Annotated in this window: 196 protein-coding genes, 2 tRNA genes and 2 pseudogenes (2 of these 200 only partly in view); 120 read left to right on the top strand and 80 right to left on the bottom strand. The window is 69.5% G+C overall.

Translation table 11 applies throughout. The annotated features are described in order from the left end of the window. Positions 1-1,944: the 3' portion of an ATP-dependent chaperone ClpB gene (gene clpB / locus LUX31_RS20440; protein ID WP_235476234.1), read on the top strand. Its footprint begins 678 nt before the window's first position; only the last 1,944 of its 2,622 coding nucleotides appear in the window; its start codon lies off the left edge, out of view; its stop codon occupies positions 1,942-1,944. 102 nt (positions 1,945-2,046) lie between these two features. Next, entirely contained in the window at positions 2,047-2,577 is a 531-nt protein-coding gene (locus LUX31_RS20435; RefSeq protein ID WP_235476233.1) for a YbjN domain-containing protein, read from the top strand. Between the two features lie 167 nt (positions 2,578-2,744). On the opposite strand, the gene LUX31_RS20430 is transcribed toward LUX31_RS20435, so the two are convergent. Continuing rightward, complete coding sequence (locus LUX31_RS20430) at positions 2,745-3,947, bottom strand: pyridoxal phosphate-dependent aminotransferase (protein WP_235476232.1); 1,203 nt, start codon at positions 3,945-3,947, stop codon at positions 2,745-2,747. An 806-nt stretch (positions 3,948-4,753) separates the two neighbouring features. On the opposite strand from LUX31_RS20430, the gene LUX31_RS20425 reads away from it, so the two are divergent. The 14 genes from LUX31_RS20425 (at position 4,754) to LUX31_RS20360 (ending at position 18,978) form a co-directional block, all read left to right on the top strand. Continuing rightward, on the top strand, positions 4,754-5,272 hold the full coding sequence (locus LUX31_RS20425; protein ID WP_235476231.1) for a DUF2617 family protein: 519 nt from the start codon (positions 4,754-4,756) through the stop codon (positions 5,270-5,272). Between the two features lie 108 nt (positions 5,273-5,380). Next, the gene (locus LUX31_RS20420; protein ID WP_235476230.1) at positions 5,381-7,024 is read left to right on the top strand and encodes a polyamine aminopropyltransferase; all 1,644 of its coding nucleotides are present in this window, start codon (positions 5,381-5,383) and stop codon (positions 7,022-7,024) included. A gap of 250 nt (positions 7,025-7,274) precedes the next feature. Next, on the top strand, positions 7,275-8,099 hold the full coding sequence (locus LUX31_RS20415; protein ID WP_235476229.1) for an SRPBCC family protein: 825 nt from the start codon (positions 7,275-7,277) through the stop codon (positions 8,097-8,099). Between the two features lie 153 nt (positions 8,100-8,252). Next, positions 8,253-9,041, top strand: coding sequence for an aldose epimerase family protein (locus LUX31_RS20410; protein WP_235476228.1), 789 nt, complete (start codon positions 8,253-8,255; stop codon positions 9,039-9,041). Positions 9,042-9,061: 20 nt separating this feature from the next. Then, positions 9,062-9,616, top strand: coding sequence for an orotate phosphoribosyltransferase (gene pyrE / locus LUX31_RS20405; protein WP_235476227.1), 555 nt, complete (start codon positions 9,062-9,064; stop codon positions 9,614-9,616). A 252-nt stretch (positions 9,617-9,868) separates the two neighbouring features. Next, positions 9,869-10,900 carry a class II fructose-bisphosphate aldolase gene (gene fbaA / locus LUX31_RS20400; RefSeq protein WP_235476226.1) on the top strand — a complete coding sequence of 344 codons (1,032 nt, stop codon included), beginning with the start codon at positions 9,869-9,871 and terminating at the stop codon, positions 10,898-10,900. A gap of 85 nt (positions 10,901-10,985) precedes the next feature. Beyond that, positions 10,986-12,461 (top strand): MFS transporter, encoded by a 1,476-nt coding sequence (locus tag LUX31_RS20395; protein WP_235476225.1) that lies wholly within the window; start codon positions 10,986-10,988, stop codon positions 12,459-12,461. Between the two features lie 200 nt (positions 12,462-12,661). Next, positions 12,662-13,075, top strand: coding sequence for a DUF3151 domain-containing protein (locus LUX31_RS20390; RefSeq protein ID WP_235479987.1), 414 nt, complete (start codon positions 12,662-12,664; stop codon positions 13,073-13,075). Positions 13,076-13,227: 152 nt separating this feature from the next. After that, the gene (locus LUX31_RS20385) at positions 13,228-14,073 is read left to right on the top strand and encodes a tryptophan 2,3-dioxygenase family protein (protein WP_235476224.1); all 846 of its coding nucleotides are present in this window, start codon (positions 13,228-13,230) and stop codon (positions 14,071-14,073) included. Continuing rightward, entirely contained in the window at positions 14,066-15,268 is a 1,203-nt protein-coding gene (kynU, locus tag LUX31_RS20380) for a kynureninase (RefSeq protein ID WP_235476223.1), read from the top strand. The genes LUX31_RS20385 and kynU overlap by 8 nt, the downstream gene beginning before the upstream one ends. Positions 15,269-15,461: 193 nt before the next feature. Beyond that, positions 15,462-16,340 carry an alpha/beta hydrolase gene (locus LUX31_RS20375; protein WP_235476222.1) on the top strand — a complete coding sequence of 293 codons (879 nt, stop codon included), beginning with the start codon at positions 15,462-15,464 and terminating at the stop codon, positions 16,338-16,340. 100 nt (positions 16,341-16,440) lie between these two features. Next, positions 16,441-17,829 carry a sensor histidine kinase gene (locus LUX31_RS20370; RefSeq protein ID WP_235476221.1) on the top strand — a complete coding sequence of 463 codons (1,389 nt, stop codon included), beginning with the start codon at positions 16,441-16,443 and terminating at the stop codon, positions 17,827-17,829. Next, positions 17,826-18,506 carry a response regulator gene (locus LUX31_RS20365; protein ID WP_235476220.1) on the top strand — a complete coding sequence of 227 codons (681 nt, stop codon included), beginning with the start codon at positions 17,826-17,828 and terminating at the stop codon, positions 18,504-18,506. The genes LUX31_RS20370 and LUX31_RS20365 overlap by 4 nt, the downstream gene beginning before the upstream one ends. 34 nt (positions 18,507-18,540) lie before the next feature. Then, on the top strand, positions 18,541-18,978 hold the full coding sequence (locus tag LUX31_RS20360) for a VOC family protein (protein ID WP_235479986.1): 438 nt from the start codon (positions 18,541-18,543) through the stop codon (positions 18,976-18,978). Between the two features lie 19 nt (positions 18,979-18,997). Here LUX31_RS20360 and LUX31_RS20355 read toward each other — a convergent pair whose 3' ends face one another. Beyond that, positions 18,998-20,131, bottom strand: a complete 1,134-nt coding sequence (locus tag LUX31_RS20355; RefSeq protein WP_235476219.1) for a lipid II:glycine glycyltransferase FemX — start codon at positions 20,129-20,131, stop codon at positions 18,998-19,000. A 142-nt stretch (positions 20,132-20,273) separates the two neighbouring features. Between LUX31_RS20355 and LUX31_RS20350 the strand changes: the two genes are divergently transcribed. After that, the gene (locus LUX31_RS20350) at positions 20,274-21,491 is read left to right on the top strand and encodes a cytochrome P450 (protein WP_235476218.1); all 1,218 of its coding nucleotides are present in this window, start codon (positions 20,274-20,276) and stop codon (positions 21,489-21,491) included. On the opposite strand, the gene LUX31_RS20345 is transcribed toward LUX31_RS20350, so the two are convergent. The 4 genes from LUX31_RS20345 to LUX31_RS20330 form a co-directional block, all read right to left on the bottom strand. Then, the gene (locus LUX31_RS20345; protein WP_235476217.1) at positions 21,457-21,711 is read right to left on the bottom strand and encodes a hypothetical protein; all 255 of its coding nucleotides are present in this window, start codon (positions 21,709-21,711) and stop codon (positions 21,457-21,459) included. The genes LUX31_RS20350 and LUX31_RS20345 overlap by 35 nt on opposite strands. Position 21,712: 1 nt before the next feature. Continuing rightward, the gene (locus tag LUX31_RS20340; protein ID WP_235476216.1) at positions 21,713-23,233 is read right to left on the bottom strand and encodes a protein kinase domain-containing protein; all 1,521 of its coding nucleotides are present in this window, start codon (positions 23,231-23,233) and stop codon (positions 21,713-21,715) included. A gap of 290 nt (positions 23,234-23,523) precedes the next feature. Next, positions 23,524-25,140 (bottom strand): ABC transporter permease, encoded by a 1,617-nt coding sequence (locus LUX31_RS20335; protein ID WP_235476215.1) that lies wholly within the window; start codon positions 25,138-25,140, stop codon positions 23,524-23,526. Then, positions 25,137-26,045, bottom strand: a complete 909-nt coding sequence (locus LUX31_RS20330) for an ABC transporter ATP-binding protein (RefSeq protein ID WP_235476214.1) — start codon at positions 26,043-26,045, stop codon at positions 25,137-25,139. Before LUX31_RS20330 ends, LUX31_RS20335 begins: the two co-directional genes overlap by 4 nt. A gap of 73 nt (positions 26,046-26,118) precedes the next feature. Between LUX31_RS20330 and LUX31_RS20325 the strand changes: the two genes are divergently transcribed. Further along, positions 26,119-26,628 carry a GbsR/MarR family transcriptional regulator gene (locus LUX31_RS20325; RefSeq protein WP_235476213.1) on the top strand — a complete coding sequence of 170 codons (510 nt, stop codon included), beginning with the start codon at positions 26,119-26,121 and terminating at the stop codon, positions 26,626-26,628. 137 nt (positions 26,629-26,765) lie between these two features. Here LUX31_RS20325 and LUX31_RS20320 read toward each other — a convergent pair whose 3' ends face one another. After that, complete coding sequence (locus tag LUX31_RS20320) at positions 26,766-28,280, bottom strand: APC family permease (RefSeq protein WP_235476212.1); 1,515 nt, start codon at positions 28,278-28,280, stop codon at positions 26,766-26,768. Between the two features lie 154 nt (positions 28,281-28,434). On the opposite strand from LUX31_RS20320, the gene LUX31_RS20315 reads away from it, so the two are divergent. Next, complete coding sequence (locus LUX31_RS20315) at positions 28,435-29,829, top strand: ethanolamine ammonia-lyase subunit EutB (protein ID WP_235476211.1); 1,395 nt, start codon at positions 28,435-28,437, stop codon at positions 29,827-29,829. After that, the gene (gene eutC, locus LUX31_RS20310; protein WP_235476210.1) at positions 29,826-30,635 is read left to right on the top strand and encodes an ethanolamine ammonia-lyase subunit EutC; all 810 of its coding nucleotides are present in this window, start codon (positions 29,826-29,828) and stop codon (positions 30,633-30,635) included. Before LUX31_RS20315 ends, eutC begins: the two co-directional genes overlap by 4 nt. A 208-nt stretch (positions 30,636-30,843) precedes the next feature. Here eutC and LUX31_RS20305 read toward each other — a convergent pair whose 3' ends face one another. Beyond that, a complete protein-coding gene (locus LUX31_RS20305) occupies positions 30,844-31,725 on the bottom strand; it encodes a diacylglycerol kinase (protein WP_235476209.1) in 882 nt (293 codons plus the stop codon). Positions 31,726-31,920: 195 nt separating this feature from the next. Here LUX31_RS20305 and LUX31_RS20300 point away from each other — a divergent pair, with 195 nt between their 5' ends. Next, positions 31,921-33,204: an adenylosuccinate synthase gene (locus tag LUX31_RS20300; protein ID WP_235476208.1), complete on the top strand. Its 1,284-nt coding sequence runs from the start codon at positions 31,921-31,923 to the stop codon at positions 33,202-33,204. 76 nt (positions 33,205-33,280) lie between these two features. On the opposite strand, the gene LUX31_RS20295 is transcribed toward LUX31_RS20300, so the two are convergent. Further along, entirely contained in the window at positions 33,281-33,886 is a 606-nt protein-coding gene (locus tag LUX31_RS20295; protein ID WP_235476207.1) for a Uma2 family endonuclease, read from the bottom strand. 75 nt (positions 33,887-33,961) lie between these two features. Beyond that, positions 33,962-35,971, bottom strand: a complete 2,010-nt coding sequence (locus LUX31_RS20290) for an Ig-like domain repeat protein (RefSeq protein WP_235476206.1) — start codon at positions 35,969-35,971, stop codon at positions 33,962-33,964. Positions 35,972-36,226: 255 nt separating this feature from the next. Between LUX31_RS20290 and LUX31_RS20285 the strand changes: the two genes are divergently transcribed. The 6 genes from LUX31_RS20285 (at position 36,227) to LUX31_RS20260 (ending at position 43,641) form a co-directional block, all read left to right on the top strand. After that, positions 36,227-38,071, top strand: a complete 1,845-nt coding sequence (locus LUX31_RS20285; RefSeq protein ID WP_235476205.1) for a bifunctional metallophosphatase/5'-nucleotidase — start codon at positions 36,227-36,229, stop codon at positions 38,069-38,071. A 141-nt stretch (positions 38,072-38,212) separates the two neighbouring features. Continuing rightward, positions 38,213-39,118 (top strand): hypothetical protein, encoded by a 906-nt coding sequence (locus tag LUX31_RS20280; RefSeq protein ID WP_235476204.1) that lies wholly within the window; start codon positions 38,213-38,215, stop codon positions 39,116-39,118. Positions 39,119-39,134: 16 nt separating this feature from the next. Further along, entirely contained in the window at positions 39,135-39,800 is a 666-nt protein-coding gene (locus LUX31_RS20275) for a hypothetical protein (protein WP_235476203.1), read from the top strand. 263 nt (positions 39,801-40,063) lie between these two features. After that, a complete protein-coding gene (locus LUX31_RS20270; protein WP_235476202.1) occupies positions 40,064-40,450 on the top strand; it encodes a hypothetical protein in 387 nt (128 codons plus the stop codon). A 251-nt stretch (positions 40,451-40,701) separates the two neighbouring features. Beyond that, positions 40,702-42,696 carry a protein kinase domain-containing protein gene (locus LUX31_RS20265; protein WP_235476201.1) on the top strand — a complete coding sequence of 665 codons (1,995 nt, stop codon included), beginning with the start codon at positions 40,702-40,704 and terminating at the stop codon, positions 42,694-42,696. Between the two features lie 48 nt (positions 42,697-42,744). Next, positions 42,745-43,641 (top strand): helix-turn-helix transcriptional regulator, encoded by an 897-nt coding sequence (locus LUX31_RS20260; RefSeq protein ID WP_235476200.1) that lies wholly within the window; start codon positions 42,745-42,747, stop codon positions 43,639-43,641. On the opposite strand, the gene LUX31_RS20255 is transcribed toward LUX31_RS20260, so the two are convergent. The 3 genes from LUX31_RS20255 to LUX31_RS20245 all read right to left on the bottom strand — a co-directional run bounded on the left by LUX31_RS20255 (position 43,624) and on the right by LUX31_RS20245 (position 45,611). Further along, positions 43,624-44,424 carry a hypothetical protein gene (locus tag LUX31_RS20255; RefSeq protein WP_235476199.1) on the bottom strand — a complete coding sequence of 267 codons (801 nt, stop codon included), beginning with the start codon at positions 44,422-44,424 and terminating at the stop codon, positions 43,624-43,626. The genes LUX31_RS20260 and LUX31_RS20255 overlap by 18 nt on opposite strands. A gap of 99 nt (positions 44,425-44,523) precedes the next feature. Then, a complete protein-coding gene (locus LUX31_RS20250) occupies positions 44,524-44,778 on the bottom strand; it encodes a DUF397 domain-containing protein (protein WP_235476198.1) in 255 nt (84 codons plus the stop codon). Continuing rightward, positions 44,775-45,611: a helix-turn-helix domain-containing protein gene (locus tag LUX31_RS20245; protein WP_235476197.1), complete on the bottom strand. Its 837-nt coding sequence runs from the start codon at positions 45,609-45,611 to the stop codon at positions 44,775-44,777. The genes LUX31_RS20250 and LUX31_RS20245 overlap by 4 nt, the downstream gene beginning before the upstream one ends. A gap of 124 nt (positions 45,612-45,735) precedes the next feature. On the opposite strand from LUX31_RS20245, the gene LUX31_RS20240 reads away from it, so the two are divergent. The 5 genes from LUX31_RS20240 to LUX31_RS20220 all read left to right on the top strand — a co-directional run bounded on the left by LUX31_RS20240 (position 45,736) and on the right by LUX31_RS20220 (position 48,479). Beyond that, a complete protein-coding gene (locus LUX31_RS20240) occupies positions 45,736-46,188 on the top strand; it encodes a hypothetical protein (RefSeq protein WP_235476196.1) in 453 nt (150 codons plus the stop codon). Positions 46,189-46,349: 161 nt separating this feature from the next. Continuing rightward, positions 46,350-47,231 (top strand): hypothetical protein, encoded by an 882-nt coding sequence (locus LUX31_RS20235; protein WP_235476195.1) that lies wholly within the window; start codon positions 46,350-46,352, stop codon positions 47,229-47,231. Between the two features lie 123 nt (positions 47,232-47,354). Continuing rightward, positions 47,355-47,618: a hypothetical protein gene (locus LUX31_RS20230; RefSeq protein WP_235476194.1), complete on the top strand. Its 264-nt coding sequence runs from the start codon at positions 47,355-47,357 to the stop codon at positions 47,616-47,618. Then, positions 47,615-48,055: a hypothetical protein gene (locus LUX31_RS20225; protein WP_235476193.1), complete on the top strand. Its 441-nt coding sequence runs from the start codon at positions 47,615-47,617 to the stop codon at positions 48,053-48,055. Before LUX31_RS20230 ends, LUX31_RS20225 begins: the two co-directional genes overlap by 4 nt. Positions 48,056-48,188: 133 nt before the next feature. Then, positions 48,189-48,479 (top strand): DUF3303 family protein, encoded by a 291-nt coding sequence (locus tag LUX31_RS20220; RefSeq protein ID WP_235476192.1) that lies wholly within the window; start codon positions 48,189-48,191, stop codon positions 48,477-48,479. 8 nt (positions 48,480-48,487) lie between these two features. Here the strand turns inward: LUX31_RS20220 and LUX31_RS20215 are convergent, their stop codons facing one another. The 4 genes from LUX31_RS20215 to LUX31_RS20200 all read right to left on the bottom strand — a co-directional run bounded on the left by LUX31_RS20215 (position 48,488) and on the right by LUX31_RS20200 (position 54,097). Further along, a complete protein-coding gene (locus tag LUX31_RS20215) occupies positions 48,488-49,138 on the bottom strand; it encodes a hypothetical protein (RefSeq protein WP_235476191.1) in 651 nt (216 codons plus the stop codon). A 154-nt stretch (positions 49,139-49,292) separates the two neighbouring features. After that, positions 49,293-51,728, bottom strand: a complete 2,436-nt coding sequence (locus LUX31_RS20210; RefSeq protein ID WP_235476190.1) for a glycosyltransferase — start codon at positions 51,726-51,728, stop codon at positions 49,293-49,295. Then, a complete protein-coding gene (locus LUX31_RS20205) occupies positions 51,725-52,618 on the bottom strand; it encodes a GntR family transcriptional regulator (protein WP_235476189.1) in 894 nt (297 codons plus the stop codon). The genes LUX31_RS20210 and LUX31_RS20205 overlap by 4 nt, the downstream gene beginning before the upstream one ends. Before the next feature lie 117 nt (positions 52,619-52,735). Beyond that, positions 52,736-54,097: an aspartate aminotransferase family protein gene (locus LUX31_RS20200; protein ID WP_235476188.1), complete on the bottom strand. Its 1,362-nt coding sequence runs from the start codon at positions 54,095-54,097 to the stop codon at positions 52,736-52,738. Between the two features lie 179 nt (positions 54,098-54,276). Here LUX31_RS20200 and LUX31_RS20195 point away from each other — a divergent pair, with 179 nt between their 5' ends. Continuing rightward, positions 54,277-55,647: a serine/threonine-protein kinase gene (locus tag LUX31_RS20195; protein ID WP_328285676.1), complete on the top strand. Its 1,371-nt coding sequence runs from the start codon at positions 54,277-54,279 to the stop codon at positions 55,645-55,647. Between the two features lie 98 nt (positions 55,648-55,745). Next, on the top strand, positions 55,746-57,299 hold the full coding sequence (locus LUX31_RS20190) for a PstS family phosphate ABC transporter substrate-binding protein (protein ID WP_235476187.1): 1,554 nt from the start codon (positions 55,746-55,748) through the stop codon (positions 57,297-57,299). Between the two features lie 25 nt (positions 57,300-57,324). Here the strand turns inward: LUX31_RS20190 and LUX31_RS20185 are convergent, their stop codons facing one another. Then, positions 57,325-60,147, bottom strand: coding sequence for an ABC transporter substrate-binding protein (locus LUX31_RS20185; RefSeq protein WP_235476186.1), 2,823 nt, complete (start codon positions 60,145-60,147; stop codon positions 57,325-57,327). Between the two features lie 254 nt (positions 60,148-60,401). On the opposite strand from LUX31_RS20185, the gene LUX31_RS20180 reads away from it, so the two are divergent. Further along, entirely contained in the window at positions 60,402-61,790 is a 1,389-nt protein-coding gene (locus LUX31_RS20180) for a M20/M25/M40 family metallo-hydrolase (RefSeq protein ID WP_235476185.1), read from the top strand. 248 nt (positions 61,791-62,038) lie between these two features. On the opposite strand, the gene LUX31_RS20175 is transcribed toward LUX31_RS20180, so the two are convergent. Continuing rightward, entirely contained in the window at positions 62,039-62,812 is a 774-nt protein-coding gene (locus LUX31_RS20175) for an SLATT domain-containing protein (protein ID WP_235476184.1), read from the bottom strand. A gap of 274 nt (positions 62,813-63,086) precedes the next feature. Between LUX31_RS20175 and LUX31_RS20170 the strand changes: the two genes are divergently transcribed. The 3 genes from LUX31_RS20170 to LUX31_RS20160 all read left to right on the top strand — a co-directional run bounded on the left by LUX31_RS20170 (position 63,087) and on the right by LUX31_RS20160 (position 64,794). Further along, entirely contained in the window at positions 63,087-63,434 is a 348-nt protein-coding gene (locus LUX31_RS20170) for a YbaB/EbfC family nucleoid-associated protein (RefSeq protein WP_006373444.1), read from the top strand. A gap of 108 nt (positions 63,435-63,542) precedes the next feature. Further along, positions 63,543-64,142: a recombination mediator RecR gene (gene recR, locus LUX31_RS20165; RefSeq protein WP_235476183.1), complete on the top strand. Its 600-nt coding sequence runs from the start codon at positions 63,543-63,545 to the stop codon at positions 64,140-64,142. After that, positions 64,135-64,794, top strand: coding sequence for a DUF5063 domain-containing protein (locus LUX31_RS20160; RefSeq protein WP_235476182.1), 660 nt, complete (start codon positions 64,135-64,137; stop codon positions 64,792-64,794). The genes recR and LUX31_RS20160 overlap by 8 nt, the downstream gene beginning before the upstream one ends. A 106-nt stretch (positions 64,795-64,900) precedes the next feature. Here LUX31_RS20160 and LUX31_RS20155 read toward each other — a convergent pair whose 3' ends face one another. Then, on the bottom strand, positions 64,901-65,221 hold the full coding sequence (locus tag LUX31_RS20155) for a hypothetical protein (RefSeq protein WP_235476181.1): 321 nt from the start codon (positions 65,219-65,221) through the stop codon (positions 64,901-64,903). 191 nt (positions 65,222-65,412) lie between these two features. Here LUX31_RS20155 and LUX31_RS37480 point away from each other — a divergent pair, with 191 nt between their 5' ends. Continuing rightward, positions 65,413-65,547 carry a hypothetical protein gene (locus LUX31_RS37480; RefSeq protein WP_268828170.1) on the top strand — a complete coding sequence of 45 codons (135 nt, stop codon included), beginning with the start codon at positions 65,413-65,415 and terminating at the stop codon, positions 65,545-65,547. Here the strand turns inward: LUX31_RS37480 and LUX31_RS20150 are convergent. Genes LUX31_RS20150 through LUX31_RS20140 form a run of 3 tightly spaced genes read right to left on the bottom strand, consistent with a single transcriptional unit; the run spans position 65,528 to position 67,865 of the window. After that, positions 65,528-66,139, bottom strand: coding sequence for a hypothetical protein (locus LUX31_RS20150; protein WP_235476180.1), 612 nt, complete (start codon positions 66,137-66,139; stop codon positions 65,528-65,530). The two genes, LUX31_RS37480 and LUX31_RS20150, sit on opposite strands and share 20 nt — an antisense overlap. Further along, on the bottom strand, positions 66,132-66,857 hold the full coding sequence (locus LUX31_RS20145) for a TSUP family transporter (protein ID WP_443046062.1): 726 nt from the start codon (positions 66,855-66,857) through the stop codon (positions 66,132-66,134). Before LUX31_RS20145 ends, LUX31_RS20150 begins: the two co-directional genes overlap by 8 nt. Positions 66,858-66,893: 36 nt before the next feature. Beyond that, positions 66,894-67,865 (bottom strand): hypothetical protein, encoded by a 972-nt coding sequence (locus LUX31_RS20140; protein ID WP_235476178.1) that lies wholly within the window; start codon positions 67,863-67,865, stop codon positions 66,894-66,896. A 233-nt stretch (positions 67,866-68,098) separates the two neighbouring features. On the opposite strand from LUX31_RS20140, the gene LUX31_RS20135 reads away from it, so the two are divergent. Beyond that, positions 68,099-68,596 (top strand): SgcJ/EcaC family oxidoreductase, encoded by a 498-nt coding sequence (locus LUX31_RS20135; RefSeq protein ID WP_235476177.1) that lies wholly within the window; start codon positions 68,099-68,101, stop codon positions 68,594-68,596. A gap of 1 nt (position 68,597) precedes the next feature. Here LUX31_RS20135 and LUX31_RS20130 read toward each other — a convergent pair whose 3' ends face one another. After that, positions 68,598-69,953: a sensor histidine kinase gene (locus LUX31_RS20130; RefSeq protein WP_235476176.1), complete on the bottom strand. Its 1,356-nt coding sequence runs from the start codon at positions 69,951-69,953 to the stop codon at positions 68,598-68,600. Further along, positions 69,950-70,645 carry a response regulator transcription factor gene (locus LUX31_RS20125; protein WP_235476175.1) on the bottom strand — a complete coding sequence of 232 codons (696 nt, stop codon included), beginning with the start codon at positions 70,643-70,645 and terminating at the stop codon, positions 69,950-69,952. Before LUX31_RS20125 ends, LUX31_RS20130 begins: the two co-directional genes overlap by 4 nt. 177 nt (positions 70,646-70,822) lie before the next feature. Between LUX31_RS20125 and LUX31_RS20120 the strand changes: the two genes are divergently transcribed. From LUX31_RS20120 to LUX31_RS20105, 4 genes are all read left to right on the top strand, one after another. Continuing rightward, positions 70,823-72,103 carry an aspartate kinase gene (locus tag LUX31_RS20120; RefSeq protein ID WP_235476174.1) on the top strand — a complete coding sequence of 427 codons (1,281 nt, stop codon included), beginning with the start codon at positions 70,823-70,825 and terminating at the stop codon, positions 72,101-72,103. After that, positions 72,103-73,161 (top strand): aspartate-semialdehyde dehydrogenase, encoded by a 1,059-nt coding sequence (locus tag LUX31_RS20115; protein WP_235476173.1) that lies wholly within the window; start codon positions 72,103-72,105, stop codon positions 73,159-73,161. Before LUX31_RS20120 ends, LUX31_RS20115 begins: the two co-directional genes overlap by 1 nt. Positions 73,162-73,489: 328 nt before the next feature. Next, positions 73,490-74,155, top strand: a complete 666-nt coding sequence (locus LUX31_RS20110; RefSeq protein WP_235476172.1) for a SigE family RNA polymerase sigma factor — start codon at positions 73,490-73,492, stop codon at positions 74,153-74,155. Between the two features lie 443 nt (positions 74,156-74,598). Continuing rightward, positions 74,599-75,654, top strand: a complete 1,056-nt coding sequence (locus tag LUX31_RS20105) for a hypothetical protein (RefSeq protein WP_235476171.1) — start codon at positions 74,599-74,601, stop codon at positions 75,652-75,654. 169 nt (positions 75,655-75,823) lie between these two features. Here the strand turns inward: LUX31_RS20105 and LUX31_RS20100 are convergent, their stop codons facing one another. Beyond that, the gene (locus LUX31_RS20100) at positions 75,824-77,806 is read right to left on the bottom strand and encodes an AfsR/SARP family transcriptional regulator (protein ID WP_235476170.1); all 1,983 of its coding nucleotides are present in this window, start codon (positions 77,804-77,806) and stop codon (positions 75,824-75,826) included. A 128-nt stretch (positions 77,807-77,934) separates the two neighbouring features. Between LUX31_RS20100 and LUX31_RS20095 the strand changes: the two genes are divergently transcribed. After that, positions 77,935-78,813, top strand: a complete 879-nt coding sequence (locus LUX31_RS20095) for an alpha/beta fold hydrolase (RefSeq protein ID WP_235476169.1) — start codon at positions 77,935-77,937, stop codon at positions 78,811-78,813. A gap of 85 nt (positions 78,814-78,898) precedes the next feature. Here LUX31_RS20095 and LUX31_RS20090 read toward each other — a convergent pair whose 3' ends face one another. Further along, positions 78,899-79,690: an SURF1 family protein gene (locus LUX31_RS20090; protein WP_235476168.1), complete on the bottom strand. Its 792-nt coding sequence runs from the start codon at positions 79,688-79,690 to the stop codon at positions 78,899-78,901. A gap of 285 nt (positions 79,691-79,975) precedes the next feature. Here LUX31_RS20090 and LUX31_RS20085 point away from each other — a divergent pair, with 285 nt between their 5' ends. After that, positions 79,976-81,805: a S9 family peptidase gene (locus LUX31_RS20085; RefSeq protein ID WP_235476167.1), complete on the top strand. Its 1,830-nt coding sequence runs from the start codon at positions 79,976-79,978 to the stop codon at positions 81,803-81,805. A 91-nt stretch (positions 81,806-81,896) separates the two neighbouring features. On the opposite strand, the gene LUX31_RS20080 is transcribed toward LUX31_RS20085, so the two are convergent. Further along, positions 81,897-83,813 (bottom strand): NAD-binding protein, encoded by a 1,917-nt coding sequence (locus tag LUX31_RS20080; protein WP_235476166.1) that lies wholly within the window; start codon positions 83,811-83,813, stop codon positions 81,897-81,899. Between the two features lie 154 nt (positions 83,814-83,967). Here LUX31_RS20080 and LUX31_RS20075 point away from each other — a divergent pair, with 154 nt between their 5' ends. The 6 genes from LUX31_RS20075 to urtE all read left to right on the top strand — a co-directional run bounded on the left by LUX31_RS20075 (position 83,968) and on the right by urtE (position 90,248). After that, complete coding sequence (locus tag LUX31_RS20075; RefSeq protein WP_235476165.1) at positions 83,968-85,101, top strand: substrate-binding domain-containing protein; 1,134 nt, start codon at positions 83,968-83,970, stop codon at positions 85,099-85,101. Between the two features lie 137 nt (positions 85,102-85,238). After that, complete coding sequence (gene urtA / locus LUX31_RS20070) at positions 85,239-86,492, top strand: urea ABC transporter substrate-binding protein (RefSeq protein WP_235476164.1); 1,254 nt, start codon at positions 85,239-85,241, stop codon at positions 86,490-86,492. Positions 86,493-86,759: 267 nt separating this feature from the next. Continuing rightward, positions 86,760-87,647 carry an urea ABC transporter permease subunit UrtB gene (gene urtB / locus LUX31_RS20065; protein WP_235476163.1) on the top strand — a complete coding sequence of 296 codons (888 nt, stop codon included), beginning with the start codon at positions 86,760-86,762 and terminating at the stop codon, positions 87,645-87,647. Next, positions 87,644-88,771: an urea ABC transporter permease subunit UrtC gene (gene urtC / locus LUX31_RS20060; RefSeq protein ID WP_235476162.1), complete on the top strand. Its 1,128-nt coding sequence runs from the start codon at positions 87,644-87,646 to the stop codon at positions 88,769-88,771. The genes urtB and urtC overlap by 4 nt, the downstream gene beginning before the upstream one ends. After that, positions 88,768-89,544, top strand: a complete 777-nt coding sequence (gene urtD / locus LUX31_RS20055) for an urea ABC transporter ATP-binding protein UrtD (protein WP_235476161.1) — start codon at positions 88,768-88,770, stop codon at positions 89,542-89,544. The genes urtC and urtD overlap by 4 nt, the downstream gene beginning before the upstream one ends. Continuing rightward, on the top strand, positions 89,544-90,248 hold the full coding sequence (gene urtE / locus LUX31_RS20050; protein WP_235476160.1) for an urea ABC transporter ATP-binding subunit UrtE: 705 nt from the start codon (positions 89,544-89,546) through the stop codon (positions 90,246-90,248). The genes urtD and urtE overlap by 1 nt, the downstream gene beginning before the upstream one ends. Positions 90,249-90,419: 171 nt before the next feature. On the opposite strand, the gene LUX31_RS20045 is transcribed toward urtE, so the two are convergent. The 4 genes from LUX31_RS20045 to LUX31_RS20030 all read right to left on the bottom strand — a co-directional run bounded on the left by LUX31_RS20045 (position 90,420) and on the right by LUX31_RS20030 (position 92,790). Beyond that, positions 90,420-90,677, bottom strand: coding sequence for a hypothetical protein (locus LUX31_RS20045; protein WP_235476159.1), 258 nt, complete (start codon positions 90,675-90,677; stop codon positions 90,420-90,422). Further along, positions 90,674-91,021: a hypothetical protein gene (locus LUX31_RS20040; protein WP_235476158.1), complete on the bottom strand. Its 348-nt coding sequence runs from the start codon at positions 91,019-91,021 to the stop codon at positions 90,674-90,676. The genes LUX31_RS20045 and LUX31_RS20040 overlap by 4 nt, the downstream gene beginning before the upstream one ends. A gap of 173 nt (positions 91,022-91,194) precedes the next feature. Beyond that, complete coding sequence (locus LUX31_RS20035; RefSeq protein WP_235476157.1) at positions 91,195-92,091, bottom strand: helix-turn-helix domain-containing protein; 897 nt, start codon at positions 92,089-92,091, stop codon at positions 91,195-91,197. A gap of 219 nt (positions 92,092-92,310) precedes the next feature. Next, on the bottom strand, positions 92,311-92,790 hold the full coding sequence (locus LUX31_RS20030) for an ATP-binding protein (RefSeq protein WP_235476156.1): 480 nt from the start codon (positions 92,788-92,790) through the stop codon (positions 92,311-92,313). Positions 92,791-92,947: 157 nt separating this feature from the next. Between LUX31_RS20030 and LUX31_RS20025 the strand changes: the two genes are divergently transcribed. Both LUX31_RS20025 and LUX31_RS20020 read left to right on the top strand, forming a co-directional pair. After that, positions 92,948-93,823 (top strand): helix-turn-helix domain-containing protein, encoded by an 876-nt coding sequence (locus LUX31_RS20025; protein WP_235476155.1) that lies wholly within the window; start codon positions 92,948-92,950, stop codon positions 93,821-93,823. After that, complete coding sequence (locus tag LUX31_RS20020) at positions 93,820-94,035, top strand: DUF397 domain-containing protein (RefSeq protein ID WP_235476154.1); 216 nt, start codon at positions 93,820-93,822, stop codon at positions 94,033-94,035. The genes LUX31_RS20025 and LUX31_RS20020 overlap by 4 nt, the downstream gene beginning before the upstream one ends. Before the next feature lie 174 nt (positions 94,036-94,209). Here the strand turns inward: LUX31_RS20020 and LUX31_RS20015 are convergent, their stop codons facing one another. Then, entirely contained in the window at positions 94,210-98,238 is a 4,029-nt protein-coding gene (locus LUX31_RS20015) for a WD40 repeat domain-containing protein (protein WP_235476153.1), read from the bottom strand. A gap of 707 nt (positions 98,239-98,945) precedes the next feature. Between LUX31_RS20015 and LUX31_RS20010 the strand changes: the two genes are divergently transcribed. Continuing rightward, entirely contained in the window at positions 98,946-100,124 is a 1,179-nt protein-coding gene (locus LUX31_RS20010; RefSeq protein WP_235476152.1) for an FAD-dependent monooxygenase, read from the top strand. An 18-nt stretch (positions 100,125-100,142) separates the two neighbouring features. On the opposite strand, the gene LUX31_RS20005 is transcribed toward LUX31_RS20010, so the two are convergent. The 7 genes from LUX31_RS20005 to LUX31_RS19975 all read right to left on the bottom strand — a co-directional run bounded on the left by LUX31_RS20005 (position 100,143) and on the right by LUX31_RS19975 (position 106,855). After that, positions 100,143-101,357 (bottom strand): sugar ABC transporter permease, encoded by a 1,215-nt coding sequence (locus LUX31_RS20005; protein ID WP_235476151.1) that lies wholly within the window; start codon positions 101,355-101,357, stop codon positions 100,143-100,145. After that, a complete protein-coding gene (locus tag LUX31_RS20000) occupies positions 101,354-102,130 on the bottom strand; it encodes an ATP-binding cassette domain-containing protein (RefSeq protein WP_235476150.1) in 777 nt (258 codons plus the stop codon). The genes LUX31_RS20005 and LUX31_RS20000 overlap by 4 nt, the downstream gene beginning before the upstream one ends. 38 nt (positions 102,131-102,168) lie before the next feature. Then, complete coding sequence (locus tag LUX31_RS19995; RefSeq protein WP_235476149.1) at positions 102,169-103,308, bottom strand: sugar ABC transporter substrate-binding protein; 1,140 nt, start codon at positions 103,306-103,308, stop codon at positions 102,169-102,171. Positions 103,309-103,403: 95 nt separating this feature from the next. Beyond that, positions 103,404-103,748 carry a hypothetical protein gene (locus LUX31_RS19990; protein WP_235476148.1) on the bottom strand — a complete coding sequence of 115 codons (345 nt, stop codon included), beginning with the start codon at positions 103,746-103,748 and terminating at the stop codon, positions 103,404-103,406. Positions 103,749-104,028: 280 nt separating this feature from the next. Next, complete coding sequence (locus LUX31_RS19985) at positions 104,029-104,598, bottom strand: DUF4352 domain-containing protein (RefSeq protein WP_235476147.1); 570 nt, start codon at positions 104,596-104,598, stop codon at positions 104,029-104,031. A gap of 146 nt (positions 104,599-104,744) precedes the next feature. Next, entirely contained in the window at positions 104,745-105,974 is a 1,230-nt protein-coding gene (locus tag LUX31_RS19980; protein ID WP_235476146.1) for a PP2C family protein-serine/threonine phosphatase, read from the bottom strand. Between the two features lie 278 nt (positions 105,975-106,252). Beyond that, positions 106,253-106,855 carry a TetR/AcrR family transcriptional regulator gene (locus LUX31_RS19975; protein ID WP_235476145.1) on the bottom strand — a complete coding sequence of 201 codons (603 nt, stop codon included), beginning with the start codon at positions 106,853-106,855 and terminating at the stop codon, positions 106,253-106,255. Positions 106,856-106,944: 89 nt separating this feature from the next. On the opposite strand from LUX31_RS19975, the gene LUX31_RS19970 reads away from it, so the two are divergent. Next, entirely contained in the window at positions 106,945-107,868 is a 924-nt protein-coding gene (locus tag LUX31_RS19970; RefSeq protein ID WP_235476144.1) for an oxidoreductase, read from the top strand. 253 nt (positions 107,869-108,121) lie between these two features. On the opposite strand, the gene LUX31_RS19965 is transcribed toward LUX31_RS19970, so the two are convergent. The 9 genes and pseudogenes from LUX31_RS19965 to LUX31_RS19920 form a co-directional block, all read right to left on the bottom strand. Beyond that, the gene (locus LUX31_RS19965; RefSeq protein ID WP_235476143.1) at positions 108,122-108,508 is read right to left on the bottom strand and encodes a toxin-antitoxin system, toxin component, PIN family protein; all 387 of its coding nucleotides are present in this window, start codon (positions 108,506-108,508) and stop codon (positions 108,122-108,124) included. Next, positions 108,498-109,154, bottom strand: coding sequence for a DUF433 domain-containing protein (locus LUX31_RS19960; protein ID WP_235476142.1), 657 nt, complete (start codon positions 109,152-109,154; stop codon positions 108,498-108,500). The genes LUX31_RS19965 and LUX31_RS19960 overlap by 11 nt, the downstream gene beginning before the upstream one ends. A gap of 85 nt (positions 109,155-109,239) precedes the next feature. After that, on the bottom strand, positions 109,240-110,157 hold the full coding sequence (locus LUX31_RS19955; protein ID WP_235476141.1) for a hypothetical protein: 918 nt from the start codon (positions 110,155-110,157) through the stop codon (positions 109,240-109,242). Positions 110,158-110,454: 297 nt separating this feature from the next. Next, positions 110,455-110,571, bottom strand: coding sequence for a DUF397 domain-containing protein (locus tag LUX31_RS37900; RefSeq protein WP_443046061.1), 117 nt, complete (start codon positions 110,569-110,571; stop codon positions 110,455-110,457). After that, positions 110,534-110,927, bottom strand: a pseudogene (locus LUX31_RS19945) (Scr1 family TA system antitoxin-like transcriptional regulator); the annotation flags it as partial. The gene LUX31_RS37900 and the pseudogene LUX31_RS19945, both read right to left, overlap by 38 nt. A 436-nt stretch (positions 110,928-111,363) precedes the next feature. Then, positions 111,364-111,789: a PIN domain-containing protein gene (locus LUX31_RS19935; protein WP_235476138.1), complete on the bottom strand. Its 426-nt coding sequence runs from the start codon at positions 111,787-111,789 to the stop codon at positions 111,364-111,366. After that, a complete protein-coding gene (locus LUX31_RS19930; protein ID WP_235476137.1) occupies positions 111,786-112,064 on the bottom strand; it encodes a ribbon-helix-helix domain-containing protein in 279 nt (92 codons plus the stop codon). The genes LUX31_RS19935 and LUX31_RS19930 overlap by 4 nt, the downstream gene beginning before the upstream one ends. A gap of 62 nt (positions 112,065-112,126) precedes the next feature. After that, the gene (locus tag LUX31_RS19925) at positions 112,127-113,020 is read right to left on the bottom strand and encodes a phosphorothioated DNA-binding restriction endonuclease (protein ID WP_235479985.1); all 894 of its coding nucleotides are present in this window, start codon (positions 113,018-113,020) and stop codon (positions 112,127-112,129) included. A gap of 56 nt (positions 113,021-113,076) precedes the next feature. Continuing rightward, the gene (locus LUX31_RS19920; protein WP_235476136.1) at positions 113,077-115,755 is read right to left on the bottom strand and encodes an ATP/GTP-binding protein; all 2,679 of its coding nucleotides are present in this window, start codon (positions 115,753-115,755) and stop codon (positions 113,077-113,079) included. A 268-nt stretch (positions 115,756-116,023) separates the two neighbouring features. Between LUX31_RS19920 and LUX31_RS19915 the strand changes: the two genes are divergently transcribed. The 3 genes and pseudogenes from LUX31_RS19915 to LUX31_RS19905 form a co-directional block, all read left to right on the top strand. Next, the gene (locus LUX31_RS19915) at positions 116,024-116,278 is read left to right on the top strand and encodes a type II toxin-antitoxin system Phd/YefM family antitoxin (protein ID WP_235476135.1); all 255 of its coding nucleotides are present in this window, start codon (positions 116,024-116,026) and stop codon (positions 116,276-116,278) included. 12 nt (positions 116,279-116,290) lie between these two features. Beyond that, a complete protein-coding gene (locus tag LUX31_RS19910; RefSeq protein ID WP_235476134.1) occupies positions 116,291-116,551 on the top strand; it encodes a Txe/YoeB family addiction module toxin in 261 nt (86 codons plus the stop codon). Between the two features lie 101 nt (positions 116,552-116,652). Continuing rightward, a pseudogene (locus LUX31_RS19905) lies at positions 116,653-116,859 on the top strand (site-specific integrase); the annotation flags it as partial. A gap of 77 nt (positions 116,860-116,936) precedes the next feature. Here LUX31_RS19905 and LUX31_RS19900 read toward each other — a convergent pair. The 3 genes from LUX31_RS19900 to LUX31_RS19890 form a co-directional block, all read right to left on the bottom strand. Beyond that, positions 116,937-117,010: transfer RNA gene (locus tag LUX31_RS19900), tRNA-Pro, on the bottom strand. Between the two features lie 42 nt (positions 117,011-117,052). Beyond that, positions 117,053-117,832: a Pr6Pr family membrane protein gene (locus tag LUX31_RS19895; RefSeq protein ID WP_235476133.1), complete on the bottom strand. Its 780-nt coding sequence runs from the start codon at positions 117,830-117,832 to the stop codon at positions 117,053-117,055. Positions 117,833-117,886: 54 nt separating this feature from the next. Beyond that, positions 117,887-118,810 carry a metallophosphoesterase gene (locus tag LUX31_RS19890; RefSeq protein WP_235476132.1) on the bottom strand — a complete coding sequence of 308 codons (924 nt, stop codon included), beginning with the start codon at positions 118,808-118,810 and terminating at the stop codon, positions 117,887-117,889. Positions 118,811-118,888: 78 nt separating this feature from the next. On the opposite strand from LUX31_RS19890, the gene LUX31_RS19885 reads away from it, so the two are divergent. Then, complete coding sequence (locus LUX31_RS19885) at positions 118,889-119,353, top strand: GatB/YqeY domain-containing protein (RefSeq protein WP_235476131.1); 465 nt, start codon at positions 118,889-118,891, stop codon at positions 119,351-119,353. 89 nt (positions 119,354-119,442) lie between these two features. Here the strand turns inward: LUX31_RS19885 and LUX31_RS19880 are convergent, their stop codons facing one another. Then, positions 119,443-121,707 carry a transglycosylase domain-containing protein gene (locus LUX31_RS19880; protein ID WP_235476130.1) on the bottom strand — a complete coding sequence of 755 codons (2,265 nt, stop codon included), beginning with the start codon at positions 121,705-121,707 and terminating at the stop codon, positions 119,443-119,445. A 409-nt stretch (positions 121,708-122,116) separates the two neighbouring features. On the opposite strand from LUX31_RS19880, the gene wblA reads away from it, so the two are divergent. Further along, on the top strand, positions 122,117-122,455 hold the full coding sequence (wblA, locus tag LUX31_RS19875; RefSeq protein ID WP_198655578.1) for a transcriptional regulator WblA: 339 nt from the start codon (positions 122,117-122,119) through the stop codon (positions 122,453-122,455). A gap of 11 nt (positions 122,456-122,466) precedes the next feature. Here the strand turns inward: wblA and LUX31_RS19870 are convergent, their stop codons facing one another. Together LUX31_RS19870 and LUX31_RS19865 are read right to left on the bottom strand one after the other, a co-directional pair. Continuing rightward, a complete protein-coding gene (locus LUX31_RS19870) occupies positions 122,467-123,918 on the bottom strand; it encodes an ArsA family ATPase (protein WP_235476129.1) in 1,452 nt (483 codons plus the stop codon). Further along, entirely contained in the window at positions 123,915-124,892 is a 978-nt protein-coding gene (locus LUX31_RS19865) for an ArsA-related P-loop ATPase (protein ID WP_235476128.1), read from the bottom strand. Before LUX31_RS19865 ends, LUX31_RS19870 begins: the two co-directional genes overlap by 4 nt. 95 nt (positions 124,893-124,987) lie before the next feature. Between LUX31_RS19865 and LUX31_RS19860 the strand changes: the two genes are divergently transcribed. The 4 genes from LUX31_RS19860 to LUX31_RS19845 all read left to right on the top strand — a co-directional run bounded on the left by LUX31_RS19860 (position 124,988) and on the right by LUX31_RS19845 (position 127,632). Continuing rightward, the gene (locus LUX31_RS19860; RefSeq protein ID WP_235476127.1) at positions 124,988-125,146 is read left to right on the top strand and encodes a DUF4177 domain-containing protein; all 159 of its coding nucleotides are present in this window, start codon (positions 124,988-124,990) and stop codon (positions 125,144-125,146) included. Next, on the top strand, positions 125,143-125,610 hold the full coding sequence (locus LUX31_RS19855; protein WP_235476126.1) for a RidA family protein: 468 nt from the start codon (positions 125,143-125,145) through the stop codon (positions 125,608-125,610). The genes LUX31_RS19860 and LUX31_RS19855 overlap by 4 nt, the downstream gene beginning before the upstream one ends. 227 nt (positions 125,611-125,837) lie before the next feature. Next, a complete protein-coding gene (locus tag LUX31_RS19850; protein ID WP_235476125.1) occupies positions 125,838-126,722 on the top strand; it encodes an NUDIX hydrolase in 885 nt (294 codons plus the stop codon). Positions 126,723-126,801: 79 nt separating this feature from the next. Continuing rightward, positions 126,802-127,632 carry an MBL fold metallo-hydrolase gene (locus tag LUX31_RS19845; RefSeq protein ID WP_235476124.1) on the top strand — a complete coding sequence of 277 codons (831 nt, stop codon included), beginning with the start codon at positions 126,802-126,804 and terminating at the stop codon, positions 127,630-127,632. A gap of 17 nt (positions 127,633-127,649) precedes the next feature. Here LUX31_RS19845 and LUX31_RS19840 read toward each other — a convergent pair whose 3' ends face one another. The 3 genes from LUX31_RS19840 to LUX31_RS19830 all read right to left on the bottom strand — a co-directional run bounded on the left by LUX31_RS19840 (position 127,650) and on the right by LUX31_RS19830 (position 130,504). Continuing rightward, positions 127,650-128,483, bottom strand: a complete 834-nt coding sequence (locus LUX31_RS19840; protein ID WP_235476123.1) for a nucleotidyltransferase domain-containing protein — start codon at positions 128,481-128,483, stop codon at positions 127,650-127,652. Between the two features lie 8 nt (positions 128,484-128,491). Then, on the bottom strand, positions 128,492-129,574 hold the full coding sequence (locus LUX31_RS19835) for an outer membrane protein assembly factor BamB family protein (RefSeq protein ID WP_235476122.1): 1,083 nt from the start codon (positions 129,572-129,574) through the stop codon (positions 128,492-128,494). Between the two features lie 255 nt (positions 129,575-129,829). After that, positions 129,830-130,504 (bottom strand): Crp/Fnr family transcriptional regulator, encoded by a 675-nt coding sequence (locus LUX31_RS19830; RefSeq protein WP_006382668.1) that lies wholly within the window; start codon positions 130,502-130,504, stop codon positions 129,830-129,832. 327 nt (positions 130,505-130,831) lie between these two features. Between LUX31_RS19830 and nth the strand changes: the two genes are divergently transcribed. The 3 genes from nth (at position 130,832) to LUX31_RS19815 (ending at position 134,061) form a co-directional block, all read left to right on the top strand. Continuing rightward, positions 130,832-132,025, top strand: a complete 1,194-nt coding sequence (gene nth / locus LUX31_RS19825; protein ID WP_328285674.1) for an endonuclease III — start codon at positions 130,832-130,834, stop codon at positions 132,023-132,025. A gap of 100 nt (positions 132,026-132,125) precedes the next feature. Further along, a complete protein-coding gene (locus tag LUX31_RS19820) occupies positions 132,126-132,848 on the top strand; it encodes an NUDIX hydrolase (protein WP_235476121.1) in 723 nt (240 codons plus the stop codon). A gap of 13 nt (positions 132,849-132,861) precedes the next feature. Continuing rightward, the gene (locus LUX31_RS19815; RefSeq protein WP_235476120.1) at positions 132,862-134,061 is read left to right on the top strand and encodes a MarP family serine protease; all 1,200 of its coding nucleotides are present in this window, start codon (positions 132,862-132,864) and stop codon (positions 134,059-134,061) included. Positions 134,062-134,083: 22 nt separating this feature from the next. Here the strand turns inward: LUX31_RS19815 and LUX31_RS19810 are convergent, their stop codons facing one another. The 6 genes from LUX31_RS19810 to LUX31_RS19785 form a co-directional block, all read right to left on the bottom strand. Beyond that, positions 134,084-134,263, bottom strand: a complete 180-nt coding sequence (locus tag LUX31_RS19810; protein WP_235476119.1) for a hypothetical protein — start codon at positions 134,261-134,263, stop codon at positions 134,084-134,086. 116 nt (positions 134,264-134,379) lie between these two features. Continuing rightward, positions 134,380-135,345 (bottom strand): alpha/beta fold hydrolase, encoded by a 966-nt coding sequence (locus LUX31_RS19805; RefSeq protein WP_235476118.1) that lies wholly within the window; start codon positions 135,343-135,345, stop codon positions 134,380-134,382. Continuing rightward, positions 135,342-135,818, bottom strand: coding sequence for a phage holin family protein (locus LUX31_RS19800; protein WP_235476117.1), 477 nt, complete (start codon positions 135,816-135,818; stop codon positions 135,342-135,344). Before LUX31_RS19800 ends, LUX31_RS19805 begins: the two co-directional genes overlap by 4 nt. A gap of 62 nt (positions 135,819-135,880) precedes the next feature. Then, on the bottom strand, positions 135,881-137,332 hold the full coding sequence (gene nhaA, locus LUX31_RS19795; RefSeq protein WP_235476116.1) for a Na+/H+ antiporter NhaA: 1,452 nt from the start codon (positions 137,330-137,332) through the stop codon (positions 135,881-135,883). 162 nt (positions 137,333-137,494) lie between these two features. Further along, positions 137,495-139,492 (bottom strand): acetate--CoA ligase, encoded by a 1,998-nt coding sequence (acs, locus tag LUX31_RS19790; protein ID WP_235476115.1) that lies wholly within the window; start codon positions 139,490-139,492, stop codon positions 137,495-137,497. A 174-nt stretch (positions 139,493-139,666) separates the two neighbouring features. Beyond that, complete coding sequence (locus LUX31_RS19785; RefSeq protein ID WP_235476114.1) at positions 139,667-142,126, bottom strand: bifunctional SulP family inorganic anion transporter/carbonic anhydrase; 2,460 nt, start codon at positions 142,124-142,126, stop codon at positions 139,667-139,669. Positions 142,127-142,432: 306 nt separating this feature from the next. On the opposite strand from LUX31_RS19785, the gene LUX31_RS19780 reads away from it, so the two are divergent. Continuing rightward, positions 142,433-143,719: a hypothetical protein gene (locus tag LUX31_RS19780; RefSeq protein WP_235476113.1), complete on the top strand. Its 1,287-nt coding sequence runs from the start codon at positions 142,433-142,435 to the stop codon at positions 143,717-143,719. A gap of 114 nt (positions 143,720-143,833) precedes the next feature. Here the strand turns inward: LUX31_RS19780 and LUX31_RS19775 are convergent, their stop codons facing one another. Continuing rightward, on the bottom strand, positions 143,834-144,817 hold the full coding sequence (locus LUX31_RS19775) for an ATP-binding protein (RefSeq protein ID WP_235476112.1): 984 nt from the start codon (positions 144,815-144,817) through the stop codon (positions 143,834-143,836). A gap of 101 nt (positions 144,818-144,918) precedes the next feature. Here LUX31_RS19775 and LUX31_RS19770 point away from each other — a divergent pair, with 101 nt between their 5' ends. After that, positions 144,919-145,743, top strand: a complete 825-nt coding sequence (locus LUX31_RS19770) for a Fic family protein (RefSeq protein ID WP_235476111.1) — start codon at positions 144,919-144,921, stop codon at positions 145,741-145,743. 409 nt (positions 145,744-146,152) lie between these two features. Here LUX31_RS19770 and LUX31_RS19765 read toward each other — a convergent pair whose 3' ends face one another. Next, entirely contained in the window at positions 146,153-146,986 is an 834-nt protein-coding gene (locus LUX31_RS19765; protein WP_235476110.1) for an HAD family hydrolase, read from the bottom strand. 553 nt (positions 146,987-147,539) lie between these two features. Here LUX31_RS19765 and ssd point away from each other — a divergent pair. The 7 genes from ssd to LUX31_RS19730 all read left to right on the top strand — a co-directional run bounded on the left by ssd (position 147,540) and on the right by LUX31_RS19730 (position 152,722). Further along, positions 147,540-148,646: a septum site-determining protein Ssd gene (ssd, locus tag LUX31_RS19760; RefSeq protein WP_235476109.1), complete on the top strand. Its 1,107-nt coding sequence runs from the start codon at positions 147,540-147,542 to the stop codon at positions 148,644-148,646. After that, the gene (locus tag LUX31_RS19755) at positions 148,643-149,848 is read left to right on the top strand and encodes a TadA family conjugal transfer-associated ATPase (protein ID WP_235476108.1); all 1,206 of its coding nucleotides are present in this window, start codon (positions 148,643-148,645) and stop codon (positions 149,846-149,848) included. Before ssd ends, LUX31_RS19755 begins: the two co-directional genes overlap by 4 nt. 20 nt (positions 149,849-149,868) lie before the next feature. Then, on the top strand, positions 149,869-150,714 hold the full coding sequence (locus tag LUX31_RS19750) for a type II secretion system F family protein (RefSeq protein ID WP_235479983.1): 846 nt from the start codon (positions 149,869-149,871) through the stop codon (positions 150,712-150,714). Positions 150,715-150,784: 70 nt separating this feature from the next. Beyond that, positions 150,785-151,585: a type II secretion system F family protein gene (locus LUX31_RS19745; RefSeq protein ID WP_235476107.1), complete on the top strand. Its 801-nt coding sequence runs from the start codon at positions 150,785-150,787 to the stop codon at positions 151,583-151,585. A 102-nt stretch (positions 151,586-151,687) separates the two neighbouring features. Then, positions 151,688-151,906 (top strand): DUF4244 domain-containing protein, encoded by a 219-nt coding sequence (locus LUX31_RS19740; RefSeq protein WP_235476106.1) that lies wholly within the window; start codon positions 151,688-151,690, stop codon positions 151,904-151,906. Further along, positions 151,893-152,285, top strand: a complete 393-nt coding sequence (locus tag LUX31_RS19735) for a TadE family type IV pilus minor pilin (RefSeq protein WP_235476105.1) — start codon at positions 151,893-151,895, stop codon at positions 152,283-152,285. Before LUX31_RS19740 ends, LUX31_RS19735 begins: the two co-directional genes overlap by 14 nt. After that, positions 152,282-152,722 (top strand): Rv3654c family TadE-like protein, encoded by a 441-nt coding sequence (locus LUX31_RS19730; RefSeq protein ID WP_235476104.1) that lies wholly within the window; start codon positions 152,282-152,284, stop codon positions 152,720-152,722. Before LUX31_RS19735 ends, LUX31_RS19730 begins: the two co-directional genes overlap by 4 nt. Before the next feature lie 77 nt (positions 152,723-152,799). Here LUX31_RS19730 and LUX31_RS19725 read toward each other — a convergent pair whose 3' ends face one another. Next, positions 152,800-155,274, bottom strand: coding sequence for a DEAD/DEAH box helicase (locus LUX31_RS19725; protein ID WP_235476103.1), 2,475 nt, complete (start codon positions 155,272-155,274; stop codon positions 152,800-152,802). An 80-nt stretch (positions 155,275-155,354) separates the two neighbouring features. On the opposite strand from LUX31_RS19725, the gene bldG reads away from it, so the two are divergent. From bldG to LUX31_RS19670, 11 genes are all read left to right on the top strand, one after another. Then, a complete protein-coding gene (gene bldG / locus LUX31_RS19720; protein WP_005475923.1) occupies positions 155,355-155,696 on the top strand; it encodes an anti-sigma factor antagonist BldG in 342 nt (113 codons plus the stop codon). Positions 155,697-155,822: 126 nt separating this feature from the next. Continuing rightward, positions 155,823-156,257, top strand: a complete 435-nt coding sequence (locus LUX31_RS19715) for an ATP-binding protein (RefSeq protein ID WP_235476102.1) — start codon at positions 155,823-155,825, stop codon at positions 156,255-156,257. Positions 156,258-156,588: 331 nt separating this feature from the next. Next, positions 156,589-158,991, top strand: a complete 2,403-nt coding sequence (locus LUX31_RS19710) for a sodium-translocating pyrophosphatase (protein ID WP_235476101.1) — start codon at positions 156,589-156,591, stop codon at positions 158,989-158,991. 195 nt (positions 158,992-159,186) lie between these two features. Then, entirely contained in the window at positions 159,187-159,783 is a 597-nt protein-coding gene (locus LUX31_RS19705) for a small secreted protein (RefSeq protein ID WP_235476100.1), read from the top strand. Positions 159,784-159,869: 86 nt separating this feature from the next. Beyond that, positions 159,870-161,411 carry a DUF7059 domain-containing protein gene (locus LUX31_RS19700; protein WP_235476099.1) on the top strand — a complete coding sequence of 514 codons (1,542 nt, stop codon included), beginning with the start codon at positions 159,870-159,872 and terminating at the stop codon, positions 161,409-161,411. Positions 161,412-161,924: 513 nt separating this feature from the next. Further along, entirely contained in the window at positions 161,925-162,122 is a 198-nt protein-coding gene (locus tag LUX31_RS19695; RefSeq protein ID WP_235476098.1) for a hypothetical protein, read from the top strand. 270 nt (positions 162,123-162,392) lie between these two features. Continuing rightward, entirely contained in the window at positions 162,393-165,254 is a 2,862-nt protein-coding gene (gene topA / locus LUX31_RS19690) for a type I DNA topoisomerase (RefSeq protein ID WP_235476097.1), read from the top strand. A gap of 125 nt (positions 165,255-165,379) precedes the next feature. Next, positions 165,380-168,739: a dTMP kinase gene (gene tmk, locus LUX31_RS19685; protein ID WP_235476096.1), complete on the top strand. Its 3,360-nt coding sequence runs from the start codon at positions 165,380-165,382 to the stop codon at positions 168,737-168,739. 236 nt (positions 168,740-168,975) lie between these two features. Continuing rightward, on the top strand, positions 168,976-170,181 hold the full coding sequence (locus tag LUX31_RS19680; protein WP_235476095.1) for a DNA polymerase III subunit delta': 1,206 nt from the start codon (positions 168,976-168,978) through the stop codon (positions 170,179-170,181). Between the two features lie 101 nt (positions 170,182-170,282). Further along, on the top strand, positions 170,283-171,818 hold the full coding sequence (locus LUX31_RS19675) for an alpha/beta hydrolase (protein ID WP_235476094.1): 1,536 nt from the start codon (positions 170,283-170,285) through the stop codon (positions 171,816-171,818). Positions 171,819-171,947: 129 nt separating this feature from the next. Continuing rightward, positions 171,948-172,024 (top strand) — tRNA-Thr (locus LUX31_RS19670). A gap of 680 nt (positions 172,025-172,704) precedes the next feature. On the opposite strand, the gene LUX31_RS19665 is transcribed toward LUX31_RS19670, so the two are convergent. Both LUX31_RS19665 and LUX31_RS19660 read right to left on the bottom strand, forming a co-directional pair. After that, positions 172,705-173,085 carry a hypothetical protein gene (locus LUX31_RS19665; protein WP_235476093.1) on the bottom strand — a complete coding sequence of 127 codons (381 nt, stop codon included), beginning with the start codon at positions 173,083-173,085 and terminating at the stop codon, positions 172,705-172,707. 432 nt (positions 173,086-173,517) lie between these two features. Beyond that, positions 173,518-173,835, bottom strand: coding sequence for a hypothetical protein (locus tag LUX31_RS19660; protein ID WP_235476092.1), 318 nt, complete (start codon positions 173,833-173,835; stop codon positions 173,518-173,520). A 576-nt stretch (positions 173,836-174,411) separates the two neighbouring features. Between LUX31_RS19660 and LUX31_RS19655 the strand changes: the two genes are divergently transcribed. The 15 genes from LUX31_RS19655 (at position 174,412) to LUX31_RS19585 (ending at position 193,857) form a co-directional block, all read left to right on the top strand. Continuing rightward, on the top strand, positions 174,412-175,320 hold the full coding sequence (locus LUX31_RS19655; protein ID WP_235476091.1) for a ParB/RepB/Spo0J family partition protein: 909 nt from the start codon (positions 174,412-174,414) through the stop codon (positions 175,318-175,320). Positions 175,321-175,485: 165 nt separating this feature from the next. Then, positions 175,486-176,544, top strand: a complete 1,059-nt coding sequence (locus LUX31_RS19650) for a 2OG-Fe dioxygenase family protein (protein ID WP_235476090.1) — start codon at positions 175,486-175,488, stop codon at positions 176,542-176,544. Between the two features lie 108 nt (positions 176,545-176,652). Then, positions 176,653-177,225 (top strand): DUF1579 family protein, encoded by a 573-nt coding sequence (locus LUX31_RS19645; protein ID WP_235476089.1) that lies wholly within the window; start codon positions 176,653-176,655, stop codon positions 177,223-177,225. A 113-nt stretch (positions 177,226-177,338) separates the two neighbouring features. Further along, entirely contained in the window at positions 177,339-178,595 is a 1,257-nt protein-coding gene (locus LUX31_RS19640) for a hypothetical protein (protein ID WP_235476088.1), read from the top strand. Between the two features lie 53 nt (positions 178,596-178,648). Beyond that, positions 178,649-179,080: a GFA family protein gene (locus LUX31_RS19635; RefSeq protein WP_235476087.1), complete on the top strand. Its 432-nt coding sequence runs from the start codon at positions 178,649-178,651 to the stop codon at positions 179,078-179,080. A 74-nt stretch (positions 179,081-179,154) separates the two neighbouring features. Further along, the gene (locus tag LUX31_RS19630; RefSeq protein WP_235476086.1) at positions 179,155-179,796 is read left to right on the top strand and encodes a class I SAM-dependent methyltransferase; all 642 of its coding nucleotides are present in this window, start codon (positions 179,155-179,157) and stop codon (positions 179,794-179,796) included. Between the two features lie 241 nt (positions 179,797-180,037). Continuing rightward, positions 180,038-181,216 carry a MalY/PatB family protein gene (locus LUX31_RS19625; RefSeq protein ID WP_235476085.1) on the top strand — a complete coding sequence of 393 codons (1,179 nt, stop codon included), beginning with the start codon at positions 180,038-180,040 and terminating at the stop codon, positions 181,214-181,216. 58 nt (positions 181,217-181,274) lie between these two features. Continuing rightward, a complete protein-coding gene (locus LUX31_RS19620) occupies positions 181,275-182,576 on the top strand; it encodes a trans-sulfuration enzyme family protein (protein WP_235476084.1) in 1,302 nt (433 codons plus the stop codon). Then, a complete protein-coding gene (locus tag LUX31_RS19615; RefSeq protein WP_235476083.1) occupies positions 182,573-183,646 on the top strand; it encodes an OsmC family protein in 1,074 nt (357 codons plus the stop codon). Before LUX31_RS19620 ends, LUX31_RS19615 begins: the two co-directional genes overlap by 4 nt. Continuing rightward, positions 183,643-184,953, top strand: a complete 1,311-nt coding sequence (locus LUX31_RS19610) for a lysine N(6)-hydroxylase/L-ornithine N(5)-oxygenase family protein (protein ID WP_235476082.1) — start codon at positions 183,643-183,645, stop codon at positions 184,951-184,953. Before LUX31_RS19615 ends, LUX31_RS19610 begins: the two co-directional genes overlap by 4 nt. 51 nt (positions 184,954-185,004) lie before the next feature. Further along, on the top strand, positions 185,005-186,231 hold the full coding sequence (locus LUX31_RS19605) for an aminotransferase class I/II-fold pyridoxal phosphate-dependent enzyme (protein ID WP_235476081.1): 1,227 nt from the start codon (positions 185,005-185,007) through the stop codon (positions 186,229-186,231). 108 nt (positions 186,232-186,339) lie between these two features. Further along, positions 186,340-187,812, top strand: a complete 1,473-nt coding sequence (locus tag LUX31_RS19600) for an MFS transporter (RefSeq protein WP_328285673.1) — start codon at positions 186,340-186,342, stop codon at positions 187,810-187,812. Between the two features lie 54 nt (positions 187,813-187,866). Then, positions 187,867-189,126 carry a cytochrome P450 gene (locus LUX31_RS19595; protein ID WP_235476079.1) on the top strand — a complete coding sequence of 420 codons (1,260 nt, stop codon included), beginning with the start codon at positions 187,867-187,869 and terminating at the stop codon, positions 189,124-189,126. A gap of 34 nt (positions 189,127-189,160) precedes the next feature. Next, a complete protein-coding gene (locus tag LUX31_RS19590) occupies positions 189,161-192,685 on the top strand; it encodes an indolepyruvate ferredoxin oxidoreductase family protein (protein ID WP_235476078.1) in 3,525 nt (1,174 codons plus the stop codon). A gap of 8 nt (positions 192,686-192,693) precedes the next feature. Continuing rightward, on the top strand, positions 192,694-193,857 hold the full coding sequence (locus tag LUX31_RS19585) for an acyl-CoA dehydrogenase family protein (protein WP_235479982.1): 1,164 nt from the start codon (positions 192,694-192,696) through the stop codon (positions 193,855-193,857). Positions 193,858-195,055: 1,198 nt separating this feature from the next. Here the strand turns inward: LUX31_RS19585 and LUX31_RS19580 are convergent. After that, complete coding sequence (locus LUX31_RS19580) at positions 195,056-196,768, bottom strand: hypothetical protein (protein WP_235476077.1); 1,713 nt, start codon at positions 196,766-196,768, stop codon at positions 195,056-195,058. 114 nt (positions 196,769-196,882) lie between these two features. Further along, on the bottom strand, positions 196,883-198,352 hold the full coding sequence (locus tag LUX31_RS19575) for a serine/threonine protein kinase (RefSeq protein ID WP_235476076.1): 1,470 nt from the start codon (positions 198,350-198,352) through the stop codon (positions 196,883-196,885). A 347-nt stretch (positions 198,353-198,699) separates the two neighbouring features. Here LUX31_RS19575 and LUX31_RS19570 point away from each other — a divergent pair, with 347 nt between their 5' ends. Next, positions 198,700-200,292: a protein kinase domain-containing protein gene (locus tag LUX31_RS19570; protein WP_235476075.1), complete on the top strand. Its 1,593-nt coding sequence runs from the start codon at positions 198,700-198,702 to the stop codon at positions 200,290-200,292. An 83-nt stretch (positions 200,293-200,375) separates the two neighbouring features. Here LUX31_RS19570 and LUX31_RS19565 read toward each other — a convergent pair whose 3' ends face one another. From LUX31_RS19565 to LUX31_RS19555, 3 genes are all read right to left on the bottom strand, one after another. Then, positions 200,376-200,783 carry a hypothetical protein gene (locus tag LUX31_RS19565; RefSeq protein ID WP_235476074.1) on the bottom strand — a complete coding sequence of 136 codons (408 nt, stop codon included), beginning with the start codon at positions 200,781-200,783 and terminating at the stop codon, positions 200,376-200,378. 214 nt (positions 200,784-200,997) lie between these two features. Then, positions 200,998-201,540 (bottom strand): hypothetical protein, encoded by a 543-nt coding sequence (locus LUX31_RS19560; protein ID WP_235476073.1) that lies wholly within the window; start codon positions 201,538-201,540, stop codon positions 200,998-201,000. Positions 201,541-201,595: 55 nt separating this feature from the next. Then, positions 201,596-202,357 carry a sulfite exporter TauE/SafE family protein gene (locus tag LUX31_RS19555; protein WP_235476072.1) on the bottom strand — a complete coding sequence of 254 codons (762 nt, stop codon included), beginning with the start codon at positions 202,355-202,357 and terminating at the stop codon, positions 201,596-201,598. An 83-nt stretch (positions 202,358-202,440) separates the two neighbouring features. Between LUX31_RS19555 and LUX31_RS19550 the strand changes: the two genes are divergently transcribed. From LUX31_RS19550 to LUX31_RS19530, 5 genes are all read left to right on the top strand, one after another. Further along, entirely contained in the window at positions 202,441-203,391 is a 951-nt protein-coding gene (locus tag LUX31_RS19550; RefSeq protein WP_235476071.1) for a LysR family transcriptional regulator, read from the top strand. Positions 203,392-203,482: 91 nt separating this feature from the next. Further along, positions 203,483-203,944 (top strand): hypothetical protein, encoded by a 462-nt coding sequence (locus LUX31_RS19545; RefSeq protein WP_235476070.1) that lies wholly within the window; start codon positions 203,483-203,485, stop codon positions 203,942-203,944. A gap of 55 nt (positions 203,945-203,999) precedes the next feature. Further along, entirely contained in the window at positions 204,000-204,569 is a 570-nt protein-coding gene (locus LUX31_RS19540; RefSeq protein WP_235476069.1) for a hypothetical protein, read from the top strand. Between the two features lie 727 nt (positions 204,570-205,296). Beyond that, positions 205,297-205,935, top strand: a complete 639-nt coding sequence (locus LUX31_RS19535) for a hypothetical protein (RefSeq protein WP_235476068.1) — start codon at positions 205,297-205,299, stop codon at positions 205,933-205,935. A 132-nt stretch (positions 205,936-206,067) separates the two neighbouring features. Next, positions 206,068-207,594: a hypothetical protein gene (locus LUX31_RS19530; protein WP_235476067.1), complete on the top strand. Its 1,527-nt coding sequence runs from the start codon at positions 206,068-206,070 to the stop codon at positions 207,592-207,594. Between the two features lie 175 nt (positions 207,595-207,769). Here the strand turns inward: LUX31_RS19530 and LUX31_RS19525 are convergent, their stop codons facing one another. Next, positions 207,770-209,479 carry an IS1634 family transposase gene (locus LUX31_RS19525; RefSeq protein ID WP_443045979.1) on the bottom strand — a complete coding sequence of 570 codons (1,710 nt, stop codon included), beginning with the start codon at positions 209,477-209,479 and terminating at the stop codon, positions 207,770-207,772. Positions 209,480-209,753: 274 nt separating this feature from the next. On the opposite strand from LUX31_RS19525, the gene LUX31_RS19520 reads away from it, so the two are divergent. Further along, positions 209,754-210,500 carry a DNA-methyltransferase gene (locus tag LUX31_RS19520; protein ID WP_235476065.1) on the top strand — a complete coding sequence of 249 codons (747 nt, stop codon included), beginning with the start codon at positions 209,754-209,756 and terminating at the stop codon, positions 210,498-210,500. Positions 210,501-210,596: 96 nt separating this feature from the next. Here LUX31_RS19520 and LUX31_RS19515 read toward each other — a convergent pair whose 3' ends face one another. Further along, positions 210,597-211,523 (bottom strand): DUF5655 domain-containing protein, encoded by a 927-nt coding sequence (locus LUX31_RS19515; RefSeq protein ID WP_235476064.1) that lies wholly within the window; start codon positions 211,521-211,523, stop codon positions 210,597-210,599. A gap of 242 nt (positions 211,524-211,765) precedes the next feature. On the opposite strand from LUX31_RS19515, the gene LUX31_RS19510 reads away from it, so the two are divergent. From LUX31_RS19510 to LUX31_RS19480, 7 genes are all read left to right on the top strand, one after another. Then, positions 211,766-212,074, top strand: a complete 309-nt coding sequence (locus LUX31_RS19510; RefSeq protein ID WP_030053558.1) for a transposase — start codon at positions 211,766-211,768, stop codon at positions 212,072-212,074. Further along, positions 212,071-212,415 carry an IS3 family transposase gene (locus LUX31_RS19505; protein ID WP_235476063.1) on the top strand — a complete coding sequence of 115 codons (345 nt, stop codon included), beginning with the start codon at positions 212,071-212,073 and terminating at the stop codon, positions 212,413-212,415. The genes LUX31_RS19510 and LUX31_RS19505 overlap by 4 nt, the downstream gene beginning before the upstream one ends. 4 nt (positions 212,416-212,419) lie before the next feature. Continuing rightward, complete coding sequence (locus LUX31_RS19500; protein ID WP_235476062.1) at positions 212,420-212,992, top strand: IS3 family transposase; 573 nt, start codon at positions 212,420-212,422, stop codon at positions 212,990-212,992. A 381-nt stretch (positions 212,993-213,373) separates the two neighbouring features. Beyond that, entirely contained in the window at positions 213,374-213,934 is a 561-nt protein-coding gene (locus LUX31_RS19495; protein ID WP_235476061.1) for a hypothetical protein, read from the top strand. A 53-nt stretch (positions 213,935-213,987) separates the two neighbouring features. Further along, positions 213,988-215,292 (top strand): restriction endonuclease-related protein, encoded by a 1,305-nt coding sequence (locus tag LUX31_RS19490; protein ID WP_235479981.1) that lies wholly within the window; start codon positions 213,988-213,990, stop codon positions 215,290-215,292. Then, positions 215,283-218,549 (top strand): hypothetical protein, encoded by a 3,267-nt coding sequence (locus LUX31_RS19485; protein WP_235476060.1) that lies wholly within the window; start codon positions 215,283-215,285, stop codon positions 218,547-218,549. Before LUX31_RS19490 ends, LUX31_RS19485 begins: the two co-directional genes overlap by 10 nt. Before the next feature lie 23 nt (positions 218,550-218,572). Beyond that, complete coding sequence (locus LUX31_RS19480) at positions 218,573-221,236, top strand: RNaseH domain-containing protein (RefSeq protein WP_235476059.1); 2,664 nt, start codon at positions 218,573-218,575, stop codon at positions 221,234-221,236. 381 nt (positions 221,237-221,617) lie between these two features. On the opposite strand, the gene LUX31_RS37700 is transcribed toward LUX31_RS19480, so the two are convergent. The 4 genes from LUX31_RS37700 to LUX31_RS19460 form a co-directional block, all read right to left on the bottom strand. Then, positions 221,618-221,689 (bottom strand): hypothetical protein, encoded by a 72-nt coding sequence (locus LUX31_RS37700; protein WP_328285733.1) that lies wholly within the window; start codon positions 221,687-221,689, stop codon positions 221,618-221,620. 163 nt (positions 221,690-221,852) lie between these two features. Continuing rightward, positions 221,853-224,147 carry a tetratricopeptide repeat protein gene (locus LUX31_RS19470; RefSeq protein ID WP_235476058.1) on the bottom strand — a complete coding sequence of 765 codons (2,295 nt, stop codon included), beginning with the start codon at positions 224,145-224,147 and terminating at the stop codon, positions 221,853-221,855. Positions 224,148-224,197: 50 nt separating this feature from the next. Continuing rightward, positions 224,198-224,623: a hypothetical protein gene (locus LUX31_RS19465; protein WP_235476057.1), complete on the bottom strand. Its 426-nt coding sequence runs from the start codon at positions 224,621-224,623 to the stop codon at positions 224,198-224,200. 216 nt (positions 224,624-224,839) lie between these two features. After that, entirely contained in the window at positions 224,840-225,523 is a 684-nt protein-coding gene (locus LUX31_RS19460; RefSeq protein WP_235476056.1) for a hypothetical protein, read from the bottom strand. Between the two features lie 243 nt (positions 225,524-225,766). On the opposite strand from LUX31_RS19460, the gene LUX31_RS19455 reads away from it, so the two are divergent. The 3 genes from LUX31_RS19455 to cas8c form a co-directional block, all read left to right on the top strand. Continuing rightward, complete coding sequence (locus LUX31_RS19455) at positions 225,767-228,043, top strand: CRISPR-associated endonuclease Cas3'' (RefSeq protein ID WP_235476055.1); 2,277 nt, start codon at positions 225,767-225,769, stop codon at positions 228,041-228,043. Positions 228,044-228,683: 640 nt separating this feature from the next. Continuing rightward, positions 228,684-229,355, top strand: coding sequence for a type I-C CRISPR-associated protein Cas5c (gene cas5c, locus LUX31_RS19450; protein WP_235476054.1), 672 nt, complete (start codon positions 228,684-228,686; stop codon positions 229,353-229,355). A gap of 7 nt (positions 229,356-229,362) precedes the next feature. Next, positions 229,363-230,686, top strand: the 5' portion of a protein-coding gene (gene cas8c, locus LUX31_RS19445; protein ID WP_235476053.1) for a type I-C CRISPR-associated protein Cas8c/Csd1. Its footprint extends 494 nt past the window's final position; the window shows 1,324 of its 1,818 coding nt (coding positions 1-1,324); its start codon is at positions 229,363-229,365; its stop codon lies off the right edge, out of view.

Raw genomic sequence — 230,686 nt, 5'->3', positions numbered from 1 at the left:
GGCGACGTGCCCGAGTCCCTGAAGAACAAGCGCCTCGTCGCCCTCGACCTGGGCGCGATGGTCGCCGGGGCGAAGTACCGCGGTGAGTTCGAGGAGCGCCTGAAGACGGTCCTCGCGGAGATCAAGGACTCCGACGGCCAGATCATCACCTTCATCGACGAACTCCACACGGTCGTCGGCGCGGGCGCCGGCGGCGACTCCTCGATGGACGCCGGCAACATGCTGAAGCCGATGCTGGCGCGCGGCGAACTGCGCATGGTCGGCGCGACGACCCTCGACGAGTACCGCGAACGCATCGAGAAGGACCCGGCGTTGGAGCGCCGCTTCCAGCAGGTACTGGTGGCGGAGCCGAGCGTCGAGGACACGATCGCCATCCTGCGCGGCCTCAAGGGCCGTTACGAGGCCCACCACAAGGTCGTCATCGCCGACAGCGCGCTGGTCGCCGCCGCCACCCTCTCCGACCGGTACATCACCTCCCGCTTCCTCCCCGACAAGGCGATCGACCTGGTGGATGAAGCGGCTTCCCGACTCCGCATGGAGATCGACTCCTCCCCCCTCGAGATCGACGAACTCCAGCGCGCCGTCGACCGGTTGAAGATGGAGGAACTCGCGCTGGAGAAGGAGACCGACCCGGCCTCGCGCGAGCGCCTGGAACGGCTGCGCCGCGATCTCGCCGACAAGGAGGAGGAGTTGCGCGGTCTGACGGCCCGTTGGGAGAAGGAGAAGCAGTCCCTCAACCGGGTCGGCGAGCTGAAGGAGAAGCTCGACGAACTCCGCGGCCAGGCCGAACGGGCCCAGCGCGACGGCGACTTCGACACCGCCTCCAAGCTCCTCTACGGCGAGATCCCCACCCTGGAACGGGACTTGGAGGAAGCCTCGGAGGAAGAGGAGGAGGCCTCCAAGGACACCATGGTCAAGGAGGAGGTCGGCCCCGACGACATCGCGGACGTGGTCGGCGCCTGGACCGGCATCCCGGCCGGCCGCCTTCTGGAGGGCGAGACCCAGAAACTCCTGCGCATGGAGGAGGAGTTGGGCCGTCGGCTCATCGGCCAGTCGGAGGCGGTACAGGCGGTGTCGGACGCGGTGCGGAGGACGAGGGCGGGCATCGCGGACCCGGATCGTCCCACGGGTTCCTTCCTCTTCCTGGGCCCCACGGGCGTAGGAAAAACAGAACTGGCGAAGGCCCTGGCCGACTTCCTCTTCGACGACGAGCGGGCGATGGTCCGCATCGACATGTCGGAGTACGGCGAGAAGCACAGCGTGGCGAGGCTGGTCGGCGCGCCTCCCGGCTACGTCGGATACGAGGAGGGTGGCCAGCTGACCGAGGCGGTGCGCCGCCGCCCGTACAGCGTGGTGCTCCTGGACGAGGTCGAGAAGGCCCACCCGGAGGTCTTCGACATCCTGCTCCAGGTACTCGACGACGGCCGCCTCACGGACGGCCAGGGCCGCACGGTCGACTTCCGCAACACGATCCTGATCCTGACGTCGAACCTGGGCAGCCAGTTCCTGGTCGAGCCGCTGACGTCGGAGGAGGAGAAGAAGCAGCAGGTGCTGGAGGTGGTCCGGGTCTCCTTCAAGCCGGAGTTCCTGAACCGCCTGGACGACCTGGTGGTCTTCTCCGCGCTGAACAGGGCGGAACTGGAGCGCATCGCGGGCCTCCAGATCGGCCGCCTCGCCAAGCGCCTGGCCGACCGCCGCCTGACCCTGGACGTCACCCCGGCCGCCCTGGCCTGGCTCGCCGACGAGGGCAACGACCCCGCGTACGGCGCCCGCCCCCTCCGCCGCCTGATCCAGACGGCCATCGGCGACCGCCTCGCCAAGGAGATCCTGGCGGGCGAGGTCAAGGACGGGGACACGGTACGGGTGGACGCGTTCGGGGAGGGGTTGATCGTGGGGCCGGCGACCGGGGAAACGGGACCCGGCGTGAGCGGAAAGACGCTCTGAGCTGAATTTCGCCAACCATCGGTGAACCGTCGGGGGCGGGGGTTGCCACCCCCCGCCCCGGATGGGAGAGGATGGCGGAATCCGTACGAAGGGAAATTCACGGTGACCATCGACCCGTCCTCGATTCCTAACTTCGGGGGCCAGCCCGAGCCGCAGCCGCAAGGTCCGGCGGGCCCCGTCGTCCCGGATCAGGACCTTGTGAAGCAGCTCCTCGAACAGATGGAGCTGAAGTACGTCGTCGACGACGAGGGTGACCTCGCGGCGCCGTGGGAGCAGTTCCGTACGTACTTCATGTTCCGCGGTGAGGGTGACCAGCAGGTCTTCTCGGTGCGGACGTTCTACGACCGGCCCCACCAGATCGAGGAGAAGCCCCTGCTTCTGGAGTCGATCGACGACTGGAACCGGCGGACCCTGTGGCCCAAGGTGTACAGCCACACCCACGACGACGGCACCGTGCGCCTGATCGGCGAGGCGCAGATGCTGATCGGGACGGGCGTCAGCCTGGAGCACTTCGTGTCGTCGACGGTGAGCTGGGTGCGGGCCGCGATCGAGTTCGACAAGTGGCTCGTCGAGCAGCTCGGCCTTGAGCAGGAGATCGACGAGGCGGAGAAGCCCGAGGACGACGAAGAGTAGTCGTTTGCGCTTGTACGCGAAGGAGCCCGGCCGCGGTGGCCGGGCTCTCGCCGTTTCCGGGTGGGATTGTCTCGCCCGCCGCCCCTACCCGTCCCATCCCTGGGGGCTGCGTCCCCAGACCCCCCTGTCGCGCTGACGCGCTCGTCCTCAAACGCCGGACGGGCTGACTACGCCAGGTGCTTCAGGCGGGCCACCGCCTCCTCCAGTACCGATGTCCGCTTGCAGAACGCGAACCGTACGAACGGGGCGCCCTCCTCGCGGTGGTCGTAGAAGACCGCGTTCGGGATGGCCACCACTCCCGCCCTTTCCGGCAGGGCTCGGCAGAAGGTGAAGCCGTCGCCGTCTTCGGACAGCACAGCGCCCAGGGGGCGGATGTCCGTGGTGATGAAGTACGTGCCCGCGGGGGTGAAGACCTCGAAGCCCGCCTCCCTCAGGCCCGCCGACAGCAGGTCCCTCTTCTCCCGCATGTCCTCGCGGAAAGCGGTGAAGTAGCTGTCCGGGAGGCTCAGCGCCTCCGCCACCGCGTACTGGAACGGGCCCGCCGACACATACGTCAGGAACTGCTTCGCCGAGCGGACCGCTGTCACCAGGTCCGGGGTCGATGTGACCCAGCCCACCTTCCATCCGGTGAACGAAAACGTCTTCCCGGCGCTCCCGATAGAGACCGTTCGTTCGCGCATGCCCGGGAAGGAGGCCAGCGGCAGATGGCCGGCGTCGTCGAAGACCAGGTGCTCGTACACCTCGTCGGTGACCACCAGCAGGTCGCGTTCGACAGCGAGGTGGGCGATCTCCGTGAGTTCTTCGCGGGTCAGGACCGTGCCCGTCGGGTTGTGCGGGGTGTTGATCAGGAGGAGGCGCGTGCGGGGGGTGACGGCTGCTCGGAGTTCGTCCAGGTCCAGGCGGAACGAGCCTTCGTGGGGGCGCAGTGTGACCGGTACCCGCGCGGCGCCCGCCATCGCGATGCACGCCGCGTAGGAGTCGTAGTAGGGCTCCAGGGCGATCACCTCGTCGCCCGGCTCCAGCAGCGCCAGCAGGGTCGCCGCGATCGCCTCCGTCGCGCCCGCCGTCACCAGGACCTCGCGGTCGGGGTCGTACGACAGTCCGTACCGGCGCTCCTGGTGCGCCGCGATCGCCGTGCGCAGCTCGGGGATGCCGGGGCCCGGCGGGTACTGGTTGCCGCGGCCGTCGCGCAGTGCCCGTACGGCCGCCTCGCGGATCTCCTCCGGACCGTCGGTGTCCGGGAAGCCCTGGCCGAGGTTGATCGAGCCGGTGGCGACGGCGAGCGCCGACATCTCGGCGAAGATCGTCGTCCCGAACTCGGCGAGCCGGCGATTGAGGAGGGGGCGTGCGCTGCTGGTCATGGTCGTCATCCTGCGCCGAAGCTCTGAACTTCCTCAACTCTGCTTTGGCAGATGAGACAGGCGGGCATCCCCACGTCACGCAAGACGGCGAGGCGCCCACGGGGGGCCGCCTCGGGGGAACGAAAGGAGGGTGACGCCATGGCCGTGGCCATCATCGCCCTTGTCATGCTGGCGAGCCTGTTCATCGTCGTGACCGTGACGGTCCGGGCCGCCCGGCTCCGTCAGCGCAGGAGCAGGAACAGCTGGTGGGCCGGCGGAGCGGCGGGCTCCAGCGGCTCCGGGCACTCCGGGAGCAGTACGTCATGCGGCACGGGTTCCTCCTGCGGAGGGGGCTCGTCCTGCGGCGGTGGGTCGTCCTGCGGGGGAGGCGGCGGGGGCGGATGCGGCGGAGGCAGCTGACACGGGGCAGCTGAGCTCCGGAACGGGGAACCGCATCCGGACCGCGGGGGGAGCGCCCGCCGGGAGGACGATCGTATTCGTCGTCCCGGCGGGCGCTCGTACGTTCGTGACGTGCCCCCCCGTCACCCCGCTCGCGGGGGTTGTTCGCACGCTCGGGCGTACGCCGTAGTTGAACAGTTGAGCTGTGGAGCCCTCTGAGGGATGGAAAGCCCACGAAGTTGGGTAAAAACGCTGTGACGGCGCCACCGTTCATGATTCCCTCTAAATCACCAACACAGCCCCTCGGACGTCCCTTGCCCCTGGATGTTCCTCATGACTGGGCTGATCTCCCGGTGTCGACCCGTGTCGACCGGAGCGCGCCGGACCCCACGCCTTGCTCATCCACACCTCCCTTTGCGTGCTAGCGGAGCCGATCCATGCTCACGACCCTGAACACCGCCTACACCGACACGCGCGCGGCCGACCTCGCCTGGACCCTGGGCCGGGAACCGCTGCCCGCCCTCGCCACCCTCGACCTAGAACTCGCGGACGCGAAGCTCCAGTTGAGACTCCTCGGCGCCTCCCACCAGGTGCTTCTGGAGGAGGAACAGGGCATCTGTTCGGAGACGGTCGCGTGCATCCCGGGTTCCAGCACCCCTCTCCCGCTCGGCGTGGCCAAGCGGGTCGGCGACTGGGAGTACGAATTCGCGGCGAGAGTGGAGGTCCTGTCGCCGGGGTCGTTCGCCGGGCGCGCCCAGGAGCTGCTGGCCCTGGTCGCCGACCATCCGAACGGCCTGGCCGGTGTCTTCCCCGGCAGCCCGCACGCCTTCACCGCGATGCTGGCCCAGCGGCACGAGGGGCAGGTCCACTGGCGGACCTGGCACGCCTATCCGCAGGACGGGCAGCTGGTGGCGACCAGGACGCGGGTCGGGGTGCGGGTGACGGCGGCTCTGTGAGGGATCGTGAGAGGCCCGGGTGGGCTTCACATCAACTTCCTCCGCGTAAACAAGGACCACACGTGTGGGTGACGAAGCGCACGCGGAGTGTGACGTAGCGTTCCCAGCGTGATCGAACCGCACGTGCCGGCCCCGCCGGGCAGCCCCCCGCCCTGGGGTGCTCCCGCGCGGCTGCCCGTCCGGCCCGGCACCGGCCGGTTCCTGGTCCTCGCCTGCGTCTTCGTCTGTGCGGCCTGCGGACTGGTGTACGAACTGGAACTCGTCGCGCTCGCCTCGTACTTGATCGGCGACTCGGTCACCCAGGCCTCCGTCGTGCTCTCCGTGATGGTGTTCGCGATGGGCATCGGCTCGCTCGCCGCGAAACGCCTGCGCTGCCGGGCCGCCGCAGGCTTCGGCGCGGTCGAGGCGGCGCTCGCGCTGGTCGGCGGCTGCAGCGCGATGGCCCTGTACGCGGTGTTCGCGTGGACCGGCGACTGGGGCGGCCTGTGGGCGCACGGCCCCCGCGTCCTTCTGGTCACCTTCTCCCTCGCCATCGGCCTGCTGATCGGCGCCGAGGTGCCGCTGCTGATGGAGCTGATCCAGCGCATCCGCCGCCAGGACGCGGGCGGCGCGGTCGCCGACCTGTTCGCCGCGGACTACGTGGGTGCCCTGGTCGGAGGGCTCGCTTTTCCCTTCCTCCTCCTCCCCTGGCTGGGGCAGCTCACCGGCGCGCTGCTCACCGGCACCGTCAACGCGCTGGTCGGCGGCGCCCTCGTCCTCGGCCTGTTCCGGCGGGACCTCACCCGGCGCGGACGCTGGCTGCTGGTGGTGGCCAACGTGACCGTGATCGGGCTGCTGGCCGCCGCGGCCGTACTCGTCGACGACTTCGAACGGGCCGCCCGGCAGGCGGTGTACGGCAACGACGTACGAGTGGCGCTGCGGACGGACGTACAGGAGGTGGTCCTCACCGGTGGCACGGACGGCCGTCCGCTGGACCTCTTCCTGGACGGGCGGCTGCGGGTCAGCGGGCGTGACGAGCGGCGCTACCACGAGGCGCTCGTCCATCCCGCGATGAACGGGCCGCACGCGCGCGTGCTCGTCCTCGGCGGCGGCGACGGGCTGGCGGCGCGGGAGGTGTTGCGGTACCCGGGCGTACGGCGGGTGGACGTCGTCGAACTCGACGCGGGGGTGGTGCGGCTGGCGCGCACGGACCCTGCCCTCGCCGCCCTGAACGCGCACGCGTTCGACGATCCGCGCGTGCACGTGACCACGGCGGACGCCTTCCGGCTGCTGCGGGGGGCGCGGGCCGCGTACGACGTGGTCGTCTCGGATCTGCCCGATCCGGGGATCACGGCGAGTACGAAGCTGTACTCGCAGGAGTTCTACGGGCTGGCGCGCCAGGTGCTGACCGACGGGGGCCGGCTGGTCGTGCACGGCGGGCCGGTCGAGTCCCGGCCGCACGTCTTCTGGACCGTCGAGGCGACCGTCCGGGCGGCGGGGCTGCGTACGGTGCCGTACCGCGTGGGCGGGCGGGACGCGGGCTTCGCGGCGGGGCCGGACCGTACGGCGTCGGGGGCGGCGCGGGCGCCGCACGACTGGGGGTTCGTGCTGGCCACGGCCGAGGGGGCGGCGCCCCGGCTGAGGGTGGGTGGGGGCGGTGGGCCTCGGCTGCGGACGCTCGGTCAGGCGGGGCTGGAGGCGGATGCGCGGGCTGCGGAGCGGATGCGGGTGGTGGGGGTGCGGGCTTCGACGTTGGTGCATCCGCGGTACTGATCGTGGCGGTGGCGGTGGCGGTGGCGGTGGCGGTGGCGCTGGTGGTGGTGGTCGCGGTGGCGCTGGCGGTCTGGCGGTGGCGGTGTCGGCGGTGGTCGCGCTGGTGATGGTGGTCGCGGTCGCGGTCGCGGTGGCCGCGGTGGTGGCGGTGGTCACGGCGGTTGGGCGTGGGGCCGCGTGGGTGTGGATCTCGGGGCAATCCCTGGATGCGCGGGTGCGGGTCCGGTCGTGCTGGGTACGCTCGGCTGTTATGGAGCATGAGGTGTTCGTTCCGGTTCCGGCAGAGCGGCTGAGGGACGTGCTCGCCGACCCCGCGCGCATCGCCCGGGCGGTGCCCGGACTCCAGCAGGACGCGGGCACCGAGCCCGCCGTCTCCGGGGTCGCGGGGCGGCTGAAGGTGCGGGTCGGGGGCCACACGATCACGTATCGCGGGTCGTTGCGGGTCTCTGCCGTGGATGTGGACGCGTACGTGGTGGAGGGCGATGCCGTCGAGGTGCGGGGCGGTGGGGCGGTGAAGCTCGCGCTGACGTTGCGCGTGCGGGGTGTTGAGGGTGGTTCGGCGTTGGTGTTCGGGGGGACGGTGACCGCCGACGGGCGGGTGTCCGAGCTTCCGGCGGATGCTGTTGCCGCTGCGGGGGTGCGGTTGGTGCGGCGGTTCGGGGAGAACCTGGGGGAGGTCGCGGGGGAGGGCTCCGAGGAGGCCGAGGAGTCTGCGGCTGCGGTGCCTACGGTCGTTGTGGACGTCGAGGTTTCCGACGCCGATCTTTCTGATGGGCCTGATGAGTCCGATCAGCCTGATGCGCTCGACGACGATGTTCTCGACGAGGGGGAGCCGGTTTCCGAGGGGTTCGTGGATGCGGGGGAGCCGCCGGCGGAGGCGGCTCATGCGCGGCGGACGATGATCGGGCGTAGTGCGGAGGAGGTCGATCATGCGCCTCCTCGGGGGCGGTATGCGCCTGTGCCGCCGCCTGAGCAGGTGTCGGGGAGTGTGACGTTGCGGTGGGCTGCGCCGGCTGCGGCGTTGGTGGTGGCGTCGGTGATCGTGGCGGGGCGGGTTTTGCGGAGGCGGCGGTGATCGGTGGGGTTTGTTTCGCCCCCGCCGCCCTTACCCGTTCCCATCCTCGGGGGCTCCGCCCCCGAACCCCCTTGTCCTCAAACGCCGGACGGGCTGGGAGGACAAGGCCGTCCAGGCCGACAGCGGGGGCGAGGAAGTCGGTAGGGTCGGTGCGTGAGTAGCGATGACATTACGTTGGCCGCGGGTGACGCGGAGGTGACCCTGCAGCCGGGGAACGGCGGGCGGGTCGGCGGACTGCGGGTCGGCGGCGTCGAACTGCTGCGCCAGGGCGAGCGGTTCGGGTGCTTTCCGATGGTCCCGTGGTGCGGGCGCATCCGGGACGGCCGGTTCCTCGACGGCGGCACCGTACGCCAACTCCCCCTCAACTCCCCACCGCACGCCATCCACGGCACCGTCCGCGACGGCGCCTGGCGCGTAGCCCGCAGGACCGCCGACGAGGCCGTCATCACGTACGACCTCGTGGAGCCCTGGCCCTACGCAGGGCGCGTCTCGCAGGTCGTCTCGCTGACCCCGGGCAGTCTCACCCTCACCATGTCCGTGGAGACGTACGCCGATTCCTTTCCCGCGCAGATCGGCTGGCACCCCTGGTTCAACCGGAACCTCGGGGGTGAGGACGTCGAGGTGGACTTTGCGGCCGCCTGGCAGGAGAAGCGCGGGGACGATCACCTGCCCACCGGGAAGCGGATCGATCCGAAGCCCGGGCCCTGGGACGACTGCTTCGGGATGCCCGGCGGTGTCGACGTCACCCTCACCTGGCCGCAGCTGCTGGAGCTGAAAGTGACCAGCCCCGAGGAATGGGTCGTCGTGTACGACGAGCAGGACGCCGCCGTGTGTGTGGAGCCGCAGACCGGGCCGCCCAACGGGCTCAACACCCTCCCGCGGCTCGTCACGCCCATCGAGCCCCTGGAGGCCGCCATGACCTGGACCTGGCGCAGCCTCTGAGCCCGTCTAGGCTGGCTGCCATGAGTGACGTACGCGGCGCGCTGCTGCAGCAGATCAAGGACAAGGCCGTGGTGCACGGCAAGGTGACCCTGTCTTCGGGGATCGAGGCCGACTACTACATCGACCTCCGTCTGATCACCCTCGACGGCGAGGCCGCGCCGCTGGTTGGGCAGGTGCTGCTCGATCTGGCGGCGGAGGCGGGGTTGGAGTTCGACGCCGTGGGTGGGTTGACCATGGGTGCCGACCCCGTCGGGACGGCCATGCTGCACGCCGCCGCCGCTCGCGGACAGCGTCTCGACTCGTTCGTCGTGCGGAAGGCCGCCAAGGCGCACGGGATGCAGAAGCGGGTGGAAGGGCCGAGCATCGCGGGGCGGCGGGTTCTCGTCGTCGAGGACACGTCCACCACCGGTGACTCGCCGCTCACCGCCGTGGCCGCCGTGCGCGAGGCCGGCGCCGAGGTGGTGGGCGTGGCGACCATCGTCGACCGGGCGACCGGGGCCGCCGAGAAGATCGCGGACGGGGCCGGGGTCCCGTACCTCTTCGCGTACTCGAAGAGCGACCTCGGACTGGACTGACCACCTGGCAGGACATCTGGTGGGAAACGTCTGGAAAGATGGGGGCGACGATGACGTCGCTTCCCAGGTCTCGCAGCCGGGTCCAGGGCCTGCCCGGCGGATCAGGTCGGAGGAGAGCAGCGGCGCCTCATCAGCGCCGGTGTGCGTGCCACACTCCGCGTCTCCGACAGGATCCGCCGGGCAGGCCCTGGGTCAGGGCCGCAGGTAGTCAGTACGCAGATCGCCAACCCGCACATCACGAGGAGCGGACACATGCCTATCGCAACCCCTGAGGTCTATAGCGAGATGCTCGACCGGGCCAAGGCGGCCAGGTTCGCCTACCCGGCCATCAACGTGACCTCGACCCAGACCCTGCACGCTGCGCTGCGCGGCTTCGCGGAGGCGGAGAGCGACGGCATCATCCAGATCTCGACGGGTGGTGCGGAGTTCCTCGGTGGCCAGTACAGCAAGGACATGGTCACCGGTGCCGTCGCCCTGGCCGAGTTCGCGCACATCGTCGCCGAGAAGTACCCGGTCACGGTCGCCCTGCACACCGACCACTGCCCGAAGGACAAGCTCGACGGGTACGTACGGCCGCTGCTCGCCGTTTCCGAGGAGCGCGTGAAGGCCGGGCGCAACCCGCTCTTCCAGTCCCACATGTGGGACGGCTCCGCCGAGACCCTCGCCGACAACCTCTCCACCGCGCAGGAGCTGCTCGCCCGCGCCGTCGCCGCGAAGATCATCCTTGAGGTCGAGATCACGCCGACGGGGGGTGAGGAGGACGGGGTCTCCCACGAGATCAACGACTCCCTCTACACCACCGTCGACGACGCCGTGCGTACGGTCGAGGCGCTCGGGCTCGGTGAGAAGGGGCGCTACCTGCTCGCCGCCTCCTTCGGCAACGTCCACGGCGTCTACAAGCCGGGCAACGTCGTGCTCCGCCCCGACCTCCTCAAGGAGCTGAACGACGGCGTCGCCGCGAAGTACGGCAAGCCCGCCGGCGCGCAGCCCTTCGACTTCGTCTTCCACGGCGGCTCCGGTTCCACGGAGGAGGAGATCGCGACCGCGCTGGAGAACGGCGTCGTCAAGATGAACCTCGACACGGACACGCAGTACGCCTTCACGCGTCCCGTCGCCGACCACATGTTCCGCAACTACGACGGCGTCCTCAAGGTCGACGGCGAGGTCGGCTCCAAGAGCACCTACGACCCGCGTACGTGGGGCAAGCTGGCCGAGAAGAGCATGGCCGCGCGTGTCGTCGAGGCCACGCAGAACCTGCGGTCGGCCGGTACGAAGATCAAGTAACCCCGCATCGCTCCGCACGTCGCTTTACGCGAGCCCGGCGTCCGTCCACTGTCGACGGCGCCGGGCTCGCTGTATACCTGGGCCCATGGCCGACGTACGGATCACCTCACCGCAGGGCAGGTGGATCCTGCTGACCACCGTCCTGGGGTCCAGCATGGCCATGCTGGACTCGACCGTCGTGAACGTCGCGCTGCCGCGCATCGGCCGCGATCTCGACGCCGATCTGGCCGCCCTCCAGTGGACGGTCAACGCGTACATGCTGACGCTGGCCGGGCTGATCCTGCTGGGCGGTTCGCTGGGCGACCGGTATGGCCGCCGCAAGATCTTCGTGGTCGGGGTGGTGTGGTTCGCGGTGGCTTCGCTGCTCTGTGGGCTCGCTCCGAACACGGGGGTGCTGGTCGCCGCCCGTGCGTTGCAGGGCATCGGCGGCGCTCTGCTCGTGCCTGGGTCCCTCGCCCTCATCCAGGCCTCCTTCCATCCCGATGACCGGGGGCGGGCGGTGGGGCTGTGGTCCGGCTTCGGGGGTATCGGGGCGGCCGTGGGCCCCTTCCTGGGCGGCTGGCTGGTGGACGGGCCCGGGTGGCGGTGGGTGTTCCTGCTCAACGTTCCGCTGGCGCTGGTGTGCGCTCCCATCGCCGTACGGCATGTTCCCGAGTCCGGTGACGGGCGTACGCGGCACGGGCGCTTCGATGTGGCGGGTGCGGCTCTGGGGGCACTCGCGCTCGCCCTGGTGACGTACGCGCTCATCGAGGCCAGGGCTGGTTCCGTGACGGTCGTGGTGTCGGCGGTGGTGGGTGTCCTTGCGGGGGTGGCCTTCGTGTACGTCGAGCGGCGGCGGGCGGGCGACGCGATGATGCCGCTCGACATCTTCGCCTCGCGCCAGTTCACGGCCGTCAATCTGGTGACCTTGTGCGTGTACGCGGCCTTCGGGGGCTTCTTCTTCCTCTCCGCCCTTCAGCTCCAGGTGGTCGCCGGGTACTCGGCCCTCGGCGCCGGTACGGCGTTGCTGCCGACCACTGTCCTGATGCTGCTGCTGTCGGCGCGGTCGGGGGAGCTGGCGGAGCGGATCGGGCCGCGGGTTCCGTTGACGGTCGGGCCGTTGTTGTGTGCGGCGGGGATGCTGCTGATGTTGCGGGTGGGTGCTGGGGCGTCGTATGTCGCTGATGTGCTGCCTGCTGTGCTGGTGCTCGGGGTGGGCATGGTGACGCTGGTCGCGCCGCTCACCGCGAGTGTGCTGGCGTCGGTGGATGTTGCTCGGGCGGGGTTGGCGAGTGGGGTCAACAATGCGGCGGCGCGGGCGGCGGGGTTGGTCGCGGTGGCTGCGTTGCCGTTGGTTACGGGGATGGGGGCGGAGGCGTATCGGTCGGGGGTGGTGTTCGATGCGGCGTTCGGGCGGGCGATGGTGGTGTGTGCGGGGGTTTTGGTGGTGGGGTCTGTGGTGGCGTTCTTGACTGTGCGGATGCCGGGGGTGGGGTGTTTGCAGCCGGAGTGCCTTACGCATGGGTGCGTGACGGCTCCGCCGTTGGAGGGGGTGAGCGGGGTCGAGGGTGACCGCCCTTGATTTCGCCCCCGCCGCCCCTACCCGTCCCATCCCTGGGGGCTGCGCCCCCAGACCCCCCTTGTCCTCAAACGCCGGACGGGCTGAAAGATTCAGCGCGTTCAGCGCGATACGGGGGTTCGGGGGCGGAGCCCCCGAGGATGGGAATGGGTAGGGGCGGCGGGGGCGAAAACAATCCCCGTCCGATACCCCAGACTGGAACCATGACCCTTCACGAAAACCTGCTCGGCGGGCCGCCCCCCACCCACCTCCCCGACTACCCCGAGCCCCGAGACCTCCTCGCGAACGGCACCGCCCCTGCCGACGTCGCCGCGAAGTACCCCACCTCCTCCCTCGCCTGGGCCCAGCTCGCCGACGACGCGTTCGAGCGGGGCAGCGTCGTGGAGTCGTACGCCTATGCCCGTACCGGATACCACCGCGGGCTGGACTCCCTGCGCCGCGCCGGATGGAAGGGGCATGGACCCGTGCCGTGGGAGCACGAGCCGAACCGTGGCTTCCTGCGCGCCCTGCACGCCCTCGCCCGCGCCGCCGGCTCCATCGGCGAGCAGGAGGAGTACGAGCGCTGCACCCAGTTCCTCAAGGACTCCTCCCCGACTGCCGCCCAGACGCTCGGCTAGTCACCCTCTGTCCGCAAGGCCCGCCTGTGACCTGATCAGGCGGGCCTTGCGGATTCGGGGCACGATTGTGTTGGATGCCCCTGGGGACCGGGGCCCCCGTGTCGGAATTCGGCAGGGGCGGACCGCTACCCGGAGTACAACAGGAGACAGCGATGTCCCTCCAGGCTCAGCCCCCCGAGGCTTCGGAGCCCGAGACCCCGCATCTCGACTTCGCCGGTACGACGCCCTACGAGGACTACGTCCAGGCCGACGTCCTCACCCATCTCCAGCACACCCTCTCCGACGACCCCGGAGAGATGGTCTTCCTGGTGACGACCCAGGTCATGGAGTTGTGGTTCACCGTCATCGTGCATGAGTGGGAGACCGCCGCCCATGCCCTGCGCGGGGATGACGTGCCCACCGCCGTCGCCGCCCTCAAGCGGTCCGTGCGTGAGCTGGATGCCCTCAATGCGTCGTGGCGGCCCCTCGCACAGCTCACCCCCGCCCAGTTCAACTCCTACCGCGCCGCCCTCGGCGAGGGCTCCGGGTTCCAGTCCGCGATGTACCGGCGGATGGAGTTCCTGCTCGGCGAGAAGTCCGCGTCGATGCTCGTACCCCATCGGGCAGCCCCCCGCGTGCACGCCGAGCTGGAGAAGGCGCTGCACGAACCCAGCCTGTACGACGAGGTGTTGAGGCTCCTCGCGCGGCGTGGGTATGCCCTTCCGGACGCCGTTCTCGCCCGTGACGTGTCCCTCCGGTACGAACCCTCCGCCGACGTCGAGGCCGCCTGGACGGCCCTCTACTCCGGTGATCCCGACGCCGAACTCGCCCGCCTCGGCGAGGCGTTGACCGACGTCGCCGAACTGGTGTGGCGCTGGCGCAACGACCATCTCGTCGCCACCCGGCGGGCCATGGGCGCCAAGTCCGGCACCGGCGGCTCCGCCGGAGTGGCCTGGTTGGAGAAGCGGGCGCAGAAGAACGTGTTCCCCGAGCTGTGGACGGCGAGGTCCCATGTCTGAGCTGCTGCCCTCCAAGGACGACCAGGCCCGGGAACTCGACTCGCGTGACGAACTCGCCAAGGTGCGGGAGAAGTTCGTGCTCGACTACGGCGTCACCTACCTGGACGGGAACTCGCTCGGCGCGCTGCCCGCCGTCGTCCCCGGGAGGCTCGACGACGTCGTGCGCCGGGAGTGGGGCGAGCTGCGTATCCGGTCTTGGGACGAGAGCGGGTGGTGGACCGCGCCCGAGCGGATCGGGGATCGTATCGCTCCGCTGGTGGGGGCGGGCGCTGGGCAGGTCGTTGTCGGTGACTCCACAAGTGTCAATGTTTTCAAGGCACTTGTGGGGGCTGTCAGGCTCGCAGGGGCCGGGCGCGATGAGATCCTCGTCGACGCCACCACCTTTCCCACCGACGGTTACATCGCCGAGTCCGCCGCCCGGATGACCGGCTGCACCCTGCGTGCGGTTGAACCTGGCGCCGTACCGGGGGAGTTGAGTGACCGTACCGCCGCCGTGCTGCTCAACCATGTCGACTACCGCACCGGCCGCCTCCACGATCTGCCCGCCCTCACGGCCGCGATCCACGCGTCCGGTGCCCTGGCCGTCTGGGACCTGTGCCACAGCGCGGGCGCCCTGCCGGTCGGGCTGGACGAGCACGGGGTCGATCTCGCGGTGGGGTGTACGTACAAGTACCTCAACGGCGGGCCCGGTTCGCCCGCCTATCTGTACGTCCGGCAGCAGCACCAGGAGCGGTTCGACTCGCCCCTGCCCGGCTGGACCTCGCACGCCGACCCCTTTGGCATGCGGCCCGAGTACGCCCCCGCCCCGGGTGCGACGCGCGGGCGGGTCGGTACGCCGGACATCCTCTCGATGCTCGCCCTGGAGGCGGCTCTCGAGGTCTGGGACGGGGTCTCCATCGACGCCGTACGCGCCAAGTCCCTTGCCCTGACCGACTTCTTCCTCGAGTGCGTCGACGAGTACGTACCCGAGGGGCGGGTCGAGTCCGTTACGCCGGTCGCCCACGCCCAGCGCGGGAGTCAGGTCGCCCTGCGGTGCTCCGACGCGGGGGACGTGATGGCGCGGCTCATCGAGCGGGGGGTCGTCGGCGACTTCCGGCGGCCGGACGTGCTGCGGTTCGGGTTCACGCCGTTGTACGTCGGGTTCGCGGACGTGGAGCGGGCGGCCCGGGTGCTGGGCGAGGTCGTCGCCGGCTGAGCCATGCTCGGTGACGGTCGGTGTCGTGTGCGCACCGGCCGTCCCGGCCGCCCGTAGCAGGGCAGAACCGTTTCAACCCGCACCGAGCTCACTTCCGCGTGTCGACGCACGTCACGGGCCTGATAGCGTCCCCGGCAACGGCCGAATTCTCTCCAGGTCCGCCAAGTACGTTTCGTCGCTGAGAGGTTGAAGTATGTCGGACGATGCCGCAGAGGCCGCCGCCGCGGAAGAGGAGTCGGCCTTCTCGCACCCGCCCGTCGACCCCGACGCCACCGCCGCGTACGGCGACCACCCCGATCAGGTGATCGACTTCTACGCCCCGCAGGGTCCGCACGGCCCCGAGGCGCTTCCCGGCGACGGGACCGTGCCGCTGGTCGTCGTCCTGCACGGGGGTGCCTGGCGGGCGCCGTACGACCGTCGGCACATCACGCCGTTCGCCGGGTTCCTGGCCCGGCGCGGGTTCGCCGTCGCCAACGTGGAGTACCGGCGGGGCGGGGACGGTCCCTCCGTCGCCGGGCGCTGGCCCGACACCTTCGACGACGTCGCGGCGGCGCTGGACGCCCTGCCCGCCCTCGTACGGGCCCACCTTCCGCAGGCCGATCCGCGCCGCATGGTCGTCACCGGGCACTCGGCGGGCGGGCACCTGGCCCTGTGGGTCGCCGCCCGGCACCTCCTCCCCGCCGACGCGCCCTGGTTCACCGCCCGCCCCGCACCCTTCCGCGGTGTGGTCGCGCTTGCCCCGGTCGCGGACTTCGCCGTCGCCGAGAAACTGGACGTCTGCTCCGACGCCGTACGTCAACTCCTCGGCGGAGAAAGGCACTTCGCCGAGCGGCAGCCCTACGCCGACCCGGCACTGCTGCTCCCCACCGGCATCGCGACCACCCTCGTACAGGGGCGGGCCGACATCGACGTACCGCAGATCGTCGCCGAGTCGTACGCGGACGCGGCGGCGAAGGCCGGTGAGGTGGTCGGGCTGACGCTGCTTGAGGGCGTCGGGCACTTCCCGCTGATCGACCCGGTGGCGGACGCGTGTGCGGTGGTGGCGGAGGAGATCGCGCAGCTGGCGTGGTGAGACGGCCCCCTTCGGCCGTCCCGTAGTACCTGAGACGGACCCCGGAGAACCCCTCTCACTGCTGACGACTGCCGCCCGCCCGCCGCCTACCGTGCTGTATGTGACTGAGACGACCCACACGCAGAAGAACCCCAGGCCGAGGCGGGGGGACGAGGCTCTGTTCAGCAGCCCCGAGTTCCGGGTGGCCATGGACGCGCTGGCGGGGCTGCGCGCGGACCTGTTCCACGACGCCTTCGCCTACCGCCCGCTGCCCCCGAGGGGCAGGCCCGGCCGGATCGCCCGGGTGCTGCCCGAGCGGCTGCGCCCGTACGCGGTCTGGGCGCCGCACGCCCTGGTGGGCGCGGCCGGGCTGCTGGCGCTGCTGGTTACCTTCGAGGGCAGCAGGGACGACCTGGTCGAAGTACTGGCGATATCCGTCTTCTCGCTGGGGCCGATCCTGCTGACGCTGGTCCGGCCGGTCGGGGCCTTCTGGTTCTCCCTGGTCTCGATCCCGGTCGTCGCCATGATCGGCCAGAACTGGGGCGGCGACTACGGGAGCGGCGACTACCCCTGGGCGCCCGCGAGTTTCGTCGCGCACCTGGTGGTGCTGACGGTCGTCGCCGCCCGGACCCGGCCGCGTACGGCCGCCTGGATGTGGGCGCTGACGGCGGTGTACGCCATGGGTGCCGAGAGCCTCTTCGGCAACCGTTACTTCAACAGCAACGCCGTGCCCTTCCTCTTCGTCGCCGCGCTGGCGCTGCTCATGGTGAGCATGCTGCTGGTGCGCCGGGCCGCCGAGCAGGAGGTGACCGCGCAGCTGACGGTGACCGCGCACGAGCGGTCCAAGCGGACGCTGCTGGAGGAGCGCACGACCATCGCGCGCGAGCTGCACGATGTCGTCGCGCATCACATGTCGGTCGTCGCCATCCAGGCGGAGGCGGCGCCCTACCGGGTGGAGAACCCGCCCGAGGAGCTGACGAAGGCCTTCGCGACGATCCGCGAGAACGCGGTGGCCGCGCTCACCGAACTGCGCCGGGTCCTGGGCGTCGTACGGGCGGAGGACTACGAGGCTCCCGACGCCCCGCAGCCGACCCTGGCCGACCTCGACGGCTTGCTCGCCAATGTGCGCGAGGCGGGGCTCTCCGTCGACAAGGTGGTGACCGGCGCGGTGCGTGAACTCCCGCAGGGCGTCGAGCTGTCGGCGTACCGGATCGTGCAGGAGGCGCTGAGCAACACGCTGCGGCACGCGCCGGGGGCGGGCGCGCGGGTCGAAATCGGTTATGTGCTGGGCGGGTTGGGGCTGCGGGTGGTCAACGGCCGTGCGGCGGAGGTGTCGTTCGTGAAGCAGACGCCCACGGAGGGCGCGGGGCACGGGCTCACGGGGATGCGGGAGCGGGTCTCCATGCTCGGCGGCGAGATGACGACGGGCCCGACGGCCGACGGCGGCTACGAGGTCACCGTGTTCCTGCCGGCCGCGAGCACGGTCGAGGACGGGGGAGACGGGGCATGAGCACGCGTACTCGTACGATCCGTGTGCTGATCGCGGACGACCAGATGATGGTCCGCGAGGGCTTCTCCGTGCTGCTGAACGCCATGCCGGACATCGAGGTCGTCGGCGAGGCGGTGAACGGCCGGGAAGCGGTGGAGCGGGTGCGTGAACTCGCCCCGGACGTCGTCCTGATGGACATCCGGATGCCTGAGATGAACGGTATCGAGGCGACCCGGGAGATCGTCGCGGCGGACGGCACGGCGAAGGTCCTGGTGCTGACGACGTTCGACCTCGACGAGTACGTGTACCAGGCGCTGCGGGCGGGCGCGTCGGGCTTCCTGCTGAAGGACGCGTCGGCACGCCAACTCGCGGACGGTGTACGGGTGGTGGCGACCGGCGAGGCCCTGCTGGCGCCCTCCGTCACCCGGCGCCTGATCACCGAGTTCTCGAAGCTCTCCGAGGCCCCGAGGCTGATGCCGGGCGCGCAGGCGGCGTACGGCGATCTGACCGAGCGGGAGACCGAGGTGCTGGTGCTGATCGCGCAGGGGCTGTCGAACGTCGAGATCGCCGGGCAGCTGGTGGTCGCCGAGTCGACGATCAAGACGCACGTCAGCCGCATCCTGGTGAAACTCGGGCTGCGGGACCGCACGCAGGCGGCGGTGTTCGCGTACGAGGCGCGGCTGGTGACTCCCGGGTGAGTGCGGTGAGTACGGTGAGGTGATGGGAATGGTTATGGAGCAGCGCATCACCTTGATCACGCTGGGCGTCTCCGATCTGGCCCGTTCCAAGGCCTTCTACGAGGCTCTGGGCTGGCGGGGGCAGGAGGTCGAGGAGACGGTCTTCTTCCAGGCGGGCGGGCTGGGGTTCGTCCTGTGGGGCCGCGACAAGCTCGCCGCCGACTGCGGTCTGGAGCCCCGCCCGGCGGAACCTGGTCGCTTCGGCGGGATCGCCCTCGCCCACAACGTCCGCTCCGACGCGGAGGCCGACGCCCTGCTCGCGGCGGCGGAACGGGCCGGCGGGACCGTCACCAAGCCGGCGGCCGTCAACGCCGTCGGCTTCTACTCCGGCGCCTTCGTCGATCCGGACGGCCACGCGTGGGAGGTCGCGCACAACCCCGGGTTCCCGCTGGCGGCGGACGGGTCGGTGACGATCCCCGAGTTCGGCCCATAGGTGAGTGAGGCTCGGCGGGTCATCTGCGGCCGAGATAGAGCCCCAGCGCCCGTCGCAGCATCTTGCCCTGGCTGCCCACCGGGAGTTCCCACTCGCCGAGGTACTCCACCGCCCGGCCGCCGGCGCCCGTCTTGAAGTGGAGTCGGCCGAGGAGGCGGTCCTCGGTGAGGGCGGGGGTGATGGAGCGCAGGTCGTACGTCTCGGCGCCCGCCGCCTGCGCGTCGCACAGCATCCGCCACAACAGCGCGCTGCTGGGCCGCAGTTGGCGTCCCCGGGAGCCGGAGGCGGCGTACGAGTGCCAGACCCGTGAGCCGACGTTGATCATGAGCGCGCCGGAGAGGACCTCGCCCTCGTACTCGGCGACGTACAGGCGCAGCCGGTCCTCGTCCTCGGAGTTCAGGGCCTGCCACATGCGCCGGAAGTAGTCCAGCGGGCGGGCCTTGAAGCCGTCGTGGGCGGCGGTCGCGGTGTACAGGCGGTGGAACTCGGGCAGGTCGTCGTCCGAGACCCACGAGACCTGGACGCCGGCGGTCTCGGCCGTACGCAGGGACTGTTCCCAGTGCGGTGCGAGGGCGTCGCGAAGATCGTCGACCGAGCGTCCGGCGAGCGGGATGTGGCAGCCGTAGCGCGGCTGCCCGAGGCCGAAACCGCTGCCGTCGTCCTCGTCGCACGGCCGCCACCCGAGCCGCCGCAGCCGCTCGGCGGCGTCGAGCGCGTAGCCGTCGATACCGGCGGCGGGCAGGTCGCGCAGATGCCGTACGTCGGGGTCGGCGAGGCCGGCCGTGACGGTGGCCGCGTCCCAGTGCCGTACGACCAGGGGCGGCCCGATCCGTACCGAGAACGCCCCGATGCGCTCCAGGTGGGCGACGAGCGGATCCAGCCAGTGCTCCAGGCGAGGGGTCCGCCAGTCGATGGCGGGTCCGTCGGGGAGATAGGCGAGATAGCGCCGGGTCCCGGGCAGCGGCCGGTAGAGGACGAGCGCGGCAGCGACCAGCTCACTGCCGTCACCCTCGAACCAGCCGATGCTCTCCGGCAGCCAGTCGGGCTTCACGCCGCCCCACTCGGGGATCTGGAGATGGCTGGCGTCGGGGCGCAGCCGGAGATGGGCCAGATGTTCCTCGCGCGTGATCTCCCGCACGTACAGGCTGGGCATGGGTGGGGTACTCCTGTTCGGGGGCGGCCACCGTAAGCCGGGGATCACCCGGTGGGTCAAGGGTTCACGGGAGAAGGTTCACCGACGGGAACCCGAACACCTTTCCTGGTCAGGTGGGGGTGGCTCGGGCTAGCGTCCGTGCATGGCAGCTGCTTCCGACCTCGCTTTCGACCCGTGGGACCCGGCGTTCGTCGCGGACCCGTACCCCGCGTACGCGGAGCTGCGCGCCCGCGGCAGGGTCGTGTACTACGAACCCACGAACCAGTGGCTGGTCCCGCACCACGCGGACGTCTCGACGCTGCTGCGCGACCGCCGCCTGGGCCGCACCTACCAGCACCGCTTCACCCACGAGGACTTCGGCCGTACGGCGCCCCCGCCGGAGCACGAGCCGTTCCACACCCTCAACGACCACGGCATGCTGGACCTCGAACCGCCGGACCACACCCGCATCCGCCGCCTGGTGTCGAAGGCGTTCACGCCGAGGACGGTGGAGGGCCTGAAGCCGTACGTGGAGCGGCTGGCGGGCGAGCTGGTGGCCGACCTGGTGAAGGCGGGCGGCGGCGACCTGCTCACCGACGTGGCGGAGCCGCTCCCGGTGGCGGTGATCGCGGAGATGCTGGGCATCCCGGAGGCGGACCGCGCCCCGCTGCGCCCCTGGTCGGCGGACATCTGCGGCATGTACGAGCTGAACCCGTCGCAGGACACGGCGGCGCGGGCGGTACGCGCGTCGGAGGAGTTCACGGAGTACTTGCGGCACCTGATCGCGGCCCGCCGCGCCGAACCCGGCGAGGACCTGATCTCGGGCCTGATCGCCGCGTACGACGAGGGCGACCGCCTGACGGAACAGGAAATGATCTCGACGTGCGTGCTCCTGCTCAACGCGGGCCACGAGGCGACGGTCAACGCGACGGTGAACGGCTGGTGGGCCCTGTTCCGCAACCCGGCCCAGCTGGCGGCGCTCCGCGCGGACCACTCCCTGATCCCCTCCGCCGTGGAGGAGCTGATGCGGTACGACACCCCGCTCCAGCTCTTCGAACGCTGGGTACTGGACGAGATCGAGATCGACGGGACGGTGATCCCGAGGGGGAGTGAGGTGGCGCTGCTGTTCGGCGCGGCCAACCACGACCCGGAGGTCTTCGCCGATCCCGGCGCGCTGGACCTGACGCGGGCGGAGAACCCGCACATCTCCTTCAGCGCGGGGATCCACTACTGCATCGGGGCCCCGCTGGCGCGGATCGAGCTGGCGGCGTCGATGGGGGCGCTGCTGCGGGGGGCGCCGACACTGGGTCTGGCGGCGGAGCCGGTGCGGAAGCCGAACTTTGTGATCAGGGGGCTGGAGGGGCTGAGCGTCGGGCTTTGAGCCGGGTGGTGAAGCCCCGTAGGACTGCCCAGGCCGCCAGGCCGGTGGCGGTTCCGGCGAGGGTCAGCAGCGGCAGTTCGGCGTAGAAGACGCTCCAGTCGGGGCCCTGTTCGAAGCGCCGGACCCGGCCCTGGGCCCTGACGAACCACACCACCAGCCCCATGCCCACCCCGAGAGCGACGGTCAGGCATCCTCCGGCGGCTTGTGCGCGTTGTCCCATCTCAGTTCTCTGTTCCGGCGGCCCAGAGGACGGTGTCGTCGGACTTGATCAGGACGTTGCCGTCGGCCTGGAAGACGAGGATCGCTCCTGGGTTGCCGTTGGACCGTGAGGACCACAGGGGCTTCCCGCCGCTGTTGTAGACGACCAGGTTGCCGTCCGGCTGGAAGCGGGTGGAGTTGCCCTCGCCCTTGGTCGACGTGGCCCAGAGCGGCGTGCCGTCCTCGTCGGAGATCACCAGGTTGCCGTCCTCCTGCATGGCCAGAGTCCTGGCCCCGGCCACCACGGACTCCCCGGCGGCCAGTTCGAAGGTGGCCTCGATGACCTTGAGCGCGGTGCCGGGGGCCAGGGACTCCGGGGCCGAGGCGGACGGCGTCGACGGCGTCTTGCTCGCGGTCGCCGAGGCGGACGGCTGTCCCTGCCTGGACGGGGAGGACTCGGCCGAGGAACGCTGCGTACCGAAGTGGACGGTGGCCACCACGGCCGCCGTGACCGCGACCGCCGCGATCGCTGTGGGCAGCAGCCAGGCGGGCCGGCGGCGTCGCTCGGGCGGGGCGGCGAGGAGGGTGTCCGGGGCCGGTGCCCGACCGGCGGGGGCCGCTACGGAGGTCTGTGCGATGTCGGTCAGGGTGCGCGCGGAATGCTCGGCCTGGGTCACTTCTCCGGCGAGGTCCGGTGGGCACGCCTGCTGCCAGTGCCCGGTACGGGCGCCCCGCTCCGCCAGCCACGCATTCAGCTGGGCCGCTGTCGGGCGTACGGCCGGGTCCTTGGCCAGACACGCGGTGAGCAGCGGCAGCAGCTCCGGGGGGACGCCCGTGAGATCGGGTTCCTCGTGGACCACTCGGTACAGCAGGGTGGCCGCGGGGACCTGCTCCCCCGCACGCGAGAAGGGGCCGCGTCCGGTCGCGGCGTACACCAGCACGGAGGCCAGCGAGAACACGTCGGCCGGTTCGGCGGCGACGGCGCCGACGGCCTGGTCCGGGGCGAGGAAGCCGGGGGAGCCGACCGAGACGCCGAGGCGGGTGTGCCGGCTGTCGTCGGCGGCGCGGGCGACACCGAAGTCGATCAGCCGTGGCCGGTCGCGGGCCAGCAGGACGTTCCCGGGCTTGACGTCCCGGTGCGCGAGGCCGGCCTGGTGCACGGCCTGTACGGCGGCGCCCAGTTCGGCGGCGAGCGAGAGGAGCGCGTTCCGGGGCAGCGGGCCACGGGACAGGACCCAGTCGGCGAGCGACGGCGCGGGCACGTACTCGGTGGCCAGCCACTGCGGGCGCTGGCCCGGGGCGCTGTAGTCCACGACGGTCACGGTCCACGGCGAGCGGACGCGGTCGCTGTTGCGTATCTCGCGGGCGAACCGCTCCTCGAATCCCGGCTCGGAGCTGAGATCGTCGCGGATCGTCTTCAGCGCGAGCAGCCGGCCCGACCCCGTACGGGACAGGAAGACCTGCCCCATACCGCCCGCACCTAGCCGGCCCAGCAGCGGATAGGCGCCTATGGAAGTCGGGTCCGAAGGCTGAAGGTTTTTCATGACGGCTGTTCCCCGGAAGTTCGGTTCGCATCAGCGCTCGAAGCACGCGCCGTGCCTCGGTTCACGCGTTGGTGAGCAGGGTGGTTCGCGGCTCGCCAGTATGCCGGACGGGTTCGGCCTTCGCCTTTCCTTCCGACTCATTGGCGCCGACCAGGAATTGTGTTCTGCCGGGGAGCCGCCGGAACCGCCAATCCTGTTCGGTGTGCCCCGAAGTCCCTCGTTCCTGCCCTTCGGGGACGGCCTTTTCCTCCCTGGAGCTGCCCTCGGGTCGCCGCGGTCGGAGACTGTCCCTACGCGCTCAGATCCCGGCGCCGCAGCCCAGCCAGCCCCGCCGCCACCAGCCCCGCCGCGATCGCCGTGAGGATCAGCACGGGCGGCCAACTCATCTGCCCGCCAGGCAACTTGGGCAAGTGCCCGAACGGCGACAGGTCCAGCACCCCCTGCGGTACGTCCAGGGCAGGTCCGATCCAGCCCACCAGCAGCGCGAACCCGGCAACACCCCAGGCCCCGACCGACAGTTGGGGTGACACCCCGTGCAGCAGGACCGCCAGTCCGCCCAGCACCCACACCGCCGGGACCTGGACCAGGCTCGCGCCGAGGATCGGGCCCAACTCCTCCCCGTACCCGAGGGCCAGGCCCAGTCCGCTCAGCAGCAGGATCAGTGCCGCGCCGCCGAAGGCGATCGCCAGGTGGCCCCCGGCCCAGCGCAGCCGGCCCACCGCGTTGGCGAGGATCGGCTCCGCCCGCTGTGAGGTCTCCTCCGTGTGCAGCCGCAGTACCGACGACACGACGTACAGCGCCGCCACCATGCCGAACATGCCGACCATCGTGGCCAGGAACGCGTCCTCGATGCCCGACTGGCCGCCCATCCGCTCGATGATCTCCCGCGTCTTGTCGTTGTCGCCGACCAGGTCCGCCGCGCCCTTCGTCAGCCCGCCGAAGGCGACCCCCGCCGCGAGGAACCCGACGCTCCAGCCGAACACGGCACCCCGTTGCAGCCGCCAGGCCAGTGCGCCCGCCGTGCCGAGACGGCCGGTCGCCGGGCCGGGGCGTGTCGCGACGAAGCTCATTCCGACATCCCGGCGGCCCGCCAACTCGTAGGCCGCGTAGCCCTGGACGACCGTCGCGGCCACGAACAGGCCCAGCACCCACCAGCGTTCGTCCGCGAACGGCCGTACGTTCTCCAGCCAGCCGATCGGCGAGATCCAAGTCAGCGGCGACGAGCCGTCGTTCGACGCGGAGTCGCCCGCCGCGCGCAGCACGAACGCCACGCCCAGCAGACCGCCCGTCAGGCCCTTCGCCAGCCGCGCGCTCTCCGTGAACTGCGCGACGATCGCCGTGAGCGTGGCGAACGCCGCTCCCACACCTCCGATACCCAGGCCCAACGCCAGTGCGCCCGAGGCGCCTTGACCCGCCAGGCCGGCCGCGATCAGCAGGGCCAGCGTGGCGTTGGCGACCAGGGCGGTGAGCAGGGCCGCTGTGAGTGGTGCCCGGCGGCCCACCATCGCCGACGAGATCAGCTCCTGGCGTCCGCTCTCCTCCTCGTCGCGGGTGTGCCGTACGACGACGAGCAGGCTCATGACGCCGGCGAGGATCGCCGCGTAGCCGCCGATGCGCCAGGCGGTCAGGCCGCCGATCGAGTCGCTGAACACCGGGCCGTACGTGGCCCGGAGCGAGCTGTTGGTGAGCATCTGGCGGGCGATGTCGGCGCGTTCGGCCGGCGTGGAGTACACGCTCTCCAGGGAGCCGGGGAGGGAGAGGACGAGGAGGGCTGTCACCGCCACCCACACCGGGATCATCACCCGGTCGCGGCGCAGGTTGAAACGCAACAGGGCTCCGGTGCCCGCCAGTTGACGCGAACCGGCGGTCCTCCGGACTGCCGGGGCCGACGTGATGGCGGCGGTCATCGGGTCGCCGCCTCGTCCTGGTAGTGGCGCAGGAACAGCTCCTCCAGCGTCGGTGGCGTCGACCTCAGGGACCGTACGCCCGACTCGGTGAGCGAGCGCAGTACGGCGTCCAACTTGTCGGTGTCGACCTGGAGTTGGACCCGGTTGCCTTGTACGTCGATGTCGTGCACGCCGGGCAGGTGTGCCAACCCGTTGGGTGCGCCCGCCAGTTCCGCCGTGATGCTCGTCCGGGTGAGGTGGCGCAGGTCGGACAGTGAACCGGTCTCCACTGTCCGGCCCTTGCGGATGATGCTGACCCGGTCGCACAACTCCTCGACCTCGCTGAGGATGTGGGAGGAGAGCAGGATCGTACGGCCCCTGTCCCGTTCCTCCTCGACGCAGCGCTGGAAGACCTCCTCCATCAACGGGTCCAGGCCCGACGTCGGTTCGTCGAGGATGAGCAGGTCGACGTCCGAGGCGAACGCCGCCACCAGCGCCACCTTCTGGCGGTTGCCCTTCGAGTACGTGCGGCCCTTCTTCGTCGGGTCCAGCTCGAACCGTTCGATCAGGTCCGCCCGGCGCCCCTTGTCGAGTCCGCCGCCGCGCAGCCTGCCGTACAGGTCGATGACCTCGCCGCCGGAGAGGTTGCGCCACAGGGTGACGTCGCCGGGGACGTACGCGATCCGGCGGTGCACCTCCACCGCGTCCGCCCAGGGGTCCCGGCCCAGGATGCGCGCGGTGCCCGAGTCGGCGCGCAGCAGGCCGAGGAGGACACGGATGGTCGTGGACTTCCCGGCGCCGTTGGGGCCGAGGAAGCCGTGCACTTCGCCGGTCGCCACGGTGAGGTCGAGACCGTCCAGGGCATGCGTCCTGCCGAACGACTTGTGGAGTCCGGACACCTCTAGGGCTGGGCTGGCCTTCGTCATGTTTCCGAACGTACGCTTACTTCAGAAATTTGTGAAGTTAAGGAAGCGTATGAATGACGGTTATGCTCTCCCTATGACGGAATCGGGTGCGGCGGGGAGCGGAACGGGACGGGACCCCGAAGCCGTGTCGAGGTTCGTCGAGAGCTTCGCCGCCCAGCTCGTCGACGCCGGGATGCAGCGCATGGCCGCACGGGTCTTCGCCGCGCTGCTCGCGTCCGACGCCGGCGCCATGTCCTCGGCCGAACTCGGCGAGCAGCTCCAGGTCAGCCCGGCCGCGGTCTCCGGCGCGGTGCGCTATCTGTCCCAGGTGCACATGGTGTCGCGGGAGCGCGAACCGGGCTCGCGGCGCGAGCGGTACCGGGTGCACAGCGACCAGTGGTACGAGGCGGTGACCAACCGCGACGCCGTGCTCAAGCGCTGGGGGCAGACCCTGCGCGTGGGCGTCGACAGCCTCGGCGTCGACACTCCCGGCGGACAGCGGATCGCCGAGACGCTCGCCTTCTTCGAGTACCTGGAGGGCGAGCTGACCAAGCTGATGGACCGGTGGCGGGAGGAACGCGCCCGGACCTTCGGTCAGGGATAAGGGACAAGGGACAAGGGCAGCGCCCCAAAGGGGCGCGGGGCTGTGTCGATATGCGGCTCCGCCGCTGGGGCGCGCCCGGCCACAGCCGACCCGCAGTTCCCCAGCGACGGTAATGCGACGGCGCCCCCAGCGGAGCGCTACCGCTCCTTGGTCTCCTCAAGGACCGTCCGGCCCAGCAGCGCGTACCGCTCGGGGGAGCGGCGCTTGAGGTACTGGGCGTAGCCCATGCCGCCCAGCGCGATCAGCGCGACGATCCACGGCGTCGCCTTCAGCAGCAGCGAACCGGACTCCGCGCCCGCCGCGACGCCCATGTTGGACACCAGCAGCACCACCACCGCGAGCATCGCGACGCCGCCGACGAGCGGGGCCGTGAAGGTCTTGAACCAGTGGCGGCTCTCGGGGTGGTTCTTGCGGAAGTAGGCGAGGACCGCGAAGGAGCAGACGGCCTGGACGACGAGGATCGCCATGGTGCCGAGGATGGCCAGCAGGACGTAGAGGGCGTTGTACGGGTCCTTGCCCGCGATCCAGAACGCGGCGATCAGTACGCCGCTCACGATCGTCTGCACCAGGCCCGCGATGTGCGGGGAGCCGTGCCTGGCGTGGGTGCGGCCGACGGTGTTCTTCAGCGAGGGGAGGACGCCCTCGCGGCCCAGGGCGTACATGTAGCGGGCGGCGCAGTTGTGGAAGGCCATGCCGCAGGCGAGCGAGCCGGTGATCATCAGCCACTGCATGACGTCGACGGCCCAGGCGCCCACGTACTGCTCGGTGGGGGCGAAGAAGAGGGCGAGCGGGTTGGCGGTGGCGACCTCCACGGCCTTCGACTCGCCCGTGCCCGAGATGGCCATCCAGGAGACGAAGACGTAGAAGATGCCAACGCCGAGGACCGAGATCATCGTCGCCTTGGGGATGATCTTCTTCGGGTTGCGGGACTCCTCGCCGTACATCGCCGTCGACTCGAAGCCGACCCACGACCAGAAGGCGAAGAACAGCCCCAGGCCGGCGCTGGTCCCCGAGAACGCGTTGACCGGGTTGACCGGGTCGAGGCTGAAGCCCTCCGGGCCGCCGCCGTGCAGGGCGACCGAGATCGCCATCGCCGCGAGGATCGTCACCTCGGTGGCCAGGAGCACGACGAGCACCTTCTCGGCGACGCTGACGCCGAACCAGGTGCCGACCGCGTTGATGGCCAGCATCAGGAACGCGAACGCCCACCACGGAACGGCAACTCCCGTCTGGTCCTCCAGGGTTGTCGTCGCGAAGACCGAGAAGATGCCGATGAGCGCCGGCTCGAAGACGGCGTACGCGAAGGTCGCCAGGAGCCCCGAGGCGAGACCGACGGTGCGGCCGAGGCCGTAGGAGATGAAGCCGTAGAAGGCGCCGGTGGAGGTGATGTGCTTCGCCATCGACGTGAAGCCGACGGAAAAGATCGCCAGGACGACCATTGCGACGAGGTAGCTCGCCGGGGCGCCGATGCCGTTGCCGGCCGACACCATGAAGGGCACGTTGCCCGTCATCGCGGTGATCGGCGCGGCGGTCGCGACGGCCATGAAGACCACGCCGAGGAGACCGATGGCGTTCGGCTTCAGCCGGTGAACTGTGCCCTCGTCGCCCGTACTTCTGTCTGCCGCCGGGGCTACGCCCTCATCCACTGCCATCGGGTGGCCCCTTCCTGACTGTTCCTGGTTGTGCTGTCGATGGGGTGGAACTCTGTATCCCGAATAAGTCGGTCAAGGGTGTCCGTGCGTTAAATGTTTGTCAACCAGACCTTTAGAAATCTGACGGCAACACGCGCCTCCTACCGTCGCCGACATGAGCACGTACACAGCCACTCTCGGCGGCCACAGCTACCGCTTCGACTCCCTCGCGCGTCTGCTCGCCGCCGCGAGCCCCGAGCGCTCCGGCGACCGGCTGGCCGGCCTCGCCGCGGACTCCGCGCAGGAACGGGTCGCGGCGCGCTGGGCGCTGGCGGACGTGCCGTTGGCTCGGTTTCTCGCCGAGCCGGTGATTCCGTACGAGGACGACGACGTGACCCGGCTGATCGTGGACACGCACGACCTGGCCGCCTTCGCGCCGGTGGCCGGGCTGACGGTCGGCGGGTTCCGGGAGTGGCTGCTGTCGGAGGCGGCGGACGCTCAGGCGCTGGCCGCGGTGTCGCCCGGGCTCACGCCCGAGATGGTGGCGGCGGTGTCCAAGCTGATGGGGAACGCGGACCTGGTCGCGGTGGCACGGAAGGTGGAGGTGGTGACTGCCTTCCGCTCGACGATCGGCCTCCCGGGCCGGTTGGCCACCCGCCTCCAGCCCAACCACCCGACGGACGACCCGGCGGGTGTCGCGGCCGCGCTCCTGGACGGCCTCCTGCTCGGCTCGGGCGACGCGGTGATCGGCATCAACCCGGCGACGGACAGCCCGAAGGCGGTGAGGGACCTACTGGAGTTGCTGGACGGAGTCATCCAGCGATACGCGATCCCGACGCAGTCGTGCGTGCTGTGCCATGTCACGACGAGTGTGGACCTGATGGAGCGCGGGGCGCCGGTTGACCTGGTGTTCCAGTCGATAGCCGGTACGCAGGCCGCGAACGCGTCCTTCGGCGTGACCCTGGGCCTGCTGGACGAGGCGCACGCGGCGGCGGGGGAGCTGAAGCGGGGCACGGTCGGACAGAACGCGCTCTACTTCGAGACCGGACAGGGCAGCGCGCTCTCCGCCGACGCGCACCACGGGGTGGACCAGCAGACGGTGGAGGCACGGGCGTACGCGGTGGCCCGCCGCTACGACCCCCTGCTGGTGAACACGGTGGTGGGCTTCATAGGCCCCGAGTACCTCTACGACGGCCGCCAGATCCTCCGCGCCGCCCTGGAGGACCACTTCTGCGGCAAGCTGCTCGGCCTGCCCATGGGCCTGGACATCTGCTACACGAACCACGCCGACGCGGACGACGACGACATCGCCACGATGCTGACGATGCTGGGAGTCGCGGGCGCGTCCTTCGTGATCTGCACCCCGGGCGGCGACGACATCATGCTCAACTACCAATCCGCCTCGTACCACGACGCGTTGTACCTCCGCGAGGTCCTGGGGCTGCGCCCGGCACCGGAGTTCGAGGCATGGCTGGACGGCATCGGGCTGCTGGACGAGCGGGGCGCGATCAGGGATGTCTCGGGTACGGCACATCCGCTGACGGCGATCGGAAAGGAGCTGGCAGCATGACGGAGCGTCAAGTGACCCCAGTCGCGGACGACTTGCCCATGTGGGCGGCTCTACGTCGGCACACGCAGGCCAGGATCGGCCTGGGCCGCGCGGGCTCGGCGCTCCCCACGCGCCACCGCCTCGAACTCCAGGCCGCGCATGCCGCCGCCCGGGACGCGGTGCACTCGCCCTTCGATCCGGAGACGGTCGCGGCCGGCCTGACAGGCGAACCGACGGTACGGGTACGCAGTGCCGCCGGCGACCGGCTCACCTACCTCCAGCGCCCCGACCTGGGGCGCCGTCTCGACGACATCGACCGTGCCCACCTCCCCGGCGGGGACTGGGACGTGGTGTTCGTCGTGGCCGACGGGCTGTCCAGCCGGGCGGTGCACGAACACGCGGCGCCGATGGTGCGGGCGACGACGGCACTGCTGGACCCGGCTCTGCGGGTCGCCCCGGTGATCCTGGCCGAGCAGGCCAGGGTGGCCCTCGGTGACGACGTGGCCCACGCCATGGGCGCCACGATGGTGGTCGTCCTGATCGGTGAACGCCCCGGCATGTCGGCGGCGGACTCCCTGGGCGCGTATCTGACGTACGCCCCGCGCCCCGGCACGACCACGGACGCGGACCGGAACTGCCTGTCCAACATCAGGCCGCCGCTGGGCCTGACGTACGAGACGGCGGCGGCGAAGTTGGCGGGGTTGATAGGGCGGGCGCGGGAGCTGGGGCTGACGGGGGTGGGGCTGAAGGACGAGCTGATCTCGCCCCCGCCGCCCCTACCCGTCCCATCCCTGGGGGCTGCGCCCCCAGACCCCCCTTCGGCCTGAACGGCCTCGTCCTCAAACGCCGGACGGGCTGGAGGGTGGTGGCAGGCGGGTGGGTGGGAAAGTCGCGCTGAACGCGCTCGTCCTCAAACGCCGGACGGGCTGGTATGTCAGCCCCTCCGGCGTTTGAGGAGCGGGGGTTCGGGGGCGGAGCCCCCGAGGATGGGACGGGTAGGGGCGGCGGGGGCGAGAAAAGCCACCCCCACCCCCCTCACCCCGGCAACGTCAACCCCCAAGCCCCCTCCCGCACCACCCACACCCGCCTCCGCACCGGCCCCGACACCACCCCCGCATCCGCCCGGTACCGGAAATCCGCCCCCGACACCGTCACCCGCCGCCCCACCGCCCCCAGCGGAGACGCCTCCGCGCCCACCGACACCGGCCGGACCTCCACCCGCGCGCCCCCGGCCTCCCCGGGGGTCAGCGTCACCGCCTCCACGGGCTGGTTCAGGTCCACGAGGGTCACCCCGTCCACCTCGACGCGGAGGCGTGACGGGCCGGGGCCGGGTACCGGAGTCACCCGTGCGCCCCGGGCCGGCCGTGCCGCCAGGGTCCGTACCAGTGACTGGCACGTCCGCAGCCAGGGGTGAGCGTGAGCCGAAGCATCCGCCTCCGCACCGACCACCACCTCACCGGCGCCAGCCGGTCCCCGTATCGCAGGAATCCGTACCGCCCCCACCACCACCCCGTCGCTGTCGTCGACGAGCAGGTCCAGGCGGCGTTCCGCGCCCTCCAGGACCGCCCTCGCCGCCGCCACCGCGCCCGTGGGGACGCCGAGGGAGCGGGTCAGGGAGAGGACTCCGGCCGCGCCCACCGGGACGACGGACAGCGCACATCCGGCCAGTTCCCGTTGCCGGTGGAGGAGGGCCACCGTACGGAGCAGGGCCCTGTCGTCGCCGATCACCACCGGCCGGCGCGAGCCCCTCCTCGACAGGGCCCGGGCGAATTCCTCGGGGCCGTCCGGGAGGCACACTTTTGTGGTCGCACCCGCGCTGAGCACGTCTTTCGCGATTCGTACAGACTCGCCGTCCGTCCGCCGGGCGACCGGGTCGATGACCACGAGGAGCTGGTCGGAAGTCGCCACCTCGGTCATGCCTCGCTTCCTCGGGTAGCATCTTTGTGCAAGAGCCCCTTGCGCTATTGCGCCAGGGGCTTCGTCTATTCCGGGGCATCCGGGTCCGACGGGTTGCGGCCGATGAGGGTCGCCGGTGTACGAGGCATGAGCCGAGAGCTCAGTCACGTACGCCCCTGGCCTTGGACATGCCCCGCCCGGAAGGGGTGTACGCGCGTGCCCGCACTTGTGCTGCTCGGTGCTCAGTGGGGTGACGAAGGCAAGGGGAAGGCCACGGACCTGCTTGGTGGGTCTGTGGACTATGTGGTGCGCTACCAGGGCGGCAACAACGCCGGCCACACGGTAGTCGTGGGCGATCAGAAGTACGCCCTGCACCTCCTCCCTTCCGGAATCCTCACACCTGAATGCACACCCGTCATCGGCAACGGCGTCGTCGTCGACCCGTCGGTCCTGTTCTCCGAGCTGAACGGGCTGAACGAGCGAGGCGTCGACACGTCCAAGCTCCTGATCAGCGGTAACGCTCACATCATCACCCCGTACAACGTCACCGTGGACAAGGTGACGGAACGCTTCCTCGGGAAGCGGAAGATCGGGACGACCGGGCGCGGTATCGGCCCGACCTACGCCGACAAGATCAACCGTGTCGGTATCCGCGTCCAGGACCTCTACGACGAGTCGATCCTCACGCAGAAGGTCGAGGCGGCGCTGGACGGCAAGAACCAGCTCCTCACCAAGGTCTTCAACCGGCGGGCCATCGAGGCGGAGCAGATCGTCGCGGAGCTGCTGACGTACGCGGACCGGCTCAAGCCTTACGTCGCCGACACCGTCCTGGTCCTCAACAAGGCCCTCGACGACAACAAGGTGGTCCTCTTCGAGGGCGGCCAGGGCACGCTCCTGGACATCGACCACGGGACCTACCCCTTCGTCACGTCCTCCAACCCCACCGCCGGTGGCGCGTGCACGGGCTCGGGCGTCGGCCCGACGAAGATCAGCCGGGTCATCGGCATCCTCAAGGCGTACACGACCCGTGTCGGTGCCGGGCCCTTCCCGACCGAGCTGTTCGACGCGGACGGCGACGCGCTGCGCCGCATCGGCGGCGAGCGGGGTGTGACGACGGGGCGTGACCGTCGCTGCGGCTGGTTCGACGCCGTCATCGCGCGGTACGCGACCCGGGTCAACGGCCTGACCGACTTCTTCCTCACCAAGCTCGACGTCCTCACCGGCTGGGAGGAGATCCCGGTCTGCGTGGCGTACGAGATCGACGGCAAGCGGGTCGAGGAACTCCCGTACTCCCAGAGCGACTTCCACCACGCGAAGCCGATCTACGAGACCCTCCCCGGCTGGTCGGAGGACATCACCAAGGCGAAGTCCTTCTCCGACCTCCCGAAGAACGCCCAGGCGTACGTGAAGGCGCTGGAGGAGATGTCCGGCGCCCCGATCTCGGCGATCGGCGTCGGCCCGGGCCGCACGGAGACGATCGAGGTCAACTCGTTCATCTAGGGCGGAAGAACAGAGGAACGGCTGAGGGGCACCCCGTCCGACGGGGTGCCCCTCAGCCGTTCAGTCGCTTCCGGGGTCAGTCCTCGTCCGGAGGGGCCTGGAATCCCGCGGTGTCGAGTTCGCAGCCGAAGGGGTCGGGGATGTAGAGCTTCTCCCCGAACGGCTTGGTGAGACGGGACTTGTAGCCGTGCTCATACGGCTCCAGGAACAGGCTGGCCTCTTCCTCCTGCATGTCGAGGACCAGGTAGACGGGGACGCCTGCCTTCGCGTAGACCTCCACCTTGTCGGTCAGATCGTCGGTCCGGGTGGAAGGGGAGGTCAGCTCGGCGACGAAGGAGAGACCTTCCCCGTCCAGACGGTTGCTGGTGCTCCGACGGGTACGCCGGTGGGCGGCGTGGATGTCGGGGCCGTAGGCACGTTCGGCGCCCGGGAACACGTACAACAAGGGGCCCCAGCTGATGCGGTGCCCCTCGGGCAGATAAGGGCGCAACTGGTCGCAGACCAGATCCATTACGTCGGCGTAGTACGCCTTCGACCACGGCGACACGACGATGTTCCCCTTGATGATCTCGGCCTTGTAGCCGTCCGGCAGGTCGAGCTGGTCGAGGGCGTCGAGCAAGCCCTCGAAGCTGGGGGGTTCCGTGCCGCTTATCGTGATCGGTCGCTCTGTCATCAACGTCATGATGCGCCTTTCACCTGAGACAAGCCAGCTGCCACTCAGCGTAGTCAATCGCGCACTGAGTGGCAGCTGTTCTTCTCACTTGGTGAAGATGAAGTACTTCCACGCCCCGTGCGTCGTCGTGTTCACGTTGTCGCCCGAGGTCCCGTCGATGTACGACGAGCGGATGCGGAAGCGGTAGCCGATGTCGTGGGCGCCGCCCAGTTCCACGCGGGAGACGCCGGCCGAGTCCAGGGCGAAGTACTGCGAGCCGCCGTCGTACCAGGCGCCCTCGTAGAAGAACTCGATCTGCAGGCGCTGCTCGCGGTTCGGGTACGCCGTCATGGACGTGGTGAACAGCGGGTTCGTGGCCTGGTGGAAGTAGGCGTACGTCTGGCCGTACACCTTCTTGTTCTTGTACTGGCGGCTGATCGTCGTCGACACCTTGACCTTGGTGTAGACCGTGCTGGCCACCGACTTGGGCGCGTAGCGCGCGTCGCCCGTGAACCGTGCCGTCAGGCGGGTGTCGCGGGTGAGCTTGTAGTTGGCCGAGAAGTCGCCGTTCTTGTTGACCGTGCCGGCCTTGACCAGCTTGTTGGGCGCGGAGCCGTACGGGTCGGCCCAGATCTCGACCTTGCGGTTCTTGTACGTCTTGCCGAGGTGCGCCGTGAACTTGACGCTCTTCGCGAAGTCGTACGTCTTCTTGTTGTTGGAGAGGCGGATCGTGGTCGCCGCGCGCGAGACGTCGACCGCGTCCGAGCCGCTGCTCGCCAGATGGTTGGCGTCGCCCGCGTACGACAGCGTGTACGTCACCCTGCCGCCGACCGGCGGGCTGTTGGTGAAGGAGTACGTGCCGTTCGACGCGACCGTCGCCGTGCCGATCTTCCGGCCGTTCGGGTTCTCCAGGTCCTTGCGGGTGATCGTCAGCTTGGCGCCGGCGGGGAGCGCCACCTTGCTGGTGATCTTGCCCTTGACCGTCAGCTTCTTCGCCCGCGCGGACTTGGTCGGGGCGGTGACGGAGATGCTGGTGACGGCCTTCGTCGGGTTGTTCAGGATGCGCAGCTCGTACACGCCCTGGTTGTTCGTCGTCACCGCGAAGAGGCGGGACCTGTCCGGTGCCCAGCCGAGGCCCGCCGGCTGGAGGACGGGGGCGGAGCCGTTCGTGTTCGGGAAGTCGTAGTCCCGGACCGAGGTCTTGCCGCCCGGCTTGTAGACGTAGATGTCCGTGCCGTTGTACTGCTGCTCGGCGCCCGCGGCGACGGTGCCGTCGGGGGCGACGGCGACCGCGTCGCCGTAGTCCCGGGTGGTGTACTTGCCGTCCGCCGTCAGGTCGGAGGTCTTGTACACCGCGTGGTACGACGGCTGCTGGGAGGCCACGACGACCTGCTTGCCGTCCGGCGTGACCGCGAGGTCCCGCAGGAGGGCGCCTTCGACGGTCGCGCGCGCGGTGACGCTTGCGGCGCCCGACTGGACGTCGTACACGCCCAGTTGGTTCGTGCCGCCGTACGGCAGGCCCGCGACCAGCGTGTTCGAACCGGGCGCCGCGTCCAGGACGGGAGCGGCGGTCCAGGGCTTGGCCGCGTCGCCGTCCAGGGTGACCTTGTGCTCTGCGTCGGCCAGGTCGACCGAGCCGATGTTGCCGGTGCCGCTGTCGTCGCTGCTGCCGTCGGTGCCGTACCCGAACCACAGCTTGCCGCCCGCGAGGGCCACGTACCGGGGATCGACGTCACCCGTCGCGTACCGGGCCGACTCCGTCGCCGTGGCCGTGTCGATGGCGAAGATCGCGTCGCCGGTGTCGCCGACGCCGTCGGGCACGGCCGCGTACAGCGTGCCGGAGTCGGCCGACAGCTCCAGGCCCTTGACGCCGTTCAGGCCGGACACTTCGCGGACGAAGTTGCCCTTGTAGTCCGTGACGAGGATCCGGTCGCTGGCCGAGTCGCTGACGAAGACCCGCTGGTGGACGCCGTCCACAACGATGTCACCGAAGGAGACGATGCCCAGGTCCCGCTGGTCGTCCGCCATGGCCGTACCCGCGACGCCGGTCGTGAGCGCGACGGAACCGAATGTGAGTGCGACCGCGAGCGCGGTCGAGAGAGTGCGTCTGTGCACGATGGTTTCGAACCCCCCGGTACGAAAGTGCCCCTGAAGCGGGGCCACTTGGTCTCTGTGTAGAGCCAGTGAAGAGAAGCGTAGGTCACACCACTGACACAAGGTTCACAGGGGGTTAACGGGACTGGTGGGGGCCCCGGTTTTCGTTGGAATTGACCGGGACATGGCCTGTCATGGCCTGTTCTTGGTTCCTGGGCGACGGGTGTGCCGCCACGCTCTACGCGTGTAGCCACCCGACTGCTCAGGAGTTCCCCCATGTCCATCTCGCCCATGAACCGCCGTGAGTTCGTGCAGAAGTCGGCCGTCACCGGCGCGGCTGTCGCCGTCGTGGGAGCGGCCGGCGCCGGTACCGCCGAGGCCGCCCAGCACCAGCCCGCCCAGCACCAGCCCGCCGGGCACAAGCCCGCCAAGCGCCCGAAGACCTGGACCTTCTCCATCCTGGGCACGACCGACCTGCACAGCCATGTCTTCGACTGGGACTACTACCTGGACAAGGCCTACTCCGACACGAAGGGCAACTCCGTCGGTGTCGCCCGGGTCGCCACGCTCATCAGGCAGCAGCGGGAGGCGAAGGGCGAGGAGCGCGTCCTGCTCGTCGACGCCGGCGACATCATCCAGGGCACCTCCCTCGCCTACTACTTCGCGCGCGTGCGGCCCATCACCGACAAGGGCGCCCCGAAGCACCCGATGGCCGTCGCCATGAACCACATGCGCTACGACGCCGCCGCCCTCGGCAACCACGAGTTCAACTACGGCATCGAGGTCCTCCGGAAGTTCGAGAGCCAGTGTCACTTCCCGTTGCTGGGCGCGAACGCGCTCGACGCGAAGACGCTGAAGCCCGCCTTCCCGCCGTACACCGTGAAGCGGATCCGCGTGCCCGGCGCCCCGGACATCAAGGTCGGCATCCTCGGGCTCACCAACCCGGGCATCGCCCTCTGGGACAAGGACAACGTCAGCGGAAAGATGGTCTTCCCGGGCCTGGTGGAGCAGGCGAAGAAGTACGTGCCCCGGCTGCGCGCGCTCGGCTGTGACGTCGTCTTCCTGACCGACCACTCCGGGCTCGACGGTTCCTCGTCCTACGGCGACGAGCTGCCGTACGTCGAGAACGCCTCGAACCTCGTCGCCCAGCAGGTCCCCGGCATCGACGCGATCCTGGTCGGCCACACCCACGTCGAGGTGCCCTCGTACACCGTGAAGAACGACGAGACCGGCGAGGACGTGCTGCTGTCCGAGCCGTACTGCTGGGGCTACCGGCTCAGCGTCTTCGACTTCGAGCTGGAACTCGTGCGCGGGCAGTGGAAGGTCACCAAGAAGACCGCGCAGACCCTCAACCCCAACACGGTGGACGAGGACCCGGAGATCAGGAAGCTCCTGGAGGCCGACCACGAGCTGGTCGTGAAGTACGTCAACACGGCTGTGGGCACCTGCACTCAGGATCTCTCCGCCGCCGAGTCCTGCTGGAAGGACGTCCCGATCATGGACTTCATCCACCAGGTCCAGATGGACACCGTCAAGGCGGGGCTGTCGACGTCCGATGCCGCCCTGCCGCTCATCTCGGTCGCCGCGCCCTTCTCCCGCACCGCCGACATCCCGGCCGGCAGCGTCACCATCAAGGACATCGCCGGGCTCTACATCTACGACAACACCCTGTACGGCAAGAAGTTGACGGGTACTCAGCTGAAGGACTACCTGGAGTTCGCGGCGAAGTACTACCACCAGGTCCCGGTGGGCACGGCAGTTGACACGGCCACCCTCACCAACGCCAACAGCTTCTGGGACTACATGTACGACACCGCCGCGGGCGTCTCGTACGACATCGACATCGCGGCGGCCGAGGGCTCCCGCATCAAGAACCTGACCTACAACGGGACTTCGGTCGCCGACGACCAGGTGTTCGTCGTCGCCGTCAACAACTACCGAGCGAACGGCGGCAGCGGCTATCCGCACATCGCCGCCGCCGACATCGCGTACAGCTCCACCAACGAGATCCGCCAGCTGATGATCGACTACGTGACGTCGAAGGGGAGTCTGAACCCCGCCGACTTCGCGGTCACCAACTGGAAGCTGACGCAGGGCGGGACGGCGGTGTTCGCCGACTGACCGGTCGGGACCGGATCCCGCTGGGGTTTCCGGTCCCTCCGCCCCCTAAAGAAACGCTTGCGTTTCGATCGAGATCCCCGTAGCTTGTCGGTACGAAACCGTTTCGTATCGATGGCTGATGGGTGAGTGGTGATGACGGCGATGGCGACCTCTCCCGTGTTCCTGGCTGTCGCGCTCTCCCTCGTCTCCGCGCTCTGCTACGCCACGGCCGCCGTGGTCCAGGAGCGGACCGCCGCCGGAACGCCGGGTCTGCGGGGCGCGCTCGTCCGCGCCTCGTGGTGGTGGGCGGTCCTGCTCAGCGCCGCCGGCGCGCTGCTGCACGTGGTCGCCCTCCGCTACGGCCCCCTGAGCCTGGTGCAGCCGCTCGGCGTGCTGACCCTGGTCGTGGCGGTACCGCTCGGCTCACTGGCCGCCCGCCGCCGGACCTCGGGCACCCAGTGGTCCGGCATGGCCCTCACACTCGTCGGCCTGACCGCCCTGCTGACGGTCACGGCCTCGGGCGGTACGCCGGACAGCGCGCTGAGCGGCACCGAGGTGCTGGTGGTGGCGCTCGCCGCCGTCACGCTCATCGGGGTGCTCGTACGCCTGACCACGGGCCGCTCCTCCCTGGCGGGCCTCGGCTTCGCGGCGGCCTCGGGCATCGCCTCCGGAGTCGGCTCGACGCTGGCCCAGAAGCTCGCCGTCGGACCGACGCTGTCGTGGAGCGCGGCGGGGATCGCGATCCTGACCGTCGCCTTCGCGGCGGGCGGGCTGCTGCTGGCCCAGAAGGCGTACGGCAGCGGCCTCGGCGGCCCCCTCGCCCTGCTGACCCTCGTCAACCCGGTCGCCGCGTCGGCCATCGGCGTCACCCTGCTCGGCGAGGGCTTCCAGTACGGCACGACGGGCACCCTGCTCGCGATCGCCGGCGCGATGGCGGCGGGCCGGGGCGTGGTCCTGCTGAGCCGCCCGCAGCCCGAGCGCCAGTACGAGCGTCCGGCCCGCTCCGACGTTCCCGTACCTCACCCGCTACCCACCCGGATGCTGACCGGCACGAGCCGTGCGGCCTGAAATGGAGAACAGCAAGATGACGACGATCCTGACGTCAATAGCCGCGATGCCCACGCTTCGGCCGCGCACCCGGACGACCGTACGCGCGGCCGAACTGGTCGACGTACCCGCGGTGGTACGCATGATCGTGGCGCCCACGCCCTCGGACGACTGGGAGCAGACACAGAGCGCGATGCGGCTGGTGCTGGCCCACTACGCCCTGGAGGAGGGCCGTATCTGGGTGGCCGAGCGTGCGGAGGGCGGTCTCCTGGCCGCGGCCGTCTGGCTGCCGCCCGGCGTCGGCGCCGAGCCCCCCGACACCCGCTTCAGCAGCCTCCTCGCCCGCGAACTCGCCACCGGCCCGCAGGACCTGCCGGTCCCGCCGATGTGGCTGAAGGACGCGGGCCCCGAGATCCCGCACTGGAAGGTGGTCATCGTCGGCACCCTGGACGACACGACCGCCTGGGACCACACCGTGGCCGCGGACCTGCTGATCCCGGGCCTGCGAGCGGTCGACGCCGAGGCGGCGACGGCCGTCGCCCTCATGATGTCCCCCCGCCATGCGGACCAACTGCGGCCCCTGGGCTTCCGCAGGCCCCGAGAGGTCCACTTCATGCCGGGGGCGAGCGCTTGGCTGACGACTCGCCGCCCCGCAGGGGCCATGGCGGGTGTGGAGGGCATGGACATGGCCAGGGCCGCCTAGGTCTCCTCCCGGGCCACCGGCGCTTCCACTTCGGATCCCGCACGATCCACGACCAGGTCAGGACCCATCGCTTCATGCGATCGCCCGACCGCCCCCTTGCCCAGGTGGGCGACATCTGGCTGCATGGGAAACGCACCAGCCTTGAACCAGCCGACGGACTCCTCGTCCTCCTCGTCACATGCGGCGACGGGAAACCACTGTGGATCACAGAGTCCGAAGGAGTTCCGGATTGAGTTCCGCAGGAAGTACGGGGAAGGGTGTCCGTGGATCCCATCGCACCTGAGTTGCTGATGGCCCTCGCCGGAGGTACGGCGGGAGCCGCCGGGCAGCAGATCTGGGCGTCGCTGCGGGACCTGGTCCGGCGTCGGCCGTCGGGCGAAGAGCCGTGCGGCGAGGGCGAGTTGACGTCCCTCGCCGATGCCGCCGACAGTCCGACGCGGGCCCGGGAACTGGCCGACGTACTCGCCCTGCGCGCCCGGCAGGACCCGGACTTCGCCCGGGCGCTCGACACCTGGCGCCGGGAGGCGGAGGCCCTGGAGGGCACGTCGACCGGAGCGGGTGATGTGCACAACGAGGTCTCCGGGGGCACGATCCAGGGGCCCGTGGTGCAGGCTCGGGACATCAACGGGCCCTTGCACTTCGGCAGTTAGCCGAGCCAGAGGGCCGGGTGGTACCGCTGTTCCTACCCGGGCGACTGGCGGCTGCCGTGTTTCCTGGAGGATGATCAGGCACGCGTGAGATGGTGGCGCCGCCCTCCTCGCGGCCGGGCCCCGCAGCGCCGCAGACCTCGAACGAACCGGGCATCCACCCAACCTCCGGGGACTCGTCACGCTCCTCAACAAGCCGTGAACGAGGGGACGTTGGGCGTGTGGTTGGCGAAGCAGAGAAAAGGAAACCCACGGTGTCCGACACAGGACGGCTGATCGCCGGCCGTTACCGCATCCTCGACCGGATCGGCCGGGGCGGCATGGCCACCGTCTGGCGCGCCCACGACGACCTCCTCGACCGCCAGGTCGCCGTCAAGAAGCTCCACCCCCAGCCGCAGCTCGACGCCGACGAACTCGCCACCCTCTTCGAGCGCACCCGCCGCGAGGCCCGCAGCGCCGCCCGGATCAGCCATCCCAATGTCGTGATCGTCCACGACGTCGTGGACGACGAGGGCCTCCCCGTCATCGTCATGGAGTACGTGCCGTCCACCACCTTCGCCGACCTGATCAAGGCGCAGGGTCCGGTCCCGCTCGGCGAGGTCGCCAGGGTCGGCCGTGGGGTGATCGCCGCGCTGCGGGCGGCGCACCGGGCCGGGATCCTGCACCGGGACGTGAAGCCGGCCAACGTGCTGCTCGCCCAGACCGGCCGGGTGGTCCTCACCGACTTCGGCATCGCCCAGGCCACCGAGACGTCCAACCTCACCCGCACCGGCCAGCTGGTGGGCTCGGTCGACTTCATGGCCCCCGAGCGCCTGGTCGGCGCCAAGCCGGGCCCGGAGGCCGACCTGTGGGCACTGGGCGCGACGCTCTACCAGGCGATCGACGGCCACTCGCCGTACCTCCGCAACACGGTGGCGGAGACGATGTACGCCATCGCCATGGAACCGCCTCCCGAGGTACGCGGCGCCGGGCCGCTCACCCCGCTGATCAAGGGCCTGCTCGCCGCCAAACCGGCCGAGCGGCTGTCGGCGGAGGACGCGGAGCGCCTCCTGCGGACAACGGACGTCAACCCGCGACGAATACGGCGAGTGGGCCACGCGACGCCGCCGCCTGCGGGCGGTGTGGTGCCCGCTGCCGCTCCGGCTCCGGCTGCTGCGGTGGCGAAGCCGGAACCGGGTTCGGAGTTGGCCCTGAGGTCGCAAGCGGCTCCGAGTCCCATGTCGGCCCCCGGTTCGGAGCTGGTCCCGAGTCCGAGGCCGAAGCCGGAACTGGAACCGGAACCTAGTGCGGAGCTGGTCCCAAGTCCGCAGCCCGCTCCGAAGCCGGAACCGAAGTCGGGGAACAGGGCAAGCGAGGCATCTGCTGCGGACCCGGCGGCAGCGGCAGCGGCAGCGCCGGCAGCCGAACGCCCGAAGCCGTCGGCGACGACCGACCCGCAGGCGTCGCAGCCCTCCGGCCGAACGGGCCGTAAGCGCGGAAAGGGCCGAACGCCTCGAACGGGCCGTCCGAAACAGCTGATCGCGCTCGCCGCGGTGGTCGTCACGACGGTGCTGATCACGATCGCGTTCGTCGTCGACACGACGACGGAGAAGAACGCCGGCGGCGCCACGACGTCGACCGACCCGCTCCCGGCCGGCGGCATCACGTCATCGCGGTCCGCGGGCACGCCCACAGCTTCTCCCACCGGCTCCCCGTCACCGAGCCCCACGAACTCGGGCGCCAAGTCGCCGACCGCGCGCAACCCGTCGCAGGAGTCGACGCCCCAGGCCGGCCAACAAGGGGACCCCGACACGGAATCCGGGGACGAGGACGCGTCCACGAACAGCGGATCCGGCTCGTCGGTCGGCGCCCCGGACACCGACTCGTCGGTCGCCCCGACCGGCCACACCCTGGTGGTCCCCGCCACGGAGAAGTGTCTGAGCGGCGGTGCCGGGACCGAGGGGATACAGCTGGTCCACGTCACGTGCGACGGCTCCACGGGGCAGCAGTGGCTCATCGGATCGGACGGGACCTTCCGGGCACTGGGGAAGTGCATGACCGTGGCCGGAGGGTCGAGCGAGGACCGGACCGAGATCCAGCTGACCGGGTGCAGCGGCGACTCCAGCCAGCGATTCCACTTCTCCGGTACACAGTTGCTGGCTGATCAGTCCCAGAAATGCGTCACCGTCTTCGGGGGCACGAGCGGAACGGTGGTGGTCCTCTGGGAATGCGACGACGGCTGGGACAACCAGATCTGGACGATCCGATGACACGGAAAGCTTCGTGTCGTCCAGGGCCTCTGCACGACGATGACCCGCATGGCAGCGATGAACCACTTCGGCATGACTCTGCGCGGCTGGCGTGAGCGGATGTCACCGCTGGACAGCGGGCTGGAGGCCGACGGGGAGCGACGCATACCCGGACTGCGCCGCGAGGAACTGGCCCGTATGGCAGGCCTGTCGGTCGACTACGTGGTGCGGCTGGAACAGGGCCGCGCCCGCAACCCCTCGGCCCAGGTGGTCACCGCCCTGGCCAGAGCACTGCGTCTCGACCCGCCCGAGCGTGACCATCTGTTCCGCTGCGCCGGCCTCGCACCGCTCTCGGCCGGGAACGTCTCCAGGGACATACCCGTGAGCGTGCAGCGACTTGTCCAGCAGCAGGGAGACATTCCCGCCGCGGTCTTCGCCGCCGACTGGACGATCATCGGCTGGAACAGGATGTGGACGGCAGCGCTCGGCCATCCCAGCGCGTACGGCTGGGACGAGGACAATCTCGTCTCCGGGATGTTCCGGGCGGGCAACGCACAAGGCCGGGACCCGATAGCGGCCTGGCCCGTCCGGTCGCTGAAGAGCAACGAAGCACAGGAGGAGGACCTCGTCGCCGACCTGCGTGTGACGGCGGCGGCCCACCCCCACGACGAACGTCTGACCGCCCTGGTCGAAGGCCTGCTCCGAACCAACCCCCACTTCGCCCGCCTGTGGCTCAACGGCACGGCCGGCCCCTACGCCGGCGACCGCAAGACCATCGAGCACCCCCTGGTGGGCCCCATCGCCTTGGACGTCGACGCCCTGATACCCGCAGGCACCGACCTCAGGATCATCACGTACGTGGCCGCACCCGAAACCACCGACGCGGAGAAGCTGGACGCTCTGCGTGCGTCCTGCGATCTGCCGCGATACGGACTGGCCCGTCCTGATTCAGAGACCGAAGGTTAGGCGCGGGTCGGCCAGGTCGCGTCGGCACCGCTCCAGCCGCTGGGCCTTGATCCAGGCGGTGACGGTGAGTTCCAGCCGTTCGAAGAGCCGGTGCAGATAGCGGGTGGAGATGTGGTGCGCGGCGGCGATACGGTCCGGCGCCAGCCGCGGGTCGCCGAGATGGTCCAGGACGTACTCCTGGATACGGCACAGCAGCACCGGAGTTGCCGCAGTTCCCGCAGTTCCTTCAGCGGCTGCCCGGTGGTCGTCGCCGAGCAGGGTCCGGACCAGGTCAGTCACCACCATGCCCAGCCGCAGCTCGTCGGAGGGCCGGTACGGGGTCGCGTCCTGCGCCAGGCCCGCCAGGAACTCCGCGGCCAGCGCGGCGAGCGCGCCACCGGACGAGCCGGCCGAGAGGGTGGGCGACAGGGTCTGTGGCAGGTGCGCGGTGACCACCGCGTTGTACGGCGCTGCCAGCCGCATCCGGAACGGCCGGGCGGTGTCCAGCAGCACCATGCCCCCGGGCTCGGCCCACGCGGTACGCCCGGCCTGGTCGAGGTCCAGCTCGCCGCTCAGCACGAGCGCGAGGTGATACCGGGGATACAGGGCCACGCGCTCGCCGTACGGTCCGGTGTCCCGTATCTCCACCGCCGGGCAGTGCGCCACGGACACCCGCACGGCGCCCAGCTCCCGCATCCAGCACACCGCACGGAACCGCTTGCCCAATTCGGCGCGTGTGCTGACCTGTTGCCCGTACAGCCCGGTCAGCACCTCCGCCCATGACTCCACACCCATCACACGCATCGGTGTCCCCCTGGATGGCCGAGTACCTATGAGACCAGGGATAACCAATGTGCATAAACGTCCGATAGACGCGGGGCCCGCATGGGCCCGCCAGGGAACCTAGGGAATCAACGGGAGGAACGCGCCCCACGCCTCGCCGGTCACCGTGAGGTTCGGGCCGGTCGGGTTCTTGGAGTCGCGGATGTGTATCGCGGTGGTGGGGGTGTGTGGGCAGGGGGCGATCTCCACGCAGTTGCCGCCGCCGTCGTCGCTGTACGTCGACTTGCGCCAGGTGTAGGCGACTTCGACGCAGTTGCCGCCACTGCTGTCGCTGTAGCTGGACTTGATCCACCGCAGTGCACCGGCGTTGCTCATGGTTCCTCTCCTGCCAGCTTCTCGATGAGGCCGAGTGAGTCGTCGGGACTCAGAGCCTGTGATCGGATCTTCGCATAGCGGTGCGCGAGTTGGGCCACCTCGGGCGGATCGCTGACTAGGAGGCCCTGGTCCTCGATCTCCAAGTAGATGACGTGGTCGTGGTCTTCGGTGACCAGAAGTTTCATGGAGCCACAGGCGCCTGCGTGCGAGCCGCGCAGCCCGCGGTCCGTCGGGAGCACTTGCAGACACACATTTTCCCGCTGCGCGTCCTCGGCGAGCGAGCTCATCTGCTCGCGCATGATCTCCCGGCTGCCGAACGGCCGCCGCAGCACGCCCTCTTCGAGGATCAGCTCGATCATCGGGGCGGAGTCACGGTCGAAGAGAGCACGCCGCGCGAGCCGCGCCTCGACGAGTTCCTCCCGCTTCTGGTCGGAGACGGCCGGAAAGCCGCCCCGGATGAGGGCCTGGGCGTACGCCTCGGTCTGGAAGAGCCCGTCGATGACGAAGGTCTCGTACGAGGAGACGGTGACCGCCCCGGCCTCCAGCCCCGCAACACCCCGGAATCGAGCCGGATACTTCTCCAGCAGCATCCACTTCCGCGCCTTCTCAAACACCCCCAGCCCGTTCCCCAGTACCTCCTCCAACTTGACGAGCATCTTGTCGCTGGCGGGCTGCGCGCACGTCTCCATCGCGCTGATCGCCGACGCCGTGTAGCCGATCAACTTGCCCAACTCCTCCTGTGTGAGCCCCGCTTGCTCACGCAGGGCCTTCGCGAGGGCGGCGACCATACGTGCCGTACCGCCCGCTTCCATCCTGTTCTCCGAACTCGCCATCCGGTCACTCCCGAACTCAACCGAACTCAACTGGTCACCACCGGCCCGCGTCGATTTCCGACAGCTACGCACCCTCGACACAGAGTTATGGAAGAAGCTAGCTCCGGCTGCCGAAACTGTCTCCATGAACACGGAAAGTGACGAGGTAAACCTCGACGAACCCCCACTCGACCCGGAAGTCTCGGAGGACTCGGAGATCCCCGACTGGGTCCCCTCCACCGGCATCCAACTCCGCAAGGCGGGCGTCCAGTTCGACGCGATCCGCCTGGACGGCGACGAGGGCAGAGCGGTCGCGGACCGGCTGGCGCGGATGACCGGCGGGGCGCCGGGGCCGGTCGTGGAGGAGGCGAGCGGGAGTCGTGCCGTCTACTTCCTCGTACCCGTGGGTGCGACGACCCGGCGGATCTGGCCACCCGGCGTCATCAGTCTCGCGTCCGGGCCGAGCTGCGTCGCGTACATCCCCGTACCCGCCCTCAACGGGCAGACGTGGCCGCTGACTTGGCGTTATCGGCCGACGGGGAGAGATCACCTCGTACACGCGTTGCTCTTGAAGGCGGCGCTTCACCCCGAAGAGTGAAGAACGCGAACTTCCGCCCGGGAAAAGGCTGTTCGGCTTGCGTTCGTCGCTCTGCGTGCCCTTAGAGTCACGGCAACAAAGAACACCCCCGCGGTGCGCCAACACCCGGGGGCTCGGCACGAGGAGCGCCAGCTCCAAACGCGAACAACTGGAGCTCCTGCATGCGCATTCATCGTACGACGCCCACGCGCGCCTTTTCCGTCTTCTCCAACGCCCTTCTCCGCGACCGGAGTCTCTCCTGGTGCGCGGTAGGCGTACTGACGTACCTCCTGAGCCTTCCGAACGGCGCCCGCGCCACCATCCGCACCCTTGCCGAGCAGCGCAAGGAAGGGCGGGCCCGGATCGCCGCCGCCCTGCATGAGCTGGAGGAATCCCGGTATCTGCGGCGGGTGGTGCGGAAGGACGAGGAGTCCGGGCAACTCTCCACCGTGTACGAGGTGTTCGACACTCCGTACGACGACGAGCCCCCTACGGGTGAATCCGAAGAAGTCCAGAACCTGGCCTCCGGCGAGTCGCGATCCGGGGCTTCGGGCGCTCTCCCTTCGGGAGAAAAGACCAGGGAAGAAGAACCTCCCTCCCCGCCGTCGCCCGGCGAGGCGGCGGCCGAGCCCGAGGCTCCGCCGGGTGAGCCCGAGGCTCCGCCGGGTGAGCCCGAGGCTCCGCCGGGTGAGCGCACCGCGCTCGCCGCGCGGTTGCTCGGGTCGCTGGCCCGTATCGAGCCCCGGCTCGAACTCGGTGCCGATGACGCGTTGCGGCTCGCGCCGCTGGTCGAGGAGTGGTGGGCCGCCGGGGCGAGCAGCGCCCAGGTGCGTGCCGCCCTGACGCAGGGGCTGCCCCGGCCGCTGTACTCGCCGCGCGCCATCATCGAGGACCGGCTGACCCGCAAACGTCCGGTCGCGCCCGCCGCTGAACCGGCCGGACCCGTCACGACCGTCGAGATCCGCAAGCCCGGTGCGGCCGGCGGCTACCGCGAGGCCGCGCGGCGCGGCGGCGCCGAGGTCCGCGCACTGCTGCTGCAGAGGCGGCGGCCCGCGTCCGCGTAGGCACCCACAGACTCCCGGCCATGCGTCCGCGCGGCCGGGCAACCCAATCGGAAGGAACCGGGAAACAGGATGACCGCATTGCTAGAGCGGCCCGAGACGGTATACCGGCGGTATACTTGCGTCATGGCTGACACCACCGTCAAGGTCGACCCCGCCGTCCGCGACCGCCTCATGGTGCTCGCCCGCGAACGCGGGATGACCATGCGTGACCTGATCGCCGAGCTGGCGGGGGCCACGCCCACCCAGGAAGAGCTGCGGAAGCGGTACGAGGAGACCAAGGCGTACTGCGAGACGCACTTCGGCGTCACCCTCACCGACGAGGACCATGACCGGGTCGAGAAGATCTGGCAGGACCTGGAGGCCGGGCGGGAGGTCGAGAGCCTGTGAGTGCCGACAAGGACAAGAGGGCGGGGCGGCCTGGACCCCCCGGATCGACCGGTGTCGTCTTCGACGAGTCGGCGCTGCTGGCCCTCGGGTCGGGCAACTCGCTCGCCTCGCAGTTCGTCTCGAACACCGAGCACGGGCCCACCCGGCATGTGTACGTGCCCGCGCTCTGTCTGGCCGCCGCCGACGGCATGCGCAAGGGGCTGGCCGAGCACATCGGCGCCCTGCCCGCCGTGGAGATCGTCGAGCTGGACTTCGCGGGTGCGTCGACCGTGGGCGCGCTGCTGCGTGACGGGGTCGAGTGGCGGCTCGGTCACGCGGTGCACCTGTCCCGGCCGACGGTGGACTGGCCCGACGGCCGGCGCGTACTGACCGTCGACCCCGATCTGTACGCGGACATGCCCCTCGTACGGACCCTCAGGCTGCCGCGTCAGCGGTAGCTCCCGGCAGAGGCCCGCGCCCGGAAACACGGGCGTGGGCCTCGAACGTGTGCGCGCCAACCTCCCCCAACAGGAATAGGCTGGAAACGCGACAAACACACCCAGAGCTCCACGTCAGGAGAAGGTGAGTGCTATGCGCGTCATGCTCAAGGCGCAGTTCGACACCGAGAAGAGCAACGAGGCCATACGCAGCGGCAAGCTTCCCGAGCTGATGAAGGAAACCCTCGACCAGCTCAAGCCGGAGGCGGCCTACTTCGGTCCCGAGGACGGTTGCCGGACCTGCTGGCTGGTCCTCGACATGCAGGACAGCTCCGAACTCCCGCCCACCGCCGAGCCGTTCTTCACGCAGTTCAACGCGAAGCTCACGTTCACCCCCATCATGAACGCCGAGGACCTGCAGACGGGCCTCTCCCGCATCCGCTGATCCGGTGATCAGCTGAAGACGATCATCGAACCCTGCGCCAGACTCCGCGTCGCCGCCGCGTTCAGGCCCAGCCACACATGCCGCTCCCGCGCGAACGGGCTCGCGTCGAAGGGCGCCGGTGCCGCCGGTTCCTCCAGGGACGTGGGGGTCGGCGGCGGGGCCGGGGCCAGCGGGGGGTTCGCCGGGTCGATGCCGATCGACGGGGCCACGAACTCCAGTTCCCGCAGCAGGGTCTGGGACGAGCCCAACGGGCCGCCGCCTTCGAGGAGTTCGTCGCTCGTCAGGGGGTGCGGGAAGTCCACGGGGACGTACGCCCCCGCGTGGTCGTAGTGCCAGACCAGGTGCGACTGCTGGGCGGTCGCCTCGAACATCTCCAGCAACTGCTCGTAGTCGCCGCCCAGTTCGCCCACCGGCGTCACCGGCAGACCGCACACCTGGAGGAGATACGCGCGGCGCAGGAAGTGCAGCGCGTCGTAGTCGAAGCCCGCGATGGGGGCCACGTCGCCGGACAGGCCGGGCATGTACGAGTACACCGGCACCGGCGGCAGTCCCGCCTCGCCCAGCACCTTGTCGTAGAGGGCGAGTTCCTCGGCGAAGGGATTGTCGGGGGTGTGACACAGCACGTCGACGAGTGGGACCAGCCACAGGTCACAGGCCAAAGGAGCACTCCTCGCATCGTCATAGGCGTCCGGGCCCTGAGGCCTCTGGGCGTCAGGGAAGCGTAGTGGGTCGTCGGGTGGTCAAGCCCCTGTGTGATGGGCCAGACACCGGCAGGAACCGGTCACCAGGCCGCCCCGTGACCCGGTCACCGGGTCATGCCCCGTCGTGCAGGTCCCACACCCACACCCCGCCCGTCCACTTCCCCGGCTTCCCCGTCAGCTGTTCCAGCGTCTCCCGCAGCACCCCGTCGTTGCCCTGCGGGGCCAGCACCAGCACGCCCGCCTTCCAGAACGCGAAGTCCTTCTTGGCCTGCGCCCGCCAGTTGTCGCCGATGGTCGGCGCGACGCCGTTGTAGCGGACGTCACGCAGCATGTTGGAGGTGAAGCGCGGCGAGGCGCCGTAGATGCCGACGCGGTCGTCGCCGTACGGGCCGTTGAAGTAGCCGCCCGGCAGCTTGAAGCCGAGGCCGGCCGCCGTCTGCCAGTGCAGCGCCTCCGCGTTGCCGGGATCGGGCAACGGCACCGGGACCAGCGACTCGCCCTTCCCCACGTACGACTTCCACATGCCGTCCGCGATGAACGGCGGCACGTCCACGCGCTCCACCGACTTCAGCGGCGCCGGGACGATCGGCAGCACCGCCAGGACGACCGCCAGCGTGCCGAAGTACTGCGTGGACAGACGGGGGGTGGCCGCCAGGCGCTCCACCGCGATGGCCAGCAGCATGCCCAGCGCCGGTGCGCAGATCATCGCCACCCGGCCCTCGATCACCGACTCGAACAGGGGCTTCTTGGCGAGCAGTGCCCACGGGCCCGGCAGCACGGTGTCGGTGAGCGGGATACGGAACTTCGGCCCGAGGGAGAGGAACGCCGCGGCCACCGCCGTGAACGCCAGCGCCTTCACCGCCGGGCGCTCCCACAGCCGTACGACGATCGCGAAGGCCAGGGCGACCAGCGGCCAGCCGTAGAAGGCGTTCTGCTCTGTCGGGTTGAGGGAGAGGGCGTTGGCCCTGTCCTCGTTGCCCGCGATCAGGGAGCGCTCGGCGAAGGAGAGCAGCGCCATCGGGCTGTTGCCCGCGTTGTCGCCGTGCAGCACGCTGTGGTAGCTCTGCGGGCCGAAGAACTGCCAGTAGAGGGGGATCGCGACGATTGGCAAGCAGACCGCCGCGCCGATCGACAAACCCCGCAGCAGCGAGCGCCAGGCCGTCCTCGCCACATCCCGGCGTACGACGGCGTACGCGAGGGCGAAGAGCACCATCCCCATCGCCGCCAGCAGCAGCGGCTCCTCGCCCAGGAAGATCTGGTACGCCGCCATCAGGCCCAGGATCACGCCGTTGCGGCGCACCCGCTCGCCCTCGCACAGCCTCAGCGCGCGGTCGATGATCAGCGGCATCATGAAGAGGATGACGAAGTTCGGGTGCGCGTTGGCGTGGCTGATCATCGGGGGTGCGAAGGTCGCCAGGGTCGCGCCGGCGAAGGCCGCGCCCCGTTGCCGTACGACCCTTTTCACGATCAGCCAGTACCAGGCCGTCGCCGTCACCGCGAGGCCCAGTGTCATCACCAGGGCCAGGGAGATCGCGGGTCCCGCGAGGAGCGTGATCGGCGCGAAGGGGACCGACAGGCCCAGCATGACCGTGTTGGCCATGAGGTTCACGCCGTCGGGGAAGCCCTGGAGGTCGGTGAAGAGGGGGTTCTGGAAGTGGCTGATGTTGTGTGCCGTGACCGCGAAGAACCACTCCCACTGGTTCTGGTCCTGGAGCGAGTCGGGGAGGTAGCGGCCGTTCGGACCGGCCCAGCGGCCCGCGTACAAGGAGACGGCCATGAGGAGGAAGAGGGTGACGGCCAACAGGTCGGCCGGGCGGACCGCGCGTGCCTTGAGGGCCGTCAGTTCGGCGAGGACGCGGGCGTAGTCCAGGGGCCGTACCTTCGAGCCGGACTGGTGGGCCCAGCGGACCGGGATCTCGGCGACCGGCCAGTCGGCGCGGCGGAAGTGCTGGAGGACCTCGACGTCTATGCCCCAGCCGTTCAGGCGGGACGCGGCGAACGCCGTACGGGCGCGGTCGCCGTCGAACAGTTTGAAGCCGCACTGGGTGTCCCGTATGCCGGGGACGGCGACCCTGCGTATGAGGAGGTTGCCGGCCCGGCCGAGGAGTTCGCGCACCCGGTGCTGGTGGTGCTCGATCGTCGACCCGGGGACGGAACGGGAGCCGATCGCCGCCGCGTGGCCTTCGCCGAGCGCCTTGTCCAGGACCTCCAACTCCTCTATGGGAGCTGCCAGATCGGCGTCCGTGACCAGGACGCGGGCGCCGCGCGAGGCGGCCACCCCGAGGCGCAGGGCGTGGCCCTTGCCACGGTTGCGCGGGCTGGTGACGAGCTGCACCCGGGGGTCGGCGAGCGCGGTGACGAGGGCGCCGGTGCCGTCGGTGGAGCCGTCGTCGACGACCACCACCTCCCAGTCGCCCCAACGGCCCTCGTTCTCCCGGAGGTGGCCGGTGATGGCGTCGAGGGTGGGGCCGAGACGGGCTTCCTCGTTGTAGGCGGGGACGACGACGGTCAGGTCGAGGGTGGCCGTCGTACGGGTGGGAGCGCTCATTCGGCGGTGTCCCCGTTCCCCTCGTGTTCCTTTTCCCCGTCCTCTTTCCCGTCCTCCTCTGTGGTGAGGACGGTCTTTTCGGCGCCGAGGTTCGCCAGACCCTCGATGAGGGTGAGGGAGTGGGTGTCGTACGAGTCGACTATCCGGTGCGCGTCGGCGAGGTCGCGGCGGGTCAGCGCGTCGACGACCTCGGTGTGGTCGGACCACAGCCGGCCGCGCAGATCGCCGATCCGGCTCAGATGCTGCACCGCGCACACCCAGGACTGCACGCGCAGCCGGTGCAGGAAGTCGGTGAGGTACGGGTTGCCGAACAGGGCGCCGAGTTCGCGCCAGAAACGCAGGTCGTAGCCGATGAGGATGTTCAGTTCACCGGCGGTCGCGGCACGTCTGGCCTCCTCGCCCCGGCGGCGGACACCGGCGAGGGCGGCGGCGGCACGCGGGTCACCGGCGCGGACGAAGAAACCGCGCGGGCCGGGGCTGTCGGCGGCGAAACCACTCGGAGCGGTCCTCGCGGCACCGCCATCACTGCCCCCGATACTGCCCTCGATACTGCCCTCGGGGACAAGCGGCAGGCCCTTCGCGAGCCCGTGGAACATGCCGTCGGTGACCAGGCCGCGGGCCTCGATCATGCCCCGGAAGTCGGCGAGCGAGTACTCGTGCACACGGAAGCCGCGGTGCTGGTCGGCCTCCAGCAGGCCCTGGGCCGACAGATCGACCAGGGCCTCGCGCACGGGCGTGGCGGAGACGCCGTACTGCTCGGCGATCTCCTTGACCGTGAACTCCTGGCCGGGCTGGAGACGCCCGGCCAGCACCTCGTCGCGGAGGGCGTCCGCGATCTGCTGCCGCAGGGTGCTACGGGTCACGGCGCCGTTGCCGCTGCTGGCGGGCATGGTCGGAACCCTCCCCCTTCGCGCGTGTGGATGACGTACTCGCATATGTCTACGAGCACGTCACCTTACGCGTTCGGGTTCCGGGAGGAGTTTCCCCTGTGCTTACCCGCCGTCCTCCTACCGTCCCTCGGTGTATTCGTCGGCGACCGACAGCGCGGCGTCGAGCGCGGCGAGCCCTTCCTTGGCCTCGGCCTCGGTCACGTTGCAGGGCGGGACGACATGCGTCCGGTTCATGTTGATGAACGGCCACAGCCCGTTCGCCTTCGCCGCGGCGCCGAACGCGGCCATCGGCGCGTTGGCCTCGCCGGCCGCGTTGTACGGCACCAGCGGCTCCCTGGTCTCCTGGTTCCGTACGAGGTCCAGGGCCCAGAAGACACCCGTACCGCGCACCTCGCCGACGCTCGGGTGCCGGGCCGCCAGCTCCTTGAGCGCCGGTCCGATGACGGTCTCGCCGGTGCGGGCGGCCTGGCCGACGATGTCCTCCTCGGCCATCACCGTGAGCGTGGCGACGGCGGCGGCGCAGGCGAGCGGGTGCCCGGAGTAGGTGAGGCCGCCTGGGTAGGCGCGAGTGGCGAACGTCTCGGCGATGGCGCCGGAGATCGCCACCCCACCCAGGGGCACATAGCCGGAGTTGACGCCCTTGGCGAAGGTCATCAGGTCGGGCACGACGTCGAACAGGTCGGCGGCGAACCACTCACCGGTCCGCCCGAACCCGGCCATCACCTCGTCCAGGACGAAGACGATCCCGTACTGGTCGCAGAGCGCGCGCACTCCGGCGAGATAGCCGGGCGGCGGGATCATGATGCCGGCGGTGCCGGGGATGGTCTCGAGGATGATCGCCGCGATGGTGGCAGGTCCCTCGAAGACGATCGTGTCCTCAAGATGCTGAAGCGCCCGAGCACACTCCTGCTCCTCCGTCTCGGCATAGAACTTGGACCGGTAGAGGAAGGGCGCCCAGAAGCGCACGACCCCGGCGGTGCCGTTGTCGGAGGGCCAGCGGCGGGGGTCGCCGGTGAGGTTCACGGCCTGCTGGGTGCCGCCGTGGTACGAGCGGTAGGCGGACAGCACCTTGGGCCGCCCGGTGTGCAGCCGGGCCATGCGGATGGCGTGCTCGACGGCGTCGGCGCCACCGTTGGTGAAGAAGATCTTGTCGAGATCACCGGGGGTCCGCTCCGCGATGAGCCGAGCCGCCTCCGACCGCGCCTCGACCGCGAAGGCGGGCGCGAAGGTGGTCATCCGCCCGGCCTGCTCCTGGATCGCGGCGACGACCTTCGGGTGCTGGTACCCGATGTTGGTGTAGACGAGGCCGCTGGTGAAGTCGAGGTAGCGCTTGCCGTCGTAGTCCCAGAAGTAGGACCCCTCCGCACCGGCGACGGCGAGCGGGTCGATGAGCTCCTGCGCGGACCAGGAGTGGAAGACGTGCGCGCGGTCGGCGGCCTTCACGGCCGCGCCCGCCTGGGGGTTGGGCTGAGGGGTCATGCCGTGGAGCGTAGGTGTCCCGGGCGACGGCGGGATATCGGCGTCCTGTCTGCGCTCGGGCGTTTTGCACGACAGGTTGTCGCGTGTCCCGACGGGGTAGTGGGTGCGGGGCGCATGACGGGGTAGGGGTGCGGGGCGCATGACGGGGTAGGGGGTGCGGGGCGCATGGGGAGGCGGGCATGGAACGGCTCGGGGACGGCGATCCGACGCGGATCGGGACGTACCGGCTGATCGCGCGGCTCGGGACGGGTGGGACGGGGAGTGCGGGTGGCGCGGGCGGGGCGAGTGGGACCGGGCCGGTGTATCTCGGGCGGTCCGAGCGGGGGCGGGCCGTCGCCGTGAAGCTCGTTCGGCGGGAGCCAGCCGGGCGGGGCGGGTTCCGGGAGCGGTTACGGCAGGAGGTCGCCGCCGTGCGACGCGTCGGGGGGCGCTGGACGGTGCCCGTGCTCGACGCCGACACCGAGGCCGCCGTGCCCTGGGTCGCCACCGGGTACGTCGCCGGGCCGGACCTGCGCCAGGTCGTCGGGCACCGCCACGGGCCGTTGCCCGAGCGCTCGCTGCGCGTCCTCGCCGCCGGGCTCGCGCACGCCCTCCAGGACATCCACGGTGCCGGGATCGTCCACCGCGACCTCAAGCCGTCCAGGGTTCTGGTCACCATCGACGGGCCCCGCGTCGTCGACTTCGGTGTCGCCCGCGCCCTGGAGGCCGTCGCCGACGGCGATCCCGTCGGCCACCCCGGGTTCCTGGCGCCCGAGCAGCTGTACGGCGACCCGGTCACCGCCGCCACGGACGTCTTCTCCCTGGGCGCCCTCCTCGCGTACGCCGCCACGGGCGCCCAGCCCTTCGGCGTGACCGGCAGGAGCGCCCTCGCCCTGCGGTTCCGCATGGTCCGGGAGGAGCCCCACCTGGAGGGGGTCCCGCGGGGCGTGCTCGACCTCGTCCGCGCCTGCCTGAGCAAGGACCCGGCCCAGCGGCCCACACCGGAAGAGATCCTGCGCCGTACGGGGGTGTCGGCGGACGCCGTCGCGGACGGCTACGAGCGGGACACCTGGCTGCCGGGCCCCCTGGTCGCCCGACTGGGGCGGCACGCGGTGCAGTTGCTCGACGTGGAGGGGGAGGCCTACGTGGAGGATCCGGACGTCCCGCCCGAGCACGCGCCGCCCGACGGGCCGCCCGCGCACCCGGCCCAGGGCCACCCCGAGCACCAGCCGCAGCCCTTCGCTCCCGTCCCCGGTGGCAGTCAGCGGCCCCCTGTCTGGCCCGGGGACCCGGCGCTCGAAGAGCTGGACGTGCCCGCCGCGTGGAGCATGTCGCCGCCCGGCACGGCCGATTCCTACCGGGTGGGGCGCGCGCAGCGGGCCGAGCCCGCGAGCAGGTCCCGCCTGTCGGTGGCGCTCATCGCCGCCGCGCTGGTCGTCACCCTCGCGGCCGGAGCCTCCGTCGTCGCCCTGCTGAACGGCGACGACGACACCGCACCCGCCAGGCCCCCCGCGCCGACCTCCACCCAGCCGGTCCCGCCACCTGCGCCGACGTACACGAAGGCAAGCTGAACGTCAGGCGAACTTCCTTCGCCCATACGGGACTTGTGGTGCCGCCGATCGTAAAGTGACCCCACCGTCCGGACTCCGGGGCTTGCGGGGGCACCCACATGGAGTGGTTGAGCGCAGAGAACGTCGTGGCCGTGGCGACCGCCGGTCTCGGCATCGTCGCGTCGGCGGTCATGATCTGGTACGAGCGCCGGGTACCGCGCCGCAAACGGGTCGGGTACCGCGTACAGATGGACAACCCGATAGGCGACGGCACGCAGGCCGGCCGGGTGAACGTCCGGCTCGGGCTGTTCGACGAGGCGCCCGGCATGCACCAGGCCACCCTCGTGCTGCTGCGCATCGAGAACGACGGCTCGCAGGGCATCGGCCACGAGGACTACACCAGCCGTGAACTGCACGGCCTCACCGTGGAGTTCACCGACCGTGCCATACACGGCGTGTCGGTCACCCAGCCGCCCGGCGTCGACCACCTGATGAGCCACTTCACCCCGCACGCGGGCTTCGGCTACGACGTCGGAGGCAACACCCTGCGCATCCCGCGCGTCCCGCTCAACCGGGGCGAGCACTTCAAGCTGCTCGTGCTGCTGTCGGGCGGCGACGTGGGCTGCGACATCCGGCTCGTCGGCGGTATCAGGGACGGCGAGGTGCACCCCAACCGCAGTGCGACACCGGACGACAAGCCGCCCCTGTTCAGCCGCGCGGCCCGGCTGATCACCATCATCCTCACCGCCTCCGTGGTCACCCTGGCGAGCATCGTCATCGTCCGCGACGACGACCCGCCCCCGCTCGGCTGCGAGAAGGGCACCCTGACGGTCGTCGGCTCGACCGCCTTCGCGCTCGTGGCCGAGGGCCTGGCGAAGGAGTACGAGAAGGACTGCGAGGGCTCCGACATCACGGTCGAGGCGCGGGGCAGTACCGCCGGGGTCAGTGAACTCGCCGCCATGGAGGGCGAGTCGAGGGCGAGACGGGCCTCGGTGGTCGCGTTCTCCGACGGCCGCGACAAGGGCGCCGGCTCCGCACTGCGGGCCGAGCCCGTCGCCCTGTCCGTGTTCACCCTGGTCGCCGACAAGGGGCTCGGCCTCGACCTCCAGCAGGGCCTGACCCTGACGCAGGTGCGGCGCCTCTACTCCGGGTCGGTCCGGTACTGGGACGACCTGGACCCGGAACTGCCGCACTGGCGGGTCGTCCTGGTCAGCCGGGACGCCGACTCCGGCACCCGGCAGGTCTTCCAGGACCAGGTGCTCGCCGGCAAGTGGGAGGGCGTACCCAGCACTTCACTGGGCTGCGACCTCCAGAGCGACACCGCGGCCCCCGTACGCTGCGAACTCGGCTCCACGGCCGACGTGTTGAAGAAGGTGGCCGCCACGAAGGGCGCCATCGGCTACAGCGAACTCGGCCAGGCGAAGCAGCACCAGCTGACCGTGAACCGGGTCGCCCTCGACGGCGCCAAGGCCGACGTGGACGCCATCGAGTACGACGACAGCCCCTACCCGTACCGCGGCGTGGAGAACGCCTACACCTACGCCGACCTGCCCGCGGGCTCACTCGCGGGCAGCTTCCTCACCTACGTACGCAACCACGGCCAGGCCGCGATCCGGCAGAACGGTCACATCCCGTGCACGGCGACGGAGGGGGAGCGGTTGTGCGACGAGTAGCCACGTCGACGAGCAACGGTTCGGATCAGGAGGCGCACGGCGGTCCCTGCTTCTCGCTCGTCTCGTCCTCCCCGTACGCACCGCACGCCACCACCGCCCGGGGACCGTCCGCCAACTGCCGCAGCAGGACCAGCGTCTTGTCGACGGGCGGCGCGTTGCTGCCCTCGGCGTAGGAGACGGAACCGGTCGCCCCGTCGAAGTGGACGCCGTTCCTGAGCTCGATGACGACGGAGTTGCGGGTGATGGCGGGGTCGCTCTGGTAGGCCTCGGACACCGCCTGGCTCAGCACGTGGAAGGCGTCGTACGAGACCGCCGAGTGGCCGTCCTGCTTCCAGGGGTCGGTACCGTCGGTGGTGTCGTCCACGAAGGACTCGTACTCCCTCACGAACTGTTTGGTCTTGGTACTCGTCCCGTCGGCGTCGTACGGCATCCGGTGCGCGGAGTAGTACAGCCGCAGCCAGGTTTTGTTCCGGAAGACGCCGGTCTGGGCCACGTTGGTCAGCTCGTTGCCGCCGAGGACGGTGATGTCCTGGCCGAGACAAGTGCCTTCCAGGTCCATGGAGTTGACGAACGCCGTGAAGTCCTTGGCCCGCGCCGACCAGTACACGACCGACTCCGGCTGCTTCGCCAGCGTGTCGCAGATCCGCCGCGCGAGAATGTCGGCGCTGCGCAGATTGTCGTCGGCGTCGGGCGCCGGGGGATCGAAGTCGCCCTCCTGGTTGAAGTTGAACACGGTCTCGTCGCCGGGGAAGTCCGCCATGAAGCGGGTGGCGAGACTGCGGCTGTAGAGGTCCGCGGAACTCTCGACCACGATGGCGTGCTCGGCGGGGGCACACTCGTCCTCGCTGCCGGGCAGGGCGACGATGTTCTTCCGGCCGGCGAAGTCCGCCTCGATCCGGGCCTCCCGCGAATTGGCCGGCGTGAACGGCCAGTAGCTGAAGCTCGCGTCGCCCTCCGACATCTCGTCGGCTGTCGCGGTGGTGCCGATGGTCGGGATGCGGGCACGTCCCAGTATCTGGAGCGCGGCCTGGGTCTCCTCCCGGCTCTGCGCGTACCCGAGCACCCCGACGATCCGGTCGCGCTCGGAGCGGCTCCGCTCTGCGCGCACCTCACGGACGAGGTCCTCGGCCATGGCCTCGGCGTTCCGGAACCCCTCGCCGGTCTCGCGGACCAGGACCTTCAGCGGTACGAGGGTGGAGTTGGAGGCCGCGGCCTCGTTGAGGGTCCGCTGCCACATCGCGATGCCGCGCAGTTCGGGGATGGTGCCGTCGAAGCGGGTCTGGTCCTCGGTCCTGGGCCTCTGGGAGACGAAGACGACGACGGACCGTACTTCTCTGCCGGTCTCGGCGTAGTCCTCGGCCCGCAGGTTCTCGGCGTCGATCGCGGCCTTGGCCGCGTCGTACCAGGCCACGACCTGTACGGGGATCTTCCCGCCGGGGTCGGAGTCCGCCACGGAGTCCGTGCCGCCGAGACAATCGGTGGGCGTTCCGATCCAGCAAGGGATGAGCACGGCGGCCGCGGTCATGGCCAGTACCGTCGCTCCGGTCATGGCCGTGGTGGGGACGTAGCGGTGGAAGGCGAACTTCTTGTCCGGCACGAACGAGCCGACGGGCGTCCCCTCGCTTCGGAGTTCCGTCTCGTCGAGGCGGACGAGGACCGGCGGGCCGCCATTGTCGGCCAGGTGTCCGGCCGCGGCGGTGAAGCTGCTCTCGACGAGACGTGCGGGCGCCTCGGGGGAGGCGGGCGTGGTTCTGGCGCCCAGTTCCTTCAGGAGGTCGTCGGAGGGTGCGCCGACGGCCAGGACCAGTGGGCCGGGCGGCTGTGCGGTGGACCGGGGGCCGTGCTGGCAGCGGTGCAGGGCGCGCAGGAAGCGCTCTGCGGCGCGGGCGCCCGGGGCACCCGGCGGGGGAACCTGCACGATCACCACGGGCCGGCAGATCCGGCGCCGACGGGCGGGCCGGAAGCGGCCGACCGGTGGTCTGCGCAGATCCTCCAGAAGGGCGCGCAGGACGAACCAGTCGAGTTCCCGGAGCGCGTCCTCGTGACTCAGGTGGTTCGAGTCCCGCAGGTGGGGGCCGCGCTGGGCGCCCACGTCGTTCATCACCTTGAAGAGGTTCTGGCCCGCCGTGGCCGGCTGCTCATTGCCGATCCAGCCACCCATCACCTTGCGGGACGTCCACCAGGACCACAGTCGGCGGGGGCCGCGCTGGACGAACGACAGCCAGGCGACCTTCGTCAGGAGGCCGGCCACTCCGCCGATCGCGTTGCCCGCCGCCGCGCCGGCCGCGGTGCTCGCCGCTGTGCTGACCGCGGTGCTCGCCGCTCCACCGATCGCCCCTTCAGGGCTGGAGGGTTCCATCTGCGCGAAGCCGAGCAGCCCGCCGCGCTGGGCGCGCTGTTCACAGGCATGGGTCCGCAGCTTCTTCTCCCAGGAGCCCTGAGTCGCCCAGTTGGCGGGATTGTCCCTGATGTACGCGACGAGGTCCCGCACGGTGTGGAAGTACGGGTGGCGGTCGGGGGTGGTGTGGTTCGTCCCGCCCTTGGTCAGCTCCGTCCCGGCCTCCTCGACCAGCAGCTGGTGGTCGTCCTCGGGGATGAGACGGGCGTACGGGAGTTGCCGGGAGTTGTCGGTCAGCATCGCGTCGATCAGCGGGTTGACGACGCGTCGCACACCGGTCTCGTACATCGTCGCCGGCACCCGCAGGACGAACAGCGGCGGGCTGCTGTCCAGGCTCTTGCGACGGCTGTACTTGGGGACCACGGTCGGCGCGAGCGCCCGTATGAAGTCGATGGCGCCGTCACCGGGGAATCCACCGGGTCTGCCGTGCCCACTGTCGGATGAAGGCATGGGGAACTCCCCCGTTTGTCGACCGAACCTGACGACTGAACCTGACGACTGAACCTGACGACTGAACCTGACGACTGAACCTGTCAACTGCACCTGACCGAAAGGAAGTTGAAGGTTACTCGGCGAACTGTGGCTACCACAACGAGTTGCAGCAGGCGCTTCATTTCCTGCACGCCCACAGCACCACTGCAACCAACCGCTACCCCTCCTATGCCCCCTTGTCCCTTGTTGACGCGTACACAACGATGGAATGCATGCGACGACCCAGCAGAAGAACCGTCCTGGCGGCAACGGCGACGACGGCAGCTGTCTCGGCTGTTTCGGTGGGGTCTGCGGAGGCTGTCACGCCGGTGCCAGCGACCGTGCAGCCACCCACCCGCGAACTCCGTGCCCTGCTACGGGAGATCGACCCGAAACGCATAGAGGCGACGGTCCGCAAACTGGCCTCCTTCGGCACCAGGCACACCCTCTCCTCCCAGGACGACCCGGTACGGGGGATCGGCGCGGCCAGGGACTGGATAGCGGCCGAACTCCGCTCGTACGCGGCGGAGTCGGCAGGCCGGATGACGGTGGACCTCCAGTCGTACATCCAGGAACCGGCGAGCCGAATCCCGACGGCGACGCGCATCACGAATGTCGTCGCCACCCTGCGGGGTTCGGTGACCCCGGAGCGCGTGTACGTGGTCTCCGGGCACTACGACTCCCGCGCCACGGACGTCATGGACGCCGTCTCGGACGCACCGGGCGCGGACGACGACGCGTCGGGCGTGGCGGTGGCGATGGAGCTGGCGCGGGTGATGGCGAAACGCCGCCCGGCGGCGACGATCGTGTTCGCGGCGGTGGCGGGGGAGGAGCAGGGCCTGTACGGGGCGGCGTACATGGCACAGCAGTACAAGTCGGCGGGCACGGACCTCCAGGCGATGTTCACGAACGACATAGTCGGCAGCCCGAAGGCGGACGACGGCACCGTGGACCCGTACACGATCCGGCTGTTCGCGGAGGGGGTCCCGTCGTCGGAGACACCGGAGGAGGCGGCGGTACGGCGCTCGGTGGGCGGCGAGAACGACTCGCCGGCGCGGCAGTTGGCGCGCTTCGTTCGCGATGTAGGGGAGAACGAGGCAACGGGAATGCGCGTACGGGTCGTCTACCGCAGGGACCGCTACCGCAGGGGCGGCGACCACATCCCGTTCCTGGAACGCGGCTACCCGGCGGCCCGCTTCACGGAACCGACCGAGGACTTCGCCCACCAGCACCAGGACGTACGGGTCGACGAGACCGGCAAACAGTACGGAGACCTGCCGGAGTTCTGCGACTTCCCGTACATCGCGCGGGTGGCGAAGGTGAACGCGGCGGCACTGTGGACGCTGGCGCAGGCGCCCGGCACACCCCGCGGCGCCAAGATCCTGACGTCGACGTTGACGAACGCGACGCAGCTGGTGTGGACGCGGGGGAGTGAGCCGGACCTGGCGGGCTACGAGATCGTCTGGCGCGAGACGACGTCCCCGGAGTGGACCCACGTGGTCGCGGCGGGCGACGTGACGTCGTACGAGCTGGCGTTGTCGAAGGACAACGTGTTCTTCGGGGTGCGGGCGGTGGGGGCGACGGGGCTGAGGAGCCAGGTGGCGTTTCCGGCGCCGGGGTAGGTTTCCTCGCCCCCGCCGCCCCTACCCGTTCCCATCCTCGGGGGCTGCCGCCCCCGAACCCCCGCTCCGGCCCTGAACGGGCCTTGTCCTCAAACGCCGGACGGGCTGAATACCCAAGCGCCGGCCGGCACCATCCAGCCCGTCCGGCGTTTGAGGACGAGGCCGTTCAGGCCGAAAGGGGGGTCTGGGGGCGCAGCCCCCAGAAGGATGGGACGGGTAGGGGCGGCGGGGGCGAAGAAAAAGAACCCTTACCTCGCCTCCGGGGGCCGCTGGCGCGGCATGTTCGGGCGGGTCCCCGGGGCGGCGATGCCGAACCGCCCCTGGTGGACCGTCGCGTCCTGGCGCGGTACCCCCATCGCCGCCGACTGCATACCCAGCGGCGCACCCCCCGCCCGGAACTCCACCATCCAGTCCGACGTCTCCGCCCGCACCAACTCCGTCACATCCTCCGAAAACCGACGCAGCACCCCCAGACACCGATCAGCCGCCTCGCTCGCCGTCCCCTCCGTCGGCCCCAGAACCTCCCGCACACTCTCCGACGCCCACTCGAACTGCAGCACCTGCAACCGCCGCTGCACAGCCTGCGCGGTCGCGACGTCCCTTATCCACCCCGAGGTGACCCCGAAGTACCGGTCCACGGCCACGCACGCCACCGCGAGCAGCAGCGCCAGGTACCCCCAGGGGGCGACCCCGCCCATCACCCCGGTGAGGTCGAGCAGAGGGAGCGCCGCTCCGGCGACCGCACCCGCCGCCGCCCCCGCACGCAGCGCCCGCGCACCCCGCCGCTTCCACACCCGGTCGGCGAGATACCACGCCGCCGTCTCCAGTGCCCCCTGCTCCACCCACCGGTACAGCTCGTCGAGGCGTGGCGCGGGCTCGCCCCAGTCGCCGAGGGGGAAGGGCCGGCCGGTGAGGTCCCCGGGCCGCAGCCCGGCGAAACCGAGCCCGGCGGGACCTTCGCTCCGCCCGTCGTGGGGCGGTCTCTGGGACGGCCCCTCGGGCTGCATCTCCGGCTGGCTCACCCGGCACTCCTTCAATCACGGTGCGTGACACCGTACGGGTGCCCGCGTGACATCTGATGCTGCTGTAAAGCTGTCGCGCCGCCCCATTCCTACCGCCCAATGGGTGGCGATGACCCTGCTTTGGTTACTTTTCCGCTCGGAAGACGTCCTTGATCAGGTAGGGCACCGGGACCGGCTCACTCGAAAGAGTGCCGGGGCGACGGCCGGGCCGACCACGTAGGCTCGTGCTGAACGCCAGAATTCGTAGGTGAACGACGCGAAAGAGGAGCTGATCGTGATCCCCGGTGGTGGCCAGCCCAACATGCAGCAGCTGCTCCAGCAGGCCCAGAAGATGCAGCAGGACCTGGCGAACGCGCAGGAGGAACTCGCGCGGACCGAGGTCGACGGGCAGGCGGGCGGTGGCCTGGTCAAGGCGACCGTGACGGGCGCCGGCGAACTCCGCGCCCTCAAGATCGACCCGAAGGCGGTCGACCCGGAGGACACCGAGACCCTCGCCGACCTGGTCGTGGCGGCCGTACAGGCGGCGAACGAGAACGCGCAGCAGCTTCAGCAGCAGAAGCTGGGCCCGCTGGCGCAGGGTCTGGGCGGCGGCGGAAGCGGCATCCCGGGCCTGCCGTTCTGACGTTCGCACCGCGCGCCCCCCGTCCCGCCTTCCTCAGGCGGCCGGAGGCCAACTACGGTACGTACAACAGGATCGAAGCACCCGTGGCAACGACATGAAAGGCAGTCCGTGTACGAAGGCGTGGTCCAGGACCTCATCGACGAACTGGGGCGGCTCCCCGGCGTCGGTCCCAAGAGCGCGCAGCGGATCGCCTTCCACATCCTTCAGGCGGAGCCGACGGACGTACGGCGGCTGGCGCACGCCCTCCTCGAAGTGAAGGCGAAGGTCCGCTTCTGCGCGACCTGCGGGAACGTGGCGCAGGAGGAGCTGTGCAACATCTGCCGCGACCCGCGCCGGGACGTCACGGTCATCTGTGTCGTCGAGGAGCCCAAGGACGTAGTCGCGGTCGAACGCACCCGCGAATTCCGGGGCAAGTACCACGTCCTGGGCGGCGCGATCAGCCCGATCGAGGGCGTCGGTCCCGACGACCTGCGCATAAGGGAACTCCTGGCCCGTCTCGCCGACGGCGCGGTCACGGAGCTGATCCTGGCCACGGACCCGAACCTGGAGGGCGAGGCCACGGCCACGTACCTCGCCCGCATGATCAAGCCCATGGGCCTCAAGGTCACCCGCCTGGCCAGCGGCCTCCCTGTGGGTGGCGACCTGGAATACGCGGACGAGGTGACCCTTGGCCGCGCCTTCGAGGGGAGACGACTCCTAGATGTCTGACGCCACGCTGCACAATACGACGCAGGACCCCGACGACTTCGCGGTCCAGATCGCCGACCAGGTGGAGAGCTTCCTGGTGGCCGTCACCGAGGTCGCCAAGGGCGAGGACCCCGACTCGGCGGTCCCCTTCCTCCTCCTGGAGGTCTCCCAGCTGCTGCTGGCCGGCGGCCGCCTCGGCGCGCACGAGGACATCGTCCCGGACGAGCGGTACGAGCCCGACCTGGGCCCGGAGCCGGACGTGGACGACATCCGCGAGCGCCTGGCGGCGATGCTGGAGCCGGTGGACGTCTACTCGGAGGTCTTCGACCCGTACGAGCCCCGCAAGGCCCCGGTCCCGGCCCGTATCTCCGACGACCTGGCCGACGTCCTCACCGACCTGCGCCACGGCATGGCCCACTACCGCGCGGGCCGCACCACGGAGGCCCTGTGGTGGTGGCAGTTCTCCTACTTCTCCAACTGGGGCTCAACGGCGTCCGCGACCCTGCGCGCCCTCCAGTCCGTGGTCGCCCACGTCCGCCTGAACCAGCCCCTGGAGGAACTGGACGGCCTGGACACCGACCAGGACCTCGGCGACGAGACCCTCGCGGAGGAGGCCGGCCGGGTGATGGCGGAGGAGATCGCGGAGCCGTTGGGGTTGCGGACGGTGAAGTAGCGTCCACGTCAATTGGATCGTGTTGCCATTCACCCGTTGAGCGGTGGAGCCATGGCTGCTCAAGCTGGCAGAGGAGGCTTGACCTCTGCCCAGCTGCTGTACTGACTCATCGGGCCTTCCCGTCCTCTCCCGCCTGGTCTGCGGCGGTCAGGTACTCCTCATAGCGGGCCTCGGCGAGGGGGACCGGCCCGCTTTCTGCCAGCTTGTCGACCGCCGCTTCGACGAGGTCCGCCGACACCGGCGGGGAGAGATCCACAACCTGGAGACGATGCGTACGTATGCGCAGGCGCTCGGAGTCAGGATCACCGTGACCATCGAGTACGGGGACCGGACCGCCGGCGTGGCCTGAGCCGGCCATCGCGCGTGTGGGGTGCGGCGAGTACGGCAACCACCGCGAGACGATCGCGTGGCTGCAACGAGTGTGCATGCAGCATCGTCCTGATCTGTGGCTGCACTCGGAGAGCGGCCTGCAGACGGAGCGCTACCGCAAAGGGCGTGCGCGTGCCGATGGGGTGCTCGTCCCGCTGGGCAGCCTCAAGGGGCATGGTGAGTGGTCCGTGGCCGATGGCGCCTTGATGGCTGTGGAGGTCACGTCGTACGACTCCGACACCCACCAGCGTGACCGGGTCGAGAAGCCCGGAGAACGGCCGCTACCGCCACGAGGAGAAGCTGCCCTTCGGTGCCACCGTCAAGCTCCCCGACCCCGTGAACTTCTCCCTCGACACCGAGTCCCTCAAGGAGTTCGTGGACTGATCCTCAGGACCGCGTTGGCCACGGCTTCCACGGACCGCCCGTCACCCGCGTCCACGACGCGGGCCGGGTCCAGGCCCAGTCCGGCGATCTCGGCCCGCATGAGGGACTGGTAACGGGCGCTGCGGGCAAGGAACTTGTCCATCAGGTACCGCTCCTCGGCTGTCGCCCGCGTGTAGCCGCCCGCCCCGTGCACCCGTTCACGTACGACCGTGTCCTCGGCCGTGAGCCATACGGCGGCCGTGTGCGGGACCGTCAGGGCCGCGACGCGGGTGGGCCAGAGGGCTGACCCCTCCAGGACCAAGCCGCCCTGCCCGTGCGCGTGTTGGGCGATCAGCCCCTCGATCCGGGGCCACAGACGCTCGTAGTGTTCCAGGACCGAGGAGACCAACTCCTCGACGGTGAGCGTGCGGTAGTGCTCGGCGACATGGGTCGGCACCTCCCACTCCGGGGTACGCCACGGGCGTCCCGGATGCCGGGCCAGCCCGTCCGTCGACCGGCACGTGAACTCCAGCCGGTCCGCGACGACTTGGGCGACGGCCGACTTGCCCACGTTCGAGGTGCCTCCGATCAGCACCACCCGAAGATCACCCATGGAGCGACCCTACGGCCATCCCCCACACCCCCCTCCCCAGCGTCGTCACCCCGCCCGCCAGAGCCAGCAGCAGGACCAGTAGGCGGGCCCGGGGCTCCGGGATGCGGCCGGTGAGGGTTCTGCCGATGAGGGAACCCGCCAACATGGCCGCGGCAGACATCGTCCACAGGGGCGTGGACAGATGGGGGAGCCCGTTGAACGCGATCGAGAACGCGTTCACCAGCACGCCGTAGAACATGGCGTTCGGCACGAACTCCCGTACCGTCCAGCCCGCGTTGACCGCGTACAGGGAGACCGGGGGACCGCCAACGCCCGCCGCCGAGTTCATGAAGCCACCCGCCGCACCCGCCACCACCGCCCCCGCCCTGCCGCGCAGGGCGGGGACCCGGGTGCCGCACAGCACCAGTATCACGGCCGTCGTCACCAGGGCGCCCATCACCGCGAGCAGCACGGGTTCGGGCAGACGGCGGGCCAGCCAGGTGCCCGCCGGAACCGTGCACGCCGCTGCGGCGCACAGCGGGACCATCGCGGCTGGGCGGACGTGCCGCCGGCCGCCCGCCAGACCGACCAGGCAGATCACTCCGGCCGCGCAGTTGGCCAGGACCACTCCGTCGGCGGGGCCCAGGAGCAGGACCAGTACCGGTACGGAGACCAGGGCGAAGCCCATGCCCGTCAGCCACTGCACGCAGGAGCCGAGGGCGACCGTCGCGGCGAGCACCAACCCCGTTGTCAACTGTCCGGTCTCCAGCCGCCGTTACTGCGAATCCACGATCCGGTACTCGTCGGCGAGCACCGACGGCTTGCCCGTCTTCGGGAGGGTGGCCAGGGCCATGCCCTGGTAGGTGTTCACCACGGTGTCGCGGTCGCGGATGTTGAAGACCGACTCCACCTCCGTCGGGGTGATGTCGTAGTTCTCGCGGTACGACGCCTTCAGCGCGTACTGGGAGGCGTGCGCGGTCGGCAGGGCGGCCAGGGCGCCGCCGTTCTCGAGGCGCAGGGCGTACACCGTGTCGAACGCGGTGGGCGTGGTGACGAACACCTTGGTCGCGTACGCCGCGCCCTTGCCGCTGTCGCGCTTCGCGTACGTCTCGATCGCGTCCTTCGCGGCCTCGGTGGTCTGCGAGATGGCCGTACCGGCCTTCTTGCCACCGGTCGTGTACAGGTCCTCGTACGCCGCCGAGATCTGGTTCGGGGCGAGTGTGCCGACGCGGGTGCCCGCGTCGACGGCGGTGGCGAGGCCCGCGTCGTCGGTGGCGATCGCGGGGAGGGGGACCTCCGAGTAGACCGCCGACATCAGCTTCCAGTCGTCGTACTCCTTGCCGAAGACCAGCAGCGCCTCGCTCTTCGACTCGCTGGCCTTCGTCGTCACCGCGAACCAGTCCTTGCCCGCCGGGATCCAGTACTTCCGGCCGGTGTACTTGAACGGCTTCCGGTACGCGGCCTGGTCCTCCTTCGACTTGGTCTCGAAGAGGAGGTAGTCGGCCCTGCTCTGCTCGTACAGCTGCCCGCCCTCGACGGTGCCCAACAGGTCCACGTCCTGCTGGGCGTTGGCCTTGTTGTTGACCGTCTCGTAGGTGTCGAGGATCTTCGCCGCCTGCGCCGCCGTGACGGCACCCTTGGCCGCGGGGCTCGCGGCGGCGCCGTCGGCGCCGTCGTCCGAGCCCGGTCCGCAGCCGGTGAGCGCCAGTGCGGCGGCGAACATGAGCAGTTTCTGCGCGGAGATCATGCCTCACCGTACTGGGGCGATTGTGCGCGTCCTGGGCGGGGCCGGTGGATCGATGGTGCAGCCAGTGGCAGCGGAGAGTGCCCTCACGCTCGCCTTGCGTGAATTGGAATCGTCCTTCCCGCCCCCTGTACGTCCCTTGCACGGGCGCTAACCAGCGGAAAGCGAGGCTGGAGTCACTTCCACCGCAGGACATGCGGAAGGGAGTAACCCACCTCATCCGTACAGGAGTTGCGATGACCCGCAAGACCCGCATACGCGCCGCCCTCGTCACCGCCACCGCCCTTGTCACCGCAGCCACGGTGACGGTCGGGGTCAGTGCGGCGGGTGCCGACGAGCCGAAGAAGCCCACCAAGAAGCAGATCGCGGCCCTGTTCGACGGCTGGAACGCCGCCCTGCAGACCGGCGACCCGGAGACGGTCGCGGACCGCTACGCCAAGGACGCGGTCCTGCTCCCCACCCTCTCCAACGAGGTCCGCACCGACCGCGCCGGCATCGTCGACTACATGGAGCACTTCCTCCAGAACAAGCCGGTCGGCAAGAAGATCGAGACGCACGTCAACGTCCTCGACAGCAACTCCGCCCTCGACTCCGGTGTGTACCAGTTCACGCTCACCGACAAGGCCACCGGCAAGAAGAACGTCGTCGAGGCCCGCTACACGTACGAGTACGAGAAGCGGAACGGCCAGTGGAAGATCGTCAACCACCACTCGTCGGCGATGCCCGAGGGCTGAGTCAGCTTGCCCGCTGTGCGGCCCGGAGCGTGATCCGGACGCACAGGCCGCCCCCGGGCGCGTCCGCCAGGGTCACCGTCCCGCCGTCGTCCGTCACCAGTTGCTTGACGACGGCGAGGCCGAGGCCCGAGCCGGAGCGCCCGGTGAGGCCCTGGCCGCGCCAGAAGCGGTCGAAGGCGCGGGACTTCTCGGCGTCCGACATGCCGGGGCCCCCGTCCGCCACCGTCAACTCCAGCTCGTCGCCCCGAGGTTCGGCCCGTACGGTGATCGTCCCGCCGTCGGGTGAGACCTCCAGGGCGTTGGACAGCACGTTGTCCAGCACCTGGTCCAGATGACCGGGGCTGGCCAGCACGAGCAGCCGGCCGTCGGCACCCCCACTCCCCCTGAGCGCGATGGTGACCCCGCGCTCGTCGGCGGCCGGCCTCCACACCGACAGACGTTCGTCCACGATGTCCCGCAGGGAGAGCGGCTCCGCCGCCGTCACCTTCGCCTCGGCCCGCGCCAGCACCAGCAGCCCGTTGACGAGACGGCTCATCCGGACCACCTCGGCGGTCGCCTGCTCCACGTCCTCCCGTACGAACTCGTCGTCCACGCCGTCCGCGATGTTGTCCAGCGACAGCCGCAACGCCGTGAGCGGGGTACGGAGTTGGTGCGAGGCGTCCGCGACGAAGATCCGCTGCGAGGCGACCAGGGTGTCCAGGCGTTCCGCACCCTGGTTGAGGGTGCGGGCCAGGGTCTGGGTCTCCGGCGGGCCGGTCACCTGCGAGCGTGCGGTCAGGTCGCCGTCGCTGAACTTGCTCGCCATGCCGTTGAGTTCGCGGAGGGGGGCGGTGATCCGGCGGGCGGCGATCGCGCCGATCGCGGCGGCCGCCGCGAGGACGAGTACGGCGAGGGCGGCCCGAAAACCCCAGATGCTCCACAGCCGTTGGGTCATGTCCGAGGTCGAGTACACGATCCGTACGGCCGCGTCCCCCTGCGCGGGGACGGTGATCGTCAGGTGCTTGCCCCAGACGAAGTCCGAACCCCAGTCGGTCGTCGTCTTGTCGTCCCGCACCGCCCGGATCAGCGCCGCGTCCGCGACGGGCGCCGGCAGGTCCGGGTCGCAGCGGCCGACCGGGGTCACCTGGACGGTGTCGGGGGTCTTGGCGTCGTACGCCTTGGCCACCTTCTCCAGGGCGTCGCACGACGCCTTGTCCCCGTTGCCCAGGAGCAGCGCCATGGTCTGGGCCTCGCGCTGGACGGAGACCTTGGTGTCGTCCCGCAACTGCTTGGTGAGCGTGAACGCCACCGGCACCGTGAACAGCAGGATGGCGACCGCGACGAGCAGGATGTAGCTGCGAATGAGCTGGCGGTTCATGAGGGATCGGCGTTCTTGTCGGCGTCCTTGTCGATCTCCAGCCGGAACCCGACCCCCCGTACCGCCTCGATCGTGATCGCGCCCTTCAGCTTGCGCCGCAGTGCCGCCACATGGACGTCGAGTGTCTTCGTCGGCCCGAACCAGTTCGCGTCCCAGACCGCCTCCATGATCTGCTCGCGCGACATTAGCGCGCCCGGCTCCTCGGTGAGGAAGGCCAGCAGGTCGTACTCCTTGGGGGCGAGGGCGATCTCGTCGCCGTCGAGGCGGACGCGGGCGGCCTTGCGGTCGATCGTCAGGCGGGTGCCGTACTGGTCGGGGCCGGACTCGGCCGTCGTACGGGGCTGGACGCGCCGCATCACCGCCCTTATGCGCGCGATGACCTCCCGTACGCCGAAGGGCTTGGAGACGTAGTCGTCGGCGCCGAGTTCCAGGCCGACGACCCGGTCCGTCTCGTCGCTGCGGGCGCTGATGACGATGATCGGGACGTCACCGCGTTCGCGCAGCGCCCGGCAGACGTCCAGGCCGTCGGTGTCGGGCAGGCCGAGGTCGAGCAGGACGACGTCGTAGGGCTCGGTGTGGCTGAGGGCCGCGCCGCCCGTGGACACCCACGCCACCTCGAAGCCGTAGCGGAGCAGGCCGCGTCGGAGTGATTGGGCGACCGGTTCATCGTCTTCCACCAGGAGTACGCGCACAGCCGAACCCTATGGCCTGGGTCCTTGAAACTTAATTCACAGCCGCAGCGCGTATCCCGTGACTGGATGGGCAGGAGCTCCGCTGAGCGGGACATCTCACCATGCGATACCCGGTAAGGGGATTTCGGCCGCTCGTTAAACTGAGCCGACCGCAGACGGACTGAGCGAGGAGTGCACGTGGGCCTTGTCGTGCAGAAGTACGGAGGCTCATCCGTAGCCGATGCCGAGGGCATCAAGCGTGTCGCCAAGCGAATCGTGGAAGCGAAGAAGAACGGCCACCAGGTGGTCGTGGTCGTTTCCGCGATGGGCGACACGACGGACGAGCTGATCGATCTCGCCGAGCAGGTGTCTCCGATGCCTGCCGGGCGTGAGTTCGACATGCTGCTGACCGCCGGAGAGCGGATCTCCATGGCGCTGCTGGCCATGGCGATCAAAAACCTGGGCCACGAGGCCCAGAGCTTCACCGGCAGCCAGGCAGGAGTCATCACCGACTCGGTCCACAACAAAGCGCGGATCATCGACGTCACGCCGGGCCGCATCCGGACCGCGCTGGACGAGGGCAACATCGCCATCGTCGCCGGGTTCCAGGGCGTCAGCCAGGACAAGAAGGACATCACCACGCTGGGGCGCGGCGGTTCCGACACGACGGCTGTGGCGCTCGCCGCCGCGCTGAACGCCGAGGTCTGCGAGATCTACACGGACGTCGACGGTGTGTTCACCGCCGACCCGCGCGTGGTGAAGAAGGCCCGGAAGATCGACTGGATCTCCTCCGAGGACATGCTGGAGCTGGCCGCCTCCGGCTCCAAGGTGCTGCTCCACCGCTGTGTGGAGTACGCCCGTCGTTACGACATCCCGATCCACGTCCGCTCGTCCTTCTCCGGACTGCCGGGCACCTGGGTCAGCAACGAGAAGCCCGAGTCGCAAGGGGACCAGCAGGTGGAGCACGCCATCATCTCCGGAGTCGCCCATGACGTCTCCGAAGCCAAGATCACGGTCGTCGGCGTCCCGGACAAGCCGGGCGAGGCCGCGGTGATCTTCCGCGCCATCGCGGACGCCGAGATCAACATCGACATGATCGTGCAGAACGTGTCGGCGGCGTCCACCGGTCTCACGGACATCTCCTTCACCCTCCCCAAGGCCGAGGGCCGCAAGGCCATCGACGCCCTGGAGAAGTCGAAGGGCGCGATCGGCTTCGAATCGCTGCGCTACGACGACCAGATCGGCAAGATCTCGCTGGTCGGCGCGGGGATGAAGACCAACCCGGGCGTCACCGCCTCGTTCTTCCAGGCGCTGTCCGACGCGGGCGTGAACATCGAGCTGATCTCGACATCCGAGATCCGCATCTCGGTCGTCACCCGTCAGGACGACGTCCCGGAGGCCGTCCGCGCCGTGCACTCGGCGTTCGGTCTCGACTCCGACAGCGACGAAGCAGTCGTCTACGGAGGCACCGGCCGCTGATGGCCAATCCTGTGGGGCCGACGCTCGCCGTCGTGGGGGCGACCGGCACCGTCGGTGCGGTCATGCTCCAGATCCTGTCCCAGCACGCGGACATCTGGGGCGAGATCCGTCTGGTCGCCTCCCCGCGCTCGGCCGGCCGCAAGCTGGCCGTGCGCGGCGAGGAGACCGAGGTGGTGGCGCTGTCGGAGGAGGCCTTCGACGGCGTCGACGTCGCCATGTTCGACGTACCCGAGGAGGTCGCCGAGCGCTGGGCGCCGGTCGCCGCCGCCAAGGGCGTCGTCGTGGTCGACAACTCGGGCGCCTTCCGGATGGACCCCGGGGTCCCCCTGGTCGTCCCCGAGGTCAATCCGCACGCGGTACGGCAGCGCCCGCGCGGGATCATCGCCAACCCGCACTGCACGACCCTGTCGATGATCGTCGCCCTGGGCGCGCTGCACGCCGAGTTCGGCCTGCGCGAGCTGGTGGTGTCGTCGTACCAGGCGGTGAGCGGGGCCGGCCGGGCCGGCGTGGACACCCTGCGCCGGCAGCTGTCCCTGGTCGCCGGTACGGAACTGGGGACCAGCCCCGGAGACGTACGACGGGCCGTGGGCGACGGGACGGGGCCGTTCCCGGAGCCGGTCGCGCTGAACGTCGTACCGTGGGCCGGTTCCGCGCGGGCGGACGGCTGGTCGTCGGACGAGATGCAGATCCGGAACGAGTCCCGCAAGATCCTCGGGCTGCCGAAACTCCCCGTGGCCGTGACCTGCGTACGCGTCCCCGTCGTCACCGCGCACGCGCTGACCGTCCACGCCCGTTTCCAGGGCGAGGTCACCGTCGCCAAGGCGCGGGAGATCCTCGCCACCGCGCCCGGGGTCGTGCTGTTCGACGACCCGGACGCGGGGGAGTTCCCGACGCCGGTGGACGTGGTCGGCACGGATCCGACCTGGGTCGGCCGGGTCCGGCGGGCGCTGGACGACCCGACCGCGCTGGAGCTGTTCGTGTGCGGGGACAATCTGCGCAAGGGGTCGGCGCTCAATACGGCACAAATCGCCGAGCTGGTGGCGGCGGAACTGTCCTGACCACGACCTCTTCCAGGTTTCCCCCTGTTGATCTTGTCGAAAATCACTCTGGCGGTGGCAGAAAACGTTTGTAGGATCCAGGTGACGACTTGGACGGCTCATGGGGCGTCCGAAGATTTTCCTCCCCGTTCTCCGCAACCGCGCGGAGGGCGGGGAGCGTCTTTGCGGACGCCCTTCAGGGGCGTTGGGGACGCCAAGGCCGTGCGGGGGACGCCGGTCACCATGGATTTAGGGGAAGAGCGGGACGCATGAAGGTGGCTGTGTCGTACGACGCAAACGTGATGCCGGATGCGTACAACCCTGAAGGGGGGAGGCGTGTCCAACATGCGTGGCAGAGGTACTCGACTTCACAGCGGCGACGCGCGGCACAGCCCTGCGTCCGCCCCGCCGACCCCGCGTGCCCGGTCCGCCCGGCGGCATGCCGGTGATCGCGCCGATGCCCGCAGCGCGGCCGGCCCGCATACCCAACCAGCGCGAAGGCACTGACGAGAGCGCGGCTGCGGGGACGACGGTCGATCACCTGACCGAGACGTACCGTGCCCACTACCGCTCGCTCCTCGGACTCGCGGCACTGCTCCTCGACGACACCGCGTCCTGCGAGGACGTCGTCCAGGAGGCGTTCATCCGGGTCCACTCGGCGCGCAAGCGCGTCCGTGACCCCGAGAAGACGCTCGCCTATCTGCGCCAGACGGTGGTGAACCTCTCCCGCTCCGCGCTGCGCCGCCGCATACTCGGCCTGAAGCTCCTTTCCAAGCCAATGCCGGACATGGCGAGCGCGGAGGAGGGGGCGTACGACCTGCTGGAACGCGACTCCCTCATCAAGGCGATGAAGGGCCTGCAGCGCCGCCAGCGCGAGGTCCTCGTCCTGCGCTACTTCGCGGACATGACCGAGGCCCAGGTCGCCGAGACACTGGGCGTATCGCTCGGTTCGGTGAAGGCGTACGGCTCACGCGGGATCGCCGCGCTGCGCATCGCCATGGAGGAACCGGCATGAGCGACCAGGGCCAGGAACGGGACAAGGACCGGGCGCGGGAGCAGCAGGGGCAACAGGAACAGCAGGGTCGGGCTCAGGAACAGCAGGGTCGGGCTCAGGGTCAGCAGGGTCGGGCTCGGGCTCAGGGGCAGGAGAACGAGGGTCCGGAGCAGGGCCGGAACGAGACCGGGGAAGCCGGCGAACAGGTCCGGGAATCGGTCGCGGAACAGGTCCGGGAATCGGTCGCGGAACAGGGCGACGCCGAGCGTGAACCGGGCGAGGAAGCGCGCCCGGGGGCACGCGAGGACGCGGGCGCGGGGACCGGCGGTTTCCGGACCGAGGAGTTCAGGGCCGGTAGGCTTCCTCTCAACGGGGCCCGATCCAACGGGAGTTGGCCGTCCGGAGTCCATGGACCCGGTCGCCACGATCAAGAGCACAAGCAATCGCACGCTGGGAACGGAATTGTGAACCACGGCCCCGACGACCAGAGCCTGGACGGGCTCGACTCGGACGAGCTGGCACTGCGCAGGATGATGCAGCAGGCGGTGGGCGGGATCGAACCCACCGACGCCGTACTGGCCCATCTCCGCCGTGCCGTGCCCGCCCGCCGCGCCCGCAAGAGGCATGCCGCCATCGGCGCGGCCGCCGCCCTGCTCTTCGTCGGTACGGCCATCCCCGCGCTGCTGGTCTCGAACGTCACCGGCTCCGAGGCCGGCCCCTCCGTCAACGCGGGCCACGGCTCGCAGACCGAGGGAGGCAAGGACAACGGCAAGGGCCCGGACGGCGGTGAGAGCACCGCCGGGGGCAGCTCAGGCACGGTCAAGGACAAGCCGTCGAGCAGCCCCTCGGGCGGTGCGACCGACCCGGACAAGGGCAGCGGCGGCGGCAGCACGAGCGGGGGCGGCGGTACGACGGACACCCCGGTGACGGCGGCCACCTGCGACGCGACCCAGCTGGGCTCGGCCACCGGTTCGGCCGGCGACGCCGACACCAGCGGCACGGTGTACGGCACGTTCCGGGTCGTCAACGTCTCCTCCGCCGCCTGTACGGTCGGCGGCAGCGGCACCGTGTCGCCGTTCGCGCAGGGCGCGGCGGACGCGACGAAGATCGGCGTCGCCGACCATGTGGCCGGGGACGCGGCGAGCGGCCTGCCCGACCCGTCGCTCTGGTCCAGCGAGCTGGTGCTGCAGCCGGGGGCGGCGTACACGGTGCAGTTCGCGTGGGTGCCCTCGGAGACGTGCCCCACGACCGGCGGCGGCACCACCGACGGCGGCAGCACGGGCGACCCCTCGGCGTCACCGACGCCCACACCGAGCGAGAGCACCGACTCGGGGACGACCACCACAACCGGCAGCGACGGCACCACCACCCAGCTGGTCACGGAGGACGGCACAGTGGCCGACGGCAGCGTGACGGTGTCCTACACGGCGGAGGCCGGTTCCCCCACGGTGTCGGCGACGGTGTCGAACGCGTGCGCGGGGACGGTGTACAAGACCGGAGTCATGGCGGAGACCGCGTAGTTCCGAGGGCGACCGTCTTGATGGACGTCCCTGCCGTTCGGTGGGTTTCCGGATGACGGACGGGTCGCCTGACGGCCGCGTCGTGACCCCCTAGCCGTTCCCGTAATGCCCGTAATGCCCGCCATTCCTGCCACTCCTGCCATTCCCGTCGTTCGCGGGTCGCTTTCGCTCACCCCGCTCCGGCGCAGCCCTCCACCTCTGTCAGGTACAGGGCCACCGGGCCCAGGGTCAGCATTCCGCCGGCGGCGCCGGCATGTTCCGTACCGGCATCGCGCAGGGAAGCCGCGGCGCGTGCGGCGGTTCCGCGCTCGCCGAGGCGTACGGCGGCGCGGGCGGTCAGGCACCACATGGCCTCCTGCATGTGGTCACGCGGTGGTTCGGGCACCGAGGCGAGGGCGGCACGGGCCTCCTCCACCCGGTCCTGGGCGAGCAGCACGAGGGGTCGCGCCCAAGGCCGGTACGGGCCCCAGTCGAGGTGCGGGTCGGTGGGCGCGGGCCGGTCGTGCAGCAGGCGCAGCCCCAGCAGGGCGAGCGGGAACAGGCCGCGGTGCAGCCCGGGCATCCCGGCCGTCCGGAGGGCGTTCTCGGCGGCGCGGTAGCGCGCCGCCGCCGTGGCGACGGTCGGTCCGCCGGGTTCGGTGCTGCGGGCGGCCGTGACCCGGGCCCGGAACCACGCGGTGAGGACGGGGACGAGGGGCGCCTCGTTGGTGGCGGCGAGTTGTTCGGCGGCGTGGGCGTGCGAGGCCGCGGAGTCGAGGTCGCCGAGGGCGGAGGCGGACTGCAGACGGACGAGCCGGCCCAGTACGGCGAAGTTCGGCAGCTCGTGCCGGGTGGCCAGGTCGAGGATCTCGGCGCCGATCCCGTCCCGTACCGCCGCGAGCCCGGGGCGGGTGAAGGACTGCAGGAACACCCCGTTGAGGGCGAAGGCGAGCAGGGCGGGATCGGCCAGGTCCCGTGCCAGCGCCTCGGCCCGCCGCGCCGCCTGCCGGGCGCGCTCCAACTCGGTGACGGACAGATCGGCGCTGCGGCTCTCGACGGCGATCGTGGCCAGTAGGCGGGCGGAGAGGTCGGCGGGGTCGTCGGGGCCGAGCGCGGTGAGCGTGCGCTCGGCGGCCGCGACGACGGCGCGGGACTGCTCGGGGTCGTCGGCCCGGCTCCACAGGGCGGGTACGTCGTAGGCGCCGATGATCCGCGCGGTCAGGGAGAGGTCTCCGGTGCGTTCCGCGGCCTGGACGGCGGCGAGGCGGTCGCGCCGCGAGTGGACGAGGGCGTCGCCACCCGCCAGTGCGAGGGTGCGGGCCAGATCCACGGTGGTGCGCGGACCGAGCCGGACACCCGGACCGGCCCACCCGGTGCGTGCGCCTCCAAGGGGAGAGGCCCCGCCGAGGATCTCCATCTCCAGGTGCTGGAGTTCGGCACCGGGGTCGAGTCCGAGTTGGTCGACGAGCATCGCGCGGGCGCGGCGGAGGGTGGCCAGCGCGTCGGCCCGGCGGCCCGCACGGTACAGCGCGCGGGCGAGCAGCCCCCAGGCCGGCTCGCGCCACGGATGCTCGGCGACGTGAGCACCCAGTTCGGCGACGAGATGGGCCCCTTCCCCGAAGTCCCCGAAGTCCCCGAAGTCCCCGAAGGCTCCGGAGGCTCCGGAGCCGAGGAGGATGCGGGCACGCAACTCCACACCCTCCAGGCGCAGTTCGTCCAGCCGGATCCGCTCGCGCTGCGCCCATCCGGAGCCGGGCACATCGGCGTATGCGGGTCCGCGCCAGGCCGCGAGTACCGCGCCGAGGTCGGTCACCGCGTCGGGATGGCGCCGGGCCCGGGCCAGGGTGTCCTGGAACCGGTGGACGTCCACGTCCTCGCGCGGCAGGCGCAGCACGTAGCCGGGACCCTCGGTGACGATGACCCGCGGCGGATCGCGGGGCGGCCGTTCGGGTTCGAGGGCGCGGCGCAGCGCGGCGACGAACGTACGCAGAGCGCCCACGGCGCGGACCGGCGGATCGGTCCACAGGTCGTCGACCAGGGTGTCGGTGGTGACCATCCGTCCCTCGGCGGCGACGAGCCGGGCGAGTACCTCGCGATGGCGGGGTCCGCCCAGTTCGACCGGGCTGCCGTCGTCGCGGAGGGCCCGCACGGCACCGAGCACGTCGATTCGCATGCGCCCAGTGTCTGTGCCAGGGACAGGCGGCGCCCAACCGCACGGATCGGCTGCTGATCGGTTGCTGATCGCCGTAACCCAGGCTGATCGGGTCGGTCCCCGCCCCCCCCCCGAAAGGACGCCCTTCCATGACCCTCACGATTCCCGGCTTCGATCACCACCGCCTGCCCGGCGCGAACGGGGTGGAGCTGGCTGCCGCGGTCGGCGGCAGTGGCAGCCCGGTCGTGCTGCTGCACGGTTTCCCGCAGACCCACCTGATGTGGCGCCACGTCGCCGAGCGGCTGGCCGACGAGCACACGGTGATCTGTCCTGACCTGCGGGGCTACGGCGCCAGCGACAAGCCGGCGGCCACCGGCCCGGATGTGTACGCCAAGCGCACCATGGCCGCCGACGTCGTGACCCTGGCGGCGGCCCTCGGCCACGAGCGCTTCGCCCTGGTCGGCCACGACCGGGGTGCCCTGGTCGCCTTCCGAGCGGGGTTGGACCACCCCGAGACCATCACACACCTGGGCATCCTCGACGTCGTGCCGACGCTCGACATGTGGAACGTCCTGCGCGGTGCCTCGGCGGCGGTCGGCTACCACCTCTTCCTCATGGCGCAGCCGCCGGGCCTGCCGGAGGCGATGATCGCCAACAGCGCGGACGCGTTCTTCGGCTCGTTCCTCGACGCCTGGGCCGACGACCCGGCCGCCGTGCCGGAGGAGGTGCGGGCCGAGTACCTGCGGGCGAGCGCGGCGGCGGTGACGTCGATCGTCGCGGACTACCGGGCCTCGGCGGGCATCGACGTCACGCACGACCAGGCGGACCTGGACGCCGGATCGCAGCTGGCCATGCCCGTGACGGTCGTCCAGCAGGACTGGGGCGCGCGGCTGGGCTACGACGCCGCCGCCGTGTGGAAGGCGTGGGCACCGGACCTGGACCACCGGCTGACCCGGGCGGGGCATTTCATGGCAGAGGAGGCACCCGACGAGATCACGGCGGCGATCCGGGTCCTCCTGACCCGCTGACCTGCTGACCCGCTGACCCGCTGACCCGCTGACCTGCTGACCTGCTGACCGCTGAGTCTCCGGCCGGTGTGCTGCCCGGCGAGGATCAGACGGTGGCGTCCTCGCGAGCGGGTTCCTCGGCCGTGGCGAGCCCCAGCTCGGCATCCCGCGCGAACTCCACCTCCCGGCGCACCAGCCGGAACCACATGAAAACGACGAACCCCGCGAAGACGAACCACTCCCCGGTGTAGCCGAGGTTCTGGAACGCCTTCAGGTCGAGCCCGGTGTCCGCGGGCGCGGTCGCCGGTACGGCCTTCATCCCCGAGTCGCCCTTGTCGAGGGTGACCCAGGCGTCGTACAGGTCGTACGGCACGAGGTTCACGAGCGAGGCAGCACTGATCGCGCCGGTCTGCCCGGCCGGGAGCCCACCGGCGGCGCTCACACCGTTCGACCCCGGGGTCTCGGACGCCTGAAGCGCACCGATGACGGTGACTTCGCCGGAGGGCGGGGCGGGAGCCTTGGCGGCGTCTGCGCGACCGGGCAGCCAGCCGCGCACGACGGGCAGGGCCTTGCCGTCGTCGGTGCGCAGGAGGGTCAGTACGAAGTACCCGTCCCGGTCATCGAGCTGCCGGTCCGGAACGAGCAACTGCTTGCCGTACCGCCCGCTGACGGTGACACGGTCCCCGGAGGTCTTCTTGTCGACGGGCAGCAGCTCGGCGAGGGGCCGGGCGGCCTCCTGCTTCTCGGCGGAGACCTCTTCGGTGGCGGTCTTGTGGTCCTGCACGCGGTCCTCGAAGCGGCTCAGCTGCCAGGACCCCATGAACACGCAGAAGGGGATGGCGAGCAGGACGAAGACGTTGATCCCCCACCAACGGGGCGTCAGCAGAAACCGGTACACGCGTTCAAAGGTACGGGGCGGTTGCGGGGGTGCGGTCCGCGGGGGCTGTGTTTTCTCGCCCCCGCCGCCCCTACCCGTCCCGTCCTCGGGGGCGCTGCCCCCGAACCCCCGCTCCTCAAACGCCGGAGGGGCTGAATACCCAGCCCGTCCGGCGTTTGAGGACAAAGGGGGGTCTGGGGGCGGCAGCCCCCAGGGATGGGACGGGTAGGGGCGGCGGGGGCGAAGTTATCCACAGGCTGGGGACCTCCGCAGCGCACCCGTGCCCCGGCCGGGCAGTATGGGCCCATGACTGAGAGCAACGGTTCCACGCCGAACACGAATACGCCGGACTGGGAGAAGCGGTTCCGCGCCCCGCGGGTGTCACTGCCGGACTGGGCGGAGGACGCCCCGGACCGCTCCCTCTTCGTGTCCAACGCGACAGGCACATACGAGCTGTACGCCTGGAACCGCGCCACGGGCAACCAGCGCCAGGCGACAAACCGCCCCAACGGCACGACGGACGGCGTCCTGTCGCCCGACGGCGAGTGGATCTGGTGGTTCGACGACAAGGACGGCGACGAGTTCGGAGTCTGGCGCCGCCAGCCCTTCAAGGGCGGCGAGGACGAGCCCGCGGCTCCCGGCCTGGAGCCCTCCTACCCGGCGGGACTGGCCCTCGCCCGGGACGGCCGTACCGCCGTCGTCGGCCGCTCGACCGACGAGGAAGGCACGACGATCCACCTCGCCGTGGCGGACACACCCCCCGTGGTGATCTACCGCCACCGCGAGTCCGCCGGCGTCGGCGACCTCTCCCACGACGGCTCCCTGATCGCGATCGAGCACACCGAACACGGCGACGCGATGCACTCGGCGCTGCGCGTCCTGCGCCCGGACGGCACGACGGTCGCCGACCTCGACGACACCAAGGGCGGCGCGGTGGAACTTGGCCTGGAGGTGCTGGGCTTCGCCCCCGTGGAGGGCGACACCCGGCTGCTGGTCGGGCACCAGCGCCGGGGCCGCTGGGAGCCCCTGGTGTGGGACGTGGCGAGCGGCGAGGAGACCGACCTCGCCCTCGACCTGCCGGGCGACGTGAGCGCGGAGTGGTACCCGGACGGTTCGGGCCTGCTCATCGCCCACAGCTTCGAGGCCCGCAGCGAACTCTTCCGCTACGACCTGACCGACCGCGAGCTGGTGAAGGTGGACACACCGCCCGGCTCGGTCTCCGGGGCGACGGCGCGGCCCGACGGCAGCGTGGAGTACCTGTGGTCGTCGGCGGCCGAACCGTCGTCGGTGCGCTCGACGACGGGGTCGGTGGTCCTGGACCCGCCCGGCCTGAAGTCCCCGGGCTCGGTACCGGTGGAGGACGTGTGGGTGGAGGGCCCGGGCGGCCGTATCCACGCGTTGGTCCAGAGGCCGGCGGGGACGGAGGGCCGCCCCCTCCCCACGGTCTTCGACATCCACGGCGGCCCCACCTGGCACGACAGCGACGCCTTCGCGGCGGGCCCGGCGGCCTGGGTCGACCACGGGTACGCGGTGGTGAGGGTCAACTACCGGGGCTCCACCGGGTACGGACGTGAGTGGACGGACGCCCTCAAGCACCGGGTCGGTCTGATCGAGCTGGAGGACATCGCGGCGGTCCGGGAATGGGCGGTGACCTCGGGCCTCGCGGACCCCGACCGGCTGATCCTGACCGGCGGTTCCTGGGGCGGCTACCTGACGCTGCTCGGCCTCGGCGTCCAGCCCGACGCCTGGGCACTGGGCCTCGCGGCGGTGCCGGTCGCGGACTACGTCACGGCGTACCACGACGAGATGGAGGCGCTGAAGGCGATGGACCGCACCCTGCTGGGCGGTACGCCGGAGGAGGTCCCGGAACGCTTCGAGGCGTCGTCGCCCCTGACGTACGTCGACGCGGTGAAGGCCCCGGTGTACATCTCGGCCGGCGTGAACGACCCCCGCTGCCCGATCCGCCAGATCGACAACTACGTGAAGCGCCTGGAGACCCGGGGCGCGACCCACGAGGTGTACCGCTACGACGCGGGCCACGGCTCGCTCGTCGTGGACGAACGCATCAAGCAGGTCCGCCTGGAACTGGAGTTCGTGGAGCGGCACTTGGGTTCTTTCAGCCCGTCCGGCGTTTGAGGACAAGGCCCGTTCAGGGCCGTAGCGGGGGTCTGGGGGCGCAGCCCCCAGGAGCGGGATGGGACGGGTAGGGGCGGCGGGGGCGAGAAAACTATGCCCCCGCCCGATCCCGCCCCCGCCGCCGACCCAACAGCTCCGCCAACCCCCGCCGAGTAGCCGCCAGCACCACCCGATCCTCCGCCCGCAGCACATACGTCTCCGGCAGATCCCACACCAGCCCCGACCCCCGCCCCTCCTCCACCGGCGCCCCCACCCCCGTATCCAACGCCAGCACCCGCCAGGCCCCCGCCCGAAACGCCTCTCCCACAGTCCGCCCCTCCAACTCCACATGCCCACCCACCCGCATCGCCGCGAACAACAACACCCGCCGCTCAACAGGAATCGTGCCGAGGATCTGCGTCTGGCGCCCCATCATCGCCCCGGCGAACGCGGGCGCCGCCAGATGGGACACGCTCCGGCTCCGGGTCGTCGCGCCGGGGTGCGCCGCGCGCAGGGTGCGGTACACGGCGGTGGCGAAGTCGTCGTCGTACAGGCGCAGGACGACGCGCAGGTCGGGCCGTACGGAACGCCCGTACAGCACCGCCTCCAGGTTGGTCGTGTCGGCGCTGGTGAGGGCGAGGAGGGCCTGCGCACGGTTGATCTTCGCGGCCTCCAGGACGCCCTCCTGGGTCACATCACCCAGCACCACCGGCACCCGAAGCCGCCGTGCCGTCGCGAGGCCCCGCGCCTCAGGGTCCGCCTCGACGCACACCACCGGGATGTTGAGTTCACGCAACCGGGTCAGCACCCTCGTGCCGATCTTGCCCAGCCCGAGCAGCACCACATGCCCGCCAAGCCCACGCGGCGGCTTGCGCACAGCGGAACCACTGCGAAAAGTCCCCAACGCCTCCAGCACCGCGGCCAGCAGCACCGGCAGCAGCAGCAACCCGACCAGCCCGGACAGGAGTTGAAGGATCTGGCGCGCCATGGAATCCCCCCTCGCCGGGTCGTTGATCGCGAAGAGGTCCAGCAGGGTCAAGTACGTCGCGTGGACGGGATGGTCGCCCGTCGCGACCGACAGCGCGACCGCGAGGGCGATCACGCAACCGGCCATCCCCGCCAGCGACCACCGCAGCCGCCGGGAGAAGAGGGACGCGAACGGCGGCACCACGCCCCGGCCCCGCCCGCCCGACATCGACGTCCCGGAGTACGCGTACGACACCTGCTGGAGTACGACCGTCCCGCGCCCCGTCGCCGCCGCGACCGCCGCCGCGTCGGGGAGCAGCCGGGGCCCCTGGTCACCGCTGCTCTCGGAGCCGTCGGCGCCGGCCGGGTCGCTGCTGGTGGCGGAGAGCAGGGCGAGTGTGTACAGGCCGGGGTCGGCGACCTCGCCCGGCGCGGGCGGCTGCCGTTCCACCGCGCGCAGCAGCAGCCCGTCGGTCTGGACGACCTTGCTGGTACCGGTGATGGCGGTGGCGGCGAGAGCCGGGGCGGCGGTGTCGGCGTCGGAAAGGACGGTGGTGGAGGCGTCGACCCTCCTGTCCGCACCACTGCCGTCACCCTCGTCCAGGGCTGCCACCGCCGCCAACGCCGAAGCCTGGTCGAGGAGTTCCTCGATGTGCTGGCCCAACCGCCGGTTGTAGAGCCGGAGTACGAGCCGCAGGCGGGGGTTGAGGCGGCGGGCGGTGAGGGCGGCGCGGATGTTGGTCTCGTCGTCGTCGTACACGAGCGCGAGGGCCGCCGCCCGCTCCCCGCCCGCCTCGGCGAGCACGGCCTCGGTCAGCTCGACGGCCTCCAACACCCCTTCGCTCAGCGCGGGTTCGGTGGTGGTCCCGTTGCCCGCCGCGCGGTTGACGACGGCTGACACCCGGTCCAGCAGCGCCGACGCCGTCCCGGCGGCCCGTACGATCACCGGCGGCCGTACGTTCCGCTCCGAGGGCGGTACGACGAGGGTGACCTGTTCGCCGTACACGTTCCGGAGTTCGTGGGCGAGCCGGTGGGCGAGCCCGTCGTCGCCGCACACGATCATGTGACCGGCCGTATCACCGGCACCCGCACCTGGCCCGTTCGGCCCGTTCGGTCCGTTCTGACTCGGAAGGTTCCCCAGGATCGCCACGAGGGAGAAGACTGCCTCACTGGGACAGGTGGTTCCCGACCGGGTCCGATGCGGCAATCATGACCTCATGCAGCGGCCCCACCCCCGCCACCCTTCCAGTGCCCACCCCCGACTCCACACCCCCGAATGGTTCACGGCCGACGACTCGGCGCTCAACGTCGCGCTGGTGTACCCGATGCAGGGTCCCGCCGGGATCTTCGGCCCGGCGTGCGAGGCGTGCGCGCGGCTGGCCGTGGAGGAGGTCAACCGGGCGGGCGGGGTCCTGGGCAAGGAGCTGCGGCTGATCGAGGTCGACGGGGGCGCCGAGCCGCAGCGGGTCGCCGGGGAGGTCGAGGCGCTGGTCGCGACCGGCGTGGTGCAGGGCGTCACCGGCTGGCACATCTCCTCCGTACGGCAGGCCCTGGCGCCCCGGGTCGCCCACCGGGTGCCGTACGTGTACACGGCCCTGTACGAGGGCGGCGAGCGCACCGAGGGCGTCTTCCTGACGAGCGAGACGCCCGCCGGGCAGCTGCGGCCGGCGATGCGGCTGATCAGCGAGGCGCGGGGCGTACGGCGCTGGTTCGTCGTCGGCAACAACTACGTGTGGCCCCGTCAGACGGCCCGCGCCGCCCGCCGGTACGCGCGCGAGAGCCGGGCCCGGGTGTGCGGGGAGGCGTACCTCCCGCTGGGCACGGACGACTTCACCGACGTACTGCGCCGCATCGAACACGCGGACGCCGACGGGGTGTTGATGCTCCTGGTCGGCAATGACGCGGTCCGCTTCAACCGGGCCTTCGGCGCCTTCGGCCTGGACCGGCGGAGTATCCGCCTCAGCACCCTCATGGACGAGAACATGCTGATGGCCAGCGGCCCCGAGGCGACCCGCGACCTGTTCAGCACGGCCGGCTTCTTCGCCTCCCTCGCCAACCAGGACACCCTGGACTTCCACGGCAGTTACGCGGCCCGCTTCGGTATCGACGCCCCGGCCCCCGGCAGCCTCGGCGAATCCTGCTACGAGGGCGTGCTGCTGCTCGCCGCCCTGATCGAACGCGCCCGCACGCTTGACGTGTCCGCGATCGGCGCGGCGGCGGATGCGGTGTCGTACGAGGGCCCGCGCGGCCTCCTGCGCCTGCGCGACCGGCACGTACGCCAGCGCATCTACCTGGCGGAGGCGGACGGCCTGGACTTCACGGTCGTGGCCCAGTTGGAATCCGGCAAATAGATGCTTCCGTGCGGAAGCATTAATTGAAGAAATTTAGTTCCGCCGGAAACTGTTCTTCAATTGCGCGGAAACGCCCTGGAAACAGTCAACTCCCAGGCTGTGGACGCTCCTTCCCTCCTCCCCAAGGGCGGTTCTGCATGTCTGGGCTCAGTATCAGCAGGCGTGGTCTGTTGGCCGGAGTTTCCGTGGTCGGCGCGTCCGCCGCCCTCAGTGCCTGTGGCGCGAAGACCGGTTCCGACACGTCCTCCGACGCCGGCGTCAAGGGCGACACCTCCGGCAGCACGGTCAAGGTCGGTCTCCTCAACTCGCTGTCCGGCACGATGGCCATCAGCGAAGTCACCGTCCACAACGCGCTGTTGCTCGCGGTGAAGGAGATCAACGCGGCCGGTGGTGTGCTGGGCAAGAAGCTGGACCCGATCAGCCAGGACGGTGCCTCCGACTGGCCGACCTTCGCGGAGAAGGCGGAGGCGCTGATCAAGGACGACAAGGTCGTCGCGACGTTCGGCTGCTGGACCTCGTCCAGCCGCAAGGCGGTGAAGCCCGTCTTCGAGCGGTACAAGTCGCTGCTCTTCTACCCCGTGCAGTACGAGGGACTTGAGGAGTCGCCGTACATCTTCTACACGGGTGCGACGACGAACCAGCAGATCGTGCCGGCGCTGGATTACCTGAAGAAGCAGGGCCTGACCAAGCTGTACCTGGTCGGCAGCGACTACGTCTTCCCGCGTACGGCCAACAAAATCATCAAGGCGTATGCGAAGGCCAAGGGCATGACGGTGGTCGGCGAGGACTACGCGCCGCTGGGCTCGACGGAGTTCTCCACGATCGTCAACAAGGTCAAGGACTCCGGCGCGGACGCTGTGTTCAACACCCTCAACGGTGACAGCAACGTGGCGTTCTTCAAGGAGTACAAGTCCTCCGGGATGACCGCGAAGAGCATGCCGGTGCTGTCGGTGTCGATCGCGGAGGAGGAGGTGAAGAGCATCGGGACGCAGTATCTGGAGGGCCAGTTGACGGCCTGGAACTACTACCAGACCACGCCGGGTGCCGCGAACACGAAGTTCGTCGCGGCGTACCAGGCCGCGTACGGCAAGGGGAAGCCGACGAGCGACCCGATGGAGGCGGCGTACATCTCGGTGTACCTGTGGAAGGAGATGGTCGAGAAGGCGGGCTCCTTCGACGTCGCCAAGGTGAAGACGGCGTCGGACGGCATCACGTTCGCTGCCCCCGAGGGCGAGGTCACGGTGGACGGGGCGAGCCAGCACGTCTACAAGACGGCCCGCATAGGCAAGGTAGGGACCGACGGCCTGATCACAGAGGTCTGGAACTCAGGCAAGCCAATAAAGCCGGACCCGTACCTGAAGGGCTACGACTGGGCATCGGGCCTGTCCTAACCATAGTTCCTCGCCCCCGCCGCCCCTACCCATTCCCGTCCCCTGGGGGCTGCGCCCCCAGACCCCCCTTTGTCCTCAAACGCCGGACGGGCTAAAAGATCAAGCGCCGGCCAGGGTATTTCAGCCCGTCCGGCGTTTGAGGACGAGCGCGTTCAGCGCGACAGGGGGTCTGGGGCGCAGCCCCAGAAGGATGGGACGGGTAGGGGCGGCGGGGGCGAGAAAAAAGGCACCCCACCCGCACCCCCGCCCCCGACCAGGAGCCGCTCCATGACGGTCATCCTCAACCAATCCTTCACCGGCATCAGCATCGGCGCCGTCCTCCTCCTCATCGCCCTCGGCCTGACCCTCACCTTCGGCCAAATGGGCGTGATCAACATGGCCCACGGCGAGTTCATCATGGCCGGCGCCTACACGACCTACGTCCTCCAGAAGTCCATCAGCAGCGCCGGCCTCTCCCTCCTGGTCGCCCTCCCCGTCGCCTTCGTCGTCGCCGGCCTCATGGGCGCCCTCCTCGAATGGCTCCTCATCCGCCGCCTCTACACCCGCCCCCTGGACACCCTCCTCGTCACCTGGGGCGTCTCCCTGATGCTCCAGCAACTGGCCAGGGACATCTTCGGCGCCCCGAACGTCCAGACCCACGCCCCCGACGTCCTCACCGACAACATCTCGGTCGGCGGCGGCATCACCCTCGCCAACAGCCGCCTGTTCATCCTCGGCCTGGCCCTCCTGAGCGTCCTCGCCCTCACGCTGATCCTGCGCCTCACCCCCCTGGGCCGCCGCATCAGGGCGGTCGTCCAGAACCGCGACCTCGCCGAGGTGTCCGGCATCGCCACCGGCCAGGTCGACCGGATGACGTTCTTCATCGGCTCGGGACTTGCCGGAGTGGCAGGCGTCGCGCTGACCCTCGTAGGCCCGATCGGCCCGACCATGGGCACCAACTACATCGTCGACGCCTTCCTCGTGGTCGTGGTCGGCGGCATCGGCCAGCTCAAGGGCAGCGTGATCACCGCGTTCGCACTCGGCGTCCTTCAATCAGTGCTCGAATACTCGACCACCGTCAGCGTCGCCAAGGTCATCGTCCTGGTGGCGATCGTCGCGTTCCTCCAGTGGCGACCGCAGGGCCTGTACACACTGCGCACCCGGAGCCTGGCATGACAACAACAACACCCCAGCCCGCCACGGCGGTTACCCCACCGCCTCCACCCAGGACCCCCCTCCTGGAACACCTCCGAGTCCCCGGCGGCTTCGCCCTCGGAGCCGTACTCCTCCTCGGCATAGCCCCGTTGGCCCTCTCCGACTTCCGACTCGCCCTCCTCGCCAAGTACTTGTGCTACGCGATCGTGGCCGTCGGCGTCAGCCTGGCCTGGGGCCGTGGCGGACTCCTCGTCCTCGGCCAGGGCGTCTTCTTCGGCCTCGGCGGCTACGCCATGGCCATGCATCTCAAGCTCGCCGACGCCGCCGACACCGGCGAGAAACTCCCCGACTTCATGCAGCTGTACGGCACCGGGGACGCCCTTCCCTGGTGGTGGGAGCCGTTCGCCAACCCGCTGTTCGCGCTGGCTATGACGGTGATCCTGCCCATGGCGGTCGCCGCGCTGCTCGGCTTCCTGGTCTTCCGGCGCCGGGTGAAGGGCGCGTACTTCGCGATCCTCAGCCAGGCGCTCGCCGCCGCGCTCTCCATCTGGCTGATCGGCCAGCAGGCGACAACGGGCGGCACGAACGGCCTCACCGACATCCAGGGCTTCTTCGGCTACTCGCTCGACGACCCGGTCAACCAGCGGATGGTGTACTTCGTCATCGCCGCCGTCCTCCTGCTCCTCATGGCCCTCGCCCGCCAGCTGTTCGTCAGCCGGTACGGCGAACTCCTCGTCGCCGTAAGGGATTCCGAGGAACGGGTCCGCTTCCTCGGCTACAACCCGGCCAACGTCAAGCTGGTCGCGTATGTCGTAGCCGCAGGAATGGCGGGGCTGGCCGGCGCGCTCTTCGTGCCCGCCGTCGGGATCATCTCCCCGGCGCTGATCGGGATCGTGCCGTCGATCGGCTTCGTCATCGGCGCGGCGGTCGGCGGCCGGGCGTCGCTCGTGGGCGCGGTGCTCGGGGCGATCGCGGTCGCCTGGACGCAGAGCACGCTGTCGGACGCGTACCCGGCCGGATGGACGTACTTCCAGGGCCTGTTGTTCGTGCTGGCGGTCGGCTTCCTGCCCGGCGGCCTGGCGTCCCTGTGGACGGTGGCCCGCAACCGCCGTACACGGCAAGTGAGTTCGGGAGGAACGGCATGAGCGGCGACGGCGGCGAGGCACTGACGATCAGCGACCTGAGGGTCACGTTCGACGGCTTCACGGCGGTCGACGGCGTCAACCTGACCGTGGAATCAGGTGACTTGAGGTTCCTCATCGGGCCGAACGGCGCGGGCAAGACGACTCTCGTCGACGCCGTCACCGGCCTGGTGAAGGCGACGGGCTCGGTCCGCTTCGGCGACGAGGAGCTGCTCGGCAAGCCGGTGCAGCGGATCGCGCGCATGGGCATCGGCCGTACGTTCCAGACGGCGACGGTGTTCGAGGAGCTGACCGTGCTCCAGAACCTGGACATCGCGGCGGGCGCCGGACGCGGCGTGTGGACAATGCTCCGCCGCCGCAAGGGAGTTCCGGAGCAGGTGACAAGGGCCCTGCAGACCACCGGCCTGACGGCACTCGCCGACCGCCCGGCGGGAGCCCTCGCCCACGGCCAGAAGCAGTGGCTGGAGATCGGCATGCTGCTCGTCCAGGACGTACGGCTGCTGCTGCTCGACGAACCGGTGGCCGGGATGAGCCACGAGGAGCGCGAGGCGACCGGCGAACTCCTCCAACGGGTGAGCGAGGACCACACGGTCGTCGTCATCGAGCACGACATGGACTTCATGCGTTCGTTCGCACGCAGCGTCAGCGTCCTGCACGCGGGCAAGGTGCTGAGCGAGGGCACGGTGACGGAGGTCCAGGCGGACCCGAGGGTCCAGGAGGTCTATCTGGGCCGCGCAACAGAGCCCGCGCCCATACCTGTTGGGGAGGAGGCGTAATGGCCGTGTCTCTGCTGGAGATCAACGACGTACGAGCGGGATACGACCGTACGACCGTCCTGCACGGCGTGACCGTGGCGGTCCCGAAGGACGGGGTGGCCGCTGTCCTGGGCCACAACGGCGCCGGGAAGAGCACGTTGCTCCGGGCGGCCATGGGTCTGCTGAAGCCGACCGCCGGGCGGGTCCTGCTGAACGGCGAGGACATCACCCGCCTCTCCCCGCACCAGCGGGTGGCGCGCGGAATGGCGTACGTACCGCAGGGACAGCAGTCGTTCCCGCACCTCACCACCGCCGAGAACCTCCAACTCGTCGCCGACGGACGGGCGGACGGAAAGGAGGCGGTCGCCGAGGCGCTGGACCTCTTCCCGGCACTGCGTGAACTCTCGGGCCGCCGGGCGGGGTTGCTGTCGGGCGGCCAGCGCCAGCAACTCGCCCTGGCGCGCGCCCTGGTGACCCGCCCGAGCCTGCTCCTCCTCGACGAGCCGACGGAGGGCATCCAGCCGTCGGTGGTCGCCGAGATAGAGGAGACGATCCTGACGCTGGCGGCGAGGGGCGGCCTCTCGGTCCTCCTCGTCGAGCAGCACGTGGGCTTCGCGATGCGGGCCGCCCAGCACTACTACGTACTGGAGGCGGGACGCGTGACCTCGTCCGGCGAGGGCGGAGCCGGGGCCGAGCAGACGGTGAGGGCGGCGCTGAGCGTCTGAACGAAAGCGAGGAAGGGCCCGGTCCGCACTGCGGACCGGGCCACCGCCTGCTACGTCGAACGAGTGGTGCGGGGCGTACCCGGGGCGGGGGCTGCCACAGCCTGACCTTCCCGGAGAACCCAGCCGCCCGGACGAGCCGAGGACATCGCGTCCTCCATCCGACCCGACAGTTCAGAAGCCCAGGTACGTGATCTGGACGACGTAGACGCGCTCGCTCCGCACGACGACCTGGTAGGTGAACATGCCGCCGGGGACGAGGATGTCGCCGCCCTTCGGGTCCAGCCCTTCGTGGGCTCGGCCGTGGACGTGGAGGGCCTCGGCTGCCCTGACCAGTTCGTCCGCCTTCCTGGCCACCATGGCGAGGAAGTCAGCCGGCGCGGTGCGAGCAGTTTCCTCCGCACCGAACGCGTACTCCCACTTCCAGCTCACTCGCGGACTGCCTTCATGGCCTCGTCCAGGACCGAAGTCAGCTCCCGCAGGGCTTCCTCGGCGGTGACCGGATCTTCGTGCTCCAGTCGGCTCTGCGCGCGGGCGTAGCGGACGGAGAGATCGGGGCGGCGCGCGATCTCGATGTTCCTGGCCCAGGCGAGGACCCAGCTCTGTACGGGGCTGAGGGACTGCCACTCGACCGCCAGGGCGAACGCCTCGTCCTTCTGGGCCTGCATCTCCTCCAGGCGTCCCGGGTCCACGGCGGCGAGGGCCGCACGCAGGGCGTCGGGGGTGTGCTCGGGACGGGGGATCAGCTCGTGTCCGTGGTCAGACTGGGTGCTCATCGTGTCCTCCTGGGGGTGCCGTCGCCAGAGTATCGACCCGGGGCGGCGGCCGAGCGAGCCTCGGGGGGAGGTGGGAGGCGCGTCGGCGGGGAATCTGTTCAGGGGTGACGAGCTGACCATGGCGGACCCTGCGTCTTTCGTGTGGTGGGGCCGATGACGTGCGCGGGCGTGCGTCAGACGGCCATGGGGACGGCGGCGGCCCGGCAGTCGCGGCAGCGGCCCGGTTCGGGGCTTCGGAATACTCGGTCGCAGCCGTCGCAGTTCTGGAACGGGTGGCGGACGCCGATGTTCTCCGGCTGCTGCGAGTCCGGGTTCCTGAAGGCGGCCGGAGGTGGTAGCTGGGCCGTCAGGCGGTGGGCCAGGAGGGCGGCCGGGCGGCGCATTCCCTCGGGTGGGAGGTCGCTGAGCAGGGCGTGCCGTACGGCCGTGGCGCTGGCGCCGCGTTCCAGCCAGGCGGCGACCCCGGGCGCCAGATGGGCCGTGTCGCAGGCCGAGAGGAGCAGGTCGGGGTCGTGGCGACTGAGGCCTGCGAGGAGTTCGGTGGCGGCCTGGAGGAGTCCCGGTCCCTTGTACGAGGGCTGCGGTACGGCGGGCAGCGGCTTGCGTGGGACGCGCTTCTTGGGCGGGGCCGGGGCCGGGCGGCTGGACCTCGCCTCGGTGTCCGCCGGGGGCTCGGTGTGGTGGCCGGGGCGGTTGCAGGAGACCGTGCGGGTGATGATGCGGCCGGTGGGGGTGCGTTCGCGGGTACGGCTCAGGTAGCCGTGGGTTTCCAGTTCGCGCAGGGCGGCGGCGATACGGTCCGGGCCCTCGGGGAACCTCTTGGTGAGGGTCTTGATGTCGACGGGGGCACCAGCGGGCAGCGACTGGATGTGGGTGGCGAGTCCGATGGCCAGCAGGGACAACTCGGGGTGCTGGGCGAGGTGGTTGCCGATCACCGTGAAACGGTCGCGGTGGCGGGCGTTGTCGTGGACGACGCCGGAAACGCCGGAATTGGGTCGCCGGGGAGGGTGGTTTTTGCCCGTGGGACGGGCTTCGGCGCACGGGGGCGCGCTAGGGTTTTGCGTGTCCATCGGGAAGCTGCTTCTTCCTTGGTGGTCAGGCCCTCGCATTGGGATGCCAGTCCCGGCGAGGGCCGTCGTCTGTCTGGGGTTGTCTGTGGTCGTGCTGCTGGGCTGAGCGTAAGGCAGGCAACCGGGCACAAATCCAGCTGAGTTGGTGATGTTCACTCGGGGGAGTGACGGGCCACGGCGGCGGGAGGGAGGGGTGGGGTTTGGTGGGGTTCTTTCCCTCTACGGTTCTTTGGAAAGAGCGCTGGTCCCGCCGGAACACGGGGAATCGGGTTCCGGTGACACATCGATTTCCGCCCACACCGTCTTGCGCGGCCGCAACCCCGGACCCCACCCCCAGCGGTCGGCCAGCGCCTCCACCAGAGCCAGGCCTCTCCCCGACTCCGCGTCCGTGGACGGGGGTTGAGGGCAGGGCCGGCGGTCACCGCACGTGTCGGTCACCTCGATACGCAGGGTGTCGGCGATGACGTACACCGTGAGCCGGAAATCGCGGCCCGGAACGCGCCCGTGCGTGACGGCGTTCGCGGCCAGCTCGCCGACGATCTGACGGGCCGGGTCCAACGGGAGCTCCCAGGAACGGAGTTGCTCGGCGGTCAGCAGCCGGGCCAGGCGCGCGCCACGGGGCGTGGGGGACAGGCGCACGCTGAAGTTGCGGAAGAAGTTCTCAAGTGGGGCCTCGGGGGCGGCGGTTTCTTGATTCACGTCACTCAGAGTGGCCGCACATGCCTACCGTGAGCAGTGACTCCGCCGTTGCGTACGGTGACTGTCCGGAGCTTGTCCGGTCGTGTCCGGGCTGTCCGCATCGGGCGTACGGGTAGGTGGCGGGGGCAGTACGGCGCGGATGACGGAGGGGCGCGGCATGAGTGTGGATGGCGACGCGGGCAGGCTCAAGACCGAGGCGGACGAGCCGGGTTGGGAGGTCGACCCGGACGACGAGTGGGGTGTGGCGGTCGTGGAGGCGGTAGGCCGCCAGCTGAAGCTGCGCCGGGAGGCGGTGGGGATGCGCGCTGCTGAGTTCGGCAGGCGGCTGGGGTACGGCGAGGACATGGTCTACAAGATCGAGGGCGGGAAACGGATCGCCCGCCCCGAGTACATGGAGAAGGCGGACGAGGTTCTCGACGCGCGCGGTCTGCTGAAGGCGATGAACGAGGACCTGGAGAAGGTCCGGTACCCGAAGAAGGTTCGGGAGATCGCGAAGCTGGAGTCGAAGGCGGTGCAGATCGGGGTGTACGTCGGGCTCAGCCTCCACGGCCTGTTGCAGACACCCGAGCACGCGCGAGCCCTGTTCGAGGCGCGCCAACCGCCGTACTCGGAGGGGGAAGTGGAGCGTCTGGTGGCCGCACGCATGGCGCGGAAGGCGGTCTTCGACAAGTCACCCGTGACTGCGCTCAGCTTCGTCCAGGAAGAGGCGGCTCTGCGCCGTCGCGTCGGAGGCACAATGGTGCGACGCCGACAGCTCGAACACCTGCTGGAGGTCGCGCAGATGCGCAACGTAACGTTCCAGGTGATGCCAACGGAGAGCGATGCTCACCCTGGGGTGGATGGGAAGATCGAGTTGCTGAGGTTCGCAGACGGTACAGCTGTGGGGCGCTCCGACGGGGCGTTCAACGGCCGTCCGACAATGGAGCCGAAGGATCTACGCATCCTGGAACTGCGCTACAGCACCATCCGGGCCGAGGCCCTCACCTCCGGGGAGTCACTCGCCTTCATCGAGCAACTGCTGGGAGAGACATGATCCGCAAGCACCTCGCCGGAGCCCCCTCCGAACTGGCGTGGTTCAAGAGCAGCTACAGCGATGGCACGGAAGGCGACTCCTGCGTCGAGATCGCCACCACCCCCGCCACCATCCACGTCCGGGACTCCAAGCAGCACATAGACGCCGGACCCCGCCTCGCCTTCACCCCTGCCGCCTGGGCCGCCTTCGTCCCGCACTCCGCCGGAGGCTGACGCGAACACAAAAGAACCCGACCGCTGGCGACGGGGGATGCACCAGCGATCGGGCTCTGGCCAAGGTTAACAAGGCTGCATGCTCAGCGGGAGTCGACTGCTCCCCTAAGAGGACCAGTTGTGATCGGGATCACTCCCATTGGCCTCCTGTTTCCCTACAACCCCGCCCGCCCCTCACTCGTCGCACGGCGGTTCGTACGAGAGCCGGGGCAGATACTCGTGCCACTTTGCCGCCGTCAGGACGCCCCGCGTCGTCGAGCAGATGTGGGTGACCGCCGTGTCGATGTCGAGGTTCCACAGCCGGACCGTGTCCGCGCCGCTCGACACCCCGACGATGCCGCCGTGCGGGCTGAACGCCAGGAAGTTGCCCGTCTTGGCGTTGGGGCTCATCGACTGGCCGATGGACTTGGCCTTCGCCGGGTCGCCGACGCGCCAGAGCCGGACCGTGTTGTCGTTGCCGCCGCTCGCCAGGACCTCGCCGTCCGGGCTGAAGGACAGTGACTCGACCGCCTCGGTGTGCCCGGTGAGCGGGGCGCCCAGGCTGTGGGCCTTCGCCGGGTCGGTCACGTCCCACAGGCGGACCGTGCCGTCGTCGCTGCCGCTGGCGAGCGTACGGCCGTCCGGGCTCCAGGCCAGTTCGTTGACCGGGCCCTGGTGTCCCCTGAGGACCTTGCCGAGGAGGGTGGCCCGGGACGGGTCGCTCACGTTCCACAACCTGACCGTGCCGTCCGCGCTCGCGCTGGCCAGCGTACGGCCGTCCTTGCTGAAGACGAACCCGTCGACGTACCCCTTGTATCCGGTGAGCTGGGAGCCGAGCGGGCGCAGGTGGGCCGGGTCGCTCGCGTCCCACAGCTGAACGGTGAAGTCCTCGTACGCCGTGGCCAGCACCCGCCCGTCCGGGCTGAACGCCACCGTGGCCGCGAACCGGGTCTTCAGCTGGACGGGATCCGCCCAGGCCACGGGATGGCTGGGATCGCTGACGTTCCAGAGCTGGACCGTGCTGTTCCCGGCCGCCAGCGCGAGCGTGCGGCCGTCGGGGGAGAACGTCGGCGTCCGTACCTCGCCCTCTCCGGGAGTGAACGGTTCGCCCAGGACCACGGGGTGGTCGGGCCGCTCCACGTTCCACAGCCGGACCTGTCCGTCGCGCGAGCCCGTGGCGAGGACCTTGCCGTCCGGGCGGAACACCCCGATGCGGCCGATCATGTCCGACGTCGGCAGCGACCACAGCCGCACCTTGCTGTCACCGCTGCCGGTGGCGAGCGTACGGCCGTCCGGGCTGAAGCCCAGTGCGTACATCTCGCCGCTGCTGCCCGCGAGGGGTTCGCCGACCTGCGAGGGGTACTCCGGATCGCTGACGTTCCACAGACTCGCCGTGCTGTCCGCGCTGGCGGCGGCCAAAGTGGTCCCGTCCGGGCTGAAGGCCACCGACCAGATCGCGTCGGTGTGGCCGGTGAGCGGCGGGCCCAACTGGGCCGCGTGGTCGGGGTCGGACACGTCCCACAGCCGGATCGTGTCGTCGGCGGCGCCGCTGGCGAGGGTGCGGCCGTCGGGGCTGAAGGCCACCGAGTGGACCAGGTCCGTGTGTCCGGTCAGTTTCGAGGCGTACCGCTTCGGAGCGCGCGGGTTCGACACGTCGTACAACCGGATCGTGTTGTCGTCGCCGCCCGCCGCCAGTTTCCGGCCGTCGGCGCTGAACGCGATCGCGCGCACGGCGGCGCCCGCGCCGGTGAGGGCGCCGATCGACCTGGGACGGGCCGGGTCGGTCATGCTCCACAGATGGACCGTGCGGTCCTCGCTCGCCGAGGCGAGGGTACGGCCGTCCGGGCTGAACGCGATCAGATAGATCGTGCCGTCATGGCCGCTCAGGGGCGCGCCGAGGGAACGCGGGCGGGCGGGGTCGGACACGTCCCAGCGACGGATCGTGCCGTCGTCGCCCGCGCTGACGAGAGTGCGGCCGTCGGGGCTGAAGACCGCGCTGCTCACCCAACTCGCGTTGGCGGCAAGGGGTTTGCCGAGCGCCTTGGGGTGCGCCCGGTTCGCCACGTCCCACAGGCGTACGGTCCCGTCGTAGCTGGCGGTGGCCAGGAGCCGTCCGTCCGGGCTGAACGTGGTGAGGTAGACGGCGCCGGTGTGGCCGTTCAGCGGGGTGGACAGCGGGGTGTTGACGATCGAGATCAGCCGGCTGCGGGTGCCCGCGTCGTCCGGGCGGAGCTGGTGGGCGACCAGGCTGAGCTGCGCCGCCAGCGACGGGTCCGAGGCCTGGACACGGTCGGCCTCGGCGAGCACGTTCTCGAACACCGCGTCGTCCCGCTGCTGCCGGGCGATCAGCGCCGCACCGGCGGCCAGCACGGCCAGCGCGACCACGGCGGCGACGGCGGCACGGCTGATCAGGACGGTACGGCGGCGCAGCCGGACCGAGGCGGCCAGGAACTGCTTCGCGCCCCGCGTCAGATAGGTGTCACCGGCGGACTCCGCCCAGGTACGCGCCTGTTCGAGCCGCGAACCCCGGTAGAGGAGCGAGGTGTCGCGCTTCGACTCCTCCCAGGACCGGCTGTCCTCCTCCACGCGCTGGCGCAGCAGATTGCCGCCCCGGTCCTCGTCGATCCAGTCGCGCAGCCGCGGCCAGGCGTGCAGCAGCGCCTCGTGGGTGATCTCCACGCTCTCCGCGTCGAGCGTCACCAGCCGGGCGCGCACCAGTGCTTCGAGCGACTCCTCCGTCTTGCCGGGGTCCGCCGACTCGGCGGCCAGCTGCCGTCGCTGACCTCGCCGCCGGGTGGCCTGGGTGTCCTCGCCCAGCCGCACCAGCCGGAGCAGCAACAGGCGCGCGGCGTTACGGGCGGCCGGGTCGAGGCCGGTCCAGGCGTGCTCGGCGGTCGCGGCCACCGCGCCCTGGATACCGCCGGCCGCGCGATAGCCGGACAGGGTCAGCCGGCCCGCCTTGCGGCGCTGCCAGGTGGCGAGCAGGGCGTGCGAGAGAAGCGGCAGTGCGCCCGCGTCGTGCGCCCCGCGCGGCCCGTCGGCGCTCACCTCGCGGACGATCAGCTCCGCGAGCCCGGGTTCCAGCTCCAGCCCGACGGCCTTGGCCGGTCCGGTCACGGCCTCCCGCAACTCGGCGGTGGTCAGCGGCCCGAGGACCATGTGGCGGTGCTGGAGGGCGTCGGCGAGTTCGGGATGGCGCAGACACTGGTCGTAGAAGTCGGCGCGGATACCGAGGACGACGAGCACGGGGGCCGACCCGTCGGCACCGGGGCCGGGGGGTGCGGCGGCGGCGTGGAGGAGCTGGATGAAGGTGTTCCGGTCCGCCTCGGGGCAGAGGGTGAACGCCTCCTCGAACTGGTCGACGATGACGACGGGCCGGGCGGATGCGCTGCCGCCGTCACGGCGGGCCCAGGCGGTGACCGTCTCCCGTACGGCGTGGGCGAATTCGGGCGTACCGGGCTCGGCGGCAGGCTCCTCGTCGCTGGGGGAGAGGAGGTCATCGAGGCCGGGTATTCGGAGGGTCAGCTCGGCGAGGGGATCGCTGCCCGGGACGAGCTGGACGACCTCCCGGGCCGGCTGCCCCGGCCCGCCCAGCACGCCCTCCTGCAACGCGGGCACCAGCCCGGCGCTCAGCAGCGAGGACTTGCCCGCGCCGGAGGCCCCGACGAGCATGACCAGCCCGCCACTGCCGGTGTCGGCGGTCTCGGCCGCGCGGAGCTGGGCGACCAGGGCGTCGGTGCTGCGCTCCCGGCCGAAGAACCACCGGGTGTCCTGCGGACGGTACGAGGCGAGGCCGCGGTAGGGACACACGGCGCCCGGAACGGCCGCGCTCTCGACGGCGGGCGCTTCCTCCTCGTCCAGGGGCCCCAGGGCCCGGTCACCCACCGGGTCGGCGACGGCCTTCTCCCACAGGCGCTGCCACTGGGCCATGTCGTACAGCCCGGGGGAGACGGGTACCGGCTGTGCGCGCCGGGCCTGCGGGACGAGGATGCTCAGTACGGCGGCGAGGGCGGCGAACTGGGCGGGCACGTTCTTCGCCCGGCGCCAGTCGCTGATCCGCTGCACGGACACCCGCACGGGCCGTCCGCGTTCGTCGACCCGCTGCAACTGGACGACGGCTTCGGCCACCCGCTTGAGGGGAGGATTTCCGGCCTCCTTGTACAACAGCGCGAGCCGCTCCGCGAAGGCCGTGCGCGCCCCTGAGTCGGAACTCAAGGTCTCCACCCCTTACTTCCCCCGCGTATGTCATCCGGTGTCATCCGGACCGGAAAACCCACTCTATACGGCTGACCTGCGGTTAAGCGTTCGCCCCGACACCGGAACCTCCTCTCCACGAGCTCTGAATGGCAGGATCATGACGCAACAAGGAACCAGCCGCGTGGCGTCCACCCGGACCACCTGCGCAGCGATCCCAGGGGCAGCTCGAAGGCCGAATGTTCTCGGCCAGCTTCGCCGGATTCGCCAGCGGGTCCTAGCCCATCGTTCGGCACCGGTCCCCACGTGGGGAGGGACCGGTGCCGAACGGCGTTTACGGGGCGGGCGTCGGCTTGAGGGGGGTTTCCTCGCCCCCGCCGCCCCTACCCGTCCCATCCTCGGGGGCTCCGCCCCCGAACCCCCGTATCGCGCTGAACGCGCTCGTCCTCAAACGCCGGACGGGCTGAAATGCCTGGGCCTGGGCTGAAAGATCAAGCACCGGCCGGCGCCACATCCAGCCCGTCCGGCGTTTGAGGACGAGCGCGTTCAGCGCGACTTTCCCACCCACCCGGCCGCCTCCACCCTCCAGCCCGTCCGGCGTTTGAGGACGAGGCCGTTCAGGCCGAAAAGGGGGGTCTGGGGGCGCAGCCCCCAGGGATGGGACGGGTAGGGGCGGCGGGGGCGAGGAAAGATAGGGCCGGGTGCTTCACCGAGCCGGGCTGCTGAGGGGAGCGGGCATGCGGGCCATCGTCGTAGGGGCCGGCATCGGCGGACTGACCGCCACCCTGAGCCTCCGCGCCGCCGGCCACGAAGTCACCCTCCTCGACCGCACACGCCACTTCACCGAGATCGGCGCCGGCATCCAACTCGCCCCCAACGCCACCCGCGTACTACGCCACCTGGGCCTCCTGGACACCGTCGCCGCCCGCGCGGCCCACCCCACCCGCCTGACCTTCCACACCTGGTCCGACGGCACCGAGATCTGCCGATACGTCATCGGCCCCGACGCGGAGTCCGAGTTCGGGGCGCCCTACCTACAGGTCCACCGGGCCGACCTGCACCAGGCACTGGCGGACCGGGTCCCACCCGAGTCGGTCCGCCTGAACACGGAGGCCGTGGGCATCGACCAGGACGACAGGCAGGCGTACGTCACGACAGCGGGCGGCGAGTGCCTGGCCGCCGACCTGGTCGTCGCCGCCGACGGTGTGCGCTCCTCGGCCCGCCAGTGGCTCTTCGGCCCCGACGAGGCCGTCTTCTCCGGCACCGCCGCCTACCGCGCACTGCTCCCGGCAGCCCAGGTGGCCGACCTGCACCTGCCGGAGTACGCGGGCTGGCTCGGCCCCGGCCGGCACGTCGTCCACTACTGGGTCCGCGGCGGCGAACTCCTCAACCTGGTCGCCGTGTTCACGGCGCGGGCGGCCCCCGAGTCATGGGCGGAGTGGACGGAGTCGTGGACGGCCAAAGCCGAACCGGGGGAACAGCTCCGCGAGTTCGCCGGCTGGGACCCCCGGATCCGCACGGCCCTGGAACGCGCCGGCCAGGTGTTCCGCTACGCCATCCACACCCGCACCCCCCTCACCCGCTGGCACCTCGGCAGGGTGACCCTCCTCGGCGACAGCGCCCACGCGATGGTCCCGTTCCAGGCCCAGGGCGCGGCCCAGGCGATCATGGACGCGGCGGTACTGGGCGACTGCCTCGCGGGCGCGACACCGGCGGACATCCCGGACGCCCTGACCCGGTACGTACACCGACGGCTGACCACCGCCACCCGGGTGCAGGCAGGTTCGGCGAGCGCGGGCGAGGTCTACCACCTGCCGGACGGTCCGGAGGCCGACGCGAGGAACGCCCGGATGGCGGCGTACGAGAACGAGAACAGGTTCGGCCCGCACGCGCTGGCGTGGGGAGAGGAACCGTAAGCGCGCTGTTCCCCGCCCTCAGGCCCGTACCCGCGAGGCAGCCGTCCGGCGAGCCAGGGAGTCGAAGATGACAGCGGTGATCAGCACTCCACCGGTGATCATGAACTGAAGCGCGGTCTGCACACCCAGCAGCGCCATGCCCGACGCGATCGACTGGATGATGAGCACCCCCAGCAGCGCCGACCAGGTCGAGCCGCGCCCCCCGAACAGACTGGTCCCGCCGATGACGGCGGCGGCGACCGCGTTGATCAGCAGCATGCCGGACCCCGAGACCTGGCTCGCCGAGGTGAACCGCGACGCGACGAACAGCCCGCCGACCGACGCCAACGTCCCCGCCACCATGAACACCGAGACCCGTACGCGCGTCACATCGACGCCCGCCCGCCGGGCCGCCTCCACCCCGCCGCCCAGCGCGAGCACCTGCCGTCCATAGGGCGTACGGCGCAGCAGCAGGTCAGAGGCGACGATGAACCCGAGGAAGATCAGCAGCGCCAGCGGCAGCCCCTCGAAGTTCCCGAGCACGGCGACGGTCGTGAACGCGACGACCGCCAGCAGCACGGTACGTACCCAGATCTCGCCCACCGGCCGGCACGGCATCCCGGCGCCGGCGCGACGCCCGCGTTCGCGCAGGGAGAAGAACAGATAGGCGGCCGTACAGACCGCCGCGAGACCGTAGGTGAAGCCGGGGGCGCTGTAGTAGCGGCTGGTCAGGGTGGCGACCAGCCCGTCCTCGCTGAAGTGGATGGAGCTGTCGGGCCCGAGCAGGTAGATCATCAGCCCGCTCCAGGCCAGCAGCCCGGCGAGGGTGACGACGAACGCGGGTACGCCGAACTTGGCGAACAGGAAGCCGTGGAGCGCCCCGATGGCCGTACCGCAGATGACGGCGATGAGCACGGCGAGCCATTCCGTCATACCGAGGTTGACGTTCAGCGCGGCGAACACCGCGCCCGCCAGCCCGGCGAGCGACCCGACGGACAGATCGATCTCGCCGATCAGCAGCACGAACACGATGCCCACGGCGACCATGCCGGTCCCGACGATGTCGACGCTGAGGACGGACAGATTGCGTGGCGAGAGGAACTTGTCGTTGAGACTCTGGAAGACCACCCAGGTGACGGCGAGGGCGAGCAGCACGGGCGCGGGCCCGAGGCCCCCTTCACGAACCCTCCGACGCACGGCACCGACGTACACCGAGACCCGCCCCTTCACGGCCACGCTGACACTGGTCTTCACGGCCACACCTCTTCCGGGCGCGGCCGGTGGGCGACGGCATGGTCGGCCGCGCCGGTGATGGAGGAGATGATCTGCTCCTGGGAGGTCGTGTTCACGTCGAAGAGACCGTTGTTACGGCCGAGGCGCAGCACGGCGACCCGGTCGGCGACGGCCTTGATGTCACTCATGTTGTGGCTGATGAGCAGCACCCCGAGCCCCTGGTCGCGCAGCTCCTCGATCAGGTCGAGGAGCTGGTTGGTCTGCTGGATGCCCAGGGAGGCGGTGGGTTCGTCGAGCAGCAGCAGCCGGGGCGAGCCGAGGAAGGACCGGGTGATCGCGACGACCTGCCGCTGTCCGCCGGAGAGACTGGCGAGCGGCACGCGCACATCGGGGATCCGGATGGAGAGGGTGTGCAGCAGCTCGCGGGTACGCCGCTCCATCTCGACCTCGTCGAGAACCCCGAAGCGGTGGATCTCCCGCCCGAGGAAGAGATTGGCGACGACGTCGAGGTTCTCGCACATGGCGAGGTCCTGATAGACGGTGGCGATCCCGAGGAGGCGGGCGTCCTGGGGATGCTTGATCTGCACAGGACTCCCCTCCCACTCGATAACCCCTTTGTCGGGAGGCCCGACCCCGGAGATCACCTTCACCAGGGTGGACTTGCCGGCGGCGTTGTCCCCGACGAGGGCGACCACCTCCCCGGCCCTGACCTCCAGCTCGATGTCGACCAGCGCCTGTACGGCGGCGAACCGTTTGGAGACACCGCGCAACGCCAGCAGAGGCTGACCGGGCACGAGCCACCTCCTTCCCGTCGGCGCTGTGGGGATGTGTGTCAGGTGAGACCGGCCCGATCGCAGGCGGACCGGAGAGCAGGCGTACAAATCTGGTCGACGGTGTACATACCGTCCTTGACCAGCGTCTCCCCGATATTGCCGACAGTCACCGAGACGGACGGCAGCAGCACCGCGGGCACGTCCTTGGTCGTCGGACTGTCGACGGTGCCGGTGGCGATGGCCCCGACCTCCTCACCGCGCCCGAGGGTGACGGCCATCTGGACGGTGGCGTCGGTCGCGCGCTTGAAGGGCTTGTAGATGGTCATGTACTGATCGCCCTTGACGATCCGCCGTACGGCCAGCAGGTCGGCGTCCTGCCCGGTGATGGGCGGCAGCGGCCGGACCTTGGCGGCATTCAGGGCGGAGACGACGGCACCGGCCATGGTGTCGTTGGCGGAGAGGACGCCGTCGATGTTCTCGCCGCCGAGTGCGGCGATGGCGCCGGTCATGTTGACGTAGGCGTTCTCGGCCCGCCATCCGACGGTGTCGTAGGACTTCCCGATGGTCACCTTGCCTTTGAGGACCTTGAGCGCGCCGTCCTTGTACCACCCGGCGTTGGGGTCGGTGGTGGCCCCGTTCATCATGACGATCCGCCGCCCGTCACCGCCGTCGGCCGCCATGGCGGTCAGCAGAGCCTCCGCCTGAAGCCGCCCGACCTCCTCCCCGTCGAAGGTGACGTACCCGGAGATCGGCCCCTGCGCGAGCCGGTCGTAGGCGACGACGGGAATCCCGGCCCGATGGGCGGACTCGACGGACGGACGCATCAGCTGGGGATCGACGGCGGCGAGGATGACCACATCGACACCCCGGGTGATCATGGCCTCGAACTGCTGCTGCTGAACCTGGGGATCGGGGGTGGCGGCGACATTGGCGGCAGGACAGTCAGGACAAAGCTCCTTGAGCCTCTCCTCGATAAGGGGCTTGTCGAACTGCCCGAACCGCGATGCCCCGCCGCCGGGAAGCAGAACCCCGACGGTGATCCGATCACCACCACCGCCGCCGTCGCCACTACCGCTGCCCCCGCCCCCACAGGCCCCGACGAGCCCGAGACCAACGGCAACGGCGACAGTGACGGCGAGAGCTCTGGATCTGGCGAGAGACCTTCGCTTTACGGCTGGCAGGCCGGCATCGGTACCCATGTCCCGTTCCTTAGAACTTTTGTGCGACATAACCGCGCAAAGGGAACTTAAAGGCAAGGGTAGTCAAGGACCTGCGTAGGCGCCCTGCGCAGGTCCTAGAGGTGGAGCAGCCGCTGGGTGATCTCCCGGTACTGCCTCAGCGAGAGCCGGAGTTCGTCGGACTGCGTCTCGGGATCGTGCCCCTGCCAGCCCTCGTGGAGAAGACGACGCCGCTCCGCGAGGGCGTTCACCAGCTGGGCGACGGCGTCGTCGTAGGCACCCTCGGCCTCCTCCAACGCCTCACGCGGGGTGTCCGCGAAGTGGTTGATGGCTCGCCCGAGCCGCCGCACGATCTCGTCCCGCTCGTTCGCCCCGAGCAGCGGCTCAGGCCCGCTGGTCCGGCGCTGGGAGCGGCCGGGAGGCTGGTCGGAAGACTGCTGGGCGCGTGTCTGGTCGTACATCTGTAGGTGCCGCTTCCGTTGCGCCCGAAGGCGTCCTCGGTCTTCCCGACGGCCTGTTCCAGGCTCTCGGAGACCCGGTCGGTCCTGCATCGACGCTGCGGTCACCTGCCCGCGGTGACCCTGCCGAGCACGGTGAGGCGAAAGCCTTGGTGGGTGATCCGGAGCGGCCCCCTTCCGCCCGGCGCCGCGCCGTGCTGCCAGTGAACGTCCGGCGAGGATCCATGTCAACGCGACGGCTGCGCTCCTCTCCCTCCAGACGGGTCAGGTCCCTCCAAGCGGGTCAGGAGACGTCGGCGCGGATCGGGTCGCCGAGGAACCCGTCGGTGAAGGTCACGTGCTTCGGGGTGAAACTGCCCTTGCCGGTGACGCTGCCGGAGATGTTCTCGCCGGGAGCCAGCTTCACGGTGTCGATCTGGTTCTCGTCGGCGGCCAACTCGGCGGCGTGCTTGGTGCCGTTGGTGTCGGTGATGGCGAAGTAGAGCGGATTCACGTCGACCTCCTGATCACCGCTGTTCGCGACGGTGACGAGCACGCTGGTGTGTTCGGTGCCATCGGCGAGAAGGCTCTTCACGAAGGCGGCCTTCTCGGCGGAGAGTGTGACGGGCACCTGCGCTTCGACCTCCGGCTTGGAGTCGCTGGAGGTACCGCGGGCCTCCTGCGCGGCGCCGACCTTGCCGCCGCCGTTGCCCCCACCGCTGCCGTCGCTGCCGCCACTGACGGCCGCGCCGAGAGCGCCGATCAGGACGAAGAGCCCGAAGACACCGGCGCAACCGATGCCCACGATCTTGCCGACGCCACGCTTCTTCGGCGGCTGCTGCAGAGGGTGCTGGTTGGGCTGCTGCTGGTTCATGTCTTCCCCCGGGATTCGACGGCCGATTGCTGCTGTACGACGTCCGGGGGAAGGGTGCGGTTGTCGAGGGCCGGGATGTTCACTCGATCGGGGAGCTGACGGGGAGCTGACCCCGCCGGGGGCTGTCACTCACCCACCGGACCGGTTCACAGACGCAGGACGATCAGGGCGGTGTCGTCGGTGGTGCCGGTGGACGGCAGGAGGTCGGCCAGGAGTGCGTCGGCGAGGGCCTCGGGAGCCGCGTGCCGGTGGTGGGCGAGGGAGTCGGCGAGGCGGGCCAGGCCGGCGTCGATGTCCTCGTCGCGGCGTTCGATGAGACCGTCGGTGTACAGCACCAGGACGGCACCTTCGGCGAAGGGCGTACGGGCCTGAGGACGAGGCTGACGCTCGGGCCGGGCGCCGAGCGGCGGGTCGGTGGCCTGGTCGAGAAAGGCGACGGTGCCGTCGGCGTGCACGAGGGCAGGCGGAGGATGGCCGGCGCAGCTGTAGGTGACGGTGTGGCTGTCCCAGTCGATGAAGGTCGTCACGACGGTGGTCGACTCGGCGCCCTCGACGGAACGGGCGTACAGGTCGAGGGCCTCCAGTGCCTGGGCGGGCCCGCCCGCGACACGGGTGGCCCCGCTCAGGGCACTGCGCAACTGCCCCATGGCACAGGCGGCGGCCAGCCCGTGCCCGACGACGTCGCCGACGGCGACCGCGAGGCCCCCGCCGGGCAGATCGACCAGGTCGTACCAGTCGCCGCACACGTTCAGCGTGCCGACGGCGGGCTGGTACCGCACGGCGGCGTCGTGCGCCCCGGTCGGCCCCGGCGGGGGCAGCATCGCCGCCTGCAGGGCAAGCGCGACCTCACGCTCACGGGCATGAGCCGCGCGCAGCCGCTCGTTGACCTCCTGGAGCTCGCGGGCACGGGTGTACAGCTCGGCCTCCAGCGCACGGTCCCGGCTGTCACCGCCCGGGCCACCGAAGGCGCGGATGAGTTCGGTGACCTCCTCCACCCGGTGCGCGATCAGTTCGACCTGCCCGTCGAGGCCGAGGACCGGCGCGTTGACCGGACTCCAGAAGTGCTCCTGCCAGTGGCCGGGCCGGTCGGGGTCCTCGATGTCGTAGCGGAGCAGCGCCATCGTGTCGCGCTCGCCGGTGGCCACCGTACGGAGCATCGACGCCTCGGTCTCCCGCATGCCGGCGGCGGCCGGATCATTGGGGTTCTCGGGAAAGACGTCGAAGATGTACCGCCCCACCAGCTCCTCACGGCTCCGCCCGGTGAGCCGCACGAAGTCGTCGTTGGCGTCGGCGTACACCAGGTCAGGGGTGAGCAGGGCCACCATGCCGGGCAGGGCCCGGAAGACCGCCGCGTAGTCGATCTGCGGTTTCCTCATGTCCTGCCTGTCTGCCTCGGCGCCGAGCGTTGCTGTGATTGCTCCACGATAGGAGTGAAAACGACACGGGGCCTGGGCACTGGTTCCTCCGGCCCCGGCGCGTTACGCGGCGGCATGGATCCTATGGGCCAGCACCCCCCGTGTCCTGAAAACACTTCATCAGCCAGCCCTTTGGGGTTGACGGTTTCGGCTCGTCAGCCGTCCGTGGGGTGCGTTCTGCTGACGTGCGAGCTTCGCCTCGGCAGTCGCCGACTCCCGGGTGGGAAAAACGTGAGGCGTCAGCGGGGCTTCAGGCCGTGGAGCAGGTGGTGGACCAGGTTGTCCACGCCGGCCAGGGCCGCCTCCGAGGTCAGCACGCCGCCGGAGATGAGGGCGGCCATGCCGTGGAGGGTGGCGCCGGTGACGAGGTTCAGCTCCTCGGGGTCGCCCGCGATGATCTCGCCGCGTTTCTGGGCGTCCGCGACGACCTGGACGAGGCTGCCCACCGTCCGCTCGAAGGCGGCGGCCATCTGTTCCGAGGCGTCGGGGTCGTGCTTGCGGGCGTACATCAGCTCCAGCAGCTCGGTGTTGTCGACGGCGAAGCCGAGGTAGGCCCGGGAGAGGGCGGTGAGCCGGGGTTCGATCGTGAGTGCCGGGTCATCGGCGGCGTCCAGGGCCAGGCCCAGCCGCTCGTACCCGGCCAGCGCCAGGTCGTTGAGCAGGGCCTGCTTGTCCTTGAAGTGCCGTCCGGGCGCGGCGTGGCTCACACCGACTTCGCGGGCGAGCTCGCGGAGTGACAGGGAGCCAACCCCCCTCTCACGCAGGGTGTGTTCTGCGGCTGCGAGCAGGGCGGCGCGCAGGTCTCCGTGATGGTAGGGGCGGCTCTGAGGCATGTGGGACATCGTAGCTCCATGTAGGCATCGCCAGCATAGTTGTCGTTGCCATCATTGTTGTCATTGACAGCATTGTTGGCGACGCCTACATTCGACTCATGGCTGAGAAGACGAAGAACAAGGCATGGGGCGCGCCCCACCTCCCCGATCTCACCGGCCGCACGGTCGTCGTCACCGGCGCCAACAGCGGCATCGGCCTCACCGCGGCCGACGCGCTGGCCCGCGCCGGCGCACACGTGGTCTTCGCCGTACGGGACCAGGAGCGCGGCCGGGCAGCAGCGGCGACGGTCAACGGCAGCACGGAGGTACGGCGCCTGGACCTCGCGGACCTGTCCTCGGTACGGGAGTTCGCGGACGCCTGGGAGGCCCGACCGCTGGACCTGCTGATCAACAACGCCGGCGTGATGATGCTGCCGAAGCAGCAGACGGCGGACGGCTTCGAGATGCAGTTCGGCACCAACCACCTGGGCCACTTCGCGCTGACGAACCTGCTCCTGCCGCACATCACCGACCGGGTGGTGACGGTGTCCTCCTTCGCCCACCGCTGGGCCGACGGACGGATCCGCTTCGAGGACCCGAACTGGACGTCCGGCTACGACCCGCGGCGCGCGTACGCCCAGTCGAAGCTGGCGAACCTCCTCTTCACGCTGGAACTCCAGCGCCGCCTGACGGAGTCCGGCTCCCCGGTCCGCGCCCTCGCCGCCCACCCCGGCTATGCGGCGACCAACCTGCAGAGCCATGCCGCGAGTCCGGTGATGCGGGCGTTCATGAAGGTCGGCAACAGGTTCTTCGCCCAGGACGACAGGGCCGGCGCCCTGCCGACGCTGTACGCCGCGACACAGGACCTGCCCGGGGCGAGCTACGTCGGGCCCGATGGACGGGGCGAGCTGCGGGGCGGACCGACGCTGGTCGGGCGGTCGGCGGCGGCGAGCGACGCGGAGGTGGCCCGACGGTTGTGGACGATGTCGGAGGAACTGACGGGCGTGAGTCGACCGGTGGAGCGGCCGACCGCAGGGCGTTAGTGCTCCTGCGACGACGTGCGCTTGGACTTCCCGTCGGCGTTCTGCGCGAGCCAGGGCCCATCAGCAGTTCGCGAACGCTCCAGAGCACGGTGTACCGGGGTCGGGTTCGGGTTCTGGGGTGGGATCAGGGACGGTGTTGGCGGGGCCGCCCTGTGGGCGCCCGGAGCGAAGTGGCGGGCAGCGGCACGCCGGACGGGCACTGATCACCGGGCCACAGCCAGTCCGCATGCCCGCGAGCAGTCGCCCACGGGCGTCAGGGCCAAGTGCGCTCAATACGGTCGTGCCGCACGGCGTACGCCGCGGGACCGCCATTCTCGACGGCCCGGTGGATCGCATCACAGCGTGCGACGAGCCGCTCCACCATCTCGGCGCTGCGAAGCTGCTGGTTGTCCAGGTAGAACAGCACCGCCTCGCGGTCCAGGACAGGCCGGATCTCCAAGTCCCGGGTCTTGATCCGCCCATCCTTCGACAGCGGGACCCAGGACCGGTCGAGACCGTGAGTGATCCACTCCTCGTCAGGAACGTCCTGCCCATCGTCCGGGAAGACGTCCCCGATGCGATGAACAGTCCACCCGCAGGTTCTCAGCCCCTCGGCGACCCGACGACCGAGATTCCGGTCGAGGAAGAACTCAGGCGACAAGGCGCACCACTGCCCGGCACAACGCGTCGACCTGCTCGGGCGTCATGTCGTAGTCGTACGCGATGTCCTCGACACTCTCCCCGGCCTCCCACAGGTCGGTGATGGCGTTGACCGCGACGCGGTTGGCGGCCACCACGGGGAGACCGTGGCCGAATCTCGGATCGATCACAACGGGGACGGAGTCCGGGTACTGCCTCAGTCGCAGGCTGGAGGGGAAGTCTTCGCCCGGCTCCCAGGTGAGGTAGCGGAGATAGTCGGAGACCACTTCCTGGATGGGGACCTGACCGTCGCGGGCTCTGCGGAGATCTCCCCAACCGTGCTCGATGAAGATGTCCACGCCGTCCGTCGCGATCCGCTTGGACACGAGGCCGTAGGGGGTGTCGAAGGCGTCCCGGACAGCGGCAGCTGCCTCCCTGATCTCGCTCATGCGGAGCCCCAGCGAGCGCAGAGAACGAAGAACATGCGCCTCGGCCACCGCGATGAACGGCACCGAAGGCTGCCCCTTGCGTACCGGCTCGACCTGGTGGACCAATGGTGCTCCGGCGGCCTTGCCCCTCAGCCACGACGTGAGAGTCGACTGCGGGATCTCAAGGTAGGAGGCCGTTTCGGTGGGCGTCAGAAGCCCGTCCTGGAACCTGTCGACCATGCTCCACCTCCTCTTGGCGCTGAGTTTCGCATCGTCGCATATCAAGGCTCCCACCTGCGGGTGGACCGCATACCCAGCCACTGGCTCAGCCGGCCGCACGGAGACGGTTCCCGGATCGACAGTCCCGGCAACGGCCCGGTTCCGCCGTGCGGAATCCCCGGTCGCAGCCGTCGCAGTTCCGCATGGGCACAACCGCCGGACGTACGGAAGGCTCTGTGCTGCTGGCCGGTGCGGGCAGGGCAAGGGGAGTCTCCTTGAGCCGGTAGGCGAGGATGCCGGCCGGGCGGGTCAGGAAATGTTCCGGGAGCCGTGCGGTGAGGTGGTCCGTGATGTGGGTGGGCAGGAGGCCTGCGTCGAGCCACCGGGTGACGGCTGGGGCGAGGCGGGCGGCTTCCTGCGCGGACAGGACAAGGCGGGGGTCGACCCGGCGCAGGGCGGCGAGTACGGCGATGGCCTGCGGGTCGGCGTCGGCGAGCGGGATCGGTGCCTCTGCCTCGACCTCAGCCTCGGTCTGTACGGGCGCGGCCACCGTTTCCTCCGCGGGCGCGGACGCGGGGGCGACCGCAGCGTCGGCGGGCTGCTTCCGGGATCGGCGGGGCTTGGGCGGCTCGGGAGGCTCGTCGGGATCCCGATCCCGATCCCGGTCGGGATCGCCGCCTGGGATGTCGTAGAAGTACGTCCGGGTGCAGATCTGCCCGGTGGACAGTCGCTCGCGGCGGCGCTCCAGGTAACCGGCCTCTTCGAGTTCTCTCAGCGCCCGCGAGATGAGGATCTCGCCCTCGGTGAAGTGCTCGCACAGGGCGGCGATGCTCACGGGGAAGCCGTCCGGCAGGGAGAGGATGTACGCCGCCACGCCGACGGTGACCGCGCTCCCACGCCGCTGGGCGAGGGTGTTGGAGATCACCGTGAAGTCGGCCGTGAGACGGGTGCGTACGTGGATCACGCCGGAGGTCGGAGCTCCGGCGTCGGCGCGCAGGCGCGCGTTAGACTGCGGCTCAGCCATTGGGAAGGTGCTTCTTCCTGATCGGTCAGGCCCTCGTGCCGGGACTGCAATCCCGGTCGAGGGCCGTTTCTGTTTGCGGTTGTTTCGGCGAACGTAACCGCCCGTATCCCGCCCCTGCAAGCCGGTCACTCGTACGGGTGACGCGGGCTGCGCGGCCGGGGAGGGAGGGTGGGTGGGTAGTTCTTTCCCCCGGTTCTTTGGGGAGGTCAGTGGCCCGCCGGACCCTCGCGGACAAGGGCCCGGTGAGCCCGCACGACGGACGGCGGCCGGGGCTCGGCCGCCTCGGGGACGGTGGTGTCAGGCCTTCAACTCGCCTATGAAGGCGGCCCAGGAGGCGGCATCGAAGCACAGCGCCGAACCCTGCGGGACCTTGCTGTCACGGACCGGGACGACGGCCCGGAACTCGTCGGCCACCTCCACGCAGTCGCCCCCCTCCTGATTGCTGTAGCTGCTCCTGCGCCAGACGGCGCCGTTCAGTTCGGGAAGGGACCTTCGCTCCACGGTGGTTGTCCTCCATCACGGATCGGATCATGTCCAGTGAGCACATCGTGCTCACCCTGGTCGAACGGCAGTACCTGCACGGTGATGTGGGGTTCCGCAGTGGTCCCCAGCAGCCGCGCCAACTGCTCGCACATCACCACCTGGCCTCCGACGGGCCGCCTGAGCACCGCCTCGTCGAGGACCGCCCACAGCTCGGGCCGATCGGGCGTGCAGAGCCGCTCCTGTCGCCCCATCCGGAGGGAGACCCGCTCTTCCAACTGCTCCTCGCTTGGGGTCAATTCCGTTGGCCAAAGCGTCACTTCCGTTCCTTACGGGATGAAAAGTAAGGCTGTGTCACCTGTCGAGCGTAGGGCGATCGGACGACTCTTGAGCACAGAACGTGACGACTCGCGTACGCCACGGGACGACTCAACTCGACAGACAAGGACGGACAAGCCGTGCCGACAGGAACGACCACCCCGGGACACGAGCCACGGCGGAGCGCCGCGCTCCTTGCGGAGACCGTCGAGCTCGTCGGTGAAACCCCCGAACTCCCATCGTTCGCAGAGCAGTTCGTCTCCTCACCGCGAGGTGCACAACTCGCCCGACGCCTCGCCGCCCGGCGCATGGAGGAGTGGGGGCACCCGCAGGCATCGGACGCGTCGTGCACGGTCGCCCTCGTGTTCTGGCTGCGATGGAGCGGGTGCCGCAGGAGCGCTGGTCGGGTCACATCTTCTTGACGACGATCGTGTCCGGGACCAGCCTCTCCAGGTCGTCGACGTCCGAGGTGAAGACGGTGACCTGGCCCTTCTGCTGTCGCGCAATGACGGCGAGCACGGCGTCGATCGCGTACTTGTGGCCGTGCAACTTGGCGTCGGCCAGGAGGCGGCGGGCCTGGCGGGCCTCGTCCTTGCCGATGTCGGTGACCTGGAGTCGGGACAGTACCCAGTCCCAGCGCTGTTCGGTGGTTCTGCCGTCGTACGCCTCGACCAGTGTCATAGGCGACGTCACCACCTCGGCCTCCCCGCGTGCCGCGAGGTCGAGCCAGGCGATCATCTTCCGATCACCGCGCACCGCGAGGGAGAGGGCTTCACAGTCCAGTACGAAGATACGGAGCGGCCGCTGTCGATGCTCACCGGCTCGCTTCTTCACGCAGCCTCTCCGGCGTTGTTCTTTCCGGCGGCTCGACGTCGCTCATGAGCGACGTCGAGTTCCTCCAGCTCGTCGAGCGCAGCCGCATGCTCGTCGTCAGTGACGGGTCCGTGTTCTTCCTGCAGCCAGTCGACCAGCTCCCGGAGTCGGTCCCGGTCGCGCTTGAAGCGCAGCGCCTCGGCGACGTACGCCGACAGGCCCCGCTCGGCCGCGTCCGCGCGGATCTCGTCCAGGAGATCCTCGGGAATCGTCACGGTTACCTTCTTCGTCGCCATACAAGAGACCATACTCTTGGTATTGCGCTCCTTACCAGTGGGCGCGGTCGACGATTCGACGGTCAGGCGGCCGTGGCGGGGCGTGGGCTGCCGTGGAAGACCTGGCTGGTGTGCCAGGAGCGGTGGATCGCCGCGACGGGGTGGGCACCCGGTTGAGGTCCGATGAGCGGGCGGTCGGCGAGCGCTATGACGTGTTCGCGGGCGGTGGGGCTGTGGCCGACGAAGCGCTGCGAGACCAGGATGCGGTGACCGTCACCGATGCCGAGGACGCCCATGTCGAAGAGCTTGTGGTGCAGCGAGCACAGGCACAGTCCGTTTTCGACGTCGTCAGGGCCGTCGAATGCCCACCAGCGCACGTGCGCGGCCTCCAGCCCGACCGGCACCGCGCCGATCCTGCCGTCGTAGCCGCAGAAGGCGCACCGGTACTCGTAGGCCGTCAGGACCCTCTCCCGCATCCGCGGATCCCGCCGCCTCCGCACGGGCGAGAGCTGTCCGATCTCCGTCGGCTCCAGCTCCAGACCGACGGCCTCGCACAGGTCGCCGTGGAGCGAAGGCGGGAAGTGCAGGTCGAGCAGGACCCGCGCCATCCGGCCGAGCAGCGCCGGTTCACGCCGCAGCTCCGCCCGCAGTTCCGGCGCCAGCCGCCCCGTGGCCCCCGCGGCCCGCAACTCCCGCACCCCGCTGCCGGGGCTGCCCGGTCCGCGATCGGTGCGCACCTCCCACACGCCGTCGCTCACCAGATGGTGGAACGGGTAGGCCGGAGTCGTCCTGTTCGGCGGACCGTACTCGGTCAGCAGCCGCTGCAGATCCTCCTCCACCGCGCTGTACCGCAGTTCGCCGGTGGCATCCTGCTGGAACCGACCGAGGGCATACAGCAACAGCAACGGCTTGTGCGGAGCGCGGGTCCCACTTCTGCTCCACTGCCTCAGCATTGCGGTGCGCTCCAGCCAGTCCATGACCGGCGATCGTAGTCGCGCCTCGCTGACCAGCGATCTGCGCATGTGCGGAAAGCCTAAGGAGTCGTGGCGCGGTGATTGCGACGTGTCATAACCAGGTGGCGCCATCGTTCGCGGGTCTGTTGTTCTCCGTCGATCCACCGTGCTCGCGCGGTGTGTTCGGGAAGCGGAAGGCCAGCCATGAAGTGGGCGATGTCGACGTAGTAGGCGTAGTCGCCGCTCCGCGTGAGTTCGCGAAGGCGGGTGATCGCGGTGGCAAGGTCGTCCTGGGCGTCGAGGACGGCGTGGTGGAAGCACAGGGCCAGTTGCAGTTTCGCCGCCGCGTAGGAAATGCCGGAGACGCCGATTTCGGCGAGCAGCACGGCCGCCCGGCCGGGCAGGTCGGCGGCGAACCCGGCATCGCGTACGAGCACGGCGATGCGGGCGGTCATTTCGCTGGAGCGCAGGCTGAGGTGGGACAACAGCCGTTCCGCCAGATCGAGTTCGTCATCGGCCCGAAGCGGATCGGAGAAGGAGACGGCGAAGGCGAGATGCGCCTGCACCATGGCGGTCTCGCCGACCACACCGTGCTCCTCGGCTTCGCTCCGGCCTGCCAGGTAGGCGGCTGTCGCCCGCTCCATGTCGCCCTGCACCCACCACACGTCTCCCAGTACCCGATGGTGCCGCCCCTCCCAGCCCAGCCTCCCCGCGGCTTCGACCGCGGTCGGGAAGTCTCCGGACAGTCGGCTCAGGTGTGCCAGGCCGCGCCGAGCCGCGGAAGCGAGCCGACCGTCGGCGGAGGCGACGCGCTGCATCCCGCGACGCGAATCATCGGTCAGACCGAGGTCTCGCTGGGCCTTCGCCAGGTAATACGTGGCGAGTTCGACGAGGTCATCGGGGAGCTGCTCCGAGGCGAGGACGGCCGAGAGCCGACTGGCCGTGCGTTCACGGTGCTCGTGCTGGCGCCGGGCGACGGCGCTCAGCGTTTCCACCAGGGCATCCGCAGCAGTCTGCAGGCCACCTGACGACGTGGCATCGGCGGCGGGAAGCGCCAGCGGTTCCCAGACGGAGTCCCCTACGTACTGGAATGCGGCATCGGCGAGCCAGTCGAGACCGAGACGGAAGTCCCGTGCGAGGAGCAGTCCTTGCTGGAGACAGCCGACGAGGACAGCTCGATCGTGTCGCAGGTCCTGGCGCCACTGTGATTCCAGAGCGTGGAAGGCTCGTTGGGCCGTGCGCTGCCAGTCCTGCTCCGACCAGCGGTCGTCACTGCCGTCGTCCGCGTTGCGAATGGCGGCGCGGATCAGGTCGTGGACATGGAAGGGCCACACACCGGAAGAGAACTCCTCCCGGATGAAGGGGCGCTCGGTCAGCCGTAGGGCGGGCGCGTCGTGGTCCATGCCGGCGGCTTGGGTGGCCAGGGGTACAGAGAACGCGCTGAGCAGGCTGACCGCGCGGAGCACGTGGCGCTCATCGGCGGTCAGGTCGCTGAGGGTACGGGCGATCAGGGCGGGGAAGTCGTGGTCGAAGTCGGTGACCTGCGGCTGTCTGCCGCCGCGTCGGAGTTCCAGGTAGCGCATGACCGACAGGTCCAGGTACAGAGGCAACCCGTGGGAGCGCTCGGCGATGATCCGGCGGACCGGTTCGTCGATCAGCGGCTGCCCGTCGCGGCTCAGCCTGCGGACCAGGTAGTCCTCGCAGTCTTCGGGAGAGAAGCCGCCGATCAGGACCTGACGGCCCGATACAGCTTGCTGCACAGTTGCCGTGTCGGCTGCTGCGAGACCGGGCCACGCCTGCGGCCCGGTCCAGTCGAGCTGCCCCTCCAGGCTCGTCTCCGCCCATTGGAGGCGGTTGCGTCCGGTGACGACGAAGAACGCGTTGGGCATCAACCACACGATGCGTTGGAGCAGACGCTCGAAGTCGCGGTGCGTGCGGTCGCCGGTGTCCTCGAAGGTGTCCAGCAGGATCACGGGTAGCGCGCTCTTGTCGGCCGGGATTTGAGCCAGGTCCCAGGCGAGGAGGTGCGGGTAGAAGCTGAGGGCTTCCAGGTCGGGCTCGGCCTCCAGGAGGTCGGCCAGGCGGGAGCAGCCGGCGAGGGCGCGTACGGACTGGCGCCGCTCGCGTAACGCCTTGATGAGCGCTCCGGCCCCGTGCCCGAGCGCGCTCCCGACGGTGCCGGGCAGGAACAGGGCCTGGGCGACGTCGCTGAGGGCGGACTGCATCTGCTGGGGCAGGGCGGCAGCGGCGCTGAAGCGGCTCAACAGTCCGCCCCGGCGCAGGTAGTCCTCGATTGGTTCGCCCGGGTGGTTGTGCTCCCAGTAGCGGCGCAGGGCAAGGTCGAAGGCGGGCATCGGCCGACCGAGCGCGGCGACGGCAAGACGGATGGTGAGGACGACGCGTTCGAAGTCCATGCCCGCAGCGCGCGCGAGATCGATACGGACCGGCAGCGTCCGCTTCTCGGGGTGGGACGGCGATTCCCATTGCGCGGGGCGGTGCTCGCTGCGGGTGAGCGATGCCTCGATCTTGCGGGAGAGCGTGGACTTGCCGATCCCTCCCACGCCGTGGAAGACGAGGATGTTGTGGCGGGGGGCTTCCAGGTCTTCCACGTCGAAGTCCGCACGGGTCACGTGCCGTAGGTGCTCGGCAAGGCCGGCCGTTACGGCCTGCCACTGTGCCTGCCGGTTCGTGAACGCCTCACTGGCGGCGATGCTCCGGTCGTTCGAGCTGAACAACGTTCGAAGGTCCCGCCCTGCCACAGCTCCCCCTGACGATCAACTGGAGCCAATCTATGCTCCCTTGAGGAGAGCCTGGCAAGTCCGCATTCAGGCATCGTCTCGCGCTCGCCGGTGGCCACCGTAGGGATCGCCGACGTGCGGTGCATGGTCCACGATGCTGCCTGCCATGTTTCACCCGCCGCGGAACCTGCGCGCGGGAGGTTGCTCGGTCGCAGCCGTCGTTCAGGTGCTTGCCGCACTGCCGAGGTCGACGTACAATTTCTTGTACGTTGGTGAAGGAGGGGTGATCGTGAAGACCATGACGTATTCCGAGTCTCGCGCGCGGTACGCCGAGGTGCTCAATGCCGTTACTGACGACCGTGAAGAGGTCGTCATCACCCGGGCCGGACATGAACCGGTCGTCATCGTCTCCCTTGAGGACTATGAGTCCTTGAAGGAGACGGCGTACCTGTTGCGCAGCCCTTCGAATGCCCGGCGCCTGCTCGCATCCATCGACGAGCTGGAAAACGGCGGCGGGACCGTACGCGAGCTGACGACCGACTGACGCGGGCCGCGAATGAAGATCACCTTCTCCTCCCGCGCCTGGGAGGACTACCTCTGGTGGCAGCTTCAGGACCGCAAGATCCTGAAGCGCATCAATACGCTCATTGCGGACATTGCCCGGAACGGCAACGAGGGGATCGGGAAACCGGAACCGCTCAAGCACGGATTCCAGGGCTACTGGTCGCGCCGCATCAACGACGAGCACCGGCTGATCTACAAGGCCACCGAGGACGGCGTCCTGATCGCGCAGTGCCGCTACCACTATGAGAACTGACGCGACACGAGCGGATCGCGCGGGCTACGCGCGATAGCGCTGCTCCCTGGGGCCATGTCGTCGGGCGGCAGGTATGGGTATCCATCGCCGAAGGGACCGACCCGCAGGAGTGGACGCCCCGGGAGTTTCGGCAGAGCTTCGTGTCGATCCTGTCTGACAACGGCCTGCTACTGGAGGAGATCTCCCGTCTGGTCGGTCACTCCAGTACGGCCGTCGCGGAAGAGGTCTACCGGAAGCAGATTCGCCCGGTGATCCAGTCCGGTGCGACCGCCATGGACGGCATCTTCGGCGCCGGTCCGAAGTGGTAGTCACGCAGTTGGTCACGCAGCACAAAATCAGGGCCACCTACTACTTCAGTAGGTGGCCCTGACCTGCTGCTTAGCTGTCGGGGTGGCGGGATTTGAACCCACGACCTCTTCGTCCCGAACGAAGCGCGCTGCCAAGCTGCGCTACACCCCGATGTCGCTGCTTGTCCTGCTTGTCGTGGCGACGTCGTTTACTTTAGCCCACCGGTGGCCCCAGGCGAAATCCGGTTTTCGTGCGGTGGTGGACCGGGTTCGGGCGGATGTGGTCGAGGGTTACGAGGGTGACGGCCAGGGCGTAGAAGGCCAGGCCGAGAAGGAGTGCGTTGGCCAGGACGCTCTTGTAGCCGTGCTCGGCCACGTCCAGGAAGCCGTACAGATAGCGGCCCGGTGTGCCGGGCAGGAGCAGCTCGCCTCTCGCCAGGGAGAAGGCCAAGTACGCCATGGGGTACAGCAGCCACGGCGCCGCCTGGCGCAGGTGCAGCCGGCCCGAGGCGGTCAGCAGCAGCCAGTTGACCAGCGCCGCGATCGGGATCGCCGTATGCAACAGCTGGTTGGTGATGGCGTGCCAGCCCGTGGACGGAGAAGGCACCGCGAACGGGCTTGATGCGTTCGCGACCAGCAAGTGGTGGACCAGGGCAGCGATCAACGCGTACAGGAGCGTGGCGCCCGTAAGGCCGGCCGGCAGCGGGCGGCGGGCCGTCCAGGCTCGGCGGGCCGAGATCGTCATGACCAGGGTCAGCAGGATGCTGCTCTGGATCGTGAAGCGGCTCAGGACCTCCGCGGGGCTGCCCAGGAGGAGTTCCATCGTGACGGCCGTCGCCGCCGTCGCTGCCGTCAGCAGGCGGAAGATCGCTGTCGCCGGGCGGCGTACCGGGGTCACCACCGCCGTCGCGGGGACGGGGGAGGGGAGCAGGGCCGCGGGTACGCCGGGGAGTGCGGGGAGGTCCGGTATGTCGCTGGGTATCGGGGCGGTCATGCCCTCACGCTAGGGCGAGGGCGTAAATCGGGCGATTCGGGCGGGCTGTGTGGGTTACGGGCCCGTCAGCGTCAGCAGGGTCGCCTCCGGGGGGCATGCGAACCTCGCCGGCGTGTAGCGGTTCGCGCCGCAGCCCGCCGAGACGTGGAGGTACGACGTCCTGCCCTCCGCCGTGTGCGTCGACAGGCCCTTGACGCGGTCCGTGTCCAGGTCGCAGTTGGTGACCAGGGCGCCGTAGAAGGGGATGCACAGCTGGCCGCCGTGCGTGTGGCCCGCCAGGGTCAGCGGGTACGCGTCCGCCGTGAACGCGTCCAGGACCCGGAGGTAGGGGGCGTGGACCACGGCCAGGGAGATGTCCGACGACGACGACGGGCCGCCGGCCACCTCCTCGTAGCGGTCGCGCTTGATGTGCGGGTCGTCCAGGCCCGTCAGCTCCACCGACATGCCGTCGATCTTCAGCGTGCCGCGCGTGTTCGTCAGGTTCAGCCAGCCCGCCGTGTCGAAGCCGTCGCGCAGCTGCTCCCACGGGTTGTGGATCACGTTGACCGCGGGCGCGTTGCCGTTGAGGCCGTGCTTGCCCTGGATCTTCTCGACCAGGTACCGGGCGGGGTTACGGGGCGTCGGGCCGTAGTAGTCGTTCGAGCCGAAGACGTACGCGCCCGGGAACTCCATCAGCGGGCCCAGCGCGTCCAGCACCTCCGGCACGCCCTCCGGGTCGGACAGGTTGTCGCCCGTGTTGATCACGAAGTCGGGGCGCAGACCGGCCAGCGAGCGGAGCCAGCGCTGCTTCTTGTACTGGCCGCCGACCATGTGGATGTCGGAGACCTGGAGGACGCGGAGCGGGCGCATTCCGGCGGGCAGCACTGGCACGGTGACCCGGCGGAGGCGGAAGAAGCGGGCCTCGAATCCGACCGAGTAGGCGAGGCCGGCGGCGGCAACCGCCGTGATTCCCAGGGGTACTCCGTATCGCGCGCGCATGCTCCCATCGTGTCAGGCGGCGAGGTGCGGTGGAAATCCGCGGGCGGTCCGCTCGCCGCACCTGCGACAATCGTTCGCATGACCACGCTCAAGTCGAAGCTCAGGGAAGACCTCAACGCCGCCATCAAGGAGCGCGACGAGCTCCGCTCCTCGACGCTCCGGCTCACCCTCACCGCGATCACCCAGGAGGAGGTCTCCGGCAAGGAGAAGCGCGAGCTCTCCGACGAGGAGGTCACCAAGGTGATCACGCGCGAGGCGAAGAAGCGCCGTGAGGCCGCCGAGGCGTTCGCGCAGGGCGGTCGGACCGAGTCGGCCGAGCGGGAGAGGGCGGAAGGCGAGATCCTCGCCACCTACCTGCCCAAGCAGCTCAGCGACGACGAGCTGAACCAGCTCGTCGCCCAGGCCGTCGAGGAGGCGAAGGCGGCCGGCGCGGAGGGGCCGCGGGCCATGGGCCAGGTCATGAAGATCGTGAACCCGAAGGTCGCGGGCCTCGCGGAGGGCGGCCGGGTCGCCGCCGCCGTCAAGAAGCTCCTCGCCGGCTGACCGGCCGCCACAGAGACCAACGCGCCTGTACGTCGATGGGGGCGCCCTTCTCAGGAAGGGCGCCCCCATTCACGTACTACGCGGCGTCTCTACGGGAAACCCCCGGTGCTGTTCCCGTTGTTGCCGCCGTTGTCGTTGCCCTGGATGAAGCCCTCGGGGAGGGAGAAGGTCGGGGTCGGGAGCGTCGTGTTGCCGCCGTCCGTGCTGTTGCCGCCGTTGTCGTTGCCCTGGTCGTCCCCGTTGTCGTCATCGTCTCCGTTGTCGTCGTCCGGCCTCTGGACGGGCGGTTCGATGATCGGTACGAGGTTGAACTGCCCGGAGTCCTTGCCGTCGAGGGCGCCGGTCATGGCGTCCTTCCAGATGGGGCCCGGGACCTGGCCGCCGTACACGAGTTCGTTCCAGACGCCGCCGATCCTGATGTTGGTCATCTTCACGTTCTGCATGGCGCTGCCGACCCAGACGGCGCCGGACAGGGTCGGCGTGTAGCCGACGAACCAGGCGTTCTTGCGCTCGTCCGTCGTACCCGTCTTACCGGCGTTGTCGCGGTCGGTGAGGCCGGCCGACTGGCCGGTGCCGGAGTCGACCACGCCCTGGAGCAGGGTGTTGATGGTGTCGGCGGTGGTCTCCGACATCGCGCGCGAGCACGTCGACTTCGGGACCTCGAGCGACTTCTGCTTGCCGTTGGCCTTCTGGGTGATCGACTCGATGGCGATCGGCGTGCAGTACATGCCCCGGGAGGCGAAGGCCGCGTACGCGCTCGCCATCGTCAGCGGGGAGATGCCCTTGGAACCGAGCGCGATGGCGGGCACCTCGGGCAGCTTGTCGCCGTTGCCCTGGGTGACGTGCAGCGCGTCGGTCATCTTGACCACCGGGCAGAGGCCGATGTCGGAGATCATCTGCACGAAGTAGGTGTTGACCGACAGCTCCATCGCCTTGCGCAGGCGGTACGGGCCCTTCTCCGTCTCGCTCTCGTTCTCGACCTTCGCCTTCTCCTGGTTGGTCCACGGACTGCCGCTGCACGTCTGGACCGGGCTCGGGTACTCCATCTCGTACGGCGCCGAGTACTCCTGGATCGCCGGGCGGCCCTCCTCCAGGGCGGCCGCCGCCACGAACGGCTTGAACGTCGAACCGGTCGGGAAGCCGTAGTTGGAGCCGCCCCGGTCGCTGCCGACCGAGTAGTTGATCTCGGTCTCGTTCTTGCCGTAGCCGTACGGCTTCGACTGGCCCATGCCGAGGATCTTGCCGGTGCCCGGCTCGACCAGCGTGACCGCCGTCGCGACCGAGTCCGACTTGTACACGTGCTCCTTGATCGACGCCTGCACGGACGCCTGCGACTGCGGGTCCAGCGTCGTACGGATGGTCAGTCCGCCCTGGTTCCAGATCTTCGCCCGGGCCTCGCGGGTCTTGCCGAAGACCGGGTTGCCGAGGAACTCCTGCTCGACGTACTTGCAGAAGAAGCCCGCGCCCTTGACCGCCGCGATGCAGCCGTTCTTGGGCTGGCTGACCTTCAGGCCGAGCGGCTTCTTCTTCGCCTCGGCGGCCTCCTGCGGGGTGATGTCACCGACCTCCGCCATCCGCTGGAGCACGGTGTTGCGGCGCTTGGTGGCCTCCGCCGGGTCGTTCACCGGGTCGTACCGGCTCGGCGACTGGACGAGACCGGCCAGGAGGGCCGCCTGGGGGAGGGTGAGGGCCTTGGCGGACTTGGAGAAGTAGCGCCGGGCGCCGGCCTCGACGCCGTAGGCCTGCTGGCCGAAGAACGTGATGTTCAGGTAGTTCTCGAGGATCTTCTTCTTGCCCAGCTCCTCCTCGACCTGGATCGCGAACTTCAGCTCCTGGACCTTGCGGCCGACGGTCTGCTGCGTGGCCTGCGCGACCTTCGTCGGGTCGTCGCCCGCCTCCTCGACGAACACGTTCTTCACGTACTGCTGCGTGAGCGTGGAGGCGCCCTCCGCGACGCCGCCGCTCTGCGCGTTCCTGTTGAGGGCGCGCAGGACGCCCTTGAGGTCGATCGCGCCGTGCTCGTAGAACCGGGAGTCCTCGATCGCGACGATCGCCTTCTGCATGTACGGCGAGATGTCCTTCAGCTCGACCACCGTGCGGTCGCGCGAGTACACCGTGGCGATCTGGCCGCCCTTGGCGTCCAGGATCGTGGTGCGCTGGCTCAGCGGCGGGCGCTTGAGGTTGGCCGGGATCTCGTCGAACCCCTCGACCGACCCCTTCGCCGCGAGACCGAGCGCGCCGACGGCGGGCAGCGCGATGCCCGCCATGACGGCTCCCGCGAGCACGCTGACACCGAGGAACTTGGCGGCCTGCTGCGCTGCCGACAGGCCACCACCCGATCGCTTGTTTGGCATGGGGGCAGCCTACGTTCTCATTCGCCGGACACGCGTACAGGCCTTGGCCTAAGCTGCTCACAACTGTCACAGCAGTGAGGTCACGTATCAATACGTCCGTGAGACCCGAATCGTTTCGGATGTAGTCCAACTTTTTTTGGTGAGTACGTGCCCGAATCCGCCTTGTGTGTCACCAGGTGTCCGTTGTGACCCAGCTGAACTGTCCCGGTTTGCCGGGATAGTCACGCATGTCGGTCGCTCACTCCCCCGGGTGATCTGCCGCTTACCCATAGTCCGTTCGGGCCATTCAAGATTGGGCCCGAAGGGGGTGTTGCGCTGTGCCCACCTTCCGTAACGTCCTCAACTGGCGGCGGTGAATATGCCGCTGCCGCCGTGGGGGAGCCTCGATTCGGGAGAGGACGGCGCCGGTATGGGCTGGGTAACCGACTGGAGTGCGCAGGCGGCCTGCCGCACTACCGATCCGGATGAACTGTTCGTTCAAGGAGCAGCGCAGAACAGGGCCAAGGCGGTGTGCACCGGATGTCCGGTACGCACGGAATGCCTGGCCGACGCGCTCGACAACCGCGTCGAGTTCGGCGTGTGGGGAGGAATGACGGAGCGGGAGCGCCGCGCACTGCTGCGCAGGCGTCCCACCGTCACCTCATGGCGTCGGCTGCTCGAAACCGCGCGAACGGAGTACGAGCGGGGGGTGGGAATCCTGCCCCTCGACGAGGAAGAGGTGTACGAGAGCTACTTGGCGGTCGGCTGAGCCGGTCCCGCTCACTCACTCGCCTCCGGCAGCTTCGTCGACGCTGACGGCTCCGGCAGCTCCGGCCGGTCGGTCGCGAGCCGGTTGCCGATGTTCCGCAGTCCCGCGAGGTCATGGACGTCGCCGGGCAGTGCGGCGACCTCGGTCACAGCCACCTCCGGGTGGAGCGCGGTGAAGCGGTCACGTGTGCGCTGCTCGCGGGAGAGCAGTTGCATACGGTCGGCGTGCAGCCGGAGCAGGCCTGCGGTGAGTTGTTCGACGGTGGGGTCGTTCGCTTCGGCCGTCGGGGCACTGTCGGTGGCGATGGGGGAGCCTTCGACGTGTTCTTCGACGTCTGCCTCAGGACCTGCGGGAACTTCGGGAGCCGGTGTCTCGGAAACTGCGGGAGCTGGTGTCTCGGAAACCTGGGGTTCTGAACTGCCGTACGTGTCGGGAGAGTTACGAAGACCAGCTTTCCCGTCCTCCTGATCCACAATGCGGGGCTCTTCAAGATTTTCCGCGGCGGCGAGTGCGCGCTCGGCCGACAGCTGGGCGGCGCCGCTGCCGTGGACCCGGTTGAGCACCAGTCCGGCGAGCGGCATGTCCTCCGCGGCCAGCCGCTCCACGAAGTACGCGGCCTCGCGCAGCGCGTCCCGCTCCGGGGCCGCCACCACGAGGAACGCCGTGCCGGGTGCCTGCAGCAGCTGGTACGTGGCGTCGGCGCGGGTACGGAAACCACCGAAGGTGGTGTCCATCGCGGCCACGAACGTCTGGACGTCCTTGAGGAGTTGACCGCCCAGCAGCTTCCCCAGGGTGCCGGTCATCATCGACATCCCGACGTTCAGGAACTTCATCCCCGCGCGCCCGCCCAGCTTCGCCGGCGCCGTCAGCAGCCGGATCAGCCGCCCGTCGAGAAACGACCCGAGCCGCTTGGGAGCGTCCAGGAAATCCAGCGCGGACCGCGACGGCGGAGTGTCGACGACGATGAGATCCCACTCGTCGCGCGACCGCAGCTGCCCCAGCTTCTCCATCGCCATGTACTCCTGCGTGCCCGCGAAGCCCGCCGAAAGCGACTGGTAGAAGGGGTTGTTGAGGATCGCGGCGGCCCGCTCACGGTCGGCGTGCGCCTCGACGATCTCGTCGAACGTCCGCTTCATGTCGAGCATCATGGCGTGCAGTTCGCCACCGCCCTCGACGCCCTTGACCCGCCGCGGCACGTTGTCGAGCGAGTCGATGCCCATGGACTGGGCGAGCCTGCGGGCCGGGTCGATGGTGAGCACGACCACCTTCCGCCCCCGCTCGGCGGCCCGCAGCCCGAGCGCCGCCGCGGTGGTCGTCTTACCGACCCCACCGGCCCCGCAGCACACCACGATCCGGGTCCCCGGGTCGTCGATCAGCGGATCGACTTCGAGCACGCGCGCAGGGGACAGCCGATGACGGGTGCCACCGTCCTGCGGGTACGAGGACGTGGGCTCCGGACTCATGACATCCCCTGCTTCCGCAGCTCGTTGGCCAGTTCGTACAGACCCGCCAGGTCCATGCCCTCGGTGAACAACGGCAGTTCGTGCGTAGGCAGCCGCAATTCACTGAGCACGGACCGCTGTTCGTGCTCCAGCGCATACCGCTCGGCGTACTCCTCGGCCTGCGTCAGCAGCGGGTCCACCAGCTTCTCGGCGTTCCCGCCGCGCCGCGCCCCGCCGAGCCCGGCGGCAGACAGGGACTTCGCGAGCGCGGTACGGGGAGCCGCCCGTACGAGTTCCAGCTCGTCCTCGTCCAAAACCTCGGGCCGCACCATGTTGACGATGATCCGCCCCACCGGCAGCTTCGCCGCCCGCAGCTCGGCGATACCGTCCGCGGTCTCCTGGACGGGCATCTCCTCCAGCAGCGTCACCAGGTGCACCGCGGTCTCGGGCGACTTGAGCACGCGCATCACGGCCTGCGCCTGATTGTGTATCGGGCCGATCTTCGCAAGCCCGGCCACCTCGTCGTTGACATTGAGGAAGCGGGTGACGCGCCCGGTCGGCGGAGCGTCCATGACGACGTAGTCGTAGGCGAACCGCCCGCTCTTGTCCTTCCTCCGCACCGCCTCGCACGCCTTGCCGGTCAGGAGTACGTCCCTGATGCCCGGGGCGACGGTGGTGGCGAAGTCGATCGCGCCGAGCTTCTTCAGGGCGCGGCCCGCGCTGCCGAGTTTGTAGAACATCTGGAGGTAGTCCAGCAGCGCCTGCTCGGGGTCGATGGCAAGGGCGAACACCTCCCCGCCACCGGGAGCGACGGCGATCTTCCGCTCCTCATAGGGCAGCACTTCGGTCTCGAAGAGCTGCGCGATGCCCTGCCTGCCCTCGACCTCGACGAGAAGCGCGCGCTTCCCCTCGGTGGCGAGGGCGAGCGCGAGCGCTGCGGCGACCGTGGTCTTTCCGGTCCCGCCCTTACCGCTGACGACCTGGAACCTGCTCACGTATTCGAGGTTAACCAGTCCGGCTCCGAGCTACGCCGGAGGCTGTGGACAACGTGCGTGCGAGGCGTCTGGCGACAGCGGCTAAAGTCGGCCGCATGACCAAGTGGGAATACGCGACCGTGCCTCTGCTCGTCCACGCCACGAAGCAGATTCTGGACACCTGGGGCGAGGACGGCTGGGAGCTCGTCCAGGTCGTGCCCGGGCCGAACAACCCCGAGCAGCTCGTGGCCTACCTGAAGCGGCCGAAGTCGTGAGCGCGGTGGAGTCCCGGCTCGCCGAACTGGGCCTGACGCTACCGGCGGTGGTGCCGCCGCTGGCCGCCTACCAGCCGGCCGTCCAGTCCGGGGTGTACGTGTACACGTCGGGCCAGCTGCCGATGGTGGACGGAAAGCTTCCGGTCACCGGGAAGGTGGGCGCGGAGGTCACGCCCGAGGAGGCCAAGCAGCTGGCCCGCACGTGCGCGCTGAACGCGCTCGCGGCGGTCAAGTCGGTCGCCGGCGACCTGGACCGCGTCGCGCGTGTCGTGAAGGTCGTCGGCTTCGTGGCCTCGGCACCGGATTTCACGGGCCAGCCCGGGGTCATCAACGGCGCGAGCGAACTCCTGGGCGAGGTACTGGGCGACAAGGGCGTCCACGCCCGCAGCGCGGTAGGGGTGGCGGTCCTGCCCCTGGACGCCCCGGTCGAGGTCGAGGTCCAGGTGGAACTGACGGAGGCGTAGCCCACTTTCCTCGCCCCCGCCGCCCCTACCCGTCCCATCCCTGGGGGCTGCGCCCCCAGACCCCCCTTTGTCCTCAAACGCCGGACGGGCTGGGTATGTCAGCCCCTCCGGCGTTTGAGGAGCGGGGGTTCGGGGGCGGAGCCCCCGAGGATGGGACGGGTAGGGGCGGCGGGGGCGAGGAAAACCGGGGCCTCGAACATGTGCTCACCACCGGATAGCCTCCGCCCATGGCAAACGGGCAGTGGTACCCACCGGAGTGGCCGGACCTCATCCGCGGACTCGCCGAAGGCACCCTCACCCCGGTCACCCCCAAACGCGCGGCCACAGTCATGCTCCTGAAGGACACAGACACCGGCCCCGCCGTCCACATGCTCCGCAGACGCGCCTCCATGGCCTTCGCAGGGGGCGCGTACGCGTACCCGGGCGGCGGAGTCGACCCCCGCGACGACGACCACCTGGTCCGCTGGGCGGGGCCCACGCGCGCGTGGTGGGCCTCCTGCCTGGGCCTGGGCACCGACGAGACGTCCGCGCAGGAGGCCCAGGCGATCGTCTGTGCCGCCGTACGGGAAACGTACGAGGAGGCGGGCGTCCTGCTCGCCGGCCCGTCCGCCGACTCCGTCGTCGGCGACACCACGGGCGACGACTGGGAGGCGGACCGCGCCGCCCTGGTCGCCCGGGAACTGTCCTTCGCCGAGTTCCTGGACCGCCGAGGACTGGTGCTCCGCTCGGACCTCCTCGGGGCATGGGCCCGCTGGATCACCCCTGAGTTCGAGGCCCGCCGCTACGACACCTGGTTCTTCGTGGCCGCGCTCCCGGAGGGCCAGCGCACCCGGAACGCCTCCACGGAGGCGGACCGCACGGTGTGGATCGCACCGGCCACCGCGGCGGCCTCGTACGACAAGGGCGAGCTGCTGATGATGCCGCCCACGATCGCGACCCTGCGCGCGCTGGCCCCGTACGACAGCGCGTCCGGAGCCCTCGCCGGGGCCCTGGAGCGAGACCTGACGCCGGTCCTGGCCAGGGCAACCCTGGCGGACGGTGAGATTGTGCTGGCGTGGCCGGGGCACGAGGAATTCACGAAGCACATCCGGCTAGGGGAAGCCCCCGAATGACCGCGACCGTGCCCCTGACCGCAACCGCAACCCCAAGCTCAACCGTGCCCCCGACCGACTCCCTGGCAGGTGCCCCCGCATGACAGAAGCCGCCGCTCTCCCCGGCCAGCCGCGCGGCGGGGTTCTCTCGGGCCCCGCCACCGCGCGCGCGGTCAACGTCCTCGCGCCCAACGCCTCCGCGATGACCCTCGACGGCACGAACACCTGGATCGTCTCCGAGCCGGACTCCGAGCTGGCCGTCGTCGTCGACCCGGGGCCCCTGGACGACGTACACCTCAGGCATGTCGTCGACACCGCCGAGAAGGCCGGCAAGCGGGTCGCGCTGACGCTGCTCACGCACGGGCATCCGGACCACGCGGAGGGCGCCGGACGGTTCGCCGAGCTGACCGGGACCAACGTGCGGGCGCTCGATCCGGCGCTGCGGCTGGGGGACGAGGGCCTCGGGCACGGGGACGTCGTGTCCGTCGGCGGGCTCGAGCTGAGGGTCGTACCGACGCCGGGGCACACCGCGGACTCGCTGTGCTTCCATCTCCCGGCCGATCGGGCCGTCCTGACGGGAGACACCGTCCTGGGGCGCGGAACGACCGTGGTGGCCCATCCAGACGGCCGCCTGGGGGACTATCTGGACTCTCTGAGGCGGCTGAGGTCCCTGACGGTGGACGACGGCGTGCACACCGTCCTGCCGGGCCACGGGCCCGTCCTGGACGACGCCCAGGGAGCCGTCGAGTTCTACCTCGCCCACCGCGCCCACCGCCTCGCCCAGGTCGAGACCGCGGTCGAGAACGGCTACACGAGCCCCGCGGAGGTCGTCGCCCACGTCTACGCGGACGTCGACCGCTCCCTGTGGCCGGCCGCCGAGCTGTCGGTACGCGCCCAGCTGGAGTACCTCCGCGAGCACGGTCTCATCTAGCCGACAGTCGGTAGCGCCTACTCGGGCCTGGGCGCTTTCACGCCGTGCACGCGCGCGTACTCCCCGGCCATCCAGGAGCCCAGCTCCTCGACGTGCGGGCGCAGGAACGCCCGCAGCACGGCCGGATCGTCCGTCGGCCGGAGGCCCAGTGCCGCCGCCTCCGCCATCCGCGGGCCCCACTCCGGGTAGTACGCGGCGAACGCCCCGGCCATCTCGTACAGGTCGCTGGTCCAGCCCTGCCAGCGCGGCATGACCAGCGTGAAGCCCGTACGCACCAGACGGCGCGAAATGCCCCGCACGCGCACGCGTACCGCCCCCGCTGGCGCCCCAGGGGCCGTCGCCTCCGCGATCAGGCGCCGCCAGCGCGGGAGGCACAGGTCCAGGTCGCCGTTGGTCTCGCGGGCGAGAAGGGAGTCGGGGCGGTAGCGGGGGAGGTGCCCGGCGAGGTCCTCGCCCAGGAGGGGCGTGCAGAGGCAGGCCACGAACCAGCCCAGGTCGTGCCGCTCCAGCTCGCTCAGCACCTGCGCCCGCGAGACCAGCAGCGTGCCGGCGCCGTCGATCTGCTCGAACTCGGCGTCGAGCCCGTCGTCCAGTGCCCGGGCCGCCGCCCGGTCCGCCTCCGTGGGCTCCTCGCGCAGCGCGAGCAGCAGGTCCAGATCGCTGCGGCCCACGCGCGCGGTGCCGCGCGGAATCGACCCGTAGAGATACGCGCTGTGCAGCCGCTCCCCGAAGAGGTCGGTGATCCGGTCGCGGGCCGCCCCGACGACGGACCGGAAAACGGGCGGCACGCGCGCGGGGGAGCCCTCCCGAGCGATGAACCCCTGCTCGTCCAGTCCAGGCCGCGGCGTCACCCCGTACCTCACTTCCAGCGGAACACGCGCACCCGGCGCGTCTCGCTCACCGCATGACACACCACGGCCAGGTGGTCGCCCCAGGCGGCGTACCGCGCGCGATAGCTGAAGCCGGGGAACCTGCGCTCCGCGACGACCCGGCCGTCGGCGGGGTCGAGGACGGTCACCCTGCTGCCGTAGCCGTTGCCCACCATGAAGTACCCGCGGTGGGACAGCGGATGGAGCGTACGGCCGTGATCGGTGCGCCACTCCCAGAGCTGTTCGCCGGTCGAGACGGAGTAGGCGTTGAGGACCGTGTCGGCGCTCTTCTCGTCGTCGTTCGCGGGTTCGCTCGGTTCCAGTCCGACCACGAAGGTGTCGCCGACGACCGCGACGGCCGGCCCGAAGTCCTTGTATCCGTCGGGAAGTTCGACGTACCACTCACCGTCCTCGCGCACCACGTACAGCCGGGGGCGGGAGCGCCTGCCGCTGTTGGTGACGGACAGGACAGGCGGGTCGGTCGCCAGGACGGAGAACGAGTCGCCCCAGCTGTCCGGGAGCGCCCGTTCCCACTGGAGGGCGCCGGTGGGCGCGTCGAGACACCGTACGGTCGGCGGCTTGTCCCGGTCCCAGGCGAGGACGGTGGCTATCCGGCCGCCGCTGACGCCCACCTCGCTGGTGCGGTGCTCGCCGATGTGTCCCAGCTGGTCCTTCCGCTGTTCGCGTGACCAGGCGACGTCCCCGGAGCCGAGGTCGAGCACGGTGAGGCGGATCTGCTCGGCGTTCCGGTCGCCGTCGTCGTGGTGCAGGACGAGGCCCAGGCCGTCCTCGGGGTCCTGGGCCACCCCGACGATCACGTCCTGGCCCGGCGGCTGCCAGGTCCAGCCGGGCTCACCGGTCGCCGGTGCGTACGCCGCCACGCGGTCGAAGCGGACCAGGGCCACCGCCTCGTCCGTCGCCCACACGCCCAGCGGCTCCCCCAGGTCGCGCTGCTCGAACTCGGACTGCCACAGGGTCTGTGCCTCCGGGTCCCGGCGGAACAGCCGCAGCCGGCGCTTCGCGGGCTCGGGCGCCGCCGCCCAGACCGACTCGGGCGCTCTGTCCTGGTCCATCCCACCCACCCCTTGAATCCGATCCGTTCATGACGTTCTCGTCACCGTGTGCTCGTCACCGCGTGGCCCCCGCCCCGGTGAACCCGGTTACCGGGTAATCCGATGAACCCGGTAACCCAATGAACGCCGGAGGGGCCCCGCCGTTCGGCAGGGCCCCTCTAGCACTTACGGACGTAGCACTTACGGACATAGCACTCACGGACGAAGCGCTTGCGGACGAAGCGTTTACAGGCGAAGCGCTTATGGACGACCCGGCTAACGCGACCGCTTCGCGAGGCGCTCCACGTCCAGCAGGATCACGGCGCGCGCCTCAAGGCGCAGCCAGCCGCGGCCCGCGAAGTCGGCGAGTGCCTTGTTGACCGTCTCGCGGGAGGCGCCGACGAGCTGCGCCAGCTCCTCCTGGGTCAGGTCGTGCACGACGTGGATGCCCTCCTCCGACTGCACGCCGAAGCGGCGCGAGAGGTCGAGCAGCGCGCGGGCGACACGGCCCGGCACATCGGAGAAGACCAGGTCGGACATCTGGTCGTTGGTCTTGCGCAGGCGCCGGGCGACGGCGCGCAGCAGCGCGGCGGCCACCTCGGGGCGGGCGTTCAGCCAGGGCTGGAGGTCGCCGTGGCCGAGGCCGAGCAGCTTGACCTCGGTCAGCGCGGTGGCCGTGGCGGTACGCGGGCCAGGGTCGAACAGCGACAGCTCGCCGATCAGCTCGCCGGGGCCGAGGACGGCCAGCATGTTCTCGCGCCCGTCCGGGGATGTGCGGTGGAGCTTGACCTTCCCCTCGGTGACCACGTAGAGCCGGTCTCCCGGGTCGCCCTCGTGGAACAGGGCGTCACCGCGCGCGAGGGTCACCTCACTCATGGAGGCGCGCAGCTCCGCGGCCTGCTCGTCATCGAGCGCCGCGAAGAGCGGGGCGCGCCGCAGAACGTCGTCCACGAGTTCTCTCCTTGTCGACCTGCTCAGGGGATCTTGTTCCCCGGTTACCGGGGACCGTGCTCCCCATCTTGCCGGACGGTCCAAACAGTGTGATCTGTCACAAGGATGCCGCACGGGTGTGCCGTGCAGTGCGGCAGGGGGCCAATTGGGCGCCGATCTCCAGGGTCCGGGGCGGATGTCAGTGCCGGGCTCTAGGCTGGCCGGGTGTCCAAATCGCCGGTGAGAGCACAGGCCAAGGGGGCTGGGCGGGTGACGGAAGGGTGCGATTCCGCTGTGGGCGAACAGGGTACGGGTGGGGGCCGGAATGCGTAGAAAGCGGCAGAGGTGATGTCGGTGGAGAAAGCCGCCAAGAACGTGACCGGGCCGGTGCCCGAGCCTGCGAAAAGGGCCGAGCCCGTGAAGAAGGCCGCCTCCGCGGCGCCGAGAAAGGCACCCGCGACCAAGAAGGCGGTGCCTTCGGCGAGCGCCCGCTCGGGGGCCGCGTCCGTGGCGGGCGGCCCTGCGAAGGCCGCGCCCTCGAAGGCCGCTGTCCCCGAGCCGGCCGCGACCAAGCCGGCCGCGACCAAGCCGGCCGCGACCAAGCCGGCCGCCCGTAGGACTGCCGCCGCCAAGACCGCCGCCCCCGGGACGGCCGTTTCAAAGACTGCCGCCTCCTCCAGGGCCGCCTCCTCCAGGGCCGCCTCCCCTAAGAAGGCCGCCGCCAAGACGGCCACCCCTAAACCCGCCGCCACCCCCAAGCCGCCCCGCAACGAGTCCCACACCGCCCTCGTGCGGCGCGCCCGTCGGATCGACCGCGAACTCGCCGAGATCTATCCGTACGCCCACCCCGAGCTGGACTTCGAGAACTCCTTCCAGCTGCTCGTCGCCACGGTCCTCTCCGCCCAGACCACCGACCTGCGGGTCAACCAGACGACACCCACGCTCTTCGCCAAGTACCCCACCCCCGAGGACCTGGCCGCCGCCAACCCCGAGGAGGTCGAGGAGATCCTGCGCCCGACCGGCTTCTTCCGGGCCAAGACCAGGTCGGTCATAGGGCTGTCCAAGGCCCTGTCGGAGCAGTTCGGCGGCGAGGTGCCCGGCCGGCTCGAAGACCTCGTCAAACTCCCCGGCGTGGGCCGCAAGACCGCCTTCGTCGTGCTCGGCAACGCCTTCGGGCGCCCTGGAATCACCGTGGACACGCACTTCCAGCGGCTCGTGCGCCGCTGGCAGTGGACGGCGGAGACGGACCCGGACAGGATCGAGGCCGCCATCGGCGCCCTCTTCCCCAAGAGTGACTGGACGATGCTCTCGCACCACGTGATCTTCCACGGCCGCCGTATCTGCCACGCCCGCAAGCCCGCCTGCGGCGCCTGCCCGATCGCCCCGCTCTGCCCGGCGTACGGGGAGGGCGAGACGGACCCGGAGAAGGCCAGGAAGCTCCTGAAGTACGAGAAGGGCGGCTTCCCCGGCCAGCGGCTCAGTCCGCCGCAGGCCTACCTCGACGCGGGTGGCATCCCGGCGCCCCCGCTGGGTGCCGGATGAGGGCCGGGGCGAGGCGCGGGGCGAGGCCAGGGGGTCGTACGGCATCACTGGAACCATCGGGACGGTCGCAGGCGTTGGAAGCAGCAGAACGGGGGTGGCGGTGACGCGCGCGAGCAACACACAGGGCGGTGAGGCGACGCTCAGCAAGGAGGGCCTGCCCGGCTGGCTCGACCCGGTGGTGCACGCCGCCGAGACGGTCGAGCCGCTCCAGCTGAGCCGTTTCCTGCCGCCCGCGGACGGCGCCGGCCGCCAGTCCGCCGTACTGATCCTCTTCGGCGAGGGCAACGGGAAGAGCGGGAACCCCGACGGCACCGGCGGGCCCGAGCTGCTGCTCATGGAGCGGGCCAGTTCGTTGCGCTCCCACGCCGGTCAGCCCTCCTTCCCCGGCGGCGCCCTCGACCCCGAGGACGGCGATCCGCTGGGCGACGGTCCGCTGCGGGCCGCGCTGCGCGAGGCCGAGGAGGAGACGGGGCTCGATCCGGCCGGCGTCCAGCTCTTCGGCGTACTGCCCAAGCTGTACATCCCGGTCAGCGGCTTCGTCGTCACGCCCGTCCTTGGCTGGTGGCGCGAGCCGACGCCGGTCGGGGTCGTCGATCCGAACGAGACGGCACGGGTCTTCACGGTCCCCGTGGCGGATCTCACGGATCCGGCCAACCGCGCCACCGCCGTGCACCCAAGTGGCCACAAGGGTCCGGCATTTCTGGTCGAATCGGCCCTGGTGTGGGGCTTCACGGCCGGGATCATCGACCGTCTGATGCACTACTCGGGCTGGGAGCGTCCCTGGGACAGGAACAAGCAGGTCCCGCTCGACTGGCGCGCGTGACAGGGTGGCCCTCGTGAACGTGCTGGACATCTTGTTGCTGGTCGCCGCCGTGTGGTTCGCGATCGTGGGCTACCGCCAGGGCTTCGTCGTCGGCATCCTGTCGGTGATCGGCTTCCTGGGCGGTGGTCTCGTCGCGGTCTATCTGCTGCCCGTCATCTGGGACGGCGTGACCGACGAGGCCGAGGTCAACACGACGGCCGCCGTCGCCGCGGTCGTCATCGTCATCGTCTGCGCCTCCGTCGGCCAGGCCCTGACCACCCACCTCGGCAACAAGCTGCGCCGGTACATCACCTGGTCGCCCGCCCGCGCCCTCGACGCGACCGGCGGGGCCCTCGTCAACGTCGTCGCGATGCTCCTGGTCGCCTGGCTGATCGGCGCCGCCCTCGCGCAGACCACGATGCCCACGGTGGGCAAGGAGGTCCGCGGCTCCAAGGTGCTGGCAGGGGTCCAGGAGGTGCTGCCCTCCGACGCCGACACCTGGTTCAAGGACTTCACCTCGGTCCTCGCGCAGAACGGCTTCCCACAGGTCTTCAGCCCGTTCTCCGACGAGCCCATCAAGGACGTCGACCCGCCCGACCCGGCGCTCGCCAACAGCGCGGTCGCCGTGCGCGCCCAGCGCTCCATCGTCAAGGTCATGGGCACCGCCACGAGCTGCGGCAAGGTCCTGGAGGGCACCGGCTTCGTCTTCGACCGGCGCCGAGTGATGACCAACGCGCACGTCGTGGGCGGCGTTGACGAGCCCACCGTCCAGATAGGCGGCGAGGGCAGGAAGTACGACGCGACGGTCGTCCTGTACGACTGGGAGCGCGACATCGCCGTGCTCGACGTACCCGATCTGAACGCGCCCGTCCTGCAGTTCACGACCGAGGTCGCGAGCAGCGGCAAGAGCGCGATCGTCGCCGGCTTCCCGGAGAACGGCTCGTACGACGTCCGTCCCGCGCGCGTGCGCGGTCGCATCACGGCCAACGGCCCGGACATCTACCACCGCGGCACGGTCCGCCGCGAGGTCTACTCCCTGTTCGCGACCGTCCGCCAGGGCAACTCCGGCGGCCCGCTGCTCACGCCCGACGGGAAGGTGTACGGCGTGGTCTTCGCGAAGTCCCTCGACGACCCGAACACCGGGTACGCGCTCACCGCGGACGAGATCCAGGAGGACATCGCCCTGGGGCGTACCGCCAACCAGCAGGTGGACAGCGACAGCTGCGCGCTCTGAGCCCCGTACGGAGGCGTGGGGCTCAGGGACGGGGGTGGCGCAGGCGCACCGAGACCCAGCGGGCCCGGCGGCGCAGGATGCGCGGGATTCCCACCCTCAGGTCCGCCCCCGCCAGCTGCGGGGAACCTCCTCGGTGGGAGCCCGGACCGTGGCCCGAGCGGCGATTGCGTGCTGCGTCACTGTAGTCGTGCGTCCAGCCCATACCCCGACGTCTGCCCCTGCCCCAAGGTCGATAACCGCCCCATGGGCCCCCAATTGGCCTATGCGCCGGGCAATTGGCTGTTCGTAGTACAGGTGTTCCAGTGTGTCGCCGGTAGCTCAGCGGTCCGGCTCGGGGTCCTTGAGCCAGTTGATCAGCTCCGTCGAGAAAGCGACCGGATCCTCCTCGTGCGGGAAGTGCCCCAGCCCGTCGAACAGACGCCAGCGGTACGGCGCCTCCACGTACTCCCCGGAGCCCGCCGCGCTGCGTGTCCGCAGCACCGGGTCGAGCGAGCCGTGCAGATGCAGCGTCGGCACCCGCACGGGCCGCTTCATACGCCGGTTGAACTGGATGCCGTCCGGCCGGGCCATCGACCGGACCATCCAGCGGTACGGCTCGATCGCGCAGTGCGCGGTCGACGGGATGCACATCGCCCTGCTGTACGCCTCCACCGCCTCGTCGTCCGGCAGCCGCGGCCCCGACCAGTCCCGGATCAGCCGCCCGACCAGCGCGCCGTCGTCCGCGATGAGCTGCCGCTCCGGGATCCAGGGCCGCTGGAACCCCCAGATGTAGGAACCGGCGGCCGTCTGCTTGACGTCGGACAGCATCGCCGAGCGCCAGCGCCGGGGGTGGGGCATCGAGGACACCACGAGCCGCCGTACCAGCTTGGGGCGCATCACCGCGGCCGTCCACGCCAGGTATCCGCCCAGGTCGTGGCCGACCAGCGCGGCGTCGGGCTCGCCCAGGGACCGGACGACGCCCGTGATGTCGAGGGCGAGGTTCGCGGGGTCGTAACCCCGGGGCGTACGGTCGCTGCCGCCCACGCCCCGCAGGTCCATGGCGACGGCCCGGAACCCGGCGTCGGCCAGGGCGGTCAGCTGGTGCCGCCAGGTCCACCAGAACTGCGGGAACCCGTGCACGAGCATGACCAGCGGCCCTTCGCCCAGCTCCGCGATGTGGAACCGGGCGCCGTTCGCGGCGACATCCCGGTGGTGCACCTCGCGCCCGCCGGGAAGGGCGAGCCGTACCGCCGAGGCGGGCTGGGTGGATGAGGGGTGCGCCGGGGGTGTGGCGGGGTCCGTCATGAGGACGAGCGTGCCACAACCTCGACCGCATCACTCACCGGGGCGGGCCGGGGGTGTGGCTTGGCCTTCTGGAGGACGCCCGCCGTCTCCTTCATGGACGCGGCGACCTTCTGCGGGCCCTTGCTCTTCTTGGCCTTCTTCGCGAAGACCACGCCGACCAGCACCAGCAGCAGGGCGAGGAGGACGTTCGCGGCGAACGACAGCAGGAAGCAGAGGGCGAGATTCCAGTCGCTCCAGGTCCGAATGGCGTACGCCAGTGCGAAGTTGAGCATCGGCAGAGAGAACACCAGAACCGTGGCGGCCACCAGGAACGCGCCGCCGCTCGTCGCGCCGCGCTTCACGTCCTGCTTGAGCTGCGCTTTCGCCAGCGCGATCTCGTCGTGCACCAGCGCGGACATCTCGGTCGTCGCCGAGGCGAACAACTGGCCGATGCTCCGTTCGGCGCCGACCGGGTTGCCGTCGGGTGCGCTCATCGAGGTCTCCCTGATTGTTTTGCCGTTGTCTTGCTCGGACGTCTGACTGTTTACGTGTCAGATCATGCCGGACCGTCACCCCCGTCGCCCGCCCCGCCCGCCACTTCGGCAAGCCGGTCCCGCTCGGCGGCCTCGAGTTCGGCGGTCCTGAGGTCGGCGATGCGCCGGTGCTCTGCCGCCTTCCCCTCGTAGATCTCGGCCATGCGCAGGTGGTACGCCGGATCGTGCTCCTCGTAGATGTCGGGGATGCCGTCCTGGTCGTCGTCGCGCTCCTCCGCCTCCCATATCCGGCGGTAGCGGGCGTTGCGGATCTTCAGCAGTACGGTCGCGGCGAGCGCGGCGATGAGGGAGCCGGTCAGGACGGCGGCCTTGACCTCGTCGGTGAGCGCGGCGTCGCCGTCGAACGCGAGTTCGCCGATCAGCAGTGAGACGGTGAACCCGATCCCGGCGAGCGAGGCGACGGCGAACACATCGGCCCAGGCGAGGTCGTCGCTGAGCGAGGCCCGGGTGAAGCGGGCCGTCAGCCAGGTCCCGCCGAAGATCCCGAGCGTCTTCCCGACGACGAGCCCGAGCACGACCCCGAGCGTCTCGGGCTGCCTGAACACGTCCCCCAGCACCCCGCCGGACACCGAGACCCCGGCGCTGAACAGGGCGAACAACGGCACGGCGAGCCCGGCGGACAGAGGCCGCACCAGATGCTCGACGCGCTCACCGGGCGAGTGGGTCTCCCCGTCCTCCGTCCGGGTCGTGCACCGCAGCATCAGGCCCATCGCGACCCCGGCGACGGTGGCGTGGATGCCGCTGTTGTACATCAGCGCCCAGATGACGAGCGCGAGCGGGACGTACACGTACCACCCGCGTATGCCCTTCCGCAGCAGCAGCCAGAAGACGGCGAGGCCGGCGAACGCGCCGCCGAGCGCGGCGAAGTTCAGGTCGTCCGTGAAGAAGACCGCGATGATCAGGATGGCGAACAGGTCGTCGACGACGGCGAGCGTGAGCAGGAACGCCCGCAGGGCGCTCGGCAGGGACGTACCGATGACGGCGAGCACGGCGAGCGCGAAGGCGATGTCGGTGGCCGTCGGCACGGCCCACCCGGCGAGCGAACCGCCGCCGGTGAGGTTGGTGAGGGTGTAGACGAGCGCCGGTACGGCCATTCCGCACAGGGCGGCGACGACGGGCAGCGCGGCGGCCCTCGGGTCGCGCAGATCCCCGGCGACGAGTTCGCGCTTGAGTTCGATACCGGCGACGAAGAAGAAGACCGCGAGCAGTCCGTCGGCGGCCCAGTGCTGGAGGGAGAGGTCGAGCCCGAGGGAGGCGGGCCCGATGTGGAAGTCGAGGACGGTCTCGTACGTGTCCTTGATCGGCGTGTTCGCCCAGACCAGCGCGGCGATCGCGGCGAGCAGCAGCAGCACCCCGCCGACGGTCTCGGTCCGCAACGCGTCCGCGACGAACGTCCGTTCGGGGAGCGAGAGCCGTCCGAGGAGCTTGCGGTTGGCAGTACGGGGGGCGACCACGGGGGACCTCCGGTCGGTGGGCAGCACGGAACGCGTGCCGACCAGACTTCCCGGCGCACCTTTGGCGATCCTCGCGGATCTTGTCGCGTTGTTGACGCGATCTTTAGCCTACCTAAGGTGCGCGGGAAGCGCCGCCCGGAGGAACCCCCAGTAGTTCTCTTCCTAGTCCTCGCTGCCCGCGGCCGGCAGCTTCGTCTGGATGAGGTCCATGACGGTGGAGTCGGTCAGGGTGGTCACGTCACCCAGCTCCCGGTTCTCGGCGACATCGCGCAGCAGGCGGCGCATGATCTTGCCGGAGCGGGTCTTGGGGAGTTCCGCGACCGGCAGGATGCGCTTGGGCTTGGCGATGGGGCCGAGGGTGTTGCCGACGTGGTTGCGCAGGTCGGCGACGAGGTGGTCGGTCTCGGTGGCGGTGCCGCGCAGGATGACGAAGGCGACGATGGCCTGCCCGGTGGTCTCGTCCGCGGCGCCGACGACGGCCGCCTCGGCGACCGAGGGGTGGGACACCAGCGCCGACTCGACCTCCGTCGTGGAGATGTTGTGCCCGGAGACGAGCATGACGTCGTCCACGCGCCCGAGCAGCCAGATGTCCCCGTCGTCGTCCTTCTTGGCGCCGTCACCCGCGAAGTACTTGCCCTCGAAACGAGACCAGTAGGTGTCGATGAACCGCTGGTCGTCGCCCCAGATGGTGCGCAGCATCGACGGCCACGGCTCGGTCAGTACGAGGTAACCGCCGCCTCCGTTGGGCACTTCGTGTGCCTCGTCGTCGACCACGGTGGCGGAGATCCCGGGCAGCGCCCGCTGCGCGGACCCCGGCTTGGTCTCGGTCACCCCGGGCAGCGGGGAGATCATCATGGCGCCGGTCTCGGTCTGCCACCAGGTGTCGACGATGGGCGTCGCGTCGCCGCCGATGTGCTTGCGGTACCAGATCCACGCCTCGGGGTTGATCGGCTCGCCCACGGACCCCAGCACCCGGAGGGAGGAGAGATCGAACTTCGCGGGGATGTCGTCGCCCCACTTCATGAACGTACGGATGGCGGTGGGCGCCGTGTAGAGGATCGTGACCCCGTACTTCTGGACGATCTCCCAGAACCGGCCCTGGTGCGGGGTGTCCGGCGTGCCCTCGTACATCACCTGTGTCGCGCCGTTGGCCAGCGGCCCGTACACGATGTACGAGTGCCCGGTGACCCAGCCGACGTCGGCGGTGCACCAGTAGACGTCGGTCTCCGGCTTGAGGTCGAAGACGGCGTGGTGGGTGTAGGCCGCCTGGGTGAGGTAGCCGCCGGAGGTGTGCAGGATGCCCTTGGGCTTACCCGTCGTACCGGACGTGTAGAGGATGAACAGCGGCTGCTCGGCCTCGAACGCCTCGGGCGTGTGCTCGGTGCTCTGCCGGTCGACGACCTCGTGCCACCACACGTCCCGGCTGTCGTGCCACTCGACGTCCTGGCCGGTACGGCGGACGACGAGCACGTGCTCCACGTTGTCGACGCGCTCGACGGCGGCGTCGACGGCGGGCTTGAGCGCGGACGGCTTGCCCCGGCGGTAACCGCCGTCGGTGGTGATGACGATCTTCGCGTCGGCGTCCTGGATACGCGTGGCGAGCGCGTCCGCGGAGAACCCGCCGAAGACGACGGAGTGCGCGGCGCCGATCCGGGCGCACGCCAGCATCGCGATCGCCGTCTCCGGGATCATCGGCATGTAGACGGCGACCCGGTCGCCCTTCTGAACCCCCAGCTCCAGCAGGGCGTTGGCGGCCTTGGAGACCTCGTCCTTGAGTTCGGCATAGGTGATCGCGCGGCTGTCGCCGGGCTCACCCTCGAAGTGGATGGCGACCCGGTCGCCGTTGCCGGCCTCGACATGCCGGTCGACGCAGTTGTACGCGACGTTGAGGCTGCCGTCCTTGAACCACTTGGCGAACGGCGGGTTCGACCAGTCCAGGGTCTCGGTCGGCTCGGTGGCCCAGGTCAGCCGGCGGGCCTGCGCGGCCCAGAAGCCGAGCCGGTCAGCCTTGGCCTGTTCGTACGCCTCCGCCGTGACGTTGGCGTCCGCGGCCAGCTCGGCGGGTGGCGCGAACCTGCGCTCTTCCTTGAGCAGGTTGGCCAGGCTTTCGTTGCTCACGACATCTCCCTTTCCCAGGGTGTCCGTTGTGTCCCGGGCCACAGCTCATCAGACCGAGGCGCCCGATGACAAGGGCCGACGGAAAATTGGTTTAGACCTTTGCGCCCTCAAGTTGTCGGACTATCAGGCCGTCAGGTCGATCCCGTCGGCTCGCCTCCTCGTGAAGGGGACAACCAAGGTCACGTGCGCGACGGTCGCCCGGTTCATCCGCCGGCGTCAGGCGGACAGTCCGGCCGCCCGCACATGATCGAACACCTCGTCCCCGCCCACCTCTCCACTGAGCAGATACGCCTGCGCCTCACCCACATGGAAGTACATCCCGTGCAGTTCGAGCGCACCCTCCCGCAGCGCCCGAGCCACCGACTCGTGCGCCCGCAGATGCTCCAACTGCTGGACCACATTGGTCAGGCAGAGCTGCTCGACCGCGTCGGCGGGCGCCCGCCCGGCGAGCCGCGCCCAGGGCCCGTCCGCCGAGGCCATCCGCTCCAGGCTCGGCGCCCCGTGCCGCAGCCACCGCCTCAGCGGCGTCCGCGCGCCGCCGGGCTCCATGCTCAGCAGCGCCTGCATGGCCCCGCACCCGGAGTGCCCGCACACTGTGATGGAACGCACCTCCAGCACGTCCACCGCGTACTCGATCGCCGCGGCCACCGAGTCGTCCCCGCTCTCCTCGCCGGGCAACGGCACGAGGTTGCCGACGTTCCGCACGACGAACAGGTCGCCGGGACCACTGGAGGTGATCATCGACGTCACGAGCCGCGAGTCGGCACACGTCAGGAACAGCTGCGAGGGCCGCTGCCCCTCACGCGCCAGCCGGGCCAGCTCACCGCGCACCAGCGGAGCGGTGTTCCGCTGGAACGCGCTGATACCGCGCGCCAGTTGGTGCCCGCTCGGCTCGACGGCACCGAGCGAATCGGCCGCGTCGACCGAGTCGGGCGAACTGGGGGAAACGATGGGACCGCCCGCCCCGCCGGACCCACTCACCGAGTCCCCTCGCCCCTGTCCGGGCTCCGGGACCTCGCACTGGTGGTTGCGCCAGGGCGTCCAGGGCCGGCAGCGGCAGTCGGAGGCGTTCGTGGGCTCGGCGATACGGGTGCCCGTGCGGCCGGTCACCTCGACGGTGCCGCCCTGCGCGGTGTGCGTGTTCTGCCAGTCCTGCAGCGATTCGTACGCCGCGTGGTCCATGAACGAGCCGTCCAACTCCACGACGGCGTCGGCCCCCCGGGGCACGAGGTGCAGGGTCCGGCTGAGCCGGGGCACCGCGAGGAACGTCAACTGTCCTCGTACGTGTACGTAATGGACTCCCTCTCTCTCGTCGCTTCTCACTTCGTAGGTGATCCGGGTGCGGGCGAGGCGGTGCAGGGCGACGGCGACGGCGACCGCGACGCCCAGCAGCACTCCTTCGAGGACGCCGAACAGGACGACGCCCAGGGTCGTCACCGCGTAGACCAGGACCTCGCGGTGGCGCGTCACCGTGCGGATGTGGTGCAGGGACACCATCTGGATGCCGACGGCCATCACCAGGGCGGCGAGTGAGGCGAGCGGGATCAGCTCCAGGATCGGAACCATCAGCAACGCGGCGACTACTACGAAAACGCCGTGCAGCATCGTGGAGTTCCGGCTCACGGCACCGGCTTGCACATTCGCCGAACTCCGCACGGCCACGCCCGCGACCGGCAGCCCGCCGAGCACCCCGGACACGACGTTGGCGGCGCCCTGGCCGAGCAGCTCACGGTTCAGGTCGGAGCGGCCGACACGGGTCGCACCCCCCGACCGCTCGGTCCGTCCGGCCAGCAGATCGGGTCGGGAGGCCACCAGCTTGTCCACGGCGACCGCGCCGAGCAGCGACTGCACACTGCACACCAGCGTGACGGTGAGCACGGCGGCGACAAGGCCGAGCACGGGTCCTTCGGGCAGCCCGGCCAGCGCGTGGCTGCGCCAGGACGGCAGGTCGACCTTGGGCAGGCTCAGCCCGGCGAGCGCGGCGGTGAGCGTGGCGCCGGTGACGGCGACGAGCGCGGCCGGCACCTTGCGCAGCACGCTCCCCGCCCGGCCGGGCAGCCGGGGCCAGAGCAGCAGCAGGGTCAGCGTCAACACGCTCATCGACACGGCGTCGGGGTCAAGACCGGCCAACTGGGCGGGCAGCGCGCGGAGGTTGTCGAGGACCGCGCTCTCCGGCGTACCCCCGAGGACGATGTGCAGCTGGGCGACGGCGATGGTCACGCCGATGCCGGCGAGCATGCCGTGGACGACGGCGGGGCTGACGGCGAGCGCCGTGCGGGCCACCCGCAGACAGCCGAGGCCGAGCTGGGCGAGCCCGGCGAGGACGGTGATGGCACAGGTCGTACGCCAGCCGTACCGCTGGATGAGTTCGGCGGTGACGACGGTGAGCCCGGCGGCGGGGCCGCTCACCTGGAGCGGGGAGCCGCCGAGCCGTCCGGCGACGATTCCGCCGACGGCGGCGGCGACCAGGCCGGCCTGGAGCGGGGCGCCGGTGGCGAGGGCGATGCCCAGGGACAGGGGCAGGGCGATCAGGAAGACCGCGATCGCGGCCGACACATCGGCGCCCGCGATACGGAAGCGGCGGGGCGGGGTTGGCGGCAGTGGTGGGCTGTGGGGCTGGTGCATGCGCTTCGTCCGAGTCGGGTCGGGGGCGCGAGTGGGGACGCAGGCAGACATGTTTCCCGTCTCCTCCGGGGCAGCGCGGTCGCGGAACAGGTGGTCCCCCGTCTGTGGCGGGGGGCGGGTCGCGGCCGTGTGGTCACGGCGTGCAGCGGCGGGATTTATCAACGCTCGGTAAATGGATCGTAATGCACAGTAAAGGCCGAGTATGGATTTTACGGGCAAATAGGGTAATGGATCACTCTGAAGGGTGAACTGGGCTTTTGATCGGCTTGTCGTACTAATTCCTTCTTTGGTCCCGTGCGACCTTGACGGCGCCGCGCCCGAAAGCGCCGGCCCGAACGAAGGAAGAGGTGGGCGGACATGGCCGTCACCAAGAGGATCGCCGCGAGCGTCGTGGCCGTCGCGGCCTGTGCCGCGTCACTCGGCGGCTGCGGGGCGGGAGGTACCGGCTCCGGTACGAAGGGAGGTGCGCCCGGGGCGAAGAAGGCGGCCCCGGCCCCGGCGCCCAGGAGCGCGGTCCGGCTGATCGGCGACGGCTCCACCGCGTACACCGGGGCCCAGCCCTACCAGCCCAGACCCGAGCGCCTCAAGCCCGGCCAGAAGCCGCCGCAGTTCGTCGTCCTCTCCTGGGACGGCGCGGGTGAGGACAGCCAGCGGCTCTTCTCCCACTTCCGCAAGGTGGCCAAGGCCAACAAGGCGACGATGACGTACTTCCTGAGCGGCGTGTATCTGCTCCCGGAGGACAAGCGCGACCTGTACCGGCCGCCCCAGCACTCACCGGGCCGCTCCGACATCGGCTTCAACGACGAGCAGGGCATCGCCGACACCGTGAAGCAGCTGCGGCTCGCCTGGCTGGAGGGCAGCGAGGTCGGCACCCACTTCAACGGACACTTCTGCGGCGCCGGGGGCGGTGTCGGTGAGTGGTCGGTGGAGGACTGGAAGGACGAGATCGCCCAGGCGAAACGTTTCGTGAAGTCCTGGAAGACCACCACCGGCATGAAGAAGGCGTCCCCACTGCCCTTCGACTACGAGCGGGAACTCGTCGGCGCCCGCACCCCCTGCCTGGAAGGGCAGAAGAACTTCATGAGCGCCGCCCGCGAACTGGGCTTCCGCTATGACACGAGCGGCGTCAACGACCAGGTCTGGCCCGAGAGGAAGAAGGGCCTGTGGGACCTGTCCATGCAGCTCGTCCCGATGCCCGGCCGCGGCTTCGAGACTCTGACCATGGACTACAACTTCTACATGAACCAGTCCGGGGCGCGGACGGGGGACAAGGCCCGGCACGAGTACTGGGGCGACCAGTTCCGGGACGGTCTCCTCAAGGGGTTCGAGCGTGCGCATGAGGGCAACCGGGCGCCGCTGATCATCGGCAACCACTTCGAGTCCTGGAACGGGGGGGTGTATATGCGCGCCGTGGAGGAGGTCATCGAGCGGGTGTGTACGAAGGCCGATGTTCGGTGTGTTTCCTTCCGGCAGCTTGCGGACTGGTTGGATGCGCAGGATCCGGAGGTGTTGGAGCGGTTGCGGACGCTTGGGGTTGGGGAGGCGCCAAAGGGTGGGTGGGCGGCCTTCTTGGCTGGCCGCCCGGCTTCGGCATCGGCCCCGGCGCCGAAGGGGGTGCCGGGGGCGCCTGCGGGTAAGAGGTAGCGGGTTGTTCGGGGTGGTTCGTCAGGTGCGGGGCGGTGGGGGCTGGTCGCGCAGTTCCCCGCGCCCCTGTCGGGGCGCTGCGCGCGCCCGACCCAGGACCCCTTCTCGCCGCCCTCAGACAGTGGTCGTCGTCATCTGCTCGCCCAGGACGAAACCGGGGTCGACCTGGGCCGCCAGGTCGACTCCCGTTCTTGCGTTGGCCCAGGAGTGGGCGTTTTTCAGGTGGAAGTGGACCATCTGGTGGGTGTAGCGCTCCCAGTCGCGGAGGTCGTAGGTGGCGTCGACGGCCGTTCGCAAGCGGCGTAGGGAGCGGCGGTTGGTGTCCTCCAGGAGTTCGAACCGGGTGGGGCGGCCCTTCTCCATGGCGCGCACCCAGTCCGAGTGGCCGACCGTTTCCAGTAGGTCGTCGCCGACCTCGGCGCGGAGGAAGTCGAGGTCGTCCTGGCCGTGCACCTTGTTGCCGACGACCTTCAGGACGACCCCGAAGTCCTGGGCGTACTCCTTGTACTGGCGATAGACGGAGACTCCCTTCCGGGTCGGTTCGGCGACGAGGAACGTGATGTCGAAGCGGGTGAACAGGCCGGACGCGAAGGAGTCCGAGCCCGCGGTCATGTCGACGACGACATACTCGCTCGGGCCGTCGACGAGATGGTTCAGGCACAGCTCCACCGCGCCCGTCTTGGAGTGGTAGCAGGCCACTCCGAGATCGGCTTCGGTGAACGGGCCGGTGACCATCAAACGGACGGCGCCGCCGTCGAGTTCCACCGGTCGCGCACAGGCGTCGTACACCGGATTGGTCTCCTGGACCCGCAGCAGCCGCGAACCCTCGCCGGGCGGGGTCGTCTTGATCATCGCGTCGGCGCAGGCGATACGCGGGTTCGTGCCGCGGAGGTACTCCTTGATCAGCTCCATCCGCTCGCCCATCGGGGGCATCGCGGCGGATTCGGTGTCGTGGAGGCCGAGTGCGGCGCCCAGGTGCTGGTTGATGTCGGCGTCGATGGCGAGGACCGGCGCCCCGGAGGCCGCGAGGTGGCGGACGAACAGCGAGGACAGCGTGGTCTTGCCGCTGCCGCCCTTCCCGACGAAAGCAATTTTCATGTTCACTAACGGTAGTGGGGCGACCGCCAAGGGTGTCCAGGGGGCGTGAGGAAGTCCACTCCTTCGTGGGTTGGCTCTCCGGAGTGCGTAGGGTCGTACTCATGAGTACGACAGGCGCGACCGCCGATCCGCTCGCAGCCCTGGGATCGCTGCCCGGGGTGGCCGACTCCGTGGAGACCGTGCGCAAGTCCGTGGACCGGGTCTACGGGCATCGCATCATGCGGCGGCGCAGCAACGAGATCACCGGCGAGGCGGCCCTGCGCGGCGCCCGCGGTTCCGCGGCCCTCTCCGGTGCCGACTGGGCCCTCGAAGAGGTGCGCAGGCGCACCGACTTCAGCGGTGACGACGAGGCCCGGGTCGTCGGCGCGGCCCTCCGGCTGACCGCGGAGGCCGGCCAACTCCTGTCCATCTGGCGCCAGTCGCCGCTGCGCGTGCTGGCCCGGCTGCATCTGGTCGCCGCCGCGGGCGCGGGCGACGAGGTGGGGCGCCCGCGCCAGGACGGCGAGCCGGTCGACGAGCCACTGGTCGAACTGCCGCTGCCGAGCGCGGCCGAGGTGTCCGGGCGGCTGGAGGGACTCGCGGAGCTGATCATCGCGGGCGGTTCCGCGCCCGCCCTGGTCACGGCGGCCGTCGTGCACGGTGAACTCCTCGCGCTGCGCCCCTTCGGCTCCCACAACGGCCTTGTCGCGCGCGCGGCCGAGCGGATCGTCCTGGTCGGCAGCGGCCTCGACCCGAAGTCGGTGTGCCCGGCGGAGGTCGGCCACGCCGAACCGGGCCGCGCGGCCTACCTGGCGGCGTTCGAGGGCTACGTCTCCGGCACCCCGGAAGGCATGGCGGTGTGGATCGCGCACTGTGGCCGGGCGGTTGAACTCGGGGCGCGTGAATCGACCGCCGTGTGCGAGGCGTTGCAGCGCGGGGCGGCGTAAAAGCGGATACGCGAGGGAAGGCAGCGAAAAGGCCCTCCGCGGAGGGCCTGCAAAGGGATGCGGCGGCACGAGGATTCGTACCGCCGCTGGCATGTCCACCCGGTTACCAAGCGTCCTCGAGATATTGCCCATCAGGTCGGGAACTTGGCCCGTCACCTGGTGCGGCTGGCCCGTAATCGACGGGTCGACGTCGCGTGGGTGCCCAGTGTCCATGCTCGGTCCGTGGGGCCAATTGCGTTATTAAGGTGATCCTTTCGGATGTCCTTGGTCTCGCGGGCCGTTAAGTCCTTTCTACTCCTGGACTGGAGTAAGCGGAAGCCCTGGCTGTACTTCTTTACTTTTGTGATCAAACGGGCAGGATTCGGGCGCCGGTGTGCCTGATGGCCCCGGACGGGGCCGGAGAGGCGGGTCAGGCGACCGTCGGGCGGCGCCTGCTCGCGTACCAGACGAGCCCCGCCGTGGCCGCCGCCGCACCTATCGCGGCAGCGGCGACCAGGGCCGGACGCGGCGGTACGGAGAGCGCGGGCAGGCGCTGCTTCAGCCGGACCGGGCGGTGGAAGTCCAGGATCGGCCAGCCGCGGGCGACCGCTTCCCGGCGCAGTGCGCGGTCCGGGTTCACGGCGTGCGGATGGCCGACGGACGCCAGCATGGGTATGTCGGTGACGCTGTCGCTGTACGCGTAGCAACGTGAGAGGTCATATCCCTCGGAGGCGGCCAGCTCCTTGATCGCCTCGGCCTTGGTGGGCCCGTACGCGTAGTACTCCACCTCGCCCGTGAAGCAGCCGTCGTCGCCGACGACCATGCGGGTGGCCACCACCCGGTCCGCGCCGAGCAGTTCGCCGATCGGCTCGACGACCTCCGCGCCCGACGTGGACACGATCACCACGTCACGGCCGGCGGTGTGGTGCTCCTCGATGAGGGAGGCCGCCTCGTCGTAGATGATCGGGTCGATCAGGTCGTGCAGCGTCTCGGCGACGATCTCCTTGACCTGCTGGACGTTCCAGCCTCGGCACAGCGCGGACAGGTACTCGCGCATGCGCTCCATCTGGTCATGATCGGCGCCGCCCGCCAGGAAGACGAACTGGGCATAGGCGGTACGCAAGACGGCCCTGCGGTTGATCAGACCGCCTTGATAGAACGACTTGCTGAACGTGAGCGTGCTCGACTTCGCAATGACCGTCTTGTCCAGGTCGAAGAAGGCGGCTGTGCGGGGCAAGGAGTGGTTTTCCACGAGCCCGAGCATAGGCGCCCACCATTCGGCGTAAGGTGTGGCGCGTGGGTTTGCCCTGGAGGGCTGTCGGGTACACCATGGAAGTCACGGATCGTTCGCGACCGTGCTAACCCGGTCCGGCTCCTCCCCCCCCGAGTCGAACCGTGGGGACGACCCCCGCTCTCCCCCCCGGCGGGGGTCGTCGCATGTCCGGGTGGGTTTTAGTTCTTCCTTCATCCTTCCTTCGCGGCCGTGGCGCCGTACGAGGCGGCTTCGGCCGCCTCTTTCGCATGCCCGCGATTCGTCACTGTGCGTAGCCGTTGTGCTGCTCTGGGGAAAGTCGTACAGCAGTCACCTGTTTGGGTGAGGGAGATATCCACAACCACTGTGTTGTCCACAGATATCGACCAAGATCCACACGATTTCCGGGTTCGCCTCATCGTGATTCCAGCGCGTCCCGCTCGCGGCGAGTTCATGGCCGGTTCGGTTTGTCGAACGCGCTTGGCCGGTTTCCGCCGGCCGTTCATATGGAGGCCGCTCGCCGGTTCTCCGCATGTCCGGGAACTAGCGAAGGGGGCCGGAAACCATGGCAGGAGCCATCACGCACGACAACGATCAGCCTGCGGCCGAGGGACGGCAGAGCGGACCGCTGATCGTCACCGAGGACGCCGGTCTGCTGGACGACCTGCTGCGCCTGTGCGCGGCGGCAGGCGCCACACCCGAAGTGCACCACGGGGTGCCCGAGCGGGGCGGTGGCTGGGAGGCCGCACCGCTCGTCCTGGTCGGCGACGACGCCGTACGGCGGGTGCGCGGGGCCGCACGCAGGCGAGGGGTGGTGCTGGTCGGGCGGGACCAGGACGACTCCGGGGTCTGGCGGCGGGCCGTCGAGATCGGCGCCGACCACGTCCTGATGCTGCCCGACGGCGAACAGTGGCTCGTCGACCGGATCGCCGACGTCGCCGAGGGCGTGGGCAGGCCCGCGCTCACCGTCGGCGTCATCGGCGGCCGGGGCGGGGCCGGAGCGTCCACGCTGGCCTGCGCGCTCGCCGTCACCTCCGCGCGCGAGGGACTGCGCACCCTCCTCGTGGACGCGGATCCACTGGGCGGCGGACTCGACGTACTCCTCGGCGGTGAGACGGCCGACGGACTGCGCTGGCCGGCCTTCGCCGCCTCGCGCGGCCGGGTCGGCGGCGGCGCCCTGGAGGAGTCGCTGCCGAAACTGCACTCCCTGAGGGTGCTGAGCTGGGACCGCGGAGACTGCGTGGCCGTCCCGCCCCAAGCCGTACGCGCGGTGCTTGCCGCGGCCAGACGGCGCGGCGGAGCGGTCGTCGTCGACCTTCCGAGGCGCATCGACGACGGCGTCGCCGAGGTCCTCGCCCAGCTGGACGTCGGCATCCTGGTGGTCCCCGGCGAACTGCGCGCCGTCGCGGCGGCCGGCCGGGTGGCGTCCGCCGTCCGCATGGTCCTGCGCGACCTGCGCGTGGCGGTACGGGGGCCGTACACACCCGGCCTGGGTGACCACGAGGTGGCCCGGCTGCTCGACCTGCCCCTGGTGGGCGAGGTCCCCGTCGAATCGGCCCTGGCACGCCCGCACGAGGGCAAGGCGCCTCCGGGAGCGGCCCCACGCGGGCCACTGGCCCGGTTCTGCACGGTGTTCTGGGAGCGGGCGCTGGCCGAGGCGGGTGGCGTATGAGCCGCGTGCGCTGGGACGAGGGGCCGGGGGCGCCCGCCGGGCTGCTGGACGGCGTACGGCAGTGGCTGGCCGAGAGCGGCGCCGAGGCGACACCCGCGCGCGTGGCGCAGGCCCTGCGGGAGCAGGGGAGGGTGCTCGGGGACGCCGAAGTGCTGGGCGCCGCCGAGCGGTTGAGGTCCGAACTGGTCGGCACCGGCCCACTGGAGCCGCTGCTCGCCGATCCGTCGGTCACCGACGTCCTGGTGGCGGCCCCGGACCGGGTGTGGGTGGACCGGGGCGGCGGACTGGAACTGGCCGCCGTGTCCTTCCCGGACGCGGGCGCCGTACGACGGCTCGCGCAGCGCCTGGCCGCGGTGGCCGGACGGCGGCTCGACGACGCCCGCCCTTGGGTCGACGCCAGGCTGCCCGACGGGACGCGGCTGCACGCGGTACTGCCTCCGGTCGCCGTCGGCTGCACCTGTTTGTCGCTGCGGGTGGTACGGCCGCGCGCGTTCACCCTGGACGAGCTGATGGCCGCGGGGACGGTACCGCCGGGCGGCGACCGGGTGCTGCGGGCGCTGCTCGACGCCCGGCTCTCGTTCCTGATCAGCGGCGGCACGGGAAGCGGCAAGACGACCCTCCTGAGCGCCCTGCTGGGGCTGGTCGGCCCGGGCGAGCGGATCGTGCTCGCGGAGGACTCGGCGGAGCTGCGGCCCGACCATCCGCACGTCGTACGCCTGGAGACCAGACCCGCCAACCAGGAGGGCGCGGGCCTGGTCACGCTCCAGGATCTGGTCCGGCAGGCGCTGCGGATGCGGCCGGACCGGGTGGCGGTCGGAGAGGTCCGGGGCGCCGAGGTCGTGCACTTGCTGGCCGCGCTCAACACGGGTCACAGCGGTTGCGGAACGGTCCACGCGAACGCGGCGGCGGACGTACCGGCGCGGCTGGAGGCGCTGGGTACGGCCGCCGGGCTCGACCGGGCCGCGCTGCACAGCCAGTTGGCGGCCGCGCTGTCGGTGGTCCTGCATCTCGCCCGCGACGGGGCCGGACGGCGCCGGATCGCCGAGGTGCATGTGCTGGAACGGGACCCGTCAGGGCTGGTGGTGACCGTGCCGGCGCTGCGGTGGGGCGAGGAGGCGTTCGCGTACGAGCGGGGGTGGGAGCGGCTGCGGGGGTTGCTTCGCGCCGGAGGCGACAAGGGGCAGGGGAGTGAGGGCGCGTGAACGGGACGGTCGAGTTGTCGATGGGGGCGGCCGTGGTGTGTGCCGGGGCGGTCTGCTGGCTGCTGGGCGGGCGGTATCCGGGGGCGCGGCGGGCGGAGTTGCTGCTCTCTGGGGGCGGGGCGGCGGGGACCGGTCCGCCTCCGTGGGAGCGGGCAGCCGGTGAACTGCGGCGGCTGCGCGGGTGGTTGCGGGCCGAGTGGTGGTCGGTGGCCGTTGGCCTTGTGGTGGCGCTGCTGGGCGCCTCCGTGGTGCCGGCCTTGGTGGGCGCGGCCGGAGTGCCGCTGCTGCGCCGGGTCAGGCTGGCCGGTGAGGTGCGTCGGGCGCGGGAGCGGCGGGGTGACGAGGTGATCGCGCTGTGCGGATCGCTCGCCGGTGAGGTGCGCGCCGGGCGGCAGCCGGGGGAGGCGCTGCTGCGTGCGGCGCGGGATTCCGGCGGGCTCGGCGAGGCGCAGGCGTCGGTGCTGGCGGCGGCCCGGTTCGGCGGGGACGTCCCCGGGGCCCTGGCCGCGGCGGCCCGACAATCGGGCGCGGAGGGGCTGTTGGGCCTCGCGGCGTGCTGGCGGGTGGCCGTGGACCAGGGCGCCGGACTGGCGGCGGGACTGGACCGCCTCGAAGGGGCCCTGCGCGCCGACCGGGACCAACGCGCTGACCTGCGTGCCCAGTTGGCGGGCGCCCGCTCGACGGCGGTGATGCTCGCGGGCCTGCCCGTGCTGGGCCTTTTCCTGGGCACGGCACTGGGCGCCGACCCCCTGCACGTGCTGCTCCACACCGGTGCCGGACTGGGCTGCCTGCTGGTCGGCGGGGTGCTGGAGGGCGTGGGTCTGTGGTGGGTGCAGCGGATCGTGCGGGGAGCGGAGGCGGCATGAGGGCCGGGGGAGTGCGTGACGGAGGCCGTCGCGGCACGGCCGTCGACCGGGGCCGGCGAAGGGAGTTGGCGTGAGCGCGGAAGTTTTCCACAGGCTGGGGGTGGTGCTGGGGGTCGCGCTGACCCTGGGGTGGCTGCTGCGGTGGATCGAGACGGTACGGCGTGAACGGCGTGTGCGCCGGCGGCTGGCCAGGCTGCTGGCACGGGAACTGGAGCGGGAACGGGGCCTGGCGGGGCGGCGGTTCGAGGCGCGGGACGCCGTACGGCGGTGGCTGCCCGTGGCGGGCGCGGTGAGCGCCGGGTGGGTGCTGGTCGGCGGCGGGGCCGGTGTCGCGGTGGGACTGGTCGCCGGGTTCGGGCTGTGGCGGTGGCGACTGCGACAAGCGGCCGGTGGCGCTGCGGCGGAGGAGGTCGACGCGGCCGAGGCGGCCCGGCAACTCCCGCTTGCCGCCGATCTGCTGGCGGCCTGTATCGCGGCCGGCGCCGGTCCGGTGATCGCGGCCCAGGCGGTGGGCGAGGCGCTGGCGGGACCGGTCGGGGAGCGGCTGGCGCGGGGCGCGGCGGAGGTACGGCTCGGCGGCGAACCGGCCGAAGCCTGGCGGAGGTTGGCGTCGATACCGGGCGCCGGACCCCTGGCGAGGCTGCTGGAGCGGGCCGACGAGTCGGGCGTTGCCGCGGCGGCTCCCGTCGCACGCATCGCCGCCGACACCCGCGCCGGCTGGGGACGCGCGGCGACGGAACGGGCCCGACGGGCGGCCGTCATGGTCACCGCGCCGGTGGGGCTGTGCTTCCTGCCCGCGTTCATCGCGGTCGGCGTCCTGCCCGTGGTGATCGGGCTGGCGGACGGGTTGCTGGGCGGGGGTGGTGGGTGACGGGAGGGGTGCGAGATCAGGAGCAGGTCATCAACAGCAGGTCACCTGTAGCAGGTCAACAACATCAGGTCATCAACGGAACTGACACTTACGGGAGTTGAGATGTTCGCAGTGGTACGGGAACGGGTGTGGGCGCTGGCGTTCAGGGCGCGTGCGGCGCTTGGGGCACGCAGGGACGCCGGAATGGTCACGTCAGAATATGCCGTAGGCATCATCGCATCGGTGGCGTTCGCGGCGGTGCTCTACAAGGTGGTGACGAGCGGGCAGGTCAGCTCGGAGTTGCAGGCCATCGTGAAGAAGGCCCTCGATGCCAAGATGTGAACGCCGGGCCCCGGAGCGGGATGTGGGGCGGTGGCGGGACCGGGGGTTCGTGACCGCCGAGGCGGCTGTGGTGCTGCCCGTGCTGGTGCTGTTCTCGATGGGCCTGGTCTGGGCGCTGTTCGTCGCCGCCGCGCAGATCCAGTGCGTGGACGCGGCCCGGGCCGGTGCCCGGGCCGCCGCCCGGCAGGACCCGCCCGACGCGGTCGCCGCCGTGGCCCGTGGTGCCGCCCCGAGCGGGGCGGAGGTCACCGTCAGCAGGGAGGGCGACCTCGTGCGCGTGGAGGTCGTGGCGCAGCCGCCGGGGATCGGTGGCCTGACCGTCGATGTGGCGCACGAGGCGGTCGCGTTGGCGGAGGAGACGGTGGGGGTGGGCGCATGAGGCGTCCGGGAGGCGGGCGGCTTGCCAGACTCTCCAGGGCTGTTTCCGGGCGTCCGGTCCACTCCGACCGTGGCTCCGCGACCCTCTGGAGCGTCGGTGCCATCGCCGTCCTCTGCGTGGTGTTCGGCGTTGTCCTCGCCATGGGGCAGGCCGCTGTGGCCCGGCATCGGGCCGCCGCCGGTGCGGACATGGCGGCGCTCGCGGCGGCGGACCACTGGACGGAGGGCGTCTCGGAGGCCTGTGCTCGGGCGGACCGGGTGGCTGCGGCACAGGGCACCCGGCTCGTTCGGTGCGCGATCGTGGGCGAGACGTCGGACCTGACGGTGATATCGGGGCAGGGGCTGTTCTCGGCGGAGGTCAGGTCGAGGGCGGGGCCACCAGGACCACCAGGGCCGCCAGGGCCGCTGGGGTCCACCGGGCCTCTGAGATCGGCCTGAGGCGGCGCCCGTACGGCCTCTGACGGCCTCTGACGGCCTCGTACGGGCAAGCCCTGGACCCATCTGCCGGGTAAGCCCTAGCCCGGCTCCTCCGGGGCCTTCTCGTCCGGTGCCCCCTGCAACAGCACCGTCAGCAGCCGCACCGCCCCCCGCTTGTGCAAGGGCTCGTTGCCGTTGCCGCACTTGGGGGACTGGACGCAGGACGGGCAACCGGCGTCGCACTCGCAGGAGGCGATGGCCTGGCGGGTGGCCGTCAGCCAGGAGCGGGCCGTGTGGAAGGCGCGCTCCGCGAAGCCCGCGCCCCCTGGATGGCCGTCGTACACGAAGACCGTGGGAAGGAGGGTGTCCGGGTGGAGCGGGACGGAGACGCCGCCGATGTCCCAGCGGTCGCAGGTCGCGAAGAGGGGCAGCATGCCGATCGACGCGTGTTCGGCGGCGTGCAGGGCGCCGCCGAGGATCTCCGGGTTGATGCGGGCGGCGTCGAGCTGGTCCTCGGTGACCGTCCACCACACGGCGCGGGTGCGCAGCGTACGCGGAGGGAGGTCGAGCTTTGTCTCGCCCATGACTTCACCGGTCATGACACGTCGGCGCAGGAAGGAGACGACCTGGTTGGTGACCTCGACGGAGCCGTAGCAGAGGCGGCCGTCGCCCCACGGGATCTCGGTGTCCGTCTCCAGGACGGCGATGGACGTCGTGTCGCGGGCGACCGTCGAATACGGCGGACTCGCCTCCTCGACCAGGGCGACCGAGTCCTTCAGGTCGAGGGAGCGGACGAGATAGGTGCGGCCCTGGTGGAGGTGGACCGCGCCCTCGTGCACGGCCGTGTGCGCGGCGCCCGCGTCCACTGTGCCCAGCAGCCGTCCCGTGCCCTCCTCGACGATCTGGACCGGGTTGCCGCCACCGCCCCGGATGTCGGTCAGGTCGGCGGCCCGTTCGCGGCGGGTCCAGTGCCAGGCCTTCGTGCGGCGGCGGAGCAGCTTCGCGGCCTCCAACTGCGGGAGCAGGGCCGCCGTTTCGGGGCCGAACAGCTCCAGGTCCTCCTCGGTCAGGGGGGATTCGGCCGCCGCCGCGCACAAGTGGGGTGCCAGCACGTACGGGTTGTCCGGGTCGAGGACCGTCGACTCGACCGGCTGGTCGAACAGGGCCTCCGGGTGGTGGACGAGGAACGTGTCCAGCGGGTCGTCGCGGGCGACCAGGATCGCCAGCGCGCCCTGTCCGGCACGTCCGGCGCGGCCCGCCTGCTGCCACAGCGAGGCGCGGGTGCCCGGGTAGCCGGCGATGACGACGGCGTCCAACCCCGAGACGTCGATGCCGAGTTCGAGGGCGGTGGTGGCGGCGAGGCCGAGCAGTTCGCCGGAGTGGAGCGCCTGTTCGAGGGCTCTGCGCTCCTCGGGGAGGTAGCCGCCGCGGTAGGCGGCCACGCGGCGGGCGAGGGACCGGTCGACCTCGGCGAGGCGTTCCTGGGCGATCACCGCGATCAGCTCGGCGCCGCGCCGGGAGCGTACGAAGGCCACCGAGCGCACGCCCTGGACGGTGAGGTCGGTCAGCAGGTCGGCGGTCTCGGCGGTGGCCGTACGGCGGACGGGCGCGCCCTTCTCGCCGTGCAGCTCGGTGAGCGGGGGCTCCCAGAGGGCGAACACCAGTTCACCGCGCGGTGACGCGTCGTCGGCGATCTCGACCACCGGGAGGCCCGTCAGGCGGCGGGCGGCGACGGACGGTTCGGCGGCCGTGGCGGAGGCGAGCAGGAAGACGGGGGAGGCGCCGTAGCGGGCGCACAGGCGGCGCAGCCGGCGCAGGACCTGGGCGACGTGGGAGCCGAAGACACCGCGGTAGGTGTGGCATTCGTCGATGACGACGTACTTCAGCGACTTCAGGAAGGAGGACCAGCGGGGGTGGGACGGGAGTATCCCCCGGTGCAGCATGTCCGGGTTGGTCAGGACGTAGTTCGCGTACTGGCGGACCCACTCGCGTTCCTCGAAGGGGGTGTCGCCGTCGTACACGGCCGGTCGCACCGCGTTTCCCAAAGGTTGTGAAAGTTCCTTCACGGAACGCCGCTGGTCGGCGGCGAGGGCCTTGGTCGGAGCGAGGTACAGGGCGGTCGCCCCGCGGCCGTTGGGGGCCTCGGAGCCGTCCAGGAGGCACGAGAGGACCGGTACGAGATACGCGAGCGACTTGCCCGAGGCGGTGCCTGTGGCGACGATCACGTTCTCGCCGTCCAGGGCGTGCTCGGCGGCCAGTGCCTGGTGGGCCCACGGGTGTTCGATACCGGCGGCCTGGACGGCCGCGACGACCTCGGCGCGAATCCGGTCGGGCCAGACGGCATGGCGGCCCGCACGTGGGGGCAAGTGCTCCGTATGAGTGATGCGCGAAGCCCGGCTCGGCCCCGAGGCGAGCCGGTCCAGGATCGTGCCCGGATCCGGCCGCGAGGCGGCGAAAGTCGAGGGTCGTTCGGATCGGTGAATATTGGCCATCGGCATCGAGTGTGTCACTGGCGTGACGGACAATGGGCCCAAGGCGTCGTGCACGCCCTGCGGTAAGTGATTGAATGCCATCGCGGCTGGCGAACCGTCCCGGGGGCTCTGCCGAGGTGTCCCTTGGGATGACCGCTCGATAGCAAGGTGCTGGAGGATCCGTGGACCTGTCCCTGTCGACCCGTACCGTCGGCGATCGTACGGTCGTCGAGGTCGGTGGCGAAATCGACGTTTATACCGCGCCCAAGCTGCGTGAGCAGCTGGTCGAGCTGGTCAACGACGGGAGTTTCCACCTCGTCGTCGACATGGAGGGTGTCGACTTCCTCGACTCCACCGGGCTCGGCGTGCTGGTCGGTGGCCTGAAGCGTGTGCGTGCCCATGAAGGCTCGCTGCGCCTGGTCTGCAACCAGGAGCGCATTCTGAAGATCTTCCGCATCACCGGTCTCACCAAGGTGTTCCCGATCCACACCTCGGTCGACGAAGCGGTGGCGGCCACCGACTGACGGCCGTTTGCCGGACGCGTGTGCGGCCACCCGTACGCACGTCCGTGACGGAAGAAGTTAACGAGGGGGGTCCGGGTCTCGGCGACCTGGCCCCCTGACCGCACGCCCGTATTCCGAGGGGGATGCATGGCCACCGTTGAACTCCGCTTCAGCGCGCTGCCCGAGCACGTCAGGACCGCCCGACTGGTGGCGGCAGCGGTGGCGCGCAGGGCCGGAGTGGACGAGGCCGTACTCGACGAGGTGCGACTCGCCGTCGGCGAGGCCTGTTCGCGTGCCGTCGGACTGCACCAGAGCAGTGGCATCCCCGACCCGGTGCGGGTGACGCTGATCGAGGAGGAGAAGCAGTTCTCCATCGAGGTCGGCGACGAAGCGCCCCGATCGGCTCCCGGCGACAACGCTCCGGGTGCCGGCGGCGACGCGGACGTCGATGCCGAGGAGGACGAGATGGGCCTCGCGGTCATCAGCGGCCTCGTCGACGACGTCGAGGTCACCGCGGGGGAGAACGGCGGATCTATCCGCATGAGCTGGCCAACCACGCCGCCGGTCACGCTCCTCCCCTGATATTCGACGCCGACCTCAACCCCGTACAGCCTCAAGGGCCCTGCTGAGCAGGGCCCTTGGCGTTTTTGTGGGCCGGTTCCGGAATTAGTGAAGCCATTCACGATCCCTTCGTGAAGCTATTCACGATCAGTCGCGCGATAATTCGATCACGAATTCGATCACGCGTGAATGCGTCTGCGGCATTACGCCATGTGGGTCAATGGATCTTCTGTCGATCATTTGCTGAATAGCATGGGGCGATCTATTCCGTTTCCGCGTACTGTTTTGATCAGCTTCCGGTACCTACAATCCGTCCACATCTTGAGCTCAGCCCAAGCGTCAAGGAGGACGAATGGCGGGGCTTTCTACCCCTCATCGGTTCGATCAACCCACAACCTTCGCAGCCGCAGTACTGACCGACGACAACCGTCTGCTCGTGATGGTCATCGGGGTCGTAGCCCTGGCGGCGCTCGTGGTCGCCGGGGTGCTGGTGCGCCAGGTGCTCGCGGCGGGCGAGGGCACCGACAGCATGAAGGAGATCGCGAAGGCGATCCAGGAAGGCGCGAACGCCTATCTGGCACGGCAGTTGCGCACGCTCGGCGTATTCGCCGTGATCGTCTTCTTCCTGCTGATGCTGCTGCCCGCCGACGACTGGAATCAGCGCGCCGGACGGTCGCTGTTCTTCTTGATCGGCGCCGCGTTCTCCGCGGCCACCGGCTATATCGGCATGTGGCTCGCCGTGCGCAGCAATGTGCGCGTGGCGGCCGCGGCGCGGGAAGCGACTCCGGCGGAAGGCGAGCCGGAAAAGGATCTCACCGAGGTCTCCCACAAAGCGATGAAGATCGCTTTCCGTACGGGCGGTGTCGTCGGCATGTTCACGGTGGGCCTCGGCCTGCTGGGCGCCTCCTGCGTGGTGCTGGTGTACGCGGCCGACGCGCCGAAGGTGCTCGAAGGCTTCGGCCTCGGCGCCGCCCTCATCGCCATGTTCATGAGGGTCGGCGGCGGCATCTTCACCAAGGCCGCCGACGTCGGCGCCGACCTGGTCGGCAAGGTCGAGCAGGGCATCCCGGAGGACGACCCGCGCAACGCCGCGACCATCGCCGACAACGTGGGCGACAACGTCGGCGACTGCGCGGGCATGGCGGCCGACCTGTTCGAGTCGTACGCCGTGACGCTCGTCGCCGCGCTGATCCTCGGCAAGGCCGCCTTCGGCGACGCCGGGCTCGCCTTCCCGCTCCTGGTGCCCGCGATCGGCGTCCTCACGGCGATGGTCGGCATCTTCGCGGTGGCGCCGAAGCGGTCCGACCGCAGCGGCATGACCGCGATCAACCGCGGCTTCTTCATCTCCGCGGTGATCTCGCTCGCGCTCGTCGCGATCGCCGTCTACGTCTACCTGCCGTCGACGTACGCCGAACTCGACGGGATCACCGACGCCGCCATCGCCGCCAAGGACGGCGATCCGCGGATCCTCGCGCTCCTCGCGGTGGCCATCGGCATCGTGCTGGCGGCCCTGATCCAGCAACTGACCGGCTACTTCACCGAGACGACCCGCCGTCCCGTACGGGACATCGGCAAGAGCTCCCTCACCGGCGCGGCCACCGTTGTCCTCGCCGGTATCTCCATCGGGCTCGAATCGGCCGTCTACACCGCCCTGTTGATCGGCCTCGGCGTGTACGGGGCGTTCCTGCTCGGCGGTACGTCCATCATGCTGGCGCTGTTCGCGGTGGCACTGGCCGGCACCGGCCTGCTCACCACGGTCGGTGTGATCGTGGCCATGGACACCTTCGGGCCGGTCTCCGACAACGCGCAGGGCATCGCCGAGATGTCCGGCGACGTTCAGGGCGCGGGCGCGCAGGTCCTCACCGACCTGGACGCCGTCGGCAACACCACCAAGGCCATCACCAAGGGCATCGCCATCGCCACGGCCGTCCTGGCCGCGTCGGCGCTCTTCGGGTCGTACCGCGACGCGATCACGACCGCGGCGCGGGAGGTCGGCGAGAAGGTCGGCGAGGGCGGGCCGATGAACCTCGTGATGGACATCTCGCAGCCCAACAACCTGGTCGGTCTGATCGCCGGCGCGGCGGTCGTCTTCCTGTTCTCCGGGCTGGCGATCAACGCGGTCTCGCGGTCGGCGGGTTCGGTCGTCTACGAGGTGCGGCGGCAGTTCCGCGAACACCCCGGGATCATGAACTACACCGAGAAACCGGAGTACGGACGCGTCGTCGACATCTGTACGAAGGACGCGCTCCGGGAACTCGCCACGCCCGGGCTGCTGGCCGTCCTGGCGCCCATCGCGATCGGGTTCACGCTCGGAGTCGGCGCGCTCGGCGCGTTTCTCGCGGGCGCGATCGGCGCCGGCACGCTGATGGCGGTGTTCCTCGCCAACTCCGGTGGCGCGTGGGACAACGCGAAGAAACTCGTGGAGGACGGTCATCACGGCGGCAAGGGCAGCGAGGCCCATGCGGCGACCGTCATCGGCGACACGGTCGGCGACCCGTTCAAGGACACCGCGGGTCCGGCCATCAACCCGCTGCTGAAGGTGATGAACCTGGTCGCGCTGCTCATCGCGCCCGCGATCGTCAAGTTCAGCTACGGCGACGACCAGAACCTCGCCCTGCGCATCGTCATCGCGGTCCTGTCGATCGCGGTGATCGTGGGCGCGGTGTACGTGTCGAAGCGGCGCGGGGTCGCCGGGGACGACGAGGAGGAGGCGCAGCGGGTGGCCAAGTCGGCTGATCCCGCGGTGGTTTCGTAGCGCAGCCGGTCAGGAATCGGCCAACAAGCGGGCGGACGGCGCGTTTTGACGCGTCGTCCGCCCGCTTGGCATGGGTTGCCGACGATTTCCGTGAGCCTTATCTCTCTTGGTGCAAATGGTGGCAATAACACATCAAGCGGATGTCCGTCACGCTGATGTCGCCCAGTTGGCGTGTATGTTCCGGGGCCGAGAGCCATGGAAGGGACCAATCCGGTGAACAAGAAGCTCGCGGTCGCACTGTCCGGCGGTGCGGTACTGGTACTGGCGCTGTCGGGATGCAGCAGCGACGACGGCAACGAGAAGCTGGATGCCTGGGCCAAGCAGGTGTGCGACGCGGTGAAACCGCAGGCGCAGAAGATCGAGGCCGCCAACGCCGCGATCCAGAAGGAGACCTCGGACAACAGCACCCCCGAGGCCGTCCAGAAGACCGACGCACAGGCCTTCCAGGACATGGCCGACGCCTACAAGGCGATCGGTACGGCCGTGAACACGGCGGGCGCGCCCAACGTCGACGACGGCGAGACGAAGAAGACGAACGCCGTCAAGGAGCTCAACGACATCTCGGCCTCCTACGCGGGCCTCAAGAAGCAGGTCGACGAACTCGACATCAAGGACCAGGCGAAGTTCGCCGACGGCCTCAAGGGCGTCGCCACCCAGCTGGACAAGCTCAGCCAGAGCGGCAACGACGCTCTGAAGGCCCTGGAGGAGGGCGACGTCGGCAAGGCGATGGCCAAGCAGGAGAGCTGCAAGTCGACGACCGCGTCCCCGTCGGCCTCCTCGGCCGCCAGCTGACCTCTGCGGGAGTTTTCCACAGGCGTACGAGGTGTCCGCGCGCGTCTGTCCACAGGCGTGCGCGGCGGAGCGGCGGGGCGGACACAATGGGAGGCGTGAGTAACGCCAGCCTGCACGCCCTGCCCTCCGCCGACCACCCCGACGTCACCCAGCGCCTCCGGGACGCCCTTCTGGCCGCCGACTTCACCGCCGACGGGCTGCTCGACCTGCTCGGCGCGCCCGCGTACGCCGCCCTGGCGCGCAGCGAGACCGTGCCCGCGCTTCGGGCCACCCGTGGCGACACGCCGCTGGAACTGCTCGTACGGCTCTTCCTGTTGCAGCAACCCGTGCCCCACGCGCGCGTGGCGGGCGTGCTGCCCGTGGACGACTGTGTGGCGAGCGGGTGGCTCGTCCCCGGGGACTCCGGGGGCGGTGGCGAGGTGGCCGCCGCCGTCGATGTACGGCCGTACAGCGGGCCGGACGGCGAGGACTGGTTCATCGTGTCCGACCTGGGGTGCGCGGTCGGCGGGGCCGGTGGCATCGGCAGCCGGGACGAGGGTGTCGTACTCGGCGTGGGCGGTGCCTCAACGACCCTCGCCGGCATCACCGTCCGTACGCCGGTCGCCGCCGCGCTCGACCTCGGCACCGGCTCCGGGATCCAGGCGCTGCACGCCGCCCAGCACGCCACGCGCGTGACGGCGACCGACCTCAACCCCCGCGCCCTGCACATCACCGCGCTGACGCTCGCCCTGTCCGGCGCCCCGGCGGCCGATCTGCGCGAGGGCTCGCTCTTCGAGCCGGTCCGGGAGGACGAGACGTACGACCTGATCGTCTCCAACCCGCCGTTCGTGATCTCGCCGGGTGCGCGGCTCACCTACCGGGACGGCGGGATGGGCGGGGACGATCTGTGCCGCACGCTCGTTCAGGAGGCGGGGGAGCGGCTGCGCGAGGGCGGGTTCGCACAGTTCCTCGCCAACTGGCAGCACGTGGAAGGGGAGGACTGGCAGGACAGACTGCGCTCCTGGGTGCCGCGCGGGTGCGATGCCTGGATCGTGCAGCGCGAGGTGCAGGACGTCACGCAGTACGCCGAGCTGTGGCTGCGCGACGCCGGGGACCACCGCTCGGACCCGGCGGAGTACCGGGCGCGGTACGACGCGTGGCTGGACGAGTTCGAGGCGCGCAAGGTGAAGTCGGTCGGGTTCGGCTGGATCACGCTGCGGAAGACGGGGGCCGCCGAGCCCTCGATCACCGTGGAGGAGTGGCCGCACCCCGTCGAACAGCCGCTCGGGGACACGGTCCGGGCGCACTTCGAGCGCGTGGACTACCTGCGCGCGCACGACGACGCCGCGCTGCTCGCCGCGCACTTCAGACTGGGGAGCGAGGTCGTGCAGGAGCAGGTCGGGCTGCCCGGCGCCGAGGACCCGGAGCACGTGGTGCTGCGCCAGCACCGCGGGATGTGCCGGGCCACCAAGGTGGACACGGTCGGCGCGGGCTTCGCGGGCGTGTGCGACGGCACGCTGAGCGCGGGACGGATTCTGGACGCCATCGCCCAGCTGGTCGGCGAGGACCCGGTGTCGCTGCGGGACCGGACGCCCGCGCAGATCCGGCTGCTGGTGGAGCTGGGGTTCCTGGAACCGGCGGGCGGATGAGCACGGCCGGTCCCGCCGTGGTGGGGCTGTCGGCTACGGCATGACGACCATAGTGGAGGGGGGTGCCGCGGCCGGGTTCGGTACGGCAGGTCGTGTACTCGTCCGCCGTACGGAGGTGGGAGGTACAGGGGCGGCGCGTGAGGCGCGGGGCAGCGCGCGGGTGGTGCTGGGGGGCCGGTTGCGGCGCCTGTGCCGTCGTAGCCCTCGCTCGTGACCGTCGTGCCGAGCGTGCGGGTGGCCGGGGCCGGGCGGCATATTCGCGCCGAGTTGGGCGGCCGGGCCGGGGCGGGCCGCGCGTACTCGGCTGTGAGATTCGCGGGGGTCGAGTCGCGACGGACCGTGGTCGGCCGGGCCGTTCGCGCGGGTGCTCAGGGCGTCCTCCGCGGGTACTCACAGGGGCGCGGGGCCGTCGTCCGTCCGGCGTTCACCTCGGGTTCGTGCGGACGCTTCCCGGACGTGCCAGCCTCCCGGGGCCGGGGACTCCCGGGCGGAGGAAAAGGGGCGGGCAGGGGTATGGAGAGCGGATCGGCGATCTTCGTGGGAGTGGTGTTCGCCCTGTTCGGGGGCGGGCTGCTGGTGTGGACCGCGGCCCGGGTACGGAACCGGGCGCCCGTCGCCCTCGGTGTGAACCCCGTCGCATCTGCGGCCCTCGCGAGCGTCGCCGCGTTGGTCGCCCTCGCGGTCGGCGCATGGTGCTTCACCCGGGTGTGAGGTGCGGGAGAGACGGCCGGGCGGCACATACGGCGGAGGGTTCGCCGGTAACTGGGAGGTCACCCTCCGGATAGGCGCGAAGGGGCAGGTCGACACTCCGGGCGGCAGGAATGGCGGTAGTCGGGTTACCGTTCGAGTGGCCGTTGCGGGCTTTTCCCGTTTGACACGGGGGCGGGATGTACCGTCACACTCCGCAGCGTCAGCATGACCCGACCCCGGGAGCACGGCAGCCGGGGGAGACCCCAGTGTCGACCGGAGAGAAGAGCGAAGTTGTCCCCGACCAGCGAGACCGCACACGGCGGCCGCCGACTCGTCATCGTCGAGTCGCCTGCCAAGGCGAAGACGATCAAGGGCTATCTCGGCCCCGGATACGTCGTCGAAGCGAGCGTCGGGCACATCCGCGACCTCCCCAACGGCGCCGCCGAGGTGCCCGAGCAGTACACCGGCGAGGTGCGCCGCCTCGGTGTGGACGTCGAACACGACTTCCAGCCGATCTATGTGGTCAACGCGGACAAGCGGGCCCAGGTCAAGAAGCTCAAGGACCTGCTGAAGGACTCCGACGAACTCTTCCTCGCCACCGATGAGGACCGCGAGGGCGAGGCCATCGCGTGGCACCTCCAGGAAGTCCTGAAGCCCAAGGTCCCGGTCAAGCGGATGGTCTTCCACGAGATCACCAAGGCCGCGATCCAGGCCGCCGTCGCCAACCCGCGCGAGCTGAACCAGAAGCTGGTCGACGCCCAGGAGACCCGCCGCATCCTCGACCGCCTCTACGGCTACGAGGTCTCGCCGGTCCTCTGGAAGAAGGTCATGCCGAAACTGTCGGCGGGCCGTGTCCAGTCGGTCGCCACACGACTTGTGGTGGAACGGGAACGCGAGCGCATCGCTTTCCGTTCTGCTGAGTACTGGGACCTGACGGGGACCTTCGCGACCGGCCGCGCGGGGGACTCGTCGGACCCGTCGTCGCTGGTCGCCCGCCTCACGACCGTCGACGGCAGGCGGGTCGCGCAGGGCCGCGACTTCGACTCCCTGGGACAACTCAAGAGCGCGAACACCCTCCACCTCGACGAGGCGAACGCCCGCGCCCTCGCCGCCGCCCTGGAGAACACCAGCTTCGCCGTCCGCTCGGTCGAGTCGAAGCCGTACCGCCGCTCGCCGTACGCCCCGTTCCGTACGACGACGCTCCAGCAGGAGGCCAGCCGCAAGCTCGGCTTCGGCGCGAAGGCGACCATGCAGGTGGCGCAGAAGCTGTACGAGAACGGCTTCATCACCTATATGCGTACGGACTCCACGACCCTGTCGGACACGGCGATCACCGCCGCCCGTGCCCAGGTCACCCAGCTCTACGGCGCCGACTACCTGCCCTCGTCCCCGCGGACGTACGCCGGGAAGGTCAAGAACGCGCAGGAGGCGCACGAGGCGATCCGCCCGTCGGGTGATCGTTTCCGCACGCCTGCCGAGACCGGCCTGACCGGCGACCAGTTCCGGCTCTACGAGCTGATCTGGAAGCGCACGGTTGCCTCCCAGATGAAGGACGCGGTCGGCAACTCGGTCACCGTCAAGATCGCCGGCACCGCCGCCGACGGCCGGGACGCCGAGTTCAGCGCCTCCGGCAAGACGATCACCTTCCACGGCTTCCTGAAGGCGTACGTCGAAGGCGCCGACGACCCCAACGCCGAGCTGGACGACCGCGAGAAGCGGCTTCCCCAGGTGAACGAGGGCGACGCCCTGTCCGCCGAGGAGCTCACGGTCGACGGGCACGCCACCAAGCCCCCGGCCCGCTACACCGAGGCGTCGCTGGTCAAGGAGCTGGAAGAGCGCGAGATCGGCCGCCCGTCGACGTACGCGTCGATCATCGGCACGATCCTCGACCGCGGCTACGTCTTCAAGAAGGGCACGGCCCTCGTGCCGTCCTTCCTGTCCTTCGCCGTGGTCAATCTCTTGGAGAAGCACTTCGGGCGGCTCGTCGACTACGACTTCACCGCCCGCATGGAGGACGACCTCGACCGCATCGCCCGCGGCGAGGCCCAGTCCGTGCCGTGGCTCAAGCGCTTCTACTTCGGTGAGGGCGCCAAGGGCGTTCCCGCCGTCGGCGGCGCGGCCGAGGCGGGCAACGGCGACGGGGACCACCTCGGCGGTCTCAAGGAGCTGGTGACCGACCTGGGCGCGATCGACGCCCGCGAGGTGTCGTCGTTCCCGGTGGGCAACGACATCGTGCTGCGCGTCGGGCGCTACGGCCCGTACATCGAGCGCGGCGAGAAGGACTCCGAGAACCACCAGCGCGCGGACGTCCCCGAGGACCTCGCTCCCGACGAGCTGTCGATTGAGCTGTCGGAGGAGCTGCTCGCCAAGCCGAGCGGCGACTTCGAGCTGGGCGCCGACCCCGAGTCCGGCCACCAGATCATCGCCAGGGACGGCCGCTACGGCCCGTACGTCACCGAGGTGCTCCCCGAGGGCACCCCGAAGACCGGCAAGAACGCCGTCAAGCCGCGTACGGCCTCGCTGTTCAAGTCGATGACCCTGGACACGGTGACCCTGGCCGACGCGCTCAAGCTGATGTCCCTGCCCCGGGTCGTCGGCAAGGACGCCGAAGGCGTGGAGATCACCGCGCAGAACGGCCGCTACGGCCCGTACCTGAAGAAGGGCACGGACTCGCGGTCCCTGCAGACCGAGGACCAGCTCTTCACGATCACCCTCGAAGAGGCGCTGGAGATCTACTCCCAGCCCAAGCAGCGCGGCCGGGCCGCCGCCAAGCCGCCGCTGAAGGAGCTGGGCACGGACCCGGTCAGCGGAAAGCCGGTCGTCGTCAAGGACGGTCGCTTCGGGCCGTACGTCACCGACGGGGAGAGCAACGCGACCCTGCGCTCCGGCGACAGCGTCGAGGACATCACGCCGGAGCGCGGCTACGAGCTGCTCGCCGAGAAGCGTGCCAAGTCCCCCGCCAAGAAGACCGCGAAGAAGGCGCCGGCGAAGAAGGCCCCCGCCAAGAAGGCGGCCACGACGAAGACGGCCGCCGCCAAGAAGACGACGGCGGCCAAGACGACCACCGCGAAGAAGACGGCCGCCAAGAAGGCTCCGGCCAAGAAGGCGACCGCTTCGAGTTCGAGGGTCACGGGTGGCACAGGCGAGGAGTGAGTGATCTTCACTTCGTCTGCGCGCGAGCTCCGTTAAATAACTGCCCCGACACCATCAGGTGTCGGGGCGGTCGCGCGTACGGACGGCAACGTCGGGCTGTCGGTGGCTGCCGATAGGCTGAAAGCATGACGCCAGCAGAGCAGCCAACGGCCATCCACAAGGCCCCCGACGACGCGTTGGTCGCGGACTCTCGCGAACGCGCCGTCCGCGCCCTGCTGCGCCAGCCCCAGCTGAAGCGGCTGTGGAGCGCCCAGCTGGTGGGCGGCGTCGGTGACGCGCTCGCACTGCTGGTCCTCGTGGTGCTCGCCCTCCAGGCGGCCATCGCCCAGGGCTCGTTCGGCGGCGGCTACCGGGGCGTGGCGCTCGCCGTGACCGCCGTCTTCGGGGCGCGGATTCTGGCCACACTGCTCTTCGGCGCGGTCCTGCTCGGCCCGCTCACGTCGCTCACCTCTCAGGAGGGCCCGCTCGACCGCCGCTGGACCATGGTCGGCGCCGACGGACTGCGCGCCGTCCTGCTGATCATCGCGCCCCTGTGGATCGACTGGACGCCGGAGAACGCCCTGGCCGTCCTCCTGGTCACCGCCTTCGTGAGCGGCGTCGCCGAGCGCTTCTGGACGGTGTGCCGGGAGAGCGCGGCGCCCGCGCTGCTGCCCACGCCTCCCCCGGAGGGGGCGACGGTCCGCCCGCTGCCGGACCACATGGACGCCCTGCGGCGCCTGTCCCTGCGTACGACCTTCGTCACGCTGCCTCTCGCGGGCGCCGCGCTCGTCGCCGCCGGGCTGGTCAACAACCTGCTGGGCACCGGCATCGACTGGTTCGGCCGCCACCAGGGGGCCTTCGGGTCGTACGTCGCGGCCGGGCTGTTCGCGGCCTCGCTGTCCGTGCTCACCGCCCTCGAACTCCCCGACGCACGCACCCCGCGCGCGCGGTCACCGCTCGAAGGCCTGCGCCGCCCCAAGTCCGGCACGGTCGCCGAGACCGGGCGTACGGGCGCGATCCCGCTGCTCGTCCTGGCCTGCGCGGCCGTCTCCGGCGCGGTCGCGGCCGCCGTCTCCGTGGCCGTGCTGCACGCCAAGGACCTGGGCGGCGGCCCGGTGACGTACGGGCTGCTCGTCCTCGCGCTGACCGGTGGCACGGTCCTCGGCATCCGTACGGCACCGAAGGTGCTGGTGTCGCTGTCGCGGCGCCGGCTGCTCGCGCTGGCCGTCGCCTTCACCGGGGTCGCGCTGCTCGCCGCCGGGCTGGTCCCGGACGTGACGACGGTGCTGCTGATCGTCGCCCTCGCGGGCATCGGCGCGGGCGTTGCCGCCAACACCGGGCACACGCTGCTCGACCAGGAGACCGAGGACCAGCGGCGGACACGGCTGACCGAGCATCTGCACGCGGTCGTACGGGTGTCCGTGGCGCTGGCCGCGCTGATCGCGCCCCTGGTGGCCGCGCTCATCGGCCCGCACCGACTGGAGAGCGGCAAGTTCGTGTTCGCGCACGGCGGCGCGGCGTTCACGCTGATGCTGGTGGGCGCACTGCTGCTGCCGGTGGCCGCGCTGGTCCTCGCCAAGGTCGACGACCGGTCCGGCGTACCGCTGCGGCACGACCTGCGGGACGCGGTGCGCGGTGGCGACGACCCCGTACAGGCGCCCGCTTCGAACGGTTTCTTCATCGCCCTGGAGGGCGGGGACGGGGCCGGCAAGTCCACGCAGGCGAGGGCGCTCGCCGAGTGGATAAGGGCCAAGGGCCACGAGGTCGTGGTCACGCGCGAGCCCGGGGCGACCCCGGTGGGCAAGCGGTTGCGTTCGATATTGCTGGACGTGTCGAGTGCCGGACTGTCGCACCGCGCGGAGGCGCTGCTGTACGCGGCGGACCGCGCGGAGCACGTCGACACGGTCGTACGGCCCGCTCTGGAGCGGGGCGCGGTCGTCATCTCCGACCGGTACATCGACTCGTCGGTGGCTTACCAGGGCGCAGGCCGGGACCTCTCCCCGACGGAGATCGCGCGGATCTCGCGCTGGGCGACCGACGGACTGGTGCCGCATCTGACCGTCCTGCTGGACGTCTCCCCGGAGGCCGCGCGGGAGCGGTTCACCGAGGCACCGGACCGGCTGGAGTCGGAGCCGGCCGAGTTCCACGAGCGCGTACGGTCCGGTTTCCTCACGCTGGCCGCCGCCGACCCGGGCCGCTATCTGGTCGTGGACGCCGGCCAGGAGCCCGAAGCGGTCACGACGGTCGTCCGGCACCGGCTCGACCTGATGCTGCCCCTCTCCGAGGCCGAGGTGAAGGCTCAGGAGGAGGCCCGCAAGGCAGCCGAGGAGGAGGCCAGGCGCAAGGCGGAGGAAGAGGCCGCGCGCAAGGCCGAGGAGGAGCGCATCGAGCGCGAGCGTCAGGAGACGCTGGCCCGGCTGCGCGCCGAGGAGGAGGAGCGCAAGCGCCGCGAGCTGGAGGAGGCGCAGCGCCGCGAGGCCGAACGCCAGGCGGAGGAGGCCCGGCAGCGGGCCGAGGACGCGCGCCGCCGCGCCGAGGAGGAGCGGGCGCGGCTGCTGGCGGAGGAGAAGGCCCGCGCCGAGGCCGAGGCCCGCCGCAAGGCCGACGAGGACCGCCGGCGCAAGCAGGCCGAGGACGAGGCGAGGCTCCGCGCGGAGGCGGAGGAACGGCGGCTGGAGAAGCAGCGGAAGGCCGAGGAGGCGCTGGTCCGGGCGGAGGCTGAGCGGAGGCAGGCTGCGGAGGCGGCGGCTTCGGCTGCTGCTGCCGCGGCTGCTTCGGCGGCGGCTGAGGCTGAGGCTGAGGAGGCTGCTTCGGGTTCTGTGGGTGCGGGTTCGGGTTCGGGTTCGGGTGGGGCTTCGGGTACGAGTGCCGGTGCGGGCAAGGGTGTGGCTGGGGATTCGGGGTCGGATTCGGGGTCGGGTTCGGATTCGGCGTCGGGTTCCGGTGACGCGGGTGGCGGGCGGTCTCGCGGTTCTGATTCGGAGGTGACGGCCAAGCTGCAGAAGCCGCCGGTGCCTTCTGGGGCTTCGGACGAGACGGCTGTGCTGCGGCCGGTTCCTCCGGGGGCCGCCGATGAGACGGCTGTGCTGCCTCCTGTGGTGCCGGGTGCGGCGGACGAGACCGCGGTGTTGCCGCCGGTTCCCTCGGGGGCCGCTGACGAGACGGCTGTGCTGCCTCCTGTGGTGCCGGGTGCGGCCGATGAGACCGCGGTGCTTCCTCCCGTACGGGAGGACAGTGCGGGTCGGCGCGGCAGTGGGCCCGCGGATCGGGTGCCGCCCGGGTTCTTCCGGGACGAGCGGGCGGACGGGCAGTCCGGGGCCGGTGAGGACCGTACGCGGGAGTTGCCCCAGGTCGATGCCGACGGGGCCCCGCGTCGCCGTCCGCGTTCCGACTGGGCCGAGGAGACTCCGCTGGACGATCTGCCGACGCTGGCCGACGAACTGCTCGGGCCGCGCGAGGACGATGGCCGGGACGAGGGGCGGGGGCGGGGCGGGCGGCGCCGCTGAGGCCGGACTGCTGTGGCGGGGCCGGTGTCGGCGAGGGACCGTGCCTGTTGCTGGTGAGGACGTGTGCCCGTTGCCGGTGAGGGTGCGGGCTTGTTGCTGGTGAGGGTGCGTGTCTGTTGCCCGTGGGGCCCGTTGTCAGTGGTGGCCCGCACAATGGACTGCGCAGGGCGAGCCGTGCGGAAACGGCCTGCCGAGGCGGTACGACGTATACGGCGTGACGGAAGGGCGGTGCTCCCATGCCGGTGTGGGACGACCTGGTGGGTCAGGAGAAGGTGAGCGCGCAGCTGGAGGCCGCCGCGCGGGATGCCGACGCCCTGGTCACCGCCGTCGCCGCGAGGGAGCCGCTGCCCGAGGCGTCGAAGATGACGCACGCCTGGCTCTTCACCGGCCCGCCCGGCTCGGGCCGGTCCACGGCGGCCCGTGCATTCGCCGCCGCCCTCCAGTGCGTGAGCCCCGACCGGGCCCTCGGCGGAGTCCCCGGCTGCGGGTTCTGCGACGGCTGCCACACGAGCACGGTGGGTACGCACGCCGACGTGCAGATCGTCCGTACCGATCTGCTCTCCATCGGCGTCAAGGAGACCCGCGATCTGGTCCGGCGGGCCCAGCTGTCACCGGCCGTCGGACGCTGGCAGGTCATCGTCCTGGAGGACGCGGACCGTCTCACGGAGGGCGCGGGCAACGTCCTGCTCAAGGCAGTCGAGGAGCCCGCGCCGCGCACGGTGTGGCTGCTGTGTGCCCCGTCCATCGAGGACGTACTGCCCACGATCCGCTCGCGCTGCCGTCTCCTCACGCTGCGCACCCCGCCGGTGGAGGCGGTGGCCGACATCCTCATCCGCCGGGACGGCATCGAGCCGAACGTCGCGCACACCGTCGCCAGGGCGACCCAGGGCCACATCGGGCGCGCCCGACGGCTGGCGACGGACGCGCGGGCCCGCGAGCGCCGGGCCGCCGTACTCAAGCTGCCGCTCCGCGTCGAGGACGTCGGCGGCTGCCTCAAGGCGGCCCAGGAGCTGATCGACTCGGCGTCCGAGGACGCCAAGCAGCTCGCCGAGGGCGTGGACGTGAAGGAGACGGAGGATCTGAAGCAGGCGATGGGAGCGGGTCAGGGCGGCCGGATGCCGCGTGGCACGGCGGGCGTGATGAAGGAGCTGGAGGACCGGCAGAAGCGCCGGAGAACGCGTACGCAGCGCGACACCCTCGACCTCGCCCTGATCGACCTCACCGGCTTCTACCGCGACGTCCTCGCCCTCCAGCTCGGCTCCCGCCTGGCGATCGCCAACATGGAGGCCGAGGACACCCTGGAGCGGCTGGCCCGCGCCGGCTCACCCGAGTCGACGCTCCGCCGCATCGACGCGATCGCCGCGTGCCGCGAGGCCCTGGACCGCAACGTGGCACCGCTGCTGGCGGTGGAGGCGATGACGCTGGCGCTGAGAGCGGGCTGACGGTGGCTCGTAGCTGGTGGCCGTGTCGGCAGCCGTAACTCGTATGAGTCATATCGTGGACGGAGAGTATCCGTGTCGCTCCTCAGGGTTACGCTCGGTGAATGCAAATGAGGCGCATCCCTCGTCAGACCTGGACCCTGCTCGCGGTCGCCGCGCTGCTCGTCTCCGCCTGTTCCACGGGGAGTTCGACGAGTGCGGCGAGTTCGTCGGCGGACACGGAGCCAGCCGGGCTCGCGCCGTACTACGCGCAGAAGCTGAGCTGGCGGTCGTGCGGAGTCCCCGGATTCCAGTGCGCCACGATGAAGGCACCCCTCGACTACGCGGCGCCGTCCGAGGGTGACGTCAGGCTCGCCGTCTCCCGCAAGAAAGCCACGGGGCCGGGCAAGTCGCTCGGCTCACTGCTGGTCAACCCTGGCGGGCCGGGCGGTTCGGCGGTCGGGTACGTGCAGTCGTACGCGGGGATCGGCTACCCGGCGGAGATCCGGGCGCGCTACGACATGGTCGCGGTCGACCCGCGCGGGGTGGCGCGCAGTGAGCCGGTCGAGTGCCTGGACGGGCGCGAGATGGACGCGTACACGCAGACGGACGCGACGCCCGACAACGCCCGGGAGACGGACGAACTGGTCGGCGCGTACAAGGAGTTCGCCGAGGGCTGCGGCAGCAGTTCCCCCGATCTGCTGCGGCATGTCTCCACGGTGGAGGCGGCCCGGGACATGGACATCCTGCGGGCGGTGCTCGGCGACGAACGGCTGACGTACGTGGGGGCGTCGTACGGGACGTTCCTCGGGGCGACGTACGCGGGTCTCTTCCCGAAGCGCGTGGGCCGGCTGGTCCTGGACGGCGCGATGGACCCCTCCCTGTCCGCGAGCCGGCTGAGCCTTGGCCAGACGGCGGGGTTCGAGACGGCGTTCGACGCGTTCGCGAAGGACTGCGTACGGCAGACGGACTGCCCGCTCGGTACGGAGGAGGGCGAGGTCGGCACGAACCTGAAGGCGTTCTTCCGCCGCCTCGACGCGTCGCCGATCCCGACGGGCGACGCGGACGGCCGCCGGCTCGGCGAGGCCCTCGCCACGACCGGCGTGATCGCCGCGATGTACGACGAGAGCAACTGGCCGCGACTGCGCGAGGCGCTGACCTCGGCGATGCGCGACAAGGACGGCGCGAGCCTGCTGCTCCTCGCCGACAGCTACTACGAGCGTGACGCCGACGGCCGCTACTCGAACCTGATGTTCGCCAACGCGGCCGTGAACTGCCTCGACCTCCCGGCGGCGTACGCCACCCCCGACCAGGTACGCGTTGCGCTGCCGTCCTTCGAGAAGGCGTCCCCGGTCTTCGGTGAGGCGATGGCCTGGGCCTCCCTGAACTGCGCGTACTGGCCGGTCCGGCCGACGGGCGAGCCGCATCGCATCGAGGCGAAGGGCGCGGCCCCGATCGTGGTGGTCGGCACGACCCGCGACCCGGCGACCCCGTACCCCTGGGCCCAGTCCCTGGCCCGCCAACTCTCCTCGGCCCGCCTCCTGACCTACGAGGGCGACGGGCACACGGCGTACGGTCGGGGCAGCGACTGCATCGACGACACGATCAACGCGTATCTCCTCCGGGGGACGCCTCCGGTGGAGGGGAAGCGGTGTTCGTAGCGGGGCGGCGGGGGCGGGCCGGACGCCGACCCTGAGGCCTCATCGGAGGCCTCAGGGGGTGTGCGGAGCACCCTCGGAAACTGTGTAGACTTACCGACGTTGCTGATCGCACCATAGTGCGGACAGCGCGCCGCCTTAGCTCAGATGGCCAGAGCAACGCACTCGTAATGCGTAGGTCTCGGGTTCGAATCCCGAAGGCGGCTCCATGGTGAACCCCAGGTCAGGACTCTGGCCTGGGGTTTCTTGTTTCTGTTGACCTTGGAATTAGGAATAAACAGACACGAGCAGGCTACGCATCGTAATGCGTAGGTCGAGGGTATGGTCTCTGTAGTGATGCCTAGGCCCTGGGCCTCTGAACTGGGCCTTTGCGGTAATGAAGGTATTGGCTGACGCGCCATCAAGGATCAGGTGTGGCCAATGTGCGGCCACGAGCGCAGCCACAGTGCTGGGACGGCCATCCGGGGCCGCTTTTCTGGGCTCAGCGCCGACCGATACCTTGTATGTATTCCACAACCAGACCAATGGTCCAACAGCATCAAGCAGGCACGGCAGCGGGAGCTGATCGTCGGCCTGAGTGCAACAGTCGCGATGCTCGGGTCGGCGGCGACATCGGAGGCATCGCGCCGCGCACTCGAGACGCCGCCTGACCTACGAGCACGACGTAATCGCCCTGTTCCAGAGGCATGAGGAGCTGGGCGCGCATGTGGGAGTCCGCCTCGGTGGCACCGTGATGGCAGACACGCACATCGTCTCCGTGACGCTGACGAACCACGGAACCAAGGACATCATGAGCGCGCAGTACGACCAGAACACTCCGCTGAGTGCGCGGCTGGGGCAGTCGATTCTGAAGGTGCTTTCCACCACGGCTGTCCCTGCCACGGCGCAGTCACCGGCCGCTGTGGTGGACGGCCAACAAACTGCGCATCGGCCGGGGCGGCTGGGAGCCGGTGCATCGGTGACATACACCGTCCTGGTCGACGGGGGCCGGCCAGCGGCTCGCCGCCCGGCTGCCGGTATTGGTCAGCGGGACGACCGTGCTGTTGAGCACACTCGTGATCACGAAGAACGGCGCGTTGAGGATGCCGTAGTAGAGCGGGCGCGGGAAGTTCGGGTTGATGGCGATCTGGAAGGTCATCGCGCGGAGATAACCGCCGTCGACGAGGAGCCCGAATATCACTGCGTCACCGATGCCGGTGATGTCGAGTGCCTCGACGAGCACGGCGCTGGTCAGCACGGTGACGAGGAGGCACACCAGCGGATCCACCATAGTGACCGCAGTTGGTGCGGGCGTCGGTGTGCCCTTGCGGCCGCCACGGCGTACGGTTTGGCGATCACGACCGCGAACCACACGTCGGCGAGCAGGAACGATGCGACGGCTGCGATCGCGACCGCCGGCCATTTGATGTCGGCGAGAACGGAGAATACGCGCAGACTACCTGCGGACGAGCGGCTCCTGTGGCCGCTGAGGGCGAGAGTCTCTCTGGCATATAGAACGCGGGTCGTGTCCGCTTCCTCGGGGAGCAGGAGCGGGGTGTGAGCGTCGGGAGGGAAGGGTTCTGGGCGGGGTGATCGCGTCGATCACCTCCCGGTGGTCCCCTCTGCGGGCGTCCCGCTTCGGTGTCTGGTCTGGGAGTAGTAGCACTCGCGGCATCCGCGTCACCCGCCGCACCCACGTGCCCACGGCTCCGCAGCCGGCTGCTCAGTCCTCCCCGGCATGTGACGGCTCCATCTGTTGCAAGCAGTAGACACACTTGGCCCCTGAGCCGACGCGCCCCATGCACCGCTTGCACACGCCGCGCTCCCGGACAGGGCCTCGGCCATCCGCGCACCCCGGGCACGTCATCACCGGCTGGCGGAAGCCGAAGCCGATCACCCAGGCGTCGCACTCGGCGACCTTGCGTGCTATCTGGGAGACCTCGTCCGCGGAGCGCTCATCACCGTCGTTGCCCGTCGTGACCGCCAGATAGACGGCAAGACAGTCATCGGTGTCGCAGACGACAGCTACCCCTGTAGGCATCGGTCCCCTTCCTCAACACGGCATGCACAGGCACGCATTGGGCTGCGCCCTGTTCCCAGCCGTACCCAACACGACCATCCCGCCGATGGGAAGCCGCACCCGCGCCGCTCTGCCGTGAAGACGCGGACAGGGGCCGTCGCCAGCACGCTCGGGTCGAGCAGGTAATGGGCGACCCGGTTGATCGCGGATGTCAAGAGCAGCGCATTCGCCCGCGTGACCTCCCGTCACTTTCCGGTCAGTGCCGCATGGCTCGCCCGGCCGCCGAGGCGGATGTCCGATCCGACGGCAGCCCAGTCCCGACACGACTTGGACGACCCCCAATCGATCACATCACAAGTAAAACCGGTGGATTCGGGTGAAAGACCGTACCGGGCAGTACCCGGGATATTTCCCCTGTCGAGGACACCCGGGAGCGGTTGACCCACCGCGTCCGACCGTGACGCAAAGCGATCGCCATCCATGTGCACAGCACGCAAGGTGCTTGTAAGGTCCACCGAGAGTTAGACCGAATGGCCGATGAATCGTTATGCCCAAGTGCAATTTCCTTAATCGAAGGCAAGCGAGGAGGAGCGGGCCATGAACAATGCGGCTACCGCATACGAAGTGCCGGAAATCATGGAGAAGGCGCCCGGGGGTGTAGTGGCCGTGGCCGTCGATCTACTCGTCGCCGATGAGACGTTACGCCTCAACGGTGTGAACGAAGGCCACGTGAAAGTTGTAGCGCAATTGGACTCTCTCCCGCCTATCTTGGTGCATCGTGGCTCGATGCGTGTCATCGACGGCATGCACCGCTTGTCCGCGGCGAAGCTGCGGGGCTGGACGACGATCAACGTGCGGTTCTTCGACGGGGATGTGGAAGCGGCATTCGTCGAGGCGGTCCGCGTCAACAGCGCGCACGGGTTGCCCCTGACCCTCGCCGACCGCAAGGCTGCCGCCACTCGGATCGTGCGGATGCACCCGGAGTGGTCGGACCGCAGAATCGCCGAGCTGGTGGGGCTCTCACCAAAGACCGTCGGAGCGGTGCGAGGACGGCTGACTGAGGAATTTCCTCAGTCCATGCCACGGATCGGGCGCGACGGCCGGGTGCGCCGGCTGCCCACCCGCCCCGTGGCCTGCGAAATCAGCCCGGCGCCGGCCTGTGGGGCCTCGGATGCCGGAGCGCCGGCCAGTCCCGACGAGCCGGCGCGAGTCACCCCGCTACCGGCGAAGAAGACCCACAGAGGGAGGCCGGTACCCACTCCCCGTGAAGAGCCCGACATCGAACGATGTCGTAAGACACTGTCGGCTTTGTCTCAGGATCCCTCCCTCCGGATGACGGAGACGGGACGCTTTCTGCTGCAGCTCCTAAGTCTTCATCTCGCACGCGGCCGGGAATGGGAGCAGTTGTTATCGACTGTTCCCGCACACCGTGCGGACCTGGTGGCGAATTTGGCCAGCGAGTGCGCCAGGATGTGGGTCGACTTCGCCAGGAAGATCGTTCCTTGAGGCGAGGCGTAGTCACGCCGCCGCAAATGGATTGCTCGCTCCCCCCGCTCCTCCCCTGTTGGGCAAGTACTACTCAGCTACGCCTATCTCTCCTAGGATTACGCCTCGTGTGGACGGTGCATCGATTGGCTGGCGCGATAAGTTCTTCGACCGGCTCGTGGCCTAGTGTCCGAACTGCCGCGCCGCCAGAGCACCTGCATTTCGATTCCTCGTGGGTCGACGTCATCGAGCATGTGCCTTCCATGCCAAGCCGATGACGTCGCTTGCTACGAGGCGTATGCGCGTGAGCACGACTGGAACGCGATGCCGAAAGGGGACAAGGTGAACAGCGGGGACTTCATCTCGGCCATTCCCGAGATCGATGAGATCAGGAAGCAGTACAGCCGATACCGGACTGCCTTCGTCGAAGGCGAGCGCATGATCCAGATTCTGTCGGCCTTCGGCAGCACCCCGGAAAGCGTGGAAAGCTTCAAGAAGGTTTCCGAAGATCTTCCGCCGGATCCGACGCTCGATTTCCGCCGTGCGAGGAACGGCCGGTTCTGCCTCGACCTCGACGCCGGCCAGGCCTACCGAACTGAATTCCAGCCGTTTGTACTCTCGGATGACGAGGACTTTGTCCGCCACGACTCGGGAAAAATCCGAGAGTTCGCCGAGATCGACGACAACACGCAGCTCAACCCCACCTTCAAGGCGCTCCTGGTATTCAAGGCCCTGATCGCGGGAGACATGCCGATCGCCCACCGGCCCGGGCTGGACTACTCCGTCGCGCAGTGGATCTCCACGGTCTTCCAGCTCCGGACCATCACCACACGTGAGCTGATAGGGGAACCCGCCCTCGAAGGGGTCCACAGCGATGGTGTCGACCATACGATGACGGTTTTCCTCGGCGGCGAGAACCTCACCGAGGACAGCGCGGTGACCTTCTATCACGACATGCGCGAGAAGAACGGGGTGCCGTGGGATGAGGTCGACCCGACTCTGCGCCTCGGCAGGTCGCAGCACCGGCACTTCCTGGACACGCTCCTCATCGTGGACCACGAGCGCAAACACAGCGTCTCGGCGGTCGAGGCACAGGACAAGGACCGGTCGGCCTGGCGGGACATGCTCATCTTCTTCACCAGGAAGCCCTGTCTGCCCGGCCATGTGTCGGCGGACCACGACTCCATCAAGCCGCATTCCGAGATGCCGATGTCCGTCGGGCTGCCGGCACCGCTGCACCGGTAGCGAGTAGGGGCCCCGTCCCCGGGATTGCCGACCGATCTCCTCGCGTCCGGGTTCCCGTCTTCGACGCGGTTCGCCGTCACAAGAAAACCAACGGAAGAGAGGCCAACCGTGCTTCGTGATTTCCTCAAACAGGCCATGCCGCGGATGTTGGTCGGCGCGGCGACGATGGAGCCCGCCAAGGGCGGACGTGTGACGTCCTCGAGCAGCACCGCGGCGCCCGAGATGCAGGCGTTGGACGTACTCCTCGGCAACTGGCGCTGCGACTCGGTGGTGTATCCGTCGGGACGAGGTCCGGGCGAGGTCGTGCTGCGAGGAACCCTCGCACCTGTCCTGGGCGGAGCCTGGTACCAGTGGAACTTCACCCAGGATCCCAATGACATCGTCCAGCCGCCTATGTCGGGCCGGTACATGTTCGGGTGGAATCCGGCAACCGCCAAGTACGTCGCCATCTACTACGACGATCGCGGCAATTACCTCCTGCAGACCACGCCCACGCCGGAATGGGTGGACGGACACCTTCGCTTCCAGGGGACGACCACGCTCGTCGACGAGGGTGAGGTGCAGTTCACGGACGACATCACCTCGCGCGGGCCCGGCCACTTCCGGAACGAGGTCACCATAGTGAGCCACGGAGAGACGCGCCTGCATGCAACGCTGGAATGCGTACACGAGGAGCCGTAGGAGCTGTCCCAGGAAACTGTTATTAATTCCGACCGGAGGACATTATGCCCCGAATCATCCTGCCAAATTTCAGAACCGACTACTCCGAACAGGTGCGGGAATGGTCAGGGTTCATGAAAGGAACGAGATCTGGCACGGACACCTCCGCCCGCTTCCTTTGGCACGCCGAGGAAGGCGATGTCCTGGTCATCCCGGACGGTATCGACCCGGATTTCAAGAGTTACGTGGGCAGTGTCGTCGGATTCACTCCGGAAAGCGTCGAGGTGTTGACCATCGACAGGCCCCTTGACGAGGCGACTCTGCTCGATGAGGACTTCGCCGGTGAGTTGCGTTCGTATGTGAAGGAGCCCGCGGAGTGGTCGCTCTTCCCCTGTGTGGTCACCGGGGGAGTGGCGGAGCTGTCGACGCGTCTTGGGCTGTACGCTCTGCCAGGCAGTGCATTCGCGCGGCAGGGTGGCATCGATCTACTGAACATGAAGTCCACATTTCGAAGGCTTGCTGCAGGCGTGGGGACTCCGATCGCGGAAGGAGTGGTGGCCCGGTCCGCAGATGAGATCGGGCGTGCGGTCAAGAGCCTGTGGGAGCAGACCAGCACGATGATCGCCAAGCAGGACCGAAGCGGCGGCGGTCATGGAAACATTGGACTGGCCGACTCCCACTCCGCATCGCTCCCGGGCACGCGGGAGACTCGCCTGCTCGGCGCCGACCTCAAGGAACTGGCGCAGGGACTGTGGGCGGATCTGAGTGACGCGTACAACCAGTTCGTGGTGGTGGAGGCATACCACTCGGCGGACCACCGGTTCTACCTCGAGTACCACCTCAGCGACGACGGCATCGACTTCCTGAACAGTGGGATGCTGCGCTACGCGCTGCCACCAGGCGCGAAGGACGGCACCCCGAAGTGGGTCGGACTGGACCTGCCGTTGCGGCTCGGCTCCCGGTCGTACACCGAAGTGATCACCCGCGCCCGCGAGTTCCTCGAAGTCGTCCGCCGGATCGGGTACCGGGGATACGTCAACATCGACGGTCTGCTGCTTCCCGACGGAAGGCTGGTGTTCCACGAGATCAACGCACGGTGGGGTGGCAGCCTCGTTTACCACGTCATCGCCGAGCGCCTCCTCGGACGGAACTACGCCGATGCGCACGTGGTCTCCTCGGTACTCAACGTCAAGCCCGGGCCACTGAGCGGCCTGCTCGAGGCCATCGGGCACGCCGGCATCGGCTATCAGGAGGGCAAGCAGGAAGGGGTCGTGGTCCTGGGCTGTGACTCCGACCTGGGCCCGGGCGCGGAGTGCCTCATCCTGGCCGCATCCGAGGAACGAACGAGGAGCCTCGAAGCGGATCTCCGAGCATGCACCGAGTACGTCTGAACCCCCTCGCGCACCGGACTTCTCCGGTGAGGGCCAGAAGTGAAGGAGAGTCGATGAACGACGCCACCGAGGTGTCCTCCTCGTCCGGCGCGAAGCTTCACTGGCGGGACGGAGCGTGTCACTGCGAGAACGTCTCGTTCTCCGTCGCGCTCACCTTGCGGCTGACCATCGTGACGTGCACCTGCGGTATCTGTCATAAGGCGGGGCACCAGGAGCTCATGCTGCCGGAGGAGCGCTTCCGACTGCACAAGGGGCAGGCGTTTCTCAAGCCCTACCGCTTCGGTGACAGAATCGCCGACCACACATTTTGCGTGGTATGCGGGATCATGCCTTTCTACAGGCCGAAGTCGCATCCGGTCGGGTATTTCAGCGTGAACGCGCGCTGCTTGGATCTGAGCTTCGCCGAGTCGATCGAATGGTCCGAGTTCGATGGCAAGAATTGGCAGGCGAGCATGGACGCCGGAATGCACCAGCAGACCGACTGACTGCTGCCCGGGCGCCGGCCGGGTGATGACACCCGTCAGACGCCTGCGGAGATGCGGCGAGCTACAATCCGGCTATGGATACTGCCAGTGAATCGTATTTAAGTGTTACAGCAAAGGCATATGACACCAGGGCCTCCGATTATGTCGCTTTTGTGCAAGGTGGTCTGAGTTCCCGGCCGTTCGACCACTCCGTGCTCACGGCATTCGCGGGCCTGGTGCGCCAGGGCGGAGCGGCCCCGGTGGCGGACCTCGGGTGCGGTCCCGGGTACATCGCAGGTCATCTGCGCGACCTGGGGCTCGACGTGTTCGGGGTCGATCTGTCGGCGTCCCTGATCGAGCACGCCCGCCGGCTCTACCCGGATTTGCAGTTCTCTGTCGGCTCCATGGCCGCGCTGCCCGCAGGCGACGGTACTCTCGGCGGTATCGTCTCGTGGTACTCGCTCATCCATACGCCGCCGGCCGAGATCCCTGCCTACCTGACGGAGTTCCACCGCCTCTTGGAGCCGGGAGGCCACCTGCTGCTCGCGTTCTTCGAGTCCGAGGGTGGGCCCGTCGTTTCGTTCGACCATGCGGTCACCACCGCGTACCGATGGCCGATCGACGGTCTTGCGGAAATGGCAGATACCGCCGGCTTCCGTGAGGTGGGCCGCATGATGCGGAAGCCTGTCGATGGGGAGCGATTCGAGCGGGGACGCTTGATCCTTCGCAAGGTGTAACGGGACCGCAGCGATGTCCGTGCACACTCGTAAAACGCTCTGGGTGGGGTGCGCACGTTCTCCCTGGGCAAGGTCGAGCCGCGGGCACGACAAAGCCGCTGTCGTGCCCGCTGGCGTCAAGTGTGGAATTTCCTCAGTCGGGGTGGGCTTCCCTGCGTGGAAACGCAATGCGATGATGCTTCGCGGCGTTATTTTTCGGACGTCATACGGGGTGGACGAACGACACTACCGGCGAGGTATAGTGGCGATCAAAAAAATCGACGTCATTCCTGATTTCAAGCCCGCGCGCCTCAAATGGTCAGAATTCGGCGAAGAGGCGATAGGCGCGGGTGCGGCCGAGATGGATTTCGGCACCGCGCCAGTCGTCCGAGACGCTATGTATGAGGCGATGGAATCGGGCGTGCACGGATACTTACCGGTCGGCATCGCAGCGGAGGTACGCGGTTCGAGCGCCCGATGGCAGTGGGAGAGTTACGGATGGGCCGTCGATCCCGACGATATTCGGCTGGTCCCGGACGCGGTAACCGCGCTGACTCTGGTCGTCGACCATTTCACGGAACCGACGATGCCGATCATCGTCCCTACTCCCGTGTATCCACGGTTTGTCGATATCGCGCGAACGCTGCGCAGGACGGTGGTGCCCGTCGGTCTGACACAGAAGCAGGGGCGCTATCGGTACCGTATCGACGAGATCGAGGAAGCCTTCGAGCGCGCCGGAGGCGGGCTCCTCGTACTCTGCAACCCGCAGAACCCGACGGGTTTCGTGGCCGATGCGAACGCACTGCTGGAAATCAGCAAGGTCGTCACCCGTCATGCCGGCCGGGTCTTCGCGGACGAGCTGCACGGCCCCTTGGTCTACGCACCGCGAAATCACGTACCGTACGCTTCCCTGTCGGCCGAATCGGCGCAACACTCCATCACGGTGGTCTCCGCGTCGAAAGCGTGGAACCTGTCAGGGCTGAAGTGCTCGGAAGTGATTCTGACCAACCCGCTCGACAAAGAGCGCTGGGACCGGTCGGACCGGCTGCGTTTGTCCGTCAACGCGACGTCCACACTGGGCGCCATCGCTGCGGCTGCTGCGTACACCAGCGGCGGGCCGTGGCTCGACTCGATCCGGAACTACTTGCGGCGCAACAGTGCCATCATCGATGATTTCATCAAGTCGGACATGCCCGAGGTCGGCTACCGGGCACCGGATGCGACATTTCTCGCATGGCTAGATTTCAGCGGCATTCGGGGTCTCTCCAGTGATCCCGCGCAGTACCTTCTCGAGCGAGCGCGAGTAGCCGTGCTGGACGGGCGGACTTTCGGGCCGGGCGGCGAAGGATTTGTGCGGTTCAACTTCGCCACTTCCCGCCGCGTACTTGTGCAGGCGTTGGAGCGAATGCAGAAATCCGTGAAGTCGCTGCCGAGAGAGTAGACAAGCAGCGAGACCCGCCCGTGTACTCCGAGTTCAGATATTTGTGGGAGTGTTCAATATGAGTTCAGAACGCAGGTCCGCACTGGGCTTCGAAGAGGGCCGGACCTCGGAGGCCGTCTGGTTCAACGAACTCACAAGGAAGCGCAGCACAGGTCCCGTCTCGCCGCAGCACCGGATCATGCCGAGGTCCGCCTCGCCCGACACGCTCGCCGTCCACGCGGGCACCTACGAGGATCCGACGACCGGCAGCGTCGGCACCCCGATCTTCCAGACCAGCACTTTCAAACTGAACGACGACAGTTACTCGGCGTTCTCGGACGGCGCGCTGCGCGATGTGCCGATCTACACCCGCTACGGCAACCCGGGCCAGTGGGCCGTGCAGGAGAAGGTGGCGGCGCTGGAGGGGGGCGAGAGCGCCGTCGTCACGGCATCCGGCATGAGTGCCATCGCCAGCACCGTCTTCACGCTGACGAACAAGGGCAGCCACATCATCTCGGGATACGACGTGTACGGGGGCACCTACAACCTCCTGAGGGAGGACATGCCTTCCTGCGGCCGAGACGTCACTTTCGTGGACCCGCTCAACATCGACGCGATCAAGAACGCGATCCGGCCCGAGACGCAGGTCCTGCTTTTTGAGTCGTTGACGAATCCGCTGCTGAAGATGCCGCCAATCGAGGCGATAGCGGAGATCGCCCGGTCCGCCAACGCTCTGCTCGTCGTGGACAACACTTTCCTCACCCCGATCAACATGCGGCCGCTGTCGCTCGGCGCGGACCTGGTGGTGCACAGCGCGACGAAATACATCGGCGGGCACAGCGACGTGACAGCCGGTTTCGTGGTCGGGCGCCGGAAGTTCCTCGACAAGATCTGGGCGCAGACCCTTCGGTTCGGTGCGACCGCCGATCCTCTGTGCTGCTTCCTGCTGGAGCGTGGCGCGAAGACCCTGCCGCTGCGGGTAGAGAGGCAGAACCGCAACTCGGCCGCGATCGCCGACTTCCTCTCGCGGCACGACCAGGTCACGCGGGTGCACTACCCGACCGTGAACGACGAGGTGGAAGCCGGCGCTTGTCAGGGGTACGGCGGGGTGGTCAGTTTCGAAGTCGCGGGTGGTGACGATCGCGCCTTCGAGGTGATGCGCAATCTGCGCATCCCCTACGTCGCCACCAGTCTGGGCGGCGTCGAGTCGCTGGTGAGCATGCCCTCGAACACCTCCCACAGTTCGCTGACCGCACGCCAGAAGGCGTTGATCGGCATCAACCCCGGCCTGATCAGGATGGCGGTCGGTATCGAATCCGTAGATGAGCTGATCGAGGACCTTGACCAAGCCCTCGGCCGAGACAACGGAGTGCGTCGATGAGGAACGGGTTCAACACCGCGGGCTTCAGCGAGGTCGTTCACGAGATCGTGAACGAACCGGCCGAGGCCTACTTCGACTACTGCGTGCACGGCCGGCGCAGTCCGCACAACGGGCTGTCCGCCCGGCTCGGCCCCGCACTGTTCGGAACGGTCAAGTCGAGCCGGGATGCCGTCATCTCCCTTCGGGACGGCCGTGATCACGCAGAGTGGTGCGACCGGACCGTGCCGACCGTGGTGGACATGGCGCTGACGGGAATCGGCTCGTGCATGCTGACGACGCTGATCGGCGGAGGAAGCACGCGAGGCGCCATCTTCGACACGGCCAGGATGGCCGTCGACTACGTGGTACCGCAGGCCGGCGCGGACGAGGAGCCGGCCGTGGAGTGCACCTTCAAGATCAGCGGCGCGTCCTCGGACGAGGTGTTCGACGAACTGGTCCGGCAGGTGCAGTCGTTCAGCCCGAACTTCGTGTCCATCCGTGAACCGATCCCGATCGTGATGAGGGTGCCGTCCGGGACAGAGTGGGCGGACTTCACCTACTCGGGAGATTCGAAGGGGCACCTGCCCGGTGTGAGTTCGGGCTGCGACCTGCGCTGGGTCAGCGGTCCCCAGAGTGAGTCCCGCCCGAGGCCCGCGACGGACGCACCGGCGCTACGCGTCGACGCACCCAAGCAACTGACCGGCGTCGACTGGGGGCCGAACCCTCAGGAGTACCTGCTGATGGGGTTGGCCGCGGAACTCGCGGGCCGACTCTTCGAACTGGCGCGGGGCACCGAGTTGGCGGGGTTGCCGTGGGAGGTGACGGCGACCGCTCGGGAGGACGTACGGGGGTTCTTCCACTCCGACGAAGGCGTGGCCGTACACCTGCAGGACGTGGTGTGCACCGTGGTGCCGCCCCGAGACGGCTTCGACGGTCTTGCGGAGCTCATCGAACGCGCGGCGAGGGAATCAGTAGTCTGCGCGCTGTTCACCGGCAGCCACGCCATCGAAGTGCGGTGGGAACCAGAGGATTTGGACGACGACGAACTCTACACGGTCTACCCGTCCTTCCGCCCGGCGATCGGGGAATGACCGTGCACGGCGGCGTCGACCGGGAACCACGGGTCCGGTGCCGTGCCGACGTCCTGGCCGTCGGCGCGGGGCCGGCGAATCTGAGCCTGGCCGCCCTGGCCGATCCGATCGACGGCCTCGACATATCGGTGCTGGAAGCGAGACCGTCGGTGGCGTGGCACCCCGGCCTGCTCTGGAGTGACTCGCGGCTCCAGGTCAGCGCGCTGAAGGACCTCGTGACGCTGGTCGATCCGACGAGCCGATTCAGTTTCCTCAACTTCCTGCGTGAGCAGGGACGGCTGTACCGGCACATCATCGCCAGCGACGGCTATGTGCACCGGACGGAGTTCAGCCAGTACTTCGGCTGGGCCGCGCAACGTATGAACGTGCGTCTGGACGAGCGCGTCGTCCAGGTGAAGCACGATGCCGACGGGTTCGTCGTGGACACCGACAGTGGGCAGTGGTTCGCGAAGAACCTCGTGCTCGGCATCGGTTCCGTGCCCGACGTCCCCGAGTTCGCCGTGGGGATGCCGCGCCAGCACGTCCGGCACGTGGCGGACTATCTGACCGGCGTCGTCTCGCTCGCGGACCAGAGGGTCGTAGTGGTCGGCGGGGGCCAGAGCGCCGGTGAGGTGATGCTCGATGTGCTCTCCGGCAACCGGGGCCTGCCGAAGTCGGTCACGTGGATCGCGGGACGGTCCGGCCTGCGGCCCCTGGACCAGTCGCCGTTCACGAACGAGTTCTTCAACCCCCTTTTCGCCCGGTACTTCCAGACGCTGCCGGAGGAACACCGCAGGACGGTTCTGGGCCAGCAGATGTCGGCGATCAAGGGCATCGCCGTCGACCTGCTGCACCGGATCTACACCAGGTTGTACGAGCTCGACTATCTGACCCCGGAGCGGGTGAAGTGCCACATCCTGAGCGGGGCGGAGCTGCGGTCGCTGAGCCAATGTCCCGGAGCGATGACCGCGGAGTTCGCGGACCAGCTCACCGGAAGCCGATGGACCGACGAGTACGACATGGTCCTGCTGGCGACCGGATTCCGGCAGGAGCTGCCCGGGTTCATGGACGGGCTCCGGGCACGCATCCCCGTCGCCGGCACGACCTATGCGGTGGACAGCGACTTCCGGGTGCCGTGGGACGGGCCGGACGACAACCGGATCTACGTCCAGGGGGTCGGCCCCGTGAACTTCGGTGTCGGCGACCAGACACTCGGTCTGGCTTCCTGGCGTAGCGCGACCATCATCAACAGCCTTCTCGGCAAGTCGCATTACGACCTGGACGGCGATGACATCTCGATCGGACTGCCGGTCCGTCCGCCGGGCTGAGCACCTACGACCAGTGGCAGCGTCGGACCGAGCGCGGGGAGTGTGGGGAAGATGAAAGACAAGCATGCGTTCTCGAACATCAAGAAGGCCGACTCGCTCGGCGCACCGTTCTGGGACGGCGCGCTCGAGGCCGGAGTGCACGGCCAGGTCTACACACCCCGTTCCCGGGCGAGGGTGGCGTTGGAGCAGGGCGAGTGCGTGAACATGTCGTCGTACTCCTACCTGGGCCTGGACGAACACCCGGACATCCGGCAGGCGGCGGAGGAGCGGATCCGGAGTACCGGCGTGCTCAACAGCTCGCTCTCCCGGGTGAGGATGACACTCACGGTCCTGGACGAAGCGGAGTCCGAGCTGTCGGACCTGTTTGGCGCGGACGTCGGAACCATCGGGTCGTGCGCGTCCGCGGCCTGGGCGATGCTGCCCATGCTCGCGGCCGGCCTGCTCACCGGTGGCACTCCGCCGTTACTGGTCTTCGACCAGCACGCGCACTTCTGCATGAACTCCATGAAGTCGGTCTGTGCCGACGAGACCGACGTCGTGACGATCCGGCACAACGACATCGAGGCGCTGGAGGATCTGTGCCGCCGGCACAAGGTGGTGGCCTACGTCGGCGACAGCGTCTACAGCACCTACGGCAGCGTGGCTCCGATCGCCGAGCTGGCGGACCTCCAGAGCCGGTACGGACTGTTCCTCTTCCTGGACGACGCGCACGGCACGTCCGTGGTCGGGCACAACGGCCGCGGCTACGCGCGCGAGATGATGGGCGAGATGAACGACCGGACGGTCGTCATCACCTCACTCAACAAGGGGTTCGGGGCCTCCGGCGGCGCTATCATGTTCGGGCCGCAGGGGGAGAAGACGGTCCGGCGTTTGGCCATCGGCAACGGCGGGCCGTTCATGTGGTCGCAACGGATCAATACCGCAGGGCTGGGCGCGATCATCGCCTCGGTTCGGCTCCACCGTTCCCCCGAGCTGCCGGCGCGCCAGCAGGCGCTGCAGAACAACATTCAGTTGTTCGACAAGTTCTACGAGGCGAATGGCTCGGGGAACGGTCTGCCGGTGCGCTACATCCCGATGCAGTCCGAGGAAGTGGCCATCAAATCATCTGAGTATCTGCTGCGGCAGGGATTCTACGTCGAACCCGACTTCTTCCCGATCGTGAAGCGGGGCGGCGCCGGTCTGCGCGTGCGACTGCGGTCGACCATGTCTCACGCGGACATCACCGGCCTTTGCACAACCCTGAATTCACTGCCGATGCTGCAGGACATCTCGGATTAGAGAGTCATTACCATTCCGTGAGCTGAGAGAGGCAGAGAAATCAGTAAGGGTAGCGAGACAGTCCAGTCGGCGGTAGGGAAGCCGTTATATACGGTCGCAGTTCTTTGCGTGTGCGTGCTCACCGTGAATCTGGACATCACCATCATCAACGTCGCTCTGGGCACTCTGGCGGAGTCGCTGGGAGCATCGACCACGGACCTTCAGTGGATCACCGCCGTCTACATGCTGGCCGCCGCGGCGTTCATCGTCGTGGCCGGCGTCGTCGCCGACCGGTTCGGTCGCAAGCTGATCCTGCTGCTGGGCCTGGTCGTCTTCACCGTCGCGTCGGCCATGGCGGCCGGTGCGGCCTCCGTGGCGGTGCTGATCGTCGCCAGGGCGCTCATGGGGGTGGGGAGTGCGGCCATACTCACCGGGAGCGTGTCGATCATCACGACGATGTTCACCGGTGCGACGCTTCGACGTGCCCTGGCCTCGTGGTCGACCGCGGCAGCACTGGGACTGCCACTGGGCCCGCTGATCGGCGGGTATCTCCTCCAGACGTTCTGGTGGGGATCCATCTTTCTGATCAACGTCTTCATCTGTGCCGCCGTGGCCGTCTGCGCGTGGTTTCTCATACCGGAGACGCGTAACAAGGCTGGCTCGAAAGTGGACTTCATCAGCGTCGGACTCATGTCCCTGGGATCTCTGCTGCTGACCTACGCGCTCATCGGAATGGAGAGCGGCGGGGTCCAAATGGGCGACCTCGTCGTCCTTGTGTGCAGCGTGGTTCTTTTCGTGCTGTTCTTCCTCCGGCAGCGTGGGCTGGAACGCCCCTTGCTCAGCTTGGCGGTCGTGTCGAAGCCTGATTTCGCCGCCCCCATGCTGACCTTGATCGTCATCTTCTTCTCGATGGCGGGCGTGCTGTTCATCGTCCCCATCTATCTTCAGTACGCCCAGCACCTGGACGTCCTGGCGGTCGGTCTGAGGATCGTGCCACTGGCCGTAGGCGTCACCGTGGCGTCACTTCTCAACGAGAGAATCCTGAGAATAGCCACGCCCAAGATGCTCATATCCTGCGGAGTCGTGGCCCTCGCCTGTGGGTTGTTGCTCCTCACCCGGCTGCATTCGGATGTGTCGGTCATCCGGTTGAGTTCAGCCTTGCTGCTGATCGGGCTGGGGATCGGTCTGGCCCAGCCGAGCGCCCTCGGTTCCTGCATTCGGTCGTTCCCTGCCGAGCAGCACGGTGTGGCTTCGGGCGTCGTCAATTCGTTTCGCCTGCTCGCCGGCTCCCTGGGGATCGCAGTGACGGGTACAGCAGCGTCTCTTTTCTACGCGCACAGCATCGCGCAGACCCACAACGCGGCGGCGATCTCCGCGGTCGATCGAAATGACCTCACGACGGAAGCCAGCATCGCCTGCGGTCGAAGTCGGGGCATCGCCGACCAGCACGACGTTTCGCACCTGGTGTGCGGTTCGTACAGCGACAGCCTGGGTGTGGTGTTCGCGTCGTGCGCGGTGGTCGCGTTGCTGGCCGTGCTTCTGATCGGTATGGCGACGCGGCAGCGCAAGGGCGCCGACGCCCCCGTTCCCAGCAGTAGTTGAAGCGTGTTTTCCGAATCGTCGATTCACGAAGAATTCCAGATAGGGGGAACGACTATGAACGAGACCCCGCATCACTCGGGCGGCCGCTGTCCGGTCGCTCACGACCGGCTGCCGGCACCTGCCCCGTTGCCGTACGTGGCGGAGGATCCGTTCCACCCGGCGCAGCGCCTCCAGGAGCTGCGTGCCGAATTCCCGGTCAGCAGACTGCTCTACCCGGGCGGTGAGACCGGGTGGCTGGTCACCCGGTACGCCGATGTGAGAGCGGTTCTGGCCGATCCGGTGACCTTCAGCTCGAAGAACCGCACCCGGTTCGACCCGCTGCGTGAAGTGCCCGAGGAAGTCAAGGACCCGCTGGTGCGGCCCGGGCTGTTCAACGGCGTGGACCCGCCGGAGCACGGCTTCTACCGCAAGCAGCTTATAGCGCAGTTCACGGCCAATCGAATGAAAAGCCTGGAACCGCGGATCGAGCAGATCGTGGCCGGTCAGCTCGACATCATGGCGGCGAAAGGGCCGGTGGCCGATCTCATAGCCGACTTCGCCCTGCCGGTGCCCTCGCTCGTGATCTGTGAGCTGCTGGGGGTGGACTATGCCGAACGGCAGAGATTCCAGGCGGCCACCGCCAAAGCGGTGAGCTTCGAATCCACGACGGAGGACGTACGGGACGCGTTGGCGAGCCTGGGTGGCTTCATGCTGGATCTGGTACACCAGAAGCAGGCCGACCCGGATGACGCGTTGCTGTCCGGGCTGATCCAGGCCCAGGAAGGCGCGGAGCGGCTGCTGACCGACGAGGAGCTGACCAACATGGTCATGTTCCTGCTGATCGCCGGGCACGAGACCACAGCGAACATGCTGGGGCTGGGCACGTTGAGCCTGCTGCACCATCCGGAGCAGTTGGCCAAACTCAAGGCCGATCCGTCCCTGGTGGACAACGCGGTCGAGGAGCTGTTGCGGTTCAACAGCATCGTCCGCGTCGGCCTGTTGCGGGTGGCCACCCGGGACGTGGAGTTCGGAGGGCAGTTCATCCCGGTCGGTTCCCCGGTGGTCGCCTCCCTTCTGGCGGCGAACCGGGACCCGGAGCGGTTCGACGACCCGGACGAACTGGATATCTCCCGTGCCGGGGTGCACCACGTCTCCTTCGGACACGGTGTGCACAAGTGTCTCGGGAAGCAACTGGCCCGGACCGAGATGCGCATCGGCTACCGCAGGTTGTTCGAGCGTTTCCCCGACCTGAGGCTGGCCATTCCGCTACCAGAGGTGAAGTGGCGGACCGACATGTCCATCTACGGCCTGCATCAACTGCCGGTCACCTGGTAAGTGCTGCTCGATCGCATCGAAAGGTTCTGTCTGCATGGCGGCCGACTCGGATGGACTGGATCACACATACCTGCCGGCCGAGGTGCTGCGGCGCTCGTCCGGCCGGGTCGCGCTGACCGGGGTGCAGGCACTCGCGAAACTCTTGGTGGAACAGCAACGAGCCGACACGCTGCGGGGATGGCGTACGGCCGGTCTCGTGTCCGGCTACCGGGGGTCTCCCCTCGGGGGATTCGACCAGGTGCTGGAGCGTCACGGCGAGCTGCTCGCAGAACACAGCATCACCTTCATCCCGGGTGTGAACGAAGAGCTGGGCGCGACCGTCGTCCAGGGTTCCCAGCTCGCCTCGACGCTGCCGGAAGCCAAGCATGACGGGGTCTTCGGCCTGTGGTATGGGAAAGCCCCGGGAGTCGATCGCTCGGCTGATGCCTTCAAACATGGGAACTGGATGGGGGCCACTGCTCGCGGCGGTGTACTGGTGGCTGCCGGTGACGATCCGGCATGCAAATCATCGTCGCTGCCCTCGAATTCGGTCATGGCGTTGGCGGAGTCGTATATGCCGGTACTGGCTCCGGCCGATGTATCGGACGTTCTGCGCATGGGACGTCTTGGTTTCGAGCTTTCCCGATTCAGTGGCGCATGGGTCGGTTTCACGATAGTCACCAACGTGGCCGACGCCTACGAAACCGTTTCCCTCGATTCCCAGATCGATATCGTCACCCCCGAGTTCGCCTGGGAGAACCGGCCGTGGCGGCCGGCGGTCAGACCTGGCATGACGATCTCCGAGGCGATCGCCCTGGAGAGCGAGGTGCTCGACGGCCGGCTCGCGGCGGCGGTCCGATTCGCCGCCGCCAATGGCATCGACCGGGTGCACGGCGCGACCGGAGCCGCTCGGATCGGTCTGGTCACCTCAGGCCACACCTACCAGCAACTCCGCCAGGCCCTCGATCGACTGGGACTCGACGAGGCGGCCTTGGGACAGCACGGCATACGGCTGCTGTGCCTGGGCCTAGTGCACCCCGTCGACCGGGAACAGCTCCGTCAGTTCGCCACGGGCCTGGACGAGCTGCTGGTCATCGAGGAGAAACGCTCCTTCATCGAGACACAGGTGAAGGACGCGCTGTACGACCTCGCCGACCATCCTCGAGTCTTCGGCAAACGCGGATCCGCCGGAGAGGTGCTGGTGCCTGTGCACTCGGCGCTGGACGCCGACCGGATCTCCACCTTCCTGACGCCATGGCTCGCGACCAGGCTCGGCGCGGAACACCTCGACCTGCGGCGCCGGCGATCAGCTCACGGCCCGGTGGATCTGACCCTCACCCCGGTCAAGCGCACCGCGTATTTCTGTTCCGGCTGTCCGCACAACAGGTCCACGGAGGTGCCGGACGGCTCGCTCGCGGGATCCGGCATAGGTTGTCACATCATGACCACCTTCATGGACAGGAGCATGGGCTTCACCCAGATGGGCGGCGAGGGCGCGAACTGGGTGGGTGCGGCCCCGTTCACCGACACCGAGCACATCTTCCAGAACCTCGGCGACGGCACGTTCTTCCATTCCGGCAGCCTCGCCGTCCGCCAGGCTGTCGCCGCGGGGACACATATCACCTTCAAACTGCTCTACAACGGTGCGGTCGCGATGACGGGTGGTCAACCGGCCGACGGATCGGTCGACCCCGTTTCCCTCTCGTGGCTGCTGTTCGGCGAAGGCGTCGGCCGCATCGCCGTCGTCACCGACGAGCCGGGGAAGTACCCGCGCAAGGCGAAGTGGGCGCCCGGGGTCACCGTGCATCACCGGGACGATCTGGACGCCGTGCAGCGCGAACTGCGCGACGTCGACGGCGTCACGGTCCTGCTCTACGACCAGGCGTGCGCTGCGGAGGAGCGCAGGAAACGCAAGCGCGGCCTGTCACCGGAGCCCGCAGAGCGGGTGCTGATCAACGAAGCCGTGTGCGAGGGCTGCGGGGACTGCGGAAAGAAGTCCAACTGCCTGAGCGTGGAACCGGTCGACACCGAGTTCGGCCGGAAGACGCGGATCAACCAGAGCTCTTGCAACAAGGACTTCTCCTGCCTGCTCGGGGACTGTCCGTCGTTCCTGACCGTCATCCCCGGCCGACACGCCGGGCGAGACCTCGACCGGGCCGGTGAACTCGGCGAACTCGCCGAGCCGTCCTCCAGACCCGCGGCGGCCGACGTGGTGATGGTGGGCATCGGTGGCACAGGAGTGGTGACGACCAACCAGATCCTGGCCACCGCGGCCTTGATCAGTGGCATGGACGCCCGCGCCCTCGACCAGACGGGCATGAGCCAGAAGGCCGGTGCCGTCGTTTCTCACCTGCGTCTCGCCCGGGAATCGCGGGAGCGCTCCGGCTACATCAGTGCCGGCACCGCCGACGTGTACCTGGCTTTCGACGCGCTCGCGGCATCGGACGCCGCCAACCTGGCACGCTGCGATCCCCGGCGGACGGCGGCCGTGGTCTCCACCAGCGAGGTGCCCACCGGCCGCATGGTGGTCGACCCCGGCAGGGTGTACCCCCGGCCCGGCGCCCTACTGGACCGGATCTCCCGGCACTCCCGGGCAGGAAGCCTCTTCACCCTCGACGCCCTGCGACTGTCGGACGCGCTGTTCGGCGACAGCGCCGCGGCGAACTTCATCGTCGTCGGTGCGGCGTACCAGAGGGGTCTGTTGCCGCTGCGTGCCGAAGCGATCGAGCGCGCGATCGAGCTGAACGGTGCCGGAGTGTCCACCACCATCCAGGCCTTCCGCGCCGGGCGCAAAGCTGTCCTGGACCCGCGGTGGCCGCGCGACGGCCCGGCCGGTGCTGTGCCCGACGACCTGCCGCGCGCACAGCACGCCGCGCGCTCGGCTGCGGATCTCCTGACCCCGGTGGAGATCACAGGGGATCTGCGTCGAGTGCTGGAGATCAGAGTCGCGGACCTCATCGGCTACCAGAGCGTCTCCTACGCCCGGCGCTACCTCGACGCGGTGCGACGGGTGCACGCCGCGGAACGAGAACTCTGCGGGGAGAGTCGGCTCACCGAAGCGGTGGTGCGCAACCTGTACAAGCTCATGGCGTACAAGGACGAGTACGAGGTGGCGAGGCTCCACCTCGATCCCGCGTTGCGCCAGCAGGTCCAGGACAGGTTCGGCAGGGGAGCGCGAGTGCGGTACCAGCTCCACCCGCCCGCGGCGCGGGCCCTGGGCATGCGGCGCAAGCTCGCACTCGGGCGTGGCGCGATCCCGCTGCTGTTAGTCCTGCGATCACTGCGGAAGGTACGCGGGACGCCGTTCGACGTCTTCGGCTACGCCGGGATGCGCCGGCTGGAACGCGAACTGGTGCGTGAGTATCTCGATGTTCTGACCGAACTCACCGTGGCGCTCGACGCGCGGAACTACGAGACGGCGGTGACCATCGCCGAGCTACCGGACGTCGTGCGCGGATACGAGTCGATCAAACTGGCCTCCGTGACGAAGTACCGGTCCTCCCTGGCCGAACTCCGAGAAGGAATAGCGCAACCAACATCTGTCCAGCGCGATTGTCGTGGGACTTCGCCGAGGAGCTGATTCACGTGATCGACCATCGACTGGCACCTGAGTACGAGGATCTCCGTAAGGCTGTGGAGCAGTTCGCGCACGACGCCGTGGCCCCGGTCATCGGCGAGTACTACGAACGCTGCGAGTTCCCGTACGACATCATCGCGCAGATGGCCGGAATGGGATTGTTCGGACTTCCGTTTCCGGAGACTTATGAGGGCATGGGTGGCGACTATTTCGCTCTGTGCCTCGCTCTGGAGGAACTGGCCCGGGTCGACTCCTCGGTGGCCATCACCCTGGAGGCCGGTGTCTCCCTCGGCGCCATGCCCATCCACCGGTTCGGTTCCGAGGAGCAGAAGCGACAGTGGCTGCCGAAGCTGTGTCGGGGCGAGATGCTCGGGGCATTCGGACTGACCGAGCCCGACGGAGGCTCCGACGCCGGTGCCACCCGGACGACCGCGCGACTGGAGGGCGGCGAGTGGGTGGTCAACGGGACGAAGGCATTCATCACCAACTCCGGCACCGAGATCACCGGGCTGGTCACCGTCACCGCCGTGACCGGACAGCGGGAGGAGGGGAAGAAGGAGATCTCCACCCTCATCGTACCGGCCGGGACGCCGGGTTTCACGGTGTCCGAGAAATACTCCAAAGTCGGCTGGTCGGCCTCCGACACCCGCGAACTGACCTTCTCCGACTGCCGGGTTCCCGAAGCCAACCTGCTCGGTCGGCGCGGCCGCGGATACGCCCAGTTCCTCAGCATCCTCGACGAGGGCCGGATAGCCATCGCCGCGCTCTCGGTAGGCCTCGCTCAAGGCTGCATCGACGAGTGCCTGCGCTATGTCGACCGGCGTAAGGCATTCGGACGCACGATCGGCACCTACCAGGTCATCCAGTTCAAGATTGCCGACATGGAGGCCCGCACACACGCGGCTCGGCTGGCTTACTACCATGCCGCTGCCAAAATGCAGTGCGGCGAACCGTTCAAGAAGGAAGCCGCGATCGCCAAACTGATCAGCACTGACGCGGCCATGGCCAACGCCCGCGAAGCCACCCAGATTTTCGGCGGCTACGGCTTCATGAACGAGTCCCCCGTGGGACGGTTCTACCGGGACGCCAAAATCCTGGAGATCGGCGAAGGCACCTCCGAAGTACAGCGCATGCTCATCGCCCGCGAACTCGGACTGCGAGGTACGGCATCGTGAAGGCGGGCGTACTCCTCGTCATGCCGGTAGTGGCCGTGCCGGGCCAGTGCCGTCCGTAGGGCGTCGCGTACGGGGCATGGCTGTCGGCGGTCCGATGGTCGGGGCGCTCGCCGACCCTCACGGTCACCACTCCATCGGGGCAGTCAGGGCAATCGCCAACATCGTTGCCCTGATCTGCCTTGTAGATGCGCGAAACTCAAGCGTCCGCTGGCTGGCCGAGCCTGAAGCGGGCGGCTTCGCCCGCACAGCGCACCCGTTGCCGACGGCAGCGGAAGGCAAGCTTGGCCACTGCGGAGACCAGCGATGCCGTCAGGGCGCGGTTCTTGCGGTGAAGGTGCACCGTCGGGACTATCCTGTTAGGAGCGTGACAACGCCGTTCTGGCGGCCAGTGCACACCATAGGTGTGGCCGTGTGCGGCCGGTGTGCGGCCGGACGCCTTTGGACGAGGTAACACAGGGCGTCACCGTAGAACTGTCCGTACGTGCTCTGATCAGGCAGAACAGCACTGGGTGGCACGAGCCGGAACCAGCCGTCACGAACCCCCGTGGTCTCGTAATGCGTAGGTCTCGGGTTCGAATCCCGAAGGCGGCTCCATGGTGAACCCCAGGTCAGGCTTCTGGCCTGGGGTTTCTTGTTTCCGTTGACCTTGGAATCCGGGCTAATCGGACACGTGCGGTCTACGCATCGTAATGCGTAGGTCTAAGGTGCAGCTTCTGTAGTGATGTCCAAGGGTATGGTCCCTGAGCTGGGCTTTTGTGGTGAAGACGGCGTTAGCTGATGGGCTGTCAAGGATCAAGTGCGGCCAATGTGCGGCCATGCGTGCAGCAATTGTGCTGGGGTGGCCATCGGGAGTCATTCTTCTGGGCTCAGTGCTGGCGGATGGCTTGTAGGTACTCGACAACCAGGCGGAGGGGTCCCGTCCCGCCCAGGATGCCCAGGGAGCGACGTGGGCGCAGGAGCGGGACGCGCGGCGGCAAGGGAACCCTGGACCGGCACGCCGTGTGGGCGAAGGAGTGCTGGGACGCGAAGGACTAACCACGGGCGTAGGTCTGGCTGCCTGCGGACACAAGCTGGCGCCTGCGTGCCATCGCGGCCCGGGTCGGCCTCCGTCCCGAACAGGTCCTCGCCCAGCTTGCCGACCATGTCCGTGTGAGCGAGGACGGCACCTATCTGTCGCCTCCTTCGCCCCACGCTGAGCTCACTTTGGCGGCGCGTCGACCGGGTTGGCCGGGTCGGCGATTGGCAGGAACAGCACGGTGAGCGCGGCCTGCAGGGCCAGGGCGATGCGGTGGCGAGGCGGGGTGTCGACCAGGTCGTGGAGGACGGTGTTGCGCAGGTTCATGCCGTCGCCTGGTCCTCCGAGCAGCGTGCGGAAGACCGCCGGCCAGGGCTCGGGGTAGCCGGCTTTCTCCATGTCCGTGATGAGGGAGCCGAGTTGGCTGACCTGGCCGGGGCGGTCGCCTTGGGCGTGCTGAATGACGGCGACGTCGGCGGCGTGGAGGCGGCGGCGCAGCATGCCTTCGATGCGTGGCAGGACCAGGGCGATGGCGACGTCATCGTCGCGGTCCCAGAAGGCTTGCAGGGCGCGGGCCAGTCCCCGCGTGCGGGTGGCCGGGGCGATCGGGGGGTGAGTGAGCAGGGTGTGCAGGTGGTCGGTGGTGGGGGTGAAGCGCTCGTTGACCTGGTCGAACTGGGCTTCGACGAGGAGTCCGTGGAGGTCCAGGGAGAGGATGCGGGTGTCGGTGGGGCTCTGCCCGACGGGGGTGTCCGTGTCCGAGACCATGGTCACCACCGGCCCGTTCAGGTTCAGGTGCGCTGACGGGAGGCGGATCAGCCCGTGCTGCTCGGCATCGATCGGATCGGCGAGGACGGGGGTGGCGGTGGCGATGGTCCGCAGCGCCTGGTCGAGGTCGGTGGCGGCGTCGATGACGGCTCGCGCTGCGTCGATGAAGTGCGTCGGCAACTGGAATGGCGTCACGGCGCGGGTCAGCTCCAGGTCTACGGGGGTGAGTCTTTGCTGGGCGCGGCGGATCTGGTCCAGGGCGTCGGTCAAGCCGTGGTCACGGGCGAAGGCGGCAGCCTTCTCAAGCCACATGAGCTTGGCGAGGCCGTCGAACTGGGCGGCGTGGCTGGCGTAGGCGGCGGTGATCCTCTCATCGATCAGGCTCTGGGTGGCCGCGTCGGGCTCAGTGCGGCGCAGGTCCTCGAGGAAATGGATGTGGGTGTGCGGATCGTGGCGGTAGCGGTCGGCGGCGCGTTCGAGTAGGGGGCGCAGCAGCGTGTGATTCCTCCTGTCTGTCAGCAGCCGTCCGGTCATGGCGTGGACGACGCCGGGTGCGGGCTCGGACCAGCCGAGCGCTGTGTCGGCGAGCTGGACCATCTCGGTGACGATGTCCGCAAGCTGCGGCTGGTTGGTCGCCGTTGCCAGGCTGTGGGCGTCGCGCAGCGCTTCGACGGCCTGCCACCGGTCGGTGACGGCGAGAGGCCCGTCGGCGGCGAGCAGGGCGGGGACGGCCTGCCGGTAGCCACTGATGGCCGCCTGCAGATGCCGGAAGGGGCGCTCGCCGTGCCTGATGCTCCACAGCAGGTGGTGCAGTCGGGCGCGCACCATCGGGTGGGCGGCCGCGTCAGCGTAGACGGACCAGAGGCCGTGGACCTCGGTCGGGAGCTGGTCCGCCTGGCGAGGCCAGGGGTCGGGCCCGGGTCCCTGGTAGGTGCCCAGGAACGTGCCGTCCGGCTGGCGGAAGAAGAGCATCGCCGCGCACAGCGCGTGCAAGTGGCCTGTCTCCGTCTCGGTGCGGCCGTCGTCGTCGACCGCGGCCGCCAGCACCGTGACCATCGCCTGGTAAGAGGTGAACGGGGTGCTTGCGCGGTCCAGGATCTCCAGAGCCGTCTCTTGTACTGCCACCATGACGCCCGATGCTGCCTGAACCGCCCCCATCTGTCGCAGGATTAAGCAGATTCCCGGCGTGGGGGCGGCTGCTTGCCCATGAGGGGCGGCCATTGTCGCGCCGCCCCTATGCCGTTACTTCCTCCAGGTCCCTTGTGGATCGCGCTCGGGCATTCGGCTCGGGTGGCCAAGCTGCCCAGTGGCGGCTTCGGCGAACCAGCCGGTCCACCTGTCGATGAACTCGTCCAGGTCCCCGACCGTGAGCGGATTGAAGGGCCAGGCCACCTGGTCCATGGCCATGCCGGGGCTGACCGCCGCACGAGCCTCGTGATGTGGGTTGAGCGCGAAGGGGTCTATCAGGGATGACACGCCGCGCAGCGGGCTTGCCATGAAGGCGGTCTCGAACCACTGGTACTGCTGGGCTGTCTGAGCGTCGGCATACCAGAGGGAGTGGCTGCGGCCCTCGTAGCCCTGTCGGTTCTGAGGGATCTTCAGTTGCAGCGCCGCGTAGGCGATCACGTCGAAGGGCGCCCGCGAATCCGTGTCCCAGTCGCTGGGGTCGACTTCCTTCGGGCTGGTGAAGGCCAACTGAGCATCGGAGAGCCGGACGGTCCAGCCTCCCTCTTTCCCCTTACGGACGTCCGCCGAGGACGCGATGTTCGTGATCGTCGTCAGGAGCTGGTCGGAGATGAAGCGGAGCGACGTGCGGGCGGCTTCCAGCAGGTCTCGTCGGCGTTCGGCTTCCGTGACTTCCGCTGACGCCTGGCGGTCGGCTTCGGCGCGTCGCGCGGCCTCGGCCCGGTTGGCTTCGGCCAGGGCAGCGGGCCCACCCGACAGGGAGGAGGCGGGAAGGCGGCGCAGCCTCTCCAACACGTTGCCGGCCGTGGGGCGGCCCTCCATGGCGCGGAAGAGGCACTCGGCGATCAGCGCTGCCAGAAGGGGAGGAGCAGTGGTGAGGGGCGGCGGGGTTCCGTGCAGGTGCTGCTCGTAGAAGTCGTGCTCGTGCGGTCCGCTGAAGGGCGGGGTGCCCTCCAGCAGCTCGTGCGCAAGGACGCCCAGGGCGTAGATGTCGCTTGCGCTCGTGGCTCGGTCGCCCTTCCAGCGCTCGGGCGCCATGTACGCGAAGGTGCCGGTGAACTTGAAGGTCTGCTGTGCGGTGGTGGCCTCGGCATAACGGGCGATGCCGAAGTCGGCGAGGCACCAGCGGCCTCCCAGCAGCAGGATGTTCTCTGGCTTCAGGTCGCGGTGGACAACTCCCCGGTCGTTGAGGTCGGTCAGCGTCTCGGCGACGTCGGACAGTACGGAGACGGCCTCGCTCAGGGACAGGGGTCTGTGCTCCTGGAGATGGTCGCGCAGGGACTTGTCCGCGCGGGGCATCACCAGCGCCCACTGGTCTTCGTGCCCGCCGCTGTCGATGATCGGCACGACGTTGCGGACACCATCCAGGTCGGTGAACAGCATTTCGCGGTCGCTGCCCGGCTCCTTGCGTACGAGCTTCACTGCCGCCTGCTCGCCCGCGGCGTTCGCCGCCTCGAACACGGCGCCGAAGCCGCCGCCCCCGATGCGGGCGCCAAGGACCCACTCCTTGTTCAGTGCCAGTTTCATGGTGCGCGTTGTCTCCATCGTCAACTGCTGTCCCTGTAAGGCGGTTTTGCCCGCTTCCATCGTCTCAGGCTCCACTGACAATCCGGTGTCCGTCCAGGGCGCGAGAGGTCGGTGGTGCCGACGGGCGCCGCGGGGCCGGTTGCGTGCCCGCCGTTTGACGTCGCCGACGCGGTAGAGGAGTTCGGTGCCGCGCTTGCCTGCCGGGGCCGGGAAGGGTGCTCCGGGATGCCAGGCGGCGCGGTGAGCGCGTGGTGCAGCGGCATGCGAGACGTGCGGGTGGGATCGCTCGATAGCATGCAGCGCCCGCTCGGCCGATACGCGCCGCTGATCATGTTTGAGGAGCCTTTGTGTCCAGCCGTGTCCAGCCGGTGCACCCTGGCGATCCTCGCCGTATAGGCCCCTACCGCGTCATCGGGCGGCTCGGGACGGGCGGCATGGGCTCCGTGTATGCCGCGCTCGGTTCCTCCGGGCTGCAGGTAGCGGTCAAGGTCGTCCACCCCGCGCAGGCGGCAGATGAGGAGTTCCGGGCCCGTTTCCGCCGGGAGGCGCGACTCTCCCAGCGGGTGGCGGGCCCCTGTCTTGTGCCTGTGCATGATGCCGACACCGACGGCCCCGTTCCGTGGTTGGCCACTCCGTTCGTGCCCGGCCCCACCCTCGACCAGCATCTCGCCGCGAACGGCGCCCTGGACGGTGCCCACCTGTACGCGCTGGCCGCCGGAACCGCGGCCGCGCTCGCCGTGGTGCACGAGGCGGGCATCATCCACCGGGATGTGAAACCCCAGAACGTCATCCTCGCCCCGGCCGGCCCCCGGCTGCTGGACTTCGGCATCGCCCACCTCCTCGACGGCACCTCGGTGACCCGCACCGGGGTGATGACCGGCACCTCCGGCTGGATCAGTCCGGAGCACTACCGCACAGGTGAAGTGGGCCCCGCAGGGGACATATTCGCCTGGGGCGCCTTGATCGCCTACGCCGCCACCGGCCGCCTCCCCTTCGGCACCGGCGCCCCCGATGCCGTGGCCTTCCGCGTTCTCTCCGCCGAGCCGGACCTGAGGGGCACACCCGAGGCACTGCGGCCGCTGGTTGTGCAGGCACTCGCCAAGGAACCCGACGCCCGGCCGACCGCCGCCGAACTCCGCGACGCCTGTACAGCGCTGCTCGCCGCGCAGGCCACGGCCGCCACTCCGCGCGATCGGGAGCAGGCGACCCTGGTGTCCGATCTGGTGAGCGCCCACTGGGACCTGCCGCCCGAGGACGGCGCCGCCTGGCCCACCGCTGCCCGGAACCGCCGCGTAAAGGTACTGGCCGTGGTCGTTGCCGTCGCGGCCGTTGCGGGCGGCGTCGGCGGAGCAATCGCCGCATCATCAGCGTCCACACCCCCGCAGGGCCGGGAAACGGCGACGTCCAGCAGCCCAACAAGGGCCGTCAGCGCCCCGCCCGCGGCGGAGTCGGCCCGCAACGGCGAGGGGGACTCCGCGTCGCCGACGCCCTCCCCCGCTACGCCCTCGGCCGTTTCCGCAGAAACCCGCACGCCGTCGCCGACGTCCCCCTCACCGTTGCAGCCCCCGCCGTTCACTTACCTGCCGGACCAGTTGGACTGCGCGCCCCGGAAAGAAGCAGAAGTCGACGGGGCCTGGCAGTACTTCGCCCCCGGCGACGTCCGGGCCGGAGACGCAGTGGAACTGACCCTGCGCAACAAGTACGGCAACATCGAACCCGTACAGACCGAGATGCCCGTCCTGGCCCGCATCTACATGCCCGACGGCACCTCACGCCTGGCACGAACAACCGTGTACTCCGACAATCCGGCCACCGCGGCCTGGCCCGGAGACTTCCCAGGAGCCGTCGCTGACTACCCACCGGGCACATACACCGTGGTCTGGTCCGTCGGCGACGGCTCACAGCGCTTCATCACCTGCACCGGGTTCGCTGCGCAATAGCCACCTGCTCCCCAGCAGCGGCCGCGTCCTGTTGATCGCCGGCATCATCACCCACCCGCCACAACCGCGCTGATCACAGTCGCTCAGGCTCGCCCGCCGTCGTGACGGGTGAGCTCGAGGACGAGGGGAGCCTCGCCCAGCGGGCCGTCAGCGATCCAGAACCGGTGGGCGGACAAGATCGTGCGCAGTGCCTGGTTCATGGCAGCCTGCTGGGCATCGCACAGCCCTACGGGCAGGTGGCGAGCGGCCGCCGGGTCCTGCTGCCACACCAGGCGCAGCGCGCGGCGGCCCTCCGGAACCAGGGCCACGCCCGTCTCCTCCCCGTCTGCGGCCGCCTCGATGTTGTACGGCGGCAGGCCGGCCAGCAGTACAGCCTCGAGGACTGCCCGCGCCAGTTGCTCCTGCGTCTCGGTGAGCGCTACGCCGTCCATCACGGCCCTGGGCGCGAAATGGCGTGCCTGCTGCTCGTAATTCCCGCCGCGTGGGTCCATGACGTTGTCCCGCTTCCCGTCCGACGGGCGGCCCGCCTGTCGCCTTGACCGAAACCAGGAGGAGCCCGAGACCGGTGAGGCCGAAGAGCAGCGTCAGCAGTGTTTCGCCCGTGATGCCGATGAGGAGGGCGAGGGCCAAGGGGCGCAGGGCGAGCAATCGGAGCAGCCGAGCCGTGTCAGATGACGATGTGTCCACGTCTTTCCTCTCAGTGAGTCAGGAGTGCTTCTCGATCCGTCGTCGGCGGTCCGTCCGGACCAGGCCGCCGGAGACCGGTGTGGTGCCGAGGTCGCTGTCGCCGTCCTCGTGGCGTAGCACCCAGTCGTCGAGGTCGAGGGCCGTTTCCAGCGGTTCCCTGGCCATGCAGACGCGTAACCGGGTCACCTCACCGGCGGCTCCGATCCCTTCTGGGAAGAGCAGTCCCTCCCGGAAGCCGGCCTCGGCCATCGCGAAGCGCACTCGCGCGGTGTGCGGGGACACCTCCAGGACATCACCGATGAGCTGCCAGTCGGCGCCGCCCACGCGCTCGAACACGGCCGCGGCTTCGAAGAACCGCTGCGCGGCCGAGAGCACTCGGGCGGCGTCGGCCAGCATGGCGCCCGGCGAACGGGTGGTGCCGTCGGGTTGCAGCTCGTGTTCGCCGATCGGGACGGCGGCACGCGCGCGTTCGGCCACCTCGCATGCCTCGTAGGCCATCACCAGTCTCGCGCGCGCAGCATCCGTGTACGGTGCGGTGGTTCCGGTGTCGCTTTCGGTCATGTCAGTCAGCCTCAGCTCCGACGACGGGGGCTGATCACCGCGGTTGCCCGCGTGGTCAGCCGCGCAGGAAATACAGAACGGTCATGATCACGGCGGTGGTCAGAATGACGCCCCGCAGCAGCCGGGCGGGCAGACGGCGGGCGAGGTGGGCGCCGGCGAAGCCGCCGGCCACCGCGCCGACGAGCATGCCGGTGAGGAGCAGTGGAGCGCTCAGCGTGTCCGAGGCGATGAGGAACAGCACGGTCGCGCTGAGATAGATGGCGGCGAGCTGCGCGATCCGCATCGGGTTGCTGACCGCGGCGTCGAGGCCGAGGCCGATGCTCCACAGGGCCAGCATCATGATGCCTACGGCACCGCCGAAGTATCCGCCGTACACGGCGAGGACGAACTGGCCGATCAGGACGGTGCGGGAACTCATGCCGACCGAGCGGCCGAGCGCGCTGTTCAACGCCTTGGAGAGGTTGCGTCCGAAGGCGAGGATCACCGTGGCGAAGGCGAGCAGCCACGGCGCCGCGGCGTCGAAGGACGATGCCGGCAGCGCCAGCAACAGGCCGGCACCGACTCCGCCACCGACCACACTGACCGTTGTCAGGGCCTTCGTGGATGTCGGCCCGACCGGGGCGAGTTCACGTCGGTAAACCCACGCACTGGCCACGGCCCCGGGTACGAGGGCGACCCGCGACAACGCGTTCGCCGTCACGGGTGAGAGGCCGAACGCGACGAGAACGGGCAGCGCCACGAACGTACCTCCACCGCCGATGGCGTTCAGCGCTCCGGCGGCGGCACCGGCCAGCAGGACAAGCAATATCTCCGACACACGCCGAGCATCACCCCGTCACCAGTGGCTCCACAATGCGTAATCGACGCACCCAGCCTAAGGCTGATCCGTAGGCTGAGACGGTGCGCTATGACTTGGACGACCTGCGGCTCTTTCTCCACATCGTGACGGAGGGGTCGATCACGGCGGGTGCTCACCGGATGCACCTGAGCCTGCCTTCGGCCAGCGCCAGGGTGCGCGCGCTGGAGCGGCACGCCGGCGTGGCGCTGCTGATCCGCGGCCGGCGGGGCGTGCGGCTCACGCCGGCGGGGACGACTCTGGCCCGCCATGCACGCGACGTGCTCGACCGGACCGCGCGGCTCGAAAGCGCCGTCGCCGCTTACACCCGGTCACCGACCGCTCCACTGACCCTGCTGGGGGGCGGTTCCGCGATGCATCGGCTCGTGCCGCGGGCCCTGGTCTCGTTCCTCCGCGCACACCCGGACGTCGACGTCACGGTGTCCGAGAGCCGCACCCCGCAGACGGTGCGCATGCTCGCCGACGGCGAGGCGGACCTGGGAGTCGTCCTCGACGACGAGGCCCGCGACTGCGGCTTGCACCTGGAGCCCCTCGGCGACGACTCCCTCGTCGTGGTCGGCCAGGCGGGAGGGGTCCTCGCCGGCCGGACCGCCCTGACCTACGGCGAGGTCGCCGAGCACCCTCTCGTCGGGCTCGACGCCGACTCCTCGCTGCGCCGCTGGATCGAGAAGCACCTCGGACCGCACGCTCCGGTGGTGCGTTACCGCACCACCGTCGCCAGCCTCAACGTCCTCGTCGCTCTCGCTGCCGCCGGCGTCGGGCTCGCCGTGGTGCCGCGTCGAGCCATCGACCTCCAACAGCCACTCGACGTGTGCGAGCTGCAGGACCCCTGGGCCCGCCGTCACCATCTGCTGGCCTGGGGCGTCAAGGGCCGGGCCTCGCCGACGGCCATTGCGGCGCTGGCCGAGCACCTGCACCAGGCGGCACTCTCCGAACTTTCCTCCCGCAACGCACACGGCGACCTCGTCGGGCGGCGGCCCTTCCCCGACGGCTGATCCAACCCTTGCTTGGGCACAGACGCTCACATCAGCAGCGTGGGGACCACCTGGTCCCGCAAGACTCTCGGTCGAACAGGACGCTGAGATCGTGGCCTCCACTGCCCACAAGGGCACGGACCGGGATCGGGCCGCTGTCCGCATCGGCGAGGACTTCACTGAACCGATCAACCAAGAAGAGACGGACGAGAACGGTGACCCCCTGCCCGGAGACATCGACGATGCCGAAGCGTCCACACCAGTTCTGGAACTATTTCAACGGGAGGCTCGGCCAATGGCTGATCGTGAGGCGTGGTTGAAGGCGTTGGCGCGTGTCGCCGAGGGCAATGACGAGGTGGCCGGCGGCCCGTGTCCGGTCTGCGGTCGGGACTGTCTTGAGGTTCGGTACATCGTCAACGACAGCAGCCGGGTCGGCTATGTGCTGTTCTGGTGCGGCGTGTGTCTGCACGGCATCAGCGTTTCCCGGGTGCGTGCTCCGGAGGGCGTTGCAACGTGGTCGATCGACGATCCGGCTTCGGTCGCGGGTGTCCCGGACTTCACCCGTGACGACTGAGGGCCGTGCCGCTGTGGGAATTCGTCGGCGCGGTACAGAGGATGGGGACAGGGAAGTGACAGGCTCACGCGCGGAACGCCGTTCCGCCGGCACCGAGATCATGCTGGACGTGCTGCTGCGCTGGGCGTGGATCCGGCGCCGTACGCCCGCTCGGGACATCGCCGACTTCGATGGCGGGCAGCCGCTGCGGGTCGTGGGGTTCACACAGAGTATCGGCGGCACGGTCAAGGTCTCGGTCGGCAAGGGCAAGCAGGTCGCTCGGCTCAGGCAGGGCTACCTGCGGTTCGCCGCCGGTGAACCGCCGCTCTGGAAAGACGCGCGAGGAGGCCGGAGCGCGACCCTTCGGGCGCCGTTCCGGCTGAAGTCGGCGGGCGGGAAAGTGAGGCTGGCGCCTAAGTTCGAGCGGTACGAACTCGTCACGGGTGCGGGGACATACGACCTCGCGGTGCCGAAGAAGGATGGGGAACTGGTGCGGCACGCGTTCGGGGCGGGGCGGGGCGGGGCTTCGGTTGAGCGGCGGGTGAGTCCCACGCGGGCCAGGGTGTTGGCGTCGAGGCACCGGCCTAGCCCGCGCGGCCGACCGAGGGCGTCCGCGACGGTCGGGCTGGTTGAGTGTGTCACTTGAGCCCGGTGGTGGCCGTGTCCGCGATGAGGTCGCGCCACACGATCGACCATGCTCGGCAAGCGCGCGCCCATCTCGCATCAGTCGCCCTCGACCCGCCCCAGCGGACTGGACTCTGCCGTCAACGCGGTGCGTTCCGCACGCCAGTCGGGCCATCCTGTTCCGGGAGGTGTGTCGTCGCTGACGGGTACGGTTCCGGTGCCGGAACAGCATCATTGCGGCTGCCCTGTCGGAGGGTGACAATGGCGTTCCGCCTGCCCGGAACACCCGTGGGTGTGGCCATGTGCGGCCACAGTGCGGCCGGACGCCTTTGGACCGGATAACACAGGGTGTCACGGCGGAACTGTTCGCATGTGCTCTGATCAGGCAGAACAGCACCGGGCGGCACGAAGTGGAACTAGCCGTCACGAATCCCGCTGGTCTCGTAATGCGTAGGTCTCGGGTTCGAATCCCGAAGGCGGCTCTTTCCAGGCCCAGGTCAGATACCCGTTGACCTGGGCCTTTTGCTTGCGCTTGACCTTGTGTGCCGGAGGCGGTGAGCACTGCTTTCCCCCGGCGAAGGTGAGGGGAGGCCGAGGGGAGGCCATTGGCGCAGCGACGGTGCGGCGGCGGCTCGACGACGGTTGAGCTACAGCCTCACGGGGCGCTGAACCGATCGCGACGAGCTGCTCCCTCTCGTCCGGATGACTTTGTAGCAGTCCAACAAAGGCCCCCTCTACGCTGGGTCCTTATGGTGGATATCAAGAGCGGCACACGGTTCAAGGCGCTGGTGGCCCAGACCACTGCAGTGCTGCTGACGCGCGGCCTTGAGGTCGAACCGGTGGCGGTCCGGGATGTGGTGGCGTACGTGGTCAACACGGCTGCCGAGAAGGTGGGGCTGGACCCCGAGGAGGCAGTCCACTTGGTCTCGCCGGAGGTGGTCGCTGACGCGATCGCGGCTGCGGCGGACGACTCCAACGAGGATGCTTCCGCTGTCCACGCCGTGCGCCCGGTCCGGCTGGATGCACGCACAGTGGAAGTGCCCACCATGGCTCTGGGACGCCTGGTGATGGCCGGGGCGCAGGCCGGAAAGTACGCGGCGGCCAACCGCGACAGCCGGTCGGCAGCTCACGTTATGGACCTGGTGACCGAACTTGGTTCCGCCACGGTGTCGGCGAGCGGCAGCGAATTGGTCGAGGTGCCGGTGGGAGTGCTGGACGAGCTTGCTGACCTCATCGAGCGTGTGCTCGGACGGGTCGACAGCGGCCACTGGAGCATCTGCCCTTGTGGGGTCCCCCACGAGCAAGAGGATCTCGATCGCCTGGTCCTCGTCGCTATGAGCCAAGACGTCGGCATCACCAGGGGCCTACGGGCCAAGGCGGATCAGTAGCTTCCACCGCAGGTTCATAGTGTATGCGTCACTCAAATGCATTGCAGCGCTTCTGAGTTGCAGTGATCCGCGAAGCGGGCTGTCGCGGCCAACCGACCAGAAGTCCGGGGCCGACCTGGCAAACTGCGCTCCATGGTCATGTCGCCGCCCAAGAACGCCGCTGACTTCCTTTTCGACGTCGCCGATGCCGTAGATGTGCCAGTAGTTGTACGCAGCGCTGGGGAGTTACGGCGTCCTCCCGAGAAGCAGTGGAAGGGGGCTGAGGCCTCATGGCCCGCCGTAGCCCAGTTGCCGACAGACGGTGACTATCTAGCCTCAACGACGTGGCGACAGATCCTGCACGCAGCCAAGGATGTCGGGCGAGATCTCGCTCCATGGCTTCGTAAGACGCCATGGCTGGCCGTGAACGAGTTCATCGCCCGGGTTGCGCCACTGCAGGCGTACCTGTGCATGAAGGACGTACCTGGGCCCCCCGCCGCTGCCGGCAGAAGACTTTTCGTCAGTGCGATCTACCAGCATGGGACCGAACGCAGTGCACACGCTGCCTTCGCCTACCACCTGGGGATGACTATGGCGCAGTGGGCGTGTGTCGGTATGTCAGGCATGGGAAACACGCGACACATCGAGGTCGGCGGCCCAGGGGACCACCCAGGCTTTCTGGACGCGAGTCAAAGTCTTCCGGACCTATGGGGCTCGCACCTCATGGAAAATCAGCCTTGGCTTATCGAGGCCAAGGCGAGACGCCACTTGGGGAAAACGGGCCTGATTGAGGGCATAGAGCAGCTGAACGGCGGCACCAAGCTCATGACCGTCCCCCATCGGCAGGTGCTCTGTGGCACGTCTCTGCCACGTCGGGACAGATGGGAGGACGACCATCTGTTCATGACTGTGGACAGCAGCGTGATCACGCCTCTATCGCCTGGGGCCGGAGGCGTGCTCTCACCACTTGGGCCGCCGCCGGACGGGGCCGAGGACCACATCGCCTCGGACACCGAGGCATTGCTGACCGTGGCTCGGTCCCAGCTAATGGCCTACCGGGCCATCGCCTTCGGAGCGGTAGAAGATCTCCGCCTCATCGCTGTCAGCCAGGCCCGCTCCGCGCGGCCCTTGCACCGCACCGGCATTCTCACTCCGTTGGAGCGCGACGAGCCGACACGGGAGATCCGACGCCGTCTGCGTTCCGAGTCGGTGTCCAGCGAGAGCGCGCTGCGATCACGCAAAGACGCCAGTGACTTCATCGCCGCCCGTCTACCTGGGACCGGCGTGCACCTGGGCATGTCCCGCAGGCTTTTCTCCGCGTGCGCCGCACTGCACCAAGCCCAGGCCGACATGCCGGTTACTGAGTCTCCATTTCCTCCGGACGTTCGTAGCCTGCGTCACCGCGCCGATGATGAAGAGAGAGAGGCGTATAGCCGTGCTGCCCGCAGCGCCTACTACGAGCAGGAGGAGGAACGTGGTCCACGTCTCCGTGCGGAGGTACGGCGCGGATTCGCGCGGGCAGACGCACAGGCTTGGGGCGACCTGCTGCACGGCCGGGAGGCACGGCTGGCACTGGAAGATCCCGAAGAAAGGGAGATTTTGGAGGGAACGACTGCTGAGACGTATCTCGCGATTGATGGCACTGAGCCTGTCCTGGCCACTGGTCGCGAGGGCGGATAGGTCGGCGAGCACGCGATCGTGGGGGTGCTGCCCCTCGCTGGCGTAGGAGCGGGGTGCTGAGCCCCGGGTTCGACGTAATTCGGTGACTTGGAGGATCGAATCTGGGCTCTGAACTGGGCGGACATGGGTGTGGCCGCCTGGAGGGCGTTTCTCTAGGCGGTGGCATTTCGGCTGGTCAGTGAGATGTGGCCTGGAGGTCGAGGACCTGCTTGGGGTGGGGGATGCCGAGCTTGGCGAGCAGGTCGGCCTGCGGCTTGGTCAGGCCGGTGACCTGCTGGAACGTGCCGGTGGGGCCGGTGAAGGTTCCGACGTGGAGGCGTTGGAGCTCGCGGCGGGCCTGGGGCCAGGTCGTGTCGGCCTGGGTCTCGATGATGCGGATGAGGAGGAGGGCGAGCCAGCACAGGACGACGTGGGCGCGGATGCGTTCTTCGAGTCGGTGGTAGACGGGCCGCAGGTCGATGATCTGCTTCATGTCGCGCCAGCCGCGCTCGACTTCGAGGAGTTGCTTGTAGCCCAGCGCGATGTCCTCGGCGCTCAGGTGGGGGTCTGAGCAGCGCAGGAGGTACTTGCCGTCGAGGTTCTCCTCCGCCTTGATCTTGGCGGTGTCGATGCGGAGCTTGCCCGCGGGGGTGGCGCGCAGGTAGCGGTTCAGTCCGGGCTTGCCGGCGATCTTTCCGCGTAGTTCGCCGCGCTTGAAGTCGCTGAGCTTGTCGGTGTCGGCGGTCAACTCGGCGAGTTGGGTGATGAGTTGCTCGCGCGTGTGCCGGTCGCGCTCGGCGGCCTCGGGGTTGTGGCAGATCACGAACCGGTCGGTGTCGCTGATCCGCACCTCCTTTACGCGCATGTTCTCGGCGATCTCGGTGTAGCGGCCCTGTCGGGACAGGGCAGCCCTGACCTCGGGGGATCCGGAGCGGAGCTTCTCGCCGATGATGTAGGCGTGGTTGCCGCTTCGCAGGTAGCGGCGGTTCTCGGCGCTGGAGAAGCCGCGGTCCGTCACCCATACGATCTTGCTGAGGGTCCAGTCCCGCATGTCGTCCTTGACCTGCCGGATCACCGTCTGGTCGGAGGCGTTGCCGGGCCAGCACCAGCAGCGGACCGGGATGCCGTCCCTCGTGACGGCCATGCCGATGACGATCTGCGGCAGGTCGTCGCGGGAGTCCTTGGACTTGCCGTAGGTGCGGAACCCGGCCTTGGCCGCGTTGTCCCCCGGCCCGTCGCCGAACGGTCGGCCGGCGTCATCGCGGGCGACGGGCTCGTCGGGCTCCTCCAGTTCGAAGTAGGTGCTGGTGGTGTCGAAGAACAGCAGGTCCACTTCCAGGTTCAGCAGGTTCGCGACCTCGTCGAAGACCTGCTTCTCCAGGTCGGCGGTCACCTCGTGGAGCCAGGCCATTGCCCGGTAGCAGGGTTGTTCGCCGATCTCGGCCAGCTGGTCGATGTGTGCGTCGTGGGTGATCCAGTCGGCGGCGGCCAGCTTGGACGACGGGGCCAGGGCCCGGTTGGCGACCAGGGCGAACAGCACACGCTCGGTGGCGGTCATGTCCCGGCGCCGGCCCCGCTTGGGCTGCCCGACCCGGCCCACGATCTGGTCGATCCTCAGCCGGTGCCACAGGCGGTCGAGCACGTAGGTGCCGCCGAACGGCACCGAGGAGACGAACTCCAGGTCGCAGGCAGCCGTCGCGGCCAGTGCGTCGCCCGGCTCCAGCAGCCTCGATAGAGACGCGACCAGGCGCTTGACCGCATCACGGTCGAGTTGGTCCTCGCGCCCGAAGGTGAACAGCACCTTCGGCACCGCCCGCCCCTTGGCCGGGTCCCACTCGTTGTGGGCCAGGTGCAGGTACCGGACCGTGCCGGACTTGTTCTCCCGCTTCGTCGTCTTCACGTACACGACTCCAGACCTTATGAGCCATGCCCAGGCCAGCGCAGGAGAATCACGAAAATCGCGTCTCTAGGCACTTCCGGGCCGTGGAACGACCGCCAACCCCGTGACCTGCACCTTCAGGCCCGCAGGACCTCCAGGGCCCCCGAATTACGTCGAACCCGGGGTTAGGCGCGGCCGGAAATCGCGGCTAACCTCCGGCGCAATCCCGCTCCGACCGCGTGCTGTTGACCGCCGTCCGGAGCGGGCCCATTCCCGTCGTGCCCTGAAAGAGGCCCCGCACATGAGCTACACGCTGCACCGAGGCGACGCCCTCACCGTGCTGAAAACCCTCCCGGACGAGAGCGTCAACGCCGTCATCACCGATCCCCCGTACAACTCCGGCGGACGCACCAGCTCGGACCGCACCGGCCGCACCGCCCGCGCCAAGTACGTCACGGCAGGATCGGCGCACGACCTGCAGAACTTCCCGGGCGAGAACCGCGACCAGCGGAGCTATCGAAGCTGGCTGACCGCACTGCTCACCGAGGCGTACCGGGCCGCGACCGAGCACTCCGTCGCCATGGTCTTCTCCGACTGGCGCCAGGAGCCCACCACGTCCGATGCCCTGCAGATGGCGGGCTGGACCTGGAGCGGAACGATCCCCTGGATCAAGCCCGCCAGCCGGCCCCGAAAGGGCGGGTTCAAGCAGTCGGCAGAGTTCATCGTCTGGGGCGTCAAGGGCAGCCTCGAAAAGGACCGGGACCTCTATCTGCCCGGCCACTTCATCGCCTCCCAGCCCCGCAAGGACCGCGTCCACATCACCCAGAAGCCGGTCGAGATCATGCAGCAGCTCGTGCAGATCTGCCCCGAAGGCGGCACCGTCCTCGATCCCTTCACAGGCAGCGGCTCCACAGGCGTAGCCGCCTTGCGCGAGGGCCGGCAGTTCGTGGGCGTCGAGCTCTCCGCGCATTACGCCGACGTCGCCGAGGCGAGGCTCCGCGCGGAGCTGACCCAGGACGACTTCGTCCTGGCAGGACCGGAGGCATGAGCGTGAGAGCGACCGGCCCAGGGCCGACGGACCGCAGACGGATGAGGGCGGCTGGTGCATCGAGAAACCGACGCACCAGCCGCCCTTCCTCTTGCGTCAGGCCGCCTCGAACGCCCGCCGAATCAGCGGCCCAGCCTTCTCCAGGTCGGCTGCCGAGACGATACGCACCTCCAGGTCGCCGGTCCCGAGGTGTCCGATACCGCGCATGTCGCGCGAGAAGCCCTCCTCCAACTCGACCGTGTCCGGGTCGACCCTGAGGTAGACCAGGATTGCCTCGTGCTTCGGACGGAAGACGACGGAGGCGACGTTCACCATCCGGCGGTAGGCGATGTAGTGCCGAAGCTGAGCCACCTCGACCTCGCCCCAGGCGGTGAGGGCCTCGTCCAACTCGGCATACAGGTCCTGCAGGCAAGCGGGAGCCGCACCCGGGGGCGCCTGAAACGAGCCGATGCCGGCACCGGCCGCCACCTCCCTCTGCCGATTCTGCTGCCGAGCCGGAGCGGGGCTGGGAGACCCAGAGGCGGACTCGACCAGCAGCAAGCTCAGCAGCCCGCCGTCGAAGACGCGGTAGCGCACCAGGTCGACCCGCTCGCGCAGGCGCTTTACCGCGACCCGGTCGTGGTGCGAGAAACTGGCCGCGATGCAGACCATCCGCGGGTTCCGCCAGTCGATCGACTCGGCGGCCTCGGAACCCAGCTTCTCCTTGACCAGCGCCTCGAACTCGTGACGTGCGGAGTCCAGCCACGACAGGTAGGAGACGGCTTGTGAGAGGACACCGCTGTCGGCGCCCTTCTTGTACTCGATCAGCGCAGGCGTGCCGTTCTCGTCCAGGCCGAGCGAGTCGACCCGGCCCCGGTGCCAAGGCCCAGTCGGGTACTCCGACGCGAGGAAACGGATGCCGAGCATGGCCTCCATGCTGGCCTCGATCCGGCGCTGTAGCTCGACCTCCAGAGCCATCGTCGAACCGCGTAGCTCGACGTCCCGGCCGTCGGCGTCGTGCCGGAACAGCTTCAGTTCGCTCACCAGCGGTTCCCCCTGTTGCGTCCGAGCCAACTACGGAACAATCCGTCAGAGCTTCGATCTATTCCTGGGGGCACGGAACCGCTGGCTGACCCTGTCAATGTCCCCGACAGGACGGCGGAGCCGATCTGTTCCTGATTCACCCGCTTGAGCAGCGTCTCGCGGGATCCGCTGCCTGAGGTTCCCCCGAGATGCGAGGAAAGGTGACAGCAGGTCAGATGGGTCTCATGAGAGGAGCCCAGACGATGCCTGCCCCGAGGAAGTACCCCCTGGAGTTGCGTGAGCGTGCGGTGCGGATGTACCGGACTGCCGAGCCGAAGCCCGTGATCCGCCGCATGGCCGAGGAACTCGGCGTGCATCACGAAGCCCTGCGGAACTGGATCCGGCAGGCCGAGGCCGATGCCGGCGAGCGGGATGACCTGCTCACCACCGAAGAGAAGAACGAGCTCGCCCAGCTGCGGCGCGAGGTGCGGGACCTGCGCCGTGCCAATGAGGTCCTGCGGACGGCCTCGGCTTTTTTCGCCGCGCAGCTCGACCCGACCCGGCCCAGGTGAGAGCGCTCCTCGACGAGCACCCGCACCTGGGGGTCGAGCCCGTACTGCGGGAACTGCACATCCCCTCCTCCACCTACTACCGCTGGCGCCAGGCCGAGAAGGACCCCTGCGAGCGAATCCGCCAGGACACCGAGCTGACCGGGCAGATCCGGCAGATCCACCAGGATTCCGGCGGGATCTACGGATCGCCCAGGATCCATGCCGTCCTGAAGCGCGAGGGCGTCCACGTCGGCCGCAAGCGGGTCGAGCGGCTCATGCGCCAGGCCGGCCTGGCCGGGATCAGCCCCCGCAGGAGCAAGGGCTTCACCCGCCGCGACCCCGGACGCCGATCTCGCCCCTGACCTGGTGCAACGCGACTTCACGGCACCCGCACCGAACCGGCTGTGGGTCACCGACCTGACCATGATCCCCACCCTGGAGGGGCCACTGTGGCTGTCGGCGATCCGCGATGCCTTCTCCCGCAGAGTCGTGGCCTGGGAGACCTCCGCCCACGCGGACGCCGACCTGGTCCTCACCTCGCTCGAGTACGCGCTGGCCAGCCGAGAGGTCGCCCCCGGCAAACTCGTCCACCATGCCGACCACGGCACGCAATACACATCCATCAAGCTCACAACACGCCTGGTCAGAGCAGGGATCCAGGCGTCCATGGGCTCGGTCGGCGACTCCTTCGACAATGCCCTGGCCGAGAACCTGTGGATGCTGGTCAAGACCGAGTGCATCCGCGGCCGCGTCTTCGCGACCAGGGCCGAGGCGAACCTCGCGCTCTTCGAGTACATCGACGGCTTCTACAACCCCCGCCGCATCCAGAAGCGTCTCGGCTACCTCAGCCCCGTCGAGTTCGAGGAGAAGCACTACGCCGACCAGGCAACGGCCGAACCAGTGAACCTGAAACCACGTCAACCCGCCCTGACCTGCTAGTCAGCCACTCCCGCACAGCGGGGGAACCTCAGCCCGAGGGCTGTCACTGGGCTGCCGTAGCCTGACTGGCATGCTGCTAAGCCGCCCCCGCGCGGCCCGAAAGGCGGCGCGGGGGCGGCTGATTTCGGCGTGGCTCTGGGGCGTAGGAACGTCGCCTGGGTGCTGCCAGCCACCCGGGTGGTCGCCAGACGATAACTCTGGATGTGATGCACCCTGCGGAAGAAGGCCGACGCGATGTGGGATGGTCTGAATAGCCGTCAGCGTAGCTACTTGCTCGCCTGCTTTCGTGAGGACCAGGAAGCGGAGCGCCGAGCCAGGGCGGCTCGGTCCACTTATCAGGACCCAGGGCCGGCCTCCGCGTGGCGCAAGTTGCCGTTCTCGATGAAAGCCGAGCTTCCGTTCGCGGAGTACACCACGATTCAGAGACGCCTTCGCGACGACGGCTGCCTCGACGCCGGAGCTGGAGCCACCCTGCACGCTCTCGCTCGCAGAGGGCTTCTGGAGATCACAGAAGATCGGATCGACGTTCCGGAGGTCGGTCTCGTTACCCGCGTCCTGGTGGAACTGACCCGTGCGGGCCGGGCATGTGCCCGTGTCGGACTAGGCATTGCCCCTGCGCCGCGCCGTCCCAAGTACATGTTGTCGGAGTGGCTGTGGGGCAACTTGGCCAGGGTCGCCGCCGCCGGTCAAGACGGGCTGCCGGAGGACGTGATGGGAGGCAAGGCCAAGTACTACCTCGGTACCGACTACCGCCCCAACGGTAAACCGAGTCGGGGTTACATCGATTGTTTCGCCGTTCGTACCGAGAAGGGGCGAGGGACGTTCGTCCGGGAGTACCGGTGGCGGATCACCGAGGCTGGAAGGCGGCACATCAACGCGTACCGCGCCGCCTATCAGACTGCTTATCCAAATGTCCAGGTCAACATCCCGGATTCGCTGTAACGGCCCCGATCGCCGCTCGATTGTCAGACCCCTGGTTTATGTTGCCAAGCGTGATGTTCACTTCCGTGACCGAGCCGATCAGTCATGACGTAGTCCGGCAGATGGTGATGCGGGCGGCGGCCATGTCCGCCGAGGCCTTCACGAACACCGAGCAGTCTCCCGAAGGCCGCCTGCGCACTCTGATGGAGGGCCACGGGGAGGTCCTCGCCGTCCGTGGACCCGGCCAGCCGCTTCCCTTTGACACCTTCCTGCAGATGCTGAGCGGCGAACTCGCCCTCCTCCTCCCCGATGGGGTGCCGCCGGAGGAGATGACTGGCGTCCACCTCATCAATGGTGACGGCCTGTTCGAAGAGGACCTGTTCGACTTGGACCATGAACAGAGGGAGGTCGCGCGAGCCGTCCGCAAGGCGACCAGGGATGGCCGGTCCACATCCCTCGCGGAACTCGAACAGGAGATGGATCAGGTCACTGTCTATGAGGGGTTACGGAAGCGAGGCACCCAAGAGGCGTACGTCAAGGGCCGTTCCGACCTTTCTCGTATGCCGGCCGGGACCGAGACGGAGGTGCGGCGGCTGAACCTCCCCAGCGTTGTCGGCCAGTTCTACCGGCCCATTAGCTTTGCCGCGCTCTACGAGCAGTGGTGGTTCGCCTGCCCCGTGTGCCGCTGGCCGATGAAGGTCACCCAACACCGTTCCCGCAAAACGGTCACTGGCAGGGTCCGCTGCTTCTACCGGCCACACGCGGAGCTGATGGGGGCCTCCTACACTTTCAAGATCCCCGGCGCCGGGAAGCCGCCGTCGCTGATCCCCGGCGCCCCGCCCCCGGCCCCTACCGGAGCGGCGTCCGTCCTCGCCCCAGACCTGCGAGGGCCCGTGCCGCAGCCGCTGCCAGCCGCCGGGTATCTCGCGCTGACGCGTGGACCGTGGCGTTACACCACCGTTCCTGGCCTCGTCGAGATCGCCCTGTACGGCGCGCTGCGCTCACGCGGTTTCGTCGCCGCCCCCGAGCCCTACATGAACCCCGTCGCCCTGGGCGTCGGGGCCGATTGTCCCGGCACGATCACCGTGTGGCCCTACCAGGATGCCTATGACCTGCACGTGGATGTGTGGCACCGCGACGACGAGACGGAGTCCTTCCTGCTCGACATCAAGGACTTCACCTCGGAGAAGCTGCTGGCGAAGAAGATCCAGGCTGACGGCGGCGATGCCGGTGGAGCGGAGTGGATTGTCGTCCCCGACCACCGCGAAGCCTCTCTTCCCCTGCTGCGCGGGGTGTGCGCGGAGTTCGGCCTGAACGTGGCCACCGCAGGTGACATGGGCGAGAAGATCTGCAGAAGGGCGGGAGTCCGATGGGCCTGACAAGCAAGCTCCGCAAGGACGACGCGGCGGTCTTCTGCGCGCTGGCGCTCGCCGCCCACTACTTCCCCGGTCCGCCTGACGAGCACGGGCAGCCCACCGCCAGGTTCAGGCACGCCGCATTCCTCCTGTCCGGCCAGTACGACAAGTGGTCGGCCTGGGCGAGCCTGCCGCACGACGAGAAGCAACGACTCGCGGACGTTCTCGTCAACGCCCCCGGTGAATTCGCCAGCGCGCCGGCCTTCACGCATGCAGCCCGTAAAAGACTGGCAACACCTCCTGCCGGGCAGGCCCCCCAGTTCGTTCCAGTCGGCGAACCGCCCGTGGCGGAAGCAGCCTCGCCCCGGGTCGGAGACGATCTCCTGGGCTATGTGGACCGCACCCTGAAACGGGTCCACAAGGATCACCCCCGTCCCAAACCTGCAACGCCCGCCGGGGCCGGGGTGTGGATGACACGCAAGCTCTACGCCGGAGGCATCGGGGAGATCCAGGGCCGCGCCCTTCTCCCCACGTTCGCGGGCACCTCCGAAACCGACCCGTGCCAGAGCCCACCACAGGTGAACACCGCCGCCCACACCCCGAACGTCGAGATCCCTACCAGCGGCCTACTCGACCTCGCCCGGCAGTTGGATCAGCGACTCAAGCCCGAAGGCCGACACCTGCACCAGGTCCTCAAGGCGCTCTTCGGCCAGCTCAACACCACGGACACCATCTCTCCGAAGGAGATGATCCGCCTCTGCGCCGGCGCGACCGAGGTCTTCAACGCCCCCACCGGTACCGGGAAGAGCGTTCTCGTCCGCGTCATGGCGTCGTGGTTCGCCATCAACAGGCGGACTCTCGCGATCGTCCTGCCCACCGTGGAGACGACGCTTGCGGCAGCCTGGGACATCAGCCAGGACCTCGCATACCTTGGCCGCCCCGAGACGTGCACACCCCTGATGTCACCGTACGGACTGCACGAGCGGGCCATGAAGGTCGCCTCCCGCATCGAGGGCTCGATCGCCGAGCAGCCGGCCAAGATCCGATGGAAGATCAGCCAGCTCTCCTACGGCTGCTCGCTGAACCGCTTCACCGAGTCCACGCACCCCTACCCGGCCGGCTCGGAATCCTGCATGAGCCTCTACCCGCTGCCCCCAGCCAAGGGAACCCGACGCTGCCCGTTCGTGCCGGTGTGCGGGAAGTACCAACAACACCACAACGCGTGCACCGCCTCTGTCGTGGTCACCAACCACCACAACTTCATGATGGGCCGGATGCCCATCGGCATCGACCTCGACGGTCGGCCCACCGACGGCCTGAGCGTGGCCGAGTTCCTGCTGCGCCGCTGCCATGCCACCCTCATCGACGAGATCGACCAGTTCCAGTCCACGGCCATCGGGAAGTGCTCCAGCGAGCTGGTCCTGGACTCCCGCCTCGACAAGAAGATCCCGCTCCAGCAGCTCCACGACGAGCTGGGCAAGCAGCCGCCCGCCACGGTCAAGGAACTCGTTCCACCTGTCACCTACGCCCGCTACCTCACCGAGTTCCTGTTGGCCGCCGTCTGCGAAGGCCAACTCCACCTGCGGCACTACGAAGGCGACGGTGGCCCCGTCGGTGACCGTGCGGGAATGAACAGCACCGGATGGCACATCTCCGGAGGCCGGGACCGCCGCCTGATCCACCTGCTGTTTCCCGAATCAGGCATCACCAACGAACACGAGATCCCGCAAGAACTGTTCGACAAGCTCAACGCGCTCAGACCGCCCAAGCCCGGCCAGGACCCGCTCGACGACCCTTTCAGCACCGTGGAACTGGAAGACCACTACCTGGAAGTCCGCGACGTCCTCGGTGACCTTCTTGGCCACCGCGGTACCGATCTGCTCACTCACGCCCAGCACCGCCTGGACGACATCCTCAGCGACATCGTCAAGAACGAGCACGACCGCGCTGAGGCCGTCGAACTGCTCATCGTCCGCACCTGGCTGTCCGAGCTGGACGACACCCTAAACGACCTCACAGGTAAGACGGCCCAACTTCGCTCCAGCGGTCTGGCATCGGCCCGCGCCCTCGCCGAACGCCTCGAACGAGGCATTGGAGCCAACATTCTCCCGTTCGGCATGCTCGGCCGCGCACTGTTCGGCTACCGCGTCACCGGCCTGGACGACCCGGCCAAGACCGGCGAGCTCACCTCCCAGAGCATCACCGGAGACCCGCACACCTACACCGCCCAGCTCGGCAGTATCGTCTCCCTCGCTCTTGCCGGCGTGGAGCGGCCCGTGATGGGCCTGTCAGCGACCGCGTACTTCCCGCAGGCCGTCCGCGAGCACATTCACAGCACCGTGAAGTGGTGGATGACCGACGCCGCGCCGGACAGCATCCGCGCGAAGAAGCACACCATCACCGACTCCCTCAACAACCCGATCCAGATCTCCGGGCTCCCCCAAAACCTCAAGGCCGCCGCCCTCAAAGCGCTCGGTGAGAACCTGTACGACACCCGCATCCACCCGGAGCTCGAACGCTTGGAGAAGGAAGACAAGGACCGCGCCCACGCCGCCGTGGTAGTCAACTCCTACCTGCACTGCCGCTACATCGCCCTGGGTATCTACAACTCCGGCAACTACACCGGCGGCCTGTGCGTCGCCGTCCCACCGGACAAGGAACGCCGCAGCGACCTGCCACCGCTACCCGCCGGCATCGTCGAACTGACACCCGAGGAGTTCGAGACCTTCCCCACCAAGGGAAAGATCCTCGTCGTGCCCATGGCACGCATCGCCCGCGGCCTGAACATCGTCATCGGCACCAAGTCAGCGATCACCCCCGTCTATTTGTGCACCCGCCCCCTGGCGCTCTTGAGCGATCCTCCGGAGATGTACGCCTCGGTCAACGCCGCCGGCCTCAACAGCCTGCCGAAGGTGCCCAGCGACGACCCCGTCACCGCTCTCACAGCCGCGCGCACCGAGGCGTGGAGACGCCTCAGCCTGATCATGCGCTCCGCGCCCGGCTTCGGGTCGACTCACAAGGTCCTGCAGGAGGAGATCGTCGCGGGCATGGTCGTGGACATGATCCAGCTCGCTGGACGAGCACGGCGCGGTGGAACTGACATGACACTGCACCTCGTGGACTACGCCTTCCACCGCGACTCGTGGCAGGCCGACCTCGCCAGCATCCTCAAGCGGATGCACGAGAATTGGGACGAGGACGAACGCCGCCGCATGAGGGACATTTACCGCGAAGCCCTCGCCGCCTTCCTTGCCTACGCCGGAATCGACCTTGCTGCATGACCTTCGAAGGAGAACCCGTCCCTATGTCCTCCCGCCCGCCCAAGGCGACCCAGCGTCTCGATCTCCTCGCCGTCCGGGTCACGCGCAGCCTCCTCTCGGACGCCTCCGTCCACGTCCGTGACTGCGGCCCGGCTGGCGTCAAGCTGTGGAACACCTTCGACAACGCCTACCGCCGACGGGCAGGGCGGGACGAGGTCCAGGCCCCACACTCCGTTGCGACGACGGCCCTTCGCGCCCTCACCGGCGGGTACGTCTGGCTCGACGCCAAGCGAGCCATCCTGGCCAGCCGGGACCCCATCGACGACGACACGGTCCGCGACGTCTTCACCCTGCTGTACGGACTGGCGACCGGCGAAGACATCGACGACATCGACCTGAACCAGCCCGTCAGTATCGCGGAGAAGTTCGCCTCCACCACCCAGGAACAGCGCGCACTGGCCGACTACCTGGGGTCTTCGCCGAGCAGGCAGCCAGACGCCCCCAACTGGGTGTATGAGACTGTCGCCTGGGACCTCGCCCGCCGGATCGCGGCCGAACCCTGGGCGATCGACGGCCTGTCCGTCCGGCTCCGCCCCGACACGGCGGGCGGCCTCGTCGCATGGGACGATCCGTGGCCGGACGAGAGCGGAACCCGGTTCGCCCTTCCACGGATCCGGCTGCGGATGAAGACCGAGCCCAATGTGAAGGACCCCCTGATCCTCGTCTCCGCCTCGGCGACCCGTATCAGCAGCTCCATGGACTTCGCCCGCACCGTCCTCGCCGAGCAAGACCGTGCAGACCGGCCGCTGGTCGAGGTCGAACTCGATGGACGGGGCCGCCTGCGCAACGTCAACAGGCTTGCCCTCCAAGCCCTCTCCCGGCTCGGCATGGGCCGCTCCGTTCTCCACGAGGTCGACCGGCAGATGCAGGCCGACAGGCTGGCCCGCCAGCAAGCCCAGGAGAATGGTGAGGAGAGGCCCGCTCCGCAGCCACTGGGCACAGTGCGGCCCATCATGTCCAAGAACTTCTACTTCCCCGTCGGCTCGGGTGTCGGCATGGATTACTACCGGGGGCTGTACGACCACGTCCAGAGCACCCTCGGTGACAACTGCCATCCGTTGTACGGCTTCTTCGAGGGCGGCAACTTCAAGCAGGCCAAGAAGGACGAAGTCCTCATGGAGCCGCTGGACGTCACCCGCTCCCTGGACGCCATGGGTCTCAAGCACCTGCGCATCGTGTGCCTGTGGGCGACCGACGAAATCCGTCAGCGGATGATCAACGCACTAGCCCGCGCCTACAGACTCGACCCCGTCGGCCTCAACCCCGCCGAAGGCAAGAGCGTCACGCTGCACGGCACCCAGGTCAGCGTCGTCTTCCACCACGTTCCCGAATTCCTCCAGCATGGCCCCGCGGCCGGCCGGTCTGCGCACACGGCCGACCTGCTCTCCTTGAAGACGGCTTCGGGGGAGATCGTCGGTGTGTGGGCGGAAACCGAGTACGGCGACGGGAAGAAGGGCTCCCCACAGAGGCCGAAGGACAGCGAAGACGCCAAGCACCAGACTCACCGCGTCCTGGCCAAAATGGACCTGGTCGTCCAGTACATCGACAGGGCTGTCCAGACCGGCATTGACAAGTCCACCGGCATGGACCACCAGAGCCTGTCCTGCCTCATGGACCTCTACCGCAATCTCGGGTTCATCGACCGGCGAATCTCCCGCGTTCTGACCAAGCCCATTGGCAAGCTCCCCGCGGACGGGGTAGCGCACTGCGGCGTTCACGTCCGCAGGCAGTCACGCCGCCCGGGCGAGAGGGACGCCCGGATCTCCGTCTCCGCGAGCGTCCTCAAGCCCCCCGCCGAGGAAGACGGTGCGTGGACGCTCCACGGATGGTCGTACACCGACCGCACCTGGAGGCCATATCACCTGGCCGAAGCCGCCTTCCATGCCGCCGACTACCCGGCAGGCAAGATGACGGAATTCATGGACAACTTCGCCGGCTACTCCAGCACCGCCAAAGTCATCGACCAGGCGCTGGAAGACCTTTCCGACTACCTGGGCGGCACCCCGTACACGGTCACGGTGGACGGCTTCGCCTGCCGACGGCTGTGGAAGGGCCTGAACAACAAGGCCCAGGGGCAGCCACCCGAGCCCAACACCACCTGGCTCCCGGGCTCCACGATCGCCCCCAAGTACCGGCCGGCCGCCGTGATTCGCCTCAACACCACCGATGAGGAGGTCCCGCGCCCGGTACAGGTGACCATCACCGACGAGAACGACAGCGAGGTCAAGACCAAGGAACGCACCACACAGGTCTTCCGGATCGACCCGGATCCGGATCTCGGCGAGCAGTGCACCTGGCTGCTGGTCAACACCACCCACCAGTTCGACGGAAACGGCGCCGGCAGGCAGGGCTCGAAGAAGACCCGCTATGGCGCACTGTCGTGGAACAAGGGCAAGAACGAGATCAAGGCGAACTACTACGCCATGACCGCCACCGAGATCTTCCCGATCGCTGTGAACACCGACCACCGCCGAGAACTGATGATGGTGGCCGCCAGGCTCTGCCACCAGGCCCTCGCCTGGAAGCACCGCACCCGCTACCCGATCCCCCTCCACGCGGCTCTCCAGATGGACAAGGACCACCCGCAATACCGACGCACCGTCACGCCCGAGGACCTCGACGGCGAGACGAACAGCGGGGCCGAGTAGCCCCGTCACCCCTTACACGTAGCCGCGGCCCCCACCACGCAGAGGAATGGCACCTGATGTCGCTCCATGTGACCCGGGTGGCGGGCCGCGTCCATGGCCTGGATTGCGGGAGGAGGGCGAGCGGGGGTGGGCCGTGCTCGGTGAGGCGGAACGCGAGCAGAGAGTGCACCGCAGGGTGTGACGACCGCGCCGAGCACGAGACCCAGAAGCCGCGCAACTTGGGCCTGCCGCCTGCCGCCTGCCGCCTGCCGCCTGCCTCTTGCCATGGCCGATGATTTCGCGTGCTCGGCTTTCGTGTGCCTTCACTGAGGAGCTGGATCCTGGGCCCCCGGACGAGGAGGCGGACGATCCTGACCATGGCTGTTCGTTCCGGCTGTAGTACTAGATCGGAAACTCCCCTCGCTGGACTGCGACTATGAATTCGAGCCACGCTCCAGCTCTGAAAACGATCATTGAGTCGTCAGGGTCTTTGGAGTCCCGGACAGGGGCCTGGCCCGGTGGGGGGGGGTAAGTATCTCCAGGCAGGCGTTCTCGTTGCCGCTGTAGCTGCTCTTACGCCAGACTCGGATGATCGTTTTGTTCAAGGCTGCGTGTCCTCGCCGGGTATCAGAATCGTTCATGTGCGCTCTTCGGTGGTGGCCAATTCGTACACCTCGCGGCAGCTGAGTGTGCCGGGATGTTCGGGGCCCAGTACGCGTGTGCTGGCCGCGAGGGTGTGGGCTACCAGATCCCGTGCCTGTCGGGGGTGCCCGGCGCCGATGAGGATGCGGGCGAGCCGGGTCTGGATGGCCAGGGTGTGGGGGTGCTCCGGCCCGAGGATACGTTCGCGGGCTTCGGCCACGGACCTGGCGATGTGTTCCGCCTCGGGCCAGTTGCCCTGGCGGAGGAGGATGCCGGCCAGGAGATCCTGGGCGTTCAGGGTTCGGGGGTGTTCTGGGCCGAGGACGTGTTCGCCGCCGGTGACAGTGGTACGGGCGAGGGTTTCGGCTTCGTCCAACTGGTCGTTCCTGGAGAGCACCCAGGCCAGGGCGATCCTGCTCTGGAGGGTGTGAGGGTGCTCGGCGCCCAGGGCGCGTTCGCTGAGCGCGAGGTTGGGACGGGCGAGGGCTTCGGCCTCCGCCCAGCGCCCCTGTTCGCCGATGGCGTCCGAGAGGCAGGCCCGGCTCTCCAGGGTATCGGGGTGCTCTGGCCCCAGGACTCGGTGGCGCCCGTCTGCCGCATGTCGCATGTGCTGCTCGTCCTCGGAGAATCTGCCGAGTCCGTAAAGTGCGAGGCCGAGGGCGTGGGCGCTGGCCAGGGTGTCGGGATGGTCGGCGCCGAGGAGGGTTTGGCGGGTGTCCAGGGTTTCCTGGTGGAGATCGGCGGCTTCGGCGAACCGGCCAACTCCGGTGAGAGTGCGGGCGAGTTCGTGTCGGTCGGCCAGCGCGTCGGGCGTCGCGTCGTCCCGTGTGGCGGCGGCAGCCGCTTCGCCCAGAGCATGGGCGGTGGCGTAGTCGCCGCGGGCGTAGCTTTGGAGGCGCAGCCCGCGGACGACGGCCAGCGCGGGCGCCAATGCCCGGCTGCTTGTGCTGGCGGAGCGCCGCAGCAGTGCCGTCGCGTGCGGAGCGAACAGGCGCAGGCTCTGGCTGTCGATGTACTGGTCGTCGCTCGTGGCCAGGAGCTGCGAGAGGAGTTCGGCTGCGGCGGTGAGCACGGTGTCGCGTTGGTCGAGCGGGATCCGGGCGGCGACGGTGTCGAGGAGCAGGGCATGAGCCTGCACGGTACGTACGGTGGGTCGGCCGGAATCTCCGGGAACGTCCTGGAGCGAGATGAGTGACTGGGACTTCAGCCCCCTGACGGCGGCGTTGGCCCGGCCTCCAGCCAGAGGAGGGTCCGCCTGCGCGAGGGCCGTGGCGTCCAGGCGGGACGGGGTGAGTAGGCCGACAGGCAGGGGATCGGGTGCGTAGCACGACAGCACCCGGAGCACCGTGGTTGCCTCGGGAAGGCCCTGCCGGTGCAGGGCGTCCAGCGACAGTTGCCAGGTGCTGCTGATCAAGCGGCGTAGATCGCGTTCGCCGGGCTCGGCGCCCAGGTCCAGGACGGTGCTCGGGTCGTGCCGCAGGCGCTGGAGGTAGTCGCGGACGGTTACCGGTTCCAGGACCTGCTGGCCCAGGTAGGTGCCGGCCAGCATCAAGGCGAGCGGGTGGCATCCCAGGCTGTGCGCAAGTTGCTCCAGCGCGGCCAGGTCCGTGTCGCCGACCTGGAAGTCCAGCAGCACATCGACGGCGTCCGATACGTCGAGTACGCCGAGGGGGTGCGATGCGGCGCCGTGCCACAGCGGAGCGGCGCCGTGCCGGGTGGTGACGAGTACGGTCCCGCGTGGGTTGGAGCGCAGCCACCCCGGTTCCTGGAAGATGGCGGGTTCGTCGGCGTTGTCGAGAACGAGGATCCAGCGTTCGTCCGAGCGGTCGAGGTAGTGCCAGACCAGGTCCGCCGCCGGGCGTCTTCCGACTCGGGCGGCGTCGACCTCGTCCTGGGAGGCGCCTCGGTCGGAGGCTACGGCGAGCATTCCGGCGCGGAACGAGGTGGTGCTGGAGGCATTCACCCACAACCCGGTGATCCCGTGGCCGCCGACCGCCTCGTCGAACACGGTCAGTGCCACGGCGGTCTTCCCGCAGCCGGGCATGCCGTGCACGATGTGGATGCCTTGTGGCTCGGGTTCGCTGCCCAGGACGGCGGCCAGGAGCGCGCGTCGGAGGTCTCGCCGGTCGCGGATCGGTGAGTGCATCCGGGCGGCCAGAGGTACGCGTACTGAGTCCGGCCCCGCCCTTTGCTGATCCCCCAGGGCGCCGAGGGTCGCGGCGATGTGGGTGTGGTACTCGGTGATGTGCTGGTCACGCTCGGCGCGGAACAGCCGACCGTGATCGCTCACGGCGGTGAGCGGCACTGACGCATCGGACGAGTTTGGTTCCACGCCCTCGGTCACCGTTCGGTGATGTGCTGGTCACGCCCGGCTTGGTACACCCGGCCGCTGCCGGAGACCTCGGCACGCATGTGGACCACTGCGCCCGGGATCTCCTGCTCTGCGGGAAGCAGAGCGCGAGACTCCTCCAGGACACGGAGCAGCTCCTGCGCGATGCCGGGATCGGCGATCAGCAGGCGGCGCAGCCGCCCCTGCCACTCACCCGCCAGAGCCTGTTCGCTGAGTGTGTCGCCTTCCTGGCGAGCAGCCAGGATCTCCGCCCGGGTCACCTCCAGCTCGTTGCCAACCTCGTCGGCCTGGGCAGGGCGCACACGGCGCCACAGGGCGACAACGCCGTCGCGCGTATGCTGCCAGACGTCGGTCGCCATCAGTGCCACGACGGTGGCGCTCGCAGTCTGCGCCATCACCGTCAACTGCGGATCCATGCTCCCCCCGAACCACCTGCACCTCGCATCTTCCCCATGATAGGCGGAGGTTGGCATGAACGGGCTGTGATCCGGCCGCAGCGCGGTAAATGCGGCTGACCTCGTGCCTGGGACGGCGGCCTACGTGCCGAAGGGTGCAGCAAGCGCGCTCGACAACTACCCTTTCGATTAGGGGCGTTGGTAGTCCGCGCCGTGCAGAGTCACCCCAGGGAGCAGTCACTCTCCGGTGGGGTGTACGGCGAGTAGTCTGTTCACGATGTCCTCGAATTCCGCGCCCAGGTCGCCAGGCAGTTCGTGGAAGCCGATGCTGCTGAATTTCCGGAGGTCCGTGTGCTGGTGTGGCGAGGGGAACCCCTCGGGACGACTCGGGGCAGCGTTCAGGAATCGTGTTGCTGCTGCCGATGTCACTTCAGCCGAGGGGCCGCTGAGTAGGACTACCAGCCGGGAGCCGTCCTGCGGTGTGAACAGGACGCGCGTTTCCCAGGAGCTCCAGGCCGACGCCACGGCGAAGCTAGGAGTCAGGACCAAGGCCGGGCCGCCGAGAATCCAGCGGACGGTGGCGGTGCACCACTCGTTTTCGGCGAACTTGTAGGTCTGTATGTCTCGGACGGAGTCGAGGACGGCGACCGACGGTTCGGTCCAGCCGGCCAGCCACTCTTGCGCCAGGCGTTGGAGGTCTCCTGTGCGGAACGTCGACATCTCGCAAGGGGACCGCCCGAGGTGAGCCTGCATGTTGTCAAAGGCGCGGTCGCTGATGGTGGCGCAGACTTCCGAGGTTGAAAGCACTTCACGGATGCGCTCAACGGGGGCGTCGGTAGGTTCCGCGATATGGGAAACGACCGCGTCGACGTCGATGAGGTGGACGAACCGATCCTTCAGGCCGTCGAGGTCCTGGTCCAAGGGTCCACCGCCGCTCCCGGGATCTCGGCAGCCTTGCCGTCCGCGTCGCGAAACAGCTTCAGATCCTTCACCGGCTCCAGCCCTCCCCTTCGCGTTCAGTGTCCTGAACAAGCCAATCGATCGGCTCCGGCATGTATTCCGGGCTGTTTTTACTTGTGCGGCCCCGGCGATGTCAGTGGCGGCGTATACGTTTCACTTCCGCGAGATTCAAGCGGTGACTGCACTTTGACCTGGGGATTCGTTATGGCTGCGTCCGGAGGCCAGTTGTACGCGCACAGTCGCAGTGCCGTATCTGGGAGCCGGCATTCGCTGGAGGAGCATCTGCGTGGCTCGGCGGCGCTGGCTTGCCGGTTCGGGGAGGTGTTCGGGGCGGGGGAGTTGGCTGCGTACCTTGCGCTGATCCACGATGTGGGCAAGGGCACTTGTTTGTGGCAGGGCCGGCTTTTGGAGGCGGAGCGCCGCGGTGGTGGCCGGGTTGGCCCTTCGCACAAGCACGCTGGCACGCTGCTGGCGCACCGCTATACGCAGTTGGCCTTCGGCGCGGTGGTGTTCGGTCACCACGGGGGCTTGCCGGACATGGACAGGTTGAAGACCGAGCTGGTGAAGGCCCAGCCCGGCGGGGAGCATGCCCAACTGGTCGAGGAAGCCATCGGGGCGGTGGAGAAGGCGATTCCGGAGATCCATCCGCAGCCGCGGCCCGCTGTGCCGGGATGGTTGATGGATCTGCCCAAGTCGGAGCGGCGGCTTGGGCTGGACCTGTTGCTGCGGATGCTGTTCAGCTGCGTGGTCGATGCGGACTTCCTGGATACCTCCGCGCACTTCGACAGCACCGCAGTCCGGTTGCGCGCGCCGGCGGACATGGACGCGTTGGTGGAACGGTACGAGGCACGACGGGCGAAGATGCTGGCCGGCCGGGAGCCGTCTCCGGTGGATGCGGTGCGGCAGTCGGTGTACGAGCAGGCGTGTACCGCGGCCCTGAGAGAGCCCGGCGTATACGTGCTGCACGTGCCCACGGGCGGGGCCAAGACGCTGGCTGCCGGGGGTTTTGCCCTGCGGCACGCGGCCGTGCACGGCAAGCGACGCGTGGTGCTCGCCGTGCCCTACGTGTCCATCACGGAGCAGAACGCTTCCGTGTATCGCGAACTGCTGGATCCGGATCCCGGCTCGGGCGAGGAGGCTGTGGTGCTGGAGCACCACAGTGGCGTGGACCTCGACGCGCACACGCCCCTGGACGGGATGCCGGCGGCGGAGCGCGCGCAGCGGGAGCGGCAGGCACATGCCGCCCGGCTGGCGGCGGAGAACTGGGACGCCCCGTTCGTGGTGACCACCACGGTGCGGCTGTTCGAGTCGCTGTTCTCGCACCGGCCGTCGCAGACGCGGCGGCTGCACAACCTGGCCGGCTCGGTGATCGTGCTGGACGAGGTCCAGTCCCTGCCGGACCGCTTGCTCACCCCGATCCTCAGCGGGCTGCGCGGGCTGGCCGAGCACTTCGGGGTCACCGTGCTGCTGGCCTCGGCCACCCAGCCGTCGTTTTGGGAGCTGCCTCGCTGGCAGGGGCTCGAGCGGCGGGCGGTCGTGGAGGACCCGTCCCCCTTGTTCGACGCGCTGCGCCGGGTCACCTACGAGTGGCGGATCGGTGAGGACGTCACCCTGGAGAGCATCGCCGGCGAGGCGGCCGGGCACCGGCAGGTACTGACCGTGACGGCGACCACCAAGGACGCGGCTCGCCTCCACCGTCACCTTGAGCAGAGAGTGGCTGAGGGGGAGGTGCTGCACCTGTCGACCCGGATGACGGGCGCACACCGCCGCGAAGTCATCGCCCGGATCAAGGAGTTGCTGGCCGGCGGCGCGCCGGTACAGGTCGTGTCCACCAGCCTGATCGAGGCCGGTGTGGACCTCGACTTCCCGCGCGTGTACCGGGCGTGGGCGCCGGCGGAGTCGATGCAGCAGGCGGCCGGCCGCTGCAACCGCGACGGGCGCCTGTCCACCGGCACGGTGGTCATCTTCCGCCTTGCGAAAGGCGGACAACCGCGCGGAACCGAGTACCGGGCGGCCGTGCAGGCAACGGACGGCTTCTTCGGGCCGGACCTCGCGCGCCCCGACGACCTGGGGGCGCTGGAGCGCTATTACCCGGTCCGTTACGCCCTACAGCCGGGGCTGGGCGAGGAGATCGAGGAACTGCGGCGCCGTCTGGACTTTCCTGCCGTCGACCACGCCTTCGAGATGATCGAGGACGGGCACAGCGTCCCGGCCGTCGTCGTCCGCCGTGAGGCGGACCGGGAAGCGATCGAAACGGCCGTCGCCCGACTGCGGGATCCGCATCGTCCGTGCGGACCGGAGGTCCTGCGCGGTCTGCAGCAGCACACGGCCTCCCTACCGCGTCACGAGGCGGAGGCGGCCCTGCGGTCCGGCTTGGCCGTGCCGGTGACAGGCGACCTGATCCTCTGGCTCGATGCCTACCACGAGCAGCGGGGCCTCGACCCGGACGAGGCAGAGGAACCGGGCGCCTTCAACCTCTAGGAGCCGAGTTCAGCACCGAAGCCGTTCTGTTCTGGACGTGCCACCATGAGCCTGTGGTCTTCTGGAAGATCACCTGGCGGCCTCGCCTAACGGACGATGTCTGGAGTGGCGGCCGAGGATCGAAACTTTGCCGGACCAGATCGATGTGGGGCCCAGGGGTGTCAGCACCTGGGCCCTTCTCATTGCTGCGTGTGCAGTACGGCGATCCACGTAGTTCTGGCCTCCTCCGAGTCGGTATTGGTAGCGGTTGTCTGGCTGCCTCACACCATCAAGCCTCCAAGAAGGAGAGCTCAATGAAGAGAGCGAGAGGGCGCGTGTAGATCGATCCGGCAACAAGTCCGGCCCTCCGACGGCCGTGGGCGTCGTTGTGATCGTCGTCATCTCCCTAGTCATGCGCGGTCGACTCAGGCTTCGCCTGGACGTCGGCTAACCAGCAGGTCAGAGGCGATGTCAGTGGCTGCCCTTACGGTGTGCAGCTACTGGCGTCGACCGGCCTGGGCGACAACACAGCGAAGTACAGGACGACTTGGGAATCCAGGAGAGGAGTTGTGTGGGCGTGGCGTCTCGTGTAGCTGCTGCCTCGCGGCGAGTTGAACGGCGGGGCAATGACGGTTGGGTATTTCCGGATCTTGTGGTGGAAGTGGCCGGTCCGCTGGCCTGCTTCACCCGGCCGGAGCTGAAGGTGGAACGGGTCTCGTATCCGGTGATGGGACCCTCCGCGGCCGTGGGGGTGCTGGAGGCCATCTTCTGGAAGCCGGAATTCCAGTACGTGGTGCGGTCGATCGAAGTCCTCGCGCCGATCGAGTGGACGGCGGTCCGCCGTAACGAGGTCAAATCCGTGATCACGGCCGGCGAGGTCGCGGCCCTGCGCAGGGACCCTGGCCGCCGCTACGACGTCGAGAAGGACCGGGACCAGCGCAACAGCATGCTGCTGCGCGACGTCAACTACCGCATCCGCACTCAAGTCGTCCTGACCGAACGCGGCCAGGGCGGGCGCGAGGAGAAGTACCGCGAGCAACTGCGCCGCCGCGTGGACAAGGGCGCCTGCTTTGCCCAGCCGTTTCTCGGCTGCCGCGAGTTCAGCGCCTCTTTCGGCCCACAGACCGACACCGCGCCCATCAAGCGGGACGAGGACCTGGGCGTCATGCTGCACTCGATCGGCTACCCGACCTCCGGCGGCGAGGAGTACCGCTGGTTCCACGCCCAGCTGCACCAGGGCGTGCTGCAGGTGCCGCTCAGGCCGCTGGGAGCGGGCGAGGTGGTCATGCCGACCGGATCCGGCTGGCGTGCAGACGGGGCCGAGGCGGGGTGAGGCGCCGATGCTGCTGCAGCGTCTGACCGAAGTCGCCGAACGGGCCGAGGCCGACGGCATGCTCCCGCCCGCCTACTACCGGCCCAAGAAGATCCAGTGGGTGCTGCGGATCGACGCCGACGGCTTAACCGCCCAGCTTCACGACCGCCGCCCGGCCAAGGGATCGAAGGACAAGCCACTTGCCAGGGACGCCCCTTACGCCTACCGGTCGGGCAAGATGCCGCCGCCGTACCTGCTGGTCGACACCGCCCAGTACGTTCTGGCGGTGCCGAAGGTTGGCACGGACGGCACTGTCAGCGAGGCGGCCAGGGCGGAAGCCATCCGACGCCACCGCGAATACACCGACCTGCTGCTGACCTGGGCCCAGAGCGCTCCGGACGATCCGTACGCGCAGGCCGTGCATGCCTTCGTCACCAGCGGTGGCCTGGCCCGCATTCCGCTGCCCGACGACATCACCTCGGCCGACACCGTCGCCCTGCTGGGCCATGACGGGACCTGGCTGCACGAACTGCCCACGGCGTGTGCCCTGTGGGCGGCGACCGTGCGGGCCCGCAAGTCCGGCAGCGGCGCGACAGGTCTGTGCCTGGTGTGCGGCGAGCAGGGCGAGCTGCTGTCCACGATCCCCGAGAGCATCAAGTCCGGGGCGATCCCCACCAGGGGCCTGGGCCGCGACTCCCAACTGATCAGTATCAACGCCGCCGCCCAGGGCCGCGGCGGGGCGTTGCAGCTGGTGAACACTCCAGTGTGTGAACGTTGCGGGAGCCGGGCCATGGCCGCGCTCAACCTGCTGCTGTCCACCGACACGCACCGTCGGCGCGGGAGCGACACGGTCACCGTGTGGTGGACCAAGGAGCCGGTCGATGACCTCTTCGGATGCCTGGACACCCCGACCGAGGAGAGCGTCGCCAAGCTTCTCGACGCCCTGCACGAGTGCCCCGACCCCATCGCCGCCGAGCGCCTGGACCCGGGTGCCTACTACGCACTCACCCTCGGCCTGAACAACGCCCGCGCGGTGGTCCTGGACTGGCTCGACATCCCCGTCGGCCGCCTGCGCAACCACCTCGGCGCCTGGTTCGAGCACCACCGGGCCTACGACGGCTGGGAGCACAAGTACCGCTACCTGCCGCTGTGGCATTTGGCCTTGGCGGCCGGCCGCTGGGACGACAAGGCTGGCCGGTACGTCGCCCGCAGCGGGCCCAAGGGGCTGGAGAACGAGCTGCTGCGCGCTGCCCTTACCCGTGGCCCGATGCCCGCCCGCCTCCTGCCCCACCTGCTGCAGCGCATCCGCGCCGACGGCCGCGTCGACCATCCCCGCACTGCTCTGCTCCGCC

The sequence above is a fragment of the Streptomyces sp. GQFP genome, assembly GCF_021545335.1.
In the GTDB taxonomy this organism is placed as follows: domain Bacteria; phylum Actinomycetota; class Actinomycetes; order Streptomycetales; family Streptomycetaceae; genus Streptomyces.
The sequence above is the reverse complement of the archived record's forward strand: the minus strand, read 5'-3'. Positions and strand labels throughout refer to the sequence as shown.

Coding starts and splice junctions, on each gene's coding strand:
- LUX31_RS19605 (WP_235476081.1), top strand. CDS start 185,005: ATGAAAGACAAGCATGCGTTCTCGAACATCAAGAAGGCCGACTCGCTC.
- LUX31_RS19735 (WP_235476105.1), top strand. CDS start 151,893: ATGCCAAGATGTGAACGCCGGGCCCCGGAGCGGGATGTGGGGCGGTGG.
- LUX31_RS19785 (WP_235476114.1), bottom strand. CDS start 142,126: ATGTCTGCCTGCGTCCCCACTCGCGCCCCCGACCCGACTCGGACGAAG.
- fbaA (WP_235476226.1), top strand. CDS start 9,869: ATGCCTATCGCAACCCCTGAGGTCTATAGCGAGATGCTCGACCGGGCC.
- LUX31_RS20340 (WP_235476216.1), bottom strand. CDS start 23,233: ATGAAAAACCTTCAGCCTTCGGACCCGACTTCCATAGGCGCCTATCCG.
- LUX31_RS20375 (WP_235476222.1), top strand. CDS start 15,462: ATGTCGGACGATGCCGCAGAGGCCGCCGCCGCGGAAGAGGAGTCGGCC.
- wblA (WP_198655578.1), top strand. CDS start 122,117: ATGGGCTGGGTAACCGACTGGAGTGCGCAGGCGGCCTGCCGCACTACC.
- LUX31_RS19970 (WP_235476144.1), top strand. CDS start 106,945: ATGGCTGAGAAGACGAAGAACAAGGCATGGGGCGCGCCCCACCTCCCC.
- LUX31_RS20155 (WP_235476181.1), bottom strand. CDS start 65,221: ATGCACACTCGTTGCAGCCACGCGATCGTCTCGCGGTGGTTGCCGTAC.
- LUX31_RS19610 (WP_235476082.1), top strand. CDS start 183,643: ATGACCGTGCACGGCGGCGTCGACCGGGAACCACGGGTCCGGTGCCGT.
- LUX31_RS19485 (WP_235476060.1), top strand. CDS start 215,283: ATGGGCCTGACAAGCAAGCTCCGCAAGGACGACGCGGCGGTCTTCTGC.
- nth (WP_328285674.1), top strand. CDS start 130,832: ATGTCGGTGGAGAAAGCCGCCAAGAACGTGACCGGGCCGGTGCCCGAG.
- LUX31_RS19740 (WP_235476106.1), top strand. CDS start 151,688: ATGTTCGCAGTGGTACGGGAACGGGTGTGGGCGCTGGCGTTCAGGGCG.
- LUX31_RS20235 (WP_235476195.1), top strand. CDS start 46,350: ATGCGCATTCATCGTACGACGCCCACGCGCGCCTTTTCCGTCTTCTCC.
- LUX31_RS20185 (WP_235476186.1), bottom strand. CDS start 60,147: ATGCCTTCATCCGACAGTGGGCACGGCAGACCCGGTGGATTCCCCGGT.
- LUX31_RS20160 (WP_235476182.1), top strand. CDS start 64,135: ATGTCTGACGCCACGCTGCACAATACGACGCAGGACCCCGACGACTTC.
- LUX31_RS20415 (WP_235476229.1), top strand. CDS start 7,275: ATGGAGCATGAGGTGTTCGTTCCGGTTCCGGCAGAGCGGCTGAGGGAC.
- LUX31_RS20080 (WP_235476166.1), bottom strand. CDS start 83,813: ATGATCGTGTGCGGCGACGACGGGCTCGCCCACCGGCTCGCCCACGAA.
- LUX31_RS19870 (WP_235476129.1), bottom strand. CDS start 123,918: ATGAGTCCGGAGCCCACGTCCTCGTACCCGCAGGACGGTGGCACCCGT.
- LUX31_RS19725 (WP_235476103.1), bottom strand. CDS start 155,274: ATGGCATTCAATCACTTACCGCAGGGCGTGCACGACGCCTTGGGCCCA.
- LUX31_RS19590 (WP_235476078.1), top strand. CDS start 189,161: ATGGCGGCCGACTCGGATGGACTGGATCACACATACCTGCCGGCCGAG.
- LUX31_RS20315 (WP_235476211.1), top strand. CDS start 28,435: ATGAGCACGTACACAGCCACTCTCGGCGGCCACAGCTACCGCTTCGAC.
- LUX31_RS19860 (WP_235476127.1), top strand. CDS start 124,988: ATGACCAAGTGGGAATACGCGACCGTGCCTCTGCTCGTCCACGCCACG.
- LUX31_RS20190 (WP_235476187.1), top strand. CDS start 55,746: ATGGAGTGGTTGAGCGCAGAGAACGTCGTGGCCGTGGCGACCGCCGGT.
- LUX31_RS19990 (WP_235476148.1), bottom strand. CDS start 103,748: ATGTACGACCAGACACGCGCCCAGCAGTCTTCCGACCAGCCTCCCGGC.
- LUX31_RS20330 (WP_235476214.1), bottom strand. CDS start 26,045: ATGACGAAGGCCAGCCCAGCCCTAGAGGTGTCCGGACTCCACAAGTCG.
- LUX31_RS19975 (WP_235476145.1), bottom strand. CDS start 106,855: ATGTCCCACATGCCTCAGAGCCGCCCCTACCATCACGGAGACCTGCGC.
- LUX31_RS19520 (WP_235476065.1), top strand. CDS start 209,754: ATGAGCTACACGCTGCACCGAGGCGACGCCCTCACCGTGCTGAAAACC.
- LUX31_RS19620 (WP_235476084.1), top strand. CDS start 181,275: ATGAGTTCAGAACGCAGGTCCGCACTGGGCTTCGAAGAGGGCCGGACC.
- LUX31_RS19810 (WP_235476119.1), bottom strand. CDS start 134,263: ATGGGCTGGACGCACGACTACAGTGACGCAGCACGCAATCGCCGCTCG.
- LUX31_RS20250 (WP_235476198.1), bottom strand. CDS start 44,778: ATGAGCAACGCCGGTGCACTGCGGTGGATCAAGTCCAGCTACAGCGAC.
- tmk (WP_235476096.1), top strand. CDS start 165,380: ATGACGCCAGCAGAGCAGCCAACGGCCATCCACAAGGCCCCCGACGAC.
- LUX31_RS19490 (WP_235479981.1), top strand. CDS start 213,988: ATGTTCACTTCCGTGACCGAGCCGATCAGTCATGACGTAGTCCGGCAG.
- LUX31_RS19480 (WP_235476059.1), top strand. CDS start 218,573: ATGTCCTCCCGCCCGCCCAAGGCGACCCAGCGTCTCGATCTCCTCGCC.
- LUX31_RS19665 (WP_235476093.1), bottom strand. CDS start 173,085: ATGGTGGATCCGCTGGTGTGCCTCCTCGTCACCGTGCTGACCAGCGCC.
- LUX31_RS20150 (WP_235476180.1), bottom strand. CDS start 66,139: ATGGGTGATCTTCGGGTGGTGCTGATCGGAGGCACCTCGAACGTGGGC.
- LUX31_RS19705 (WP_235476100.1), top strand. CDS start 159,187: ATGGAAGGGACCAATCCGGTGAACAAGAAGCTCGCGGTCGCACTGTCC.
- LUX31_RS20320 (WP_235476212.1), bottom strand. CDS start 28,280: ATGGCAGTGGATGAGGGCGTAGCCCCGGCGGCAGACAGAAGTACGGGC.
- LUX31_RS19770 (WP_235476111.1), top strand. CDS start 144,919: ATGAGTACGACAGGCGCGACCGCCGATCCGCTCGCAGCCCTGGGATCG.
- LUX31_RS20035 (WP_235476157.1), bottom strand. CDS start 92,091: ATGGACACGCAAAACCCTAGCGCGCCCCCGTGCGCCGAAGCCCGTCCC.
- LUX31_RS20305 (WP_235476209.1), bottom strand. CDS start 31,725: ATGACCGAGGTGGCGACTTCCGACCAGCTCCTCGTGGTCATCGACCCG.
- LUX31_RS19640 (WP_235476088.1), top strand. CDS start 177,339: ATGAAAGGAACGAGATCTGGCACGGACACCTCCGCCCGCTTCCTTTGG.
- ssd (WP_235476109.1), top strand. CDS start 147,540: ATGGCAGGAGCCATCACGCACGACAACGATCAGCCTGCGGCCGAGGGA.
- LUX31_RS20230 (WP_235476194.1), top strand. CDS start 47,355: ATGGCTGACACCACCGTCAAGGTCGACCCCGCCGTCCGCGACCGCCTC.
- LUX31_RS20430 (WP_235476232.1), bottom strand. CDS start 3,947: ATGACGACCATGACCAGCAGCGCACGCCCCCTCCTCAATCGCCGGCTC.
- LUX31_RS19675 (WP_235476094.1), top strand. CDS start 170,283: ATGCAAATGAGGCGCATCCCTCGTCAGACCTGGACCCTGCTCGCGGTC.
- LUX31_RS20385 (WP_235476224.1), top strand. CDS start 13,228: ATGTCCCTCCAGGCTCAGCCCCCCGAGGCTTCGGAGCCCGAGACCCCG.
- LUX31_RS20365 (WP_235476220.1), top strand. CDS start 17,826: ATGAGCACGCGTACTCGTACGATCCGTGTGCTGATCGCGGACGACCAG.
- LUX31_RS19800 (WP_235476117.1), bottom strand. CDS start 135,818: ATGAGCGCACCCGACGGCAACCCGGTCGGCGCCGAACGGAGCATCGGC.
- LUX31_RS20355 (WP_235476219.1), bottom strand. CDS start 20,131: ATGCCCAGCCTGTACGTGCGGGAGATCACGCGCGAGGAACATCTGGCC.
- LUX31_RS20425 (WP_235476231.1), top strand. CDS start 4,754: ATGCTCACGACCCTGAACACCGCCTACACCGACACGCGCGCGGCCGAC.
- LUX31_RS19715 (WP_235476102.1), top strand. CDS start 155,823: ATGGCCACCGTTGAACTCCGCTTCAGCGCGCTGCCCGAGCACGTCAGG.
- LUX31_RS20140 (WP_235476178.1), bottom strand. CDS start 67,865: ATGATCTCCGCGCAGAAACTGCTCATGTTCGCCGCCGCACTGGCGCTC.
- LUX31_RS19930 (WP_235476137.1), bottom strand. CDS start 112,064: ATGGCGACGAAGAAGGTAACCGTGACGATTCCCGAGGATCTCCTGGAC.
- LUX31_RS19955 (WP_235476141.1), bottom strand. CDS start 110,157: ATGGCTGAGCCGCAGTCTAACGCGCGCCTGCGCGCCGACGCCGGAGCT.
- LUX31_RS20240 (WP_235476196.1), top strand. CDS start 45,736: ATGAACACGGAAAGTGACGAGGTAAACCTCGACGAACCCCCACTCGAC.
- LUX31_RS20295 (WP_235476207.1), bottom strand. CDS start 33,886: ATGACGTTGATGACAGAGCGACCGATCACGATAAGCGGCACGGAACCC.
- LUX31_RS19850 (WP_235476125.1), top strand. CDS start 125,838: ATGGCAAACGGGCAGTGGTACCCACCGGAGTGGCCGGACCTCATCCGC.
- LUX31_RS19695 (WP_235476098.1), top strand. CDS start 161,925: ATGGAGAGCGGATCGGCGATCTTCGTGGGAGTGGTGTTCGCCCTGTTC.
- LUX31_RS19960 (WP_235476142.1), bottom strand. CDS start 109,154: ATGGTCGACAGGTTCCAGGACGGGCTTCTGACGCCCACCGAAACGGCC.
- LUX31_RS19455 (WP_235476055.1), top strand. CDS start 225,767: ATGGCTGCGTCCGGAGGCCAGTTGTACGCGCACAGTCGCAGTGCCGTA.
- LUX31_RS19560 (WP_235476073.1), bottom strand. CDS start 201,540: ATGACCGAAAGCGACACCGGAACCACCGCACCGTACACGGATGCTGCG.
- LUX31_RS19910 (WP_235476134.1), top strand. CDS start 116,291: ATGAAGATCACCTTCTCCTCCCGCGCCTGGGAGGACTACCTCTGGTGG.
- pyrE (WP_235476227.1), top strand. CDS start 9,062: ATGAGTGACGTACGCGGCGCGCTGCTGCAGCAGATCAAGGACAAGGCC.
- LUX31_RS19980 (WP_235476146.1), bottom strand. CDS start 105,974: ATGAGGAAACCGCAGATCGACTACGCGGCGGTCTTCCGGGCCCTGCCC.
- LUX31_RS20010 (WP_235476152.1), top strand. CDS start 98,946: ATGCGGGCCATCGTCGTAGGGGCCGGCATCGGCGGACTGACCGCCACC.
- LUX31_RS19580 (WP_235476077.1), bottom strand. CDS start 196,768: ATGGTGGCAGTACAAGAGACGGCTCTGGAGATCCTGGACCGCGCAAGC.
- LUX31_RS19890 (WP_235476132.1), bottom strand. CDS start 118,810: ATGCGCGCGCGATACGGAGTACCCCTGGGAATCACGGCGGTTGCCGCC.
- LUX31_RS20130 (WP_235476176.1), bottom strand. CDS start 69,953: ATGAACCGCCAGCTCATTCGCAGCTACATCCTGCTCGTCGCGGTCGCC.
- LUX31_RS20345 (WP_235476217.1), bottom strand. CDS start 21,711: ATGGGACAACGCGCACAAGCCGCCGGAGGATGCCTGACCGTCGCTCTC.
- LUX31_RS20040 (WP_235476158.1), bottom strand. CDS start 91,021: ATGAGCACCCAGTCTGACCACGGACACGAGCTGATCCCCCGTCCCGAG.
- LUX31_RS20100 (WP_235476170.1), bottom strand. CDS start 77,806: ATGCGAATCGACGTGCTCGGTGCCGTGCGGGCCCTCCGCGACGACGGC.
- LUX31_RS19775 (WP_235476112.1), bottom strand. CDS start 144,817: ATGAAAATTGCTTTCGTCGGGAAGGGCGGCAGCGGCAAGACCACGCTG.
- LUX31_RS20275 (WP_235476203.1), top strand. CDS start 39,135: ATGACGACGATCCTGACGTCAATAGCCGCGATGCCCACGCTTCGGCCG.
- LUX31_RS20020 (WP_235476154.1), top strand. CDS start 93,820: ATGATCCGCAAGCACCTCGCCGGAGCCCCCTCCGAACTGGCGTGGTTC.
- LUX31_RS19895 (WP_235476133.1), bottom strand. CDS start 117,832: ATGACCGCCCCGATACCCAGCGACATACCGGACCTCCCCGCACTCCCC.
- LUX31_RS20115 (WP_235476173.1), top strand. CDS start 72,103: ATGGCCAATCCTGTGGGGCCGACGCTCGCCGTCGTGGGGGCGACCGGC.
- LUX31_RS20245 (WP_235476197.1), bottom strand. CDS start 45,611: ATGGCGAGTTCGGAGAACAGGATGGAAGCGGGCGGTACGGCACGTATG.
- LUX31_RS19730 (WP_235476104.1), top strand. CDS start 152,282: ATGAGGCGTCCGGGAGGCGGGCGGCTTGCCAGACTCTCCAGGGCTGTT.
- eutC (WP_235476210.1), top strand. CDS start 29,826: ATGACGGAGCGTCAAGTGACCCCAGTCGCGGACGACTTGCCCATGTGG.
- LUX31_RS19630 (WP_235476086.1), top strand. CDS start 179,155: ATGGATACTGCCAGTGAATCGTATTTAAGTGTTACAGCAAAGGCATAT.
- LUX31_RS19530 (WP_235476067.1), top strand. CDS start 206,068: ATGGTCATGTCGCCGCCCAAGAACGCCGCTGACTTCCTTTTCGACGTC.
- LUX31_RS19750 (WP_235479983.1), top strand. CDS start 149,869: ATGGGGGCGGCCGTGGTGTGTGCCGGGGCGGTCTGCTGGCTGCTGGGC.
- kynU (WP_235476223.1), top strand. CDS start 14,066: ATGTCTGAGCTGCTGCCCTCCAAGGACGACCAGGCCCGGGAACTCGAC.
- LUX31_RS20085 (WP_235476167.1), top strand. CDS start 79,976: ATGACTGAGAGCAACGGTTCCACGCCGAACACGAATACGCCGGACTGG.
- LUX31_RS20025 (WP_235476155.1), top strand. CDS start 92,948: ATGAGTGTGGATGGCGACGCGGGCAGGCTCAAGACCGAGGCGGACGAG.
- LUX31_RS19710 (WP_235476101.1), top strand. CDS start 156,589: ATGGCGGGGCTTTCTACCCCTCATCGGTTCGATCAACCCACAACCTTC.
- LUX31_RS19700 (WP_235476099.1), top strand. CDS start 159,870: ATGGGAGGCGTGAGTAACGCCAGCCTGCACGCCCTGCCCTCCGCCGAC.
- LUX31_RS20285 (WP_235476205.1), top strand. CDS start 36,227: ATGTCCATCTCGCCCATGAACCGCCGTGAGTTCGTGCAGAAGTCGGCC.
- LUX31_RS20220 (WP_235476192.1), top strand. CDS start 48,189: ATGCGCGTCATGCTCAAGGCGCAGTTCGACACCGAGAAGAGCAACGAG.
- LUX31_RS19880 (WP_235476130.1), bottom strand. CDS start 121,707: ATGCCAAACAAGCGATCGGGTGGTGGCCTGTCGGCAGCGCAGCAGGCC.
- LUX31_RS20335 (WP_235476215.1), bottom strand. CDS start 25,140: ATGACCGCCGCCATCACGTCGGCCCCGGCAGTCCGGAGGACCGCCGGT.
- LUX31_RS19995 (WP_235476149.1), bottom strand. CDS start 103,308: ATGGGTACCGATGCCGGCCTGCCAGCCGTAAAGCGAAGGTCTCTCGCC.
- LUX31_RS19765 (WP_235476110.1), bottom strand. CDS start 146,986: ATGCTCGGGCTCGTGGAAAACCACTCCTTGCCCCGCACAGCCGCCTTC.
- LUX31_RS20180 (WP_235476185.1), top strand. CDS start 60,402: ATGCGACGACCCAGCAGAAGAACCGTCCTGGCGGCAACGGCGACGACG.
- LUX31_RS20200 (WP_235476188.1), bottom strand. CDS start 54,097: ATGACCCCTCAGCCCAACCCCCAGGCGGGCGCGGCCGTGAAGGCCGCC.
- LUX31_RS19635 (WP_235476087.1), top strand. CDS start 178,649: ATGAACGACGCCACCGAGGTGTCCTCCTCGTCCGGCGCGAAGCTTCAC.
- LUX31_RS20360 (WP_235479986.1), top strand. CDS start 18,541: ATGGAGCAGCGCATCACCTTGATCACGCTGGGCGTCTCCGATCTGGCC.
- LUX31_RS20075 (WP_235476165.1), top strand. CDS start 83,968: ATGCAGCGGCCCCACCCCCGCCACCCTTCCAGTGCCCACCCCCGACTC.
- urtB (WP_235476163.1), top strand. CDS start 86,760: ATGACGGTCATCCTCAACCAATCCTTCACCGGCATCAGCATCGGCGCC.
- urtC (WP_235476162.1), top strand. CDS start 87,644: ATGACAACAACAACACCCCAGCCCGCCACGGCGGTTACCCCACCGCCT.
- LUX31_RS19925 (WP_235479985.1), bottom strand. CDS start 113,020: ATGGACTGGCTGGAGCGCACCGCAATGCTGAGGCAGTGGAGCAGAAGT.
- LUX31_RS19885 (WP_235476131.1), top strand. CDS start 118,889: ATGACCACGCTCAAGTCGAAGCTCAGGGAAGACCTCAACGCCGCCATC.
- LUX31_RS20395 (WP_235476225.1), top strand. CDS start 10,986: ATGGCCGACGTACGGATCACCTCACCGCAGGGCAGGTGGATCCTGCTG.
- LUX31_RS20210 (WP_235476190.1), bottom strand. CDS start 51,728: ATGAGCGCTCCCACCCGTACGACGGCCACCCTCGACCTGACCGTCGTC.
- LUX31_RS20095 (WP_235476169.1), top strand. CDS start 77,935: ATGACCCTCACGATTCCCGGCTTCGATCACCACCGCCTGCCCGGCGCG.
- urtD (WP_235476161.1), top strand. CDS start 88,768: ATGAGCGGCGACGGCGGCGAGGCACTGACGATCAGCGACCTGAGGGTC.
- LUX31_RS19755 (WP_235476108.1), top strand. CDS start 148,643: ATGAGCCGCGTGCGCTGGGACGAGGGGCCGGGGGCGCCCGCCGGGCTG.
- urtE (WP_235476160.1), top strand. CDS start 89,544: ATGGCCGTGTCTCTGCTGGAGATCAACGACGTACGAGCGGGATACGAC.
- LUX31_RS19780 (WP_235476113.1), top strand. CDS start 142,433: ATGGCCGTCACCAAGAGGATCGCCGCGAGCGTCGTGGCCGTCGCGGCC.
- LUX31_RS19565 (WP_235476074.1), bottom strand. CDS start 200,783: ATGGACCCACGCGGCGGGAATTACGAGCAGCAGGCACGCCATTTCGCG.
- LUX31_RS20135 (WP_235476177.1), top strand. CDS start 68,099: ATGACCCGCAAGACCCGCATACGCGCCGCCCTCGTCACCGCCACCGCC.
- LUX31_RS19660 (WP_235476092.1), bottom strand. CDS start 173,835: ATGCCTACAGGGGTAGCTGTCGTCTGCGACACCGATGACTGTCTTGCC.
- LUX31_RS19510 (WP_030053558.1), top strand. CDS start 211,766: ATGCCTGCCCCGAGGAAGTACCCCCTGGAGTTGCGTGAGCGTGCGGTG.
- LUX31_RS19985 (WP_235476147.1), bottom strand. CDS start 104,598: ATGAACCAGCAGCAGCCCAACCAGCACCCTCTGCAGCAGCCGCCGAAG.
- LUX31_RS20195 (WP_328285676.1), top strand. CDS start 54,277: ATGGAACGGCTCGGGGACGGCGATCCGACGCGGATCGGGACGTACCGG.
- LUX31_RS19575 (WP_235476076.1), bottom strand. CDS start 198,352: ATGAAACTGGCACTGAACAAGGAGTGGGTCCTTGGCGCCCGCATCGGG.
- LUX31_RS20280 (WP_235476204.1), top strand. CDS start 38,213: ATGGCGACCTCTCCCGTGTTCCTGGCTGTCGCGCTCTCCCTCGTCTCC.
- urtA (WP_235476164.1), top strand. CDS start 85,239: ATGTCTGGGCTCAGTATCAGCAGGCGTGGTCTGTTGGCCGGAGTTTCC.
- LUX31_RS19845 (WP_235476124.1), top strand. CDS start 126,802: ATGACAGAAGCCGCCGCTCTCCCCGGCCAGCCGCGCGGCGGGGTTCTC.
- LUX31_RS20255 (WP_235476199.1), bottom strand. CDS start 44,424: ATGCGTGTGATGGGTGTGGAGTCATGGGCGGAGGTGCTGACCGGGCTG.
- LUX31_RS19495 (WP_235476061.1), top strand. CDS start 213,374: ATGAAAGCCGAGCTTCCGTTCGCGGAGTACACCACGATTCAGAGACGC.
- LUX31_RS19465 (WP_235476057.1), bottom strand. CDS start 224,623: ATGGATCCGCAGTTGACGGTGATGGCGCAGACTGCGAGCGCCACCGTC.
- LUX31_RS19805 (WP_235476118.1), bottom strand. CDS start 135,345: ATGACGGACCCCGCCACACCCCCGGCGCACCCCTCATCCACCCAGCCC.
- LUX31_RS19655 (WP_235476091.1), top strand. CDS start 174,412: ATGAACAATGCGGCTACCGCATACGAAGTGCCGGAAATCATGGAGAAG.
- LUX31_RS20325 (WP_235476213.1), top strand. CDS start 26,119: ATGACGGAATCGGGTGCGGCGGGGAGCGGAACGGGACGGGACCCCGAA.
- LUX31_RS19835 (WP_235476122.1), bottom strand. CDS start 129,574: ATGGACCAGGACAGAGCGCCCGAGTCGGTCTGGGCGGCGGCGCCCGAG.
- LUX31_RS19615 (WP_235476083.1), top strand. CDS start 182,573: ATGAGGAACGGGTTCAACACCGCGGGCTTCAGCGAGGTCGTTCACGAG.
- LUX31_RS19535 (WP_235476068.1), top strand. CDS start 205,297: ATGGTGGATATCAAGAGCGGCACACGGTTCAAGGCGCTGGTGGCCCAG.
- LUX31_RS19680 (WP_235476095.1), top strand. CDS start 168,976: ATGCCGGTGTGGGACGACCTGGTGGGTCAGGAGAAGGTGAGCGCGCAG.
- LUX31_RS20205 (WP_235476189.1), bottom strand. CDS start 52,618: ATGCCCGCCAGCAGCGGCAACGGCGCCGTGACCCGTAGCACCCTGCGG.
- LUX31_RS20350 (WP_235476218.1), top strand. CDS start 20,274: ATGGCAGCTGCTTCCGACCTCGCTTTCGACCCGTGGGACCCGGCGTTC.
- LUX31_RS20390 (WP_235479987.1), top strand. CDS start 12,662: ATGACCCTTCACGAAAACCTGCTCGGCGGGCCGCCCCCCACCCACCTC.
- LUX31_RS20260 (WP_235476200.1), top strand. CDS start 42,745: ATGGCAGCGATGAACCACTTCGGCATGACTCTGCGCGGCTGGCGTGAG.
- LUX31_RS19595 (WP_235476079.1), top strand. CDS start 187,867: ATGAACGAGACCCCGCATCACTCGGGCGGCCGCTGTCCGGTCGCTCAC.